We start from the raw sequence: 230,686 nt of genomic DNA, 5'->3' as shown, positions 1-230,686 counted from the left end.
GGCGCAACACGCATAAACATATCCATTGTGGGCTGTTCATCAGTAGGAATTGTATTTCTGACAGAATCTATTACCATACTCTTTTCCTCTTCATTTATAAAAACCATAAGATTTCCGTCGCTAACTCCTTTAAAGATTCCGGTGCTCAGCTCAAAGCGCTTATCATCATTATAAAAGTATCCTCCTTTGTAAACTTTGTACGCAGGTAAAGAAAAGATCTCCTGTGGCTTTTTAAGTCCATATCCCAACGCTTCAAAATAAATGGCAAACCTTCCAGTACCAATCTTATTCAGTGCCTTGTCTACAATCTTGTGGGCATCCTGTTGCTGCTGTGCAGATGCTTTATATAATCCGAGGATAGAAAAAGAGATGTAAAATCCCAGAATGATTAATTTATTCATATAGCGTTAGTTTTTCTTCTGAAAATTATAGAGGTATTTTTTTACAGTCACGGCTCCAACGTTGTCTAGTTCTTTCTTCACTTCAACTACCCTTCCGAAAGAATCATATTTATACCAGGTGGCGAGATGGTTATCTTCAAGAGAAGACGTTAATCTGTCAAATCTTGGGTCATAGACGTTTGCTGACATAGAAGAATTAAATGGAGCGACTCTGAAATCATCATAGAGCACATTTCCTCCCTGTGAATTGTTTTTTACCAGAATTTCTATCCTGTCAACTGAACTTGTAGGAACATCCAAATCAAGTCTTACAAGCCTCCAATTACCTGCTGTCACATAAGGAGTAGACAAGCTATTACTATTACGAGTATAAGAAAGAACACTTCCTGTATAGAAATTGGCTTGCAGAAATGATTGATCAGGACTTGAATTATGTATCCATACCATTGCCGTATACTTCCTGTTAAACTCAGTGACAGGCACCTGGCTTTTCTGGATATTGAATACTGTTCCGGAACCTCCTGCAGGAAGAAGAAATGCATTTTGACCTGTATGCGTTTCCTCAGCACAAACACTCAAAGGAAGCGAAAATGTCTTTGTTGGCGTGACCGAACAAGATGAAGGATAAAAGACTGTGTTGCATGTTGAAGTCACCCCTGTGCGGTCCACTATATCTGCAGCAGTGAAAGTCACATAATTCCTGTTGAAGAGAAGCTGAAATTTATAAGGAATACCTCCATCTGCTAGTAGTTTATGAACGAAGAATCCTTTAAACACTTCTCCTCTGTTAGTAATGCAATGAACGTTCTTTGACTCATCAAGATAGAAGTTTAAAGTTCTGGATGTTTGTTTCGTACCATTCTTCAGGACCGCTTTTACACTTGTCATGTTAGCCTTAATCGCATAAGTGCTGCTGACATTCAAATTAAGAGCTATTGCTCCCCCTTTATCAACAGGAGTCTTCATAAAATCCTGATAATTCATTGTCACATTGTCATTGACAGAACAGTTATCTGATGAGGCTATTGTGGCGTCACGCAGCGAAACATTTACTGCATCTAATTTTTGAACAGTGCTTCCGGCTATTGAATAAATATTCTCTCCACCTTCATATACAGAAGTCTTCCAGCATCCATTCACCACTTCTGCAATTCCCCGACTAAAATTATAACCAATTAAAGTTGAAGCATACTTATTAAGAACACTTTTAGATTCTGCCACATCTCCTTCAATATCAAAAAGTGTAGAAGTTCCCATAAGCTTCCAGGCAGCATCCTGTGTAGCACCTGGAGCATAGTTAAATCCGGTTCCGATGGTAAATGTTCCCAAAGCTGGATTTTTGTCTGCTTCGTATATGTAGGCACGAATAGGTTTAAAAGTACTCTGTATACCACTTATAAAGCTACCAGCAGCAAATGTGGTTTTATTAAACTTAGATGCAACCTGCGCTCTGGCTCCCGACCTAGTTTTTCCATTAGCGTTATATATTGCCTCCATATCAGTTCCGCTTAGCGTATCATAGCTATACTTGTATAATATATTATTACTATTGGTTGGATCAATGGCAAACATACTATTAGCAACTAAGCCATCTGTAAAAGAAAACTGACTATTAGACCATTCTTTGATGTCTGCACTTAGAAGATTACTATTGCTTATTGTATTTAGATAAACATAGTTACCGGTAACATCCGACAGCCTGTTATGCTTTGAAGGAGCATTATTATATCCGAGGTTTTCAAGATCAGCAGGTCCCATTTCCTGATATTTCCAGTATGCCGGCACCATTCTACTTATCCGGGTATTTTTATATGAATCCTTCGTCTGAACCTCTACAGGCTCTCCCGTCATATAATCGAAGGCAGTAAAATTCATTTCTGTAACCAATCCTTCAGAAGTCGTTGTCTTTACTTGTTTCATTACTGGAGGGAGATAGGTATGCTTAACCGTTACACAATTGAAATCCCTGTTCGTATTTGCTCCCAGGTATAAGAACCATGGAACAAGATTTATATCTCCGGACTTTGTGTAGTAGGATTCTGACCACACCTGATCTATCCGGCCAGGACGAGAGGATGTTATAGAACTATAAGGATCATTTGCTCCAGTGGCCTCTGCTACCACAGGCACCGCTTCTGTCTTATCGAAATAGACAAATTCTCTTGTTGCTTTTACTTTCCCGTCAGCTCCGAAATCTACTTCTTTTTGTGGCTTTCCATAGATATCTGAATAATCTAAATAGGAATGTGAAGAGGCATTATAAGAATCATTTCGCTGCCATTTCACTGTGACTGGAAGAGGAATAGGTATTTTAAGAGTATATTTTTTGCCCAATACTGAAAATGGAATCTTCAACCAGGACAAAATACCGAACATGAAAAACTTTCCGTTTGCTGTTACATAAGGATTCCCTTGAGCTTCCTTGTGATCATAAAGACAGCTTAGTCCATTATCTTTGGGCGTATAAAAATGATATTCAGTCTTTCCTTTTCTTCTGGATATAACGTCCTTTTCTTTCGAAGATGTGGAAGCAATAACCTGATAACCGGTTTCCATCGTCGTTTTGTCATACATAATTGTAGGAGATGGGAAAAATCCAGCAGCTTTGATCTTATTGAAATCGATTACAGCTGCAGCTCCTCCGCCAGGCTCAATTGTAGCTACTCCTTGCGATTCACCTGTACCATCTCCATTACTGTCATAATAGTAGCGAGTTACATGTTTGTTCTTTCCATCCTCTACATCTGTATTTGAGCTATAGCTGAATTCATCATTGAATGTAACTGTTTTAACCCTTGCTCCTGTATACTTTTCTTTGAACACTGGAGTTCTCAGAAAAGATAGGTGCGGATAGATTGTATTGCATAAACCTCCGACGCAATTCCCCAAATCTTCTTCATCCATTTTTTTAAACATTTCCTTGATATTCATTACTGCTGTCCTAACGGCATCCAAAGGACTAGCCTTGTCGAGAGAAGCATATCTCGCAGTAAGTGCATCAATATTTCCGCATCCTCCAGATTCCTTATAAGCTCGGCCTTCATCTGATTCGGCAACCATATAAATTTTGCAGCCTTTTACAAAAGGAGTCATACCATTACTTCCCGATAGAGTTATTGATTGATAAACCCTACCTTCATTGTCTTGAGCAGATACAGTCCCAAATGTGGTTACAGTCCCATCTCCGGAACTTATAAACATTTTAGATTCACTCTTACTAATAGGTGTTCTGTAAAAGGCAATTTCTCCATACAAAGAATTCCCGGTTGCCAGTATAGAAGACAAATTAACTCCTGCTTCGTTCAAATCTGTGATATCTACTTGCATTGTAACTGAGCCGCCACCATTATCAGTTATACTCTTTATCCTTCTCATTACATAGGCCTTCTTATCCTGAACGTAACTATATCCTCCTGCCTCAAAATCTACTTTCATAGAACCACCGCCAGGAAGCATGATCTTACGTAATGTAAAGACCTTAGCATTTGAGTCCGCTTTTATCTTTGAAATCTCCGTATAGTTCTGATAATATGTAATTGAAGTATTCGCCAATCCTTGCTTTCCAGATGACTTATAATAGTTATTCCATGTGTCTTCAAGCTTATTGTTAAACTTTGGATTTGCCGCATCCCCGATAGAAGGATCTTCCCATGCATATTGCATCTGATAGCTTGGCAAAGCTACTGGTTTTGTATCGTCAGCGCCATTATAAGCAAAATGCTGAACCTGTCTCAGTGTTAATTTTCCGGTCCCCACAGGCGACCCTGAATAAAGGTAAGGCACCACAGCATTTTTGCCTTCCTCATACTTTCCAATATTATTAGGTACATCGGAACTGGTTGAATAGTCATATCTGAACTTTGTAGACTTCACTATTCTTGGTCTTCCACTGTGTTGAGATTCTGTATGCTTTTTGTAAAGATTTATATTGGTCACTGCGAATAAAGCATCATTACCAAGATTATTGGCAGTAAGAGCCTCAGGAGCGTTAGTAATCATATTATTGGCATTTCCGTTAAAATAATCAGTACCACCAGCTTCATAACCATCTAAACGCTTGTGGTAAGTATATGCCGCCACATAATTAGTAGACTCAACCTTTTCTAGATAATAAATCTCTTTAGTACCATGACTTACAGAATAAACATCATCATCATTTACATGCAAGGCCCCCGGAATATGAGTAAGACCATTGAATGGATTTCTCCAACGATAGCTATCAGCAGCCTTTATGTATTTAAACTTAACCCAATAACCAAGATCGCCATCGCTTGGCCCAGGAATATCATCGAAATCAATATAATCTGAACCAACAATTGCAGTAAGAAGCCATGCGTAAGGATACTCAAACTGATCCTCAACTTTTACCTTTCCTCTGTCGACACCTGTAAATGAGCGATAATCTCCTCCATCTGAAACCGGTGCAACTATTCCCTTGCCTTGCAGAACCATTGATTTGGAAGTTTTTGCAAAAGCTGGAAGATTGAAAATATAGGTCATTCCATCTGTTTTCCTAACTCTTATATCTGCTATAAGATTATCATAATAACTACCGTTCGATCTTCTACTGTTGAGGTTATCAATTATATTAAATGAACTGATATTGTAATTAACTCCACTTTGAATATCCTCTTTTAAACTGTCGGGTGCAGCCTTCAAAGTAGAAGCATCCATCTTCGAAGAAACAAAATGATTGTAAAAACTTTCTTCCAGTTTTTTCTTGTTCATTCCAGAAAGAGAACTATAGTTATTGACTGCACCAGCCACATCTGCCACTGTATAATAATCAATTTTAGCAGACCTCCTATGATTGGTTTTATTTGCATTAGGATTAAAATTCCCACCATTTGTTGCACGGACTTTTACTTCATACATAGGCATTCCACTTTCAAACCCAAGGAAAAAAGTCTTGTCGGAACCACCATCGGCCAGCGCCATTTCGTGCTGCATCGGCTCAAAATCATTATAAGCATTAGATGCATAATTGAAGCTACCTGCAAGATCACCTCTGAATTTGAGAACAGGCTTTGTACTATACCTTCGAGTGGCATCGTTCATATCCACCACAGTCTCTTCAGTGAATACCTGATTGTCGAAATCGTTTTCTCCGTCAGTTTTTCCATTCTTAAGCATTTTCAGGATATCTGCTTCTTTGTTCACGACAGCCTTTCTTACATCGTGCCATGGATATGTTTCATATCTTTTTGTTGAAAGTCCCATCAACCCCACATCTCTGTATTGAGCTCTGTGATAATTCCTAGAAACTACTGCATATTCATTTTGCATCAGCTGCATGTTACCGGACAATCCCTGGCAATTCACACTGAAATAATCCTTTTGCATATAAGATGGATTCGACCGTTTCTGATCATCATAAGCATTCTCATCTCCTATAGTCATATCAGCCATATGACTTTTGTTGGCCCTGTCATAAGTATTCATGTACATATAACCATATACATTCTTGTTTAATACCTGATTTCCGGCTTCAGTCTTATTATATGTTCCAGTAATTGTAAGCGTAACAGCCGTCGAAACAGGTATTGGTACACTTACGGAAACACCTAATTGGTTGGTAAAAGGAAGAACAGATGTTGTCGGAGCAAACATACTCATTGACGATCCTGCAATTGAGCCATATAATCCGCCTCCGTCATTGTCCAGCACAGGTGTATCAAAAGCACTTGCCTGGGCATGTAATTTGGAAGATCCGAAATTTCCAGCAACAGAAAATCCTAATGCATGAACAGGATCCCCGCTTTTAGCAATGTTAAGGCCTGTAATACCCACACTATATCCAGCAGAAGCACCGTATCTGCTGTCAGAATTAAGACTCACTCCTCCGCCTATTCCTATTTGTTTTCCAATTTTGGCACTTACACCAAGACCGAAACCAAAAGCTGCAAACGCCCCTTTATAATTATCATAACCTCCCATTACTGAGGCGGAGGCACCAACGCCTACAGGCATTCCTGGCACAGTTAATCCAGCAGAAATCTCAACTTCTCCTGAGGCTGACCAGTGATTTTGATTGGAAGCATTAAATACACGATTGGCATTGCCGATATCATCAGGTAAGCCAACCATATTTCTTGCTATAGCACCTGAAAATCCACTAAATCCAAAACCAAAACTGGAAGCCTCTTCATCCATGCCCATACCAGAAGAATAACCTATTGCCATTGGATATTCAGGTATAGATGTAATGGGAATAGTATAATTAAATGCTCCTGTAAGCAAACTAACATTGTCTGTAGCATCAACCGGCTGATGCGCATAAACCTCCGGCTGTGTAGGTCCATTGGTGAGTGCCGCATATAACTCAACAGGATTGATGGCCACAATTAGAATATGGATGGCAAGGAAAACTGCAATGGATTTAAGTATAGTACTTTTCATATATGTTATCAGGATGGAAATTTGATCTTAGGTTGTTTGCCGGTAATATCACGTATGGAAAAATTCCACCGGACCTCCTCCGGTATATCAAAAAGCTTATCATCATAAACTAGCTGAATGCTTTCTCTTTCATTCTCTACAGCTGAGGATGGAAAAGAAAAAATAAAACAAGCATCAGGGGAATTTCCATAACTTCTCTGGTACTCATAAACCATAGGTATTACTTTAGCGCCTGAAGATGTTATCAAATAAAAATGCTCGCCCATAAAGTTTGAAAGATAATTAAGCCTTAAGCCATACTCTTGCTGATTAGCAACATTATGCAACAGCACATTTGCCGAATCATTTCTGCTTATCCGTAATGAAAAATAAAGAGCATTTTCGAATGCCATCTTCACCGACTCAAACTGCTGACGGTTATATTTTTTCATTTGCCTTAATTCTGCACATGCCAGATATTCTGCCGGACGAAATTGACATGTCAGCGTAAAATCACCTGCCTCTTGCTTCTTAACATAGACCTCGTTTTCATTTACATGGTTCACATATTCTTCAATAGAATACGAGGTGCAGGATAACAGCATTACCATACAAAAAAAGAACACAAGGCTGTTATTTCTTAGTAGAGTTATTTTCATACTGAAGATTAAGTTCTTTAAGTAAATCATCTGTAATATCTTCTTCATCTTCTCCATATAGAATATTCCCATCATTAGTGGCACCTAGCACTATAGGATATCTTTGGTCAGCTGAGTAGTCTTTAATAAAAGTATTGATGTTCCCTACCACCTCGCTGGTCAATTCTTGTTTCCTCTGCTGAAGCTGAGCATCTGCATTCTGGCGATACTGTGCAAGCTCGGCTTCATGTTGGGCTAACTGATAATCGTACTCCTTTTCACTTTTGAAATTTTTGGGATTATCTTTTACTGATTCATATCTAGCTTTTAGCGTATCCGCATTTGCAAGAGCTCTCTTCCAATCAGTCTCAAATTGCTTGTTGGCCTCTACCATTCCTTTGTATTGTTCAAGTATGACACCAGTGCGAACATATCTTACTTTGTTTTTATGGAATTGCCAATACCAAAAAGCATTAGTACCAGCAAAAAGAACAAATGTCAATGCCAACACAATGGCATTGCGTTTTAGGAACTCAATTATCATAATTACTATAGTTATAAATAGACAAAAACAGATTACTGATGACTTTCAAATGCGAAATTGAAATCGAACCGACAAGTATTAAATTATGTCAATAGGTAGGCGCAGACAATTAGCTGTTGTTACAGGTATTAAATAAAAAAAATAAAAAAAAATATCTTTAATGAAACTTATCGTCTGTAAATCAAATCGTACGAGAAAAAAACTTGGCAAAAATATATTACGATAAAAACAAAATGTTAAAAAGTCAGAACGTTGGAAATTTGGATTAAGGTTTATTGGAAAGAAGGTCCAAATAACCATTCTCAGAAGAATGATTTATTTTTAGGCCGCTTTTTATAATATATTGATAATTATCTCCCCTCCATCAGGAATAGCATTAAACATAAGATAACCTGATGAAATATTGAAACTTAACTTTTTGCCATTCTGATAAATGCTGCTTATTTTATTTATCTTATCTGGCACCTTCACCTTAACAGTAAGTGCCTGAAAATACAGGTTATCATTGAGCTCATCTGAAAGATTCACCTTCCATATATTCCCTCCAGCAAATGGTTTGGAAACTTCTGTAAGAATAGCCGTCTTTTTCTCTCTGTGATATTGAATTGCCTGAGCAAAGGTACAAATCCAGACGTCATTCTTTCTTGACAACAAAGTATCTAGTTGCATAGCTAAATCATTCTGATGAATTTGGGCATATGAATTATCAATTACTGTATTGTTATAAATACTATGATATAAATAAGTAAGCAAACCTCCTCCTTTAATAATGTTCTCAATTTGGGAATTGAATTGAGCAATAGTAATAGTACTATTCATCCCATAGGTAAGAATTCTGTAATAATCATCTTCGGTAGGAGCAAAGTTATAAGTATAATTTCCTGACGACAGCTGAACTCCTCTGGCTGCAATGTGGCCACTATTGCGAACCGAATCAATCACCACTTGATCATATCTTCCAAAAGGATAGGCAAAAGTTAATATCTTGCCTCCTTTAAGTTTTTCCCCAAAATTGTTTTTACTGTCTTTGATCTCATTCTTCTTCTGATCTCCTGACAATTTTGTAAGATCCAGATGGCTTTTAGTATGGTTGGCAATTTCATTTCCATCATCACAGGCATTTTTGACTATGTTCCAATCAGGGGTACCCAAAACATTGGTAATAAAAAAAGTCGCATTGATTTTTCTTTTCTTCAATTCTGGAATCACAATAGCAGGATGGCCGGGAGACCAATCATCAAAAGTGAGCACAACAGCAGCCCTTTTATCATCAAGCCAGTTAGATATGGAATATTCGAGATTTGAATTATGGCTATTATTAAGAAAATACTCAAAAGCCGAAGCTTTTGAGTATTTATTATCAATCATCAAATTTGTCACGGACTGATCTGCATTGACACTTATCTGTGCTTCTACATTATAAAAAGATAACAACAAACAAATGAACAGCAACCTTTCCAACAAACGTTTCATATGATCCTGAATATGGTTATTACAGTTTAATCAATGGCTTCACCACAACTTGATCTCCTCCGGCAACTTTGATAAGATATGAGCCAGAAGGTAATTCAGGAAGTTGAATTTCCTGTTGACCGTTATCCATATTGAATGTCTTCAAAACAGAGCCTCGGATATCCATTACAGTTACCTGATATTTCCCCGGCTTAACATTACTAATCCAGAAAGATCCGTTTGTAGGATTGGGGAAAATATTCATTGAAGAAACATTATTCCCTACAGGACTATCAACACTGGTTGTCTCACTCAAATCCACAAACTTGGAAAGCAGACGGATATAGCTGATCTGATAACCATTACTGTTTTCTGTCACAGCCCAGGAATTTAATGGCCAGTTGGTATTGAAATCCTTATAAGACTTTTGTTTCGGCTGACCTTTAGGTGGTGTGATGGACTCTGAAGTGCATATTGCGTTATTTTGCGAACTTCCGCAAGTACCAGCCGAGCAACATCCATCCCAGTCGTATCCTGGATTTACTCCACCAGTCAAAAAGCCAGGTGCAGGACCATAAGTAGAAGTTCCTACTCTATCCCACTTGGCACTTTTGTCTGTGAACCAAGTATGATAGAATTCATTAACTCCTTTTTCAGCACCATAATTGTACATATTGGAAAGGTAAACCATGCTCAGAGGGTTTACTCCATGTATATAGTGTACGTATCCAAGTGCTGCTTCTCTTGCAGTTGTATTTTTAGTAGCGTCGACATTATAGGTAATTACATTATGGAACATAGTCCCTTGCATAGATTTGATGTTGTTGCTGCCCCAGGTATAGTCTTTCAGGTGTGCACGATAAGGATCAGTTTTAGAAGTATATGCCGAGAAATTATCAGCTCCGTTCATACCAATTTTATAAGCATTGATAATACCTGTTTTAGTAGCTGATGTAGCGCCCGAAAGAGATGTATAATATAGTAATACGTCTTGCAATTCCCCTTCAAAGGGATACGCGAAGTTATTATAGGTAAATAGGTGAGCATTTTTATAATTGGCATCTACATACGATTTATATACAGCTTCACCTGTTGCATCAAACAAGAAAACTGCTGCCTTCAATCTTCCCATTAAACGACTATAATCATCTTGCTCCTGTTGTCCAGCGCCAATATCTTTGGATCCATAAGCATCATCATTGTTTCTCCATATCACATTAGGATTTGCTCCTGACCAGTCCCACGCCATTTTCGCTCTTTTGATCAATGTATCTGCATAAACAGTCCTATTAAGGGAACGATAAACTTTGGAAGCAATAGCAAAAGCCGCAGCCACACTATGTGCCGAAGAGGTATTGATGCCACCGTAATAAGTAGTTCCTGTGGCACTTGAAGGAGGACTGGCATGGGAAAGTGACGCAATACTGATTACCGAACCGTCAGCTTGTTGCATACGAAGCAGGTGATCAATTCCCCACTTAGCTTCATCCAGTAGATCCGGAACTCCGTTACCTGATTCTGGCAAATTATAATTATCAGCCCAAGCATCTGGCTTTTCAAGATAAGCAAGCATCATCTGCACAACATAGCTGGAAGTCCAGTTTGTGTATTTATTGTAATCACCGGCATCATACCAGCCGCCAAATACATCTTTTGCTTTTGAAGCATTTGTCTTATCATTATATGGTCTTGCAGTTTTGTCCTGCATATGGCTTGCTCCATCTGCCCAACCTGCTCCGGCATACTTTGCTTCTTTCGCAAAACCCGCACGCTGATAGAAGAATGTGCGAACCGCATGCTTCAGAATATCATTATAAATAGCCGCACTAATCTGAAATGGATACGAACGAACGTTATTGTTAACATCCAGAATATAATATTCACCAGGGGTGTTTACAGACGAAAAGTCAAACCACCATGCCTTGTCTCCGGAAGAAGCATCTACAGCACCGCCTGACCATAATTGAAGAGGACCAGAATATACTTGCTCTCCTGCAGAATTAACCACTGCATACAAATTTCCCGGAGTAAAAGATTCTGAACCATCAAAACCTGTTTCCGGATCCCGGACAACAGCTATTTTAACTTCATCGGGAAGATATCCGAACTGATCTGCCACAATATATTTAGATACGGATTGGGCAGCAGAATCCTCCACGCCCGATAACAGAAATAAATAAAGTGATAGAAATAGTGTAGAATAAAATTTAACCATAGTTTATTTAGTTTTTTTTGTTACTACTATGAAGAGGATCAATAAGTAAGCACTTGGCATCCAAAAAAGTCCAAAATTTCCTTAATAAATCACAATTCAATAAATATTCGTACGAAGTGGCGGCAATTGGGATGGTACTTTGAAGTGATTTTATTCAAGAATAAATTCAACTCAGTAAGTATTATAAGGCCAATTTATAGGTACACAATCGAATAGAACATTACCCCGAAAATATTGAATCAAAGTAAGAAAGTAGAATTTAACTTAAAGGAAAGTTAATTACGAAATCAATTTATTAAGGTATTTTAGGTTGTTTTGGGCAGTTAATTATCAACAAAACTTAACTGACAATCAACTAATTACAAAATTAGAAAATAATTCTTGGATATTTAGTTCTCATAAATCAGATCTTCCCAACTTTTGATTTTAATACCGCCTTTTTTGCGGGATTCGATAGCTTCCTCCAATTTCATTTTGAATTTGAGGCAGGTTTTGTAATTAAGATCTATTTCTCAGGCGAGATCACTTACATTGAGATTTTCTTTCCGCATAAAAACTTCATAAGCAATATAAAATGCTTTATCCAATGAAAATTTCAGTTTGTGAAAGATTGTTCGGGCTGTAATTGATTCAATAGTGTCACATTTTGAACAACGACGTGAGTAAAAGTCATTTAGCTTGAACACTTGGTTATTTCCGCATTTTTTGCAGCTTGAGCTTTCTCAACTTTTTAGTCAATACAAACTGTACGTTCATAAAAAAGAGCGCTACTTAAGCGCTCCTTTAAAAATTCTCATGGGCAAAACGAAAGGTAGGTTACATTAAAGTTAGATACAACCTTTGAGATAACATCATTTTAATAAATCAATATTTCACAAACTTGAATATCTTGTTCTCGACTTTGGCAAAATACATGCCTGGAATTAAATCACTTCCAAATTCAAGCTCTGATACGTTTTTATATCTTTCCAATACCTTACCTTCTAAATTGGTAATTTCAACATCTGCATTTTTATTCAATCTTATGTGAAAACTGCTGCTACTAGGATTAGGATAGATTGAAACGTATGTTGCTTCATTAATATCTTGTATGGCCGTGATCACACATTCTCCTTTTCCTACTCCTGAACTAACATAGCCTATCTGATCAATATTGGCCAAGCCATCAGCAGTAGCAGAGACCAATTCCACTGTATTGTTTCCCGAATTTAACACCAGCGAAACATCCACAGTTTTATAAATTGTAAATGCACCTGTTGAAGAAAAACTCTGGGTTTCAACCTGGACAGCACCATTTACCAATACAGATGCCATACGATCATTTGCTCCACCGCTTGCATATCTAAAAGAAAGCATGGCGCCTCCAGAAGTATTTGCATTAACGTTAAACACGATTCTTGAGCCAATTGCATTTGGTACATTTATAAAACCTGAGCCTTTGAAACCTGCATTATTACTGTCAATTGTTCCATCATACAGACAAACATCCGTTTCCGCTTCTCCAGCTTCCGTGCAAGGTACTTTGCCTGTAGCACCATTAACGCAGCGATCGCAATCATCTATTGTAGCTGATCCATTGGCTACGTTATTACAATCCAGACAAGAGCTCTCTGTTTTACCACACCCACAGTTTCCAGGATTTATTTTACTAGAATCAGAAGGACATAAATCTGAGTTATCAGTTACATAGCCATTTGGTTGTGCACAGGAAGTAAGACTTGTATTAGGATCTCCTTTTCCATCTTTGTCAACATCTGCATACCATTTGGTTTGTACTGTAGAAATGGTAGTGACTACGGGAGTTGAAGTTGCCACACATTTATTTGCGTCTGTCACTGTAAGCGTAAAAGTGCCTGCTGCACTTGCAACATATGTAGATGCAGTGCCTATACTGGAAGATCCATTTTTCCATTGATAAGTAAGACCAATACCTGAATTCGCGTTTAATGTTACTGAAGATCCCTGGCATAAAGTCAAGGAGCCGGTATAAGAAATTAAAGCAGAAGGTAAAGCATTCACAGTTACAACAATAGCAGAGCGACTGCTTTCACAACCACTGATTACTTGTGAAACATAATATGTCGTTTGTCCAGAAGCAGAAGTGCTCGGTATTGGAGGTATATAAGATGCTGTACCTCCTGTAGCATTTGTCCCATACCAGACCAAATTACCATCCGTACTCGCTGTGGCAGTCAATGCACTTGTAGTTGCACCCTGACAATACGAAACATTTGTTACGACTGGTGCAGTAATGCCAGAGCATACAGTAGCTATATTCGGCTTAGGAATACTAGTAACGCCGTCTCCCAAAAAAAAGCTTGGATGCGGAGGCTGATTATATCCTGTATTCTGCCATGCGATCGCAGTGCGGTATTGCGCATCATGCAATAATGTTCTGAATTTATAACCAGTTGGAATAACTGTAGTAAATAAATATAACGCAGTATTATCACTTGCTCTCATAAGAACCTCTTCCCGCCAATCGCCAATAATATCTCCACTTAGGCATGGATTTTTCTTTGATCCATTGTTTGAAGATACAGGAGCCAAACTACCCAAAACTACGATCCTCCCAAGATCATAATTGTCAATGCGCGTATCATCAAGCATTTCTCTTAACAAATCTCCATTCCACCAAACCAGGAAATTACAAGTGGCACCAGAGCCGCCAGAAGTAGGCTGATTGCCTACAAAATTTCCTTTTACATCCATCAGCTGCCCTGATACTCCACCGCCAATTACCCATGCTTCGGAGCCAGGCCATTTGGCAGAGATATCTGCACAAACTCCTCTTCCAGGCCCTTCATCACTACCAGCCACACTGGCCTTTTTCCATAAAATCTTTTTATCTTTTGCACTGTACATATACGCTCCGGCATCACCTACAGGTTCCTGAATATTGAAGACTTCAAGGCCTGGCAGCGAAGGGTCCAGATCACCAACATGTAAGGCATCACCATGACCTTTCTGAGTGGAATAATATCCAGTGCCATTGTCATCTATAATTGCAGCTCCAGATATCACTTCCTGCTTACCATCACCATCTACATCTGCAATGCTCAAAGAATGGTCACCCTGACTAAAATATTCATTGGAAGAATTGAATCCTGAATCGAATTTCCAACGGTTTGTTAAATTTTTCCCATCCCAATCCCATGCTGCTACAGCCAACCTTGTATAATAGCCACGACAGAAAATACCACTCGGTTTTACTCCATCAAGGTAGGCCACTCCGGCCCGGAAACGATCTACACGGTTTCCATAGGTATCGCCCCAATCTCCCACAGTGCCTCTTGCCGGCCAATAGTTAGCCGTAGCCATTGCAGCTCCTGTTTCACCATTAAAAACAGTAAAATATTCAAGGCCACTTAATACATATCCACCTGAATTTCGGTAATCAGTCGTTGTGCCAATACGAACTCCCTTTCCATCTGTAGTTCCATCAGCAGTGCGAGCCATCATTTCGGCCTTTCCGTCCCCATCAAAATCAAAGACCATGAAGTCCATATAATGCGCTCCGGAACGAATATTTATTCCGAAATTAATACGCCACATGCGAGTTCCATTCATCTTATAGGCATCGACATAGGTATTACCAGTATATCCAGAATTTGAATTATCCTTTGAATTAGATGGATCCCATTTCAATATTACTTCAAACTCTCCATCTCCATCCAAATCTGCAACGCTGGCATCATTGGCAATATATGTATAGGCCACTCCGTCCGGCGTTGTGCCTCCCGCAGGTGCGGTGACAGGGATTTTAAGAAATTGAGCTCCCCACACAGTGACTGCTGCAGAAGGTGCCTGCTCTATTCCGTCCACCACAGCTTTTATATAATATGTAGCCGAGGCAGCAGCACCATTATCTGTATAATTGCAAACAGTCAAAGGTGTGGTATTAACTTTCGCACCATTCCGATAAAGGTTAAAGGTCACATTGTCCCCTTCGGTGCCAAGCCAGCGCCAACTGATAAAGTTGTTATTGCCACTCCTTGCGGCCACCAAACCTCTAGACAATTTTTCCATTTTGTATTGACCAAAGGAATTTGTGTGAATTCCTATAAGGAATATCAGCATTAGAAATTTTTGTAAAACGTTTCGATTCATAGTAGCAGACCCAAAAGTTAAAATTTCACATTCAGATAGTTCATATCCGTCCCATTATAAAAAACCAAAGACTTATCCTCTTCCTTGATTTTCGAAATATTCACTATATTTTTTTGTTCAGCCGCAAAGTCAAAGAGTAATGTATTTTTGACACTCATTTCCGAAATTTGAGCAACTTTAAACTGACCAGTCACCCATCCTTCTATTATCACAATAGGTTCATCCGCATTTGCAAAGTCAACCCGAACATCATTACATTTCAATGCTGTCGGTTCTGAATTAATTTTAATCCTTAAATTTTCAGATAGGTATTTAATCAATGCATCTTTTTGCTCCTGACTTAAAGTTTCTGTTTCAAGAGGGAATGCCTTTTTCACATGTAGACTCATTCCGGAGGATACATCGTTTGCAAACATTCTAACATTAAAATATAGTTGTTCGCCTTGTTTGGAGATTTTGGTGTTGGACATTTTCAAAGCGTGACAGACAAAGCCACTTGAAAGCCATAGTAACAAACAGAGTGCTACATACTTTGATTTATTCTTAAAAATCCATTTCATCATTAAAAAGCATTTTAATTTCACAAAATCAAACCTGCACAATACAGGTATATATCCCATACAATCGACCTGCAAAAAGGTATACAAAAAAGCATGAGTATATTAAAAAAAATATACTCATGCTTTGAATTTATCGCACTTATCTCCTGAATATTAATCCTTTACAACCTTTAACCATTTTGTAGATCCATTGGAAGAAACTTTAAGGAGATACATACCTTTGGATAAATTTTCGCCAAATTCTACTTGATTATTAGCCTGACCTCTTAAGCAAGATTTTCCTAATTGATCCATCAGCTCATATTCAAAAGGACCGAATAGTTGAAGTTTTATATTTGAAGTAAATGGGTTGGGAAAGACATTTATAAAATTGATTTCTTTCTGGTCATTCAAGGAAGTGATCACACAACTTCCTTCACTCACGCCTGAAGAGAATTGCATACGGTCAATATTGGCCAACCCATCAGAAGTAATAGAGGAAATTATCAAATCATTGTGACCTTGTTTCAGGTTCAGATTCATACTTACAATACCCCAAGAAACCCAGTCTTCTGTAGTAGATAAAAACAAAGTATCAATTTTGATTCCGTTTAAAGTAATAATACCATCTCTCGGAGCAATACCTCCATTTGAATAGCGGAATGTAATGGTTGCTATCTGGTCTTTATCGCTGTCAATAACATAAGACACTGAAGCTCCGGCAGCGTTTGTAGTATTAACATATCCTTCACCTAAAAATCCTTCGTTTTTACTTTCAAGTAAAATACCATCTACAGTACAGGCATTTTCACCTTCCATAAATTTATCACAAGCCTTAAATCCGCTCTTCCCGCCAACACAAACACCACAATTATCAAGATAAGCTGTTCCATTTACATCACCATTACAGTCTTTCACACAGGCTACTTTTCCAGTATTGCCTCCAACGCAGATACCGCAACCGTCAATATATGCTTGCCCACCCACAGAGCCATTGCAATCTGCAGTACAAGAGCCTTCTTTTACAGATGATGTGCTTAACACAAACTGGTCTATGTTTGGAGCTCCATCAGCAGTTGTGGAACTTACTTCAAACTTGTTCACTCCTTGGACAAGAGTTACATTTACATTTTCAATTTTCCAGGTAGACCACGCACCAGTTGGAGCACCGATAGCAGTATTTTGCTTTTCACCATTTACCAATATATTCATGCCTCGGGAAGCGGTTCCTGCATTGGCATATCTGATACCAATCTTCGTAGTCTGAGCTTTGTCAGAAATGATATACCATGTACCTGTTGAACCTATTGCATTATCAAGATTCAAATATCCATCTTCTTCAAATCCAGTATTCTTTGCTTCAAGCACTCCGGCTGCAGAACAAAACTCTTCTGCTTGTATTGCACCGGCACAAGCTGTCAAATTGGTATTTCCCCCAACACATACTCCGCATGCATCCTGGTAAGCAGTACCATTGTTTACGCCATTACAATCCAGCTTGCAGGCTACTTTACCAGTAGTACCTCCCACGCAGATGGCACAATCATCAAGGTAAGCACTCCCATTAGCAATTCCGTTACAATCTTTTTGAACTGTATTATCTTTTTCCACCAGCACGTTTACAGTAAAGGTAAAAGCTGTTCCATCTGATCCTGTAACAGTGAATTTGAATGAAGCCATTCCAAAGAATCCAGCCTGAGGAATAAAACGAGCTGTTTTACCATCAGCTAAAACGCTTACAGTGCCGTTTACCGCATTACTTACTAAGTAGGCAGGTGAGACCTTTTCAAATCCTGCGGTATAAGTAGTCAAATCAAAATCCAAGGTTTTACCTTGTAACACGTGCGCTTTTACATCTGCAAGCCAGTTGATATATTTTTCAATATTGGCATATCCATCAACTCCTTTAGCCATAGCGTCATTGCCACTTTGATTTAAGCCATAAGTCTTTTCCCAGAAATCGGGGATTCCATCTCCATCTGTATCTGTGGGTTTTGTGCCTGTAGCTATTGTCCCATAACCATTGTTGCCCAATCCAGTTTGGGTCTGTGTAGTATAAAAACCACTATTAGGCCCAGCAGTTCCGGCTTCCATACCGGTTGTACCTTTTCCAATGGTGCGTATCTGTGACATCACCAAACGGTCCATCTCATCATATGGAAAAGTCCCGGCAAAGGAACTGGTATATCTAAAAGCTGCTGCTGCCGAATAAGTAGGAATGTTTTTGGTTTCTGAAGACCATGCTGCACTCAACACTGTGCCTGTACCTTGGTACCAATAAGGGGTTGTAGTAGAGCCATTTAGTATCCCATCTTTATTGCTATCCTTTAAATTACCGGAATAAAAAATACTTTGGTTTTTATCTATCTGATACCAAGGAAAATTAGATCCAGAACCAGGACCGTAAACAAAATAATTATTTATAATATCATGTTTAAAGTTAGTGCTTGTATGAGTCGTATAACCCGCATCGCAATTGTACAATACATTATTGATGAAAATGTCGTTGACCTTATCAAGAGGATTCCGGTTGTGCGAGTTTGCAAAAATGTTGTAAGCCCAAGTCCAATTCGCGTTTGGCGACTCGATGTGGGCGCCGAATTGTTGGTAGGTTGGATTAGCAATCAAACAGTTTTGAAATGTAACATTGTTTACCGGAGTTACTGAAGAGTTCGTACTTACGCCACCGATGTTGTTCCAGGGGGCGAACTCAACAGTACAATGGTCTACGATCACATCATGTGCGTCTACCAAATTTATTCCTACATCTTCCTTTGAAGCAACCTCACTACCCGGTCTTACCCGTAAATGACGAATGATGATATTCGACTGTTTACCGAAAGATAATTTTCCTCCTCTTAGCGCTATCCCTTCTCCTGGAGCGGTCTGACCTGCGATGGTGATATTTCCTTTCGCAGAAACAGCAGATTTCAATTGAATATATCCACTTACATCAAACACTATAATTCTATTTGATGCACTTACAGCATCCCGAAAGGATCCCGCACCTGCATCATTCAGATTTGTAACATGATAAACAGTTCCGCCTCTACCACCTGTTACATTTTTTCCGAAACCTACAGCTCCCGGAAATGCGAGTATCTGGGACAAAACTGATTCGGTTGACAACAGCCAACAAAAGAAAATTGAGAAGATTATTCGTGATTCTATCATATGCTTATTGATAAATGATAATATCTAAGCCCATTAAAATGGCCTGGAGATTTATTTATAAGAGAAATACACTGAGCCAAACCTGGAAGTAACATTTTTGAGAGAAAAAATTATTGGGAAACTGATAGAAAAATTTAAGCTATCAAACTTTCTGATATCTCAAAATTTCTTCAGGTATTGCCAGTAATGGTAGAGACGCTATGCTGGCGTCTCAAAAACTTTGATAATGAAAAACAATTATAAAATTGTAGCAATTAGATTTATCGCTTATACCTTCTGTTATAATAAAATGTAGCACCTGTGGGCAAAGAGACTGACTCAAAACTGAGCCAGCCTCTTATAGAAAACAAAGGTTAATTGAGAACTCTTAATATTTCACAAACTTATAAACCTTATTCTGTATCTTAGCAAAGTATACACCCGGACTTAATTCATCTCCGAACTGTACTTCCGATATATCTTTGAAGCTATCTAAAACTTTACCTTCTGCATTAGTAATTTCAATGTCTGTAGATTTATTCAATCTGATGTTAAAGTTACTCGCACTTGGATTTGGATAGATAGATACTGAAGAAACATTAGTCTGATCATTTATTCCGGTGATAACACAATCACCCTTTCCCAGACCTTCACTCACATAACCTATCTGATCTATATTAGCTAATCCGTCTGCCGTTGTCGATGCTAATTTTACTATATTGATGCCTGATTCAAGATTTAAATTTACTTCAAGTGTTTTGTATGTTGTAAATGCACCTGTAGCAGGGAAACTAAGCTGACCGATTAAAGTTGTGCCATTCACGTTGACTGTTGCTTTACGGTCTGAAGTACCGCCGCTTGCATATCTGAAGCTTAAAGTCTTTAATCCTACTGATTGGGAACTTACATAGAAAGTTATTTGCGAGCCTATTGCATTAGGCACGTTTATAAATCCGACACCTTTAAATCCCGCGTTATTGTTATCTACGGTACCATCAAAGGAACATGCATCAATTTCTGCTTCACCCGCTGAAGTACAAGCCGTTTTACCTGTAGTTCCACCAGCGCAACGATCACAGTTATCTACAATCGCCGTTCCATTCATTGTTTTATTGCAATCACATGAATTGACGGTCACAGTTACAGTCGATGCGGAAGAAGCAACTGAACTGCTGCTTGTAGCAATAGCTTTCAAAGCTTTAGAGCCCGTTGAAGTTGGTAACCATAATACCGAGTATGGACTTTCAGTATCTGAAGCAATAAGCGTAGAGCCCTCATAAAAATCCACTTTTGATATTGTTCCACTTGACACTGATGCCATAGCTGTTAGCGTCACTGTATCTGATTGACAATAACTCTTGCCAGATGCAGGTCCTATTAAAGCCACTGTTGGTGTCGGTGTTGAACAAGTGCCATCAACATATACTCCAACTTTTCTAGTCATTGTGCCTCCTGCATTGTCTTTTACTGTCAGATTAAAAGAAGCAAAGCCACAAGTTGCAGGTTTAAAGGTAGCCGTTGACCCTGAAATATTGACTGTACCGTTTATTACAGATGAAACTGAATAGGTAGGACTTGTCTTGGAATAGCCCATAAATACACTTGTCAGGTTTATAGACTGAGATGCAGTATTTGAAATAACATAATGAATTTCGGCCATCCAGTTGAGATAGTCTTCAAGATTGGTAAAACCGTCTTTATCAGGATCACCATTAGATTCGCTGAAATCTCCTTTAGTTGAATTTGGATTAAACCCTTTACCTTTCTCCCAGAAATCAGGCATACCATCACCATCAGAATCCCAATTAGAAGCTCTTGTTGTTGTAGGATAACTTTCATATCCACCTACATCACTTTCCTTGTCAGGGAATCCAGGCTTCCCGGTTACACTACCTTTGTATTTGTAGGTTCCGTTCAAAGTTTCATCTACAATCCTTATATCATGATCATCGAATACAGGCTGATTATGTCCTACATCTGACAAAACGCTTTTATAAGCATCAATGGCACTTTGCGTAGTAACATAAGATGGAAAGAAAGGTGCATTCACATATCCTTCATATTTCTTAGAATCTCCGTTTGAGTATGTTTCTCTTCTTCCTGCAGTCTGATTTGACTCATTGAAATAACCAGGCATCACATTTCCGATAAAATATCCTCTTTGAGTTCCCAAGCCGGTTCCTTCATGGTCTATAGACATAGCTACGAAAATTTTACTTCCTGCACCAGGCTTATAGTAGTTTCCAACAAAGTTAACTTCCATTGCACCACCGTCTGTAGTACGTCCACCCCAGTTGTAGACGACGTTGTTGGTGATATCAAGTCTTCCCGCATAGTAGGCATTTCCATCAAGACCTCCACCCATGCTCCAGTTACGGCCATAATTATGTGCCAATAGATTATGATGAAAACTTCCGACATCACCACCAATTGTACCGGCATATCCATGCTCTGTTCCAGGAGGATAATTCTGGTGATTAGCAGCATTCAGAGCTTCAGAAATCAAGGTGCGTTGTAAAGTAATGTTTTTACCGCCACGAGAGCTGAAAGATTCATCTATGGTCCAGCTAATTGAACAATGATCAAGTATACTATGATTTGCTCCTGTTAAACCCATTCCATCATAAGTTGGACCGGCACCAAGTCTTACCTTCATAAATCTCCCAATGACATCATTTCCTGTAAAACCAAATGGAGCCTTTCTTATACAAATACCTTTTCCAGGTGCTGTTTGTCCTGCTACAGTAACATATGGATCACTCAGCACAAGCCGAGATTCCAGTGCAATCATACCACCTATATCAAAGACAATGGTTCTTGGACCTGTTTCATTTTCCACTGCATATCTTAAACTTCCAGGATTGTTATCATCTTTCAGATTGGTAACATGCACTACTTTGCCTCCTCTACCGCCTATTGCAAAACGGCCATATCCCTCCGCACCAGGGAAAGCAAGTTGTCTTGGACGAAACACCCAAACATTACCTTTGGTTACAACTCCTGAACTATTCACCTCGTCAATTCTCCAGTAATATGTATTCATACTATACAGTCCTGATACGTTATAACTGGTTCCCGTCTGTTGGCCTTTATAGCAAGATGAACTGGTAGTTCCTGATTCAATACAAGTTTTATCAGTACCGAAATAAACGCGATGAGCTGTCGCATTAGAACCTCCAGTCCATTTCAATGTCCCAGAACCCGTTCCTCCATCAACATGATTATCTCCATCTGCAGGAACAGGACTTTTGGCCTGATCTTTTACATTAGGCGTATTCAGTTCGAAACCATTGATATAAACGTTTTTCATTGAAGCAGAAGAAGATGTTTCCGCTTTATATAATAATACTGTATTTTTCCCTGCAGTTGTATTAAAGGTAACATAAGAACTTGCCACGGTATTCATTGACACTGCTCTGTTTGATGGCGCCAGATTATTGATTGTCAATGTGCCGTTTACATAAACATCAATCGGCGCAAAGGTATTTGATGCAGGATCAGCAAATGAGTTATGATAAAGCAACATTGAATGAGTCCCTGTAGAAAGACCACTTATAGTTAGCTCAATCTCAGCTCCTGCATTTCCGCCATCCACAACCATACCATCACAAATAAGTCGGGCATAGTTTGGTGCTTGCACACCTACTTTATACCAGTCAGCACGCAGGGCAGTTCCGTTGCTTCCTGTCTTTTTAAATGTAAATGTCACCCCACTAATGGTTTTGGAAATACTTATCGCATTATCAGGAATCCAAGCTACATAGTTAGGGGCATTAACTTCCGCTTCTGTACGACCACTCATGTTCAGGTCAACTTTAACAACCGGACTTTGAGCCAACAGAAAATGAACGCTGCTAAAGGTCAGCACAATGAAGAATAAAAGTTTTCTCATATAGTATTGGTTAAAAAGGATATTCTAATATCGGGCATTAATATTTTTAATCCTTTGTTTAAGCAGAATACCCAGGCCCAAAATCAGAAGTAACATTTTTTATAAAAAAAATTACAAAACAAAAAAATGCCTTTATCGTCTCCATATTAATTAGGAATCAAAGCATTTAAACTTATCTAATATTAAAAGGGGCCATTTAAAATGGAATAATCAGCTTTACCCTAAATCATTATAATTCCTCTCTTTCGAATGGTAAATATTTATATCCCTCTTCTTCATCAATCTTTTCCCATAAGATAGTCTTCATTTCTTAACAACCATTTAACAAAAAGATAACAAACAAAGACCTACAGATCAGCTGTTTTATTAGTACCTAGCTGAAGATATGAGGACATTTAACAAACAAGAAAAAAGGATCTTTAGTGAGATCGTAGGCCTTAGCAAAAGGGGAGCCAAAATCATCTCTCCCATACTTTTTTTGGAAAACCTTCTGAATCTTCGTTCACAACTTTATATCATAAAAGCAGAAGACACTTCTCATATGTCAGAAGTTGGATCCTATCCTTTCTGCAGAATTGAGGTATCCGGCAACGCAGCGGATGTATACAACGACTACTTCGGATTAACCCAAAGATTATCACACATTACCGATTTTATTGATTACCTTCTAACAGAAAAATATTTAGTAATAAGGAAGCTGAACATACATTCAAGCTTTTACTTTAACAAAATTGACTATTTATCAGAAGCATTAGAAAACGAAGATCCGGATGTGGTAAAAATAGATCTCAAGATTACACCGACAATCGCTATGTTCCTTGAGAAATGTAGTTATTACTATACTCCAACCGATGCTTTAATTCAACTGCATAAAAATAATTTCAGAACAGGACTCGGAATCGATCGGAGGATTAAGAAGCCATCTTTTGCTTCACTGGTTGATTATTTATTGGGCATATCCTCTGACTGGAACAATAATATATATAAGAGAAAAATCCACAGACCAATAAATGTAAGATCTCACAAAAACACTTTCCATACCAAAGGATCTCAAGACAATACAGATCTGGTTTATCTGTCAATGCTAGAGAATTGATCCTGTATGGCGCTTATACTTTTCTTGTAATTCCTAAAGAATAAAATAGCCCCGAGAACTTCTGGGGCTATTTCAATTTACGAAGTATAAAGAAACAAGTGTGAACGGTTAGATCAAAAGCTACTGCTTTACAATTTTATGGATCGAATGGCCTTCATTGCTCTCAACATAAAGAAGATAAACTCCGCGAGAAAGTGACGTCCCTATATTTTGTTGTTCTTGTCCTTTCCCTTCTTCAACCAGCGTTCCGCTTATATCAGTTATCCTATAATTAAAAGATCCCTTCTGTTTAATGTGTAATTCTTCATTTGCAAATGGATTTGGGTATACTTTCAAAGCGTCCACAGTACTTGATTCCACACCAGTAATTACGGCCTGTTTAAACTCAACATAATTGAGATTTAAATAGCTGGCGTCAAAAACTATTCTCATTATATGCTCACCAGCTGTAAGATTGATTCCCTGAACACCCACAGTCTGCCATGTCTGCCAACCACCTGTGTTCGGAACCGCAATTGGGCCACTTACATTTGCTCCATCCATTTCAATATGAAAAGATTTACCTGTTCCATCTGCGGCAACTCGTACATCCAGGTTATAAACCTCGGTATACTGAACATTTACAGAATATTCCAGCCATTCTCCTTGAAGAACATACCCTACATTATAAGCTCCATCCGTATCATTGGTTGCTTCAATGTCTACATCATCATTTCTCAATACAGCTCCACCCTCATTCCCATTTGTATTTGCTTCATGAAAACTTACTCCTTCTCCACCAAGGTCATATTCTTCAGCTTCTATTCTTCCAGGTATTGGATGAGCAACTCCTTTGTATGGGCTTCGAGGTACGTTGACTTTAACCAAAACCGCAGCTGATGTTGTTTTATTTCCATCATTGTCCGTTGCTACTGCAGTAATTGAATAAGTACCTGCTGCTACATTAGACCATGAGTAGGTATATGGAGACGAAACATCTTCTCCTAATTTAGTCGTTCCATTATAGAATTCTACTTTAGAAATCACTCCGTCAGCGTCTGTGGCTGTTGCTCCAATATTTATGCTAGCTGGTGCTACATAAGTTGCATTGTTAAGAGGAGCTGTTAAAGTTACAGTAGGAGGAATAGGAACAGAAACGACAGCGGTTCCATTAAATGTAGTAGTACTCTGTGCATCCAGGGTTACTTGAAACGAAGTACCAGTCATATTGATATCAGCTTCTTTAGCAAGAGACTTTGAACCGGAAGTTACATACTTTTCCCAGGTTTTCACTTTAGTTGCCGGAACAGAGATAGTAATGGTTTTAGAAGAAGTGCTTCTATTTATTGCTACAATTGCCACATCATCTCCCTTTTTATAAGCGGAAAGGTACACATCCGTGGTTGGATTTTTAGTAGCATCTACTCTATAATATCCCGGACGAATAAATTTCGAATATTGAGAAAAACAATAGCCTCGCTTGCTGATATTACCGTCTTCTTTCATTGGCCCATATTGTCTTCTGATATACCACCAAGTGTATACGCTCATTTGACCTTCAACCATTGCTCTATACATTTCATAGGAAACGTCCAGCGCATCTGGCCAGATATCTGCAGAATTCGCATCGCTATTGGTATAGTGTTCTGTCATCCAGCGTTCTTTTGTTTGCGCTTTCTGATCTGCAAGTGGGTATTGAAAAAATGTAACAGGAGTATTAGCATCACTAGCATAAAAGTGGCAACCAATAATATCAATATTGGCTAAAGCTGCCGGATCATTCAGGATCTGATCATACATCTTTTTGCTATATGAAAATGATTCTGCTGTGATAACCTTTGTTCCATTGATTCTAAGGGATGAAGCATTATTTTTAGTAAAATTATATACCTCATCCGCACTGTACCAGGTCCAGTCAAATCCATAGTCAGGTTCATTTGCGAATGAAAGTGCATAAATATTTACACCATTCGTTTTCATATAGTTATTGAACTCATTCAAGTGATTGACATACTCACCATAGGAAGAAGGTTTAAGTCTCTTTTCCTGTCTATTGTTACGAGTAATAGTTTCACACATGCTTGCAGGTGGATTCCAGGGAGTAGCAAAAACTATTGCACCTAAAGCAATTGCCCTTTTAGCTGTTGCTAATTCCTTGGACCAGTCATTTTTGTTGTCCGATATCCAGATCCTTAAAACAGTCATACCCATTTGTCCTGCTCCATTGCCAAATGCAGTTTCTCTTTGTGTGGCTGTTAAATCTCCTGCCCACACAGGGTGATTGATACCACCGAATCCACGTATGTATTGTTTTTGTGAAGACAAGGTAACAGTTGCAGTCTGTGCAAATGCATTGATGCAAAAAAGCATCGTTAAAATCGATATAAATAAATTTTTTCTCATGATTAGAAGATTCTCTATTTCAGTTTGCTGCAGTACTATAAGTATTTTAACTCATTTATATTAAATCAGAAAATTTTGCCTTCCATTGTTATAATCTTTATTACTTAAGATACCTGTCGATATAATAAAGCACTTACATACTTCCAGAGTAAAGTAATTATCAATCTAATGTAACTCTTCAAGATATTAAGCTTAACATATATAAGCTACCCACATCATCTGACATAAAGATTTCTTTGTATACAAAAAGAGATAACTGATTGTAAACATGTTTTATAAAGAATATTAAAAATATTTTATAGAATGATGTAATTGATTAAAAATCTTGCTCTCAAGCGGACGCTTGGATATTAATAAGTCCAAGCGAAGACACTTGAACCAGCCACGGGTAGTGCAGGAAGCTGTTCTTTGCAAATAACTCTACTAACTGGAATATCTAAATAATCCATTATAATGATAACGTGCTGGTTCAAGCGTCCTCGCTTGGACCCGAAATATACCAAGTGTCTTCGCTTGATCAGAATAAAAAGTGATTGAAAACCCTATGCTAGGGTTAACCGAAAGACGAATATTTACCTTGTTATCGTAACAGTCCCATCATCTATGCTTCCATCAGAATATTCGATTGTAAAAAAATACAAGCCAATTCCTAAATCAAGGCCCATATTACTTTCACCACTCCACTCTGCTGGTTGATAACTTTGCACCTTGGATTGATAAAAAACTTTACCGCTTTTATCTATTAATACAAGATTGACAGGATCTTTATCTCTGTCATAAGGAACAGACCAGACACGGTCATATTCAGGATTAAAAATATAAGCTTTTGAGGTTTTACATACCTGTTCCGCAATCACTACATTGTGAGTACTTTCTACAATACAATTTCTGGAATCTTTTATCTTAAGTTTATATATGCCGGATGAAAGATGATCAAAATGTGATAATGATTGCTCTTCATTCAATATAAAGGTATATGGCTGCTTTCCACCTTTAACAGTTTCAGGAAACACTCGAACTTCCCCTGTCTCCTTTCCTTTACAGCTTGCTGTTACAGTAAATTTAACATCACCTTTAAGATCAGCACAAGTTTCTTCCGGAGTCAAAACGGGGCTAATGGTTTTTTTCAGTTCTTCTTTAACAACAGAGTCAGTTAATGTTATTCCTTTCTTCGGAAGCTCCTGAGGTTCTTTGTCTGTAAATAATTCAGAAGGTGGTAAGTCTTGAGATGTCATTGTATGTTCCTCGGAACGATTGCCTATTCTCTCTGCTCTTCTATCTGACTTTACTAAAGGAGCCGCTCCTGTTTCATTCGATTGTTCATTATTTACAGGTAAATCATGTTTAGAAGACACTGGCACTGAAGGACCACTATCATTTGAGTTTAAATAATAATAACCATATATACCTCCTCCAAGGGCAATTAACAATGCCAATGCATAAATATTCCAATTAGGTTTGGACTTATATAGGTCCTTACGCATTTGTTCTTTTAATTTTAAAGCTTCTTGCGCAATAACCAATTCATCTGCGAGCAAAGAAAGATCCAGAGCCTTTTGCAATTGCTCATTTGAAGCCAGTTCTTCTTCAAAAGAAGCTCTTTCCTCATAACTCATTTTGCCTCTGCTATAGAGTTCTACCTTTTCTATCATTTCACTACCTAAGCTCATTCTTCAAAAAATTAATCATTGTACCATCATTCTCAACAAGCTCCATGAGCTTCTGCTTACACCTGTAATGTGTACTCTTAGCCACTGTTTCTCCAGCAAAATTCATCTTTTGAGCAACTTCTTTCATGCTCAGATTATCGTATATCACATACTTGAGTATCTGTTTACATTTATCTCCTACCTTACTCATAAACTGCTCAATCAAATCTTCCTTTTCCTTTGTAATGATCACAGCCAGATGGCTTTCTTCCAAAGGAGGCATCTGCATTTTTGAAATATCTAATTGCTTATTTCTTCTCTTAATTCTATTGATCCATAAATTCCTGGAAACAAAATATAGAAAACCATTGACATCTTTTCCCTGTTCAAATTTACCTAGTCTTACCGTAGTGAAAAGTGACACTACTGCATCCTGGAAAATATCTTTTGCTTCATCTTCATCACCGTTATTGAGACAAATATATTTCATTATCTGAGGCAAAGCGGATTGATATAAATGGTTAAGGACTCGAGTATTCTGACCATTTAGAATGGCCTCAATAATTTCCTGATTTTTGTCCTTTTTTAACATATTCTTCCTACAAACAAAGAGTTTAAAAAGTAAACACTTATTGTCTAGTGCTGAAGAAATCAATTTTATGATTAGTAAAAAACCAATCATTTCCATTCTTCAACTCTAAAAACCAGACTTAAATATTCATTTTCAGGAAGATATTATTCCCTGGTAATATAATAATGAATATTTAACTCATACTGGTTTGCAATAGGATATACGTTTGATTGAGGCATGAGGTATGCCAGAGAGAAATCAAAATAATTTTTGTAAAGCTGTATTTTATAAAGGTCAAGGATCAGGCCTGAGCCGTTATTAGTATAATGAAAAGCACTGACGCCTACGGTATTGGATAAAACAAAACCTGCCTGAAAAATATAAGAGGAAGAAATTCCGAGGATCCAGTTACATCTGGCAGCACCACGAATTTGAGTTTTAGGCCCCAAATCAAAAAACTTTTCTCCATACAAATTGACATATCTGTTAATGAGAAAGCTATAACTAATGGGAGTAACTGTTGGGTTGTTAAAATCATTGAGGGAAGCCCCCAGACGGAAGTTCGGAGAATACAAAGTCGTACTTACGTGGCCAGCCCAGGTAAAGGCAGACCCTGAAGCACCGGAAGAAGATGCATCGAAATTGTAGTTGATCATATGCATGGCAACACCTCCGGCTAAAAATAAATTTTCTTTCAAAGGGATATGAACAGCATAACGTACTATTGCTCTTACCTTGTTGAAATATTCCCCTTCCCGATCATTATAAATTCCCCCACCCACTATATGCTTCTTATTTTCAGCAGCTTCTATTTCATTCTGTTTCTTACCCAAATTAACATTTGCATCAGCATAATATGTCCTTATCACTGAGTATCTGCCAAAATAAGACCTGTAAACAAAATTTAACTGGAAGTCATTATCGAGACAAACATGAGAAGGGGCATGCAATTGAATATTCATCGGAAAGTGTATAAAGGACTCTGAAAAATTGCTTTGTGCAAAAGCATTCAAAGAGCAGAAGCATATGGAAACCAGCAAAAAAAGTCCCTTTGTGTACATTTTAAACACAGACCAAAGTCGTGATTTTAGTTTTATTTTTCCGAAATTTCAAAAATACATTTACTTTTTTATTTTTCGTTTGTAGAGTAAATAATTAAGGAAAATAAAATTTCCTAAAAAAAAAACTTCTTAAGAAGATTTATATTTACATGTTTATGTCTCCGAAGGTTGTTAAACAACCTGAAAAGCAAGAAAAAAATTATGGAAAGGTCCTACATTTTAACAGTTATATTTTCGTGTCTTTGCTTGATTGCTCAGTCACAAACAGGCCCGGCGGGAGTAGGCATGAATGACGGAGGCTCTTCATTAAAACTATGGCTTGATGCGGCAAACGGAACATTTTCAGATACCTTACAAAAAAATATTGCCAAGCCAGGCGATAAGGTTTTATTCTGGAAAGATCTGAGTGGCAGCAATAACGATGTTATGGCTGGCAGTGACACAACCAACCCTATACTAACCACTTCCAATCCTCTTTTGAATAATCAGAGTGGCATTCGTTTTTTTAGAAATGATGGCAAAGGAAACAAAAGAAATTTCCTTGTATCTAAATCATTTTCCAAAACCAATGATATAACTATTTACTGTATCTTTCATGCATTGACCAAAGCAGGAGGAAATAATATAAGCCCAGTCAAGGCCATAAACTATGATACTAGTATGTGGTATTTCGGAGCGGGGCTTGTTGACGGAGGAGCAAACGGATTTACAAACGACATAAGCCTCGCCTTCTGCGACACCAGCATAGCAGCAGGTGCAGGAGACTCTACTTCTTCCACTGATTATTGTGTAAAAACTCCTGCATCTTTGAACAAAACATACTTTGCTGTTCTACAAAAAGAAGCCTGGACGGGGAAACTAAAGATCGGCCATAATACAAATACTGATTCGGTTTATCAGGCTGGCACACAGCCCATAAATGTGCCATCAAGATATTATATAGGCTCAACCTCCAATGCAAAAGCAAACGCCGAACCTTCGTTCTTTGACGGCTATATTGCTTGTGTACTGATATACAATAAAATACTTAGCAGTGCCGAAAAAATTATACTAGAGAATTACCTTTCAGCAAAATATAACATTCCTCTTAAAGCTAATGACATATACCAATTTGATGATCCTAATAGCGGCAACTTCGATTTTGATCTGGTAGGAATAGGAAAAGCTAATGATGGTACTTCCCAACTTTCTGCGAGAGGCGATGGGATGATAGAACTACTCAATATATCAGAATTGAGCAAAGGAGAATTTATGTTCATTGCTCATAATGGAAAATCTTTATCTTCAGTAAATGGCAATTTACCTACAGGAGTTCAATTCAGAACGGAACGTGAATGGATATGCTCTAAAACAGGCCAATCATCAAAGGTAGACCTTATCATAGACCCTAAAAATATCCCTTCAATCAACGCCAAAGATATAAGACTTATAATAGATACAGACAACGACGGTTCTTTTGCTATGGAGAAAATCGGTGAAGGAGTAATTGAAATATCAGAGGTTACACGTGATGGACGCTATGTCTTCAGAGGTGTTGAACTCAAACATGGAAATCACTTTACTTTGGGAAAAGTAAACACTGCTTCAATCAGTAATGATGAAGATTACTTTTCACCCAATGGTGATGGAGTCTCTGACATGTATTATATACCTTATACAGGGAAATCAAACATCTACGACAGAAATGGGAAACACATCAAAACCCTGACAACACCGGCTTTCTGGGATGGCACTAACGACAGAGGTGAATTATTAACTCCAGGGTTATATTTTTTAAATGTTAATGAGGATGTTCAAAAAACTGTGACGCTGATCAGATAAAATTCTAAGAGCTATAATTAAGTTTTCATCCAGATTAACAGACGCTAAGTGAAAACTTTGCTATTCCTGTCACTATTATTTGATTGCTGACGTTTATTGAAGAAATTTATACTAATTTTTAATATAAGATTTCACATAAATGAAGCATAGCTATTTAATTTTTTTTCTTCTAATCACCTCTTTTTGTACTCATAAGAAAACTGAAAACATTAGACTTAACCTTGAGTTAATTGCTGCTGCTCATCATGAGCTAGACTCGTCATTCATTCTCAGCTTGCTTGAAGAGGGAGCAGATTTAAATTTTCAGGACTCTACTGGTAACTCTGCATTGCACTATAGTCTTTCAAATTACGGACATTGCAAAAACGTTAATATGTTTCTCACAAGAAAAAATATTGATGTTAATCTTCGAAATAAAGCCAGTCAGACTCCAATATTATTAACACTGGACAACAACTATATAATAAAATTAATCGCCCTTGGCGCTGATGTAAATGTACAGGATTATTCAGGAAAGACGCCTCTTCATTATGCTTGCAGTAAAAATGACCCGGAGCTTGTAGACTTATTGCTTAGCAAAGGGGCAAACGTAAACATAAAGGATAGCCTTGGTTTCACCCCTTTAATTTCGTGTTTTAAAGAAGTTACATGGCCGAGTTTTAATGGACCAGCAATAGGTGCATGCGGCACATATTATCTTACCTCAAATCGGCCCCACAGAGTTGCCTCATATAAAATTATTAAAGCACTACTGGAAAAGGGTGCAAAGATAAATGAGTCAGACAACGAAGGGAGGTCAGCATTAAACTATGCTATATTACAGAATAACCAACCAGTATTACTACTTCTTCTATCGCTTGGCGCAGAAGTTGGTAAAGAGACTTCTGTTCGGGAGGAATTATTAACGAATTCTATTTATGGAGGAAACTCTGAAATAGTAAAGTGGTTGCTTGAGGAAGGTTGTAATCCAAACCAAATTGATAATGATGGTAAAACGATTTTATGTAGAGCCGCAGAAGTTGGGACATCAAGAATGGTACAGTATCTTATGGAAGCCGGAGCAAATCCTTCTGTTCCGTTCTACTCATGTCTTAAATGCAAAAGTGACAAACAAATTTCTTTCCCAATTCATGCTGCGACAAATTCTGGCAATATAGAAGCTTTGGAAGATTTACTTAAAAAAGCTGATTTAGATGTCAATGTTAAAGACTATAAACAACGGTCACCATTACACCTAGCGGTAGAACAAGATTCTTATTATAATAATTATTTGAATCACAGAAAGCATCTGTTAAAATACTTAGAGTGTATAGAATTACTTTTAACCAATGGAGCCGACCCGAATCAGGTTAATCTCAATGGACAAACACCTTTGATGCTTATTAAAGACAATTATGGTAATTGGCCTTCTCTTCATCAGACTCAATTAAGTACCGATAACCTTATCAGAATTACCAACCTTTTTGCTAATAACTGTACTGATTTTAACATCAGGGATAAAAATGGTGCCAGTGTTTTTATGTATATATCACGTTGTCATAATATTAAAATGACTGAAAGGATGTTATCTGCTGGAGCCGACATTAACATCAAAGATAATAATGGCAATACAGCCTTGGACTATGCTCTGATATATCAAAATGACTTAAATGAAAAAGCTAAGAATATTAAAGAAGGAGTAGTATATATATACTTAAAAAAGATGGAACCACAAGAAGATGAAATTGAAGCATATATAAATTACCTTGTTAAAAAAGGAGCTAAAAAAGGTAACGATATAACAAACAACTAAAACTCATCCTTGACTGCACTAGCAAAAAAACAGATCATTTATGAATGATAAAAGGCTGTCCTACCAAGACAGCCTTTCTATTTCTCTGATTAAATGCTAAGGGTAATTTATTCTTATAAAGGCATTTTAAATTTTATTTCTTAATAATTTCAATATCCTGCACTTTCAATCCCGGCCCTGTGTATTCAAGCTTGTTTACAGTTTCACCATTCAATGGTTCTTGCAAATAAACGTCGAGAGTCCTCAAATCGTGATGTAGCTTTGTCTTGATCGCTTCTTTTCCACCTACCTTAAAGTATTTATTCTTAGCATAAGGAGCATAAGTATTGCCGCGGAAAGTGACTATTAAATGCTTTTCATCGATCTGTTTTACTTCTTGAATCTGTCCCTTTCCTTCAGAGCTTGTTTCCTGTGTTTCATTTAAAATTATAGGAGCTGCTTCCTTAGAGAGACTTAAGATCAACTTTCCATTTTTGAACTTTACATTATCACTGGTGAAATCGACTTTATTCCCATCAAAGGTATGTGATGCGGCAGACCATCTTTCCATATTCCAGGAATTGAAGTCATCCGTCCATTTCAGTTTAAATGTATTATCTTTCTTATATTCATAATACTTAACATAATCATATTGCACTTCCTTCGGCAATATAGAATCATTCCATGGCCCCGTCCACTCATAAAATTCAGAGATCCATAAATTCATCATAATTTTCTGAGGCTTATCCATTCTGGCAATATGCTCTCCACTCTGCCTGTGTACTTCCTGACCATCTACGCTCCATGCTATGTATTCAGGAGTCCATTCAAAAGCATAAGTATGAAATTCCTCATGAGGATTAAAGGCTAGTACTTGTCTGTGCTCATGCATTTTGTGCTTGCCTTCTATTGCATTAAACTGTGCTTCATTGTTGTATCGGCCAAGTATTTCTAAATCTATTTCGTTCCAGTTAGTAACAAAATCAGGGTTGTCATAAAAAGTGAAGAGAGAACTGACTATTCCACTTCCAGCTGCAGATTTCATGTTCACTTCGAATCGACCATATAAATAAGATTCATTGGTCCTCAACTCTGCGCCTTTATAATCTTTTGCTTTTATTAAAATTGGAGTAAATAGTAAAATAAGAAATGCGGATAAACTAATTTTTTTCATCGATTACGAGATTTTGGATATATTCCCTTACACCCATCAAAAGTAAATGGTTAGCCCATAAATGGTAATAGCCTGTAACATTTACAGGCTGTTTGCATAATTTTCCGAATTATCTGAGAAAATCTTAAGCAGAAACAAACTCCTTGGCTTTTCTAAGGAAACCAGATCTGGTTTTTACTTTCTGTATAGATTTAGCAAAACTGTCGTAATTAACTACATATTTAATCCAGTTATAGAAATCATTTTTTTCCTTATTTACATGGTAGATAAAGGTTTCCTCACTCATCTCTTTTAAGCCTTTATAAAGCTCTTCTATACTGGTGAATACCTTTCCATCATTGGAATAAAAGAATTTGTCAGGTGTCAGTTGTTGTAAAGACATTTCTATTAAAGAGTTATGATTCGTTAATACATATAAAATGATTTTAACAAAAACATAGTTCCCTTAACTATAGGACTTAGGGAGAAATAACTAAAAAAAGCTTTTTTTTATCTGACAGATAAAAATCCCAGCATATTATTCCTTAAGAATAAATAGTTCCCTAATCTTCAGAATGAGATCAGATGTGCTTTAAAAGGAGTAATTGCTCAAAAAAGAACTGGGAATTTATACAAACTTGAAAACGCTCGAGAAGACCACTTCAATCCAAAAAAACAAAATAAAAAAAAGGGATCATTCGAAAACTCTGAATGACCCCTCAAAAAACAACAACTTAAAAAACAACTATTTATTATTGAATCTTCACAAGTTTAGAAACTTCTATACTTCCGGAAACATATTCTATCGTCATAAGATATGTTCCACCTTTCAGGTCAAGCCCAATATTGCTTGTCTGATCTGCAGGTATTTCATTCAATACTTCTACTTCTGCACCATAGATATTTGTAATCCTTAACTGCTTTATGGCCGTATTTGAAGTAATTTTAAATGACTCACTTGTTGGATTCGGAACGATTCCGGTAAAGACCTTATATCCACCTGAAGTCATCCCTGTAGTAACACTTACAATCAGAGACACAGTACTTGAAGTAGTTACTCCTCCATTGCTATCAGTCACTTTCACCAAAACCTCATGATTTCCTAGGCTTGCATTCTTGTATTCAAATACATATGGTGAAGACGAAGATGAACCAACCAGTTTACCATCCAGATAATACTCTACCTTGGTAATCGTACCATCCGGATCCTCTGCAGTTACATCGTAGGTGATGGCACCGCCAATGATATTTTCATTGGATACAGGAGCATTAATAGTGATTACTGAAGGTTGATTAGGGTTGACTGTAACAACAGTTGAGGCAGAAGTCGCTTTGCATCCTGCATCATTATATACTTCTACAGAGTAACTTCCGGATGTGGTAGTGGCATAGGAAGCATTTGTTCCCACTTGAGTGCTACCTTTAAACCATTTGTAACTTAAGCCCGTACCGACATTGGCATTCAGCACTACACTATTCCCCTCTACTACTGTTGTTGAGCCTGTAGCTGATATTGCTGCGGGAGGCAATGCATTTACCGTCACTGCGATAAGAGACCTGGAGCTTTCACATCCATTAACAGTTTGAGAAACATAATGATTGGTCGTTCCCGCTGCACCGGTGACAGGGATAGGAGCAGTCCCAACTCCAGTCCCATTCGAAGATCCGGTATACCACTTTAAAGCTGTTCCATTTGCCGCGAGTGCTGTCGCACTTGCATTCTGGCAATATAATACTGGTGATGTTACACCTGGTAATTGAGGTTTTGCATTTACCTTAACCTCAATAGCATCTGATACTACTGACTGTCCGCTTGCTGTAACTGTGACTGAATAGCTTCCTGATTGTGTAGCTGTATAAGAAGCAGAAGTTGCAGTATTAATTACAGAATTATCCCTTTTCCACTGGTAGGTATAGCCTGTTCCAGTATTTGCATTTAACACCACAGAAGATCCTTCACAAACAGTAGTACTTCCGGCAGTTGTAATTTCTGCTGCCAATTGAAAATTACCTTCGCTTACCTCAACCTTATCGATTACAATACAAGTTGAATTTATACCAACGTAAAATTTCAACTTTGCAATGGCATCAGTGGCAGTAGCATTGAATTCATATGTGAACAGCTGAGCTGTTGTAGTAAGGTCAACCGATTTGCTGAAATAAGTAGTATAAGGATCTGCGTCCTGTTGAATGCTTACAGTCATAGTCCTTGCGGCATCAGCTTTAGCCATAAAGTTCACCTTATAGTTTTTCCCTTCAATTATTGGCGTTGCTTGTCTTACCTGAACATGCCATTCTTCAGTACCGGGAGTAGCTGGGCATATTTTCAAAGAGTTAGTTCCTGACATATTTCCATTAGTAATAACAGTCATTGTTCCACTAGCGCTGCTGTTATTCTGAATTTCCCAACCGCTTGTACTTTGGTCGAACTCTCCATTGGTAATAAGCTGAGTTCTTGGATTCCCAACTGTTATTGATATTTCAGTAGAAGTAACTTTATTTCCGGAATTGTCGGTAGCTATTGCAGTAAGCTTATAGTTCCCTTCCACAACATTGCTCCAGTCAAAGGAGTAAGGGCTTGTCGCATCTTCTCCCAATTTGATTGTACCATTATAAAACTCGACTTTCGTAATGTTTCCGTCTTTATCACTCGCTGTTGCTGTAAGGGCAATATTTGCCCCAACTTTAAAAGTAGTATTATTAGCAGGACCTGTTAGTTCCACTTTTGGCAATTCACCGTTGCTGGTGCATGCCCCTGTTGCACAAGATGGATATCCCACACTTGTTTTGCCTGACACATATCCCTTCAGCCACGTAAATGCCGGTTTTTCGGTCCCAGAGCTGCTCATAAGACCAGTTCCGGTTTTCCAGGTTGCACCTGTAATATATCCCCAAATCGTTATGCCCGCTACTGCAGGATGTTCCCAGTATACAGGAAAGTGAGTCTTATAACTTGACTCTTGTTGAGTATTATTACTTTCTGATTCAACCCCACCATTTAAGTCTAACTCCGTGACAAAAACCGGCACACCACCAGTAGCCATCAAATCTACTGCAGATTTTAACTGAGATGCACTTGTCTGATCGACATTGAAGCAATGCGCCTGGGTTCCGAAGCCGTCTATCAAACCTCTATCACGAAGAGCTTTAACCAACCCTAACATATTATTGATTGCAGTGGTATTGTTTTCAAGACCATAATCGTTCAAAATCAGCTTTGTATTTGGAAACAACGCACGAGCCTGAGTAAATACCCATATCTGCCAGTCGTAGCCTGTAGTTCCTTTACCACCGAGTAAACTTTCAAAGATCGGATTGTCTGCCTGGTGACCTGACAATTGCTCATTAATTACATCCACCTGATCCGCTAAAGGGAATCTTTGCGCAACTGCTGTCATGTATTCAAGCGCTTCTGCTCTGGCATCTGCGGAATTTAAATTTTTAAACCAAGAAGGATATTGACTTGCCCACATCAATGCATGGTAACGAAACATCATATTATTATTCTTAGCATGGTTGTAGCAAACATCCGCACCATTCCAGTTAAACTGATCGCGGGTCCCTTCTACAGGTCCCCATTTGCAGTTGTTCTCTGCAGTTACACCGTTCCAGTATGTGTTGTAATTAACTTGTGGTGCACCTGGAATAATATTCGCAAGATATTTGCCCTTGCAGGCACTCATTCCTCTTTGTGTAACATTCGCAGTCCCTACAGTAATTACAACACCTACAGAAGTAAATGTAACACCTTTGCTGTTTGTAGCTTTTGCCTTAATTGTATAAGTACCTGCAGGAACGCAGCCCCAGACATATTTATAAGTATAATTGGTATGAGTAGTAGCTTGTCCTAAGAGAGTTGTACCATTGTAAAATTCAACCTTTGTTATTGTACCATTATTAGCCGATTTACCAATATCTGTAGAATAAACGTGGATCTCAACATCTGTACCTGCCTTAAAATAAGCATTACTATGAGGCATTGTGATGGAACATGATGGTGGATAATTTAATGTTTGCCCCTGAAGAAACGTAAAGATCCCCAGCAGGAAGATAAGAATAAGTAAACCTTTTTCTTTCATATAATATTTATTTCAAGTAGAGTATTGAATACAGCATTAGTAATTCCATCTGCGACAATAAATTATGTCGATAACTATAAATTGGATTAAATTAAAAATCCGGAATCAATTTTATGGAACAGCTTTATCTACACAGCAATCAAAATAAAGTAAACTGGAAAGGGTTTTATTTTATCTGTCTATTATCTTCTCACGCTTAATTGCAAATGAACTCAGCATGTACATTATACTTTTAAAAGAGGATGATCTAAATGTAAGAATAATCGGACTTTGAAAGTCAGCTGTATATTGTTAAAAAAATCATAAGCTTCATCAGCATTGAATACGAATGAAATATTTACCATACTAAAACTACAGACTAAAAAGCAACCTTTCTGTTAAAGAAATCAGAGACAGAATTCGATCCAAAACCGAATCTCCCAAATTATTCCGCTCTATATAGAGCCCGGCTCCAATCAAACCTTATGAAGGGGAAATTGATCGCACATCTTTTGGCATAAGAAGAATTATAAGTTATCCTAACCCATTCAGACCAATAATATCCGGAACTATTGAAAAAGGTACTGAACACTCTTCTATACACATTAAAATGAGAATGGATATATTCGTCTGTTTATTCATGATTGTTTGGCTTAGTGGAGTTTCCGCTATTGCTGCAGCTATGATAAATATACAAATATCCAGAGGCTCGTTTGAACCTGGGAGTTTAATTATTCTACCGTTTTATGTTTTTGGATATGGACTTTCAATGGGTGCTTTTAAAGAGGAAAGTATAAAATCAAAAAAATTCTTTGCTGAATTATTTGAAGGAAAGGAAACAAATTAAAGATTTAAATACCCTGAGCACCTCAATCAAATATATTAACGCACAACCGTAATATTGGTGAGCTTCTTATTATCTATAGTGATAACATAGTAGCCTGTAGTTACAATCTCACCTCCTGAACCCGTCCCATCCCAAGTTGCCGGAGCAAGTAATTCACGAATGATATTTCCATTCATATCAAGTATTCTCGCAACTCCTGGCTTATCGATAAAATATGAACTTTGTTGTCCTCCTTCAAGTGGAGATATCACAGGATCGCAATCAGATGCTTTGTATATGGTAAGCTGGGTATCAAGTAATATCCGGCAACCCTTCTGATCTTTCAAACGAAGCATGTAATTGCCAGCGGGAATATTTGTAAACACGCCAGAAGCACTGTGAATCGTATCACTTGTCCCTGCTATATTCAAAGTGTATGTAATAGGAGGCTGAGAGCCTTCTGTAGATACCTCAACTTTAAAACCTGTACCTTCTTTACAGTCCTGACTCAAAATTTTATATCCATATGAATTTATGTCCATGCAAGAATTGTCAACATTAATTCTCCAAACTCTGTGCTGAAGTGTCAATGATGGCAACGCAGGGTTAGTAATTTCCGCTCTATATTCTCCCGCATCCGAAGGTTTAGCTTTACTAATATTCAATCCAGACAAAGTCTCAGAACCTATCAAAGTATTATTCTTATACCATGCATATTGATTTCCACTTAAACCTGCATCTTCATCCACAGCAAAATTTACTGGCTCAAGATATCTAACTGTCTTTTCAACCCTTTCACCAATGGAATCCTGAGGGGCATATGCAAAATTTGAAAATCCAGGCAATTGAGTTAATGGTAAGAGATCTTCAAATGTCAATTTATTATTATTAACAGCTAGTTTTCTTAAAGAAGGTTTATTAGATAAGTCTGGAAGAGTTGTCAGCAAATTGTAATCCGCATATAATTCTTCAAGAGTTGTAATCTTGTTTAAGTTTGAAAGATCTTCAATCTCATTCCCCCAGCAATAAATAACTTTCAAACCTTTTATCTTTTCTGCACCATTAAGGTATTTAAGTCCATTACGATCACAATGCAATTCTGTAAGCTTGGTATTCTTTGACAAATCAGGAAGACTATCCAACTTGTTTACACCTAACTGAAGGTTTTCAAGAGCTGTAAGGTACTGCAACCCTGACATACCTGAAATCTGATTACCTGACAGAAATAATTTCTGGAGCTTGGTAAATCCAGGCAGTTCAGGAAAAGATATGAGATTATTATAATATAATTGAATCTGCAAAAGGTTTGTATTGCCTATAACAAAATTAGCATTCGTCAGCTGATTAAAGTTCAGGTAGATATATTCCAGATTGGTGATGGGTGAAAGATTTGGGACTGTCTTAATCTTATTATTTGAAGCATCGATCTTAAATACAGATCTAAAATTTTCAATACCTGTAAGATCAGATATATTGGCATTGGTAATGATCAGATCAAAGAAGAAACTATTTGCAGCAGAAATATTCAGTTTGTCTCCTGTCATTACAGAAGGATATCTAGACATTAGAACATTTCGGAAATTGGTATCAGGCAGAATAAAAGTCTGACAATAGGCTTTATTCTCTGAAAATATCAGAGCCAAAGTTATGCCTATTAGCTTTATTAGATTTTTAAAAATTCTGCTCATTATCTGATCACTGTTATCTGACCGTTCTCCCTTTTACCATTGGTATATTCTACCACATAAACATAAAAGCCCGTTTCTACCATGGAACCGGCATTGCTAATACCGGACCATTCATAGACACCTGACAATAAGGATGATTTAAATATCATTTGTCCGGCCTGGTTATATATGCTAAGATAATAACTATTCCTGTCATTCCCACTAAATGCCCATGTCTCTCCCTGAGCAGGCGAGAACGAAACACCTACAGGCTGACAGCTTTTTTCTGCCAGCTTAATGTTCCATTTACCCAGACAGCCATTAACATCCGTAATTTTGAGTGTGTAATTACCTGAATATAAACGATCCAGATCTGAAGGATCAACTTTCTGATTTCCAGAATAAAGATCAATTCTATAAGGTTCTTCTCCTCCCTGGATTAGACTTTCATCAATTTCGATCTTTCCGTCATTTCTTGCCTGACACGCATCTGATGTTGTCCATCTTGCTTTAATAACTGCTTTTGCACAAGGGTCTGCATTTATTTCCGGCTTATCAGTTATAGTTGAAACAGGTTCCTTAACTGCTTTGTTAGTCTCATTGATAGTAGCAGATTGACCAGGGGATACAACAGTATCCGCAGCAACTTTATTTTTACTTATTGCCTGGGCATTATCCTGAATTTCAACAGTTTTATCCCCCTTTATATTTTCTAAAGGCTTCTTGCTATTGTTATTACTAGTTGCCGATTGTTCATTTTCAAATGCATTACTACCGTTCTCTGCCTCAGTTACCTTCGTAGAAGGAATATTATCAGGATGGATCAATTCCTGCTTATCATTTTTTGACAATCCGGAAGTCCCTTTATCATTGTCTTTAAGAAGAAAATATCCTCCGACAACTGATAACAAACCAGCAATCAATATGACACTAATGGTTCTATTAAAACCTTTATTGCCTGTGCCTTTATCAATATTTGCAATATCTGCAGACATCTGGTTGCGAAGCTCGTGATATGCATTTACAGATATCAGTTCATTTACTTCACCCTGAAAAGCAACATCTTCCGCAAGACTGGAATCATGAGAAAGATTTTTGGTAAAATCTTCAAGCTCTTCTCCGGCAAGCTCTCCACGCAGATAGCGATCTATCAAATGATATTTTTCCTGTTCCGTGCTCAATTTCTAAGAAGATTTTCCAGTAACTTATTTCCTTTAATCAAATTTATAAGCGATTGCTTGCATCGATAATGACTGGCCTTTGCAACCTGTTCATTATTATATCCCAGCTTTTCACTTATCTCTTTCATAGACAGTCCTTCATGATTGTAATAATGAAGGAGTTCTCTGCATTTTTCATTTAACTGACCGAACAATTTACTTACAGCTGCAGATCGTTCTTTTGTAATGAGATCAGAGAGAGAATCTTTCCCTGACTCTGCGACTTCAAAGATAGTCATATCTTCGTAGTTTGAAATCCGTTTCTCATCCCGCAACTTATTCAGCCAAAGGTTTTTTGCTACTGTATAAACAAACGCATCAATCGCATGTCTTTCATCAAACTTACCTTTTCTGACCTGATTAAACAAGATAATCACTGCATCCTGAAATATATCACTTGCCTGATCCATATTTCCTCCATGAGTAAGAATATAATGTCTTACTTTCCGTAAGGTAGTTTCATACAAATAGGATAACACCTGACTGTTTTTGCCAGACTTTATACTTGCTAATATTTCTGGGTCCTTGTTCAAGATTCGATTGGTATTACACTGTCAAAAGAGAAAAGTAAACTTTACTTTGCTGCTTTTTTTCCAGACGACTAACTCTGATTTTAAGTTACACGTTATCAACGGAAAAATGGAAAAGTGTATTTCCTGGTCAAACTTAAAATTTTGGAAGAGGCGAAATAAATTGATTTATTTTCCTTTATTTTAGGAGTTTTTCGGGACTAAATATTAAATAAAAATTCTCCCTTCCTCTTTAAATAAGGTAAAAAATGCAAACTTCAAGACTCGTTAGTCTGCTTCTGATTTTGCTTTCTTTATTGCCCGGACAGGCTAAATCCCAGTCCGCGGGAGGATCATTTCTGACATTTGATCAGTTCTTTCAAAACTATGCAATGTTCAATCCTGCCAGTGAAGACACTTCCGGAAAGTTTAATCTAAGAATAGGGAATAGCGCACTTTACGGATTATTTGAAGGGGTAAACAGAAGATATCTTGATCTTGATTTTAAACCGGGAAACAGAAAATCGCTTTCGTACAGTAAAATCGGCGCCCTTATACAGACCAATAATGATGGGCCATTCATAAAGAGAAGTAGATATTACGCAAGATATTCAAGAACGATAGCAATCGGGAGAGAACAATATGTTTCACTTGGTCTTGCACTTGGAGCTGTATCTCTTACACTCAACGGATCGCAGTCTGTTGGAGGTGGTACATCCACCGCTTTTGACGGTTATGCTGGCATGTGGTACCATTGGAGAAAATTAAAACTAGGAGCTTCAGTAGAGCAATTCACTCAATCTGTCTTAACCCCAATACAACAGAACTTTAAGCTATCACCTGTGCTAAATTTCAATGGTATATACAGTTTTGATCTAAGTCCACAAATATCAATGTATAACCACCTTTATTTCCGTAAAGAGTCCGGAAACCCTGGATCATTAGAATATGCCCCTGTATTATTGATGGCAGAAGTGATTGAAGCAGGAGCCAATTTCAAATTCAAACGTGGTATTGCAATCCTGCTCGGTATTAATGCTCATACTTTAGACTATGGCACCATCAGTTTTATGGGATCTTTCCTGATAGGCACTAGACAACTTTCAACTTCAGCTGATAATAAATTTGAAATTACCGCAAGGTATTCCTATTAACAGGCCATTTGTCTTGAAATTCAATTCTAGTGCTCCATTTTTTAGAAATAAGCTCAATTAGCCCTCCTCAAACTTGAAATCGAAAAAAAATTTAAAATAAATGAAAAAAAATTTACCCTTAAAAATTCAGGCCTTTTATAAATAAGCCACCTACCATATCAGGGTTTTTCCTGATACAATTATCCGTTTTTCAAAAAACACCATTCTTTTTGAGCACTCTCCTCAAAAATACAACCAATCCAACAGTTCATTTCTACCGCTCACCAAAATGGCAATTTTCAACACTAAAAAATATGTCTTTAGAATAAAATCAAGAGATAAAACATTCACACATGGTCATTTTTGCAGGTTATTTTAGAAAACTTGTATACAATTTTTAAGGAAAGCTCCTTTAATTTCAAGCCATCCAGAGAATTTCAAAACTTTTAAGCATTTTAAAATCAATAACTTATTGCTCAATTTTACGGTATTAGAACTGATTACTCTTATTAATAAAGATAAAATCTGAATCTTATGAGAACGAATAACACAGATATAAAAAAGACAATTGGCACTTACTGTCAGTATTTAGCCCTTGTTGCGTTCACATTATTCTCTATATATTTTTCATTTTCATATTACCGCTTATACCATATGGATTCTCAGGAATTGAATGAGTTGACCGGTAAAGTGGAAGCAATCCGAATGAAGGAAGCTAAAGGCAAACAAGGAAAGCCTGAAGTATGGATTACAATGGCAGAAACTGGACAATTCAGAGTAGCTTATGGAAACAACAAAACCATGAAAGAAGTAAGCAGCCTGATTAAAAAAGATGATGCAATTACGATCTATCTAAAAAAAGCACAAAATGCATTTATAGATTTAGGTAATGATAACGATGTACTTCAACTTGTAAAAAATGGTGTCATTATCTATTCATTAGACATTCCTCAGAAAAACTTTCAGAAATACTTCCTGTTTTCAGCCATTATGAGCATACTGCTTCCAATAGGTTGCTTGTTTTACTGGGCAAAATCAAGGAGTAACATGATGGCTACTTTTCATAATCCCACTCTGTAAATGCAGGCATAAGATTAGAGAAAAAGACAAAAAACTAAAGTCCTTCATTCTTTTGAATTGAAGGACTTTAGTTTTTTATATTAAAAAGTTCTATTAAATTTATTAGAAACTCATACAATTAATACCGTCATAAACGACAATGATAAATTTAAAAGATTTTCAAAAAGGGGCTTTGCATTAGGTATTCACCTAATGTAAACTCAATGAAAAGAAAGAAACAAATTGAAAATGCTTTTGGATTGACTGATGACTGGGAGCAAATTGATTTTCCACCAAAGGTTTCAAACGTTCAGATCTCCAGAATAATATACGGAAAAAAGGAATGCTCATTCTGTTTTCCTCATGGCTGGGAAACTTCAAATTCTACAATTAGTAACAGACAAAGAAACTGGAAGAAATTCAGACATCATCAATGGAAAGGTAAATAAACTATATAATAAAAGCATTCATTTCAAACACAAAAGCTTCCAATCAATCGGAAGCTTTTGTGTTTGAATACAGGCATTCAAAACTTATATTTCCATTGCCCTCTGCAATTTTTATAACTCAATATAATCATCCCGATTTCACTATCCCCCACTCAATTCAATCCATCCTGAATAAATTACATCTGATTAAATAATTCCAACATATTAGAAACAGCATTTGGAGAATGTAAAGAATCTGCCTGATCCAGCGTCATCTGAGCCACATCTTTAAAGCGCACAAGCATTTGACTTTCATAAGCTGCTATGGCACTATGTATGTTGGGTAATTGTGGATTCAAAAGACAGTTGCATAATTCCACAGCATCAAGCATCGCCATGTTTACGCCCTCTCCTGCATAAGGAGGCATTAAATGAGCTGCATCACCAAGCATTGTAAGGTTAGTGAGTGGAGTCCAGCTTTGATCTAAAGGCATGCAATATTGAGGCCTTGGTATAAAATGCGGTTCCGCCTTTTCAAATAACTCCAGCCATTTGGAATCCCATCCTATAAACTCTTTTATAAACCAATCTTTAACCTGATCAATATTATTAAAATCAATCTTGCTATCCTTATACCAACTCTCATTAGTCTTACATCCCGTATAAAAAGTTATGCTACCATCACCTTTTGAACTAACTATTAAGCTCTTTTCATCTCCAAAAGCAAATACCTTTCCTCCTTTGACAAGTTTATAAATTTCCGGAGCTTCCGTTTCTGCATTATAAACCGCACCTTCCACTATAGTTACACCAGAATAAAATGGTTTTAAAGGTGTAATGAAAGGTCTGATTTTTGAATTTGCTCCATCAGCAGCAACAACTATATCAGCCAAGGCTGTCGTGCCATTCTGAAACTCAAGCTTCCAAGAACCTTCCACTTCAGCCATAGTTTTAAAATGGCTATTCCAAACAACGGTATCTGATTTCAGTGACGCCAATAGAACTTTCCTCAAAGGTCCACGATCTATCTCTGGTCTGAAATATTCATCCCCAAAAGCTTCATCCTGTCCTTGCTCGTCGTGCTGATCATAAAGGATTGCTGCATGCTTATCAGTAATCCTTATTTTGTCAGCGCCAGGTCTATAGTTAGCTTTAAAAGCATCCATGAGACCTGCCTCTCTTATCGCTCTTAAACCAGACTCTTCATGCAAGTCAAGTGTTGCGCCTTGTACACGTGCATCTTTATTAAGATCACGTTCATAAACCTTAACATCCGCACCATTCATCTGCAGAAGTCTTGCTAATGTTAATCCACCAGGACCACCGCCAATGATGGCAATTCTTTTATTCCTAATTTTCTCCATGGGTTGTTCTTTTCTAAGTGAATGACTTAAAACTTATTACTTATAACTTAATACCTTTAATAATTGCTTCACAACACTCTAAAATCACTTTCTCTGTTATGATCTGTTTAGGTCGATCTTTATATTCAAAATACTCATTGATTAGATCCAGAAGTGGCGAGAAAATAAGCGCTCTATGTACTTCGTTGGGAAAATTCTTAATTATACGAGCTTTAGCATTTTGCTTCAGAAACCGATGAACCGGAGCAAAGAACTGCCCCTCCTTTATATTTCTTTCTTTAAATGCCTTATTGAGTAAGGGAGATGACTTCCCGTATTGCATTAACACATAAGCTTGCCTGTTACTCTTAAAATACCTAAATGTATTCAACCACATCTTTCTCACACCAGTCTCAAAATCCATGGCTTCATCAAATCCTTCCAACACAGCTTTTTCATAAGTACCTAAAACTTCATCAATGAAAAGTTTAATTAAAAGATCTTCTTTATTTTCATATTTGATATATATAGTGCGTGGAGAGATATTAGCTTCTTTTGCTAATTTTTGCATACTTAGATTTTCCAGGCCTTCTTCTGCAATTATTTTCAGCGCTATTGCCCGTATGGCCTCCTCTTTTTCAAGATCTTTTGGTCTCATTGTTTAACAAATTTAAATTCAGAGGCAATATAAGTAATTTTAAGTAAGTAAACGTTTGTTTACTTAAAAAAGTTTTAATTGAAAATAAATAATAACAAAAAAAGGTTTGCCGGACAGCAAACCTTTAATATCGAATTATTACCCTGGAAGACTCAAATATCAAATGCAACTCTCTTACTATTATCACTTTTATCATTGAAATAAGAAAAGTTAAATGCCTTGATTATAGCTGATAAATCAAGTGTTTTGCCCCTAACATTTTCAATTGTCAGCATTGCCATTTAGGCTAGAAAGACTAAATAACCCATTACCAAAGTTTCTTAATACTAGGAGAGACATGAAATAATAAGGTTATTTCACCATCCATATCTCATAATTAAGACACATAACTTGACAGAAAGAACATCTCCCCTTAACAAAAAAACAACCATAATACAATCTAAAAATCAATAGTTTAAAAATTTCATTTCTTAACATTACTTCAATTATAACCTGAAACAAACAATCAAACTATATGAAAAAAACGCTTACGCTTTTACTTTTGCTTGTTCAGTTTTATACAACGACACAAGCGAAAAATAAATCTGTTGATGTCGGCCCCGATCAGATAATCTACGAGGGCCAGATAGCACATCTATTAGGGAAAGTCACAAAAGGTAGAACTTTCATTTGGGAAACGGATGGCACAGGCCAATTCACCAAGCCTAGCTCACTGAAAACTGACTACATTCCCAGTGCCGAAGACATTAAGAAAGGGAGAGTAAAAATTACCCTTAAACATCACATATACGGTCATATTCAGGACTATATGTATATTAAGATACGTAAATGCAATAAGGTAAACATCAGGCCTTCATCCGATATTATTTGCGGAAATGATGAGTTCTATAATCTTACAGCCTATGCCAAAGGAAGTAACTATGAAATTCAATGGACTACCACTGGATACGGCATATTTAATGAAGAAAATTCGTTAAATGCCTCTTATAAAATTTCATCTAGGGACACTGAATTAGGTTTTGCATCACTCAAAGTTACTTTATCTGACACAACAGGAAACTGTCCATCTGTTACTGACTCCTTGACACTAAAATTGAATAAACCAGCACGAATAAATTTACCTGATAATGACATGTTCGCATGCGGGAATGAGCCTATCTATATAGACGGAAACATTAGTGGTTCTGCAACTACTGTATTCTGGAAAACCTCCGGAACAGGTCTTTTCTCCACAAACCTTGGTAGTTATACCTATTATGCTCCCTCATCAAATGATATTGCCAACGGACTTGTAACAATCTATGGCACCACGAATGATCCTGCGGGCCCTTGTACCTCCGATTCAGATCAGGTGATCATCAGATTCCAAAAACCATTTGTAAATGCCGGGCCAGATATAGTAGAGTGCGGTTATGAATGGGGAGGAGAATTGTACTTAAATGCAACGCCCAATTCCGGAAATCCTGACATATACTGGACTACTAATGGTACCGGAGGATTTGATGATCCGAATTCTATGACTCCCATATATTATTACACTGATACAGATGTAAACCTTGCTATTATTGAACTATATGCAACTATTAACGGAAGTGGGTGTCAATCATACACAGACACAATACAGGTACAGCTTCAGGCGGCACCAAAATTGGAATTTCCCGAACCGAATGTCTATCAATGGGGTGAAGAGGCAGTAAGTGCAACAGTATATTTATATGGCTATGCATCATCTGGAATATGGACTACCAGTGGTTCCGGAACATTTACTGATCCTTATTCAACCTATTCAGCATATTTTCCAAGCCTGGAAGATAAACTAAACGGATGCGTGGAGCTTTATTTCACTACCAATGATCCCGATGGTCCATGTGGGCCAATCAGTGGATCTATGAGTGCATGCTTCAGCCCTCCCTGCCCCACAGTAAGTGTAGGAAGCGACATAGTTGAATGCGGCTATTCATCAGGCGGAGCAATATTTGTAGAAGCAAATGCTTCTATGTATGAATATATCGAATGGTCTACCGGTGGATCGGGATATTTTATGGATCCATATGCAAGCAACACTTATTACTACTACGATGCCAATGATGTAAATAATGCAGGAGTTAGCTTGGGAGTCACTGCTTACAACTGGAACGGTTGCTCTAGTTCTGCCGCTTTGTCGGTTAGCTTGCAAGCGGCACCTGATCTAGTATTCCCTGAGACAAGTATTTATGGATGTTCAAATTCGCCAGTAAATGCTAATGTCTATTTGTATGGATACGCTTCAAGCGGAACATGGTCATCAACAGGGTCAGGCACATTTGCTGATCCGAACTCAACTTATACGGCTTACTATCCAGGTGTTCAAGATGCGAACAATTGTGTTGATTTAATCTTTGTTACTAATGATCCTGATGGGCCATGTGGAGCTACCAGTGGCTCAATGAGCGCATGTTTTTATGATTGCACAGAAGATAACCAGACAAGAGCTTCATCATCATACTCTAATGAAGGTGAAGCCATCTCTATCTCTCCCAATCCTACAAATGACCTAATAGAAATAAAATCTAATCAAGAAATAAATGTAACAGAGACGTACGTTACAGATATCGTGGGTAACAAAATAAAGCTAGAATGGATAAACGAAAAAACCATAAATGTTTCTGAATTTCCTTCCGGATATTATCTTCTAAACGTTAATACAACCGATGGCAACCACAATGTAAAAAAATTCAGGAAACTGTAACCGATAACCTCCATAACATGAAAAAACAAATTAAGTCAGTAGAAATTTTACTGGCTTAATTTCTTTAAATAGACTTTAAAGCTGGAACCTTTTCCAAGTTTGCTTTCCACCTCTATTTTACCTCCAGCATTATCAACAATTCTCTTTACTATATAAAGGCCGATTCCTGTACCCTCGACATGGTCATGGAATCGTTTGAACATGGAAAACATTTTAGCTCTATTTTCTTCAGAAATACCCAAACCATTATCAGTAAATGTTACCAAAACAAAACCATCACTTTTAGTTGTTGAAATTTCAATTATTGATTTCCGTTTTGGATCAGCATATTTAATGCCATTAGAAATAAAATTATAAAAAACACTTCTCAGATTTTTTCTGGAGAATTTAATTTCTTCCACATCTAATGAAGTTTTTATTTCAGCTTCATTCTTCTCTATCTGATCTTTAATACCAAGTTTAACCTCTTCAATAATTTCAGAGAATTTAATTACTTCCTGATCATCTGCAGAGCTGCCTTTCTGGACTTTGATAATTTCTGTAAGATCTCTGATAGTACTTTTAAATGTTGCGAATGATGCATCAATCATTGATTTTATCGCTGTTAAATCATCACTTAATTCTATCTCACTTAAGAATGCCGTAAAAAGTCCTTCGAGGTTTATTACAGGAGCTTTTAAATCATGAGAGGCTGTGTATATGAAGTTGTCAAGGTCATTATTTATTTTAATAAGCTCAATATTGCTTTCAGCAAGTGCTGCTTCAGCTTTCTTCTGATTATCAATATCCGTATTTGTGCCTATCCATCTGATAATTTTGTCTTCATCATTTTTGACGGGATAAGCACGAGATAAAAACCAACGATATTCACCACTTTTACTTCTCAAAGGATAGGTTAACTCCCAAGGCTGATCCTCCTTCAAAGCCTCCCTAATAAATTGAACAACTCTGTTGATATGATCTGGGTGGTGCACTTTTTTCCATCCCCAACCTTCCATTTCATCAAAAGTAGTACCTGTATAATTATACCACCTCTCATTATACCAGTATGTCCAACCTTTAGGATCGGTGATCCATGCAAGGTTTTGAATATTATTAGCAAATGTGCGAAAGTGTTCTTCGCTCTGAAGAAGTACTCTTTCATGTCGTTTGCGTTCTGTCACATCACTTGCAGCACCAAACCACTCGAGAATCTCTCCCTTATTATTAATAATAGGAATTGCTCGTGAAAAGGTCCATCCAATAGAACCATCAGATCTCACGACATGATGTTCCAATTGAAAAACTCTTTTCTCCTTCACTGCATTTTCTATTTCTTCAAGAACCATTTTCTGATGATCAACAGGTATGTATTTTTCCAACCAGTCATGAATTGGCACCCCTGTATCAATGAGGAAATTTCTGCCATCCAAATAGATCATTGTTTCCCAATTGGCGCTCATACGGTAAATAACTTCCGACGAAGCCATCACAAGTGCTTTCAAATGCTCCTCACTTTCTCTTAATGCATCCTCTACTCTCTTTCTTTCAGTGATATCAACCACGACACCAGTAAATCTCCAAGGCTGTCCCTCATCATCAAATAAACATTCGCCGCGTCCAATAACCCAATTAACTTTTCCATCCTGTTGTATAATCCTGTACTCCAAGAAAAATTTTTCCCCTGTTTTTAATGTATGATTCATCTCTCTTCTCAGCTTTCCAATATCATCAGGATGAATACATTTCAAATATTCTTCCATAGGTCTTCCCTTTTCAGCATTTCCAGAATCTACAGAGAACAAAGAATTAAATTTTTTATCTGCATAAATCAAATTGGGCTGGATATGCCAGTCATATGTTCCGACTAATTCAGAAGCTGTCATTGCAAAACTGAGGCGTTCTTCACTTTGCATTCTTTTTAATATATCTAAATGCCACTCAATGACAATGCCCGCGGTACGTGAAAGCAGGTCTGCCATTTCCTTATCATGAATATCAGGACTATTTATTTCTGAATAATAAAGCACAAAAACCCCAAGAAGACTACCTTTTGATGACCAGATTGGAGTAGACCAGCATGCTCTAAGTTTATTTGACAATGCTATATCCTTGAAATCATTCCATAAAGGATCTTTTCCAATATCGTCAATCATCACGTCCTTTCCCGAAATTGCAGTTGCTCCAAAAGGACTGCCAGCATTTACAGGAATCCTGTCAATAACATCAGTATAACTTTTCGAAATACTAGGAGCAGCGGCATGTATCAGATATTTGCCATCACTTTCAAGAAGAAGTATAGATGCAAATAGTTTATTAGAAGATTGCTCCTCCGCTGTCAAAGCAATAATTTCAAGAACAACTTCACGGGACTCACCATTAACGGCCTTTTCAAGTGCAAGCTTTTGTCCCTGTAGAATTGATTGCATTCTTTTTCTATCAGTGATATCTTCGATTACAGCTACAAAATTCAAAGGATGATCCTGTTGATCTTTCAATATGGCTATGCTGGCCTGAGCCCATACAACTGTCTTATCCTTTCTTATGTACCTTTTCTCAAATACATACGATGACAACTCTCCATCCTTTAAACTATTCATTAAATCATAGCTTTTCTTTCTGTCTTTCGGGTGGGTTATATCAGCGACAGAAAGTGATATCAGTTCCTCTTCACTGTAACCAAATATCTTTGTTGCAGATTTATTTGCCTTCAAAAAAGACCCCTTCAAATCCGTAATTATCACAGCAACTGCAGCCCCTTCGAACGTAGTCCTGAAAAGTTCTTCACTCTTAAAATAAATGTTTTTTATGCGATCTACTTCTTCTAAAGTATTTAAACATTTTAGTTCTGCCTGTTGCGCCCTAATACTTGTAAGAAGTAATTCAAGTTTACCAGCAACCAACTCTAAGTAATTGCGGTAATTAATATCAAAATTCAATCTGGGATTGATTCCTGATATGAAAAAGCCTGATAGGTATTCTTTTCCATATTTGAAAATAGGCATTATCACAACCTTATCAATGAGCTGATTTAAGCTGTCATAAGTGGACCAGTAATTGTTGGCGAAATCATCTATGATTAAGCTTTTATTATTCTCCATTATCTTGGCAAGGGGCAGCTGTTTATCCATGGAAGGACTTTTCAGACTGATGAGTAAAGGGGCGGCAGAATGAGGAAGTTTTCTTGACTTTCCCAGAAGACTAGCAAACTCTTCTTTCTCATCAATCAAATATATAAGGGCAAAAGGAATATCAATTTCATTCTTCTCAATAATGCCAAAGATTTCCTTACTGACTTTCTCTATAGTCATGGCTTGAGCGTTAACTCCGGCAATATTTTTCAAAGTTAGAATACGCCTATCATCCAATACCCTTTTACTTTCTTCAAAACATGTACAAAAAACTCCTCTAATATTGCCATCAGTATCATGTGCAGGACTGCAGGAGAAGGTCCAATAGGTCTCTTCATTATTACCATCCCTTTTGAGAGGCAACATCAGGTTTTCAGTATAAAAAGATTTCCCTTCACTTAAAATCTCTTCCATTAATGATACCTGTTGAGGCCAGATATCCTTCCAAATCAAAGAGCCATCAGCTCCTAATACTTCCGGATGTTTATCTCCCAATGCAGGAATAAAAGGGTCATTGTAAATCAGGTAAAGGTCCTTTGACCACCAAATAGCCATCGGGAGAGCAGAATGTAAAATAAGTTTTGTCAGGGTCTTTAAACTTTGGGGCCATTTTTCCGGGTCACCTAACGGATGGCTGTTCCATCTATACTCACGCATTAATTCCCCCATTAATCCTCCCTCGCTAAGGAAGTCTTGCTGATTGACACTATTTACTCTTCCTTTATTTCTCATTCCGGTTAATATTGTAGCCTTACATTTCTGGCCGAACCTCAAGCCACTCAGTTTCAATTAAAAGTACAGTTCCTTAACCAGCTATTATATTATTTGTTAAAGCGTATTTATTATCCTGTTAAAAAACAAAAATCCTTTGTTCATAAAAAAACTGAAAACATCCTCCCGGTCTAACCTACCTAAGTCTTGGAGAAAATTAAAGCAGCCATATCAGCGGAGCCTATTTTAAAATTCTTTGATTCTATTAAATTTGAAAAAGAAAACATTGCCGCATGCAAAAATCAGCTTTAGACTTGTCTCAAATTAAACGTGCACAGTTTAATGTCCAGAGATATTCAGCTTCTGGTCAGAAAATATTACCTTACAGCCGCAGGGACTACTATAAAATATGGATTATATCAGGTGAAGGTCACCTCCATTATGCAAATAAAACTATCCATATTGACAGACCAGCAATAGTATTTTCCAACCCTCTTGTTCCTTATTCCTTTGAAAGCGCAGGCCCTTGGGGAACAGGATATATGTGCATTTTTACTGATGAGTTTTTCAAAAATGGAAGTCGACAGGATATCTTACAATTACCTCCTTTTAAAGTGGGACAAAATACCGTCTTCTTTCCTACCGAATCACAACTACCTCATATTCATGAACTGTATGAAAAGATGCTGGAAGAAATAAACTCGGAATACCAGCACAAATATGACATACTTAGGAACTATGTGAGTTTATTGATCTATGAAGTACTTAAGATGGAACCGGTTACTTCAAGCATTACACAACATGACGCCACTACTCGCATTGCAGGATTATTTATGGATTTGTTGGGAAGACAATTCCCTATTGATACTCCTGAGAGAATTCTAAAATTAAGAAAACCTGCTGATTATGCATTTCATTTATCGATACATGTAAACCATCTTAATCATGCCATCAATGCTGTAACGGGCAAATCCACAACAACTCATATAACAGAGCGTATCATTAATGAAGCTGAAGCTTTGTTACTAAACACAGACTGGAGTGTTGCTGACATTGCCTATTGCCTTGGATTTGCTTATCCCACCTATTTTAATAATTTCTTTAAGAAAAACGCAGGAAGAACTCCCCTTTCTCTAAGGAAATAATTCTTTGATTTTTATAATTTTTACTTTGATTCTCGTTAGGCACCTTTTGCGAATGCCTCTACATTTGCAATATAAATTTTAAACCTAGCTAAAATCATGAAGTACAATCTATTAGGCAATACAGGGCTTAAGGTATCTGAATTGTGCTTAGGCACTATGACATTTGGTGGTAAAGGATTCTGGACAGCGATAGGCTCTCTCGAACAAGAAGCTGTTGACCAACTTATCGGTCGCTCTGTTGATGCGGGTATCAATTTTATTGACACTGCCAATGTATACTCTGAGGGCTTATCAGAAACAATGACAGGAAAGGCAATTCGTAATCTTGGCCTTAACCGTGATGATCTTATTATTGCTACCAAAGTAAGAGGTAAGATGAGTGATAAACCAAATGATGTCGGACTGAGCAGAAAGCATATCATTCAACAAGCTGAAAATAGTCTGAAGCGACTGAATATAGATTATATAGACCTTTATCAGATTCACGGTTATGACGCCTTAACTCCTTTCGAAGAAATTATCGACACGTTGGATACTCTGGTAAAAAGTGGAAAGGTTCGATACATTGGCTGTAGCAATCTCGCAGCATGGCATATAATGAAAGCTTCTGCATATTCCAACTACCACAGACTTGCTAAATTCATTTCATTACAGGCCTATTACACAATTGCAGGAAGAGATCTTGAACGTGAAGTTATACCCGTATTGAAAGATCAGCAAATGGGTCTTATGGTATGGAGCCCATTAGCGGGAGGATTACTTAGTGGCAAGTACACAAGAAATGGAGAAAACTCAGAAGGAGGAAGAAGAGTAAACTTTGACTTTCCACCTGTAAATAAAGACCGTGCGTTTGATGTCGTAGACACATTAAGCACAATGGCAAAAGAAAAAGAAACATCTGTAGCGCGACTTGCACTAGCATGGCTACTTCATCAGCCCGCGGTAAGCAGCGTAATTATTGGTGCAAATAAACCCGAACAACTGGATGACAACCTGAAAGCAATTGAAGTAAAATTCACAGCAGAAGAACTTCAAAAGCTTGATGAAGTTAGCAAGCTTCCACTTGAATATCCAGGGTGGATGATTGAAAGACAAGGCGTGGACAGGAAAATCTAATAAACTATAATTTCAATCATCAAAATGAATACTAAAGCCAGAAGTCTCTTCTGGCTTATTTTTTTGAAGGTCTTACTAAAAAGATTCTCACTAGAGAGAGCTCCTACAACGCTCAATAACTCAGAATGTAAGATTCTAAAGAAAGTCTAGCCAAAACAAACATTCTCATACTTTCATTTTTATGAAGGGCTCTTGAATTTATATTTAATAAGGTTCATATACAACCTTAGTCCCATCATAATAAGGCTCATAACGAGTTCCATTGCAATCAGCACCTGCAACACAACCAGGAGGAAGTGTTGTCACCGTTCCTGCGTTGTATCTTCTATTCACCCTTCTTGATGTTCTCCTTGATGTCCTCCTTGCAACACGTCTGCTTGTCCCGAACTGTGCATAGACTTCATCTGCTACTAATGAGGCAACAAAGAATAACATAATTGCCAAACAATATTTTCTTATAACTGACATATGATTTATCGGTTAGATTTAGCTTCTTCAGAAATATTATTTTTAATAAAATTTATTTTTGTAGCCCCCTTAGGAGCTTTAAAAGTAAAGAAATCACTATTTAATTGGGGACTAGTATTCCATTCATTTATTTCAATGCTATAATCCGGGGACTGCTCTATTTTTTTGGAGGTAATAACATACTTTCTCGGAAGGGGTGTTGGACTATCTTCAACCCATATCTGCCAGTCTGTTTCATTTCCTTTAAATGCAAGGTGATGACATTCTTTACCACCTGCCAGGCCTTTTCCAACGTAAATTCCTGAAATAACATCCTCCATTAACCCTTCATGAAGATTAGTATAGAACAAATCCGCTCCAGGTGTTTCAATGTTAAGAGCGTCACGACCAAAATCTATGGCTTTATCTATATTGTCAGGTGCATCTGCCTGAGCATAGTATTTCAGCTTTTTACCAAATACAGTAATCTGCTTGCCATCATAAAAATACTCCATATCTGCTACATCACCCTTGCGCTCTACTTTTATCTTATTCGGTCTTTTAACATATGTGGAACTAACATTACTCATTTGAATCTTCTGATCTGTAGAGTCATCAATGAATTCAAAATAGCCATTAGACTTGCACGAAAATTCATGGAGATTATTCATGTAATCACTCATTGATTTTAAAATCCTTTCTGCATCTTTATTGACTGCACCTTTTGAAGGAGATTTCTTTTCACTTTTATGTATTACCGGGCGATTAGGCTCTCGCACATAAGCCATTAATCCTCCGACACTGATTGCTGACAGGACCAAAAACAGCAAAGTCCATTTCACCTTATTGGATACACTTTTTGGGTTAAAAACCATAAAGATTTATTTTTTTAAAGCTTCTCAAATTGATTTGCCTGACAAAAAGAAGATTACAAAATCACGGAGTGCTCTCCCTTGTCATAAAATAAACTGGCCATAATTATGATTTGTTTTGCAGGATAATAGCAGTTATAATTTCCCTTAGAACCATTAATAACAAAAAGAATTACAAAGCAGGAGATGTAAAAAAATATCTACTTTTGTTTGGGCTGTTGTAATAATATCTTTTTATCCCTAAGGGTAGGATTGATTTCTAAATTTTTCAAAATATTTACAGCTTTTCCATGTCCCATTTCCTTTGCCTGCTTAATTAAACTTAAAGCTTGGTCATATGAATCCGTCTCTGTCAGAAGCTTTACACCATAATCAAAAATACTTTCCTTTGTAACCGGATGATAAGTCACTATGCCTGTTCTTATATCAACAGCATAATAATCCTCAGCAACCTTTTTCCTCTTATATGACTGAATAGGATTAACATGATAAACTAAAACCGTATTATTATCCTGCCAAGTAACTCTTTCAAATGCTTTGAAAAAATAATTACCGATTAAAAAAGAATTTATATTTCCATTACCATCAGTCACATCTAAAAAAACTTTCCTCTCAGCCCTTCTTTTCTGGAACTTTGTATTCCAAACATTACATCTTTTAAATATTTAGCCATGTCAGATACGATTTTCCTAAATGTTTCAAAATAAAAATTTAAAGAGCTTATCTTACAATTTTCAATTTAGTGAAAAATAAAGAACTAGTTTAGCCAACCTATTCTATCCATTCTACAAAAAAAAAGCCTTCAATTATGAAGGCTTTCGTTATATATTTAGCAATACATCTATCCCTTTTTCTCCTTAGGCTTCTCAGATTTTGTCTGACCTTTAGGTTGTTTTTCACTTTCACGCTGAGTAAAAGCTTTCGACTTTTTTTGATCTTCCTGTTGAACTGGCTTAGCCTCTTCAGTAAACCTTACCTCATTAGCAGCAGCCATCTTCTCCAATGCCTGATCTATTGTAAAGCTTGCAGCCTTCTGCCTTGGCGGAAACTCCTTAAATGTATTTGCAAATTCCAGAGCTATCGATTGAGCAGCATATATCAGATATGCATGGTGAATGAACCAGTCATAGTAAGTATTTGACGTAATGTCTGCACGTTCAAAAGGGTCTGTACGCAAGTTATACAGCTTTGGCAATCTCAACGGGACAAACGGTTCACCCCAAATCTTCATTGTTCCCTGAGCTCTCTGTTCCATAAAGACCATCTTCCAGTTATCATAACGTAAAGCCACAAGATTACCATCATCATCAAAATAGATAAATCCTTTACGAGGACTTCTTTCTACCTCTCCTGTCAGATAAGGAAGAAGATTATATCCATCTATGTGAACTTTAAATTTTTTATCTCCAGCAGTATGACCTTTCTTCAACTTTTCTACAATATCTGGTTCTCCAGCCATAGCAAGGAAAGTTGGCAGCCAGTCATGATGCTGAACAATTTCATTGGAAACAGTTCCTGCCTTTATTTTCCCAGGCCATCTTACAAGCTGAGGCACACGGAATGCACCTTCCCAGTTTGTATCCTTTTCACTTCTGAAAGGAGTCATGGCACCATCTGGCCAGGTATTCATGTGAGGTCCGTTATCTGTACTGTATACAACTACAGTATCCTCAGTAATACCCAACTCATCCAGATAATCCAGAAGTTGTCCCACATTCTTATCATGATCGATCATTGTATCATGGTATCTGGACTGCCATCTACCTGCTTGACCAACACTCTCTGGCTTGGTATGAGTATACAAATGCATATGGGTTGTATTTACCCACACAAAAAAAGGAGTATCAGCATCTGTCTGCTTCTTAATAAATTTCTTTGCAGCGTCTACGAATTCATCATCACAGGTTTCCATTCTCTTTGTATTAAGCGGACCTGTGTCTTCGATCTTTTGTTTGCCGACTCTACCCCATCTTGGTTGTTCTGTCGGATCATCGACATCAGTAGCCCACGAATGAATTACTCCACGAGGACCAAACTGCTTTCTGAAATTTGGAAAATCTTCTTCCGGAGGATAATCATCCATTTCAGGTTCTTCTTCAGCATTTAAGTGATAAAGGTTTCCAAAGAATTCATCGAAACCGTGAACAGTCGGAAGATATTTATTTAAGTCTCCCAGGTGGTTCTTACCGAACTGACCTGTTGCATATCCAAGAGGTTTAAGCAATTCTGCAATGGTAGGATCTTCTTTCTGAAGACCAATAGAAGAAGCCGGAACCCCTACTTTCGTTAACCCTGTACGATATCCGCTTTGCCCTGTAATAAAGGATGCCCGGCCTGCCGTACAACTCTGCTCCCCATAAGAGTCTGTAAACTTTAAACCTTCGTCTGCCAATCTATCTATATTTGGCGTACGGTATCCCATCAATCCATCTGAATAACAGCTTAGGTTAGTAATACCGATATCATCTCCCCAGATGACTAATATATTGGGCTTTTTATTTGCCATAGTATCTCTTTTATCAATCCTAACAACCACTCACAACTATGAGCTTACTATAAGTTTAAACCCAGACAAATTTAGCATTGTTAAATACCAAAGGGAACACTCCCTATTGTTTCTTAGCCTATTAATTATTCATAGTCTTTGTTTCAAAAATCGCCGTTCTATATTTTTTTGCCCATTTCATGTAATGGCAATTTCTCTTTCAAATGATATAATATTTTAAGGAAAACATTTTTACACCAAAAAATAATTAAATCATGATTCAACAATCAACTTAAAGGAAAAATCAAAAAATAAATATAACTAATTGTATATAAACGAAATAAAACCAAAAAAGAATAAAAAAATAATTTTGCATTATTTTTTACAAAGAATACAACTTATTTAAATAAATTTTGGTATATAGCTGACATTCAGAGTTTTATTTAAATCATTTTTAAAACCTAAAAAAATCCTATGAAAAAGATTACCATTATCACTTTCCTATGGATAGGAATGCATTTAAATTTATTTTCTCAGCCCATTTTCCTCAAGGAAATCCCAGAATCCAGCAAGTCCTTATTTGAAGGCAATGGGAACCTATACTTCTTTGCCGGAGATTCATTGTGGAAATCCGATGGCACGGTGTCCGGAACTGTTTTTGTAAAAAAAATTGGTGAAATCCCAATTGCCTATCCCAAAAACAGCAATGCTCTTTCAATTAATGGCTCCAGTATATTTTTTACCCAAGATTCACCCTCCACAATTGGAGTATGGAGAACCGGAGGTACAAGTGCTACAACATTAAAAATCCGATCTTTCAATTCCATTTCACCTATTATTTCTTATCAAAACAACCTCTACTTTGCTGCCGATGATGGAAACACGGGAGGTGAGCTTTGGAAACTAAGCTCTTCATTTAGTTTTTCACTAGTCAAGGATATTAACCCGAGCAGTGGGAGCTCTATATTTACCGGCTTAGGTTATAACAATGCCATATATACCACACCCTCCGTCATCTCCAATAATATCCTTTATTTTACAGCATCCAATTCAACAACAGGAATTGATGTTTGGAAAACGAATGGTACTAGCGCCGGAACTGCCATAGTAAAAGATTTTCCAAATGCTTCCTATTTATTAAATGAGGTTAATGGGACTGTCTTCATAGGGACAGACTATGTTGAACCTGACGAATGGGAATACAATGTTTCCGAATTATGGAAATCAAATGGAACTGAAGCAGGAACAACTTTGGTAAAAAAATTGAGCGTAGATGGTAACTCATATGGTCTAACCAAAAGCACACCCTTTAAAAATCAACTTGCCTTCTTTTTTGAGCACGAGTATGGAACGATGCTATATTTATCAGATGGAACAGAAGCCGGAACAAAATTCGTAAGAAGATATTCGCCGCCTTGGCGTGGAGGAGTACTATACTCATTTGCGATTAATGATTTTATTATATCAACGGAAGGTGACGACTACTTTGTTTCTTCGATAACTACAAGTGATGGAACACCGGAAGGGTCTACAAGACTGGCCAACTATAATAATTTTTTTAGTGATGGAACTGAAGAATTTGTAAAGGTAAAGGAAAGACTTATATATAATGATGCCAATGAAGCTTATCCTGATACCCAATCAGAAGATTTTAATCAGCTTTATGAAACATCCGGATATCCGGGAAAAGGATCAGTCAGAAGGACTAAAGACATTTATCCGAATGGTAATTCTTATCCAAACTCAAAAAATCTAACAGAAGTAAATGGAATATTATTTTTTACAACACAAGCTTCCGGATCATACACTCCATCAGGTAAATTCAAATTATGGGTATATAATCCCGATAAGCCAATCTCCAATGTACCTTACTTTACAGTCGTAAATGCTGATACAGATAAAGACATTGGCCTTATTAGAGAGGGAGACACTTTATTCAGGCCTGTCGGTGGAAACATTAATATAAGATATAATGCGTCAACAACAATAGGCAGTGTTATACTTAAAGTAAATGATGTTCCGAGAAGAACTGAAAATACAGCACCGTACGCCCTCGCTGGAGATAACAATGGTGACTATTCCCCATGGACAGCAACCCCAGGACAGTATAAGGTAACAGGAGTTACATACTCTGGAAGCGGAGGTACAGGAACCCAAGGCACTACTACATCCGTAAATTTTCTTCTTAAAGAATTTTCCCCTAATACTCCTCCTGTAGTAAATGCCGGCCCTGATCGAACATTAACTGTACCTACAGGAACTATAAAACTAGCGGGAACATACTCTGATGCTCAAGGAGGTTATTTATATGTTTCTTGGTATCTTGTCTCATTTCCTACATGTGTAACTGGATATTGTCCGTTCAGCTATAGTCCCAACAGAGATTCTTTAACATTAAGCAACCTTATTCCTGGAGAATACATATTTAGATTCAGTGCAAGTGATGCGGATGATTTAACTGGTACCGATGACATTAAGATCACTGTGCTTGGTCAAACTGTTGGTAGCATTTCTCTTATTAATGCAGACACCGACACTGAGACCGACACCTATCTCTATAATGGAGCTGTCATTGATCTTGCTAATCTACCTGCACATATTAACTTCAGAGCCAATGTTGCTCCGGCCTCAATCGGAAGTGTAAGGTTTAACTATGACGGAACTAACCGCACAGAAAATGTTGCACCTTATGCATACTTTGGAGACACTAATGGAGATTATAATCCCGGCAGCCTATCTGTTGGAGCTCACTCTCTCAGCGCATGGCCATATACAGGAAGCAATGCTACAGGAACCCAGGGCAGTGGCACCACATATAACTTTACAGTAATTAACTCTATAGCCAGAATGGGTGAAACAGAGCAACTACAATTGATTGCATACCCAAACCCTTCATCAGATAAATTCAACATCTCCATTCCGCAATCTGATGGTAAAGAAGTTTCAATTTCGATATACAACAGCCAAGGTATACTCATAGCAAATCTATATGAAGGTACATATCAAAGTGCAGAAATATCATGGGATGCAAAAGACCTGCCTGAAGGAATATACATATGTAAAGTAAATTCTGATCTAGGAAACAGAATAGAAAAACTAGTTATCAAAAGATAAACACAATTCTTATAGAAATAATAGGCTACTCAATTGGGCCTATTATTTCTATAGTTATTATCCTATAACAACGCTTAGGACCTGAATTCAATTTCTTTAAATCATTTTTAAAAACCTAAAAAAAAAATCCTATGAAAAAGATTATGATTATCGCTTTCCTATGGATAGGAATGCATTTAAATTTATTCTCTCAACCCATTTTCCTCAAAGAAATCCCAGAATCCAGTAAGTCTTTGTTTGAAGGCAATGGGAACCTATACTTCTTTGCAGGTGATTCATTGTGGAAATCTGATGGCACAGTTGCAGGAACTGTTTTTGTAAAAAAAATCGGCGAGACTCCAATTGCCTATCCCAAAAACAGCAATGCACTATCAATTAATGGTGCGAGTATATTTTACACTCAAGATTCACCTTCAACAATAGGTGTATGGAGGACCGGAGGCACAAGTGCCACAACTTTAAAAATCCGGTCTTTTAATTCCATCTCCCCCATCACATCTTACCAAAGCAATCTATACTTCGCTGCAGATGATGGAAGTACAGGTGGAGAGCTTTGGAAACTTAGCTCTACATTTAGTTTCTCACTAGTAAAAGATATTAACCCAGGCAGTGGAAGCTCATTATCTTCAGGCTTATTCAATAATAGTATATACATTACTCCATGCGTGATCTCCAATAATGTTCTGTATTTTACCGCAAGCAATCTTACAACAGGAACAGATGTATGGAAGACCAATGGTACCGGCTCAGGAACTACAATAGTAAAAGATTTACCTTATTATTCATACTTGCTTAATGAGGTAAATGGAACAATCTTCATTGGCACTAACTATATTGATAATAACCAATGGGAATATAATATCTCAGAACTATGGAAATCAAATGGAACCTCGGCTGGAACTACATTGGTAAAGAAGTTCAGTATTAATGGAGATTCACATGGATTATCTCATGGTCGCCCATTTAAGAATAAACTGGCATTCTTTCTTGAATACGAATATGGCACTCTATTATATTTATCCGATGGTACAGATGCGGGTACTATACTTGTCAGACAATATATTCCTTATTGGTATGGAGGAGTAGCTTATACATATACCATAAATGATGCCCTTATTATTACTGAAGGCTATGAAACTATTGTATCCGTAATAAACAGAAGCGATGGAACTCCTGAAGGCTCAACTCAAATTGCCGAATACAATGATTATTTTACACAAGGAACAGTGGAGTTCGTTCAGGTAAAAGAAAAACTTATCTATAATGATGCTGACCAAGAGTATCCGGATACAAGATCTGAAGAATTCGACCAGCTTTATGAAACATCCGGATATCCGGGAAAAGGATCAGTCAGGAAGACTAAAGACATTTATCCAAACGGCAATTCTTATCCCAACTCAAGAAATCTCACAGAAGTAAATGGAACATTATTCTTTACAACTCAAGCTTCAGGATCTTCCTATCCGACTGGGAAATTCAAGTTGTGGGTTTATAATCCAGACAAACCAAACACAAATGTACCCTATTTTACACTTGTAAATGCTGATACAGATAAGGATATAGGCTTTATAAGAGAAGGAGATACGCTGTTCAGGCCAGCAGGTGGTAATATAAATATCAGGTATAACTCAGTTTCAACAATTGGCAGTGTTATTCTAAAAGTAAATGATGTTCCAAGGAGAACTGAAAATACAGCTCCATATGCACTTGCCGGAGATAACAATGGTGACTATTCACCATGGACTACAACACCAGGACAGTATAAGATAACAGGAGTTGCTTATTCTGGAAGCGGTGGTACAGGGATTCAGGGAACTACAACCTCTGTAAATTTTCTGCTTAAAGAATTTATACCCAATGCGCCTCCGGTTGCCAACGCTGGCCCTGATATTACCATTCCCTATTCCCCTGGAATATTAAAAGTAGCAGGCTCTTACACAGACCCCAACGAAGGTTATGTCGCAAGATGGTGGACTGCAGTATCTAGTCCATATCCAGAGTGTATTCCTGGAAACTGTCCTGATTATTATTCCGGAATCGGAGATACTTTAATTCTATATAATCCAATTCCTGGTGAATACATTTTCAGATATATTGCACAAGACCGGGAAGACCTCACCAGCATAGATGAAGTTAAAATTACAATTACCGGGCAAGGAGTCATAAGCTTTTCTCTTATGAATGCAGATACCGATCAAGAGATTAAATACAGTTTGTATGATGGTGCGGTAATAGACCTTGCATACTTATCTTCAAGTATAAACTTCAGGGCCAATGCTGCTCCATCATCAATCGGAAGTGTTAGGTTTAACTATGACGGCACAATTCGTACAGAAAATGTTGCCCCTTATGCATACTTTGGCGACACGAATGGAGACTATAATCCTGGCGCTCTAACTGTTGGGTCTCACATACTCAGTGCATGGCCATATACTGGCAGCAATGCTACAGGATCACAGGGAGTAGGACTCACATATCACTTTACTGTAATAAATTCCGCTGCCAGAATGGGCTCAACAGAAACTATGCAAGTGAATGCGTATCCAAACCCATCCTCTGACAAAATCAATATTTCAATTCCTGAATCCGGCGATGGGACTCTCTCTATTTCAATATATAACAGCCAGGGCTCATTAGTTACAAACCTCTTTGAAGGAACATATCAGAAGATAGAGATGGTATGGAATGTAGCAGACCTTCCTGATGGAATATACTTTTGTAAAGTGAATACTTCCGCTGGAACCAAAGTTGAAAAGCTTGTTGTAAAAAGATAATTTTATTTAAAGATTAAAGTAATAGGTTGCTACTTAGCAATCTATTACTTTAACTTTTACGGTACTTACCGTCTAATGATATTAAAAAAAAGAAGTATATGATCAGGAAACATAAAGTAGTATTCCACCTTTCCAGCAATGAAGATAGTATTCACAAGTCACTCATAAAACAGCTTCACAATTTATTCAAAGCTTTAGAATATATAGAAGTAGAAGTCGTAACACATGGACCTGGCATTGACTTTTTACTCATTCAATCAAAGTTAGACAATCTTCTTAATGAATTAACCAGGAAAGATGTAAGATTCCTAGTGTGTCAAAACACCCTCGATGACAGAAAGCTTGATGCTTCCTCATTACTAAGCTTTGCTGAAGTAATTCCGGCTTCAATTGCGCACATTATTTTAAGACAGGAAGATGGTTGGAGTTATATTAAAGCCGGCTTCTGACCTGTAAACAAACAAATACAGTATCTAACAACTAAACAATAAACTCCTTATCAAGAATCAAAAGATCCCAATTCATCACTTTACTCTTATTAACTTTTTTAAGCACCTGCATCCTTGCATGTATTCTGCTCTTGAAATTCTGACAAGTGATGCTTTGCAGCTCCAGCATTCTCGAAAGCTCGGCGGCAGGAATGTCAGTCCTGGTCTGAGATACCAGATACAACATATAGAAAGCCTTTTGAAGCGAAAATTTAGTTCTGTGAAATATTGTATTTGCAGTTAATGATTCATTATAATTACACTTAGCACATCTTATATCAAATTTTGCTTTGCCTTTTATCGGCCTGGTGTTGCCACACATTTTACAGCAAAACCCACTTTTTTCTTTAAGATCCAACAGATAACGCATACAAGATAAATCATCAGGATATGCCTTTTTGAATGCTTCAAAATCTACATGGGTATTCATTACCACTGTTTGGGCAAAAGCACTTAAATGTTTCTGAAGCTTATTATTAGCAAGGTCTAGAGCAATATTCATTTTTTGATTTTCTTCAGCCCTCCTTTCCAGCTCCACTTTTGCTTTATTTAATTCCACCGTTCTTTCCTTCACCCTTTCTTCAAGTTCTCTGTTTACCTTTTCCCTCAGTAGATCATTTTGTTCCAGCTGAAGGATAAGATTAGCCTGCACTGCATTCCTTTCTGCATATAACTGCCGAACCTTCTCTGCAATACAAATAGATAAAAACATAAGCTGAAAAATGACCCCGGCATTAATAGAATATACAGAAAAAATATTGGAAGGGATCAACGTAATGCCTTCCAGCAAACAGATCACACCTGTAAAATTCAATAAGGAAAAGCCCACAACAAACCATTTTGCTGAATTATTTCCAGCCCTGTATATGTGAATTCCATAATAAAATACTATCTGATAACAAATCAAGTCCACCAGAAACATATATTCCAAAGGCGGAAAAGTCAACTGAATTAAAAAACATAAAATGCGGAAATAAATAAGGATGCGAAACAATCTATAGACGTTGGATGCATTCTTTTTTAATTCAAAAAAATCAATAAAAAATTTAAGCATTGAAACAGTACTTATAAAAAGGCTCACAAAAGGGAGATAAACATTGAAACTCGGATGATTATACCAGATGTACTGAAAACCTATTCCACTTTTTGTAAGAAAAAATATAAGCACAGCCAGGGCATAACTAACATAATATAAATAATATGCACTTCTGAGAATTATAAAATATAATATGTTATAAAAAATCATGAGCAACAGCAGTCCATAAAAAATGCCAAACATGATGTACTCACTCAAGCCGTATTTTATAAACCTTGCATAAGACCTGATAATCGGTTCCATCAGATTCAGGCTTTCAGATCTGAATCTCATAAAGACAGTCACAGCACTATCACTTCTAAAGGGAATTGGAAAACTTACATTTTTATGCCCTATCTGCCTTGAAGAAAAAGATGAATTGAAACCTGCTTTAACTTCTCTATAAATGCCATTTGAATCGGGATAAAAAAATGATATTTCATCAATATCAAAGTCAAACATCTCAATGAGAAATCCTTTTTCACTGGAGGTGGGATTGATTATATTAAATTTCAGCCAATAGGCTGAGCTTGTTCTGATGTTTAATAAGTCCTGCGCTGTACTTGTTTTAAAACTCTTTCCATCTTCAGCAATTTTTTGAACATCTGAAATGGTTAGTTTTGCAGATTTATCCTCCCAATAATCAACGTAAGATCTTGTTACAGACCACTCTTCCGTGTCGTCATTTAATAATATAGGAGCAGATGCATAAATGCTTGTAATATGCAATATGCATAGCAGCATTACTGAAGAAATCCTACCACTGTATGACTCAACAAATGAAACGCACTTTACCGCGCTTGCTCTCGCAAAAATCAAATAAATATTGTGACCCACCTTTTATTAAAAAATCTCTTAAACCATACAGTCAATTTCACTGCTGTATGATTAGATATTTGCATAAACAAATATCATCATAACTATAGAAAATTTTTCTGAAATGCCTTTGTGCGGTTTCAAAAGCTTCAGATCAGCATCCTAACTTTAACTATTACTCAATTAAAAACAGCGAACTTACCGCCTCAAAAAAACCAAATTTTCCCCTTCTAATTGTATAGCTAAATAAACTCAAAACGCCCAACATTCAAAATCGACGATAAAAATAACCCTTTTAATTTACAAAGATAATTGGGCAACAAGTTTTAACAATGGGTCTTTCTTTCTTACCGAAACAGGAATTGAAGCTCCATTTTCCATGACCAGATATCCACCATCACTTTTAATGTATTTGCTTATAAAATTTATATTTATAAGATATGATTTATGTATCCTGTAAAACAGATCTTCGGAAAGTTTGTCGGCAAATACCTTTACATTCTTGGAGACTACCAACCTTTTACCATCTTGGAGGTAAATATTTGAATATGCTCCGTCTGCTTCTATGTAACATATATTTTTGACCTTTAAAAATATACACTCCTGCTTATCCATAACGACAATTTTTTGCTCGGCAGGCTGGCTATTCTGATCAATGGTTGATTTGTCCAGAATCAAATCGGAATACATTAAATCATTGAAATCTACATTTTTCATAAAAAATCCCTCAGTTTTTTAAATAAGTAATACAAAGTAAAAGAGCGATCTTGTTTGAATGAAAAATTTAGTGCTAAAACCCAGTAGTTTAAACAGAATTTAACATTAAAATTACCTTAAAAAATTATAGTTAACAGACGTAAAAATTATCTAAAAAACACTAAAATCTGCCGATACTATATTAAATAATTATTTAAAAGACGTGCAAAAAACAGCTTTTCTGAAAATATAAAAACAATTATTAATACTTGATTAACTTAATATGGAAAAGCTCGGGCCATAAATACAAATAGCTAAAAATCAATCAGATGCAAAATTATATACTTCTTTACCAAAAATACATCAATTTCGCACCAACTTGACTCAAATTTTAATTTATTGAAGAAAGGTACTTTACCGCCTTAATCCCCGGCATAAAAAAATAAGCTCCTCCAATCACTTTTGTAAATGCAGGTACATCCTTTATTCTCTCTCTTACCGGTTCTGCTTGAATTGTAAAAGTACCTGTTTCCGACCTACATCTACCTAATGCATTTCCTGAAATGGGATCCGGATCATTATAAAGTCCTTGAAATTTAGAGCTATTGAGCCAGGTATCTTGAATAAATTCAAATTGACGGCTGATACTGGTATTAAAACATATAAAATGCAGTCCTCTATCTTTCGCAAGTTCAGGATGAGCTGCAATTTCCGCAGGATCAGATGATTCTATATAAGTACCGTAGGGTCTTCCCCTCCTTAATATTTTATGTCTTTTATTAATAAGGTCTGATTCTTCGGGAGTTGGACCTTTGGAATTTCTGGGATTTGATCTTCGAACATGTGAACCGAACGGGCATTTCAAGCCATCTCTGTCAGCATGATAGAATTCAAAAGAATTGTCCCCGCCTAAATCAGGGTTATCGCGATCCGGACATTTTACCAAAGGAGCTCCGCTTGGCCAACGCCCCATCATTTTGGATGCAAGTCTAACCCTTTTCTCCTCGTCACTGCCACCTTCACAAGTTGCATCCTCCATAAACTTCCAGAACCTCAACACATCCTGACTGATTTGTCTGAAAACCATATAACTTCCATTCTTTCCAAAATCATAATTATTGCTGCCATCCTGCAAGAGTGGCAATAATGAATATGGATTTTCATTTCCGCTCACCCAAGGACTGTCAGGCAACTTTAAATATTCATTTTGATAGCCTAATATAAATTCACCTGGTTCAACCATAAATTTCTCATCTGCCTGCTTGTTAAAACCTTTGATCAAAGGTTGAGAAATACCATCATGAAATCCAAAATGCTCTTTCCTTTTCTGAAGAGTAGATAAGTTACTGTCAAGCCTCTTAATTAAGTTAAGCCCATCCAGTTTTGAAACCTGGATTGCGCAATCCTCTTCAAGACTTTTTTCCAGAGAATAATAAAGCATAAGCAGTATGTGAACCTCTTCATTTGCGGGTCCACCCCATTGCCACTTTGTTGTATCACTTCCACCAAGATCACCTAGTGCCCTTTTGCGATGATCACTTGTCATCCCTTCTTTGAACTCTCTTGCGAATGACTTAAGAGAGTTCTCGTCCATACCCAGCTTTTTAATCCCGGAATAGGTGAAGGCTATGTGCATAGCTCTATGTATGGGTTTTGAAGTGCCAGCTGTAATTTCCTCTGAAATGACACGAAGCCATTGCTTGGCCTTAACAGCATCTGAGATATTCAAAAGAAGAAAACAGGATGCGGGAAGATCACTATATCCCCTGACAATTAGTCCTTGTATATCTTTAAATTCTATATTTCCGGTCATATCTTTAAAAACGTTTTAGCCATTCTTTGATTTGTTTGTCAGACATCGTTTCTGTCAGGCCTTTTCTTATGGCACTATTATTATGTATATTCTGAACAGAAAGAAGCTTATAGGCACTATACCATACCTGAGTGGGAATCTGGTGTGCACGGGTCCATGTTTTAAATTTTTGCTCATCTGTTGCGCCTTCAAAAATCAGGAATTTGGTTTGGGGAAAATCCACTGTATTACTCCAGACACCTGTAAGACCAACTGCAGCTTTATCGACAAAGTCTCCCAGATAATTTTCCCAGCTGCCATCAAAATTACTAAAGAACAGTAGTCTCCGACCATTGTCAATAATAACCCAACGGGCAAAGTGAATGGAAGGAATGCTCCCAAGCTCGCCTTTATTAAATTTGTATATAGCCAACAGGTTTATAGTGAACAAAACAAATTTCAAAGTAATCAGCCTGAACCAGCCTGGCTTAATGTCTACTAGGTGAGTAAGCTGATTCTGTACTATTTTATCTTCTTCTTTAACAAGTTTAAGAATCTTCTCTTCTTCCAATACATTCTTTTCAGAAGAATCTTTGCGTTCCTTAATTCTTATGGGCACTACTGCACAAATTGCAGCCAAAATTGCAACCACCGTTAAAGCTACTAAGCAAAGGAATTTTGAAATCTGAAACCATAACTTCCATATAAAAGTAGGATTTTCATTATTCTTTATCCATGAATATTTTTTTTCACTGTTGACGTACTCGACTATTTTATTTCTTAAAGTATGTCCATTGATGCCTTTATCGGATTTAGTTTCCTTATCAATGAAATCCGCCATCTCCTCTCTTAGTTGTGCCTCTCTCAGAATTCGTGCTACAGAGCGGTAAGGCGTACCTTTATAAAAGGCTGCGCATGGCATCTTATGTTTATTTAAAAATGCAATAAGATCATCTCCTCTTTCAAAGCCTACACAATGATGGTATATATCATGAAGCCCGGGCCCCGCACCTTGCACTAACTCTTCTATATGTTTGTTCAGCGGTTTATCATAATTGCTGGAAAACACAAGCGAAGGGTTAATTATCTCACCTTTCAGATCTCTTGCCTCATCAAGAATAACAAATCGAGCGAAATGTATGGTTGAAATTTTCTTAAAGGGAACGATAGGATTCGTTTCGATATCGTTAGGAGGTGTATTGATTTCATAGAGCTTTGACCTTAATTGCTCTACCATGCCAGGTTTAATTTTGGCATAAACCGTAAGTGCCCCGTGGGTAACCATTTTCAGTTTGTTAAATTTATCTAAGGAAGTTATTAAGAATTGTACTATTGGATGTCCTCTGGGCCCCCAAGTATTGAGGTATATTCACAATAGGCCTTTTCTGGGAATTGATGGCAATAAAGAAGTTTTTTTCTAAAAAATCAAAAATTAACTTTATCATTTTCAGAGATTTCGATTATTGCATGCTTTAACTACCACCTACAATATCGATTCACCTATGTTTTGCGGAATGGAGATATACGAAAAAATAAATGGGTAAATTAAATTACTCGCGTTATATAACTCATTAAGCCCAGGCCATAAAGTTATCAGCTTACCGTTATTTAACCTTTAGAATAAACAACAGTAAGCTGATCATTTGCATCCAAGTAGAATGATGACTATAACTTCTTCAACAATATCTTAGACTTACTAAACTGTACTGCTGCATTTAAAAAACTAACCATATGTGGCCAGTCAGCGGATGTACAATGGTTTTGCGTATAATATTTTGAAGTCTTGATAAGCAATTTATTTTGCTCTACTCTTGCTGATGAAATGAACCCTCCATATATATTGGAAACATTAATATTAAGATTATCTATTCCCTCAACACTAAATCCTTCAGGTATAATTATTATCACTTCCGAATTAAATGTTCTGGCAAAACCCATATGTATATCTCTATCCCTTTGGATTTGCTCATCGGAAAGTTCTGTTTGCTTTTCTATAAATTTCCCAACTTCAAGAATAAAATTCTTACCAGCCTTTTTGGTACCATTGTCAATTACGAATTCGTCTGAATACTTAGTATCTGGCATATCTTCCCACATTCCAACAGATGTAATTATTAGATTTTTATATTCAGAAATTTTTGTATCTAGCTCTGATTCTATATCGTCTTCCACTCTCCTTTCCCGTTCATAATTTTCCTGAACAGCCTGCTGTTCGGACTTCTCTCTGAGGTATGAATATTCATTCACCAGATTCCTTATTTCAGAATAGCTGAAGTTCTGATACTGTGGTTTATCATATTCCCTCAGATAATCATGATTTGTAAAAATCAGATACTGATGATATGCTTTATTATTACCCTTTGCAGAGACTTCTCTTTTTACAAGGATTTTAGAAAGGTCTGAAGAGTCAAAAGAAAGATTATAACGAGAATGCGTCAAATTACTTTCTTTGCCAGAAACAGGTATTTCCTCATTGAACCTCGCCGCAGTATTACTCTTTGGATATCCTATAAGCACAGCTTCCATACCTTCAAACAAATATGGGAACTCACCTGGAATAGAAAAGGGAGTAGGTCTGGAAAGATAGTACCCGGAGTCTTTTCCTATCTTAAGCAGCAAGTCGCAACTGCTCATATTCACCAGATCACAGAAGGGACCATAATTTCGAGATGGTACAATCATGATCTCATGCTCAATATTGTATTTTTTCAGATACTTATTCAGTAGGAAGAAAAATCTTTCAGACACATAATGATTATCCAAAGGACTTCCCTGGTCTATGTCAAAATATGCCTTTTGAAAAATCGGACTCCTGAGCAAATAATATATCTCTTTAACCACCTCATCCTGGCTTTTACTCTCACCTGCATTTTGGTTCACATAATCTTCGATATACCGGATATCCTGATTGTTATAATCAAAGTTTTGTAAAGCTTCTCTCGCCACCAGGGCTTCGTCCTGATGAACAAAAGTTTTACCATTGCTAATCTTGTACCTGACTTCTGCAGAAGTCCTGTGTGGAAAATCCCATAAGACCTCAGGAGCCCTGCCACGCATTGTATCTATAAGTGTATAAATATTATTTTTACCTTGTTTGGTCTTTATAAATTCAGGGGCACCTCTGAAAGATTTACTGCTAAAATTTATCTGCCTTGGCACTATAAACCTGATTTGTTTATTTACAACAGGATATTTTTCTTCCAGCAGATCACTTTCTGTAATATTAGGTACATCTGTCTCCTTTGATTGAATTGCAATGAAAAAATCAATAATGTCACCTTGATCCAGATCTGGAACTGCCATTTTGGAATCCTTTTCACTTCCGACGTCTGTTTTCACAGCAGACGATAGATCCATAATCTTCTCTGTTCCGTCAGGCTTCACAATCTTAACTGCCACAAAGGAATAAGCATTGGTCTTACCAATAAGATTGGTTTTAATTTTATTCTGGTTAAATGTTAGTTCTGAATACTCTCTAACCGACGCTTTATCCTGAAGCAGCACCCGATAATGTATAACTATATTTTCAGTAAAGCTTTTCCTTACTCCTGCAAAAGTACCGAGATAATCAACGCGTGTAGCAAGAATCACTGCTGATTCATTCTTCCACTTGGCGGGAGCCTTCATCTGTCTGAACTCAGGACCTGCATTGTTCCAATATATTTGTTTTAGTTTACTTTCAAGATCCTTTTGGCCAAAAGACAATTGCAATAATCCCATGCATACAAACAACAAAATCCCCCTTTTCATAATATTAGCGCTTCAAAATAATTTGACTATCATAGTGCTGAGTTAATTTTCTTATCGCTTCATTCCACTGAATAAAAGAATCTTTTGAGATGATTCCATTTTCAATGCTTATTCGCTTCTTATATAGTATTCTGTTTAGGTCTTTGACATAAACAGCATGAACAGAAAACTCCTTGTGATCTATCTGCAATTTTTCCGGAAGAAATATCACGGAATCACCATCCTTGAGCTCGAGCTCAACTTCGAGAACTTTATGAATCTTTTCACCAAAGTCAATATCAGATTGTCTCTCTTCATCTACAATCCAACTTTTAAAGTCTTTTGATATATCAATATCAATATATAATTCATTGTTAAAGGAACTAATAGCCCCTTTACACTCAAGGTCAGTATTGATTTCAAAGGCTCCTACCCGATGATTCATATCAGGTAATCGAACATTGTTAACTTTCATGTTTTTATTTTCATCAATAAGACAATGCTTTACCAACCTATCCTTTGTATCTCCTGAAGAGAAGTGATAACCACATAAAAAATTCCTCTTTTTTTCCCCTTGCAAAATATACTTGTATGAGCCAACAAGCATATCGCTTTTCATGGAAAGCTTCACCTGCCTTAATTCGAGTTCATTCTCACCAGATACTTCAGGAATTTTTTCCAGAATATAGTTGTCTCCATCTTCTATCAAAATTTGTCGACCTTGTATCCTCTCAGCGTTATAGCCAAGAGGCAAGTACTTTTCAGTTGCATCGAGAAAGTATTTTTTCCCTTCCAATATTACAGTACAAATCATATGATTGTCCACAGCAAGCGAAGGAATTGAGTAATCGTACCTGATTTGTTTTGTCCCTATCCAGGATAACCTCGCATCGTAGCCTGCATATCGAAGCATTTCTTTAGTTAGATTAGCCATGCCCTTACAGTCTCCGTATTTCTTTTGAAATACAGAATGTGCATCATCTGGTTTAAAACCTGCAAGTCCATTTTCAAAGGCTATATATCTGATGTTATCCTGAACCCAGTAAAATATACTACTGATCTTTTCATCATCCGTGACCTTACCCTTAAGTATACTATTGACCAGTGGAGCAAAAACTTCAGGTTGCACAGAGAGCTGACTAGTCAAGCTTCTATACCAACCATATAAGTCATGTAAATTTGAAAGTATATTTACCCTTTCACCTTCACTCTGGAAAGATTTGACAAGTATGAGGAGATGAGGATATATAAATTGCACACTTCTGCCTAGCCGAACATTCTCCATAGCGGAGATATTACTAATAGAATACTCCACTATTCTGAATTTTCCCTGCTCAGTTACATGCTTCTCTACAGCAAATTTTTCAAAGTTGAATTCACGAATATCAACATCAATATCAGATGGAATCTTTAATATAATTTTTTTAGTTACTATGGGGTACTTATCATGGAAATAAACTGAAGTCAGATATTTTGAATCATTATAGATCTTATCTACATGAGTTTTCCATACTTCACCGGCTTCTTGCAGCTTTAGCTTATGAGTACAAAATTTATTATCATCAAAAAAATATTCAGAATTAGTGTAATTGCCGCAAACTTTATCTGAATTAAAAGACTTCTGGTTTAGACTGCTCTCACATGAGAATTCTTTTATATCTGAATTGCTGTCATAAAACTCGACTTCATTGATAAATGTATTGTACCGAAGAGAGAGTAATTTTTGGTTTCTATCTTCTCTCACTACTACTTTATTTTCGGCAAGATCAAATTCAAATTTTGATTCTGAATGAATAATAACAGCTTCGTTTTCTTTATACTTATGCTGGTATAATGTGACCAGTTCATTTATTTGCTGACCGAATAAAACGGAAGGGAAGAGCCAAAGGAAAAAGAACAATTTCTTTTCAACGAATAGATGCAAACTCCTGCCTGTATACATAACCTTGATACCCTAATATACATAGATAACAAGTCTTAGGCGGTTAGGTTATTTTTAATTTCTAATCAGGAAAATAATAGGGAATTCATAATAATTAATCAATTATGATAGTATTTTAAGCAGTAAGATAAAAGTAAAAAGCCAGGCAATGCCTATAAGCAAATGGAACTAAAAATAAATAAGATTACCTGCAACTGGAAATTTACATGCAACCTTGTAGTAAAATTTATTTCAATGAAATTGACAAATCATTTTTAGCAATAAGGTCATTAGCTTCAACAGTCAGTATACTGTGTTGATAATGCAACTGATGCATTGCTTTCTTGATCATATCAATGCCTTCTTTTGAGTTACCTCTTTTATATTTCAAGAGACCAGAAAGACACATTAACGAAGGTTCATTTGGCTGAACTGAAGTGGCTTTGTTTAAATAATAACCTGCATCTTCATATTCTCCAAGTTTGTAAAAGATAAGAGAAAGAACTTTATTCAAATCAACATTTTCAGGCCATCTCTCTTTAGCTCTCTCAGCATATATAAGTGCAAGGTCAAAATCTTCAAGTATTTCACTATACAGTCGAGCTCTTACAAGATCATAGTTGCAGCCAGCCTTTTCTCCCTCTTCTATTGAATTTACAATATCCTGAACCTCTTTTTTTGCATCATTTATTCTGCCAGTATTTTTATAAATCAGAGCAATATCCTGCTTAAATACCATTACAGCGTTCGATTTGTATGCTGCTTCCAACATTGTCACAGCTCCTTCATAATCATTATTTGCAGCTTTTATCCTTGCAATGCCGGCTTTTGCAAATGGATATCCGGAATTATCAGTAAGAATGCTTTTATATATTTCTTCTGCCTTTGCAAGATCCGCTTCCTTTTCATATAAAGTTCCCAACTTATATTGAGCTCTCCAAGTCAAATCCTTATTAGTACTTCCTGAATCCAAACCTTTTTTTAATTCACTTTTAGCTTTAGTTAGATCCCCCTTTATTTCATCTAACATTGCTATACGAGTAAGAACTTTTAGGTCAAATCCGGAAGCCTTCATTTGGTCAACTACCTTTTGTGCATTTGTATAGTCTCCAATTCCAATGAAGGCATCAAAGTTTATTTCACTTAACCGCTGACTTTTATGTCCTTCTTCCGAAAGCTCATTACAAATATCTTTTGCTTGCTCAAATTGATTTAAAGACAATAATAGAGAGGCTTTATTTAATCTAGCTTCAGTTCTTATAGAATCAGCTTCTGCTGAATTTTCAATAATATAATTTAATAGATCCAGCACTGCTGAATAATAATAAAAATGCTTTCCTGAAATATTACCCTCATTCGCATAAATCTCAGCCAATAGGAGTCTTGAAGTATTATCTTCTGAATTTTTCCTTATTTTCGAATGAAGCTCATCAACTCGCCTTTTAATATGCTTCCATTCATTCACATCTGAGTCTGCAACCGGACGATCCAGCAAAGAAGGTATCTTTTCAATTCTTAAGCTTTTATATGCCAAAGCTCCCACCGCACCAAATATTATAACTACTACCGGAATGATAATTTTTTTCATAACAATCAAAAGTCCGAACCGACTAAAATAAGGCTTACGTTTTTTTAATTTACTTCAAATCTCAGAATGCTTATTTCTTCTGAGGCATTCACTAAACCCTTATTTCTTTAATTTATATTACCTCTTTTTAATGCAATATTATTTCGCGGCCCAAAATTAAATAAGTTATTGATACCATAAAGCTTAATTGCAATTTCCTTTTCAACCTATGCTAAGCACTATTGTTATAATTATAAAAAAATTACCTTTTTTTCTTTAAGAAAGTCAAAAAAGCAATTTTTATTACTACTTATTTTAAATGATATTCAATTGAAGTGCGATGCAGAAGAGATAAATAAGTTAAAATAAAAACAGAACCTAGGGAACATTTCTTTAAATTTATACCTTATTAACGTTCGATGAAGAATTTAAATGGAATACAGTCGCTGAGTGTTGTGGGAATAATTTTCAGCATATTTGTTCAGGTGACACTATTTTTTATTAATAAAAACATTCCCAATATCTGGGCGCTATACCCCTCATGGGTTTTGGTATTCTTTATAGGATATTTAGTAAAAAGATTTGGAAAAAATGAAGACCATGTTCATTAACATGGTCTTTCTGTAATTTGTTCTGCTCCGTTAAAAAAGGCTTCCAGATTAGGATCTCCATAGACACCAAAAGCGTCTGAGATTGTTCCCATCTTTCCGTCATTTGTTTCTACTACATACAATATAGCCATATCATCAGGATTAGATATGCCTTCAAAACGGAAAATGTTTGCAATCCTCACCTGCTCCTGAGTATAAGATTTCCTATCCGCCAAGTCAACCAGTTCACCCTCCACAAACTGAAAATCAACAGTATATCCCTTTTGACTCAGCTTTTCCAACTTCTCCACCATTGGTGTTCTGTAATTGGGCATTTCTGGGTCTTTTTCCTTATATGTACTATTCATATCTTTTCCTTTTTCATATTGGCCCCTTATATAATTAACAGGACTCTCTTTGAAAAAGTTGAGCTTGGTCTCTATAAATTCATACCAAAAAAGGAACCTAATTTCAATATGTAAATCTATATGGATCTTTGAATAAAAACTGATAGGATAATTCACTAATAAGCTTATCAGGATTAATGATCTTATAAGGATAAGGCTCTAAAGGGTTTGCAAAATGAGGCTTTTCATAATTGTATGTTTCCGACAGAAAAGTATAAAAATCTTTTTTTAAGGGATGTTCCGGAGCACAAGCATTAAAAATAGTATTCCATTTATGCTGCCTAATTATTTCAAATATAATCCGCACGGCATCATCTCTGTGTATTAAATTTACAGGCTCATTGCCAAATGTCAGATCTTTTTTTCCAGCAAAATATTTAATCAATATCCTATCATATCCTGTGAGGCCTCCAAATCTCACGACTGTAGAAGGTCTTTTGGAATCCATAAATATTTTCTCCGCTTTGTATAACAATGGATAATCACTGTCTTCAATTGTTCTGATTGCCTCTTCTTCAAGCTCTGTATTAAGACTTTTATATATAGAAGTAGATGAGGTATAAATGAGCTTTGTTTCGGAAGATGTGTTACTTACAAGAAAATCAAGAGACTCAAGATATTTCTGCTCAGATTGCTTCTTCTGGGAAGGTGGCAATGTTACAACAAGAACATCTGTATTAAAGAAGTCTTTATCAGTTCTGAGATCTTCAAAAAGATTAATAAGAAAAGGTTTGATTCCCAACTTGGTAAGTTGGTTCATTTTCTCATTAGATGTTGTGGATCCTTTTACTACAAAGCCCTTCTCAATAAGAAACTTAGCGAGAGGTAATCCGAGCCAGCCACAACCAATTATACTTAATTTCATCATTAAAACTAAATTTCCTTAAATATAACAAAGGATTAATTAGCTCAACTGCAAATGATAATATCTTCTTTGCACTCTACAGGAATCGTAGTGGTTTTGTAAGGAGAGGTTTCACGATTTTTCTTCTTTCCGATTCCTACAGCAGATTTTAAGGTTTTCTTCAGTGGCTCAGGTGAGTGAAGCACTGATAAAGAAATTGCAAAAACGAATAAAATAATAAATGGCAGAATCATGTTGATTCTGCCTTTGTCAGGACCTCTCATTCCAATGATATTTATCAATTAATCTATAGAATAAGAACAATTGTAGATTTTTAAGGGTTTCATTTTTAGTAGTCCCTTTGCCGGCAAAACGATAAAAGGATATTATTATACTGAGTATAGCTTTATGTATATAGATCTCATTTCAGCGATTGAGGATGCCCAGCCTGCATTTTTTTTTATTCCGGACATTTCGGGGTTTACCAAATTTATTAAAAGCACTAAAATCGAAAAAAGTAAAGAATACATTCATCAATTGTTAGAAGTAATAATTGACTCAAACATATTGAATTTTAAAACAGCTGAAATACTGGGTGATGCTGTAATGTTTTATAAAACAGGAGATCCTCCAGGATTTGACATGCTTGAATCTCAGGTTAGGAAAACCTTTCTTGACTTTCATCTTGCAATACAGGATATAAGAGAGAAAAGCAACATAGAACCTAAAGAGCTCAGTAATCTGACAATTAAAATTATAGTTCACTATGGATGTATCACAACAACTGAGATTAAAGGTATGTTGAAACTTGTTGGTCCAGATGTGATATTGGCACACCGTATATTGAAGAACAATGTTAAAGAAAAGGAATATCTGTTAATGACTGACCAGTATTTATTCACACAAAATGAGCATCTCACTAAAAACAGTTTTACATGGTCAAAGCTTAGAAGTGGCTCCAAAAGTTATGACTATATTGGCAAAGTACATTATAAATTTTTAAGTCTCAGCCCGCTTAAAGAAGAAATTGATCCTAAGAAAACTTTAAATGGTATTGCTTTATAGGATGATTTCCTACTTTAAGATATACTAGTATGCTTATGAAAACCAATACGGTCACAATCAGACCAACCATAAAAAATGTATAGCTATATCTTAAAAGCTTGTATTTCTTTTGCAAGACTAGCCCCAGATAATACAAGTCATTGATCATATTAGAATACAAGAGTACATCTTCTTTCATTACTTCCATTATTGAAACCTCAAACTCAGGAAGACTGAGATGAGTGAAATTTCCAAAAAAGAGTAGATTATGTTTATCATTTTTTGCATCCCCTCTTTCAATCCTATTAGTTACCTTTGGTTTGGCAGACTGTATTGCAAATATCACACTTCCCAAGCTGGTAGCTATAAGAGTAATTGCAGGAAAAATCAAAGCTGGATTTTCTTTTAAGCTGGTTCCAAAAAATGAAAACTTAGCTCCTACCACAGTAAGCATCAGGGAAATAATAATAGTATTGATACTAATCATCATATTGGCCTTATTATCAGCTATAGAGCTAAGGTTTATGTGGTTCCGGTAAACACTCCTGAACATCGTTTCAATACCACGCTTAGGAACATTTGACTTTTCCCCTTTTAACTTTTTCTTTTCCTCCTTTTCCTTGTTAGCTTCAACCTTTTTCTTTTGCTCTATAATATTCAATAATCTCTGGGCTCCATAAAGCTCTTCTGCTTCTTTTGTATAGTATGAAATGGAAGAAAGAAACTCAAGCTGATTTTTATTCCATTCCTTATCAGAACAACTGCTCATTTCAAAATTTTCCCATTCCAACTTCAATAGCTCCGCCTTAGAGGCAAAGTCCTTATTCCCAGTATGAGAAAAGTCCGCGTCACAGAGCAACATTTCCAGCTTCCCTGTTGGAGCTTCTGATCTTGCTGTTGCTTTTATACAACTGAGGACTCTAGCCGTTTTACCCTTATCATAATCTGCCTTCAAAAGGAAATCTTCTGCAATACGCATACTTTCTGCCTCATGATCTTTATAACCTTTAATGAATCCAGTATCATGGAACCAGGCTGCCAATTCAAGAATCTCCAACTCATCGGCGCTCAGGCCTGCAAGCTTTCCAAGAGCATTGCAAGATTTAACTATTTCACTTGTATGATAAAAGTTATGATACAAATATTGAGGAGATAATTTATCCCTTAACAGATTAAAAACATAAGGGACAACTTCTCCTAATATTTTAGTAGTATGAGTCATTTAAAAAAACACTTAAAGTAAAATAGAGTTAATGAAATAACCGGATATAGCTGATAAGTGTTTACATATCCTTGCCAGATTAAAATCTTTAGTGCTTTCAGATAAAAACTGACCAAAATTTTCCGAATTCCAACATGAAGTTTTTTTTAGCGATAAATGTTTTTATTCTCTCAATACTGAATGTTTCCTGTATAGATTTACCCTACTACAAAAAAGAAGTAAGAAACTGGAAAACAGCTCGTCCTGATAGCACGCAGCCTGTATTTTCAGTCTATCTTATTGGTGATGCTGGGAGCCCGTCCCTTACTGTTCAAGAACCAACTTTGAAACTTCTCAGACAAACCATTCACGATGATACTAATAGCGCCGTTATTTTTTTAGGTGACAATATTTATTTTGATGGTATGCCTGATTCCTCTGCCAATTCAAGGGAAAGACAAGAAGCGAAACTAATAGAACAACTTAAAATCTTTGAGAATTATAAGGGCCAGGTTTATCTGGTGTCTGGTAATCATGATTGGGATTATATGAGAGCGGGAGGACTAAAGGCAATTAAAAGGCAAGAGTCTTTTGTAGAAAATTACTTAAAGAGAGGCAATTCATTTGTTCCGGACAATGCATGCCCAGGTCCTTTCACTGCAAAGATTCATCCTCAGATAGCTTTTGCAGCTATAGATTCACAATGGTGGCTTCATAAATATATTAAACCATATGGAGAATGCGGAGACTGCGAAGCTGAAGATGAAGACGACATGATTGTACAACTCAAAGACTTTCTGGACAATAACAAAAACAAACATAAATTAATAGTGGCCCATCATCCATTATACAGCAATGGAAACCATGGAGGGTACTATACCTTTCTGGATTACATATTTCCTTTAAGAATTATAAGAAAAAATCTTTATGTTCCCCTGCCTGGTATTGGTGCTATTTATCCCTTATACAGAAAATTCGGTGGTGTTGATCAGGACATATCACACTATAGATACCAATATTTCAAAACCAGGATAACATCAGTAATAGGAGAATATGATAATCTTGTTTATTCCGCTGGACATGATCATAACCTTCAGTTTCATATAGAAGGTAAAATCAATCATGTTGTTAGCGGAGCAGGAAGCAGACTAAATCCTGTTTCAGGAGGGGGCAATGCATTGTATACTGAGCGATCTAAAGGATTCGCTAAGATTAACTATTATCAATCAGGGCAAGCCTGGGTTGAATACTGGATACCCGAAGGAGACGGATCAACTGGAATTATAAAATTCAGACATAAACTTTATGAAAAAAAAACTGGTGCACTAGAGTTGTTTTGCTCATTATCTGAAAAAAACTATAAAGACTCTTCTGTCACTATGCCAGCTTCCAAACAATATAAAACATCCAAACTTCACCAGTTTTTATTTGGAAACCACTATAGAAAAGACTGGACTCAACCTATCACCATCCCATATGTAAACCTCAGTACTGACGAAGGAGGATTGATTCCTTATGGCATTGGAGGAGGGAAACAATCAAAATCACTTAAACTAAAAAATCTAGATGGAAAGAAGTTTGTATTAAGGTCCATTGACAAAAACCCTTCAAAAGCCATTCCTGCAACATTTAAAAATACTATTGTGCAAGATCTTGCACAGGATCAAATCTCTGCACAACACCCATATGGTTGCCTTGTGGCGGCTAAGATAGCTGAAGCAGTGGGTATTTACCATACCAATCCCAGGGTAGTATACATTCCAAACGACAGCTGCCTTGGACCCTATCGTGAAGAGTTTAAAGGTAGCTTGTCATTTCTGGAAGAAGATGCTAATGATGATCATTCTAATGTCGCAAGCCTGGGTTATTCAAAAAATATTGTTGGTACAGATAAAGTGTATGAAGAAACTGAAGAAGATAATGATAACATAGTAGATCAAAGATTTTTCTTAAAAACCAGGCTTATAGATATGCTCATGGGAGACTGGGACAGGCATGAACGTCAATACAGATGGACAGGTGTTCCCACTGAAAAAGGAAAGATTTACAGAGCAATTCCAGAAGATAGAGATCAAGTCTTTTACAAATTTGACGGAGTATTCCCTTCTATCATCAGCAGAAAATGGGTAATCAGAAATCTTCAAACTTTTGATTACAAATACGGAGATATTGTAGGCCTAAATCTTAGTGCAAAAAATTTAGACAGAAGATTCTTAAGCTCCCTTGATGAAAACGACTGGATAGAGATTGCTGATAGCATTAGTAATGAACTTTCTGACCAAGAAATTGAAGAAGCAGTTAAAGCACTTCCTGATTCAGTATACCCAATACATGGTCCTGAAATCACAGCCAAGTTGAAAAGCAGAAGAAATCTGCTACGGGAAGCAGCTCTTAAATACTATCGTGAACTGAATCAATATACTGACATATTTGGAAGTGATAAAGATGAGCATTTCTCTGTAGAAAGAATAGATGACTCACATACTAAGGTTACTATTAACAAAATCAATAAAGAAGGAGAAGTATCAAAGAAAATATATGAGCGTACTTTTAATTCAGACCTAACAAAAGAAGTCCGATTATACGGGCTCGGCGGGGAAGACAAGTTCCTCATTAATGGAGATGTTGACAAAGGTATTAAGATCAGAATCATAGGTGGCAAAGATAAAGATACTATCCTTGACTTATCTAAGGTCAATAGCTGTGGCAACCGCACGTTTATCTATGATACCAACTATGATACATTTATCCAAAAAGGGAAAAGCACAAGCGTACAAACTTCATTCAAAGAAAGTGTAAATTTCCCTGGTCTTGATGAGTTCAGGTACAAGTATCTTGGACCTCAGGCTACACTATATTACAATCCAGATGATGGATTCTATATAGGAGCAGGTGTACTATATCAGACATATAAATTCAGAAGCATTCCATATGGTGCAAGCCACAGGCTCATGGTGAATGTTGCCACCACAACCCGTTCAAGAAAAATAGAATACACAGGTGAAATAAAAAACATTATAAAAAAATATGATTTATACATTCATGCATTATCATATGCGCCGGCATTTGTATTCAACTTCTTCGGATATGGAAATGAGACTCCCGGAAAAATAGCAGGTATTGATTTTTATAGAGTGAGGCTATTGCATACCCTGATCAATCCTGCACTATCCAAAAATATTACAAACTATTTTAAAATAAATCTTGGACCACTTTATGAATACTACAGAGTAGAAGACAATACCGGAACATTACTTTCAGAGACGCTAGGTGAGACAAACCCAGAAATATATAACGGACAGCAATTCCTTGGCTTAAGGACTTCATTTGTACTAGGTACAAGAGACAACATTTACAATCCTACAAGAGGTATATTATTGACTACTGAAGCAAACATCAGCAGGAGGCTCACATATAGTAAGGGATACTACAGACATTTTAAAAGTGAATTTGTAGTTTATCTTACACCTAATCTTCCCAAACAACTAACATTGGCAATGCGGATTGGCGGTGCTGCTACAGGAGGGGACTTTGAATTTTATCAGGGCAATAGTATAGGCTTAACGCAAAACGTTAGAGGCTATAGAAAAACGAGGTTCATTGGAGATGATTCTTTCTATCAAAATGTAGAAATAAGGGGAGAGCTTTTCAACTTTAATGCATATATATTTCCTGCAAAATTTGGCCTGATGGCATTATTAGATAATGGTCGAGTATATGTACGTGGAGAAAAGTCTAAAGAATGGCATACATCCTATGGGCCGGGTGTTTGGATGTCAATCTATGACAGATTTGTTATGAATGCTACCTATGCCTTTTCAGAAGAAGATGAGTTATTTAATTTCAGACTAGGATTCTTCTATTAATAAATTTATGCAAAATTACTCATGGCAGTAAGATTCCCAATCCTGCAATACCTTTAATATCTTTTCCTCTGTAAGAGGTTTAGTAAGGAATTCACGAATTTTAAATTTTTCAATTTGCCTGATATCATTTTCGTTAGAGGAGGTAGAAAGCATTACGATATTGATATTTTCTTTGTTAGGAAGATTCAGAGTATTAAACTCCTTCAGAAACTCAATACCATCCATTACAGGCATTTTAATATCAAGAAAAATCAAATGAGAACAGTTTTTAAAATTCCTGCAAAATTTATGGACATGCTCCAACCCTTCATAGCCGTTGGTGGCTGTAGTTATGTTACTTGCTACGTTTAGTTTTCTCAGAAGACGCTGATTTATGAAGTTCGTGATATTATCATCGTCTATCAAAAGTACATTTTCAATTTTATTCATGCATACTGGAAGTTTATGCTTTTAAACCCCAAAGACTGCTTAAAGTAATTTATTAACAAATAAGCGTGAAAAATGTTTATAACTTTAACAAAAATATTCTCAATCAATATAATCAATTTTTAAAACTTCATTAGAGTTAATACAAATTATTTCATTTAAAATTTGTATTAACTCTAAAGCACCATCTATCTCAAAATAACAAGTTCTTTCAGAATAAGATTTGCCTTCGCTTTCATACTTCAGTAAATAGATTCCAGCACGACCATCATTAATTGGAATTCCGGTAACCACATTTCCCGGCTCAGCATTAATTTCCTTTACTGCCTCTCCTTGCATATTCAGTATCCTAACAAAGCCATTACCATTTATTGATTTGACATTCGCAGAAGCAGAACCAGGATTCGGGTAAATGAAAAAATTATCACTGGAGCTATTGATCCCAAAGATAGCTAAAGGTGCAGAAGATGTTTTCCAGATTCCATGTCCATATGTCCCAAAATAAATTTCCTCCCCTCTAAATGCAAATGCCCCAACGAGCCCGCAGGCAGGTTCACAGAAATTGACTCCCAGTTTTCCCCACCATCATCGCTTTTAAGTACCCCACCAACATACGCCATATACAGAGATTTATTATGACACTTTAGGTCTGAAATTAGAGATAAGTCTGCATCATAATTGATATTTGCCAAATTCCAGGAAGCCCCATTATCGTTGGATTTATACATTACATGGTTTACACCTACTCCATAACCCAATAAAAATAATGTCTCAGCACTTTCCCCTTGAATCAAAAACTTGATATATATAGTTGTATCAATGCCTACAGAAGAAGCTTCCCAAGTTTGCCCGAAATCATCAGATCTTAATACACCTGTCTTTCCCGGAATAAGTTACCGTCCTGGTAAATTTCAGTCTTAACGCCAAACATTGCATCTCTATTCCATATTATCTTATTTACCCAGGTGTCCTTTCCCCATTGAGACCAACTATCTCCCGCATTTAATGTAAAATACTTTCCTCCGGTATACTGTCCGGAGAAAGATATAAATAACGTATCCCCGCTTCCTCCAGCAAAATCAAACCCGGAGAACTGGGCCATTGGCAGAATAAGCTTATCCCAGGTCACTCCTTTGTCTGCGCTTCTGTTTAAAGTTTTTCAGTTTTAGCATACAAATATCTTCCATAATTAACATAATCCTCAAGAGTATATTCATCATCATTAGGATTACTGTCTAAGGACACCTGCCATGTCTTACCATCATCTGTCGACCGGAGTATTCCATTATCTACATAATTAAACAAAACATTTCCTGAGGCTGAAATTCTATATCCATCTGCTAATAACAATCCATTGGTCCTATTAGCCCAGGTATTTTCTCCATCTTCCAGAAAAAACAATCCCGCATCTGTAATTGCTATTAGGTTATTATTTAAAAAATTAAGTCCTGATATACGATTATTATCTAAACCTGAAATAATAATTGGCATCCAAGACTCTCCCATATCAGTAGAGGATTGCAGAGAAATTAATTCATCCTCTGAATTAGTTGTTATGAGATATAACTTATTGTTCAAATAAAATAAATTTGAAAGCTTCTCTTCCGAACCCAGTTCAAAGTAGTCGCATTCCAAACACCACCTGCTTTTGAGTGATAAATATTATTACCATTTCTAAAAAAAAGAGCTTCATCCGTACCACAAATTTTCTCAATGGTTAATCCATTAACGCCATCCATAGGAAATGGTAAAAACTCAATGCCATTGCTGCTTCTTTCTACATCATCCCCATTTACCCCATAAATAAATGAACCTATATGAAAAAATCTATCAAATGCTAGTCATCCAACAGCCTTAGTCCAATTGTCTCCATTATCTGTAGATTCGTATATCCTGTCATTACCATTATCATTTTCATACACGAACAAATTTCCATTTAATCTAAAAATTCTTTCAAATTCTTTATTGCCTGTAAAATTCATACCGTTATTAGACTCCCTCCAGTTACCACCATTATCATTTGACTTATAAACACCAACAGGTGTAACTATATATACACCGGATTCATCCGCATGAATATCGCTTACAAACTTTGATATCACTGAATTCAGGCCGGTGCTTGAATAGACCCAGTTTTTCCCATTATCAGAAGATTTGTACACTCCATTCAAATTGGGCAAAAAACACATAATTACCTTTTCTGGCCATTGAAGACCTTTTGTTATCAAAAAAAGAAAAATCGTTAAAATTTAACCTCTCCCAGGTTCTGGCATACTCCTGCAACCTGTAGGAAAGATAATAGGAAAAATGTAAGTAATTTTTTTTTCATTTGATCTTAAAACTTTAATATTAAAAAAAAATTAACAAGACGAGAACCTAGTCCCCACCACATCCTCCGCAGCTGCTGCAGGAACTGCCACATGAGCTTCCACATGAACTTCCAGTATCAGAACTGCATCCGCTACTACACCCGGAAGATGAACTATCTCCCCCAGAACTGTTGTCTACATTACCCGCATTTCTTGCAGAAATAAAGGCCGGAAAAAGGAATGCTGATCCAATCATAAAATACTTCCAATCCCAATCTTCAATATTTATATGTTTAGGAACACTATCAGACTTGTAATATGCCGGAATACTTTCTTTAAGTATTTGCTTAGTAAGACGTTTAAGGAATAATATAGTTATTATAAGAAAAGCTATCAAAAATACAACTAGCCAGAAAACCGGTTTATTTCTTGATACTCCTGTAAAGAGCCTTACAACAGCAGCCATATATACCAATGATATAATGACAAAGTTCATGTAGTATAATCGTCCAAAGTATTTTGATTTGATATAATATTTTTGAAATGCATCCATCGCATCAGCAATGGAAGAAAAAACATTTTTACCTTTAAGTAGCCTTAATAATTCATTATATTTTATTCTGCTATGATTCTTAAGTGTTTCCTTTACAACATACTCATAAATGCTTTCCGGTAAGGATTTCGCTTTATTCTTTAATCTGAAATTTTTACTCACATTGATTTTGCCATCTTCAATCATTTTGCTTACAGTTCCATCTATAAGATAAGAAAGCTCAATATCTTGTGAGTATATTAATTCAGCAGGTGTTAATTTCTTAATGAAAGAATATCCAGGCAGCCCATCCACAAATGCAGCTTGTTTTCTTTTATTATAAAAATCCAGTAAAGCAAATGTAACACCACAGCCCAATAGCAACATCCACATATAATAAGGATTACCAATTTCTATAACAAGCGGCCTAAATAAATAGTAACAAGGCGTTACAAGACAAACAAAGGCAAAAATACCTATCAATAAAAAAGTCCTTAAATTGATTGAAGCCTTAGGCAATGAAAGTGGTCCATATATATCAGAGTAATTCCATATTTCTTCAGGCTGTACTCCAAAATTTTCTTCATATGTAATTTTAGTTCTTTCTTTAGCCGCAGCAAACTTCCTATAATCTTTACTATTATGTGTTGAAGGAATATGTTCGATCTTTTTACCTAACAGATTACAAAACTCATTATAGGATTTAGTGAACACAAGGTGTTGATGCCATACAATATCTACTACTTCTGATGGAGATACCATTTTATCAGATGTTGCAGCCAAATACATAAACTTTTTGTACTCCTGGATAGCTGATTTCGTAAAATTTATCGTCCACTTATTTTCCTTTGAAAGTCGGGTTGAGAATCCGTAAACTTCACTCTGCTCATCAAAATTATACGCTTCAATATTTTTCCAAAGAAGAGAATTTGCGACTTGTACCATCTGATAAAAATATTAATTGATAAATAATACCCTATATTGGTTTTTTAAATTTCTAAACAGATCAAGATAAATCTGACTACACATCTACGTTATTCAGCGATAAATTTTACTGCAAATTCACACAAAAATTTCACTTAAAATGAAGATTTCATTCAAAAAATAAATAAGATCTCACCTTCTAATTAATTTTTTCAAAATCAAATTTATATCAAAAAATTTGTCAGCCAGTACTTGCATGATAATCAATTAGTTTTCATTTCAACTATTCCATCTATCGATAAAAACATACCATTCGACCCACCTTATGTATCTTTTGTTACAAAGATCCAAAATTTCATCTCCTACCTTAACATCACCGCCAATCATAAACAGTCCCAAACCTTAATTTATTATGAAAAAAATTCTACTGGCATTTATGCTAACAGGAATGTCCTATCTATCTGTGGCTCAAGCACCGGACGATCCTGAAAAATTTAAAGTAAAGCTTAAATCAGGCAGTTATGTCCCTGAAGAGAAATTATCTCTATCAAAGAAAACAAGAAAAGCTGCATCTGCTAAAAGTTATGTTTTAATTCAATTTTATGACCTTCCCTCTAAAGCGGATCATGAAAAAATAAAGGAAGCAGGCATTCAACTCTTTAATTACATTCCAAATAATGCATACTGGGCATCGATACCAGAAGGAATAAGCGAGACTACACTCAAAAGCCTTAATGTCAGAAGCGTTGAGCCTATAAAGACTGAGCAAAAAATTGACAACTCCCTGAAAGATGGAAGTATTCCTAAACATGCTGAAAAAGTAGCTGGAAAAGTCGATCTGAAAATTACTTATTTTACTTCTGATCTATCTTCGAACGTTAAAAACAATATAACTTCAATAGGTGGACAAATTCTAAAAGAATCTCCGGATCAAAACCAATTCGTAATAAGAATCGATAAAGATCTTATACCCTCAATTGCAACCATAGAAGGTGTTTCAAGCATTTCTCCTGTCTCACCTGCCCCCACAACTGACAATTTTCCAGGCGTGAATGCGTCAAGAGTCAATGTTTTAAGATCTGGAATTTCCACTTCAAGAAACCTTAAAGGCGATGGCATGAGCATTGCAATAGGAGATGTTTTTACAGGCAACATACACCCGGACCAGCAGAACAGAATCAATAACTATGCATCTTCTTCTACTGAATTACATGGTGATCATACTTCCGGCACTTTAGCAGGAACAGGAAATCTTAATCCCTTATATACTGGCATAGCCCCCAAAGCAAATCTTGTATATACAAATATGACTGATGATGTTGTTTCGGCACCTTATTACTACACGAACAATAATGTAAAAATAACTAGCAATTCATATGGTTCTTATGGAGCTGGCGGAGTATACAACGACGATAGCAGAACAGTGGATCTTCAACTAACAAATACTAACTATCCAGACCTATTGCATGTCTTTTCTTCTGGTAACTTCGGACCCTCATTCCGAACAGCACGAGGCGGTTTTCAGGCTGCGAAGAATTCTCTGGTCGTAGGTAATATCAGCTATGATAACCAAATATCTTCAACCTCAAGTATAGGGCCAGTTGCAGACGGAAGAATTAAGCCAGAAGTTGTTGCCATTGGAGAGAATGTAATTTCAACATTTCCTGAGAATCAATATTCATTATTATCAGGAACAAGTATGTCTACTCCATGTGTTACAGGAGCTACAGCATTGTTATATGAGCGTTACAAACAATTAAACTCAAACACAACTCCCAATTCGGCTTTAATTAAAGCACTCTTATGTAATTCTGCTGATGATTTAGGCAACTCCGGTCCTGATTTTACATTTGGATTTGGACTGATCAATTTGAAAAAGGCAGTCGAAGACCTGGAAGATACTAACTACTTTCAAAGCAGCGTAAATGCCGGGGACAGCGTGACTCACGCAATCACAGTTCCTTCAGGTTCTGCTAAACTAAAAGTACTATTATATTGGAAAGATCCGGCAGCCTCAGTAACTGCGACAGTTTCGCTTGTTAACAATCTTAATCTGAGAGTTAAAAACTCCTCTACTGTATATCTGCCATGGATATTAAACCCTGCCATAGGACAGGAAAATAACCTTGCCATAAGAGGTGTTGATAACCTGAATAACATAGAGCAAGTTACTATTGATAATCCTAATGGAGTTTATAATTTTACTGTAAGTGGCAAATTCCTCACCAGCGGATCTCAAGACTACGTTGTTACGTATGAAATCCTTCAACCTTCTATTACTGTTACCTATCCATACTATGGCGAATCAATGGTGCCTGGAGAATTGGTAACTTTGAGATGGGACGAAGAGTCTGCCCCCGGGCCAATTTCACTTTCCTATTCATCCGACAATGGATCAACATGGACCAGCATTGCTACTGGCATTCCTTCAGGTCAAAAATATTATGATTGGACTGTGCCCAATTTAACAACCGCAGGACTAAAAATAAGAGTAAGTAATGGTTCAATAACAGGAGTGAGTGCTGGAGCTTCTTACGTAATAGGAGTTCCTCAAAATGTTGTAGTTAATGCACCCACCAGCACACAAAGGCAACTATCATGGCAAGCTGTAACAGGCGCATCTTCTTATGATGTGTTCCAGTTAAGTCCTGCAGACAAAGAGATGCAACTGATCGGGAATACAACTAACACGAACTATTTATTTCAAAACATATCTTCCTCCAATTTCTGGTTTAGTGTTCGGGCAAAAAGTACCTCAGGAGCTATCGGCAGAAGGGCCATTGCTCTAAAAAGTGCTCCTTACAGAATTGCTGAAAATCCAGCAGGAGCAGTCTCCGGCATAAACTATCAATATTATGAAGGAACATGGCCATCCATGCCTGATTTTGGTACCCTTACCCCTATAAAGACCGGAACCATTAATAATTTCGATTTTTTCTCCATAAGAAACAGAGCAGACAATTATGGAATACGGTTTACGGGATACGTCAATATCCCGGCTGATGGCCTCTATTCTTTTTATGTAATTGCCAGTACAACTGGTAAATTAACAATTGGAAACGATCTTATAATTCAGCATTCTTATCCGCAGGATGGAGACATATTATACAACTCAATCGCATTAAAAGCCGGTAAACATGCTTTTACATTTGATTATCTTGACTATAATGCATCAAATGAATTTGCTGTGGTTCAGATTGCAGGACCCGGTCTATCCCGAAAAGTAATTGAGGATGGAGATTTATTTAGAGTTACTGGATCAAAACCTCTAACGAATATAACTTCGCCATTAAATAATTCGACTTATAGTACATCAAGCTTAACCATTAATGCTGCAGCAAGCGACAGCGATGGCTCTATTTCCAAAGTGGAGTTTTATGAAGGGTCAAATAAGCTTGGAGAAGATTTAAACGCTCCATTCTCATTTAACTGGACTAGTATCATTGATGGAACTTATACTATCAGAGCAAAAGCTTATGACAACACAGGATTAACTTCTATTTCTATACCTGTAACAATTACTGTGAATACTTCCAATACGCCTCCTACAGTCAGTATAATAACGCCTTTAACAGGAACTCATTACACAGCTCCTGCATCAATCAGTATCAGCGCGAGTACAAGTGACTCCGAGGGTCCAATTTCAAAGGTGGAATTTTATCAAAATGGAGTCAAATTGGGAGAAGATTCCAACTACCCAACATTTGACTGGACATGGACTAATGTTCCTGCAGGCACATATAAACTTACCGCAAAAGCCTTTGATGGCGGTGGTTTAACTAAAGTGTCTGATACAGTGATCGTCATTGTTGATCCAACATCTAATTCTGCTCCTGTTGTAAGCGTAACTTCTCCAATTAACAATGCATCATTTACAGCGCCTGCAAGCATTGCAATAACTGCAAGCGCTAGTGATTCAGATGGCAGTATTTCGAAAGTGGAATTTTACCAGGGCACAACTAAATTAGGTGAAGCTCTCACTTCTCCATATAGCTATTCATGGACTAACGTTGCTGCAGGAACTTATTCTATCACGGCAAAAGCATTTGATAATGCAAATGCAAGTACTACATCTTCAGCAATATCTATAATAGTTAATGCAGCACCTACAGGTGATTTAATCGGGCCGGATTGTTCTACATCCGGACAAACATTTGTACTTGAAGTAAATCCTTCATTACGTACAGGAGCTATGACATATAACTGGTGGGCCAATACTTCTGTGCAAAGCATTACCCCTGTATCTGGTCAGCCATATAAGGCCACAGTTATATTGACTTCTTCTTTTACTGGTGGACAATTATGTGCTGGTGTAAATTATAGCGGAGCACCTTATTATCAGCAATTATGCAAAACCATCAATGTTTGTTCATCTCCAAGGGAAGGAACACTAGAGACTTCTTCATCAACTGTAATTTTGCCTAATCCATCTGACTTTAGTTTTTCAATAAAATCGGATAAAGTAATATCGTCTATGTCTATGTTTAATAACCTTGGACAAGAAGTTTATTCACAAAGCCATTTAAGCGAAATAGACATTCAAGACTTTGGACAGGAATTATCTTTTGGAGTTTATACTCTATTTGTAAATTACACTGATGGAAGTAAAGAAACCATTAAGCTTGTAAAAACTAAATAAAGAAATAAAAAAAGAAGCTCGGTTGTCCGAGCTTCCTTTTACTTATTAAAATAATTTATTTCCTTTTAAGACTGAAAAATTTCACTTTGATAAAATCATTCTTTCCAAAGGTTAAATACCACATTCGGAAGAACCAAACATTAGTAGGTTATCTCTCAGCAATTTCTTTAACAATCTCCAGAGCTTTTGGAAATGTTTTATTGAAATAATCCTGATATTTATTGGTGACATCCACTTCCACATTTAGTTCAGTCACTCCATTATTTTCAGAAAGAAAGTAACTTTCCTTAGCTCCTTCCCAATCCTCGCTTTCTTCTGTTTTTGGCTGCTCCTTACCTTTTAAAATGGTTCCCAGATGCCTGAACGTCATTTGAGTAGTGGGTTTGTTAACTTCTATAACACTAAACATACCATCACCATCAGCAGTCAGGAACTTTATTTTACTCCCTTCCTTCCAATCACTTTCTGCATAAGAACCCGGACTAAAAACGTCTGCCCATTGACGGTATGAAGCATCAGACCAAAGTGCATTCCACACTTTATCTTGCGATGCATTTATCTTTATTGAAAACTTAAGTAATGTCAGCGTTACCATAGTTATATAGTTTTATTTATAACATATTTTTAATTAAGCCTGGTTTCAAAAAAAATTCAATAAGGTTGCAAATTTTATTTTGTTTTCGAGTCAAAACTTACCATCCAATTGATACCGAATTTGTCCTCACACATGCCAAAATAAGAGCCCCAGAAAGTATCAGCTAAAGGCATTACTACTTTTCCTCCCTGCGATAAGGAATTAAAAACTTTATCTGCAACAGATTTTGTATCTGCACTAAAGCTCAAAGTAATATTGCTCCCAAATACAACCTTTCCATACTCAGGATTTGAATCGCACCCCATAAGTACATTGTCATTATTAATCGGCAGAGAAACATGCATGATTCGGTCTCCAAACTTGGTGTCAATTTTAAATTCCTCAGAAGGAGGCATGTCTTTATATTTCTGAACTGCCGTAAACTCTCCTCCAAATATGGATTTATAAAAGTTAAAAGCTTCCTGGCAATTACCATTGAAAGTTAGATAAGGATTGATTTGTGACATTTTCGTTAGGTGTTAAGAGTTATATACTTATACAAAGTAATCGTTCATAAGTTAAAAATAAGAGGTAAAAAACGACAATACTGAAGGGCTTTTCAGGCATTTCCATTTTTCATTTACCTCCCCAAAATATAAATGGAAAGGTCTTGTATAAAACAAAAAAGGGCTATTCTTAATCAGAACAGCCCTTTAATAATTTTAAACATAACAATTACATATGCAACGCTCTGTTCTCAGTTGCCGCAAGGCATGCCTCTTTAAAGGCTTCAGTGTAGGTCGGGTGAGCATGTGACATTCTTGAAACATCTTCTGCAGACGCTCTGAACTCCATCGCTACAACAGCCTCTGCTATCATATCAGCAGCTCTAGGACCAATAATATGTACTCCAAGAATTTCGTCTGTTCCTTTATCTGCAAGAACTTTTACAAACCCGTCCAGATCCATACTTGCTCTAGCTCTTCCTAAAGCTTTGAATGGAAATGATCCTGTTTTATATGCTCTTCCCTGCTCTTTTAATTGCTCTTCAGTAAAACCTACTGCTGCAACTTCAGGCCAGGTATAAACAACTCCTGGAATCAGATTATAATTAATATGTGGTTTTTGACCAGCCATATACTCAGCTACAAATACCCCTTCTTCTTCAGCTTTATGTGCAAGCATAGCACCACGCACTACATCACCGATTGCATAGATACCAGGAACTGAAGTTTCCAAATGATCATTTACTGCAATTCTTCCCCTTTCATCCAGCTTTACTCCGGCTTTCTCAAGACCTAAACCTTCAGTATAAGGTTTTCTTCCAACAGACACAAGGCAATAATCACCTTTAAACTCAACTGAATTACCAAGCTTATCATCTGCCTTAACGCTTACTTCTTTTCCTTTTACAGTTGCACCTGTAACTTTATGATTGAAGTAAAATTCAAAGCCTAGACCTTTCAATACTTTTTGTAACTCCCTTCCAAGAGCTTTATCCATTGTAGGAATAATTGAGTCAAGGTATTCTATAACTGTAATCTTTGTACCCAATCTCGCATATACTGAACCTAATTCCAGACCAATTACTCCACCTCCTATAACAATCATTTGCTTAGGGATCTCTGTAAGGTTAAGCGCTTCTGTAGAAGTAATGATTCTTTGCTTATCAATAGCAATTGAAGGCAATGAAGAAGGTTTTGAACCTGTTGCAATGATTGTTTTCTTTGTTGTGATGGTTTTGTTTCCATCAGCACCTGCTATCTGTATGGTGTTTTTATCCAGGAATGAACCAAGCCCAGTGTATACATCAATTTTATTTTTCTTCATCAAAAAGTTGATGCCGTCTACCGTTTTGCTAACAACATCGCCTTTTCTCTGAATCATTTGCTTAATATTTGCCTTCAGATCTTTTAACTCAATACCATGTGCCTTAAAAGCATGAGCAGCATTATGATAATGCTCTGAAGAATCCAGCAATGCTTTTGATGGTATACAACCCACATTAAGACAAGTACCTCCTAACGAAGTATATTTCTCAACCAGAGCTGTTTTCATTCCTAACTGGGCACATCTGATGGCAGCAACATAACCGCCAGGACCCGAACCAATAACTACAACATCATATGTCATATGATCAGAAATTTAAAAAGTTAAAATTGTGAAATGATTATTCGAAATATCTGACAAACTGCCTCAAGCTTCTTCGCTCAATATTGGCATTTTCATCTTTTGCAAAACTTATAATTTCGCCCTCTCTGGCATCTATAACAACATGCAGGTAATAAATATTCCCTTCATATGCATCCATTCCTCCTCCTGTAGTGCCTTCAAAACTTTTACCTCTTCCCAATACATCAGTATATGGTATAACAGCCGTATACGCCACTACACTATCTGATCCTTTTATCTTTTCTGTAATCTCCGCAAAATCTGTCAACTGATACTTCTGAGTGTATTCCTCAGAAACATATGTAAACGTTTTGAAAAAACGTTTCAGCTGAAGGGTATCAATCATCAATGTCCTATCTTTTAGAATCTGAGCTTTTCCTGCAATCGATCTGAAATATTCCTTATCGGAAAATCCAGGATCCAATTTTTTATAAGCAATCAGTTTAGAAATTTGCTGAACAGCGATAATAAAATCTCCTTCAATAGGTGCTGATACTGCTGTTCGAAACTTATAAAATGGCTTTTCAAAATTTTCTGACAATGCCAGCTCAAAATACCCATGTTCTTTGGCATTCCACAATACAGATCTGGGATCTACCTCAGGACTGAGTTTTTCAAGAAGAGGATTTTTCTGATTTCTAAGAGAAGAAAATTCGAGGGTAAAATATTCAGTATTTTTTGACGCATATAATTTCCTTACCTGTGAAAGATCCATGAATTCTATTGAAATTGAATCCCAATATTTTGGAACAATGGACTTCACTAAATCATTGCTCCTTTTTCCCCAGGCGCGGGTTGTATCTGCAAGCACTACAATCAGTTTCCTTTCTTTGATCTTCTTAGCATCACTCAACTTTATGTCAAAGATTTGAGCATTGCTTTGTGACGATGCAAAAATCAGAGAAAGAAAAACTAAAAGCAGTCTGAAATAATACATATTTCTTATATCCCTAATAATAATCTTGAAGGATCTTCAAGTAGTTGTTTTACTCTCACAAGGAAACCTACTGACTCTCTTCCGTCAATAATTCTGTGATCGTAAGAAAGTGCTACATACATAATCGGACGAATAACTACTTGTCCACCCACAGCAACTGGTCTTTCAACTATATTATGCATTCCAAGAATCGCAGACTGAGGAGCATTGATAATCGGAGTAGAAAGCATAGATCCGAAGATACCACCGTTTGTAATAGTGAAAGTACCTCCTGTCATCTCATCAATAGTAAGTTTATTGTCTCTTGCACGTCCTGCAAGTCTTACTACTTCTTTCTCTATCTGATCAAAAGACATTGATTCTGCATTACGAATCACAGGAACAACAAGTCCTTTCGGAGCTGAAACGGCGATCGATACATCACAGAAGTCATTGTAAACGATTTCCTCACCCTCAATATAAGCATTAACTGCAGGAAACTCTCGAAGAGCAAGGCAGCAAGCTTTAGTAAAGAAAGACATAAAACCTAAACCAACCTGATACTTATCTTTGAACTGATCTTTATATTTCGCTCTCAGATCCATGATTGGCTTCATATCTACTTCGTTGAAAGTAGTAAGCATTGCTGTTTCATTTTTAACAGCAACAAGTCTCCTTGACACAGTCTTTCTCAGACTTGTCATTTTCTCTCTTCTTTGGCTTCTTGCTCCGCTTTGAGCAGCAGGCTTAGCAGCTTCTGTCGGTTTTACAACTGGTGCGCTTTCCTTCTTAACAGCTTCAGCATTCAGTGCATCTTCTTTAGTAATTCTTCCGTCTTTGCCAGTACCAGCAACAGCAGTCGGAGTAATACCTTTTTCTGCAAGTATCTTACCTGCTGCAGGGGAAGTATGTCCCTTAGCATAGTCAGTATTTCCTGCAACTGGTGCAGCAGCAGTTTTAGCTCCTGATTTGGCAACTGCTCCTGATATTTTACAAATAGCCGCTCCAATCGGAAGAACTGCTCCTTCTTGTGCAATGATCTCTAGTGTTCCAGAAGCTTCCGCTGTAAGCTCAAATGTAGCTTTGTCTGATTCTAACTCACAAAGAACTTCTTCAGCAGCAACTGCTTCACCATTCTTTTTAAACCAACGCGCAAGCGTTACTTCTGAGATAGATTCCCCTACTGTTGGCACCTTCATTTCAATTACAGAGCTTCCTGAAGTTTGAGCCGGAGCTTCTTCTTTGGCTGCTTCTTTAGGTTTTGCTTCACTCTTGCCACTTGGCTCGATTTCGCAAAGAAGTCCGCCAATCACTACAGTTTCTCCTTCTTTCGCTTTGATACGGAGGATACCAGCTGTTTCTGCATTTAATTCAAAAGTCGCTTTATCAGACTCAAGTTCACAAAGAAGTTCATCTGCATTAACAAAATCCCCGTCTTTCTTATTCCATCTTGCAACTGTTACTTCTGATATAGATTCCCCGACTACCGGGACTTTTATTTCTAAAGCCATTCTCTTTATTATTTAGTGAAAAAGGTTATTAATTCAATTATTATGCAAATGCTTGTTGTACAAGATCTTTTTGTGACTCGTTATGAGCTTTCAGGTATCCTACCGCTGGAGAAGCAGCCTCATCTCTGGCAACTACATCAATATCGGCTTTCTTATACAGATTTCTCAATATATACTCCCATGCTCCCATGTTTACAGGCTCTTCCTGAACCCAAACCACTTTAGCGCCCTTGTATTTGTTAAGAATAGCATTCAACTGATCTTGGGCAAGAGGATATAATTGTTCAAGCCTCACAATTGCAACATCACTTCTCTTATTGTTTACCTTCTCATCAAGTAGATCATAATATACTTTTCCAGAGCACAATAAAACTTTTTTCACTTTTTTAGGATCTGCCTCTTTGTCGTCAATGATCTCTCTGAATTTTCCACTCATGAATTCGTTCATTGGAGATACCACTGATGGATTTCTTAAAAGAGACTTAGGAGACATAACAATTAATGGCTTTCTGAAAGGCCAGGTCACTTGTCTTCTCAATGCATGGAAGAAGTTTGAAGGCTCGGTGATGTTTGCAACAATAATGTTATAGTCAGCACCTAATTCTATAAATCTTTCCAATCTTGCACTTGAGTGCTCCGGACCTTGTCCCTCATAACCATGAGGCAATAACATCACGACTCCGTTTTGTCTTTGCCACTTAGTCTCAGAGCTTGATATAAACTGGTCAATCATTACCTGTGCTCCGTTAGCAAAGTCACCGAACTGTGCTTCCCAGATTACAAGAGCATTAGGATTGGCCATTGCATAACCATATTCAAAACCAAGAACAGCGTTTTCAGACAACAATGAGTTGTATATTCTGAAGCTCTTCTGATTATCCGCAATATTGTTTAGAGTGAAATATGGCTCGTTTGTTTCTGCGTCTTTTAAAACCGCATGTCTGTGAGAGAATGTACCTCTTTGAACGTCCTGTCCGCTTATTCTTACTATTTTTCTGTCAAGAAGAAGAGATCCGTAAGCAAGTAATTCTGCGCTTGCCCAGTTCAGTACTTTTGTTTCAAAGAATTGTTCTTTTCTCTCTTTCAGAAGTTTTTCAATCTGCTTCAATGGTTTGAACCCATCAGGAATTGTTGATAGAGCGTTACCGACTTTATCAATAGTCTCCTGAGAGATGAATGTATCCGGAGATTGTTCAAAATCAGCAGGTGTAGAGCGTCTTAGTTCCTGCCATTCTTTTTCCATTTTCTGGAATGTATATGGAAGTGCTTTTTGCTTCACCTGATTAAGACGATCCTGAAGCATTTCTCTGAACTCCTTATCCATATTTTTTGCAAGCTGAGCATCAACATCACCTTTTTCAATAAGCTTTTTGTTGTATACTTCTCTTGGATTCGGATGTCTTGCAATAATATTATAGAGAGAAGGCTGTGTAAATTTAGGCTCATCACTTTCATTGTGGCCATGTCTTCTGTAACACACCATATCAATGAAGATATCTCTCTGGAATTTTTGTCTGTATTCAGCAGCTACTTTCATACAGAATACCACAGCTTCCGGATCATCACCATTTACGTGAAGAACAGGAGCATCAATGATTTTTGCAACATCCGTACAGTAGATACTTGAACGTGCATCATCAAAGTCAGTCGTAAAACCAACCTGGTTATTGATTACAAAATGTATTGTACCGCCAACATTGTATCCTGGAAGTTTAGACATCTGAGCGATCTCATAAACAATTCCCTGTCCAGCAACAGCAGCATCACCATGAATCAATACAGGAAGAATTTTCTTGTAATCGTATTTGTATAATCTGTCTGCTTTTGCTCTTACATAACCGAGAACCACAGGATCCACAGCCTCAAGGTGAGAAGGGTTCGGAGCAAGCTTAAGATAAACCTTTTTATTGTTTACTGTAGTTATCTCGCTGGAATACCCCATGTGGTATTTCACATCACCATCACCCATGGTAAGATCCGGAACTGCAGTACCTTCGAACTCATTAAATATGTGTTCGTAGGTTTTATTCATGATATTGGCAAGGACATTTAGTCTTCCTCTGTGCGCCATACCAATCACAACTTCTTCTACTCCATGCTCTGCACTTTTACTGATCAATACATCAAGTGCAGGGATTGTAGTTTCTCCTCCTTCAAGAGAGAACCTCTTCTGACCTATATATTTTGTATGAAGGAAGTTCTCAAATACTACAGCCTCATTCAGCTTGTAAAGAATTCTTTTTTTCTCATCAGCACTTAACTGATAATTAAGAGATTCTTTTTCTACCTTATCTTTTATCCACTCTCTGATTTCAGGCTCTCTTATATATGAATACTCAAATCCTATCGGACCTTCATATATATATTTTAAAGTCTCAACAATTTTACGTAAAGTGGCTCCAGCCATTCCCAGCTGCTCACCCGCTTGGAAAGATGTATCAAGGTCTGCATCCGAAAGACCAAAATCTTTAAGATCAAGCAAAGCGCTTCTGTCTTTTCTTTCTCTTACTGGGTTAGTTTTAGATTTTAAGTGAGCTCTGCTTCTATAAGAATGGATCAATTGGCTCACTTTAATTTCTTTTAGAACTGAATCTGAAGAAACTGATACTGCACCTTTTGCAGCATGGCCATTAGTCTTGCCACCGTTTTCCCCATATTTCTGTGTTGAAAAATCAAAACCCTCAAAAAATTTCTGCCAGCTGTAATCTACCGACTCAGGGTTTTCTTTGTAGCTTTTGTAAAGCTCATCCAGGTAATCTGTGTGAGCATTACTGATATATGAATATTTTTCCATTTAAATTATAAATTATTACTGCAAATATGCAATTTATATTTTAATCCACATAATCGTACATTTGCATGTACAAATATTACTTAAATTCAACCAATTAACCCTTAACGTAATCTTCCAAATATTCGAATTTTTCTGTAAGCTTTCCACCTTTTGTTATAGTCGCCTTTTCAATTGTACGATCTTTATCTTCTCCTAGGAGGTTGGGAAGTACATTTTCAATCAACTGTCTACCAAAGTCTTTGCTTGCATCCCTTGCTAGTTCCCCAGGGAGATTATCAATTGCCATCACAGTTATATTTCCATGGTTTGAAAATGCTAATTCAAGCTCTCCGGTAAATGGATTGTAATCATAAACCGGATCATTTATAGTTGAAGGTCGTTTGGTACAAGGTATGGAACCATCAATATCACAGGTAATATCTGCAATAATCCTTATATTAAAATCATCCCTAAACATATCTTCTTTGGTAAAAAGCGCAGGGGCTTTAGGATTCCAGTAAGCTCCGGCAATGAGCAAGTCGGTAACTTTTTCATATTTATAAAAAGTGGAATAAAACCTTTCAGGATGAGTATAGAACTCCTCCCCGGACCATGGTTCTCCATTTCTTTTTTTATGATAGTCTGCCGATCGGAGCTGACAATAAACTGGATAAGAAAAACTTTTCGTTAAGAAATCAGAGGGAGCAACTTTAGAAATTTTAAGCTCGTCAAAAATTTCAATAGCGCCATTACTCACTCTTCCACCTCCTGTTAAAGCAATTTTAATTGACGGCAGTTTCACTTTTTTCAGCTCTTGCTTTAACTCTGCATAATCATAACACTCAAATGCTCTTTTCAAATTATAGGAACCATACCTCTGACCATAAGTATAAAAAGCATTATAAGTACCGACAATTCCTGCATACCTTCCAAATGCTATTATTCTATTACCATTTTTATCCGTTAAAACCTCATAATCAATAAGCCTAATTCGTTTTTCAATGATCGTCTGTAATAATTTCTTATTATGAGGCTGTTTCTTTATGGTATGAGAAAAAAAGAAATATGTTTTATCATGAAGCAGAAGTGGAATAGGCACTTCCTTTACCCCAAAAAGTATATGGCAGCAAGATAAATCTTCCTGGAGTGGAAAACCAAGAGCCTCATACTCTGAATCTTTCACACATCTTTCCGGGCTAGGCTGAATGAAAAATTTTACAAAAGGATATTTTTCGCTTATCGCCTTGCACTGCTCCGGCAATAAGGGAACTCTTCTATCGGTTGGTATTCTGCCTTCTCTTAAAATTCCTATATTTATCGTTTTCATGGTTCAAATTAATATTTCAAAATCCTCATACGGACAAATTTTCCCTAGCTGTTTCCTAAACAGGTCTAAATATCTTAATTTGCAAGGAAATTAAAATCTGAATTCTCTCAATATTTTATGTACAACAACAAAAAAGTCGCGGTAGTGCTGCCGGCATATAATGCGGAACTTACATTAAAGAAAACTTTTGATGAGATTCCTTTTGATATTGTGGACGAAGTTATTCTTGTAGATGATGCAAGTAAAGACCAGACTGCAAAAGTAGCCCGAGAAATAGGTATAAAACACGTGGTAGTTCATACTCAAAATAAGGGTTATGGGGGAAATCAAAAAACATGCTATGATTCGGCCTTGAAACTTGGCGCTGATATTGTAATAATGCTACATCCAGACTATCAGTATACTCCTAAGCTAATTCATGCTATGACAAGCATTATCGGTAATGATTTGTATCAGGTAGTCTTAGGCAGCAGAATTCTTGGCAAAGGTGCCCTTAAAGGTGGAATGCCAATGTATAAATATATTGCCAATAGATTCCTCACCTTGTCACAGAATATACTGATCGGTCAGAAATTAAGTGAGTACCACACTGGCTACAGAGCGTTTTCGAAAACAGCACTAGAAGCTATTGCTTACCACAAAAACTCTGACGACTTTGTTTTTGACAATCAAATGCTTTCTCAGATTTTTATGGCAGGATTTGAAATTGCAGAAGTAACCTGTCCAACAAAATACTTTGAGGAAGCTTCTTCAATCAATTTTAAAAGAAGCTCTATCTATGGATTAGGAGTACTGAAAGTTTCTCTGACTCACTTCTTCCATAGGTTGGGAATTATCAAATCTCCAATCTATTCAAAGTAAAAAAATTATTTGGGTAAACGGCGATAAAATAAAAAGCCGTTTTTCCCTCCTATTTTTTCTACTCCTGGAGTTTTTTCCAGATCTGCTTCACGACCAACTTTAGTAATAAAATAAGCTGGCTTGTCTATGTCGCCTGTTAACAAAACACTAAGGTCTACCGGATGACCATGGTTATAATCAGGTTTTCTTTGAGAATAGAAATACTGTGCATAGCTTTTATATCCTACTACTTCAACATACACATCTTTCCCCTGCAAGCTTTCAAAAAATTCGATTGCTGCTGCCTGGGAATACTTCTCAACTTTGGGAACTATCAATGCCATTGCCAATTCTATCACAACCATAGTTGAACAACAGATCAATATTGCTCCACTGGTAACTTTGTTCCTTGTAATTAGTACAAGTGCCCCTATTACAGCGATGAGATAAAAGACTCCTGCGAGAGATTCAAGCCCGGACCACTGAACAACAGCATCCAAATTTGCTCTTGCAAAGCGATCAGGAAATAATTTATCCAGAGGTAATTTATCCTTATACTTATAAAATAAAGGAAGTAGAATTAAAGCCAGGCTCACAGTAATACCAATGACACCGAAACTTATATTAAAATACTTTTTTAAGCGTAACTTTTTAGTATCTATTTTATAAAGTGCATAAGCAGCTAAGAAAGTAATAGGGAAATAACAAAAAGAAGAATAGTGTACTATTTTGGTCTTTACTATGGAAAACAAAATAAGTACAACTAAAAGAGAAATGGTTACCCACAACTTCAAATCCTTCTGTCTATGTGTATCAGTATAAACTTTGCCAAATGACTTATACACAAATAAAGAAGCCGGGAAACAGCCTAACAACAATATTATAAAATGATAGTAAAACGGACCTCCATGACCAGCATCCTGGGTTTTGAACAAGCGAATCTGATAATCGATAAACTCTTCGAGAAACCAAAAACCGTTTTTAACAATTTCTAAGCCAAACCATAGAAAAGCTACCAATCCCGCAGTGAAGAAAAAAACGGCAATTTCTGTAAACCTGAAAATTCCAAGTCTCTTTCTCACTACCATAAAAGATATAGAACTGAGTATGGCTATCAGCATTGCTACAGGCCCCTTGGTTAATACCCCTAGTCCAATAAAAATTCCAGCCAATAAGATTTCACTTCTTCTTTTTCCTGCCTTCTGATAGTCTTCTGAGACTACCAGACTCAGAAAGTAAATTCCCAGGAATATGCAGAGGTTAAATAACGGATCAATAATTCCGGACTTAAAATAAAAATGCGGCAAAAATGATCCTGCATAAAACATTACCCAAAACAAGCCAAATTTTAAATCAAACTCTTTTGTGCCTATTTTGAAAATTGTCAAAAGTGTGATAATTCCAATAATGGCATTTGGGAAACGCGCCGCGAATTCATTGAACCCAAACAAATGCATACTTGCTGCCTGCAACCAGAAAAATAAGGGTGGTTTTTCCCAAAATGGCTGGTAGTTGATTTGAACACGGAAATAATCACCACTCATAATCATTTCCCTTGAAGACTCTGCAAAGTTTATTTCATCCCAATCAAATAGATGTACGCTTCCAAGAAATGGCAAAAATAAAACTGCCCCTGCCAGAGCAATTAAAAGATAATAGGGCAGATAACGCAGATACATAGATCTAGGAGTTTAGCTTATAGATTGGTTTATTGGCAAAAGGTTTATTTTTAAGATTGCTGTGATTTTCAAAATAGTAAATAACTAAGGCGGTAATTAGGACTCCAATAGCAGCGCCAAAGTATGTATCAATAAAGAAATGTTGCATCATATAAATCCTTGAAAGCGTTACCATAAATGCCATTATAAAACAAAATAACTGGACAAATTTATTCTTAGCAAAGTAAGCCAGTACCATAAACAAGGTAAACGCTCCGGACGAGTGGCCAGAAGGAAAACTATGAAGAGAGTATATTTCAATATTTTCTATGTAATATAAATCAGGAACATCCTTCAGATATGCTTTCGGCCTTAATACATCACTGAAAATTGTACGCTTTAGGCTTTGAACAATAATAGTACTGACTATTAATGAAATACTAGCAACTATACCAATATAAATTTTCCTAAAGAAAAGGATTATAATAATGCAGACTGGAAGTATCCCTTCCCCGAACATCGTTATTATCTGAAAGAATTCGTCAAGGAATGGAGTATGAAACTGGTTAAGGAAAATCTCAATAGGTCCTTTAAAAAAAAGAAATAAGAGAACAGCTCCTGTTATTAAATACAGTAGAAACAGGAAAAAGAAATATCCCGTATTTTTCAATACGTTTAACAAAGCGCTGCTCTCAAGATAAAAAGTAAACTAATTAATTCTATACAATTTAATGGTTAATCCTCGTCATTTTCCTCTTCTTCTAAACCATCTTCTTCTGTAATAGGATGACCTTTCTTCAAATCTTCCCTTCCTCTGAGTTTTTTATCATCAACATTCTTATCAAGGAAGTCATTAACCTTATCCAGATCAAAACTGGAAACAATTTCTCCAAACGTATTTACTCTGATGTCAAAACCATCAAGTTCTTTATTCACTTTTGGTTTTTCCCTTTTAGCTGCTTTTCTTTTAGCCATAGCTTTAAGCTTTTACATGTTCGCTGAGAACCTGCAAAGCTGAATCTATACGACTAACTGTTTCTTTAGCTCCTAATACTTCTATAATTTGCATCAGGTCAGGACCGGAACCCGCTCCTGTAATAGCTAATCTTAGTGCCTGTAGCATTTTGCCAATCTTGACTCCGTTTTTCTCAAGTACTTGATTGAGTAAATCTTTTGCACGATCAGCGCTTACTTCAGATTCTTTTTTCAGTTCGTCTTTAAACTCAACAATGATGTTCACAGCCTCGTTGGTCCACTTAGAATTAACCACTGCCGTGTCATAATGTTCAGGCTTGCTGAAGAAGAAACGACCCTCTTCCCAGAAGTCTTTAGGGAAGGTTACACGCTCTTTTAACAACTCAATAATTTTGGAAATTTTAGAAGCATCAAACTTTATGCCCTTTGTATTCAATTGTTCTGTAAGATAGACAGACAATTCCTCAGAAGTTTTTGCTTTAAGATATTGCTGATTGAACCATTTAGCCTTATTAATATCAAATTTGGTACCTGATTTCCCGATTCTTTCCGGGCTAAATGCCTGAATCAACTCTGCCATAGTAAACAATTCCTGTTGAGTCCCAGGATTCCAACCTAACAAAGCAAGAAAATTAACTACAGCTTCTGGTAAATACCCTTCCTCTCTGAACCCTATGATTTTTTCGGTTTTACCATCTTCAGGATTTGTAAACTCCCAGTTTAGAGGGAATATTGGGAAACCATGTTTTTCCGCATCTCTTTTGCTAAGTTTTCCATTACCATCGGGCTTTAACAAAAGAGGTAAATGGGCAAACTGAGGCATGGTCGCCTCCCAACCAAGAAATTTATATATCAGCACGTGAATTGGAGCGCTAGGCAACCATTCTTCACCACGAATTACGTGAGTAATACCCATTAGATGGTCATCAACGATATTGGCAAGGTGATAAGTTGGCATCCCATCCGACTTCATAAGAACCTTATCATCAAGAGAAGATGAGTGAACCATTACCCAGCCTCTAATCATGTCATTAAGACGTACCTCCTCTTTTCTGGGAACCTTTAAACGAATTACATATGGATCTCCGGAAGCCAATCTCTTTTTCACTTCATCTTCAGGAAGAGTCAGTGAATTTTTCATCGTGGCTCTGGTAATGGCGTTATACTGAGGAGAAGCCACTTTAGCTGCTTTCAATCTCTCACGCATAGCATCCAATTCTTCAGCTGTATCAAATGCGTAGTATGCATTACCTTCCTCAACAAGCTTTAAGGCATACTGCATGTACATAGCCTTTCTTTCCGACTGACGATAAGGGCCATTAGGTCCTCCCTCTCTGATACCTTCATCAAGCTTGATTCCAATCCAGTCCAAAGCTTGTAGAATATACTCTTCTGCACCTGGTACAAAGCGGTTTTGGTCAGTATCTTCTATTCTGAGCAACATTTTTCCATTATTCTTTTTTGCAAAAAGATAATTGTACAATGCTGTTCTTACACCACCAATATGCAGTGCTCCTGTTGGGCTTGGAGCAAATCTCACCCTGACTTCTCTTTCCATAATCCTATATCGTCTTCGGTACTATTTTAACAAGTAAATTAAATTTAAGATTTCTCTTTCTATTCTGCTACAGCGATGCAGGAAATCTCAACATTAGCATCTTTTGGCAATCGGCTCACTTCTACAGTTTCTCTTGCCGGAGGTTCTGAAGTAAAATATTCTCCGTAAACCAGGTTAACAGCGCCAAAATTATTCAAATCCTTTACGAAAATGGTGCATTTCACAACATTGGAGTAATTCAGGCCCGCAGCTTTTAAAATTTCTCCAAGATTTTTCATTACCCTATGAGTTTCTTCCTGAATAGACTTATTATCCATTGATCCTGTGTCAGGAATCAAAGCAATCTGTCCGGAAATATACAAGGTATTGCCAGCTTTAACTGCCTGGCTGTATGGGCCTATCGGAGCAGGCGCTGATTGACTGTTTATTATAATTTTGGCCATAATATCTTAATTAGGGCCTAAAAATAGCTTAAAAAAAAATTTTATCCGAAATAATGAACCTTTTGATATAAAAAAAGGGAACTTTTATGTCCCCTTTTTTGAATATTTTATTCTACAGTTACGGATTTTGCTAGGTTTCTTGGTTGATCCACATTACAACCTCTCATTACTGCAATATGGTAGGATAAAAGCTGCAATGGCACTACTGATACGATAGGCATCAAAAATTCATGTGTTCCAGGAACTTCGATCACAAAATCTGCCATAGCTTCAATTTGTTTATCCCCTTCTGTAACAATAGCTATTACCTTACCTTTTCTCGCACGAACCTCCTGAATATTACTTACTATTTTTTCATAGGTCTGATCCTTTGTAGCAATAACCATTACAGGCATTTCTTCATCAATCAGTGCAATAGGACCATGTTTCATCTCAGCTGCCGGATAGCCTTCTGCATGAATATAGGATATTTCTTTAAGTTTAAGAGCACCTTCCAAAGCGACAGGGAAATTAGCCCCCCTTCCTAGATAAAGGAAATTACTTGCGTCTTTAAATATTGATGAGATGTATTTGATCTGATCATTAGTTTTAAGTGCCTTCTCCACTTTAGCAGGAAGATTTTCCAAATCAATCAAGAGCTGATGAAACAGACTTTCTTTGATAGTTCCCCTTCTATGACCAACAATAATAGCCATCATTGTAAGCACTGTAACCTGAGCTGTAAATGCTTTTGTACTGGCAACACCGATTTCAGGACCAGCATGCAGATATGCTCCTTCATGAGATGCTCTAGCAATTGAAGAACCTACGACATTACAAACTCCAAATATAATTGCACCTTTAGACTTCGCAAGTTCTATAGCTGCAAGCGTATCAGCAGTTTCTCCACTTTGAGAAATTGCAATAACAACATCTCCTTCTTTTATTATAGGATTGCGGTATCTGAACTCCGATGCGTATTCAACTTCGACAGGTATTCGGGCAAATTCTTCAAAAATATATTCAGCTACCAGTCCTGCATGCCATGAAGTTCCGCATCCAAGAATGATAATTCTGTCTGCGTTAACTAGTTTATTAAGATACTGTCTGATTCCGCCCAGGGCCAGGTGACCTTGTTCAGAAATTACTCTACCTCTCAGACAGTCCTTGATTGATTTAGGCTGCTCGAATATTTCCTTAAGCATAAAATGCTCATAACCGCCTTTTTCAATCTGATCAAGTTCAAGATCAAGTCTATGTATGTAAGGAGTTGTCTGAACATCCTCAATAGTCTTAATGTTCAAGCGACCATCTTTAATGACTGCAATTTCAAGATCATTAAGATAAACCACCTCATTAGTATATTCAATGATAGGAGATGCATCAGATGCGATGAAGAATTCCCCTTGTCCCAGACCAATTACCAAGGGACTTCCTTTTCTCGCCGCTATCAATTGATTCGGATCATCTTTGGAGATAATGACAATTGCATACGCTCCAACTACTTTGGTAAGAGCAAGTCTCACTGCCTCTTCAAGAGAACACTGATTATTATCTCTGATGTCTTCAATAAAATGGATAAAAACCTCTGAATCTGTTTCACTTAAAAAGACATGACCTCTTTGTTCAAGATCCTTTTTAAGTGAAGCATAATTTTCAATAATACCATTATGAATGATGGCAAGATCTTTTTTGGAAGAAAAATGAGGGTGTGCGTTCACGTCATTAGGAACACCGTGAGTAGCCCAGCGGGTATGTCCTATTCCGATATTACTATCAATTTTATGATCCTTCAGGTATTCTTCGAGCTCGCTTACTTTACCTTTTTTCTTATAAACATTTAAATTTCCGTTTAAAAGAGCAATACCTGCACTATCATAGCCTCTATACTCAAGTCTTTTAAGACCCTTTATTAAAATCGGAGAAGCTTCTTTATTTCCAACGTAAGCAACAATTCCACACATCTTAATTCAATGGGATTTAAATTAACAGATCGTTTTTTACTCTAACTTAATTTTATTTTACGATCGTATAATAAATGTTCAATTTTATTCTGTCGGCCTCTACTGAAGTATCGTTTTTCAAAACAGATCTATAAAGGCTATAAAAATTTAGTGCCCCCCCTTCAGTCCCTGTTGAATATACTAAAATATTCTCAGATGCAGATACCAAGAACGGCCTTAATGTTATTAAATCATCTGCCACTGCCTGCAAATATGATCCTATTGAAAACCTGTAAATAAGTTTACTCTTATCATAATCAAAGTAAGCTGTAGCAGGAAATGCTGTCCCAAATAAGTAAGCACCATTTCTCTGAACAGAAGCAGAAGCATTCCCAATTTTTAACATCCTTCCATTTTCTCCAGTCTGGTATAAATCCATTCGGGGTATTACAGGAAAACCTATTGGCATCTCAGGTTTTATTACTATTTCTGCTTTATTAATAATAATTTGTTCTCCATCCTTCATTTCCTTTAGGAATTTATCCAAACCTGGGAAAGAAAGCTTTGTCATTACACCAGTACCGGCTTGTGCATAAGACACATTTCCGGTAATCTCGGCTCCATAACTTTGATTACCCAATCCAGCAAGCGGAGTTCCAGATCTGTCAGCTGCTATTGTATAAAACTTTGGATTCTTATAAATGAAGTTTAATACCACAGAGGAGTAAGTCTGATCATTATGATAATAAATCTTTATTCCACTAAATCCAGATTCCGTAGGATATAAATAAAGTTTCCTCACTAAAACATCTTTATTTTCTGCAACCAGGGCAATTCCTTTGCAGTACTTCAACAAAGCAGAGTCCGAAGTAATTCCATCTTGTATAATTTTTTTAGCAAAATTTTCATCTTCAAGTCTGACATGTATAGAAGCAGGCTGCTTCTGGTTAGCCGGGAAATTAACTGTTGCCAATTTTTTACTTAAGTCATAAGGAATTTCAGGGGAAGTTGCTTTATAAACGATCCCCGTATCTAAACCACCTGTTAATTGGTAAACAGAAATAGATTGGTCAAGCTGATTAGAAAGCGTTGTATCTCCATAGAAGCCATCAGGGATCAACGAAAATACAGCGCTATCAAAGACAGGGTTAGTACCAAAGCTAAAATTTCCTTTGACATTATATTTCAGTTGCCCAAAAGTTTTGGCTGTTATTCTCCCAAAAACAGGATCATAGGATTGCCCTACCAGGCCAAAAACATTATTATTAGGATCTACAGTATTATGCGGATCATTCGAAGTAACTATTGAATCATTTACTAAAACCGTGCTGGTCTGAGCCTTAAATGAATCATTAAAACTTAAGTCTGTCTGAATATCAGGAGGCTGTAAGCTATTTCCTATCCTTGACGGTTCTTTTTTACAGGAAAAAATAACAAGGGCTGCCAGCAGAAACAGCAGCCCTGATTTTTTAGTTAATAAGTTCATTATAAAAATTATAGTAGCTTTCAAAATTATCGTCTTCCTCCAAAACATTAATTTTCTTTTCTTTTTCGAAGCTGTCAAAAAGTTGATTCAGGCTTTCGCTATAAGACTCTTCAGCCTTTAAAACTGCGTCAGCATATTCAATCCCCATTTTTACAAAACCCTCAAAATCAGCAGATTTTAAATGAGAAAGCATTTTATCCTCAATATCAAGCATTTTAACTTTTTCCAGCAAGTCTTTATCAAACTTATAATTGAAAGAATTATTATAAATTGTAAATACAGACTTTGTTGCTTTAAAAACTGGATCTTGTTTGTATCTTGTTTTGAGGTAAAGAGGAATTAAACTTGTCATCCAATCATTGCAGTGGATGATGTCAGGAGACCAGCCAAGTTTTTTTACAGTTTCGAGAACGCCTTTACAAAAGAAAATAGCTCTTTCGTCATTATCAGGATAGAATTTATTTTCTTTATCAACGAAGACATGTTTCCTCTGGAAATAATCTTCATTATCAATAAAATAAACCTGAAGTTTTGCATTTGGAATTGAGGCAACTTTGATGATTAGAGGTTTCTCCTCATCGCCGACTGCGATGTTGATTCCGGACAACCTTACAACCTCATGCAATCTGTTTTTACGTTCATTAATTACTCCAAATCTAGGAATTAAAATCCTAATTTCCATCCCCTTTTCCTGCATTGCTTGTGGCAGCTTCCTAACAAAATCCGCTACCTCAGTTACCTGTAAGAATGGATTTATTTCGGCTGCAACATAAAGAATTCGAAGTCTAGACATATTTTGCGAGAGATTTGGTTAAAATCAAACTAAATAGTTTACGGGCCCACGAAATTACAAAATTTTTTCTCAATTTTCAAGGAATTTATAGTATTAACTGCTTATTTTGCCCAATTTTATTTTGTTTATATCGTGATATGGAAATAATTAAGGAACCATCTGAACTAATTAAATACATTAAAAGAAGAAAACCGGAATTCAAAAGTATCGGTTTTGTTCCTACAATGGGTGCACTTCACCAAGGACATATTTCCCTGATAGAATGCTCCAAAAAGGAAAATGATTTTACCATCTGCAGCATTTTCGTAAATCCAATCCAGTTTAATAACGCACAAGATTTCATTTTATATCCCAAAAATCAGGAAGAAGATTTTAAAATGTTGGAAAATGCAGGATGTGATCTTGTATTTATGCCTTCCGCTGAAGTAATGTACACGGAAGAACCAAGGATAAAAATTGATTTCGGTTCCCTGGAACTGGTTATGGAAGGAAAATTCAGACCCGGCCATTTTAATGGAGTAGCCATAGTGGTGGCAAAGTTATTTCACATTGTTCAACCAGATATCAGTTATTTCGGCCAGAAGGATTTACAGCAATATTTAATTATTAAGCAAATGGTAAAGGATCTTAGTTTCCCTATAGAACTTAGATCATGCCCTGTTATAAGGGAAAAAGACGGATTGGCAATGTCTTCAAGAAATCAACGTCTTACTCCAAAAGGCAGGCCAATCGCTGCAAAGCTAAACGAATCTCTTCTATTAGCTGCCAAATTATTGGAAAACTCAACTGTTGAAAGCACGAAGGCCAAAATCAGAGATTTTTATAAAAATATAAAAGAGATAAAACTCGAATATTTTGAAATTACTGATAGTGAAACTTTAATGCCCATTAAGGATGTTAAGGAGCACAAAGGCATTGCGATATGTGTTGCTGCCTACCTTGACGGAGTTCGCCTTATTGACAACATCTTAATTTAAATTTACAATCAAATTACCAATACCTTCTTTTTAGCGAAATGCAAATTCAAGTATTAAAATCAAAAATTCACAGAGTAAAGGTTACACAGGCAGAACTACATTATGTAGGATCTATTACCATAGATGAGGATCTGATGAATGCAGCTAATATCATAGAAAATGAAAAAGTTCAGATTGTAAATATTAATAATGGAGAACGCTTTGAAACCTATGTAATTACCGGCCCCAGAGGAAGTGGAGTAATCTGCCTTAACGGTCCTGCCGCCAGGAGAGTGCAAGTGGGCGATATCATTATCGTTATTTCATATGCAGGCATGGATTTCGAAGACGCTAAAATCTGGAAGCCTACCGTTATATTCCCGGACCAGAACAATAAACTAATCTGATATTCATGTCTTCTTTGACAAAGAACATTTTAAAATACAGTATTACCCTGATTTTGTCGGTGCTTTTAATGTGGTATGCATTAAGAGACCAGAACATTCTCCTTGTATGGGAAAAGATAAAGGGAGCGAAACTTTCTTGGGTATTAACTGGCCTCGCTTTAAACCTAATCAGCCATTTGTCAAGAGCCAGAAGGTGGAATCTGCTTATGGAACCTTTAGGCTATAAACCCAAACTTTACAGAACGTTTATCGGACTAATGATCGGATACTTTGCCAATCTTGTTATACCACGGATGGGCGAGGTAACTCGCTGCGCTGTATTAAACCGCACAGATAATGTTCCTGTCGATAAAGCTTTTGGTACAGTCGTAGCCGAAAGGATCTTTGATTTTATCTGTCTTTTGATCCTAATCAGTCTTTCTTTAATTCTTGAATTTGACCGATTCAGTTCTTTTCTTTCTGAAAAAATACTGAATAAAGAGACTCCTACAGCTGAAGCAAGCTTAACATCAAGTCCATTGTTTTTTGCGAGCATATTGTTGGTAATCTGCGTCTCAGGATTTATTCTCTTTAGAAATAAAATAAAGAAATTAAGCATTTATCAAAAAGGATTTGATTTTGTAACAAATTTTCTGAAAGGAATTCTTGAAGGCTTTATGAGTGTAAGGAAACTCAGCAGAAGAAAAGAATTTGTTTTTCATACCCTATTTATCTGGGTTTGTTATTATTTTATGACTTACCTGGTATTCTTCTCCATGGACGCTACTTCCTTGCTGAGTCCAATAGCAGGGCTGGTAATACTGGTGGTCGGAGGACTTGGAATGTCGGCTCCAGTACAAGGTGGAATTGGCGCCTTCCATAAGCTGGTAACTGCAGCACTGGAAGGTTTTTATAACGTGGACAAAGAAGACGGTATGGCATTTTCTTTTGTCATTCACGGGTCTCAAACAATGACAATTGTTATTGTCGGCGGCCTTTGCCTGTTTGCATCATTTTTAATTATGAGAAAAGTAAAAACCAATGACCTCAGATAAAATTCAAACTTGGGATACCATCATTCCGGAAGTAAAATCATGGAAGGAACGCGGAGAAAAGGTAGTTTTTACCAATGGTTGCTTTGACATCCTTCACCTCGGCCATGCTGATTATTTGGAAAAATCCAGGTCACTGGGAGACAGACTTATTGTAGGATTAAATACAGACGCCTCTGTAAGAAAATTAAAAGGTCCGGAAAGGCCTGTCAATCCTGAATATGCCAGAGCTCGTATACTTGCCGCATTAGAGTTTGTTGACGCTGTCATTTTGTTCGATGAAGACACCCCTTTTGAACTAATAAGTCATGTAATTCCTGACATTTTGGTAAAAGGAGACGATTATAAAATTGAGAATATTGTTGGTGCGGATATTGTTATGAAACACGGAGGTGAAGTTAAAACCATTAGTTTGGTCGATGGCTTTTCCACCACAGGAATTATTGGAAAGATCAAAACTCATAACAAGTAAAAAAAATCCGTAATCAATGATGTTATATGTAATTGCTATTGTCACTATGCTGGCAAGCTGGCTGGTAAGTGCACGTCTTAAAAGTAAATTCAATCAATACTCCCAAATTCCCTTACAGTCGGGCGTTAGTGGCCAGGAAGCCGCTCAGCAAATGCTTAGAGGAAATGGAATATATGATGTAAAAGTTATCTCTGTAGAGGGGGAACTTACTGACCATTACAACCCTTCGAACAAAACAGTTAATCTCAGCCATGATGTGTATTATGGGAGAAATGCTGCTGCTGTAGCAGTTGCTACCCATGAATGCGGTCATGCAGTTCAGCACGCAACTGCTTATAGCATGCTGAGACTAAGATCAACACTGGTACCTGTTCAAAATGTGAGTGCCAGGATCCTGAACATAATCATGCTTGTACTGGTCTTTGGAGGGGTGATAGCGGGAGGATTAGGGGTATTGCCGTATGTATTACTAATCATTATCGCTTGTAACCTTGTATTAACTCTTTTCGCACTTATAACTCTTCCTGTAGAATTTGATGCAAGTAAAAGAGCCTTGGCCTGGACAGAAAAATCTGGAATAGTTACCACCAGAGAACATGAGATGGCTAAAGACGCATTATGGTGGGCTGCGATGACTTATGTAGTTGCTGCTGCAGGAGCAATGGCACAACTATTATATTTCCTCAGCATATTTATGGGTGGTAGAAGAGATTAGAAAAGAATAATCCAATCCGTAGACTTTCCAAAGCGATTCCTCAAAGAATCGCTTTTATTTTTATCCAAAGTTCAATCCTATTCCATTAAATTCCGTTATTTAACCAGGATTAATCGTTAAAAAATTTATCGTTGTTAATCAACCCATTAGATTTTATAATTAAAGTAATTGATAAAAAGATTAATAGGATTTTTCAACGGCTAATGATTATTTTGAATTTAACGAAACTTACACATTAACAAGATAAAGTATGGATTTTCAGTTGACCGAAGAGCAAAAAGCAGTACAGCAAGCTGCGAGGGATTTTGCCCAGACAGAACTTTTACCTGGCGTAATTGAACGTGATGAACATCAAAAATTTCCTGCAGAGCAGATAAAAAAACTAGCGGAATTAGGCTTCATGGGTATGATGGTAGATCCAAAATATGGGGGAAGCGGTATGGATGCAATTTCTTATGTTCTGGCGATGGAAGAAATTTCTAAAATCGATGCTTCTGTTTCCGTATGTATGTCGGTCAATAACTCTCTTGTTTGCTGGGGATTAGAAAAATTCGGTACTGAAGCACAAAAGCAGAAATACCTCATTCCACTTGCTAAAGGGGAAATTATAGGTGCATTTTGTCTTTCCGAGCCAGAAGCAGGTTCAGACGCGACATCTCAAAGGACCACTGCAGAAGATATGGGCGACCACTATCTTTTAAATGGTACTAAAAATTGGATTACCAATGGGAGCACAGCTTCTGTTTATTTAGTCATTGCTCAGACAGACAGAGAAAAAGGCCATAAGGGCATTAATGCGCTGATTGTAGAAAAAGGAATGCCGGGATTTGAAATTGGGAAAAAAGAAAACAAACTGGGAATCAGAGGATCAGACACACATTCTTTGATGTTTAATAATGTAAAAGTACCAAAAGAGAACAGAATTGGAGAAAACGGATTTGGCTTTAATTTCGCAATGAAAACCCTAAACGGAGGAAGAATCGGAATAGCATCTCAGGCATTAGGAATTGCGTCGGGGGCACTGGAATTTTCATTGAAATATGCTCAGGAAAGAAAATCCTTTGGAAAAGAAATATTTCAACATCAGGCGATTCAGTTTAAGCTTGCCGAAATAGCTACCAAGGTAGATGCGGCAAGAATGCTTTGCTTTAAAGCCGCCTTTCTGAAAGATCAAGGGCAGGATTATACTAAGGCAGCTGCGATGGCCAAACTTTATGCATCAGAAGTTGCCATGTATTCAACAGTAGAAGCGGTTCAGATTCACGGAGGATACGGTTTTGTAAAAGAATTTCATGTGGAAAGACTTATGAGAGATGCAAAAATTACCCAGATATATGAGGGTACCTCAGAAATTCAGAAAATTGTAATATCCAGAGATTTATTGAAAAATTAATATTTTAACTAAATTTTTTAATTTTTCAATATTGATAAAATATTATTCTACATTAATTATTGGTAAAATTATTTGATATTCTTTTTTTTATATATTAGATTTGTACAAATTTGAAAAAATAAGGAATTATATTTTTTTCATATTTTTTTACAAATAAAAACAGGAATCAGGTAATGGAAGATTATAACAAAATCATCGAATCCCTGGGTGTTCGATTTATAAAATCGAAGAATATTAAAATTCTTCAATCTCTAACAGTAGAGAACTTCTATGATGTAGGCAATACTATTTATCTACTTCATAAAGGAGAAATTTCTTTTGGAGAAGAGAAACAAAAAGTCAACGAGGGTGACCTTCTATTTATACCTGGAGGCCGACTGACTTCTGTAACCTACGGAAAGTTCAACCCTATGAAGTTGACAAATGAAGATTTGTTAAATAACAGGGATAAATTTTTCAGTTCGTTAACTGACAAAAATATTATTGGACAAGACGAAGATTCTTTCAGTTATATTACTTTTGAAGCTAAGGTATTCGATTCTGTTAACTTTTTCGCCTCCCTTGATATTCCTGCGTTTATCATCAGCAATCAGCCAAAACTTGCTGAATATATCATTGAGACAATAAAAGAAGATCTTTCTAATAACCCTGGAAAAGAAAGAGTAATAAAGTTAAATACTGAACGTGTTGTAGTTGAGATCATCAGATATATCCTTGAGAAAAGATTGTTTGTTGAGCAGCTTGCAACCAACAGTACTTATTTCAAAGATCCTCGCCTTATCGATATTTTTGCATTCATTAAAAAACATCTTGGAGGAGATCTATCTAATAAGGTTCTGGCTAACGTGGCTAACGTTTCCGAAGACTATGTAGGGCAATATTTCAAAATGCTTACAGGGATAAATCCTCAGGATTATATAGAATATCAAAGAATGGAGATGGCAGTAAACCTGCTAAGAACTTCTAAAAAGAGCATTCGTGAAATCGGAAGGGAAGTAGGATACAAAGACACTGCTTATTTCTGCAGAAGGTTCAAAATGATGTTTGGAATACCTGCAGGAAAAATGAGAAGAAGAGAGTCACTTATGAACATATAATAATAAAAAAGTCGCTTGTTAAAGAAGCGACTTTTTTATTTTAGCCCTATTTATTGTTGTTCTAATGATTTTTTAGTCTGCAAACTATTTATTTCTCTTTTCTTAGCAGCAATTTTAGCCATCAGTCCAAGATTCTTTTCGATTGCATTACCTACAACTATTACATCAGCACCGGCATTCATTATATTAAAGGCAGTTTCCGCATCTCTTATACCTCCTCCTACAATTACAGGAAGATTAACATTTTGGACAACTTGCTCTACCATTTCCTCACTGATTGCCTTTAAAGCTCCACTACCACCTTCAAGATAAATTAGCTTTAAGCCCAGCATCTCCCCCGCAATAGAAGTACAAGAAGCTATTTCCGGCTTATCATAGGGAATCGGAGTAGTATTACTGATATAAGAAACTGTTGTAGGTTTTCCGCAGTCAATAAGCATATACCCCGCTGATATCACCTCCAAGCCCGACTTTTTGAGTAATGGAGCCGCCACTACGTGTTGACCTATTAGGTACTCAGGATTTCTTCCTGAAATAAGACTTAAAAGCAAAATAGCATCGGCGTTAGGATAAATCTGAAGATTGCTACCAGGAAATATTACAACAGGTATGGAACTTTGATTTTTTATAATACTAATGGTCCTCTCCATATCGCCATTAGTCATAAGACTTCCACCAATGAAAAAATAATCTACGCCTTCCTCCTCTGCGGATCTGACAATGCTGATACATTGCTCATCTCCGATTTTATCAGGATCCAAAAGAACTGCAAATGATTTTAATCCCTTTTTTTTCTTTTCTATTAAGTCTTGATACAAAAAACTCATTTTTTAATTTCTATACCTTTAAGATAAGCGTTTAGCTTCTCTTTTACGATGGACATGAGGAATAGAGTTATCTGATCTTTAATCATCCTTACAATATCAGATTCTCTTCTAGGCTCTCTGAGTACCACTTCGGTAACTCCATTTCCTGACGATTGTCTTACTACTTTTGGCTTCTTGGATGAAAAAATACCTCTTGTAACAAGATATGCGACAGCAAATGCTCCTCCGACCAACAGTAGTCCCATTCCGATTTTTTTGGCGTCTGCAGTCATTGAAGAAATCTTCTTATCCATTTCTTCTTTATGAAAATCTGTTTCCTTAAGCAAAATCTCCCTTTGCCTATGGACATCCTCTAAAATATATTGTGGACTCTTCATGGATTATTTTTTGGTGAGAATATGTAACAATAAATCCCGGATTTTCCGGTGTAAAAAACCTTTAGTAATATTTGCTGCAAGTATTATTACCACAAGAAAAAAGAATACTGTCATCACCACATAGCCCATGTAAGTGCTATTCAGCAAGTGATTCAAATAACTTCCCAGGGCGAGACTAAAGAAAAGCAGCATCATTAAAAACATAAATGCAAGCAAAAAAAGAATTGATAGAGAAGCAACTATGTTAGAAGCTTTTTCCATCATTTCCAGCTTAAAAAGCTGTATACGTTTATCAACGTAACCCTTTATATTATCAAATAATCCGTCCAACTTGAGAAATTTTAAAAAGGCATTTTCCATGAATTGACAAAAATATCCGTTAGTAAGTTAATAACTTTTTATGGAACCTTATGTTAAAAAAAGGAATCAACAATTTCCAAAGGAGGCATTCCTGGAAGCGCATTTAATTTATTTTTTCCATTTATTACAAAATTCAAAGTTACCCCATAGGTTGGAGTAATAAGGTTTAGTCTGTCGTTACCACCTGAATTTGCAGACGGATAATAATTAGTATCTCTCAATGCAAAAAGCCCTACATAAATACCTTTAACAGCTTCAATGTAAGCATCCACCCTTAAAATAGTTTTATTGATAAATCTCTTTTTAAAGACAGAAAATTCATCTCCACCCAATTCTCTTATTTTAAAGGCTCTGTAAGAAATCATAAAACCAAGCTTCCTGTCTTTAATATTTATTGATTTGTGAAGTCCTCCAAGCAGACCTATCAATGCCAGGTCATTTATATTAGCATTTATATGTTTCCTATAATCCAAAGATGCTAGTTTTATAAAATCAATCTTTTTGATTTTTCCTTGGTGTTCAATATTAAATCCGGTATACGACAAGCCATTTACCTGACTTCTTGCTAATCTTTGACTTAATCCTCCTGACCATTTTTCAGAAATTTGAAATTGAACACCCATACCTAAATCTATTGAATTCAATTTATTAAAAGGAGAGAATTCCCTAATGTAAAATCCATCCTGATAAGTGCCACTGCTCTCAATATAGATATAAGTACCCGATTGAAAATAGTAATTACCAGACACAGAAGCTCTGAAAGTATTAGGAAAATAGGACTTTGAGACACCTTGTGCTGCGACTTTTGAGAAGATAAAAATGAAAAAAATAATAATTCGATACTTCATACTCAAAGATAAAACAAAAGACCCTCATTTTTATTGTGACAAAAATGAGGGTCCCGAAATTTATTTTTAAATATTAATTAGAGTCAGAATCACTATCTGAATCTGTGTCAGAAATTTTAAAAGATTTTCTCTTATGTCTTAACACTTTAGCTTTTACATAGAAAATAATTTCCTCAGCAATATTCGTCACATAATCCCCAACTCTTTCCATTTTTCTGATTATTGTAAGGAAATAAATTGCCTGCAAGATTTTATCTGGATCCGTCTGATTTTTAAGATAATCTGTCATTATCTGATTTGCGCTCAGATTTATCTCATCCATCCTCTCATCTTTCGTAAATAAAGTTCTTGCCAGCTTAGTATTATCTGTTTCAAAAGACTCACTTAGTATAGACAACATTTCAAGTGCAGTATCTGTCATCTCTTTGAATCTGATCTTCTCTATAAGATCTGCATCATAAGAATTTTCGCACTTGATAACATATTGAGCAATTCCTTTGGCATTATCACCAATTCTTTCCAGATCAGAAACCATTTTAAGAGATGCCACGACAAATCTTAAGTCAATCGCAACAGGATTAAAAAGCGCAAGAATATGTTCTCCTTTAGCATCTATTTTAAGCTCACTACCATTTACCCGCTTCTCGTTTTTGATTACTTCTTTGGCAAGATCTTTATCAAAACTGTAAAAAGATGAAATAGCCTTGTCCAGCTGACCTCTCACAAGATAGGTCATATCTATAAGTTCGCTTTTTAATTCGCCGAGTTCGGTTTCTAATAGATTCATTGTTGCTCTTTTGGGTGTATATAACGTTAAAAATTAATTTTTGATTAACCAAAACGTCCTGTTATGTAATTCTGTGTTCTTTCTTTTTTAGGATTGGTAAACAGGGTTCTGGTATCATCATACTCTACAAGGTCGCCCATATAGAAAAACGCTGTCTTGTCACTAGTTCTGGAAGCCTGTTGCATATTGTGAGTTACTATTAAAATAGTATAATTTGCTTTCAAGCTGTATATCAATTCCTCAATTTTTATTGAAGAGATAGGATCAAGAGCAGAAGCAGGCTCATCCATCAACAAAACAGAAGGCTCTACGGCAAGAGCTCTTGCGATACAAAGTCTCTGCTGCTGACCGCCCGAAAGTGCCAGTGCAGATTTTTTAAGTTTATCTTTTACCTCATCCCAAAGCGCAGCGCCTCTTAATGAAGACTCTACTTTCTCATCAATAAGTGCCTGGTCCTTAACCCCATTAACTCTGAGGCCATAAGCAACATTTTCGAAAATAGACTTAGGGAATGGATTAGGCTTTTGAAACACCATACCTACGGTCTTTCTCAACTCATTCACATTGATTTTAGGGTGATAAATATCAACTCCTTCTATCATAATCTCCCCTTCTACGCGGGCATTCTCAATCAGGTCGTTCATCCTGTTGAAACATCTGAGGAACGTGGACTTCCCGCATCCGGAAGGTCCGATCAACGCAGTTACGGTGTTCTTCTTGATAGAAAGAGTTACCCCTTTCAACACATGGTCTGAACCGTAGTAAACGTGGACGTTCTTGGCTTCAATTTTCATGATTTATATTCCAAAGAAATTCTTTCAAACAATAATTTTACCACTTTACCTTTTTCTGCCATTTATGTCTTATATAAACAGCTATTCCATTCATGATGAATGTTATACTCAATAAAATGATTATGGCAGCAGCAGCATTTTCAGAAAACTCTTTCTGCGGTCTGCTTACCCAGTTGAATATCTGTATTGGCAATACCGTAAAGGAATCCATAACACTTTCCGGTACGAAAGGTACAAAGGTCAGCGCACCAATTACAATCAGTGGAGCGGTTTCCCCAATTGCTCTTGAAAGAGAAAGGATCACACCTGTGAAAATTCCTGAAACCGCTGCAGGTAAAACTTGATACCAAATGGTTTGCCATTTGGAGGCTCCCAGAGCGTAAGAGCCTTCTCTAATTGAATATGGTACAGCTTTTAATGCCTCTCTCGTCGACACAATTATAATTGGCAGGATTAATAAAGACAAAGTCAGCGCTCCGGTAAGAACACTCTCTCCCAGTTTCAATGCACGAGCAAAGAGCTCTAAACCAAGCAAGCCATAAATAATAGATGGAACCCCTGCCAGATTAGCTATATTGATTTCTATAATATTGGAAAGTCTACTTTTTTTATTATATTCTTCGAGGTACAAACCTGCAGATATTCCAATAGGAAATGCTATCACGGCAGTAAGAACCATAATCCAGAGTGTACCTACCCAGGCAGTATATATACCTGCCTTTGCAGCCCTCCTACTTGGAAGCCCCATGATGAAATCCCAATCAAGGCGGCTAAGGCCTCTGTATAAAACATCACCTAACAATAACATCAGCACTACAACACCAATGAGCGTGCAGCAAAGGCCAAAATACTTGAATGCCTGGTCCTGGTATTCATATACTCTCGTATTGCTGAAATACTTAAGCCTTTTCTTAATCTTACCTTTTCCCTTTTTGCCCATTTCCTATCTATGATGTTTCTGAAATTTTTTCTTAAGCCAGAAGCTTATATTATTTAAAATAAGTGTAACCACAAATAAGGTCATACCTACAGCAAAAATTGTCCTGTACTCAACACTGTCATGTGGCACATCACCAAGACTAACCTGAACGATATAAGTTGTCATGGTTTCGATAGGAACTGTAGGATCTAATGTAAGACGAGGTTGCTGACCTGCAGCGATTGCTACAATCATTGTTTCTCCAATTGCTCTGGAAATGGCTAATATAATGGAGACCGAAATACCCGAAAATGCGGAAGGAACAATTACCTTCCAGGAAGTTTGAAATTTAGTAGCTCCAAGAGCAAAAGACCCCTCTCTTAATGATTTTGGCACTGCATAAAGCGCGTCCTCACTCAGGGAAGAAACCAAAGGTAAGATCATTATTCCCATCACAATACCTGGCGACAAAGCATTGAAGCCTGAGAGTGTAGGAATTATCTTCTGAAACATTGGAGTTACAAATACCAGAGCAAAGTATCCATAAACTACAGTGGGTACCGCAGCAAGGATTTCCAACATTGGTTTTACAAGGTTTCTGACTGTTTTGTGTGAATACTCACTGAGATAAACAGCTATTGTAAGGCCCAGAGGAACTGCCACAATAGTCGCAATAAATGTGGTAAGCAAGGTGCCCGTTAAAAGAGGCAAGATCCCAAATCTCTTATTGCTGAAAAGAGGAGTCCACTCTGTGTCTGTTAAAAACTCAATCAGACTTACTTCTTTGAAAAACCCTATGGTTTCAAAAATTAAAACTCCTATGATACCGACAGTCGTGAATATTGTTAGCAGACTGCAGGCCAACAGGAGTTTTTCAATAATTGTTTCTCTAAGTTTCATTATAATAATTAAGAAGTTCTGATTATTTCAGAACTTCTTCAAGTTTTACTCCTACTGTTGATTCCTTATCAAGGAATACAGAACCTGTCTTTTTCTCTTTGAATCTCGTCTTCACCAAGTCATATACCGCTTTGCTCAAAGGAATGTATTTTGCATCCACAACCAGTGTTTCTGCATTGTCAATATAAAAATGCACAAAACTATCTATGGAAGGATTCGTGTCAGATGACTTTTTATTTACATAAATAAACAAAGGTCTTGATAACGGCTGATAAGTACCATTTTTTACAGTTTCATCAGATGCCAGTATAGGACCTTTTCCATTCTCATCTTTCTTATCATCGATAGGTATCAGCTTAAGCTTGTCTTTATTTTCTGTAAAATAAGCCAAACCGAAATATCCCAATGCAAATTTATCTGTCGAAATACCTTGAACGAGAACATTGTCATCTTCACTAGCAGTATAATCGCCTCTACTTGCTTTTGCCTTTCCTACAATTGCTTCAGTAAAATAGTCAAATGTACCTGACTCGTGGCCTGCTCCAAAAAGGTGAATTTCTTCATTAGGCCAGTTAGGTCTGATCTGATTCCATTTTACTATTTTCCCTTGCGCCTCAGGCTCCCAGATTTTCTTCAGCTCTTCAACTGTAAGATAATCTACCCAAGTATTCTGAGGATTAACTACTACTGCCAATCCATCATAAGCTATCGGTAATTCTATATATTCAATTTTAGCTGCTGATGTGGCACTGTCTTCAGATTTTTTAATCGGTCTTGAAGCTTCTGCTATATCAATTTCCGAACGAACAAACTTCTTGAACCCCCCACCGGTTCCTGATACTCCGATCGTTACTTTCACATCAGGATTTTCAACCCTAAATTCCTCAGCTGTAGCTTCAGTAATAGGATAAACAGTGCTTGATCCGTCGATCTCAACAGTACCGGAAAGTTTTGATTCTCCCTTTTCTTCAGGTTTATTTTTAGGACCACATCCAAAAAAAGATGTAGCAAATACCGAAAATATAACGGCCCCGCTAAAAATGATTTTTTTCATAATTGATACCAAATTAGACAATTTTAAATATTCGAATGTTAAGAAATTGTTAAGCTTTTTAAATCTCCAAGTACCAAAAATTTATTTCCTGACACTAAAGTCTTTAGAATTAAGATGTGGATAACTTAAGTAATTTTATTAATAGTTAAACTGCAATTGAAGTCTCAAAAAGTTTCCTTTTTGGTGATTGATCGGCTTCTTAGAGTCTTCAAATCTGCGGTCAGACATTGTATAAGCTACCGTAAATTCCAAAGCTGAATTGATCTGATATTCTAGTCCGTATTCAAGCTCTTTCACGATATAACTTCTGGCATCCTGCTCAATTTTCTTTCCTCCGTTATAATATTGAGCCCTTACATACGGTATAAAAGCCATCTTTTTAACCTTTTGCAAGAACATAACCTGAGCATATCCCCCATCAAGAGGCTTCCTTTGTACTGAAAAAACTCCATTCTCATTTGTGAATCTTGGCCCCATGCCCCAGTTGTATTCCATCTGAAAACCTATTGGCTGAGGATAAACAACCAAAAATCCATCGATTCTCTGCTCCTGAATATTTGTAGGTGACAGTACATCCACATTTTTAATTTCTTTTGTATTAAAATATCCGGTAAATCCGCTTACCCCAGCTTCTATATATTGACCGGAACTAAGCAGGAAAGGATAGGACGCTCTAGCTACAACATGCTGAGCGTTACCGTAATCCAGTCTGTTAGTAGTTTGACCATTAAAAATTCCGAATCCTAATACTCCATAATCTCCTGATCCTTTTAAACCTGAGGAAACAAGGTATTTATACCTTTCTCTGATTTTCGGAGGGGTAAAGTAAAATAATACTGCCATATCCCGCTCATTGTACATTCCGCTGTTGATTGCATCAGAACGATCAAATGCTATCCTGTTTTGGCTTGACTGAATATTATCAAACCCGAAAGGAATTTTACTAAGACCTACTCTAGTTCTTAATGACTTAGCTTCATTAAGATATATATCCCCATAAAGATCTCTAAGTTGAACGAAACCCATTCCCGTTACAGAAGAAGCTGGTCCGCTTATTAAGGCATTGGTTGCAAGGTCAGTCTGAATGTACATGTAAACTCTTGGATGGACATCTCCAAACAAAGTAAGACGAGCTCTTCTAAAAAACAATCCTCCTCCATCTCCAATAGATCTATCACATTGATCACACTTTAGCTGGCCATTCGTTTCCAACAATCTATTATAACGAATTTGGGTATATCCTCTCAATGAAAGTGTTTCATACCATTTCTTCTTGGCTTCTTTTACTTCGACAGGTTTTTCCTGTTTGTATGCAGATGAATCAGATGCGTTTTGGGCAAATAACACAAATGGAGTAAACAACAAAATAAAAAATAGAGCACTTAACTTCTTGTTCATAATTTATGGTGGCTAATTAAATCGAGACAAATTTTGAAATAAAAAATGACCTTAACCACCCCCTAACACAGTGTTAACCCAACCTTAACACTGGCATTACAATTACATAATACGTACTTAACAATTTCTTAACATTGAATTTATTCATACTGAATTTCAACAAATTACATGTATGATAAAAAATCTTTATACCACAGTCCGGATTCTTTAATAGTTCGTTTTTGAGAATGAAAGTCGACATGCACAATACCAAATCTAGGATGAAAACCCTCAGCCCATTCAAAATTGTCTGTCAGTGTCCAGATAAAATAACCTTGGACATTTACGCCTTCTTTCTTTGCCCTTAGCACTTGTCTGATATTATCCTGAATAAAGAGAAGCCTTTGAGAATCCTGAACCTTACCATCAAAAACGACATCATTAAAAGCAGCTCCATTTTCAGTCACCATCAATTTTTTTATATTCGTATATGCCTGAAATTTTTTTAGCATTTGGTAAATTGCTTCTGGATAAACCTCCCATTTCATCAATGTATGAGGCACTTTCCTTTCCTTCGCGCCAACAATACTTGCCTGTAAATAAGGAGTCCACCAAGAGTACTTAACTATTTCCCTTGTATAGTTCTGTATTCCGATGAAATCAAAATCGAAAGGCATATTGCTTTCATCATTAGGTTTTATATACTTTTCTACATTCAGCAGAGGTTTTCTAAGTTCCTGAGGATAACCAAGGCCAAGTATAGGCTCTATATATAGACGATTTAGCAAAGCATCAACACGAATCGCAGCCCTTATATCTTTGTCCTTTTGAGATACAGGTTCTATATGAGAACAAGAGAATGTGGTACCGATCTCTGCATCTTTAACAAATTCTCTTAGTCTTCTTCCTCCTTCACCCATAGCCAATGTAGCATGGTGCATAGCAGGAATAAAATTTTTCATTCCTCTTTTACCAGGTGCGTGAATACCAAGGAAATAACCGGCACCGGTGAAAACCATTGGTTCATTCAATACCATCCATTTTTTTACTCTATCTCCAAAATGCTTTGCACATAATTCTGCATAATCTCCAAACCAATACAAAATATCTCTATTGGTCCATCCACCCATCAATTCCAGTTCATGTGGAAGATCCCAATGGTATAAAGTTACCCATGGTTCAATCCCTTGAGAAAGGCAACAGTCGATTAGTCTGTCATAGAAATCAATTCCTTTCCTGTTTACATAAAAGTGACCAGAGGGAAAGATTCTAGGCCAAGACAAAGAAAATCTGAAATTGGGGATATTTAATTCCTTCAACAGACTTATGTCCTGGTTGTAACGATTGTAAAAATCGCAGGCGGTGTTTCCAGTATGTTCATTAAGGACATTACCTTTTTTATTGGTAAAAATATCCCATATAGAATGGCCTTTGCCATCAGCATCGTGAGCACCTTCTATCTGATATGCAGAAACAGCAACACCCCAACGGAATTCTTCCCCGAAATCTCTTCTTTCCAAACCTTATCCAACAGTTCTATTTTAAACAAATGGCATTTTCCAATACCTTATCAATAATGCTCTCTGTAATATCAGGATACTCCACTTTGATTCCACGTTGTTTGCCAACCCAATGACCAATTGTATCCAGGTGTTTTTTCTTTAGTGCTTTTATAACCGGAATTCCCATAGACATTAAAGCAGCGGCGTTGTAGTGTTGCTCATATTGATTTTTCATAGGAATGACCATTAGTTTTTTACCAAGGTAAAGGGCTTCAGCTGGAGTTTCAAAGCCAGCGCCACAAAGCACACCTTCTGAAGAAGCCATACTTTTAATGAATGCCTCGTTATTAATAGGCTTAATGTTTAGATTTTTTTCTTTCCAGGGTTTTCTGGAATGTTTAGAAAACACTTCCCATTTTACATCTTTCACCTTAGAAAGTACTTTGATCAAACGCTCTTCATTATAAGCAGGAAGATATACAGTATAGTGACCATTGTTGGATGGTTCAATTTCTCTTACTTCCTTTCTTATAACTGGCGTAAAGATATTCTCATCAAAAGCTTCAAAGTGAAACCCATAATGATGAGTGGCCGGGGCATATCTTTTAAGAATAAAACTCCCTAAATGATCCGTATGGCCAGGCTTAGGCACTTTTGGAGAAAGGACTGCGGACTGATGACTTAAAGCGATGCATGGCTTCTTTTTCAGATGACAAGCCCAGGCACTCACAGGTTCAAAGTCATTGATCACTACATCATATTTTTCAATCGGCAATTCCCTTAACTCAGAGAAAAACTTCTTGCTATTGTTTTTTAAATAAGTATTTATAAGATCTACTCCGCCTGATTTCCCGAAAATAAAACTCAACCCTTGAAACTTATATTTAACAGGATAAGGAAGAGATACATCAGCCTGAATACCGCTTACCAGAATGTCTAGCTCACCTCTGCTTTGCAATATAGGAACAATATCTCGGGCACGGCTTAAATGGCCGTTCCCGGTTCCCTGAATAGCATATAATATTCTCATACAGGTAATAAAAAACGCCTTTTAATTTTGCTGCCTTTCAGAGCAAAGTAAAGGATAGTAACACGGTACTGTAATACAACAGACTGTAGTCTTCTGTACAATTTAAATAGTGTTTTCATACGTTTAAATTTTAACCGGTTATTGTTCTTTTTCTGATTTCAATTTCTTCTTTCAAATGGATAATATCCATATCAAATAAGTCGGTAGCTTCTTCTTCCTCTTCTTCCGCAACGTCCTCCGCCAAGCTATAATCTGAGTAATAAACTATGTTCCAGTTGCCTTCAAAATCTTCTACCAATGCACTAAGGCTTTCCACCCAGTCTCCTGAGTTCATATAGATCGTCCCGTTAATATTCTTTATAGCAGGTTGATGTATATGTCCGCATATAATGCCGTCACACTTTTTTATCTTAGCAAGACAGATGATTTCATTTTCAAATTCCGATATATAGGAAACCGCTTTCTTTACCTTACTTTTAACTGCCTGAGATAAGGAGTAGTAAGGCAAGCCTCTTTTCATTCGGTAATTATTATAGCGCTGGTTGAGCCATAACAGGAAGGTGTAACCGATGTCTCCAAGCTTAGCAATCCACTTGAGATTAGTGGTTACCGAATCGAAAACATCCCCGTGAACAACATAAAACTTTTTTTCTCCGGAAGTAATGATGTAATCTTTTTGAACAGAGATGTTGCCAAATTTGAAAGGAATGATGGTATCTAGAAAGTCATCATGATTCCCCCTCAGGTATATGACTTTGGTATCATATTTTTCAATAACCCTGAGTATTCTTTTAAAGAATTTGGTATGATGCTTTTTCCATGCTCCGAACTTTTTAAGTTGCCATCCATCAATAATATCACCATTGAGGATGAGTTCATCACAGGAATTATGTTTTAGAAAAGAGGTGATCTCTTTTGCCTTGGAGCCCGAAGTTCCAAGATGTATATCAGAAATTACGATGGTTCTGTAATGCATAACCACTGTTGTTTATTTGAATAACAATATGGATCGGGGAAAACAGGTTAAGAAAAGGTTAATAAATTATTAAGTTTATAAGGAGGCTATTCGCTGCTTTCGAACTTGTATCCTATTCCCTTGATGGTGTTAATATAATTTTCACCAATCTTCTCCCTTATCTTCCTGATATGAACATCAATAGTTCTTGATACTACAAAGATGTCATCTCCCCAAATTTTCTTGAGCAGATCATCTCTGTTAAAAACTTTATTAGGATGAGAGCACAAAAAGAAAAGTAACTCAAACTCTTTTTTAGTGAGTGCAACCTTCTCATTGTTCTTCAGAACCGTATAACTTTCTTTATTGATTGTTATATCTTTGAATGAAACAATATTCCCGCTTTTCTCTTCTATTAATCCTCTTCTGAAAATTGCTGATATCCTGCTTAAGAGCGCCCTTGGCTTAATAGGCTTTGTAATAAAATCGTTGCCTCCAACCTCAAATGCTGCCACTTCCGAATATTCTTCAGAGCGGGCTGTTAAAAAAATAATATGCGTGTTTTCTGTGCCCTCCATGGCCCTGATTTGCCTACACGTTTCAATACCATCAATCGTAGGCATCATTATATCTAATAAGATCAGGTCTGGAGCAAAAGATTTGATACAATTTATCGCATCCTTACCATCACAGGCCGACTTGGTCAGGTAACCTTCTTTCCTGAGGTTGTAATCCAATATTTCGACAATGGATGGCTCATCATCTACTATAAGTATCCTGTATTTTTTGCTTGCGTTCATGCCTGTTTGTGAATGGCATGTAAAAGTAAATACGGGATGTTCCCTTAATATTACTGAAGTATTAAGGAATTGTTAACTATCTCTTTTCTTCTAATTTTGAACAATTTAGTTCAGTATTATTATCATCTTAATAGCATTACTCTCGCAAAATATTTTTTATTTGCAGTTAATACCTGAACATAATACTCTCCTGAGGCAAGGCTCATTTCTTCGAGATTAAGTCTGATAGACTTCCCGCATAAAAGAGCCATATTCTTTCTGAAAATGATTCTGTTTCTTTCATCATATAAAGCGACGGTAACTATTCCATTCAAATATCCCTTAAATCTGATTTGAACTTTATCCGCTGTCGGATTTGGAATTGCAACCATATCACCAGCAATGTTACCTTCTTCAATGAATACCGGATCTTCCTCTATTTGAAAAATTTCAATAGCATTAACTTGAGGATTTCCTTTTTTTCTAAAGAAATTAACATTTAATGTCTTATCATTTACTTCAACGATGCAAGTTTTTTTTATAGCATCCATTCCAGCTTCTGCATAAATGTCAAAGTTTTCAAGGGCCATGGTATTCTCCACTTTTACATGAAAAATCTGCTGGCCTGGGCCTGTTACATCACCATTAACCTTTTGGGCAAAATATAGATTGACTTTATATCTCCCGTTTTGAGGAACCGGAAATTTCATAATTAAAGATTTATTTTCAAGCAGGTTGAGCCTATTGTCTCCAAAAAGTAAATCCGGGGCTCCTGTAGTATTCGTTCCGGTCCACATATTACTTCCAGTTGTATAATTTGCACTGTTTGCATCCAGATATGGAGCAGGCGCTTCCTGCATATCTGTAGCCCATTCCATTGGAAGATCTTTGACCACAGGACCTCCAGAATTAACCCTGTAAAGCATCTTATTCACTTGGATTGTAACGAATATTGTGTCACTACCACCATAACTATCTGAAGCAACTATATATACCTTATCAAATACCCCTGTTTCCATTAGTGGTGCAAGAGAAACCGATGCATTGCCACCTCCATTGTAAGTAAGCTTGGCAAACGCAGGCAGATTCGTACCCACAATTGATACCGTCTCTTCATCACAAAAAGTCATCGATGTATCTAATGTGCCCCCCTGATCAACCTTTAGCAACATATACTTTTCACTTACAAATGGATTTTCATCCAGGGATATCCTTCTGACTTCAGCCATTGAAGGAATGCCTCCAAAAAAACAGCCGAGTATCAGGGCGAAAAATTTAGTTAAAAGATTTCTATCCATAGTGTTCTATCCATAGTATTCAAGGACTATTAGAAGAACCTGAGGAAAATGATTTTTGTTAAAAACGTCAGTTTAAACCTTAATGGCCAAGGATTTTTAATAGCAGACTTTTTTTAAATCAGGAGTTATGCGCATTCAATAGTAAAAAAAATGCGAATCCCAAAAGCATCTACTCTATAACAAATCTTAAAGAATGTGGCTATAGTTTCAATATCTGTTTATACCGAAAACATCCTTCTATATGATCATTTACTAATCCCGCGGCCTGCATGTATGCATAGCAAATAGTGGATCCCACAAATGTGAAGCCTCTCTTCTTTAATGCTTTACTCATTGCATCACTTTCTTTACTTGTAGCAGGGACTTCTCTGATACTCTTGCGATTATTGACAATAGGTTTATCACCTACAAAGCTCCAGATATATTTATCAAAAGAGCCAAACTCCTTTTGAATTTCAATGAAGGCTTTGGCGTTTTTAACGGTTCCAAAAATTTTGAGACGGTTACGAATAATGGATTGATCTAATAAAAGTTTTTCAAGTTGGGCATCAGTCATTTTAGCAACTTTCTTTACATCAAATCCACCAAAAGCCTTTCGGAATGCTTCCCGTTTATAAAGTACTGTTTTCCAGCTCAACCCTGCCTGAAAAGCATCCAGCACCAGAAACTCAAAATGTTTCTGATCATCATGAACAGGCACTCCCCATTCTTCATCATGATATGCAATCATTAATGGATCATCTTTCGTCCACCCACAACGGTTTTTCATTTTCCAATGTTAAATTAAACAAAATAAATATTTCTGAATCTGGTATAACTCAATTCCTAAAGGACAGGGAAGTAATGTAGTAAACTTAAAAAAATATTTTACCTGAAAAAAGTATAAGTCCATATCCTACAATTATAGATATGCAGAAATCGATAGGGGAAGATTCTTAATTTCAATTACTTCATCCAAAGTATATTTTTAAAATTTTACCTCAGCCCTTTGATCTATTACATTTTATAATTAATTTCAATAGATTTTTTTTGAATATTTAATCAAATCAAAGGGGAGAAATATTTAGGAAATCAATCACCAAAAAACAGTCAATAAAATTATTATATCTTATCTTAAGAATCTGTTAAAATTACAATATCCGAAAAAGGGGAAGTCAAGTGATTCAAATCTGAAAGAATTTAGGTCATTTAAAACAAAAACTTTGTAATCAGATATTAACAGAAACATTTTTTCAAATCCATTACGTGTAATATTGTATGGATAATTTACAACAAAAGACTATTACTAAATAGAAGATATTAAAAATCAGGTTTATGATGCATGCTTTGTACTATTTCTTACTTTTCGCGAGTAGCCTCATTACATTCTTTCTCCTATTTCCATTTCTTACAGTTCTATTTTCACTGTTGTTTAGGGAAAAAAAGTTTCAAAAAAGTTCTGAGCAAAAGGATTTCGGTATTATCATAACTGCCTATAAAAATTTACCTATTACTCGTCCCCTTATAGAATCTATACTTGAACAAGGCTATGATAAATTCCATATTTATCTCATTGCAGATGACTGTTCAGCAGAGCAAGCATTAACTATTCCGGAAGACCCTAAACTGAAAATTTGTTTGCCTCCTAAAAAACTAGGGTCCAAAGTTCGTTCTCTTATCTTTGCAATGAGTCAGGCAGTGAGGAACCACGATGCCATCATAGTTATGGATGCGGATAATCTCATGCACCCAGACTTTCTTGCAATTGCTAATAATTACATGGGTGCTGGTTATACTGCTATTCAGGGAAAGAGAGTTGCGAAAAACCTTGATTCTACCACTGCATGCCTAGATGCAACAGGCGAACTTTATTTTAACTATACCCAAAAACTTGTACCCTACATATTAAACTCTTCTGCAAATATTGCTGGATCAGGAATGGTAATCGAAACTGAACTGTTTAAAAAGTACCTTTCCTCCCCGAGAATTAGTGAAAATAGTAACGGTCTCATTATCGCAGAAGATAAAATTCTACAAAACTTCCTTGTTGGAAATAACATTCAAATAGCTTTTGCTAAAGATGCCCTTGTTTATGATGAAAAAATATCCAAGTCAGACCAATTGGTGAGACAAAGATCAAGATGGCTAAGATCTTATTTTGAAAACACCAAATATTCACTGCAACTGATTGCATCAGGAATAGAAAGATTTTCTTTCAATAAGTTCCTTTTTGGTACCATGACATTATCCCCACCGCTGTTTATTCTGGTTTTCTCTTGTGCATTTCTATTTATCATAGATCTTTTATTATTTCCTCAGCTTTCAGTGATGGTCTTTTCAGGGGGCCTGATTTTCGTTTTAAATTTCCTATGGGTACTCTATCTAGGAAATGCACCTAAAGCTATATGGTCAAATCTTTATGGAATACCTTCTTTTATAATTTATCAGATCTTAGCGCTTTTCACTATGAAAAAAGCTGGCAAGGATTTTCTTGTTACTGAACAAGTAAAAATGGTTTCACTAAAAGAACTTGAGGTTGAAGGAGAGAAAAAGGCAGTCCAACAGGAATAAAAAGTTTACACAATAGAATCTCTCATAAATTGTTAAATTCGTCCAGATAGCACGTGAATAGGATTCCACCGGTACAATAAGCGATTCACCATTGCGAAAGGATTGATTTTATGATTTTTGATTTTCGACTCAAAGTATTTTATTCGGTTTCTCAAAAATTAAGCTTTACTAAAGCCGCCCAGGAACTTTTCATTTCCCAGCCTGCGGTCACTAAACATATCAAAGAGCTGGAAGAACAAACCGGATTGGCACTTTTTAAAAGGCATGGTAATAATATAACACTCACTCCTGCAGGACAGGTCTTATTAAAACATGCACAGCAAATTTTCAAGGTTTATGCCGCACTTGAAAATGATCTTGCCCAATTGCAAAATCCTGAAAGCGGAACAATTAGAATAGGCGCCAGTACAACTTTGGCACAATATGTTTTACCTAAAATATTAGCGCTCTTCAAGTCAGCACATCCTTCCATTCAGCTTCATTTTGTAAGTGGTAACAGCGAGTTTATAGAGCAACAAATCATATCAGAACAAATTGACATTGCCATTGTGGAAGGTATATCTCATCATCCTCAAATAGCTTATGAGGCTTTTGTTAAAGACGAAATTGTTTTGGTAGCACATGCAGAAAGCAAAATAGGGCAACGTGGAGAATTAAAGCCATCTCAATTGACAACATTGCCTCTTATACTTAGAGAGCAAGGCTCCGGAACCTTAGATGTTATTTTAAAAGCTCTGGATAAAGATAAAATCACTTTGAAAGATCTTAAAATAGAACTTCAGCTTGAAAGTACAGAAGCAATTAAACATTACCTGTTATACTCTGAATCGGCAGCTTTCATTTCTATTCATGCTATCGGAAATGAGCTCAAAAACAAAGAGCTCGTTATTCTGGAAGTTAAAGGTCTGGACATTTACAGAACTTTTCAATTTATTCAACTCCATGGGAAAACTTCCAGACTTACAGACCTTTTTAAAAGATTTTGCAATAGCCATTATAACTTTTAGTTATCCAGTATAAGTTTTTTTGATTAGCTAATTATTTAGAAATCCTTCACTTTTGTTTCATAAAACAAGGAGGAAAAATGGCAATTTTAATTACCGAGGAATGCATCAATTGCGGAGCTTGCGAGCCCGAATGCCCCAATACTGCGATTTACGAGAACGGTGCGGAATGGAGCTATTCAAAAGGTACAAGCCTTACTGAAATTGAACTTGAGGATGGGTCTCATATTGATGCAAATTTAATGAATGAACCCGTTTCAAATGACTTCTTTTATATAGTTCCTAATAAGTGCACGGAATGTGCGGGATTTCATGAAGAGCCACAATGTGCGGCTGTTTGCCCTGTAGACTGCTGCGTACCTGATCCTGATTTTCAGGAAACACAGGAAATTTTACTTGCTAAAAAATCCTGGCTTCACAACGAAAATTAAGCTGCTCCAATATAGTCCGTGGTTGCGTATGCAATTGCGGACTACTTTTTAAACAGAGATTGAGCACTATAAATGCCTGCGTTAATTAACCGATTAGAAGTGCAAATCAAGTAATTTTGATTTTGATGATTAACCAGGATTTTCAATGGCTAATGCTTAATTTGGATTTAATTCCAGCTAAGTTCTGACCTGGAAGACCAATATGCAGAGGGTTCTTCTTTGAGACTCTCCAAAACTGCAATATCCCGCTCATCCAATACAATTTGCAATGATTCTACATTTGATTTTAATTGTTCTTCTGTAGAAGCTCCACTGAGGACCACATTAGCCCATTTCTGATTCAATACAAACGCCAGTGACAAGGCATCGATTCCACAATCATATTTCACGGCAAGTTTATCCAATATTTCCCTTTTACCTGCGAAAGATAAATCCCCATTCCTATCCGTTAACCTGCCATTAGCCAAAGCTTCCTTCACAATAATACCACAGCCATTTGATGAAGCTTTCGTCAATATATTTGTGGCTGACTGCTCAAGCAAGTTCCACGTTACCTGGACTGATTGAAAAAGCCTATCTCCTCCATTTCTTATGTTCAGGGCCTTATCAAGGGTTTCTCCTTGACCTATACCACTGAGTGAAAGTCCAACTATAATCCCAGATTCCTTTAACTGCCACAACTTTTCAAGCACTTTCTTATTATCAAGTACTCCACTGTCCAATGTCGCTGAATGAATATGGTAAATAGACAAATAATCTCCTAACAGCTTTGCAGACTCAGGATATTGGCGTTCCAGTACATTGGAAGTATGTTCTTTTACTTCATGCTTAACAGCATCAACTTTCCAATCTGCAGTATAAGTATACCCCCATTTAGAGCCAACAATAAAATCCTTCTTTTCTGTATTTGCTTTTATCCAATACGATAAAAACTCCTCTCCTTTTCCATAGCTTCTTGCTACATCAAAATACCTGATTCCAAGTCCATAAGCACAGTCCAGTACTTTTAAGGTGTGTGACTTCATTGAACCAGGATTATAATCAAAGCTCAGATCTTTACCATGACCAAGATTAATATAACCGGGCCTTCCCAATGCAGCAAGTCCAAGACCCATTCGCGATACTTTTAAGCCTGTTAAGCCAAAATCCTTTATTTCCATTTCTACAAAAATAATCGAAGAAGCATTTTCATCCCTTTATATTTTGCATTTTAATATCCTTAAAAAATAATACAGCCTAAAAACCTAATATTCATATTTTTCTTTACAGGAGTTTTGTGCCTGATATTTTGATTAAAATAGTTTCATGAGCACCAATACCTCTTTCATATTTGTAAAAAAAAATTTCGTCTACTCCTTGAAACCCAAAAAAGGAGCAATGATCAAAGGGTCTTACGTCTCCAGAGGAATCCTGACCGAGCTTCACGTTGCAATTTTTAAAGTCTTCATCGTTGACTTTTCGTAACCAGTTTCTGTAATCTTGAAAAAAGGTTTAATACTTCTAATAATCCCATTTTGTTTAATTTCTGTATGCGTTCTTCTATGGAACGAATATTATAGGTACAGCCTTCCGACTTCAGTTCCTGATAACTATAAAACTATCAGCATAGGCCATAGGACTTCCTTATTCAATGAATATCAAAAACCAATACTTCTTCATTTTTTCAACCCTAATTGCCCCTGCTCTAAATTCAATTCAGAATATATCCAGTCTCTGCAAAGGAAGTACAAGGATCGCATAACCTTTCTTGCAGTTGTTGAGCAAGCATATATCAAAGATTACAAGAACACATTCCATTTCAAACTTATTGCGGATGATGGCTCAATTGCTGATTCCCTTGGTGTCTATGCAACACCACAAGCTGTTATACTAAAGGATGGTATTATAATATACAGAGGTAACTATAATAAAGCACGCTTTTGCACGGATAAAGAAACGTATTTCCCGGAAATCGTCCTTGACTCCTTACTAAACAATAAACCACTACCTAATATACCTCCTATAGCATCCAAAGCGTATGGATGCAACCTCAACTCTGACCTTAATTTTCTTAAAACTCAATGATTACTTCCAATAGCACTACCAATAAAGATTCTTCAGAATTCATGAATATCAAGCCTCAGTTTCTCAGCTATTTTCTTAGTTCTTTCTTTGCATTCGGGCTTGTTATTTCATTTGTATATGATACCTATCTGATCGCCATTGCTGCTGGAGCTCTGAACCTGATTATGTATTTCACCACTTTAAAGCTGGCACCGGACAAATTATGGTATCAACATGTGGGTAGTTTATCATTGGGAATTTTTATGGCTCAGTTTATCTACCAGATGCATGGTATGCTAGAGATGCATTTCTTCGCATTTATAGGGTCTATTATTCTCATATACTATAGAAATTGGAAGAATCAAATTCCTTTGGCAACTATAGTTATAGTACATCATGCACTTTTCGGCTACCTGCAGTATGCAGGTATGAAAGAAGTTTATTTTACTACTGCTGATTACATGCCTTTAAACACTTTTATTATTCATGCATTACTCGCGGCAGTTATCTTTTTGCTTTGCGGATATTGGAGTTATGAATTTGAGGCATCTGCAAAAGTTAGTCTTGCTTCAAACTTAAATCTTACAAAGGAATTGGCTAGGATCAATAAAGGAATTGAATTTGCCGAGGACATTTCGGAAGGCAATCTGGAAAAGGAATTCAAGGCTGAAGAAGATGACAAACTAGGATTAGCATTGATAAAAATGCATAAATACATTTTTGATGCCACTGAAAAAAACGAAAATGAAAATTTTATCAATATAGGTATTGCCAAAATTTCTGAACTAATAAGAACTAATGACAAGAAAATCGATGACTTGTCTGATAAAGCCATTTCATTTCTAACAAAATATATCAACGCCAATCAGGGCTCACTATTCATTTTAAATGATCATGAGGGGGATAAGCATTTGGAGTTGACGGGGTGTTATGCATATGGGCATAAAAAGTATATCAAAAACACGATACTTCCCGGTGAAGGGCTTGTTGGCCAATGTTACCTGGAGAAAGACTTGATTATTCTATCCGATGTACCTAAAGATTATATCCGCATTACGTCAGGGTTAGGAGAAGCTTTGCCGCAATTTGTTGTTATCTGCCCTCTGATTGTAAACGATACAGTTTATGGTGTTATGGAATTTGCCTGTTTCAAAAAGATAGAAAGTTATAAAATTGAATTACTGAAAAAGGCAGGTGAAAGTCTTGCTGCTTCTATTACTTCTTTGAGAACTAGCCTTCATACACAAAAACTACTTCACGAAACTCAGAGTCAGGCAGAATCCATGCGTGCACAAGAAGAGGAACTGAGACAAAACCTGGAAGAGCTAAATACTGCGCAGGAAGAGCTTTCCCGCATTGTATCCATAACTGAAAATCAGAAAATGGAAATGGAAATCCGTGAAAAGGTTTTTAGTCTGACAACCATCCTTTCCGAATCAGATCAATATGGAACCATTACTATGGTAAACGAAAAGCTCTGTACGGTGTCTAAGTATACTGCAGAAGAGCTTATCGGCAAACCTCACAATATATTCAGACATCCGGATATGCCACCTGCACTATTTAAAATTTTTTGGAGCACTATTAAAAGAGGTGAAACATTTAATGCCATCATCAAAAACAAAGCAAAAGACGGAAGCCACTATTGGGTGGATGCCTATCTGGTCCCTGTTTTTGATGAAAATGGAAATATTAAAAAATACGTAGGCGCAAGATACCATATTACCAGTGATGCTTTTGCAGAAAAGATGTACAACCTCCAAGCCCAGAGACTTGGTTTACCATCTCTTGCTGACTCCCAATATGCACAATAATCTTTATATCCTGTAACTAAAACCTAAGCAACTATCCCTCCTAAAGTTAAGGATAGCTTTTCATTCTGAAAATATGCAAATTAGAGCAGGCAATATAGTTTGCATTGAATGAAAGGTAATCCAAACAATAGTGATTCATTAAAAAAAATCAAAAGTTTTCTGAGCCTTGTTGCTTCCTCTACTGCAGAAGAAACTGATTATTTTTTAAAGCTTTTAAAACCCGTCAGAGTAAACAAAGGTGAGTACTTCATATCTGAAGGTCAAATTCCGAGAAAGTTTGCATTCATCAATGAAGGGCTTTTCAGATATCTCTATATTGATAAAACGGGAAAGGAATTCACTAAAAACTTTTTAACAGAAGGAAAATTTATTGTTTCCTATTCTGCAATGATTGCTCAAAAGCCCTCCTTATTGTATATAGAAGCATTAGAAGATAGTGACATTTTTGAAATTGACTATGCACAATGGCTTGAGGTAAAAAAGAGACATGAGTGTTGGAGCGTCTTATTGATTGCAATGCTAGAACATGCATTCGTCACTAAAGAAAAAAGAGAAAGAGATCTGCTTTTACTTGATGCAAGAGAAAGATACATGGACTTTCTCAATGAATTTCCCACACTTGAAAACCGCGTCAAGCAACATATGATCGCATCGTACCTTGGAATATCACCAATATCTTTAAGTAGAATAAGAAAAAATGAAAATCATTAACTTAGGTTAATTTTTAATAAAATTTTTTTCTTGTTTTTGCATTCTAATCAAGTAATTGAAAAAATGCAAAAAGGAGATATCGTACTAATAACCGGTGGCAGTTCCGGCGTGGGACTTCAACTGGCAAAGGAACTTACTCAGAAAGGTTGCAAAGTTCTGATTTGTGGCCGTACTATTGAAAAGCTTCAGCAGGCACAAAAGGAAATTCCCGAAATAGATATTTTTCAATGTGACCTTTCCAAAATAAAAGATTGTAATGATCTGTGTAATCAAATCATTTCAAAATATCCAGGTCTTAATATATTGATTAATAATGCCGCAATAGTCAATAAAATAGACTTCAGGACAGATGAATTTGCTTTACCAAAAGCGGTTGAGGAATTTAACATTAACATCATGGCTCCAATCAGACTGATCAAAATATTACTTCCGGTAATTGAGAAAAATAAGCGCTCTCAAATCGTTAATATTTCGACAGGACTAGTTTATGCTCCAAGAGAAATATATCCGTTTTATAATGCGACAAAAGCTGCATTACACTCCTTTACGCAGGTTTTAAGAATGCAATTAAGTAAGTCATCTCCTACCACAATCACAGAAGTTCTATTGCCAGTGGTAGATACTCCATGGCACAATGGCAATCCACCCAAAATGGCAATACCAGTTGACAAAGCTGTTTCTGAAATGATTTCCAAACTCGAAAAGGGACAAACGGAGATAAGAGTAGGTAAAGTGGAATTGCTGCACTGGCTTTCAAGAATTGCCCCACAGTTTGCAATCAAAATGCTGAACAATGCTACCAGTCGTAAACAACAATAAGCCAAGGAAAAAGAGGCTAAAAAAACAAAGGGGAAGATTTAACAACTTCCCCTTTAAAATAATTTTAAGAACCAAGCTCATTGACTGCTAGCCAAGCCATCAATCCGGAGCCTGTTTCAAGAGCGGTCTCATCAATATCAAAAGTTGGAGTATGTACTCCGGAAATTATCCCTTTAGCTTCATTTCTAACACCCAACCTGTAGAAACATGCATCTATCTGCTGAGTATAGTAGGCAAAATCTTCAGATGCCATCCATAAATCAAGGTCAACTACATTCTCTTCACCAAGAAAATCTGTAGCAAAAGATTTAAGTCTGCCTGTCAATTCTGGCTCATTTCTTAAATAAGGATAACCATTAAGTACGGTAAACTCACATTCGCCGCCCATCCCTTCAGCGATGCATTCTGCCATTTTTTTCATTTTGGCATGAGCATCCTTTCTCCATTTTTCGTCCAGGGTTCTGAATGTACCCTCGATCTTCACTTCATTTGGAACAACATTGGTTGCACCATTCGCAATGAATTTACCAAAGGAAAGAACACAAGGCAGCTTAGGATCACAATTTCTACTTACGATTTGCTGCAACGCAATGATTATGTGAGAAGCTATGAGGATTGGATCAATATTTTTATCAGGCATAGCTGCATGACCACCTTTACCTTTTACTGTAACATAGATTTCGTCTGCACTTGCCATATACATGCCGGAGCGGAAACCAACTTTTCCTGCTGGGATTGCTGGCATTACGTGCTGACCAATAATGTTTACGGGAGCAGGATTTTTCAACACCCCAGCTTTAATCATTAAAGAAGCTCCACCAGGAATTTTTTCTTCACCTGGTTGAAAAACCAGTTTAATAGTTCCTTCAAATGAATCCCTTACCTCCTGCAATATCCTTGCAGAGCCTAGCAAAGAGGAAGTATGTACATCATGCCCACAAGCATGCATCACACCTACATTCTTTGATTTATAAGGAACATCATTAGCCTCTATAATAGGAAGCGCATCCATATCAGCTCTCAGTGCGATAATCTTCTTTTCTGGATTTCTTCCTTTTATAAGTCCGACAACTCCCGTATCTGCAATGCCTTCCTGAGTTTCAATTCCAAAACTTCTGAGCTTATCTGCTACATACTTACATGTATTGAATTCCTCAAAAGACAATTCAGGGTTGGCATGCAAATATCTTCTGTCGTTTACAGTATCTCCTGCATACTTTGCAGCCAGCTCTTTTATTCTTGGAACAAGACTCATAAAAATTTACTCTTTGACAATAATGTTAATCTGATCAGGTACAATCTTAGCTTCAGGGAATTCATCCTTCAGCTTTACGTAGAGATTGTTCGCCTCTATTCTGTTAAAGCAATCACCCACCTTCACTCTGAAAGTAGGTTGCTTGTACTGAGCATAAATATCAGCATCCGGAAGAATCTTATAAATACGCTCTCTAACCTTTCTGGACTCCTCACTGCTATTACCTGAATATACAAGCACTCTGTAGCCCTGTGCACTTTTATTGATACTTTTGTTCCTTGCAGCTACAGAATCAACACGTGCGTCTGCTGTTTGTCCTGCAGTGGCCGGCGCACTGGTATTACCTCCACTTGCAGGAGGTGTACTTTTTGTTTCCTTAGGAGAAGTCTTTGGGGCTGAGTCAGTATCGTACTTAGGCCTGTAGGCAGTCAGATCCTCCTTGAACATACCTTTGGTAGTATCCTGTTTCATTTGAGTCTGGCCTTTTGCACAGCTCATCAGAACGAATACAACACTCAGTAAGCCAAGACGGCTGATTAGTTTTTTAGTCTTCATCAATGATTACGCATTTATTGTTGTTGATATCATCTTCAACAGTTTTATATTTCACGTCTTTCTTTATGCTTCCGTCGTTATATTGAACAGATACCCTATCGTTACGTCCTGCTATTTTTTCAGATTTAACAGGTAATACTTTAGGCTGCTCAGGTTCTGACATAGCAGTAGGCTGACCATTTCCAGAAAGAACGCTTCTTGCTTCATCTTTATTTTCTCTCAGATTCTGAACAGGTCTCGGGTGTCTCGCTTCCTGAACTTCCTCTGCTTCTCTAACTGGTAAATCAGCTTTGTAAAGGAATGATACTGTATCTTCATTAACCTTACCTAGGAATGCCTTAAACATCTGGAATGCCTCAAATTTATATACGAGCAATGGATCTTTCTGCTCAAATACTGCATTCTGAACAGACTGCTTCAGATCATCCATATCCCTTAAATGCTCCTTCCATGCCATATCGATAAAGGCTAATGAAGCATATTTCTCAACCGAAGTAACCAACTCTCTTGAGTTTGGAGTAACCAGTTTTTTCAGATCGCCGGAAACATTTATACTTCTTCTGCCATCAGTGAAAGGAATTCCTACAGAAGTAACTTCTCTTCCTTTTGTAGCTTCTATTTCCTTAAATATAGGCAAGGTTTTTCCTACAAGATTCTGAGCTTTATCAGCGTAGAATTTCAATGCCTCGTTATATAATCTATCTGTTAAAGCATCAGTTTTAAGCTTATTAAAGTCATCCTGAGAAATGCTTGAAGTAAAGCCGAAAATAGTATGGATACTTAGTTTAAAGTCTTCATAATTTTCAACTGCTTTGCCATTTGTAACGATGTTATCAGAAAGGTCATAAATCATCGTCAGGATATCAAGCTCCAGACGCTCGCCAAATAAAGCATTTCTTCTTCTTGTGTAAATCACTTCTCTTTGAGAGTTCATTACGTTATCATACTCAAGAAGTCTTTTTCTGACGCCAAAGTTGTTTTCTTCAACTTTCTTCTGAGCTCTTTCAATTGATTTGGTAATCATAGAATGCTGAATTACCTCACCTTCTTCAAGACCAAGACGGTCCATGAACTTAGCTATTCTGTCCGAACCGAACAAACGCATCAGGTTATCTTCAAGACTTACGAAGAACTGTGAAGATCCCGGATCTCCCTGACGACCTGAACGACCGCGGAGCTGTCTGTCTACACGACGAGACTCATGTCTCTCTGTACCGATAATAGCCAAACCTCCAGCGTTTTTAGATTCAGCAGTAAGTTTAATATCCGTACCACGACCAGCCATGTTGGTTGCGATCGTTACAGTAGACGCTTTACCAGCTTCTGCAACAATCTCTGCTTCTTTCTGGTGGTACTTCGCATTCAATACCTGGTGTTTGATATTACGAAGTTTAAGCATTCTGCTCAACAATTCGGAAATCTCAACGGAAGTAGTACCAACAAGAACAGGACGTCCTTGCTTAGTTAGTTCACTGATTTCATCTGCAACAGCATTGAATTTTTCTCTTACTGTTTTATATACTTTATCTTCTCTATCGTCTCTGACAATTCCTCTGTTAGTAGGAATAACAACAACATCAAGTTTATAGATCTCCCAGAACTCACCTGCTTCAGTCTCCGCAGTACCAGTCATACCGGCAAGCTTATGGTACATTCTGAAATAGTTCTGAAGTGTGATTGTTGCATAGGTTTGAGTAGCCTCTTCTACCTTCACATTTTCTTTTGCTTCAAGGGCCTGGTGAAGTCCGTCAGAATATCTTCTTCCTTCCATCACACGACCTGTCTGCTCATCAACAATCTTTACTTTATTCTCAACGATGATATAATCTACATCTTTTTCAAATAAAGCATATGCTTTCAGTAATTGCTGAATTGTATGAACACGCTGAGATTTATCTGAATATTCTTTTAATAAAGCTTCTTTTTGAGTAATTCTTATCTCCTCCGGAAGAGCTTTATTACCTTCGATTGCATCTAGCCCTGTAGCTATATCCGGAAGGATAAACAGGTTTGGATCCTCGCCTTCTCCAGTGATGAAGTCGATACCTTTCTCTGTAAGCTCAATGTTGTTATGTTTCTCATCGATAGTGAAATACAATGGTTCATCTGCTTCAGGCATCATTTTTCCATTTTCCTGCAGATAATAGCTTTCTGTTTTCTGAAGGATCGATTTGATACCCATTTCACTGAGGTACTTAATCAAAGGCTTAGCTTTCGGAAGACCTCTGTACGCTCTGAAAAGAGCTAATCCACCAGCTTTTTCATCACCTTCGGCAATTTTCTTTTTCGCCTCAACAAGGTAGTTGTTAACGATTTTCTTTTGCGCTTCTACAATTTTATAAACGCGAGGCTTTAATTCATAGAACTCGTGCTCATCTCCTCTTGGAACCGGACCAGAAATGATCAATGGAGTTCTTGCATCATCAATTAGGACAGAGTCCACCTCATCGACCATTGCATAAAAATGTTCTCTCTGTACCAGATCATCAGTATCTCTGGCCATATTATCTCTCAGATAATCGAAGCCAAATTCATTGTTTGTACCAAAGGTAATATCAGCACGGTATGCAGCGGCGCGTTCCTCTGAATTTGCCTCATGCTTATCAATACAGTCTACTGTAAGACCGTGGAATTCATAAAGAGGCCCCATCCACTCTGAGTCCCTTTTTGCAAGGTAATCGTTAACTGTAACGATGTGAACACCTTTACCTGCAAGTGCATTCAGGTATGCAGGGAAAGTAGCAACAAGAGTTTTACCTTCACCAGTTGCCATTTCAGCAATTTTACCTTGGTGAAGTACCACACCACCAATGATCTGAACATCGTAGTGGAGCATTTCCCAGGTAATTTCATTACCGGCGGCAATCCATTTATTTTTCCAGTGTGCTTTATTCCCAACTATTTCAACCCCTTTTCTTTTCGAAGCAATCGCTTTATCAAATTCACCGGCTTCTACTACGATTTCTCCGTTTTCCTTCCATCTTCTTGCTGTTTCCTTAACAACAGCAAAAGCAGTAGGAAGAATTTTCATCAGCACTGCTTCAAGGTCTTTGTTTCTCTGCTTCTCTAGTTTGTCTATTTCACCAAAGGTCTTTTCCTTTTCATTAATATCAAGATCAGGATTATCGGCAATCTTTTTATGAAGTGCAGCAATCTGCTCATCCAGAGATTTAAGGTCACTTGCAATGATTCCTTTAAGCTCAGCGGTTTTAGCTCTTAACTGATCGTCGGAAATAGATTTCAATTTCGCATATTCGTCATTTACCAACTGCACGTATGGTCCCAGCTCCTTCAAGTCCCTCTCTGATTTGGTACCGAAAATTTTTGTTATTCCTTTGGCTATTAATTCAAACATTGAGATAAATATTTAGAATGCTAAATTTAAGATTTTAATACAATAACTGATAGTTACTCTGTATTAGATTTTTATTATCCCTTCAAAAACCTGTTTTGCGGGACCAATTAGATAAATATCTTTATACCCTTTTTCAGCTTTTTGAAAAGAAATACTCAGGTCTCCACCAAGCGTAGTAACAGGGATCGGACTTTTCATACCCTGCAAAGATGCCACCAATGCTGAAGCAGTAACTCCCGTTCCACAGGAATAAGTTTCATCTTCCACTCCACGCTCATAAGTTCTAACCCACAGCCTGTCACCATCTTTCTCAATAAAGTTTACATTCGTTCCTTCTTTTCTGAAACGTTCATTATTCCTCACTTTATATCCTTCGTCGTAAACAGCAAACTCTTTGATTTTTTGTACATATTGTACATAATGAGGGCTTCCCGTATTTAAGAAATAAAACCCATCCCCTGTTTCAACTGCCTCCACATCAATCATTTTAAGATGAACCAAGCCATCTTTGATATAAGCATCATGCTCGCCGTCAATTGCAAGGAATGAAGTTTCATTACCGATTACCCCCATATCACTTGCAAACTGAACAATGCATCTACCTCCATTTCCACACATAGAACTTTGATTTCCGTCTGAATTAAAATAAACCATCTGAAAATCATAATTAGGGTGCTCTTCAAGGAGAATAAAACCATCTGCACCGATCCCGAATCTCCTGTCGCACAAAAACTTAACAAGATCAGTATTGGCAGTATCAAAGAATTTTTTACGATTATCGATCATGATAAAATCGTTACCTGTTCCCTGATATTTAAAGAATTTTAAATTCATAAAAAATTAATAAACAAATCTACTTGCACAAATATAGGTATTAACATGGTAGAATACTTTAAAGTTTAACAGGGATTAAGCATTTAAAAAGCGTTAATGTTAACAAATCATCAGAAGTTTGTAACCAATGATGGATTTAAACTATTCATACGATTTTTCAATGGTTATACCAAATTTCAGTTTAAAGCAAAAAAGCCGGCTCTTAGAGACCGGCTTTTAATTTTTTGCAAGAGAAGACTAAGCTTTAGCTTTAGCTTTTGGAGCTTTAGCTGCTTTTGGTGCTGCAGGAGCAGCTTTTGCTTTATCTTCAAATTTTTTATCTTCTTTGATTCTCGCTGCTTTACCTTCTTTATCTCTCAGGTAGAACAATCTTGCTCTTCTTACAGAACCTTTTCTTACCAATTCTACTTTTTCAACTGAAGGAGAAAGTACTGGGAAAATTCTTTCTACAGCAACTCCACTAGACATTTTTCTTACAGTAAATGTTTCACCGTTAGTGTTAACATTTTTCCTTTGAATTACTGTTCCTTGGAATAGCTGAATTCTTTCCTTATTTCCTTCTGTTATTTTAACGTGGACAGTGATAGTATCACCAGCGTTGAAAGCAGGAAGAGCAGTTCTTCTCTCTTTTGATTCAGCTTCCACAAATTTTATTAAATCGCTCATAATAAATAGAGTCTAACGGTTTTTCAAAAACGGATTGCAAATATAATAGCAAAATATTGCAATTACAAATATTAAAAATATTTATTCACATTCGTCTCAAAAAAAGTTCAGCACTAACCTTCTTCTGAGAAATGTTTATTATAAAGATCTGGCCTTCTGACTTTTGTCCTTTCGAGTGCTTGTGCAGTCCTCCATTTTTCGATTTCTGCTTCATGACCACTAAGTAACACATCAGGGACTTTCCATCCCTTATATTCTGCTGGACGGGTAAAAACAGGCGGAGCAAGCAAATCGTCCTGAAAAGAATCTGTCAGAGCAGAAGTTTCGTCAGAAAGAACCCCAGGAATTAACCTGATTATGGCATCTGAAACTACTGCTGCAGCCAATTCACCTCCAGAAAGAACGTAGTCACCTATCGTCCATTCGTGGGTTATCAGGTTTTGTCTGATTCTTTCATCGACACCTTTATAATGACCACACAGGAGAATGATATTATTAAGCAGACTAAAAGAGTTAGCTTTTTTCTGATCAAACTTTTCTCCGTCAGGAGTCATATAAACTACAGCATCGTACTTTCTTTCTGCCTTAAGCTTTTGAATACACAAATCAATCGGTTCGGGCATTAAAACCATACCCGCACCACCTCCGAATGCATAATCATCTACCTGCCTGTGCTTGAATGGAGAATAATCTCTCAGATCATGTACATGAACCTCTACAAGTTGCTTATCCTGAGCCCTTTTTAAAATAGACTGAGCAAAAAAACTATCAAGAAGTTTAGGCAGGCAAGTAATTATATCAATCCTCATCATCAGGCTCTCCTTCCTCGGAAAGATAAACATCCATTAATCCGGCAGGCAGGTCAACATAGACGATCTTTTTTTCCTGGTCCGCATTAAGAATGATATCGTCATGTAAAGGAATCAATACCTCTTGATTCTGATAATTCATTTCGAGGAGATCATGGCCGGGAAGCTCAAATACGTTGGTGATCAAGCCAAGTTTTCCCAGATTTTTATCTTCCACCTGATATCCGATAATATCGTGATAGTAAAACTGACCATCTTCCAGCTCGGGAAGATTTTCAAGGGGCAAATACAAAGAAGTATTGATTAAACTTTCTGCAGTTTTAAGATCAACATCTTCAAACTGGACAATTGCCATATTGTCTTTGACAATTCGGATGGAATCAATAAAAAAAGGAATCAGTTTTTGGTTTTTCTCCAAAAAAACTGATTCCAATTCTTCGTATTCATAAGGATCATCGACGTCGAATTTTATTGCGACTTCGCCTTTAACCCCGTGCAGTCTGGTAATTTTCCCTAAAATATAACAGGACTCCAGATCCATTGCTTAATGATTATTCAGCAGACTCAGCAGCAGGAGCTTCACCTTCTGCAGGAGCTGCAGGAGCTTCCGCAACTACAGCTTTCGCTTTGATTGCAGCTTTTCTAGCCTCATTTACTTTAGATTCTGCATCAAGCTTAGCCTTTTTCTCAGCAGCTTTTTTCTTCTCAAGTTCAGTTGCAGCACCGCTAACTTTTGCATCTTTGCCTTTCAACCATTCATTGAATTTTTTATCTGCCTGATCCTGAGTAATTGCACCTTTGTTAACACCAACTTGCAAGTGCTTTTTAAGCATAATTCCTTTGTCTGAAAGCAAAGTTCTTGCAGTATCAGTTGGTTGAGCACCGGTTAAAACCCAATAAAGAGCTCTCTCTTCATCAAATTTAACAATTGCAGGATGTGTATTTGGGTTGTAAGTACCCAATTTTTCAATGAAGCGACCATCACGTGGTGCTTTTGAATCAGCTACTACTATGTCATATAGAGCAAGCTTTTTGCGTCCGCGACGCGCTAATCTGATTTTTACTGGCATAAAATAAGTTATTAGTTGAACTGATGGAACACGTCCATCTTAAAACCGAACCACAAAAGTATACTTTTTTTGTTAATGAGCCAAATTTTTTTGAAAGAGGAAGGCGAAAAGCTTAAAGCAGAAAGTAAAAAAGTTTAAAGTGGAAAGTGAAAAGTTAAAAAAATCTTTTATCCTAAAGACATCCCTTTCAAAACCTTATAACTATTACTTGGCAAGATTCTTACTTTAAACTTTCAACTTTTACTTTCATACCATTTATTTACTTTAAGCTTTTCGCCTTCCTCTTTCAGCTTCTTCATTTATTTTCTAATTTCAAGAATATTATAAGGAAAAAGGAATAAAGAAAAAATGGAACTCTGTTTTGCAACCAACAACAAGGGAAAACTTGCTGAAATAAAGCATTTATTATCAAATCAATATACAATTCTAAGCCTTCAAGATATTGGATGCAATGAAGAACTTGAAGAAACGCAGCCAACTATTGAAGGAAATTCTCTACAAAAGGCTGCTTATGTATATGAAAAGTATAAAATCAACTGTTTTGCAGATGATACAGGATTAGAAGTAAATGCTTTAAATGGAGCTCCAGGCGTAATTTCTGCCAGATATGCAGGTCCGGGCTGCTCCCCAGAGGACAATATGAACCTCCTTCTAAAAAACCTGGAAGGAAAAACTGACAGGTCTGCTACATTCAAAACGGTGATTACACTTATTATCAATGGTAAGTCATACGCTTTTACTGGCTTTGTTGATGGCATTATATTAAATGAGAAAAGAGGAGCAAAGGGTTTTGGTTATGATCCCATTTTTCAACCAATTGGATTTTCAAAAACTTTTGCTGAGATGTCCATGGAAGAAAAGAATCCCATAAGTCACAGGGGCAGAGCGGTAGCCAAACTTATCGACTTTTTGAAGGAGCAAGTTTGAATCCTGAAGAAGCTTCTAAATATCAAAATATGAATACACCTTATATAATAGGTATAACTGGAGGTAGTGCTTCCGGCAAAACTTTATTCATCAGAACGCTCATGAAGCATTTTGGAGAACAGGAAGTTTGCCTTATTTCCCAGGATGAATATTATAAGAAAATTGAATTTCAGCCATTGGATGCAAAAGGTATTGTTAATTTTGACACACCTTTTTCCATTGACAATGAGCTACTAGCAAAAGATTTAAAAGACCTGAAAGAAAATAAGGTAGTGTATAAAGAGGAGTATACTTTTAATAATCCAGCTCTTACTCCAAAGACTCTGACTTTTAAACCAGCTCCAGTTATCATTATTGAAGGTGTTTTTGTTTTTTATCACCCAGAAATAGCTAATCAGCTGGATCTCAAAATTTTCGTTGACGCAAAAGAATCTGTAAAACTCAAAAGGAGGATATCAAGAGACCAGACAGAAAGAGGACATTCTATAGAGGAAGTATTATATAGGTATGAATATCATGTATCTCCTACTTATGAAAAATATATTGAACCGTTCAGGCACGATGCGGACCTGGTGATTCCAAATAATAACAGCTTTGAGAAGGGATTGGAGGTTGTTTTGAGTTTTATAAAGCTGAAAGCGGAAGGCGGAAAGCTTAAAGCTAAAAGTTGAAAGAAGAAAGCAAGCTTTAAAAAATAAAGCCCGGATTGATATCCAGGCTTTAAATTACTTTATGCTTTGAGCTTTCTGCCTTTAAGCTTATTTCACTTTTCCTGCGATTTCTTTTTGCTTCTTCTCTTCAATCAGATCGGCAAAAGTTACATTATAAAGCTCGATTGCTTCATTGATAATTTTGAAAGCTTCCTGTTTGTGAAGGAATCTCTTTACAATTACCTTTTTCTGCTCAAGGTTTTTATAATCTTCGAAGAAACGCTTCATCTCTACAAGAGTATGTGGAGGAAGCTCTTCAATATCATTGATATAATTTACAGACATATCATTTTTGGCAACAGCAATGATTTTGTCGTCTTTTTCATCGTTATCAATCATCTGCATTACACCGATAACTTTCGCCTCTATCAAAGTAAGCGGATCAACGGCTACTGAGCTGATAACCAAGATATCTAAAGGATCATGATCATCGCAATAAGTTTGTGGTATGAAACCGTAATTTGCAGGATAGTGAACTGCTGAAAATAACACTCTGTCCAACTTTATCAGACCGCTTTCTTTATCAAGCTCGTATTTTGCTTTTGAGTGTTTCGGAATTTCAATAATACTTTGTACTACTTCAGGACTTTTATCCCCGTAGCTTACATCGTGCCAAGGATTAAACATAAAACCAATAATTTAAAAGTTAATGACTAGGGCCATATTAAGACTCAAATATACCAATAAAGTTATACTTACCAGGACAAATAAACTTAAAATATGAAATACTGTTTTTGGCAGATTAACAATTTCTACATACTTTTGCAGGCCTGAACTGTATGAAGTTTAAAATCAACATATTAAAGTTTTTACTCGGAATCGCTTTAGCCTTCCCTCTTTTGGCTTACAATATTACGGTTAAGTCAACAGACGGGATACACAATGAATCCAAGGTAAAAGATGTTGCTGCCTCAGATGATGATACCGGAAAAACCATTATCACTTCTTTTGAGGCCGTTATACCTTTTGTACAGATAAATTTACACCAGGATATACTCTTTGAATTTTTATCACCTATAATAATTCTTCAGAATCACTTTGAAGAAAAGGTTGACTTGCCTGATTATGTAAATAAATATTTCAGGATTCTTTTACAGCTAATCATTACACCCCAAGCCCCTTAGTGGCTTTAGACTAATCCATTATATATATATAATAGGATTTACCCTCATAAGAATCTTCGATTCTATAATTTCTTAATTAAAACCATATAACAACTATACAAAAAATGAAGAACAAGAATGTCATTGTCACTTTGACAATCATAATTTCTCTTCTGTGCCTGTACTTTTTATCATTTACTTTCATAGCACAGAAAAAACAGAACGAGGCAGTAGAATTTGCCACTGAAAAAGATGGTACCATTAATCTTGACAAGAAACAGGAATTCCTGGATTCAATTTATGACAAGCCGGTGTACAATCTATTTGGCATGAAATATACTTACAAAGAAGTTAAAGAAAACGAGCTTGCTCTTGGTCTTGACCTTCAGGGTGGTATGCACGTAACGCTTGAAGTTTCACCTGTTGAAATACTTAAAGGGCTTGCAGGCACCAACGCTAAAGATCCTAAATTCCAGGAAGCACTAAAAATTGCTGGAGAAAGATACAAAGGCGGTAAAGACGACTATACAGCTCTTTTCTTCGAGGCATACAAAGAAGTAGCACCTGACCAAAACCTTAGCCACATATTTGCAAACACTGCAAATAGCGGAAGAATCACTTCAAAAAGCTCTGATTCTGAAGTAAAAAAGGTAATTAACACAGAAGTTGATGATGCAATTGACCGTTCTTTTGAAATCTTGAGAAACAGGATTGACAAATTCGGTGTAATTCAGCCAAACATCCAGAGAATACAGGGAACTGGCAGAATCCAGGTTGAGTTACCGGGTGTTGAAAACCCTCAAAGAGTAAGAAACCTTTTACAAGGTGCTGCTCAACTTGAGTTTTTAGAAGTTTATCATATGCCTGAGGTGATTCCTTACCTTAACCAGGTCAATGAATACCTTCTTGCAAAAGAAAAAGATGCTAAAGCAAAACATGCTGCTGAAAAAGCTCCAACTTCTGAAGCTGCTAAAAATCTTCTTACAGAAGGTGACACTACTGCCACTGCTAAAGCAGATACTGCTGGAGTAGCAGACACAACTGCTCAGGCAAAAACAGATACTACTCAGAAAGCTTCTGCTATCTATAGCCTATTAAGATCCGGATATTCTTTAAGATATGAAGTAAAAGATACTGCTAAGATCAATAGAATCTTCAGCGATCCAAAAGTACAAGCTATGATTCCTTCTAACATGCGTTTTATCTGGGAGCAAAAACCATATAAAGATGAGCAAGGGGGAACTACTCTTGAACTTGTTCCTGTGAAGAAAGGTAGAACTTCTCTAACTGGAGATGTAATCACTGACGCAAGAGCTGACGTTTCAAGCAATGCGAAGAGCTATGAGATCTCAATGAGTATGAACGCTGAAGGCGCTAGAAAATGGAAAAATATTACCAGAGAAGCTTCCAGCGATCCTAAAAACAAAAGAAGGGTAGCAATTGTACTTGACGACAATGTTATTTCTGCTCCTGTAGTACAAGTTGAGATTCCTAACGGACAATCCTCTATCACTGGTGACTTCACAATGGAAGAAGCAAGAGACCTTGCAAGCAAACTAAAAGCTGGTAAACTTCCCGCTCCTGTTAGAATAGCAGAAGAAACTATCGTTGGACCAAGCCTTGGAAAAGAAGCTATCGATTCTGGTTTAAAATCAATGTTGGCAGGTATGATCATAGTAATCCTGTTCATGGTTCTTTACTATTCAAATGCTGGTCTTGTAGCAGATATCGCTCTTCTTTTCAACTTGTTATTTATCGTGGGTGTAATGGCCAATCTCGGCGCCGTTCTTACACTTCCAGGTATTGCCGGTATCTTGCTTTCCATAGCGATTGCCGTGGATGCTAACGTACTTATTAACGAAAGAGTAAAAGAAGATCTTAATGAAGGCAAAAGCCTTGACACTGCTCTTAACAGTGGATACAGCAATGCTTTCTCAGCGATTATCGACTCGAACGTAACTACTTTGATCAAAGGTTTCGTACTTCTATATTTCGGAACAAGCTTAATCCTTGGTTTCGCAGTAACTCTTATCATAGGTATTTTCTGTTCATTCTTTACTTCTGTATTGATCACAAGAGTGATCTTCAATATGAGAAAGAAAGGAACTTGGAGCTTCTCTAATAAATTCTCGAACAACCTGTTCAAAACAACTACCTTTGACTTTATAGGAAAGAGAAAAGTTTATTATGCAATTTCAGGACTTATCATTGTAGCTGGTATCATTTCTCTTTCCATGAAAGGGTTCAACTTGGGTGTTGACTTTAAAGGAGGAAGAACATTTATTGTTCAATTCGAAAAGCCTGTAAGCACTGAGGATGTTAAGAAAAACCTTAATGACGTATTCGGGTCTACTCCAGAAGTAAAAACTTATGGATCTAACAACAAACTAAAAATCACAACCCGTTTCCTTGTTGATGATGAGTCTGATGATGCTCCAATCAAAGCTGAACAAACACTTAATGACGGACTTTCTAAAATTTCCGACAATAAGGCTCAAGTGCTAAGCGCTTCGAAAATAGGACCAACCATTGCGGATGACATTAAAACTTCTGCTATTCTTTCATTAGGTGTAGCGATAGTGTTGATGTTCTTATATATCCTTATCCGTTTCAAAAAATGGCAATTTGCATTTGGAACAATGGTAAGTTTATTCCACGTGGTACTTGTTGTACTTGCGCTATTTTCCCTTCTAGACGGAGTTGTCCCTTTCTCTCTTGAGATTGATCAAACTTTCGTAGCAGCGATTCTTACAGTTATCGGTTATTCAATCAATGACTCTGTTGTTGTATTTGACCGTATCCGTGAATTCCTTGCGATACACAGAGGAGACAAAACTCAGTCTCAGGTTATAAACAACGCTTTGAATGATACTTTGAGTCGTACGATTATCACTGGTATGAGTACAATCTTTGTAATCATCATCCTGTTTATATTCGGTGGTGAATCTATCAAAGGATTCTCTTTTGCAATGTTGATAGGTGTACTTATCGGTACTTATTCTTCACTTTGCATTGGTTCTCCGATCCTTGTAGACTTTGCTAGCTGGGAAGATAAGAAAGAGCCTGCTAAAGAAACGACACACGTTTCTTAATTGAACTCTTAATAATTAACCAAAAAAGGCAGTCTCTTCGAGGACTGCCTTTTTTGTTTTAAAGGTTCTTTAAAAAACATTATGCCCAGAGTTGCTTTCAGAAAAAGATATCTTCTTATTATAAAACTTAATTAAGAACCTCAAAATTAATAAAGCTATAAACTATTCTCTGTTGCCTCTCACCTGAGATATACCTGATATTTATTTAAAGAGTGAATCATATAAAAATTTTAATTCTCTTTGGAGAACTGCAATCTTCAATAATCCAGCTAATACAGATTTGATAAATGAAAGGCCTTATCCTGAAAAACGAGGGTTAGAAAGAACTCTGAAATTGGAACAAGCCTCATTACCTGAGCTCAATAACAACTAAAAAAATAAACACACACAATAAAAAAATCAATTCAATACAAGGATGTTTATCTTATCCTTACCATTGATTACTATAATATAGAGACCTATTGGTACAATTTCTCCTCTGAAATCAGTGCCATCCCAAATACCAGGACCAGTAAATTCCTGAATGACCTTAAGACTTTTATCATAGATCTTAATTTTTCCAGTTGCCTGAATTGAATAATAATCTCCCATACCATCACCATTGGGTGTTATTACATTGTCACAATCTTCAGCATTTGGTATCAGGATATAATTTTTCAATTCAGTAAGGCAACTACTTTTATCCTGTATAATTAGATCATACAACCCTGGTTTTAATTCATCTATTTGTGCCGTGGTGTGCCAGAGCGACTTCACTCCTTTTGAAACAAGCTGATATTTAAACGGCCCGCTCTGAGGAGATGAATTTATATTATCAATAGAAATTGTGGCCCCTTCTGCACAGGAATTTGAAACAATATTATAACTATAAGAAGTCGATATAGCGCCACACTCTGACACCTTAAGAGAAACCGTTCTAAAGATAAGTCTTAATCCTTCAAGGCCTGGAGTGCTATTGACAACTTCCGCGATATAATTTCCTTCTTGATTTTTTTGGGCAGACTTTAAAAGTGTGGAATTGAATGAAGTAGTATCAAAAAAGATTCCTTCCTTTTTCCAGTAATAACTATTGCTGCTAATCTGCGCATCTCTTTGAACAGATATTTCTACATCACTTCCTGCAGAAACATTTACATTCTTAAAATTATTTATCGTATCCTGAGGATTAAATATAAATACTGAAGCAAACGAAGGATGAGCTACTTGCGGAATTATATCAGAGAAGCTAATCTGATTATGATCAAAAGCAGCAACTGTAAGTGCTGTTCTGGAAGAAATATCAGGAATAGAAGTTAGTTTATTACTTGCCGCATTGATTAATGTCAACTTATTTCCAGAAGGCAGCAATGGAAGCTTTGTCAAGCTGTTATTATAGAGATACAAACGTTCAAGATTATTCAAATTCTCTAATGACGGCAGTTCTGTAATAGAGTTCATTCCAAGATTAATCTCAACAAGATTTATATTCTTTGATAGATCTGGAATTGATTTCAGATTATTAAAAGAACAATCAAATATCTTAAGGTTTGGAGAATTCATCACAGGTGAAATCGTTCCTATATTATTTCTATAACAGTAAAAACTTTCCAGATTTATAAGACCTGACAAGTCTGGCATGACACTGATGTTATTAATACTACAATCGAAATACTTTAAAGATGTCAATCCTGAAAGATTCGGCAACACAGATAAATTGTTAGACTTAACATCGAACACCTGAAGATTTTTAAGCTGACTAATATCGGGGCACTCTGTAAGTGCACATTCTTCAGCCCAAAGATGAGTTAGGCCTTGCAGTCCATTCAGAGATGGGAATTTTTCAACCGGATTTTTGGAACAGTTGATCTGGAGGATACTTCTAAAATATTCTAACCCGGAAAGATCTTTTATGCCCAAGTCCATGCAGCTGATTGTTCCAGTATAGGAATTTGCTGTTGCTATAATCAATTGCTTTTGGGCATTTAAAAGAAAAGGATAATTTCTATCCAAATAATCTCTGAAAGCAGGATCAGGAATAGTAAAATATTGTTGAGCTGCTGCCGGATTTCCCGACCACAGCACAATCAAAAAAAACAATATTTGTATAAGCCGCTTCAAACGATTAATAAATTAAAATTTCCCCTCTTACTGAATTTCCATTATTATCTTCCAATAAGTAAATATACAAACCAGGAGCGGAAATTCCTCCGGATGAGTTTTGTCCATCCCAGTTAAAGTCCTCGCCAGAAGAAACATTTCCACTGAATACCACAATACCTGCACGGTTACGGATTGTCATAGTGCCAGCGCTTTCTACTTTAATGGTAACAGTCTCCCCATATGCAGGATTAAAGCTATATGTTTGCTGCGTTTTTTTGCATTCTTTCGCTCCTACTTCGACCAATTCTTTTATTTGCATCCGACAACCATTTGCGTCTTTAACACTAACAGCATAAGTGCCAGACGAAATATTTGAAAAGATATTTGATGACTGCCACAGAGTATCTCCGGAAACAGTTGTTATCCCATAAGCTAATGGATTTACATGATCCAGAATCTTAACTATGATTAACCTTCCATCTTCCCTGTCAATACACGCAGGTTCTGATTTCATCTTTGCGTGTATGGTTTTTACAGCACAACGAACCTCAGCTTCTTGAGGCAGTGATTGTATATTATGCTGCTCGTTTATATCATCGACTTCGGGTTTATTATCAGACCCAGCCAAAGCATCAACTTTACCAATCCCCTCCAAAGGTGCAGGCTCTGAAAGCTTTGCAATATCATTTAACTTCTTACTGTTTCGCTCTGCTTTTTTATCTTTTTCTAAAGAGGAAATCGTGGGATTAATATTAAACGAATTAATATTTGAATTCTGATTTGACTCCTTAGTAGTCAAGTCAACAGCAATATTCTTCTCTTTAACATTTTCCTTTCTGAACATGAAAAACAACATTAATGCTGAAGCGACTAAAGCCATTCCTCCAAACAGGAATATTCTTCCATTCTTCAATGCGTTTTGGTTTCCCTTTACCTTTCCAGAAGAAAAATCCTCATCCATCATTGACTTCAAAGAATACAATCTGTCCCCAAGAATCAATTCATTGGCAAATTTTTGATTTTCTACCCATGTCTTAAATTCAGCATCCTGAGCCAATCTTTGATTAAAGCTCTTCTTCTCAGATTCAGTAAGATCACCCGAGAGGTAGCGATCTATAAGTTCTAATGTTTCCTCTCCGATATTCATGATTTTAAAAGATCTTTAATTTCTTCATTTGCTGATATGTACTCAAGAAGCTTTTGCTTGCATCTATAGTTTTGGGTTTTGGCCACATTTTCATTTAAAAAGCCCATTTTCTCTGCAATCTCTTTCATATTCAGCTTTTCATAAGAAGAATAAGAAAGTAATTCTCTACATTTCTCCCCAAGTTTCTCGAACAATGCTTTATATGCATCCCACTTTTCACTCATAATGAGGGCAATAAGAGGATTATTACTTCTTTCTTCAAAATGTTCCAAAAGATCTGCATCTACTTCTCTATTCAATTTCCTGACTTTATTGATCCAAACATTTCGGCTAATCCCCATTATAAAAGCACTTAAATCCACTATTCTGTCATATTTGTTTTCTATAATATATTTATAGAATATGATTATAGATTCCTGAAAAACATCTTTACTGTCATCTATGCATCCACTATTACCGGAAACATACTTTTCCACCTTGGGATAAATTTCCTTGTACATCCACTGCAATACTTCCCTATCATTACCCTTCCTGATGTTTTCAGCAATATGTTCGAGACTGTATTTCAAGATATTTTATTTTGAAAAGCTTTAATATAACTAGTACAGACAAATAGATACAAAGTAACATGCACTTGTCCGATTTTATGAGAATATTCTTATAGATAACAGGGATTCAGGCGCCTTTTAATACGCAAAAATTCTCCTTTATATCTGATACGTAATTCTTTATTTTTTATTCCTTTCAAATAATAAATAAATTATCCTTCACTATTAAAACGTATTTCTTGATTATGAACCAGGTACTATCTGATTTTATCTACGTATAAAAGTCAGGAAAAAGAAGTACTTTAGCCAATTAGACAAATCCAAGAAATAATATTCCCTAAAACACAATTCGGAAAAACCAGAACGATAAATTGATATTAAATGTGAGGTTCTTTTTTGTCTACATATCGTTAATTTTTATCTATTGCTCATCTTATGCTCAGGAAGCATATATATATCCTTTAAACTTTTTGCGTTTAAAAAATAATTACATTTTTGAAAATCCTGCGGCCTCAACCCTTACAGAAAAGGGAGAAATAAATCTGATGCACAGCGCATTTTCAGGGATTCTAAACAATGTAGGTATTAATTATCTGGATGCCTCCTATAGCCTAGGGAAGTCAAGCGAAACACCTGTTCATACTTTTGGAATAACCCTTCATTCCGAATATGAAACAGAAATACTAAAAAGAAACCGTTTATATCTACGTTATTGCCGCAGCATTCAACTTACTTCATCTGTTAAACTCGCAGCAGCTATTCAGGCCGGCGTCTTTAATTATCTGGTAAAAAGTACTCAAAACAGTTCAGGCAGTTCATCGGCAATTCCAGATGCATCTGTTGGTCTTTGGCTTGCAAGCAAGAAGTTCAATATAGGAATATCAGGAGTTCAGTTACTCGCATCAGAAATAAAACCCGTTTACAGAACCTATGCTTTGGGCAGATACATAAATCTGTTTATGGATTATAGAAAAGAGATTTCGCCAAATGCAGATTTGATTCTTGGTATGAAACTTTATAAGGGGAAAGGATACTATGAAGGATTATGGCTATCGGGGACATTAGAGTTTATGAATAATTTCAGTGCTGGTGTTAATTACATATGGAAGCGAGGGCCGGTAGCTTCACTGGGAATAGTAAAATTCAATTTCCTGAAAATCCATAATGATTTATACTTTTCATATTTTCACCCTACAGGCTCTGACCATCTCGCCAATACCGGCAGGTATGAAATCAGCATCCATATATTCCCTTTTAACGTAGGAGAAAATGATCAACCTAATGAGGATACAGAGTAAAATCTGACCTTTAATAAATGGAGATTGCAAGTTTAAAAAAAAGAAGTAGTTTGCATTTTCAAAAAGAGATATTTTAAAACTTAAATAAGAAACTATGTTAGACCAACTTATCCAACTTGGTAAAGACCATCTTTCAGACTCATTGATGAACAAAGAAAACCTTAACAGCAATCAAGTAGATGATACATTTGATCTTGCCAAAGGCTCGTTCTTTGACACTTTAAAAGACCAGGCTTTATCTGGCAACCTTTCTCAAATAACAGACCTATTTAATGGTAACACTTCTGCAGGAGGATCTATTTCAACTATGGCATCCAACAAACTTGCAGAACAGCTTTCTTCCAGACTCAATATGTCACAAGAGCAGGCGAATTCGATTGCTAACACTGTTGTTCCTGTACTAATCAATAAATTCAGCAGCAAAGAAACCGGAACAGCAGACAGCAGTGAAGATCTTATGAAGCTATTCGGAATAGATACTGGAAACATCCTTGGCAGCCTTGGCTCTAAGCTTGGCGGGTTTTTCAGCTAAAAAATTAAGGAGAGGAAAGATTTTCCTCTCCTTAAATATTATCAATCAGTGAGTCTTGATTACTTTAACAAATTGAACTTGCCCGCCTTTTACTACTTTTACCAAATACATACCACCATAAAGATCAGGACTAAGAACTGCTAACTCATTATTTTTAATTCCAAGCTTTTCAAAAACGAGTCTTCCAGCAAGATCAAACATATAAAAATCAGAACTCTCTCCCATTCTTCCAGTGATTACAACACCAAATTCAGAAGAAAAGGGATTAGGATAAACAGCTACTTTCATATCTTCTGAAATCAAAGAATCTGGAACAGGCAAAGTATCAACCCTGTCATTAAAATGACATCTGTTATCACTTCTTTGAGGATCTGCAGTACTTTCAACAGCAAGAGATTCTCCCAGATAACCAGCGTTATTATTAGCACTTTGATCAATGAGCGTTTGACCATTTATTTCTTTAAAACGCCAATATCCAGCTAGGTTTACTGTAATACTCGAGAACACCACTCCCAGATTATTCTTTATTTCATCTGCTGTTCTCGCAGTTTTCCAAAGCTTTACCTCAGTAATATATCCATTAGCAGGAATACTTTGTGCTGCATCACATCCAATAAGAGCATTGCTTTCGGAAGTAAATGCGTTCGTTCCTGAAACAAATTTTGAAGTACCTACAAGAAGTCCATCTAAGTAAAATCTGATAATATAGCTAGTGCCCGACTGAGTAGCAGTGACAGCCACAGCATAACATCCTCCAGAATATAAATTTGCAGTAACATTATTTTTCTGAACCACATCACTGAGAACTGTCATACCTCCAATAACGAGTCCCAAGTGATTTGCATCAGCTACATAAAAGCGAACTCCGTTTGTTGTATCCTTTTCATAGATTACAGTTCTTGTTCCTTTTAAGGGATTCTTAAGATTGATATAAGCCTCTAGAGAAAAGTTCGTTTGGAAATTATAATTCACATTATGTGGAATTGTCGCAACATCCAATTTCCCTGCAACAACTGAATTAAAATCCAAACCACGAAAACTCTCTGCTTTATCGGAACCAATAGTTCTGGAAGGATCATTGGTGCCAATATCTGAATTCATACCCAACCAGCCATCATTACCATATGGACTATCATCCAGAATAGCTTGAACTCCGCTGCACTCATTAAAATTCCATAAACCTAATAGTCCATTGGAAGGATATGGAAAATCCATTTTCAGATTGTTGATCAGCTCTATCTCGGTTTTTGCAACATTCCAGAAGCGTAGATAATCTATACTTCCCGTAAAAGATGACATGCCTGCATTACCAGGTTCATCATAACCTATAAACAAATAATTTGAAGCAACACTTAGATCGACATTATAAATCTGCACACCCACAGAATATCCGTCAAGAAAGAATGTAAATTTGTTTCCTGCACTTCTGCTAACACTCAGATGATGCCAAGCCCCATCATTACGCATGTCTGAAAGACTTAGTGTATTACTTTGAATATTCACATTAACACCGAATTCATTAAAAAAATTAAACACTATCTTTCCCGTTGCATAGTTAAATCCAAACATATAACCTTTGGACGTATTCCCAATCGCTCTTGTTGACACGATCTCCAGCATGTTATTGTCAGTTGCAGAAAAATCCATTTTTACCCTTGCCTCAATGGTGAAATCTCCAATACCTGGAGCAAAAAGAGATGAATTAGAAACGGATGCCCTCTGCGGAGACCTAAACTGCAAGGCTTCCATACGAGCTAATCCGATTGAACTTTCCGGACCAGCTCTAAAGAACCCGGAATTATTAGACGCCTCAATCCTTACCCTATAATTATTTCCCTGAGGAATATTATCTGGCAAAGCAGATTTAATTTGACCAGATAAAGAATCATTTGAACCAACAATAATTCTCTGAGGACCAAAATACCCATCAGGGCCTGAAAGGGAAGCCTTATACGTGACATCTGAAGGCCATCCTGTATTCGTTCCACTGTAGGAAAGCATGAAGGTATCTCCAATACATTTACCTATAAGAGATTGCGGATCGACTGTGAGTAAAAAGTCTGAAACATATTCATAAGCACCCACATCAAAGGCCCCTCCCTGAGGAGCTCTCAAATTACCATCAATATCGGAGGTAAGGCCATAGGATGCGACAATGTTAGTTCCCAGATCAATCACAAGATTACTGTTTTCAGTAAGATTATAGTCATTGTTGTCAGGATCCTGAAAATTAAAGGCAGGAATTGTATTGCTAATATTTGCCACCTCTGAAGAACTAATCAGCGGACTTGCCCTTTTTACAAGACTATAACCTGCTGGGATATTTGCACCAAGGTTGTTATAAACGAATGCACTTATTTTATTTACTGCAGAACCAACCTCCTGAAGCCTTATCCCATCATGAGAAGGATTTACAATCGTATTATTAAAAACATAAAATGGTTTTGCCTTTGACTCTGCATTGTTGGAGCCTACATAAATACCATTGTCTTTTGCATTCACAACAACATTGTTATAAATATAAACATTACCTAAGCCCACACATACGAGTCCATTCTGAGTAAACTCATCTCCGGGGTAACCATAAATAAAATTATTATAACATCTGCCAGAGAATCCGGTGCTGAGTTGAAGTCCATTGTTTTGATACAAAGCAAAAGTCTGGTATTTTCTGCCGAAACCATTGATATAGTTGTTATATACATAAGCTCTTCCCGAAGGGCAGTCACCGATCTGAATCCCTTCCGCCCCGGCATCCCTGACAATATTATTATACACAAAAACACTATCCAGGTTATGCTGAGTATTACCGGGAGCCCAATTCGTATTGCCTATATACATCCCTTCAGCATCTGTATTATATATATAATTGTCATGTATATAAATATTCTTCATAACAAATCCTGCAGGATTATTATTCCCACCCACAACCTTTGCTAAGGCATTGTCCGTTTTTGCCATCAAACCGCAAAACCCTGAATTTCTTATATCCACATGATCTATTTCCACCTTTGTAGTTGTATCTCCTAATACCAGTGTAATGTTAGCACCACTCAATACAATCCCGTATTGGTCAGAAGAGCCGGTACCTGATAATCTGACATTTTCACTGTTAAAAAATTTAAATGCATAACCATTAGACAAGGCAATATTAAAGACAACCTGGGCAGAACAATTTTTAAAAATATAAGGAGCATTAATTCCGCCATCTGTAGAACCCTTGAAGTTCTTGACCATCAAAGGAGCCGTCCTGGTACCGGACTGAAAACAAATAACACGTTTATTTTTAGGAAGTGTCGTTACTGAAAGTGTATTACGGTCAATAATGGTTGATCCAGAAGGGATAGTATAATCACATCCACAGGATTGAGCAGAAAGACTTCGATTAAAGGTCACAAACACAATTAAAAAAAACCAGAAAAAACTCCCTGAAGAGGCATAACACATCAATTCAATAACTTTTCTTTCACTCTGACTTTTTTCATTATGAAAAAAAGTCTGCTTAGTTCTCATAGCCTAATATATTTTACAGTCAGACTAAAAAGGCCAAAGAATTAAAAATGTTTAAACCCGAAAAAACAAAACTCTCTAGCTATCAAGGCCTAAACTTTTTATAGATTTATCGCTTTTAGAATTTCCAATTCTCTATTTATATTTGTCCCAATGAACAAATTCATAGCCCTCTTTCTGGTATTGATCGTGTTGTTGCAGAGCAATATGAAACTGATCCTTGTGGGGTATTATGAATTGAACAAAAGCTATATCGCTGCAAATTTGTGTGAAAACAAATTTAAGCCATCCCTAAAATGTGAGGGTAAATGCTTCCTTCAAAAAAAAATCAAGGCCCAGGAAAAACAGGAAAAGAAGTATGCTTCTTTCCTGAAAACAATTGATGAAATTGTATTTATCAAGTCTCCGTTTTCTTCATTTACTTATTCGCTTTCATTTTTCTACATAATAAAGACAGAAGTTATCTATATCGTTAAAGGCTACAGCTCCCCGCTGAGGCTCATATTCCAGCCCCCTCAATAAATTTCTAATCACTTCCAATTGTACTTATGTCAATATAAGTATTCAAAATTCTCTTTCACATAAAATATATACTAGAATGCAAATGCAATTCAGGCTTTGCCTGTTGTTCATATTTGTCATTCATATAGCATACGGACAAAGCGACTCTCAAGAGGTTTGCAGCGCTCATTGCTGTTTTGATGACACTACTCCTGCCGGCATAATGATCAGCCACGCCCATGAAAAAGGCGAATGGATGTTTTCATACAGATTCATGGCTATGGACATGAAACATGTCTTAGAAGGCTCTCGCAAGGTAACCTCCGACCATGTGTTTAACAATTACCTTATGTATCCTGATCATATGCGGATGGATATGCATATGCTCATGGCCATGTACGGCCTTAGTGATAAGATAACCCTCATGGCTATGTTGAACTACAATTACAATCGCATGACCATGACCATGCATCCGGGTATGCAGCATAATCATGGAGGGACAAGTGAAGAAAGCTCCGCAATGAAGATGAAAACTTCAGGGCTTGGAGATATTAAACTAAGCCTGATCTATAATTTACTTAATAAAAATAACTCTCAACTGCTTCTTAGTCCAGGCATAAGTATTCCTGCAGGAAGGATTAACATTACTGGTAATGCAGAAAACATGTATGATGGTATCAGGCTTCCTTATGTAATGCAAATGGGCTCTGGAACCTGGGATTTTACACCGGTAATTAATTACTTCTATAATAAAACGAGATTTTCATTTAGTTCACAGGTTTCTTCTATTATAAGATTAAACACCAACCATCTTGGATATAAACTTGGCAATGAACTTACCTTAAATAACTGGATAGCATATAAATGGTCTAAACCATTCAGCAGTTCCGTAAGATTAGAGACAGCTTCTTTGCAAGCTATAAAAGGAAAAGACAAAGATCTGCCGAAAGATTACGAGCCAGGAAGCAATCCCGCTAATTATGGAGGAGAGAAAGCCTTTCTGTACCTGGGCACTAATTATTATTTAAATACAAGCTTCTTAACCGGCAGTAAAATCAGTCTTGAGTTTGGAGTTCCTGTTTATCAAAATTTAAACGGACCACAAATGGCTCAACGTTTTACATTATTTGCATCATATTCAATAACTCTTTAATATATCTTAGAATGAAAATATTTAATTATCAGTCTTTAGTTTTCACAAGTATAATATGCATTTTTATAATTGCAGGATGCAAAGATAAAAACGACCCTTCACCTTCCGGACTTACTGATACTACTACAACAGAACAACCCTATACAGGGCCTACGGGCTTTCTTCGTTTACACCTCCATAATTATATTGATCAGGAAGAGGTGCTTGGCCCTAATGAAATATACACAAATAATGCTGGAAGAAAGATTTCCTTCAGCAGAACGAATCTTTTTATATCAAAGATAGAACTTATAAAGAAAGATGGTTCAGTGTATAAAGTACCGGGTAAAATCATCCTAAAAAATGTTGATGAGGACACATACGATATCGGTGATGTACCTCCGGGTTTTTATAAGTCCATCCGTTTTTATGTAGGGCTTGATGAAGAAACTAATAAGAAATCACCTTCCTCTGCTACCGATGTATTGAGCAATCAATCTATGTGGTATGGTTCAGCAGCTCAACCTGATGGCTACTCATTTATTAATTTTGAAGGAAAAATTGATACAACTGCCAATGCTGACGCGCCCGAAGAAAACATGCAGCCATTCAGCTATAAGTTAGGCACTTCAAAAAACTTCAAGCAGGTAGTTATGCCGGAATATGAATATGCAGTGATTGTCAACAAGACTCAATTTCTTCATCTTTATCTAGACTGGAATCAGTTCTTTAGGAATGTTCCTTTAAACAACAAAGCTAACCTGAATGTGTCCTCCATTGAAGTACCTGCAAAGGATATTGAAACAATAATTGGTAACAATATAGCTTCTATGTTCAAATATGAAGAATAAGAACATTTTTGTTTTAATGCTGACTGCTATATGGTTATATGGCTGTCAGTATGATACACAGAAAGAAGATCCGTGCAAACTTGCTCTTCAAGATAGCGTATCCTTTAAAGGCGACCTTTTACCAATTTTTCAAAATAATTGTGCTACAGGTTTCGAATGCCACGCTGGCCAAAGCCCTGCAGGAGGGCTTAACCTGGAAGCTTCCCAGGCCTATAGTAACCTGACGAGGCCGAAGAGTGGTTATGTAGACACAATAAACCCATCCAGAAGTTTATTATATGCAGCTCTTATTTCTGTCACTCAACCTATGCCACCATACGGAAAGCTTGACGACTGCTCTATAGAACAAATATTGAAGTGGATGGATGATAATGCAAAGAATAACTAAAGCATGAAGAAATATCTTGCAATAGCGCTTTCATTTTTACTACTATTGAACTGTTTCATGAAACTGATCATTCTTGCTGATTTTCATATAAACAGACAATATATTGCAAGTCATTATTGTATGAACAGAAACATCAAAGGTTCTGACTGTAAAGGACATTGTTATCTTAACAAAAGTCTTAATCAGGAAAAAAAAGATTCCAAATCTCCTGTAGCTAAAACCAAAATCACCGAAGAATCCTTTGAATGTATTTCCTTCAACTTATTTAATTGTATAAAAAAGGTTTCTCAAAAGCCACGTTTAATTTACCAGGAAGACTTTCTACAAAGCTTTCCGGATAAGATTTTCAGACCACCTAAAATTTCATTGGTTTAGTGATATAGGATTGGGTATTTAAGACCTCACCTTAACAACATAGTCCTCCATTTAAGAAAACTTTCATTTGTCATGTTGAGCTCGCTAAACATCTGAGCTTTCCCAAAGAATGAAAATTGAGCTATCTGGCAGATTGGTGATTGAAATTACAATTTATTTTGTAACTATCAGATCCTTCGCACGGCTCAGGATGACAAAATAGCCGATTGCTGTGCTCTTTACAGAATATTAAGTAGACAACCATGTCCTTCAGGAGAAAAATTAGGGATGAAGTCCATGTACTTTAACAGGTGAACTAAATAACTAATCCTTAGCAATTAATAATCCTCAATTTTTAATTAATAAAACAATGAAAAACATAAATACATATAAATTCCTAAGAAAAATTTTTCTTATTTCAACTTATCTGATTTCAACTGTAACATTTGCACATTGGAACTCTAAAGGGCCTTTCGGCGGTTCGGCTTCATGCATGCACACTGCAGATACGAACACATACGTTGGCACCAATGGCGGTGGAATCTTCAGAACCACCAACAAACAAGGTATTAAATGGACGGCAACTAATGCAGGATTAAAAAGCGGTGACATAACTTCACTTACTTCTATTGGAAGCTACGTACTTGCTGGCACTCCTGACGAAGGAATATTTCTCTCAAAAGATTTAGGTAAAAACTGGATTCAGGTAAATTCAGGTTTAGGGTCTACAAATATAACGGCACTTACATCAAGTGGAAAGTATGTATATGCAGGAACTAAAGAAGACGGAGTTTTCATGAGCGCAGACAGTGGTCATACCTGGAAAGCTGCAAACCAAGGAATTCTCAACAAGAAAATAACTTGTCTTACCACATTCAATCAAACCATCATTGCCGGAACAGATGGAGGAGGAATATTCACGGTTATGATTGATACTGAACTGTGGTCGGGAACAGAAGGTGGAATTCAAGAGAGAAAAATAAATTCTGTTATAATCAATCCTTCATCTATGCTATTAGGAACGGATAAAGGAATATACAAAAGTAGTGCAAGCGGAACACCCTGGACTTTATTAAATGATGCTTTATCCAATACATCCGTAAACCTTCTTTACCAGAATGGAGATGTTATTTATGCATGCACAGATATCGGACTTTTCACATCTCCTCAAACAATAAACTGGACCAAGTCTTCTCTGGGATTAACTTCTGACACAATCACTTCTATAACTGCCTTACAATCCAAACTATTTATTGGAACCAAAGTCGGTATATTCTCATCTCAGGTTTCTCAATTAACCTGGCAAAAAGCGAATGAGAGCTTTTTCGGATTAAACATAAAAGGTCTTGCCATTAATGGAACCGCAATAGTTGGAGCAACCAATATGGGAGTATACTACATCTCTGAAACAGGAGCTTCATATACTGCAAGAAACAATGGACTTCTTGACAGCTTAAGTGTATCAGACCTAAACTTTTCAGGTACAAATCTGATCGCTACAACACTTGCAGGAAATGTATATATAAGTGCTGATACGGGGAAAGTATGGGTATCTTTAAGTTCTGGATTAAACGGGGATCCACTAGTAAAAATAGCTGTAAGAGAAAATAAATTATTGGTAGCTACTTCAACTGGAAAAGTATTTTATTCAAACCCAACCAATATCAATTGGATAGAAATGAATTCCGGATTGCCAACAGGATTAAAGATTACAGCTTTGATTGCAAACGGATCCGATGCATACCTTGCCGCAGACAATGAAGGTGTATTCAAGCTGTCACCAGGTACGGATTGGCAAAATTTCAGCTCAGGATTGACAGATTTAAAGCTAACGTCACTAGCATTAGTAGATGGGACAATTTTCGCTGGAACTGATGGAAGTGGTGTATTTTCAACTGTAACAACTGCAGACTCATGGAAGCAAATAAATAATGGTCTTCCTACTCTAAACATCACATCTCTTTGCGCAGCCAATCTTATATATGATGGTGTTACTTACCCATATGTTTACGCAGGATATAAAGGAGGAGTATACTTTTCCTTTAACAAAGGAGAAGAATGGAGAAGTCCGGACATACTTGCAAATCTTCCGCTGTATGCTGACATAACACAAATTGCACTTTCAAGCAACAGAATATTTGTAGGTACTCCAAATAACTCTTTATACTCAAATTCAAAAAGCGAGACAGAACCTATTGTATCATCAATCTTTTCAAAAGATAATAATGAAAATGTATTCATGATTTATCCTAATCCCGGCAAGGAAAGCTTTAAAATAAACTTTGCTTCTCAACAGGAGAAAATTAAAACCATATTTGTTTATGATTTCTCTGGTAAGGCAATTGATAATTTTATAGCTTCAGAAGATGGGCTAAAAATAAATGCGCCACAAGGAATTTATTTTGTGCGCATTGAAACTGCTGATGGGAAGAGCTCAACTGAGAAGTTGATAATTCAATAAATCTTATTAAAGAATACGATATAGGCTGCTCTCAATAGGAGCAGCCTTTTTTATTTATACAGAATCATCGCTCAAAAAGATAGGCTCCATAGAATAAATTAAAAATAAAATCGATATCCTTCCTTTTTGAGAAATTCCCGACATGTCTATTTTTTTGTACAATTCAACAAACCTATTTCGGAAACAATCGAAAAAAATTTAAATACGAATCCCATTTTTAGGTACTAAAACTATAAGTACTAAGCAACTAGCCAAAAACATTCGATCAATTATTCTGTTTAGTGGGCTTATCAGAAATTTTTACTAAAACATTTAAAATTTCTCTAACTATGAAAACATCTTTTAATTACCCCAAAAGATCAAACCTTAAGGCCTTCTGTTTTTTGATGATGCTTATAACTATAGCAGGGAATGGTCATGCCCAGGTACCCTGCCTTTCAGCAACCACTCAGACTAATTCAGTAAATGGAGTTTGTTTCGGTTGCTCAATTACAAACCCTGAAAGGGCTGTTGACAATAGCACTTCAACTTTTTCTGTTTTAACAAACATGTCACCACAATTCGGGAATACAGAGCAGAAGCTCAAACTTCCTGTAACAGGCGATGCTGCAGACAGTATCAGAATATTTTTATCATTTTCAGGCCTGATTTCACACGTAGCTTTGATCTCAAATGTCTATGTAGCTACCTATATTGGTGCTACGTATAACAATAATCAGGTATCAATTGCTTCTCCAAATGTTAACTTAAAATTATTGGAGCCAAATCCTGACCTACCTAACTTACAGTTTGCCACAGTTACTATAAAAGCAGGGCAGGCATTTGACCGGATACAAGTAATGATTAAACCAGGGAGCAACCTTCAGGTGCAGCATGTAAATATACATTATGCATTCATTGTTGTACCATCACCAACTGTTGCTTCCAAATCCATTACCCTTTGCGGTTACGGTAATAGTGCCACCCTAAAGGCGACCGGTCCTGCAGGTGTAACCTTTAAATGGTATCCGCAACCAACGGGAGGAGCGAGCGTTCACACCGGGAGTTCATACTTCTTAAGTTATGTGACTCAATCACAATCTTATTATGTAGAGTCTTCAAAATATGGATGTGCAAACTCCAATAGAACACGGGTATCTTTGAATATTGCAGAGATTCCTGATATGCCGGTAACTAAAGGAGATTATATATGCAGTGGAGAAAGTGGAACAATATACGCTACTTCTCCAGGCTCAGCCATCAGATGGTATTCTCAACGTACTGGAGGGCTAGCCATAGGTAACAACAGTCCTTATACTACAGCCCCTCTAACATACAACAAAGTTTACTACGCTGAAGCAATAACCAGAGCAGGGTGCAAAAGCCAGGAAAGATCTCCTGCCCCAGTAACAATACTGGAAGAAGGACAACCAACCATCAAATGGTCTCATGGTCTTGCTAATAAACAAGCTATAAAACCATTGATCACTAATGATGGCTACATCGTGGGAATAAATTATAACGGAAACATTGAACTGGTAAAATATGATGCGAATGGGAACCAACTTTGGTTAAGAATATACGGAGGATCTCAAGACGACAGAATTGCTTATCTGACTCAGGCTATTGATGGAGGATACATTATAGCAGGTACTACTAAGTCAAGTGATGGTGATATTACAGACGGGAATAACGGAGAATATGATATTTTCCTCCTAAAAGTTGACAACAATGGTAACCAGCAGTGGAATAAAACTTTTGGTGGCAGCAAAAATGAAGAACTGGTTGATTTTATCCAGACAGCGGACAATAACTATCTAATTGGAAGTAACACGCTTTCTAACAATGGAGATATTACAGATGGAAATAACGGAGCATCTGACTACTGGCTACTGTCAATAGACGTTTTGGGCAATAAGATCTGGAATAAAACATTTGGTGGTTCAAATGATGATAAACTAGTCAAAGTATCCTCAGATGCAAACGGAGGGTATATTGCTGCAGGAAATTCGATATCAACTAACGGGGACATAACAGATCATAAAGGGTCAAAAGATTTCTGGATTGTAAAAACGAACAACTCAGGAGCTAAACTATGGACCAAATCTCTGGGAGGAAGTGATGAAGAGGAATTAACCAATATGATTATTATGGCGGATGGGTCATACCTCGTTGGAGGAATGACCCTATCAAACAACGGAGATGTAACCAACTATCATGGTGATCAGGATTGTTTTGTGGCAAAGTTAGATCAGTCAGGAAATAAAATCTGGGCTAAAGCTTACGGAGGAAGTAACGTGGAATTCACATACTCAAAAACTATATTAATACCAGCGGCTAATGGAGGTTTCACAATGGCCACCGTTTCGAGTTCTGATAACGGAGACATAAACTCCCCAAACAATTTTGAAGGACTTTGGATATTTAAAGCAAGCAGCCAGGGCATCATAACGTCTTCGCGAATATATGCCTCGACAGTGATTACGGGGGACATAATAAATATTCCCGGAGGAGGGCTCTTAGTTGCGGTGGCAACCAGAGAATACGAAGGTGATGTTACTACCCCGCCGCATGGGCCCATTTATCTTTTCTATGACAATTGGATTTTCAAAACAGACCAATATGGAAACATAATTTGGGATGGAACTTACGGCTCCTCCTATGAAGATTTCGCATCTACAATACAAACAACTCCTGATGGAGGAATATTGATAACAGGCTCTGGCGGTACCTTTGATGGTGATATAGATGGCCCTGCAGGTTTTGCGGGAGCCTGGATATACAAACTTAAAGATGACGCAAACTGTGGCAACCTGAGAACCGCAATTCACTCAAGCGCTTATGAAGCATCTTCAACACATGAGGTATCAACTATTGCATATCCTAACCCATTCTCAGATAAGCTAATTTTAAAAATGGACCTTGAAAAAGATGCTTCAGTAGTCGTACAGATATACAATGAACAAGGACTTGAAATCAAAAAAATTTGTGGAGAATATCAAAAGGGCAACAATGAAATCAACATTAATACGTCTGAATTGAAAACAGGAATATACCTATTTAAAGTTGCTCAAAATGAAAAAGTCTCTAGTCTTAAAGTTGTAAAATATTAATCTCTTACAATAAAATCTTATTAGATAATACAATAAGGCTGACCCTAAAAGGTCAGCCTTTTTTTATAGCTATCTATCAGCAGGACTGACATTATCTGTGGTGTTGGATCTTTCGATCCGACACATCGCCAATAGAATAGGGATTCTATATATTTCGGTTCCTTCAAAAGTGCCAGGAAAGACCTGGCACCTCATTAATTATTATCTTAAAATCATTATCTTAATCTCTGATTTCTAATGAAGGCTTAAAATTATTGAAATGGAGCAGAACCAAAGTAATCCTACCAGTAATGAACTTATAAAATACATATCTAAATACATTAAGCTTACAGAGGAGGAGACCAATGCTATTCTGAAAGATCTTGATATAAGGTTTTACAAGAAAGGGGACATACTGATAAAAGAAGGCGAGGTTCCGGAGCTTTGCTATTTCATTTTTAAAGGTTGCGTACGTCAATATTTCAATAAAGACGGAGAGGAAAGAACCACTGAGTTTTATACCGAAGGCCAGCCTATCGCTGTATTTCAGGGAACGAATGGTAACAAAAAATCACCGTTTTATCTTTCTTGTCTTGAGGACTGTGTGATGTCCGTAGGCCCTATCGTATCGGAAGATACAGATATAGATCCGCGATTTATAAACCTTTGCAAGACAGCTGCGGAAGACGAACTTTGCAGAACACAGGAAACTTTAGCCATCTACCGTTTGTCCAATCCGGAAGAAAGATACCTCGACTTGATGAAAACAAAACCTGAGTTGATTGAACGTGTTCCCCAATATTATCTTGCCAGTTATCTTGGTATAAAACCGGAATCTTTAAGCAGGATAAGAAAAAGATTAACAAAGAAGGCTTAATCATCTAAAGTTTTTTCTGAATCCATTTTTTCTTAACCAAAGTCAATTTGCTTAGAGTAGCCATGATTTATCTTTGCATTGATTTCTAAAAATGCTAATAAAAAACGGACCAGCATGAGTACAGTGATATTCGAGCCAAACCTTCTTACTATTATTTTATTTAGCCTAAATAGTTCAATGCCCATCTTTTTAATCTGAATAAATATGAAAGCAGCTTATTATACTCAATATGGAAGCCCGGACAATTTTTCCATAAAAGAAGTAGAAATCCCATTTCCTGGTGAAAATGACTTGCTGGTAGAAGTAAATACAACAACAGTAAACAGAACTGACTGCGCTATTCTCAAAGGTTCATGGTTGATGCGCATATTCACGGGTCTTCTAAAACCACAAAAGGCAATACCAGGAACAGACTTTGCCGGAAAGGTTATAAGAACCGGAAAGAATGTAACACAATTCAAACCAGGAGACAGGGTTTTTGGCTTCGATGATATGGGGCTTCTTTCGCATGCTCAGTTTCTGGCTATCAACTGCAATAAAGCAATCTCACATATCCCTGTGGGATTGTCCTATGAAGAAGCAGTGGCTTCACTTGAAACAGTCCATTATGCAGTTAACTTTATAAATAAAATCAAGACACATCCCGGACAAAAGGTTTTGATTAATGGAGCTACAGGTGGAATAGGATCTGTGCTGGTACAACTTTCGAAATATTATGACTTAAATATAACTGCCACTTGTCGTACTGAACACCTTGACCTTGTAAAGCAATTAGGAGCATACAGAGTAATTGACTATACCAAAGAGGATTTTCTTAACACTGATGAAAAGTTTGACTTTGTATTTGATGCTGTTGGCAAGAGTACTTTTGGTAAATGCAAAGCAATATTAAAGGATGGCGGGATATATATATCATCGGAACTTGGCCCTAATGCAGAGAACCCGTTTTTGGCGCTTATCACGAAATTTACAGGCAGTAAAAAAGTTAAGTTTCCAATTCCCTTTGATACAAAAGCCAGCATTCAATTTATCCTTGATCTGATTGCAAAAGGAAAATTCAAACCTGTGATAGACCGAAGATATTCGCTTGAAGAAGTGAAGGAAGCATTCAGGTATGTGGCTTCTGGGCAAAAGGTTGGAAATGTGATATTGATGGTTAATAAGAATGGTAGAGGGTAGATAAATGTAAGCTTCTTTAACTTAGTAACATTTAAAATGCTACTTCGCTATTTGAGCACTTGAAACAGACTTGCCCCAGTCCGGAGGACGTTTACAGGTATTGTATTTAAACCAATAATACCACATTATAATTACAATCAACACAAAATTAGCATATCTCACAATCTGAAAAAATATAAAATGATACTTAACATATAGGAGATTTAATATAACTGCAAATACAGAAACAAATGGAATAATAAATAAGAGCAAAAAGACCGTTCCCAATTCATTGCAAAAATAGGATTTTATAATACCTATTATGTTTGCTATTATAAAAACGAAAAATAAAATCAGAAACTTATCAAATAAACGCATATTTATTATCCATATTCTTAAAAATAATTTCCATTAACAATTGTCACATTATTATTAATTTTTGGTCGTTGCACGTTCTCAAAACACCTGCCCAGCTACGCTATAATCTATAACAAACTTTCATTATTTCGTTACACATTTTATCTCAAAAATAGTCAGCTACGATATCTGGCTGCTCCTAAAAGCTTCGAATCGTATTTGATTTTTCGTTTATACCTCTTGCTAATGCCCACTTTGATTATAATTGTTTAAACGTTCCCCTCCAAAATTTCAATTCATGGAGTTTACTTGATAAGAACAACAAAATCTCCCTGTATCTTTCCTTTTAACGTAACCTTCCTATCCAGACGACAGAATGATTCCTTTATAATGATCTCTTCAACATTCTTAGAAAAACATGTCTTTGTCTTTACCAGACAATCTAGTTTTTCATCGTGACCAAATAAACCTGTTGGAATATCATCAGAGCGGTCGTAATAGATAAATTCACCTTCTTTCATATCGGGGAGATAATACTCCGTTTTATGAAGAATGGCATCGTTATAACCTTTGGGAATCAGTATTGGATAGTACTTCTGACCAATTTTCATTTTTAAATTATCTGCTAGAAATATATAGTAATCAGAATATTGATTACATTTTTTACTTTTGCAATAATAGCTAACTTCCACATGAAGTGCATAACATGGTATTCGTTGGGAAGTTGCATAAATCGGTGTTTCAGTTGTTATAATCCCTGTGACCTCCGGCAGGCCTTTTATTCGATGTACCTCGCACTCATTAAATAGTACAAGAAATAGTACGAATCCGAGCACCGGTATCATAATAAAAGCATTTCCTGTCTTCTTCATATTTGGTTATGATATGTAATATTGAACTATCTGCAATTAAAAACTAAGATGCCTTTCCCGTGGTGTCAGGTCTTTCGACCTGACACACTATTTCAGATCATAGAATTTATTTTTAGGCGAGGATGATTAAAAATGTGTCGGGTCGAAAGACCCGACACCACAGAAAATCTTCTTACCCCTCAAGTTACTGAATCCTTATCCCGAATGAAAACCATTTTTTCTAATATCATTTATACAAACAATATGTATGTGTATATCTGACACTTGCGCAATAAATAAAATCTTATTATACTCGCACCATTCAACCAGCAAGATCACTATCGGAATTTTTAATTATCAATTCTTGCTGCATTAGTCTTTGCTTTCAACAGAAAGAATAAATAAATTTTTCAACCTAAAACACATTTTATAATGGAAAAAAATGTAAGTGCAGTAATCACTGCAGAAGAGCTACAGTCAGTGATTTCATTCATTCAACAAGCTGAAACAATATTGCCGTTTCTCATTTCACTAAGCAATGAGGAAAGACATCAGTTACCAAAGTTGGGCTCCAAGAGCGTCGACTTTGTGAACGACTCATCTGAAACTGTTAAGGCGTTTCCAAACATCATGCCTCCTACTTTTGATAAGATTGAGTTCGTAAAAGACTCTGATCTTGTAAAAGCACTTATCACGATCAAGATGGTATTAGATTCTTTTCATCAAAAAGTAGATGATACCTTAATGGAAGTGGGTAGTGAAGCTTTCAGCAAAGCTCTGGAGGTATATGCACAGGTTCAGTTCCAGAAAGACAGTGTACCAGGATTGAGATCTGCCTACGACAAATTGAAAGTCCGATTTGCAAGAAGCAAATACAAACAGAAAGAGGATGATCAAATTGTCAATAATTAAAAACTGAAGGGAGGTAACACTCCCTTTTTTATTTTTAAAACTTAAAAAGACTTCATCCTAAATCCTTCTCCTGAAGGAGAAGGACTTTAATTCACCTAAATTTGGCTCTATTTCACCCAATATTGGGTCTTTCTGCTCAACTATTGAGTCTTTTGACTAAAACATTGATTCTTTTTGCCCGAACATTGACTCTATTTCATTGGATTTTGAGTCTTCCTTGTGAAAATTTCAGTCTTTGAGCCTGAAATTTGATTCTTTTACCTTGGAAATTGACTCTTTCTGCCCGAAAATTCGAGCTAAATGACTGAAAATTGACTCTTTTAGAATCAATTCTCTGAGCGAAAGAATGAAAATTCGGGGAAAAAGAATCAATACTTTGACAGAGAAAGGGAATTTTTGAGGAAAAAGATCAAATTGATCAGAAGAAAGTATAAAGAGCTCTCTCTAAATAACTATGCCGGCTTTCTATTTTGTAGAAACCAGCAACTCCCGGACATTCACATCCAGCGCTTTTGCTATAGCAAATAAAGTCTCCACTGTAGGTTGCATATCATTAGTACACCACTTTGAAACTGTGCTTCTATTCATGTCAATTGCTTCTGCCAACCAAATATTTGTCTTGCCTTTTTCAGCCAATACAGCTTTTATTCTATTAAAAATTGGTTTTTCACTCATTTTAATTGTCTTAAATGCAATTTTATTGGCAAAGTAAGCATATTTAGCAAATTGACTCTTCCTATAAAATATCTGTATAATCAATTTAAATATATATTATATCATACTTAATTGCCTTTAAAGCAATTTCAAATTATATTAGCATTATAAATCAATCAGCTATGGAAAAACACAAAAACCTCATCATCAAGATCCTTGTCCAGGATATGAAACATGAACAACTTATCAATGGCCTTAAGGAACTGGGGTTGGGTAGTGACCTGCATGGTTTAGAACTAGTAAGTGTTGTAGCAGAATTAATGGGCTCTCCCGAATTGAAATCAAACTCAGACTGGTTTGATGGCTATATGAATTTTTTAAGCGTGGCAGACCAATATGAAATAACAGGCAATGGCAGAAATCTAATACCGCTTGCAGAGACTTGTTATATGTATCTGAAGAAATGCATGCAGAAGTCGATGATGGAGTGAGCTATCTTGTGAGGTAATGCAATCTCTTTATTTGAAATGTGTGATTTAATAGAAATGCATTCTGCGCATAGGTTCTATGGTTAACATCAAATGCTTCTCATTAGGAAAGGGAGACGCCAGCATGGCGTCTCTACGGGCCAAAAATATTTTACTCTATTCTTTAAAAGGTAGTCATTATAAAGACAAAACCATCCTTTAATACAAACCTTAATAATTTAAATGACAGTAGATCAAATCACTCTGCTTGGATACAATTTATCTCTGACCTGCAAAAATCTTTTTTCAATGCTCAAAGTCATGAGCATACCTATACTGATACTCAGTATCGAGGTGGTAAAGAAAATCACATATTGATTATCCAATTTATAATTTAAAAGAAGCTCTGAAATATGTGTATTTATAAAAGTATGAATGACATATATAGAAAAAGAGCTGAAGCCAATTTTACATATACCATCAACAACTGAAGCAGATAACACACTGTTTAATTTATGATTTATACCTTCCGTCAAAAGAAAATATACTAATATTATTGAGAAAGAAATATATAACAATGTAAACCCAATTGTTTTTGCAAAAAGCGAAGGGACTGCATTGACAAAGGGCGTCCAGCAAAGTCCTGCAAGAGCTATACTCAGCAATCTATATTTATACGCACTAAATATTTTGGACAGATATTCAAACTTAAAATAATAGAGATAAGATACGAACACTCCTGCTAATAAAGAATCTATGCGAAAGTGAGTCCGTGTAAATATCTGTACAGATTGATCCGGATGTTGGATGTTTGCATAGAGTCGAAGAGAGAAACATAATACTACTATTAATAGAAGTAGCAGACCAAATATTCCAACACCTGAATTGTTGTCTTGTTTTTTAAACTCCTGTGAATTAAGTTTTATGTAGGCCCAGAGAAAAAGAGAGAATCCTATATAAAAATGTTCTTCTACTGCCAGTGACCAGCTGGGTCCATACGCGTATCCCCATTTCCAGAAATAGTTTTGCACAAAGGTTAAATCAAACAACATTCCTGAAATGTTTAACTCTCCATTGAATATGATAGGAATAAGATAAACGATATAAAATAAGTAATAGATTGGATAAATTTTAAAGCCTCGTCGTATAAGAAAGCGAGCTGGATTGACTGTTCCATGTTTTAAATACTCTTTAAACAATAGTCCCGAAACAAGGAAGCCACTCAGGACAAAGAATAAATCTACCCCTATCCACCCCATTTGACTTGTAAAAGAAAACAAAGGCTTATGCCGTGCAAGAACCAGTATAATTGCTATTCCACGTAAGAAATCTAGCTCTCTTAATCTATTCATTAATAAACTTATTATTCCAGCAAATATAAATGATTTAGTTTTCTCGCTTAGGGATAAATGAGAATAAGAAATACTATTGCTTCCTTCCGTAACGAAAAAGATATTAAGTTATTGAAAGATAGCTTTTGGGAAATGCTTAGAAATTCCGACAGACGCCGTTTTTAAAATGCGGCCAACTAGACATACTATACAACAAACCCTCATTATATCATTACTCATATTATTTCAAATTAAAAATAGCCCACTAAAAAAACTGGCTACCCCCATATCTTTTCGCAAAGACTCGCATTACAAATCTAAATACGCATAATGTGCCTCTTTACTTTCTATACATAACCGTCTATCAAAAGTTGCACGCTTTACATTTGATAATGCTAACGTTAACCCTGCAAACCCTTTTATGATAACTGAACTACGAAAGTTTTATACAACTATGCAAAAATAATAGAACAAAAATATAATAAATCAGAAAACCCACCTCTGACTTTTTATTTTAAGCCGCCGAAAATATAAAAATTTCACTCCTAAGTATTTACAGTAAACCTAGTTTCAAATTTATCCGTATTGCAGCAAACATAGCCTACAAAAAAATTTACTTAAAATTATTAATGAAAAAATTTCTTTTACTATTCTCAACCAGCATCTGCATTACACTCTCCTCCTTTGCACAAACTGATACAGACTCTGCCATTTCTTCCGACACTTTAACAGGTAATTCTTTACTTGATATGTCTATCGAGGAATTACTAGGCATTGATGTTGTAGATAAAAGATTTAAGCTTTATGGTTACATAGACACTTATGCAGAAAAAACATTTGGTGTTCCAACTATTGTCGACGACAATAAAACCGGATATACAGATGTTCCCTTTGAATGGAATCCTGTCAGGAATTTTCACCTATACGGATCCGGAAATTTAAGCAACAACATTGATGTATTAATAAATATTGCTCGTACAACCAGCGATGGCTTAGAGATCAGAAATGCGTGGGGTAACTTTAGAATTAAAAAATACCTACAGGTAAAGGTTGGTAAAATGTACAGACGATTTGGCTTGTACAATGAAAGACTAGATCAGATCCCTACCTTTATAGGAATTGAACCTCCTGAATTATTTGATGTTGACCATTTGTTCCTTACAAGGACAACAAACTTTATGGTTCATGGTGCCTTTAATTTTGGCAACAAAGAACTTCAATACGCTATAAGCTCAGAGAACGGAGAAGGCGGGGCAGCTAAAAATGTAATCCCTGTAGGCTGGGATCTAAGATTAAAAACCCCAACCACCATTATAGGTACATCTGGCTTTACATCCAGCATTAATGCAGCAAACAGAACAACTTCTACAGTTGACTTTGGAAAAGGCTCACCAAGAGGTGGTGTACTTCCATGGATGCAAGGAGATCACTATGGTGTGTATGGGGCATTTATAGAAAAAGGAATTGGCAATTTGATTATCCAGGCTGAATACTGGGCTTCTCCACACAAAGCTATCCGCAATGCAGATAATGTCCTTACTATGGTGAAAGAGGCCGGCATCAACAAAAATCAAAGAGAACGTTTCCTTGGAGCAGCTGCTTCAAAATCAGACGCCGACTTGACAAAAGAGGATGTGGTCACCAAGGTTTCATATGTATCAAGCACATGGTATGTAAGAGTGGGTTATAATATCAATACAAAAATCGGCCAGTTTGTTCCGTACATATTCGCTGATTGGATGACTAACCCGGAAGTCATTAACAATAAAACTTATGGAGGCGATGAAGAGTCTGGTTTCGCAGATAACGGAATTTTCTTTAAACCTTCTCTAGGGCTTGTATATAGACCTATCCCAAGCGTTGCTATAAAAGTAGATGGCAGTATACATTCACAGAAATTTAATGGAAGAAATGAAATTTACCCAGAACTCAGAATGGACTTTTCATTTGCATTCAAACAATGGATTCAGTAAAATTTATTCAGGAATAATACTTCAGACTTCTTCAACCATCCCTTTCTACATCTAGGGATGGTTTATTTTATATATGAATTAATGTAGTTGAATATATTTTGGAAATATCGAATGTGGCCGTTGTAAGATACACTAAGCGCTAAGCGCTAATCGCTTTCGATATCAATAAACAACTTCATAGGAATACAAATCTCCTACATCGCTATAATCATCTTTAACAATAAGTTTTAAAAAATTATTCTTCAAACATTTTTTTGATCGAAGAACATTCAAAATTTTCTACTCCATTTATTGAAGCAAAATCAGTAAAATCTCCATAAGAAGCCTTGCTCTTCACTGATAATTCGTTTAATAACTTACGAGTATCGGAAGATAAATTTAATTTATCTGCTTCACTTATAAATTGGAATATCAAGCTAGAATTAGAACCATCCCCTATCATACTTATTTGATTAGCCAATTCGCAAAGTTTGTTCAAATCAGAACTTATAACTTCTTTCTTAGAACAGCCAAGAGTAAAAAATAATAGGCAGATCATTATAACGGAAAAAATATTTTTTTTCATATAACCATTTTCTTTAAATATAAAAAATATCCAGATTATCGGGACTCTTTACAACGATATAAATAATCATAAAAGAAATCCATTAACTTACCAATATTAATTTTTCAATCAAATAGGGTGCAGGTCATATAAATTAAAGTACAAGGACCCTCTAAATTGACAGTAATTCCAAATACTTTTGAACTCATTTTTCCAATAGGAAGATACTATTTCTCCCCATGCTTTTATTTTTTGAATGGTTATTTTATGTAAATTTATCATTTACTTTACTTCCACAAGTTGAGATAAATTTCCACGTTCAAAAGATTGAAAGTAATTTTTTATTTACTACAAATACAACTATGGACACAATGATTCAAACCAATGCAGAAAGAATAAAAACTTTTTCAGCCATTGAGGCCAAGAGACAGAGTAAAGAACAAAAGACTTTTGTTCTTTCATTGATAAGATTCTATTTTAAACATCTTACCTTAATTAAAGAAGATTTTGCTATCAGCTTTGCAACGAAACTTTTTAAGACCACAAGGAGAAGTAAATTAAAGAAAGCGGAGATTGATTTTCTTGATAGCGCCCAAAAGTTTGATATCCCTTATAAGAATGAAAACCTAAAAGGATACTCCTGGGGCACAAATGGACCTGCCATTTTGCTGATACATGGTTGGGACTCAAAGGCTGCTCATTTTAAGGACTTCGTACCATACTTGCTTGCAGCAGGATATAAAGTTGTTTCTTTTGATGGGCCAGCTCATGGAAACTCCCCGGGAAAGCAAACCGATATGATAGATTTCGGAGATGCAGTAGAAGCATTAATGAGGAAGACAAAAGATTTCAAAGGCATCATTGCACATTCGTTCGGCGCAACTTCTGTTGTCCACAAGCTTTCGCATATTAACGACTTCCCTATTGAAAAACTTATAGCAATAAGTTGTTCATTTGATCCTCCTGGTGTTCTCACGCGATTTGGTTCTTTTCTTTGCATGAGACAACCTCTTATATCAAAATTGATTCAGGACTTCGAGAAAAAATACCCTGAAGCATCGAAAACTTTTAAAATCAAATCATATATAAGAACAGTCAGGGCAAAGGACATTTTACTCATACATGACAAGAATGACCGAGTAATTCCTTTTAATGATACCTATGAATTAGTTGAAGAGTGGGGAAATGCAAATTTTCTACTTACAGAAAATCTGGGGCACAAACAGATCATTAAGGATCCCACAGTTATAAATCATGTGATAAACTTTATCCAAAAGTAGTTACCTTTCAATAGTCCATCTAAAGTCGGCTAAGCATTTCCGAATTATCTCTGGTATTTTAATAAGGTAAAGTATCTTCAAAAAATAAATGAACCACATTAAATTCATTTAGCAAATTAGTTATTCTGCATAAAGACAATAAATGTTCCCACACTTAAACTTTCACCTTCACTATTTCCAATTTTTATTTGTTGCCCTAAACTCAGCGTAAATTAATAGTAAACACCATATATGCTTTCTCTTAAATCATTTTTTAAAAAGAAGGACAGACACAATGTCGTTTGAACATGATAATAACACTTCAAAAACTTGGTAAAAAAAATTTAACAACCAGAACAGGTAATAAATGCAGGCCAAAATACACCTCAACACTATAACTTCAATCACATTCCCTCTAATAATCAACCCAAAAACTGTTGTTCACAGCAAAACATCAAAACCTTTTCGTATGTAATATTATCTTTTATCAAGACATTTCATAGGGATTACATTTATCTGGCCTGATTGTAGAAATGGACAATAACGCCTTTCTAAAATCAGATTCTATTTATGATTTTAGAATTTATAATTATTGTAAACGGGCATGTAACCTCCATTCCATTGACAGAACTATGAAAGATACAATTGATGAAAAAAAGATAAAAGAGGTTATAGAAGTCCTTAAAGCTACTGAAAAACATCTTGCCTGTCAGAACAAACAATCTTCTCAACTAATTATACAAGGTGCTATCCAGGTTCTTAATGAGGTTACCACCTCAATTAAGGAAAGAAAAAAAATTAACAAGATTGAACATATGTTGGGCAAGATACTTCATTGGCTTATGAGACTTGAATAATCAGCTTCAATTCTATTAAATCAGAAAAGGCTGCCCTGCTACAGGACAGCCTTTCTTTTACTTATATAATTGCGTATGAAAAAAATCAGAAAGGATATTGGTTTGCTTCAATCAAATATGCTGCCAATCTTCTTCTTGCATCTTTGGTATTATAAGGATTTACTTTCGTAAATCTCTTCAATCCCATTAGCATCATTCTTTGCATATCTCCTTCGGCCATTGCATTGATAGCATTTTTACCAGCTATGTTTACTTTATCTGCAGCATCATTCAGATAAATCTTAGCGATCTCCAGGGCATGTTTTGCTGCTTCTTCACCTTTAATGTTTTTCAACTTCTCTGCCCTTAACAATGTTGACTCTGCCACATAAGTAAGGATAGCTATATCAGCAAGACTCATCACGATTTCCTGCTCATGAGCTAGTTTATCCATATATTTCTGAGCAGCAGCTCCGGCAATCATCAATAAAGCCTTTTTGAAATTCTTAATAGCCTTTTTCTCAGCAGCAAGGAAACCATCATCATCGTTTCCGAACTCAGGAATACCTGTAAGTTCTTTTTGAACTGCCATTGCAGGTCCCATCAGATCGATTTCACCTTTCATTGCTTTCTTCATGAACATATCAAGTGTAAGCAATCTGTTGATCTCGTTAGTTCCTTCAAAGATCCTGTTAATTCTTGAATCTCTGTAAGCCCTATCCATCGGATAATCTGCAGAGAATCCATATCCACCAAAAATCTGAACACCCTCATCAGCCACATAATCCAAAGCTTCAGAGCCAGCGACTTTCAATATTGCACACTCTATGGCAAATTCCTGAGCTGCACCAAGCAATGCTTCTTCTTCAGATTTGCCTTCACTCATCAACTTCTCTTCAGCAGCATTGATATCTGCTCCCGCTCTGTACATTGCAGACTCTACTGCAAATATTTGCACTGCCTGCTCCGCCAGTTTATGTTGAATAGCTCCGAAGTTTGCAATCGGTTGTTTAAACTGAACTCTTTCTTTTGCATATTGAATAGAAAGTGTGCTTGTTCTCTTAGAAGCTCCAATAGCAGCACCAGCAAGTTTAATACGGCCTATGTTCAGGATGTTGAAGGCAATCAGGTGACCTTTACCTATCTGACCAAGAACGTTTTCTGCTGGCACTTTGCAGTCGTTGAAGAATACCTGACGGGTACTTGATCCTTTGATACCCATTTTGTGTTCTTCGTTGCCAAGTGTCACTCCAGGACCTTTCTCTACAATAAACCCAGTGAATTTATCTCCATCGATCTGAGCAAATACAATGAACACATCTGCAAAGCCAGCATTGGTAATCCACATTTTTTGACCATTGATGATATAGTGTTTTCCATCTGGAGTCAGCTGTGCTTTTGTTTTGGCAGCAAGAGCATCTGAACCTGATCCTGGCTCAGTCAAACAGTAGCTAGCCTTAAGCTCTCCGGTAGCAAGTTTTGGAAGATATTTTTGCTTTTGAGCATCTGTACCGAAATATAAAATCGGCAAAGTACCGATTCCGGTATGTGCAGCAACTGCTACTGCAAATGAATGTCCTCCACCAACAACTTCTGTCATCAAAAGAGAGGTATTGAAGTCTTTTCCGAAACCGTTATATTTCTCAGGAATAGAAGTTCCCAGCAAACCCAGCTCACCTGCTTTGACTAGAAGAGACTCCATTAGTCCAGGCTCCTGAACATCAATCTTGTCAAGAATAGGAAGCACTTCAGTTCTCAAAAAATCTTTTGCCATGTCGGCAATCATCTTTTGCTCTTCATTAAATTCTTCAGGGATGAATATGCTATCGGCTTCAGTTTCTTTAACAATGAACTCGCCTCCTTTGATTTTCTTAGTTAGTGTCGTCATTTTCTTAATAGTTAATATGTGTATTAAGTTCTTAGGTTAAAAATATTTAATAGGACTTCATCCTAAGCCCTTCTCCCGAAAGAGAAGGACTTTAATTTCTTACAGCATTTCAAATATGCCGGCAGCGCCTTGGCCTGTACCGACACACATGGTAACCATGCCGTATTTTTTATTTCTTCTTTTCAGTTCATTGAAAATCTGAACGGACAACTTAGCTCCTGTACATCCCAGAGGGTGCCCCAAAGCGATCGCTCCACCGTTAACGTTTACTTTATCAGGATTAAGGCCTGTTTCTCTGATCACAGCAAGAGACTGACTTGCAAATGCTTCGTTCAATTCTACAAGATCAATATCATCGAGCTTCATACCAGCCATTTTCACAGCTTTTGGAATTGCATCGATCGGACCGATACCCATAATTCTAGGTTCTACACCTGCAGTGGCATAAGATACCATTCTTGCAATCGGCGTAACATTAAGCTCCTTTACCATCCTTTCTGACATTAGCAACAAAAACGCTGCTCCGTCTGAAGTCTGAGATGAGTTACCTGCAGTAACTGATCCATTAGCCGCAAACACAGGTTTTAATTTGTTAAGAGAAGCAATGTTTGTATCTGCTCTTGGACCTTCGTCATTAGCAACTACATACTCTCTTGTCTTTTTCTTTTCATTCTCATCAAGGTATGTTTCCTTCACTGTAATCGGAACAATATCATCTTTAAACAAACCATTCTTTATGGCATTCAACGCCTTCATATGAGATTGGAAAGCAAAGGCGTCCTGATCTTCTCTTGACACTTTATATTGATCTGCAACTGCTTCAGCTGTTAATCCCATTCCCCAATAGTAGTCTGCATGTTCTTTGGTCAGTTCATAGTTCGGAACGATCTTCCAACCACCAAAAGGTATCGGACTCATACATTCTGCACCACCAGCAATGATACAATCTGCCATTCCTGCACTGATTTTAGCATGAGCGATTGCAATGGTTTCTAGACCTGAAGCACAGTATCTGTTTACTGTCATGCCCGGAACTTTCACCGTGTTTAAACCCATCAGAGAAATCATTCTACCAATATTTAATCCTTGCTCTGCCTCTGGTGTTGCATTACCCACGATCACATCATCTATTCTTTCCTTGTCAAGACTGGGAACAGAATTAACAAGATGCTTTATCACTTCTGTCGCAAGATCATCGGGGCGAAAAAATCTGAACACTCCCCTTGGAGCTTTCCCCACTGCTGATCTGTAACCTGCTACTATATATGTATTCATAGTCGTTGGATTTAAAGTTTTATTAGTTTCAATAATTACCCCTTAGTTTCTAAGCGGTTTACCGGTTGTAAGAATGCTTTGAATTCTTTCAAGCGTTTTCTTTTGTCCTGTCAGAGAAAGGAAAGCCTCTCTTTCAAGGTCAAGCAGGTATTGCTCGGATACCAGAGTTGGAGCAGAAAGGTCTCCACCACACATTACATAAGCAAGTTTTTCTGATATCAATTTGTCGTGCTCGCTGATGTATTTTCCAGATACCATAGAGTTAGCTCCTGCAAGGAACATACCAAGACCATTTTTACCAAGCACTTTAATATCTCTTCTTTGTTTTGGCTGAGAATAGCCTTCTTTTGCAAGTTCAAGCACTTTGTTTTTAGCATCAGTAATGACTCTGTTAGCATTTACAGAGATGCCGTCCTGAACTCTGAGATATCCCATTCTCTTTGCTTCGTGTGCTGATGTGGCCACTTTTGCAGTCGCAATATTCATATAAGCATTCTTCAAAGAGTTTAGCTGAATATCACCTTCCTCGTAAGCATCAGACACTCTCAATGTCATTTCTTTTGTACCACCACCGGCAGGAATCAGGCCTACACCGAATTCTACTAGGCCGATATAAGTTTCTGCATGCGCCTGAATAGCATCTGCATGAAGGCTCATTTCACATCCACCTCCAAGTGTCAGTCCATGAGGACAAACAACTACAGGGATTGAAGAATATCTCGCTCGCATCATGGTGTTCTGGAAAGTACGGATCATGAAATCGATTTCATCATACTCCTGTTCAATCGCATACATTAACAGAAGTGCAAGGTTCGCTCCAGCTGAGAAGTTCGGTGCTTCATTTGCGATCACAAGACCTGCATAATCTTTTTCAGCAAGATTGATGGCCTTGTTAATCCCTTCTATTACCTCACCTCCAAGTGTATTCATTTTTGTATGGAATTCCAGATTCAGAACGCCATCACCGATATCATACAGTGAAGCGCCAGAATTTTTCCATACTACTTTATTGCCCTTAATATTTTCAAGAATGATAAAGTCTTCTGTTCCCGGAATATCTTTGTAAGATTTTGTAGGGATATCATAATACTTTCTCTTTCCGTCTTCAACCTTATAGAATGACTTGTTACCGCCTGCTATTAAATCATAAACCCACTGAGCCGGTTTTTTACCAAGCTCTTCCATTACTTTAAGACCTTTTTCAAGACCAACCGCATCCCATGTTTCGAAAGGACCAAGCTCCCATCCGAAGCCGGCTTTCATGGCATCGTCTATTCTATATAGCTCATCAGAAATTTCAGGGATTCTGTTTGTTACATATCTGAAAATTCCTGCAAAAGATTTTCTATAAAATTCTCCAGCCTTATCCTGACCAGCAAGCAGAACTTTCATTCTTGTTTTAAGGTCATCAATAGTCTTTGTTTGCTCAAGGGTTGGGAATTTTACCTTTTGCTGAGGAGCATAATCCATTGTCTTTAAGTCAAGAGAAAGGATTTCAGTTTTTCCTTCAGCATTTTTTGATTTTTTATAAAACCCTTGTCCTGATTTGTCTCCATACCATTTCTTTTCATCCATCACTTTCAGATAATCCTTTAATTTAAAGGCATCTTTAGACTCATCATTTGGAAGACCTTCATAAAGATTATTTGCTACCTTAATTAAAGTATCCAAACCAACAACATCAGCAGTTCTGAATGTTGCAGATTTTGGTCTTCCGATTACCGGACCAGTAAGTTTATCTACTTCATCTATATTCAGACCTAGGTCACCCATTACATTCAGCACTTCCATAATAGAATAGATACCTACTCTGTTTGCGATGAAAGCAGGAGTGTCTTTACACAATACAGTGGTCTTCCCAAGGAAAAGATCTCCGTAATGCATCAGGAATTTTACAACTTCCGGATCAGTCTTTTGGGTCGGAATTATTTCAAGGAGTTTTAAATATCTTGGAGGGTTGAAGAAGTGAGCACCGCAGAAGTTTTTCTGGAAATCTTCGCTTCTTCCTTCAGCCATCAGGTGGATAGGAATACCGGAAGTATTAGAAGTAACAAGCGTTCCGGGCTTTCTGAATTTCTCTACACTTTCGAAAACAATCTTTTTAACATTCAGATTTTCTACAACAACTTCTATGATCCAGTCATAACTTCCAATCTCCTTCATGTTGTCATCGAAGTTCCCTGTGCTGATTCTCTTTTGAAAATCCGCATCATATAAAGGCGCAGGGTTTGATTTGATGGCTGTTTGCAAGGCATCATTAACGATCCTGTTTTTTACCACCTTACTTTCTAAAGTTAAACCTTTAGCTTTTTCTGCATCATTAAGTTCTTTAGGTGCGATATCCAGTAACAACACTTCCACTCCGATATTTGCGAAATGGCAGGCGATTCGTGAACCCATCACACCAGAGCCCAATACAGCAACTTTCTTGATTTTTCTGGTCATACTAAAAAGTGTTAGTGTTTTCGGTTTTATTATTATAAATTTCTTTATGTTCGATAATACTATTTATTTTTTCCGCGACTTCAAAAAATACTTTTAATTTTTCTTCCGGAATCTCCTCACGCACAACCTGATTAAATCTTCTGACAACCTTCTTAGCCATCTCCTTTTTTTCTTTGCCTTTTTCGGTCAGAAATATCTTCACAAGTCTTTTATCTTTCTTGTCTTGTACTCTGCGGATCAATTCGCTTTCCTCCAGACTTTTCAGCATTCGGGTAAGACTTCTCGGCTCCATTCCAATCAAAGGACCAATCTTGGTAGCCGGAGTTCCTTCTACAGTATCTATATATAAAAGGACATAACCTATTGACGCTGTGTACCCGAATTTTGCAGCCTGCTCATTATACATCCTGGAAATTGCATGCCAGGTAGTCTTAATATGGAAACAAACCGTTTGATAGGGCTTCATAACTCTGGTTTTTTTGGTAGAAACGAATAATCCACAAAAATGTTATGCATGCATACCATTTTCAAATTAAACAAAATCATCCCACAAATCATTCGTTTCTCCCTTAAATGCGTTTAATTTTGCAAAAATATAGTTTCATGGAAAACACGATTTTGCTGATTGACTGTCCTGACGAGAAAGGACTGATTTTTAAGATAACAGGGTTATTATATAAAAACCACCTTAATATTATAGAAAACTCTGAATTTGTAGATAAAAACAGAGGTTGGTTTTTTATGCGGACTGAGTTCACAGGTTTTTTTCCTGAAAAACCTCTTTTAGAAGAACTAAGGGAAATTCTTCCCACGGGATCAACAATTAAGCTCACTCAAAAAGAACAGAAAAAGGTTGTACTAATGGTGACTAAAGAGCACCATTGTCTGAGCGACTTGCTTGTGAGAAATTATTTTAAAGACCTGAACATGTCTGTTGAAGCGGTGATCAGTAATTACATGATACTTGATAAGATCGCATCAAAGTTTGATATTCCTTTTTATTATGTAAGTCATGAAAACAGATCTAGACAGGATCATGAAAAATATATTCATCAGGTGCTTTCAGAGTTGGACTTTCAATATATAGTGCTTGCGAAGTATATGCGTATCCTTTCCCCGGAATTTATAGCAAAGTATCCAAACAAAATCATCAACATCCACCATTCGTTCCTTCCTGCATTCATTGGTGCGAGTCCTTATGCACAGGCATTTGAACGGGGAGTAAAAATCATAGGAGCAACAGCACATTTTGTAAATGAAGATCTCGACCAGGGCCCTATCATTGCACAGAATGTACTACCAGTAGCCCATTCCCACAGTGCTGCAGACATGGCTCTTGCAGGAAAAGACGTAGAAAAAATTGTGCTTGCTAAAGCTCTAAAGCTTGTGTTTGAAGAAAGAGTATTTGTGAGCGGAAATAAGACTGTAATTTTTGATTAATAACTATAAAATACTAATGAAACATTTTTTCACAACACTTATAATATTATTTGTCCTTTCTTATAATTGCTTTTCTCAAAAAACAGATAAAGAGAAATCTGAAGAGATTAAGTTTTTAAAGGATCAATCTGTATTGAACCTCCAATTTGATTATCAGGGAATGTTAATTGGTGACACACCAGAGCAATTATATGTAGAAGAAAAACGAGAGACCAAAAACTCCAGATCTGAGGGATCTGGCAATAAATGGGAAAGCGAATGGCAATTCAATAAAACTGATGATTTTCCCAGAAGATTTTCGGAGCTCTTTAATAAATATCTTGCTAAAAAGAAACTCCATATAAGCAAGGACACCAGTGCAACATATACAGTAACTGTAAAGACGCTAAGAATTGATCCAGGCTTTTACACTGGAACAATAGCTAGTGCTCCTGCTATGGCGGATATGGAATTTATTTTTACAAAATCTGATGAGCCAGATAAGGTGCTTTGCAGGCTTAGAATAAAAGGTGTGGAAGGATCCGCCGGCTTTGCATCATTTGACGCAGGATTGAGAATGCAGGAATGCTATGCAAAAGCTGGGAAAATTTTGGCAAATTATATTCTGGATTACGCTTATAAAAAGTAGTGAATCTAAAATATCACTTACTAAATAACTCCCATATTAAAATTATACTATAAACTTCTCGGAAAATATATCACCGAATGTCAGTTTAGATAAACAATGTTTTTTTTATACTTGCCATAACATTTGTGGCAAGTATAAATTATAAAGCAATTTTTTTGATCTCATTTTTAACATATACATTCAGAGAAACCTATGCATATCATAAAATCCTCTCCTGCTGAAAATCCTCTCATTACAGAAAACTTTTATCCTGTTCACTACCAGGACTCTTATAAAACAGAATTCAAATGTGAAAGGTCCATCAATGTCGATGATCTTGTCTACGCCTTCTTTGACGCTTCTCCCAGATGGATTGAAAAACTATTTATTCTTAGGAATACAGTAGTTAAAATGTTTGGCCTGAAAGTTTCTGAGCTAAACGACAGTAAGCGTCAGCGAGAGCTCTTCAGAGTTGAGAAAGGAAACGGACTTGGTCTCTTCAAGGTCATTGATAAAAGTGATAATGAGGTAATGATCGGAGAAGATGACAAACATCTTGACTTTAGAATTCTATTTCACTTAACCCAAAGCGGGAATGGTAACTATGTATTTACACTTACAACTCCGGTAAGATTTAACAATTCTTTCGGAAGATTCTATTTCACTGTCATAAAACCATTCCACCAGTTCATTGTGCCAGCTATGATGAACAGCATTGTTACAAGGGTAATCAACGACAAAATATAAGTTCAGATTATCCTGAATGGACATCCTTAATTATTGAAAATCACTACCTATTCTTAATAGACAAAAAATATTTTTTTTAATTCTGTATCTTTTTTTCCATTCTGTATTATGAGGTCGAAGATGAAAATTCTTCAGTCATGACTTAAAACGGCGCGCCATTATTATTTGTGGAAACTTAACACTATACTAATATGGCAGGATCTAAAGAAACACCAAGACAAAAGATGATAGGTATGATGTACCTCGTCTTAACCGCATTGCTTGCGCTTCAGGTAAGCTCAGCATTGATATACAAATTCCAGTATCTCAATGATAGCCTTGAGAAAACTGTAGCTGAGACAAAAGATATTAGCAGCGAAAAACTTAAAAATATAGCCTCTGCTGTAAAGCAAAAAGGAAATAAAGCCGATGAGGTAAAACTGAAAGAAGAAGCAGAAGCCATCTCTCAAAAAACCCGAGACCTTGTTACTTTTATAGATAATCTGAAAAAGGATATGATCACGAAAACAGGTGGGCTGGAAGAAGACGGAACTTTGAAAGGAGCTAAAGAAGAAACAGAAGTGGAAGTAATCATGATTGGTGCTGCAAAAAATGGTAAAGCTTATGAGCTAAAGAAAAAACTGAACGACTATGTAAGCTTTGTGAATGAACGTTCGGATAAAAAATTCGGAGCTATTGCTCTTGACGCTTCTGAAGATCCTTTGCTAAAAAACAACCCGGACCAAAGAAATAAAGATTTTGCAGAATTGAATTTCGGACAAACCCCATTAGTTGCAGCTCTTGCGGCATTAAGTGAAATGGAATCCAGAGTGGTAGGTATTGAAGCTGTTGTATTAGATGCAAAAAGTAAAAAGCTTGATGCAGACGAATATAAAGTTGATGAATTATTACCAATGGTCAGAACAGGAACCAAGATTATACCTGCTGGTATGAAGTATGAGGCCGATGTATTTTTGACCGCTATTACCAATTCAGACAAGCCTAAAATAAGTGTCGGGAATGCTGATCTTGTAGTAGATAACAATGGAGTAGGAAAATTTTCATTTACTGCAAGTGGAGGGAACTACATTGGAGGAGAGATTAAAAAATCATGGACAGGGAAAATAAAAATTAAAAAGCCCAATGGACAAGACACCATTTACACCATCACCGAAGACTATATTGTCACCGAACCAGTCATTCAGGTCCAGTCTGCAACGCCACCAGCGCTTTATAAAAACTGCGGCAACAATTTGAATATACAGGTTCCTGCTCTTGCCAACAATTATAATCCGGACTTCAAGATAGAAGGCGCAAGTGTAACCAAAGGTTCCAGAAAAGGTGAAGTGATGATCGTCCCGACAGGAAGCATTCCTACAGTTTCTCTAAAAGTAAGTAGCAATGGGAATTATATTGGTGAACAAAAGTTTACAATAAAGCTTATTCCACCCCCTACGGTTGAAGTAAGAGTGAATGGCAGGGTCATAGATCCTCGTGTGGGAGTGGAAGCAAAAACTGTCAGAAATATCAGCGTAAGAATGATACCCAATCCCGATTTTCAAAGAATGCTTCCGCGAGAAGCTAACTATAACATTACTGAATGGGCCGTCTCCTTGGGACGTGGAAGAAGAGGAAGTCCTGCAAAAACTTTCAAAACCGCTACCATTAACGTAAATGATCTGGGCTCACAACTCAACCCAAACGACAATATAATCATTGATATAAAACAAGTTAAAAGAAGAAATTACAAAGGAGATCTTGAAGATGTTAAGATGCCGGAAAAACCTGAGGTGGTATCTCTTTTCTAAAGAGAGCTAAAAAGAAAGAGGACCGTTAGGGCGGTCCTCTCTGCTTTTTTAGGGTTACTTTATTTGACAGTTATATCTTTGATTCGAATTTCGTGATAATAAATCAATTTACCTAATTCTTTTAAAAAAGGATATCCATTTTCTTTATATTCATACCCTTCTTCACTTAATATATCTTTGCTATTTGTATATAAAACAGCAGAAACAAAAAACTCAACATCCTTCTCTTTGTCTTGAATATAGGCGCAATCAGCGATGAAGCCATAATCAAAACCTGCTTTGTTATAAATTCTTAATCCATGCGGTAGGCTATCTTTTGATGCTCCAGCAAATAAAAATTTTTCTTGAGTATCATAAATCTTTTCATCATTCATCCATTCCAATATCCCTGCTTCTTTTGGAAAGTATCCTAACGCTGTCTTAAGAAACTCAAAATCTTCTGCACTAATATTGAATCTATTCTCCACTGCTGTCTCCTCAGGATAAATAACAGAAATAAGCATTCTGTGCGCTTCACTCAATGGAAAGTTGTTACTGTTTTGAAAATCTTTCGCTACTCTTACAAACTTCTTTCCTTCTATATAGCCAGTTCCGATCTTAGTTTCTTTAATCGGATTAGTAAACTTTTTCCTGCAAGTCACTTTCATACCTTTATATAAAGTCTTACCAAGGCTATCAGTAATTTCATATGGACCAGTAGTTCTGTTTTCTTCCGTGCTAGCAGAATTAAACCTTTGAATTATACGGGTCTTCTCATAGCCTAGTTGTTCCAGCCTGCTATTGATATACTCCTGACCGAGAAATTCATAAAGACGATTGAAGGCATTCTTATCATTCAGAACCAACATCCTTATGATGTTCTCACGGATTGTCACAGGTTTTTCTTTCTTTGAAATATAAGGTACTAGTACCTTCAGGTACGAGTCTTTGGATAGTCCGTTTGTATGGAGGCTATTTATTTTTTCCAGAGCAAGAGCGGCAATCGGCAGCTTAACTAGAGTTGCAGGATAAAAATACTCATCGTCATTAATTCTGAAATCTGAAGCAACAAATACCAACTTACCTATTGAATCTTTCCGCACTTGAGTGTAAACGACCTGTACTCTGAATTTATAGGGATGTTGAACCACCCTTCTGATAGCAGCAGTTGTATCTTTATGCAGAAGAAGTGTAATATTTTCATCCTGAGCAAAGGCTGTAACAGAAGAGAAAAGCAGCGATGATAAAATTCCTTTGAAGATCACATTACTTTTCATCAGTTATAAACATTTTATTTATTCCTAAATCAGAAATTACTTACAAATGTTTAAACCTTAGCATGTTTTCTTAGTACAGCACAAACAGCCAGTCAGATTAATCAGTCTTAATGTTAAAAGAAGATTAAAAATCATTTAATCTCAAGGTATGCCTGCATAGGTTCATCTATTTTCAAAGTATCTTGTATCTTCTTCTGCTCAAGGCTGTCCTTGTTAGGTTTTTCCTTTTGAGTATCACTCGAACAACTGCTGAAAAAGATAATGAAGGCTGATAGATAATAAGAGATTGTATTTGCTTTCCACATAACTTATTTTAAAAATGGTATATAAATTAAAGAGTATTAATAACCTCTTTCTGATAATTTTTTCTTCTGACAATAAAGTAAAGTAAAATACCAATTGCAACTGTAATGAGTCCCGCCAAAGATGCTTCACTTTTTTCTTTTCCAAGATAAAATAACATCCAGCACTGCTGAACTATAAAAATAATTGGCACTAAAGGATATCCCCATGTCTTGTACTCCCTTTTTTCTCCAGTTTTATTTTTCATTCTTAATCTGAAGATAAAAACACCGGCAACAGTGAGTGTTGTAAATAAATTAATAGTAAAACCAATATATGTAATTACAGACTCAAAAGTGGATGTATATATAAGTACAAGTGCTAAAAATGACTGTAGCAGGATAGCAACCCATGGAGATTTAAATCCATTGTTTATTGAAATTTTCTGGAGCGCCGGATAATCTTCACCCATTGTCTGAGACACCCTAGGGCCTGTGATTATCAAGGCATTTACAGAGGCTACCAAACCAAATGAAATCAGCAGAGCAATCATTTTTCCTCCGGCGAGGCCAAAGACCTTCATTCCTGCAATGAAACCTATCTCCACCTTTCCTGCCAATTCCTCAACAGGTACATTATAGAGAAAAACAAAATTCAGCGACACATATAATACAAGCACAATCAAAGTTCCGAAGAACAGAGCTTTGGGAAGATTTCTAGTCGGCTCTGCAACTTCACCTGCAATATAAGCTGCGGAATTCCATCCGGAATAGGCAAACGATGCATAGATTAGTGAAACAGCAAAAGCAGGATCCATAACGGCACTGAAATCCTGCTTGATGAAAGATACTTGAAAATGATGTGATTCAACAAAAAAATATCCGACAAAGATAAATATGACGATAAGAGCTACATTAAAAATAGTAGCAAAGTTATGGAATCGACTTCCTGTCTTTAGCCCAAAAAGATTAAGAATAGTAAGCATAACTATAAGTACTGTGGCTAAAACCTCTTTATCCATTTGATAAACTTTGGAAACATAAAAACCAAAGGCCATAGCGGAAACTGCAATTGGAGCAGCAAATCCAACAGTCAGTGAAATCCATCCACTCATAAACCCAATGACTGGATGGTAAACTTTTGATAGATAGTGGTACTCCCCTCCTGACCTTGGCATATGTGTGGCAAGTTCAGCATATGTGAGTGCTCCGAAAATAGTTACCACACCGCTAATCAGCCAAAGTAAAAGCAACGCAGAAACGGATTTCACACCTGCTGCCTGGAAGCCCAGACCGGTAAATACTCCCGTCCCAATCATGCTCGCAACAACGACACAGGTGGCGCTAATAAGACCTATTTTATTTTTCCCTTTATTGACTCTTTCTTCCATAGTTCCCTAAACTAAGAGATTAAAGATTAAAAATACATGTAATACTTTAATATTAATCAAGGCATAAAATAGTGATGATTAACGAGATCAGCAACGTGAGAATTTTTAATTAGGAGACTCTTCTAATATGCAAATAAAATTATTTCACAGAGATACACAGAGAAGACACAGAGAAAAAATTATTAGGTCAGAACAAAAACTATGTGTATATGTCCTCCACCTATTGCTAACTCACCTTCATTATCAGGAAAACGATTTAATGGGTTTCCATAAAAAAAGGACCATACCACTGTAGAGTCCCTTTAATTATAGATCGGAAAGAAGTTATTTTATCTGAAGATCTGTTTCCCCTATTTTATGTCCATCGGAATATAGCTCAATAGTATAGTTGCCAACCTTATAGGTACTTCCTTTCAGATAATAAAAAGTCACCGTCTGATTAGTATTATCGAAATGAATCGTTTGATTTTCTGTGAAAGCCAGATCTTTACCTTCTGCCTTAAAAAACCCACCACCGGTAGAAAGATCAAAAAGCACGGCTCCACTTGGTTCTATAAGGCGCATGGTCAAATTCTTTTTTTCTTTCCTTGCAACGATGTTATCAGCTAGAACAAAAGTAACTTTTAGTTTATCAATGTTTTTTGCCTTGTATTGATCCTTATAAAACTCTTTGCCTTTAGCATTTATGATAGCTACTTTTATATTTTCAGCTTTTAGTACTGAAGCTGCTGCCACTTTTTCTTCCAGTTCCTCCCTGGTTACATGAAGATAATTAAGGGAATCTTTCATCTGGAGGGTTCTCTTTGTTAAAGTCTTCACATTGATCTTTAGAGAATCACGTTCACGTTTAAGCGCAGTTATCTGGTTATCTTCTTTGGCGAGCTCGGTCTTAAGCCTGACAATCATTTCTTTCATGTGACCGATTGCTTTACCATTGCCTTTCCGGACTTCCGCAATAAAGAGATTCAAGGACTCAATTTTCTTATTAAGAGAATCCTTAACCAGACCAAGCTCCTCACGCTCCATTCTGATTCTCTCATATGCCAGCGCAAGCTCGTCAAGCTCCTGGGTCTTTAAAGAAAGGCTTGTACTATCAGCTTCCATTTGCTGACTTCGGATTTCGAGCTCATCATTTAGCTGCATGTTTGAATAAATCAACCAGCAGATTACCCCAATTAAAGCTACAATAACAAGGACAAGTATAGTTTTCGAATTATCCTTTTTCGGGCGCTGACCACCAGTATTGCCAGTATTTTCCATAACAGTTTTTACCTAAATAAAACAAACTTTTATCGCCCCTTTTAATGATTTGATGGAGAAAACTAATGAATATTTATTAATAATAAAATTTAAACTCTCATCAAACCATTAACTTTCTTCTGATTTATAAATAATTATATTACTCATAAATTATAGATAGAGAGTCAGGATTTCATTCAGAGTATTAATTACATTAAATAAAATTCTTAAAATGTAAATATGTTTGAACAAAACGAAGTGGAAATAATCTTGAAAAAAATCCAAATAAAGTTTTAATCGTTAGAAGAAACAATTTAATTAGGACATGATTTTAAAGGTAAGGTTTCAGGCGCATGCAGAAGTCTCCTTTGAAGAAAATATTTTTATGAATCGATTTGATATTTGCGTGATTGGAGGCGGTCCTGCCGGATACGCTGCTGCCATGAGGGCCTTGGACCTCAACAAAAGAGTACTTCTAGTAGAAAAAGGTAAAATCGGAGGAGCTGGAGTTTACAACGGTGCACTATCCTCCAAAACATTCTGGGAACTCTCCAGAGATGTGTCTCTTGCAAGAAAGAGACTTCAAAAATATGCCTGTACAGAAATAAAAGTAGATTTTAAGGAAATCCTTAATGATGTTAAAGAAGCCATCTTTCTGAGAAAGGTACAGCTTGAAACACATATCCTTTTACTTCAAAGAAAGAAAAAAGACCTCTTTAGTTATATCAAGGCTGAAGCGAGACTTGTTTCTGCAAATGATGTACTCCTCAAAAAAAGTAATGGCGATGAGGAAATTATATCTGCAGATAATATTGTACTCGCCACTGGAAGCAGGCCAAGAAAACTTGCTCATATACCTATAGATGAAAAAATAATAGTGACCAGCGATGGTATCGAATGCTTTACCGACTTTCCAGAAAGTATGGTAATCCTCGGCGCTGGAGTAATAGGCTGCGAATGGGCTACTATATTTTCAAACTTCGGAAGAACCAAAGTAAACTTGATAGACAAAGCTGACCGTATCCTCCCTTTTGAAGATGAAGACATCTCGCTGACTACTCAAACCAATCTTGAAGACAATGGAGTCACTATCCATAAAAATTCTCAGTTGGTCAGAATGGAGATTAAAGATGGCAGAGTTGAATATGAATTAAAGTATAAAGACGGTCACTCCGAAATCCATAATGTAGAGAAAGCACTGGTATCTGTGGGTAGAGTACCTAACACAGAAACCCTTGGAGCTAAAGAAGTCGGAGTTGTGATCAACGACAACTGCACCGTTGTCAATGAAGATACAAGAACCACCGTTGCTAATATATATGCAGTGGGAGATTTGACTTCAGACTTTGCACTTGCCAATGTAGGTGAGTTGGAGGGCAGACACGCAGTAGAAAAAATGTTCGGGTTGAGTCCTAAGCCTTTGACTTATAAAAATATTTCAACTATCATGTTCCTGAACCCAGAAACTGCTGGCGTAGGAATGAATGAACAGGATGCGAGAAGCAAAGGAATACCTTATAGAGTTGTTAGTATAGACTATAGCTTAATTCCAAGGGCCATAGCTATGAGAAACACAAACGGCTTCTTTAAAATACTTGTAACCAATGATGACGAGATGAAAATTCTCGGAATGCGAGCTGTGGGTGTCCATGCATCCAGTGCCATTCAGGCGGTGGCCCTATTAATATCCATGGACAAAGGGATTGAAGAACTTGCAGAATTAATACATCCACATCCCTCTATCATTGAAGGGATACAAGAATGCGTGAGAATGCTTAAGGGTAAATCAGTATTGAAACCTGAGATTTTCAAAGATATGCTTAAATGCAGGGGGTGTAATGAGAAAGGTGAATATTTCGAACTGGCACAACAGAGATAATCTTAATAAAAAAATAATATTACTTTAAAGAAAGAGAGGATCAAATTAAGACAATTGTCCTCTCTTTTCATTTAGTCAATTAAGCTGAAACTCCTGACTTCAGTTTTGCATTCAAGATGAAAGTAACACCTGTAAGTGCTTTGGAAACAGGACAACCTTTCTTAGTATCTTCAGCAAATTTTAGAAATTCACTTTCAGAGATTCCGGGAACATCAGCAACGCAGTTAATCTCGATAGTGGTGATACTGAAACCATCTCCAACTTTTTCAAGTTTTACCTTATCTTCCACACTAACTTTTACCGGAGTAAACCCTGCAGAAGCCAGACCATGGCTAAGGGCCATTGCAAAGCAGGAAGCATGAGCAGCTCCAAGGAGCTCTTCAGGATTGGTACCTTTCTCATTTTCAAAACGACGAGCAAAGTTGTATGTAGCATCTTTAACCAGGCCACTTTCTGTATTGATGGAACCAGTTCCTGATTTCAAATCGCCTTTCCAGGCAGCATTGGCAGTACGAATCATAATTGGATTTTTTGGGTTAAAAATTTGTTTTAAGACTGATTGTGGAAATTATACAACTAAAATTCTAACCTGAATAATTTTATTTGGTTTGTCAGATCAGAATTCTTTTATAAATTCATCGCAATTAACAAAAATAAATAAACCTACAAAATATATGTCATTACGTTTAGGAGACATCGCACCGGATTTTACAGCGGAAACAACTCAAGGAACCGTTAACTTTCATGAGTGGATGGGAAATAGCTGGACTATTTTATTTTCTCACCCAAAAGATTATACCCCTGTTTGTACCACAGAGCTTGGAGCCGTTGCGAAAATCAAAGGTGAATTCGATAAGAGAAATACAAAGGTAATCGCGGTAAGCGTAGACCCGCTTTCTGATCACAATGGCTGGATCAACGATATCAATGAAACTCAGAACACCAATGTTAATTTTCCATTAATTGCTGACCCAGATAGAAAGGTTGCAGTTCTTTATGATATGATCCACCCAAATGCAAGCGAAAATGTAACAGTTCGTTCTGTATTTATCATTGGACCAGACAAAAAAGTGAAACTGATCCTTACTTACCCAGCTAGCACAGGAAGAAATTTTGACGAGATCATCCGTGTTCTTGATTCACTTCAATTAACAGCTAACTATAGCGTAGCAACTCCTGCAAACTGGAGAGACGGACAAGACTGCATCATTGTTCCAGCTGTAAAAGATGAAGACATTCCTGCTAAATTCCCTAAAGGAGTAACAAGAATAAAGCCTTACTTGCGATACACTCCTCAGCCTAACAAATAAGGTTTAACCAATCATAAATAAAAAAAGCTTCTCTAATTTTGAGAAGCTTTTTTTATGAGGTTTTAAGAAAGGCCCTTCATTAACCATCCTCAAGGACATGGTTTTAAGAATCAAGATAACACGTAGAGACGCCATGCATGGCGTCTCATAAACTGTGATAATGAACGACAATGGGCGAATTTGCAGACAACAATAATGTCTGTTTATTGTGTCCTGCTAAATTAAAGAGACCGAGCCAGGTGAAAGAGAGACGCCATGCATGGCGTCTCTACAATTGAAAGGCCTCACCCTAAATCTCCCTTTTGAGGAAAGTTAGGATGAGGCCTTTTGAATATACTTTAAGCTTTGTGCTTTAAGCTTTCAGCTTATTTCTTTTTATATTCTCTGTTCAAACCTTCAATAAGTTCCTTAGTAATGTCAAGGCTATCTGTACCATATACTACACCTGGCAAACCTTTCTGATAAGTAAGGATATAATCAAAGTTGTTTTCTTTTGATAGCTTATTGAAATAACCGTAAAGCTTATCCATTAATTGTTTATTCAACTCCTGCTGTTGATTGGCAAATTGTTCAGATCTGTTTTCTTTCAGCGCCATTAACTCCTGCTGTGCAGTTGTCAATTCTCTTTCTTTAGCTTCTCTATGCTGCTCTGTCATTGCACCAGCATTCTTCTGATAAAACTCGAAATCTTCCTGAAGCTTTTGTTCTTTTCTCATCAACTCATTTTCAATGCCTCTGGCTTTTGCTTCCATTTCTCTCTGAATCTTTTTGAAGAACTCATATTTCGCAGTAAGAGAATCATAGTTAAAGAAAACGATCTTTCTTGCGCTCGGCACTTTTGGCATTTCAATATTAGCTACACTCACTGTATCTTCTGTTTTTCCCTCAGAAGTTGCAGATAATGCAGCTGGCTGTTTAAAATGAAGGTAAAAAAGTATAGCAACCGCCACAACCAATAAACCATTAAGGATAAGAGAAATTTTAACCAGGTTATTATTCATTATTTTGTTCTTTAATTATTTCTGAATCTTTAAAAACTAATTCTTCTTATACAATATTCGCTATTATTTTACTAATAAAAAAAAGCTTCCCTCTAAATTGAAGGAAGCTTAGTTTATACTTCAGAATCTTAAATTCACTCACCCTTCCTGAACCTGCCAGTTGTATTCTTTTCCGTCAAAGATGATTACCGCCGGACTCTTTTCTGTAAAGTTTACTTCTATACCAGTCCTGATTCTATCATTCCTGCGAATAGTAACATCATTTACAATTTTCCATGATTCCATTTTCACAAAATCACTCCCTCCATCTCCAAAAGCATTACCAGCGCCCAAAATATAAACATTCGGATCATTCTGATGGAGGATAATAATACCTTTTTTCCCGGTTTGTTTTTCGACTACCAGGACTGCAATATCAACTGTCATATCCCCATTGAGATCTACTTCCAGGTAAGAAGGTTTCAGGTAATCAGCAAGTTCAAATTTATCTTTTAAGCCTTTTTTTTCAAAATCTTTTCTTGCCCACTCAGGTAATTGTGCTGCAAAACTTAACAAACTGAAAAACAAGCAGCCTATAGTTAATAGAATTTTCATAGTACTTGAGATTGATAATACTTCTTTTACTATTTCTAGCCAGAAGAGTTTTGAATGGTTTATTTTTTTACGCAAACATCAAAAAAAATCCTGCTAAAGGAGCAGGATTCCGATATTTAAAGTAGCTATTTCTTTATCTAAACATATTTATCTTCCGAAATAAAATCTATGTCATCAATCGGAACTTCTCTTGTCAGAGAGTTTGAAAGAATCGTAAGCACTTTTTTAGTCCCAGTGTAAATAGATTCAAGTTTGCCACGGATTTGCTTTCCGTACATTCTGAAAGTTGGAGAGTTTGTTCTGATACACAACAAAACATCCTTTTCAAATAGCTCCTCTGTTAATTTTTTAAAGTCTAACATAAGGCTGGTGGTTTTTTATAATTTAACCCGGATAAAAAATACTTTGTTTTATAGCACTGCAACTTAGGTGCATGTAAAATTGGAAAAAATCAATTCATAAACAATGATTTACACTTATTTAATTTAAACATGTTGTATATTTACGATAAAAAAACTTATACACATTATTTCCTCACAGCTTTCTCCTTTCTAATAGGTGGAGCCATAAATTCCGGGCCAACTGGATCCTTTACATTTTCTTTAATGATTCTATCTATCCTCTTTAAATCTTCACTGACAATCTTCCACCCGCTGAGATTTTTGCAAATATTCAACTGATCCGGATTCCTTGCTCCGAGAAGCGCTATTGAAACCCCACTTTGAAGGATCCATTTTATAGCCAGTTCCGCTACACTCTTTCCGTAGCAGTCTTTTGCAAATTGGTTCAATTTAGTTACTGCATCCAAATACTGACTGAACCTGGGTTCTCTGAATTTTGGATCTGACTTTCTAAGATCATCACCCTTAAATGTAGACTTAATATTTAACTTTCCTGAAAGAAGGCCTCTGCAAATAGCTCCATAGGTCATAAGGAAAATATTGTTTTCAAGACAATAAGGCAGCTCTTCTTTTTCTATTTCTCTTTCAAAAATATTATATGGTGGCTGTGAAAAATGAATTGGTGAATGACTGCCAAACTCCAGCATTTGGTCAGTGTTAAAATTACTTACTCCAACAGATAGAATTTTTCCGCTCTTAAAAAGATCATACATAGCCTCCCCTGTTTCTTCCAGAGATACCAAAGCGTCTGGCCAGTGAACATAATAAATGTCTATGTAGTCTGTACGAAGTCGCTTCAATGAATCTCCAACTTCCTTGTTTATTCTTTCTCTGGATGCATTTCTAAAAACCTTTCCTTCTTTCCATTCAAGGCCGCATTTGGTAGAAATGACAATTTCACTTCTGTTGTTAATTTTCTTAAGCGCCTTACCAACCACCTCTTCCGAAAGGCCAAACCCATATACAGGAGCTGTATCGATGAGGTTTACCCCTAAATCCACTGCATTAACTATAGTATCTATAGATTCTTGTTCATTTGAGCCACCCCACATCCATCCTCCAATAGCCCAAGTGCCTAATCCAATACGTGAGACAGTTTTATTTATAACAGGCAGATAAGTGCTTTCCATATTTGTTGAGTGTCTATTCACCTAAAAATCAAAAGTTCACAAAATTGTTTTAGCAACCATTTTATAACCAGAAAAAAAAGACAAAATAAAAAAGTCTGAGTTTATCCTTTATTTAATAAAGACTTCAAAGATTTTATTTGGTGAAAATGAATTTGTATTTACCTTTAACGGGGATTAATCATAAAAATTTGTCGATCTAAATCAAAACATCGGAGTTGATAGCAAAACAATTGATTATAATGAAGAACAATATTTCTTAACGGCAAATGATTAATTGGATTAAATGAACAATTAAATTGAAAAAACTATGGACTTTCCTACTTTCAGGGACTTTGTAATAAGATTTACCGGGCAAAGCAGAATGATTGCGAGGAAATATTTTCGCACCCGACTGGATGTGTTGAGCAAGGAGGACATGTCTCCTGTTACAATCGCAGACAGGGAAATTGAAGAACTTTTCAGAAATGAAGTTTTAAGAAAATTTCCTGGGCATGGGGTGTTCGGAGAAGAATTTGGCGAAATAAAAGGTACTTCTCCATATTACTGGGTAATCGATCCGATAGATGGTACCAAAAGCTTTATTCATGGAGCTCCATTGTTTTGCACCTTAATCGCATTAATGAAAGATGATGAGCCTGTTTTCGGAGCCATTCACAATCCCATTCTGGATGATCTTGTGCTAGGAGACGGAACCTCAGCCTATCATAATGGAACAAAAGTAAGCCTGAGACCTTGCACTTCTCTAAGTGAGGCTACATTGCTTACCACCGATCCTCTTGGACCTGAAAAATACAGAGAGCCTAAAGGATTTGACAATTTAGCCAAAGCATGTAAGCTATACAGAACATGGGGAGATGCATATGGCTATTTTCTTGTCGCTACAGGATTTGCAGATATTATGATAGACCCAAAAATGTCTAAGTGGGATATCATGGCATTGATTCCTGTAATCAAAGGGGCTGGCGGAACAATTACTGATTACTATGGTGGAGATCCGGTCAAAGGAGATAGCATTGTGGTCTCCAATCCTGCAATTCATAACGACATTTTAAATTATTTAAAATCCTAAACAAGGACAAAAAATCGATATAAATCACCATGTTTGGAAACATCATTTCATCTGAGATATCCAACCGTGGTGATTTATTTTACTTAGATTTATCTACTGCTTGATGACATTTATCGGAAGACCTTTCTGCCATTCGTTATCAATGTATAGCTCAATAGCATACCTCCCTGCTTTTTTAAATTCCAGATTTCCAAGATTTATAGCAAAGTTTATTGTTGAATAATTCGCTACGCTTTTAGATACATCAATATTCCCTTCAATAGCAGGATATAATTCAAACCCTTCATCATCGATCAGTTTTATTTTAAAGTCATGAACACCGGATTCTTTTTCACTAAACCTTAACCTCCCGGCCAAAGAACAAGCAGCGTGCGTAAATGGATATGTAGCAGAACTTATACTATCAAAGGTTCCAACTATTACTAACTTACCATTAAAATCCTGTGCGTGATCGCAAAGGGTAAAAATTTCTATTTCCATAATATTCTTTTAAATAAACCCTTTAAGCCAATGACCCAAATCTGCAATGACATCTTTATGATACCAAAGTTGGGCAAATGCTATAAACATAAAAAACATTGCCAGAGAATAACCAAGCAATAGCCCTGAAGTTCCTCCACCACTTACTTTCTTCGAACTCTTGATATAGTTTTTGGATGCCGACTGGATATATTTATCCAGAAAATGAAATACGGGATAAAATACCGCTATTGCAAGAATCATTGAAAGAAGTACAGAAACATATTTGCCATGACCATCTTTCCAATGGTCAATATAATTATGCGCAACTGCCTGAATGAGTTCCGCAAAAAGAATAGCAAGTGAGAATACTGCAAAATTGTTTAGTTTCCTTTTAAACTGTGACATGCCTGTAAATTTTATGACAAGGCATCAAAATAGAAAAAAATTATTAAAGTCCAAAATTATCTAATTTAGATCCTAATCATAGTTTTACAAAGTGTCATGAATTATGCTTCAACACCTCTACCTGGTTACGCAGAGGCTCTAAAACACTATTTATTATTTCACTCAACTCAGCAAAATGAGATACGATAATCTGCATATTACCGGCATTGCGACTATTTTCCTCTATAGCAGTTGCTAACTCTTTAGCTCTTTCCATCTGAACAGGAATAATTATGTTCTTTAGCTTATGGGCATTAGTTTTAATAGCTGCATAATCTTTGGCCTGGATAGCTTCTTTTAGACTTCTGAGTCTATCGGGCGCTTCTTCAAGTATGAGGTTTACCATTTTAATGATAAATTCTGTATCTCCTTCTGAGGTTTCTTCCAGAAAGCTTAAACTGAATAAATTTGAACCTGTATCCATAAATGATTTTGAATTTATATCAATATTATCAGAATCAGTAAGCCTGTAAATCGTTTGCAATAAATCTTCTTTATCAAATGGCTTAGTAATATATGCATCCATACCTTTTCTCCGATACCTTTCCTCTTCAGATTTAGAAACAAAAGCTGTAAGCGCTACAATAGGAACTTTCCTCTTAACCCTATCTTTTAGCCTTCTTATTTCTTCAGTAGCCTGACAGCCGTCCATTAATGGCATTTGAACATCCATCAAAATGATATCATAACTATTACGCTTTACTTTCTCAACAGCTTCAACCCCATTATTGGCAATATCCACGGAATGTTTGGTTTTCTGGAAAACCTTTAAGATTAAATTTTGATTTAAAACTGTATCTTCAGCCAGTAATATTTTCAGGGGTTTTGCTTCCTTAGGCATATTCTTCATTCCACCTTCCGGAGTTGCGATACTGACGCCATTGGAATCAGCAGATTTTTTGAATTTCAATTTGAAAGAAAACACAGAGCCTTTTCCAGGTTCACTTTTTACCATAAGAGATCCTCCTTGAAGCTCTATCAGGTGACGAGAAATAGTTAGGCCGAGCCCTGTTCCGCCATATCTCCTTGTTGTATCGGCTTCTGCCTGAGTAAAGCGTTCAAATATCCTGGCAAGCTTTTCTTTTGGAATCCCAATTCCACTATCTTCCACTTCAAACAAACAATTGAAATAATCTTCTTTTACATCCAATAAATGCGTTATAATCTTTATCTCTCCCCTTTCTGTAAACTTTACTGCATTGCCAATCAGGTTAAGTAAAATCTGACTTAAGCGAGCTCCGTCTCCTAGTAATCCGGAGGGAATTGTAGGGTCATGATAAAACGTTATCTTAAGATTTTTCTCCTTTACTTTCTGTTCAAACAATTCAATTACAGATTGGATAATTGAAGCAACATTGATTTCACTTTCAATAAACTCAACTTTTCCTGCTTCTATTTTTGAAAGATCAAGAATATCATTAATAATTACCAATAGGTTACGGCCGGCAAAATCTATAGAGGTTACTATTTCCTTTTGCTCATCACTAAGGTCCGTTTCTTTGAGCAATTGCTGAAAACCAATTATTGCATTTAAAGGAGTTCTGATTTCGTGGCTCATACTAGCAAGAAAAACATCCTTAGCCGCATTAGATTGCTCTGCAGCATTTTTTGCCTGAGCTAATTCATCGTTCAGTTCATGCAGTTCTTTTTCCGCTTTTAGCCTTTCAAAGTTTTCTAGAGCTAAGGCTACAATTCCGGCTATTGAAGAAGAAAAGACCTGAACCTCATAAGACCAATTTCTTTTATCACCTATATGTTCAAAACATAACATTCCTGATATCTTACCTCCCAGTCTTATGGCAACATCAAGGGTAGAGGCAATACCCAACGGCTTAAAATATATCTCTGCAAGTTCAGCAGTTCTGGGATCAGAAAGGGCGTCATGAGCATCTATAGTGTGAAAATTCTCTAAAGCTTTGAAATAAATAGAATTTGGAGATTTTTTAATTGGCTTTCCACTTACAGTATCATTCTCACTTTTACGATAAATAATCTTTGGAAAAATCTCTTTTTTATCTTTAGTAAAAAACCATATACCGCACCTTTCAACATCTATAACTTCAGCGCATTTAACAAGGATGGCTTTAAGCTTTTCATCTAAAGGAAGGTCTATTTCCATGCTCGTAAGATTCAAGAGCGTCTCTTGAAACTTTATCATCTGTGTCACCCGCATTTTATCTGCCTCCTCTATAGCCTTCCGTTCCGTAATGTCTGTAGCTATCCCGCATAGTCCGTAAATTTTTCCATCATTATCTTTTAGCGGATACTTTACAGATATAAAAGTTTGAAGGTTTCCTTCCCTTAAAAGTACTTCTTCAAAAGAGACATCGTGCCCCACCCTATAAACTTCCTGGTCATGCTCATACAGGGGCAATGCCTCTTCTCTGGAAAGAAATTCAAAATCTGTATTTCCTATTACCTTTTCCCTTTCGACCTTATATACCTGTTCAAAGTTCTTATTGACGAATATATATCTACCTTTTAAATCTTTGGCGAAAATACAAGCGGAAGAATAATCCATCATATCCTGCAACTGCTGCCGTGCTGTATCTAGATCAAGCTGTATTTGCTTACGCTGTGTAATATCTCTAACAACTGCAACTGCACCAATGACTACATTACTTCTGTCTTTTAAAGGTCTTCCTGTTATACTGATATATGTTATTAAATTATCATCAGTCTTTAACAGCAATTCCTGGTTATTAAACTCTTCACCCTGCACTGCTTTATAAAATGGAGAATTCTCATAATCAAGAGGTATGGTTTCACCAGGCAAGAACATATTATAATTTTTACCAAGAGCTACTCTAGGATGAGCCACTAGTAGTCCTCCATGCTTTTTTTCAAATGCTGGATTCCATAGCATAAAGTTAAGGTCATTGTCTACTACCAATACCCCATCTCCCATGCTATTAAGGATTGAATTTAAAAGGTAATTATTCTCCAAAAGCTCCTTATCCCTCTTCTCAATCTGGATGAGCATTTCGTTAAAAACAAGGGACAAAGTACCTATTTCATCTTTACCTTCAACCTGGGCATGGTTACCATAGCTCCCTTCCTTACTTACTTTATCCATCACTGAAACTAATCTTAGAAGTGGAGACGAAATATACTTTTGTAAAAATAAAGCTATAAGATATGCCAGCAACATTCCGATTCCCATTAAAAATGCTGCAATCTGAATTTTCCTATTTATTACTGAATTTAGCTGATTTAATTCAGCTCTGATAAATACCATCCCTACCCTCTCTCCATTATTATTAATAATTTCATGATAGATATACAGATACCCTCTTTCAAATTCTACAGATGACTTATCTACAGGAGTAAAGTTATAATTCTTCACACCTCTTTTGGAATATGAGGCGAACACCTGATTGTCTTTATCAAGGATCTGTGCATTTGACACATCATCAACTACTATTAAATCTGAAAGAATAGAATTGGCTGCTTCATTGTCAATAAACTCAAGGGCAGAAATGCTGCTTGAAGCTATTAACTGTGCCATTGAGGTGAGGCTATTTACTTTATTTTCTTTATACTCTCTGACATCAACAAAAACAAAAGCTGCGCAGCAAAGAGCAAGTACAATAAGACAAGTAAAAAACTGAAGAAAAATCAGCTTGTTTCTTATGGATAAATCTCTAATTTTTGGCAAATGAAAAGCCATATCTTTTTACCTTTGCTTACCTATCACAACAGCATGCTGTAATAATTGTGAACTTACTGCTAGTCCCGCTTTTTCAACCGCCTCAAGATTTACTTCAAACTTGATTTTACTTTCCGAAAGAAAAAAATTTATACATGATCCCTTTTCTCCATAACCTTCCTTTTCCGTAACAATAAGAGTTTCCTTTCCTTCGAATTTATGTAATATTGCTTGCAAGGGAACTGAACTCTCCCTCGAGACAAACAATATCTGACACTCATCTATTTCATTCAGGTTGTCATACTCTTCTACATTAATCTTTCTATTACCTACTTCCGCATTTTCAGCTATATTAATAAGATTCCTGGTTAAAGGAGTATCTCCCAGAATTGCTATTTTAAATTCCTCTTCCTTTGGCATTCCCTCCCAGTCTACATACTCAGTAAAACGATATATAAATGCCGCCTTTAAAGAGTACTCACCTTCTTGAACTATATCATAAACTTCACTACAACTTTTCATCAATCTTTCATGGTGAACATCTATAATAAACCCCGAGCAACAGAACACCACCAGCACCAACTGAATCATTAAAAATCTCGAAGTCCCTTTTTCATCTGCTGGCATTTCACAACTATGAGATGATTGGTCGTTTATCATTTAATATTGATTCCCGGTTAAAAACTTTCCGTCATGTATATATACCATAATATACAAACTCACCTATCTGAACTTCAGGGTTAAACAGGCTTTCAATGTTAATGTTTTGCATTACTTTATCATTCCTTACTTTGCACTTAACTATCACTTTCCAAGACATAACAAATTCATATCAACTGAGTTAAGCTCCATTATAATTTGACCTTCAATGGCAACAAAGAATCTGTTTTGTCTTATAAAATTTGTCTTAATACTGCTTTTTACTCCGACATCAGATTTAATTGCTCAGAAACCTTCATCAAAAGACACTTTGCAGTCTTCGACAGAAAAGGAATCCGCAGACCAAAACCTAAATTCAAAAAAACGCGACCCGGTATTTAATGCTGATACCAACAATAAAAATAAAAATCTATGGAATCTCTCACTTGACGAATTGATGGATACAAAGGTAGCATCAGGCTCCTTTCTTGAACTTGATATGAGAAATTCTGCATTTAGTCTTTCCATAATATCCAGGGAGGAAATAGAACTTTCAGGAGCCAGACATCTTAGTGAATTACTCGAAATATATGTTCCGGGCTTTCAGTATATGTATAGTAAATGGTACGGAATAATATGGGGGATGAGAGGTGTGGCAGCAGACAGAAATTCAAAATTCATATTCCTTATAAATGGAAGAAAAATGAATACAGAAGCGAGAGATGGCGCCAATATGGAAACAGATTTAGGCCTGCTTGGCGATGTTGAACGTGTGGAAGTGATCAGAGGACCTTCAGGTCTTATTTATGGTTCAGGGGCAATATCCGGGATCATAAATATGGTAACCAAAAAATACAAGAGGGATGAATTTATTGCGTCCACAACTCAGGGGACATGGAGCGGCGATACTTATTTTCATCAATACGAGGCTTGGTTAGGAAAATCTTTATTAGGCAAAAAGGATGCATCAATAGTGCTCTCCGGAGGATACAGAGTGAGTGATGGAGTCGGACAAGAAAGAGCACGACTATACGGAAGGCCCAGTTTCCCCTATCCTCAATTCCTGGACAACCCTCCTCCTGATGGAGTACCAGTTTCCGGAAGCCCTTGGTCTACGCCAGGTAACGCAAGGTTCAGTGTTGATTTTAACTATAAAAGATTTCGACTATACAGCCGCTATACACATCAGGTTACGAATGCTTCCGGCTTCTTTATCGTTGATCCATGGGCTGATTTTACAGGAATGGACTCACTTGCTCCTGATAGAATTGTTGATGGAAAATTTGAAAATATAAATGGTTGGTATGGGAATATTGAGCCTGGAAATGTAAACAGGAGACAATACGTAGTAAACAACATAACTAACCAGCTTACATACACTATCCCAACGAAACATGACAATATAGTTACACTCTATGGGGGCCTTGACCTAAATACGGACAGAATACAACTGGAAGAACTCAAAGGATATACAACACTTTCGCCTTCAGAAAGACACGTATCAATTCTTGAGACTTTTGGCGAGAGAAGGTACAGCCTCGGAGGGCTTTATCTCATGAAAAATGTTCCCCGGTTACAATGGGCTAGCGGATATGAGTTTCGATTATTTGATATAGGAAGGGACATGTCTGGCAGAAACAGTCGTTACGAAATAAAAAGTCATCCTGTTGTGTCAAATGTTGTTTACGTTAACAATGCAGTTTTTTCAGAAGCTAAATATAACCTTACTGAAAAGGTCGATGTACTTGCAGGTCTGAGGTACGACATCCATACGAGAACCGCTTTTATTGGAGGCGTATTGACACCCAAAGCTGCCATTATTTTAAAACCTGATGAACAAAATGTAATAAAAGTTATTTATCAGACTTCCGCTAATAACGGAAGTGCGGATAATTACGAGTTTGACAGGAACAGCTTCAACGATAACGGTGAGCCTTATACAACATATCATTATGAGACGCCTTTTATGCGTCCGGGGCCTGGTACATCGGTCATACCTCCCGTAACTTTAAAAGAACTGCATAAGCTAAAACCAGAACGTTCCAGTTCCTTTGAAATAACTTCCATGAATACAATAGGAGATGACAAAATCAATATTAAACCTTCAATATCTTATAATACTGTCAAGGACCTTCTTCTCTGGAATCAAAAATTATTCAGGATTGTAAATGCAGGATATTATCATTTTGTTAATCTTGAGCTGGACTTTGCATTTAAAACAAATACGATTTCAATAGGAGCCAACCATGTTTATTCCAGGGTTGTCAGAACCGATGTAATGGATCAGTATAAATATTTTGATTTAGCAGTATTCAACGGTTTTGACTCTGTCACAACAGATGGAAAATCATATCAATACTTTCCCAAACCAATAGAAAGCAAAGCACATCCGGGAACTGATTCAGTAATGTCAAACGCTATTAATGCTGTTAGAGACCAAATAACAGTAGATGGGAAAAATTTTCTTAATCTGAACACTAATATTACTAAGCTTTACCTGAATTATAAACCAGCTTCTTGGATAAGCATTCATACCGATTTCAGATTATTCTGGGGGCTTACAGGAAGGAAAGACATCCATCAATATGATACGACTAAAGTCAACAATCCAAATCTGAATGACTATGCAAAGAATTATGCATTCAACAATAAATTTCCCTTTCTGGGAATTGAAAACCATCTGATGGTTAAATGGGATGTAGGGCTAAATATTCGTCCTGGGAAAAATATACTCATAGCATTCTATGGTTATGATCTCCTTGCCTGGGTCAACAAACTACAAACCCTGCGCTGGCAACAAAGTGCAGACATCAAAGAGCAAACAGACCTTTATAGTGTGGATTACTCCTTCTTTTCATTCAGATTAGATTATAAGTTTGGTTTATAAAACCGACTGATCAAATCAGTCTTTTCCCATATTTAAAATGAAAACAACGATATATACATCTATTACAATCATAACCTTATTAAACTTCGCCAGATACAGCAATTTAAACTATACTAAACATATAGATGAAGCAAAAACGGATACCGCTACTTTTGCTGGAGGCTGCTTTTGGGCAACGGAAGCGGCATTCGAACAGATCAATGGTGTACAAGATGTAGTTTCAGGATATTGTGGAGGTAATAAGTCCGATGCCACTTATGAAAAAATCGAAACCGGAAAAACAGGACATGCTGAATCTGTACAAGTTTATTATGATCCTGCAATAATCTCTTACGACAAATTGCTCAATATCTTTTTTACTGCCCATGACCCCACAGAGCTTAACCATCAGGGACCTGACATTGGGCCTCAGTACCGTTCTGAAATTTTTTATTCAAATCTTTCACAGAAAAAACAGGCAGAAGAGAAAATCAAATACCTTAATAAGACAAAATATCATCAAAAAATTGTCACACAAATTGCCCCATTGATTAAGTTCTATAAAGCTGAACCTTACCATCAGAATTATGTGCAGCATCATCCTGACGAAGCCTATATAAAGAATGTTTCTTTACCCAAAATCAATAAAGTAAAAAAAGACTTTAGCGACGACCTGAAATAATCTTTGAGATTAGCGCGGCAACCAATAGATTTGTTAATAATTACCGTGCAAATCTATGATAGATAATTTACATCTCTTACATGCAAATCTTTCTGACAGCAATCAATTTGAAGATTTCTGGATGCTTTTGAATGAATATGCCAAAGATATAATGGGAGGAGGAGCATCATTGCCAATAGAAAGGAAAGAACAACTTAGGATGCAACTTCCAAATATTAAAGATTCCTATGTTCTTATTGCTTATATGGACGGTCAACCTGTTGGCCTTGCCAACTGCTTTGTAAGTTTTTCAACTTTTAATGCTGCACCGCTTCTCAATATTCATGACTTTGTAGTTAGAGAGAATTTCAGAAGTAAGGGAATAGCGCGTGCAATGCTTGATCAAATTGAAAAATATTCAAGAGAAAAGAACTATTGCAAACTTACACTTGAAGTCCTTGAAGGTAACAAAAGAGCTCGACATCTATACAACTCTTTCGGATTTGCCTCATATGAACTTGATCCTGTAATGGGCAAGGCTCTTTTTCTTGATAAAAAATTAACCGAATAGTTTATTAGAGTTAAGAGAATAAATTAATATCAAGCTTTTATTTGAGACAATAAACAATTATCTTGTATTGTATTAATTTTCAGATTTTACCTTAAAAGTATTTGAATATTAATCCGGATATCTAATTTATATAACCTTCCTCAATCAGAAAAAATAAAATGGGCGACTCATTGAATTAAACTGGTTGGAACTTGAGAGAATTGCGGACCGCCTCGCCATCCTACCAGGACTTCCACCAGTTTTTAATCAACTTTTCCACATTAAAGCCAGCCCTTAAATATTACAACTTCATCGAAAAATCCAACAAACAGGTTATAATTCAACCAAATTGGAGTAAATTCACGTATATACTTCAAAGTATACAAGGACAGGGGACGGTCCGATATTTTTCCAAAATTTAATAACAGTGTTTTTCTCTCATTCTGAGAGTTCATTGGATCATTAAACCCGATTTCAAAAACTGAAAATATATAAATATTAATACTTAATAAACCTATGAATAAAAGGGCACTAGGGCTTGTTATTGTATTTCTACTATTTCTTTCCGAGCTAAGAGGGCAAATCTTTGATCAGGTTGGAGAAAACGATGCATTGCAATGTTCACAAGAATTTAACTTCAATAAAGATGGCGAAGGCAATTTTTACAAAATTGTAAAGCTGGATAAAGAGTCTGATATTATTGATAGCATCTATCTTTTAAAAATCCGACCTACCGGAGACACAGCATGGAAGGTCAGAACCACCGCACATAACACTTGGCAACTAGCTGTAGGGAAGGACGGAAGTTCATATTTAGCCGCCACTGAGGATTTCTATCTCACTCCATTCTTTTCAAAATACAACAAAGACGGAATTCTTGTCTGGAAGAAATATGGGAAAGCCATGAAAGACTATCCCGGTTTTATTTCCTTACTCCAGTTAAAGACTGATAGTATTGGTAATCTATATGTAAGAGGAAGCATTTCCGGAGGGTTTATATTCGGAGAAACACTTTCTATAAAAACCAAAACAGGCGGGATAGAACAGGAGAATGTATTCATCTTAAAAATTGATTCTGATGGAAATTTTAAGTGGGGTAAGATTCCACAAAGTGACTATAAAGGATACTCTACAACCCTTTCTGCATACCACATTGACAAATATCAGAATGTCTACCTTTATGCTGCATACAGCACCACAACTGATTTGGAGGGACAGAAAATATTTCCAATAACCAATGGTAAAGGAAGGTCATACTTTCTTGCAAAATATAATTCATCAGGTTTATTGAAATGGGTATCAATAGCAGGAGCCGATTTTAGTACGAGTGAAATAGGCCAAATTTGCACCGATGACTCCAACAATGTTTTCATTAATGGAAAATTTGTAATGGAAGAGAACATTTCAGGAGTATTTGGAGGAAATGTACTTGGACCGTTTAATACCGGTGGCGATGAAATACTAAGCTCTCATCCTTTCAGCGCTAGAATAAACCAATCGAGAGGCCCTGGAATTCTATACAGAATTAATTGCGGAGGACCAGAACTACAGGCTTCGCCAATCAACTGGCAGGAGGACACACAGGACAAACCTTGCCCATACTTTTATTATACCACCGCCAATCACACAACAGGTACGTTTTATCAATGGAATAGGGAAAATAATACGGATGCACCGAAAGATGTGTTCGGCCCTCAAAGATATTTAATTAGCTGGGGCACCAGACTTGAATATGACTTCCCCATAACTCCGGGATTGTATAGAGTAAACTTATATTTTGCAGAAAAGCCAGAAGACTCTGGACATGCGGTAGGTGCTCGGGTTTTTGATGTTCAGATAGGAGATCAGACCGTACTTGAAGACTTCGATATATTTGCCACAAGCGGACTTAATGCGAATAAGCAAAGCGTGTTGCTGTATGTTGAATCTTCTATGCTTGAACTAAAATTCAAACGTAAAGTTGGAAATCCTCAAATCAATGGAATTGAAATTGCTACTCTTAACTTTGATGGCTCTGTCCTGTCTTCGGTTGATAACCCCTCAAGTCAGTCATCTGAAGGAAAAGCAGGATACGTCTATATCATGAATGAATCCCTTTATATTAACACCAAAAACAATGATGAAGGATTCGTTCCGGTAGAAATATACGATTATACAGGTAAGACCTTTTATAAACAAGAAGTTTTTGCGAAGACTGGCATTATTGAAATTCCATACCAGTCGATGTCTGCAAAACCTACCAGTGGCTTATTCCTGGTTAAAGTTGACGGAAGAACATATAAATTTATAGGGCAATAAATTATTGATTAGTTTCAACAATTACTTCAGGGATTACAGGATTCAGGTAATTAGAAACCTCTATTAAGTTTCCATCAGGATCTCTGAAATAAATGGACTTGATTCTTCCCAAAGCGCCAGTGCGTTCTACAACACCTGTTATAACAGGAACATTCTTCTCCTGCAGTTCTTCAACGACTTGCTCAATTGGTGTTGGGGTAATAAAACAAAAATCTGCAGAGCCAGACAATGGCTTAAGAGCTTTGGGTTCAAACTCTTTTCCGGAAAGGTGAAGATTAATTTTTTGATTTCCGAATTTCAACGCAATTCTTCCTCCGGAAAAAGTAACTTTCTCCATTCCTAACACCTCCCTGTAAAAATCAGATGAAACATCTAGATCTTTAACTGTTAAAACAAAATGATCAAGATGACTTATTTTCATATCCCGACATCAACTATTAATATAACTTCTTAACTCCCGATTTGATTTTTAAATCTCAATCTATGCTGATAAGTGAGGAGAACGCCTGAAAAATATTCTGAATACGCTACCTTCTCCCTCTTTTGTATCAACCTCTATTCTTCCTCCTGAATTATCAATAATTCTCTTTACAAGGTATAAGCCGACACCAGTACCTTCTACATGGTCATGCAGCCTTTTAAACATTTGGAAAATTTTAGATTTTAAATGTTCCTTCATCCCAAGACCATTATCTTTAAACTCCAATATACTATAATCTTTATCAGCCATACATTTTATAGTAATGTGAGGTTTTCTTTCAGGACTCCTGTATTTAAGAGCATTTGTCAAAAGGTTATATACGACACTTCTGAAATTTGATCTGGAAAAACTGATCGCCGGACAATCATGAACTTCTAAATCAATTTGAGCATTGGCTTCCTGTATCTTGTTTTCTATGCTTAATTCTGTCTCTTCAATGATCTCTTTCACATTAATGTATGAAACATCTTCAACAAAGTTTTTCTGAATTTTGCCGATCTCAGATAGGTCTTTGATAGTTACTTGAAACCTTCCTACAGAATCTTTAATGAGTGAAACCACCAACTTTGTTTCATCACTCAAACTGCAATTGCTTTCCTCCAGCGTTTCAACCAATGATGAAACAAGGCCTTCAATATTTGTAACAGGAGCTTTTAAATCATGAGATGCTGTATAAATAAAGTTATCAAGATCATTATTAATTTTTGATAACTCTTTATTTTTTTTCTCAAGATCCCTTTCATACCTTATACTCTCAGTAATATCTACACCCATGGCTACAACTCCTCTCACCAAGCCATCATCATCTATATCAGGAATGTAAGTCACTCTAATGTTTGAATTAAAGATTCCCACATCTTCTTTATTGAGTACATAATCGAAAGTAACATTTCGTTTTTCTCTTACAGCCTTTTCAAATTGGCCATGGAACAAAGATGCATTCTCCAAACCAACCAGCTCAGAGATCGTTCTACCTATAACAACCTCCCGAGAATGGAAAAGCTTCTTGTAATAATTGTTTGCAAAAATATATTTCTTATCAGGAGTGATATAAGAGATAAATGCTGGAATGGCATTGGTAATGAGATTTAATCGATACTGGCTCTCACTGAGTTTACCGGCAAGTGTTATTAGCTCATTCTCCTGCTCCTTTTTATCTGTTATGTCTTGACTCGTACCAATAAATCTAAAAGGTTCACCACTCTTTCTGAAATAAGCCTTGCCCCTAATTCTAACCCATCTAAGCTTCTTATCCTCATAACCTATTGTTCTGAATTCTACATCTAAATCATTTTCTTTATCTTCTCTCAAGGCTGCCTCAATAGCATCCTTTACATGTTGTCTGTCATTAATATGAATGGCGTTAAAAAACACTTCATAATTAATTTTTGCGTTTTTGTTTAAACCGAAGAAACGCTTGCTTCTTTCATCCCAGACATACTCCCCTGATAAATCAGCAATGTCCCAGGTACCAAGATCAGCTGCTTCTATTGACATTCTCAACCTATCTTCACTTTCCAAAAGTTTTTTCTCTATAGTTACACGATCTGTAATATCTATAGCAACATTTACTGCTCCGGTAACCTTTCCCATATAATCTTTTAGAGGACTAAAATGGGCCTCAAAAGATTTATCTCCTATTTTAATTATTCTGGCAAACGCTTCACCTTCTAATGCCCGCATAGCACTAGCAGATAGTTCAGGTAAATATTTCAACTCTTTAAGAGAAATTTTCCCGTCTTCATTATCATTGTCTCTCACATCAGGCATCAGAGTTTTACCTTCGGCCAGTACCACATTGCCAGTTTTATCCAAAGACCAAATGATAATAGGAGCGTTATTTACAACATACCTTAATCGTTCCTCTGTATTCTTTTCATCAGTTATATCTCTTTGTGTTCCCCATGCTCTTACCAGCATCCCATTTTCAACAATCCCCTGAATATTGTTCAGGATATATACTATGTGTCCCTCATTATCAATTTCCAAAGACTCAGCATCTTTTAAATTGTACCCCGACTCTATAAATGAATTAAAATATCCGTAAGGCGAAAAATTAGCAAAGGACATTATGTCCTGTAGTTTTTTATCTAACACCGCAGAGACATCTTTATAGCCGTGCATTTTTGCCATACGCGCATTGCATTCGGCAAAATATCCGAAAGAATACAAGAGTTCAATTTGTTTAGCAACTGGCAGATCAACTGGTATCCCATCAATACCATTTAGTTCAAGCCTCCAGATCCCCTCAGAGCTTTGGTTTATAAAAGCCTTATATCTTTCTTCACTTTCGACAATCTGCGCTGTTCTCGCCTTTACAATATCTTCAAGATTATCATTACTTTCTTTAAGCAATTCCTCAGTACGTCTCAGTTCCTCATTGCTTTCCTTTAACTGTTCATAGGCATGCGTCAATTCCTGATTTTTCTTAAGAATTTCCTCATTTTGGATATCAGAAAAGTATTCTATCGACTTTACAGATTGAAATGAATAGAAACTTTCAATTTCATTAACAATCTCAAGTGCTTTCTTTAAATTTTTAGTGTATAAAGGAAGGAACTCTAATAAAATACTTTTTCTACCCTTTTCAAGTAATGCCATGTCTAAAGGGCTTACTCCAGTTCTTGGCAAAACTAATTTATCGTCCTTCCATTCCTCAAGTGAAGTAATGATACCTTCTACAGCAGTTCCATAAATGAAGTTCTGAAGGTATTCTACAATATATCTTTTAGTAATATTAAATTTTTCTTCTTGAGAATGATCTTCGAAAAACTTCAAAAGGGGTAATTCATTATCATGGGAAGCTTTCATTTCTGCTTCCGTGAAGGAGTCCAAAAAGTTCTCATATATAAACCGGGCATAATCCGCGAGGCAAGACAATTTTATTTTTTTAAATGCCATTCCACAATTTCCCTCTCTAGTTATACAAACCCCTATTTTTTTATTACTTATCCTTATTACTCTAAAACATATAGAAATCCCCAATATGTTCTTTTCTTATTCAAAAAGTAAGGGATATCCCAAAGTTATTTATTAAAAGTATAATAGTATTTTAAACAAAAAAGACTGCTCTGTAAAGCAGTCTTTTTTGTTTAAATAGTTGCAATAATGAAAACCTGAAAGAAATCTATTCTCCAAGAATAGACCAGGATTTGAGCCTTTTTCTCCTTTTTAGTCCAAATCCTTCAACTGCATATTTCTCCAAGTGGGCAATTGCCTCATCAATAGAATCAGTGAAAAGAAAGAGTTTTAAATCTTCAGGATGAATTGTTCCTGCTTTGGCCATATATTCAAAGTGAGCTATCAGATGTTTATGATATTCTGTTCCGATAAGCACGACAGGGAACTTTTTCACTTTATGGGTTTGTATCAGCGTCAATGCTTCAAAGAACTCATCCATTGTACCTAGACCGCCTGGCATCACAACAAAGGCGTATGAGTACTTAGTGAGAAGCACTTTGCGCACAAAAAAGTAATCAAAGTCTACCCATTTATCCAGATAAGGATTAGGATGCTGCTCCATAGGAAGAATAATATTGCAACCAATAGATTCTCCCCCGGCTTCCTTAGCACCACGATTAGCGGCCTCCATAATACCTGGACCTCCCCCCGTCATCACTGTAAATCCCATTTTGGCCAAACAACCTCCAATAGTTCTTGCCTGCTCGTAAAATGGGTGATCTTCTTTAAACCTTGCTGATCCAAATACGGTAACACAAGGGCCAACAAAATGCAGTGTACGAAATCCTTTAATGAACTCCATCAGTATTTTAAGAGTAAAAAAGAACTCCCATTTTCTTGAATGCGGACCTTCCAAAAATATTTTTTCTTCGTTTTGATCATTAAGTTTTTCCTGTTTTACTGGAATTACATTCACTTTATTATTTTGCTCGCTAATATCACTTTTCATCTCTTACAAGTTATAATATCAAAATTGCCAATACCCGGAATGAACCAAACGGGTTACAAACCTGACAAAAATTATTCCTTAGTTATTATAAAAACGATTAAAAATCATTTTTTATGCTGAAATACAATTATTGATTTCCAGATTGAAACAAAAATAAATTACAAATCATCCCATTTGTAAACTTTCCATTGAGAGAAAAAATAAAGGCTGTCCTTTGATAGACAGCCTCTTTATTAATTACCCCAGCCAGAATTATCTTCTTTATTTTCCTGGTTTTGTTCTTGATTTTGTTCCTGGTTTTCTTCCTGATTCTGTTGATCCGGGTTTTGTTCCTGATTTTCAGGAGGAAGCTCATACGTATCATTATTATTGTTTGGCTTCTCTTCCGGCTTCTTATTTTTCCAGGTTTCAGTTCCTTTAGGCCCCTCGTATTGTTCAGGAGGTGGAAGTCCCTTCCTTGATTTATGCCTTCTTGGCATAGTCGGGCTATATTGAAGCTTTATCATTGCCATACCATATCCATCATTTTTACCTATCATGAAATCATCAATATAATCTGTGAAGGTGATTCTATAGACAAAATCTGTAATGATGGTTACACGTGGGCTAATTGTAAAGGATAATCCCAATCCTACCGGAAATACAACAGTATATTGAGGATAAACTCTTCTGATTCTAAATATTGTATCCGTATACGGATTATTCTGCGCTGCATGAGACGTAAATCCAAGTCCTCCCATACCAGCAGAAATAAAGGCTTTGAAAACTTTAGGCTTTCTTGTTCTGTCTCTTGCTACACGGATGACATCATCTATGAAATAAAGTCTTCCATAAACATCAAATTCATAACCAGTGAAACTGAATGACAAATTTCTGTTTGGGTAAATATTGTCCTGACCTTTCATTTTAAAGTAAGTGAAATCTGCTCCAAACATTACTCTTGGCCAAAGTTTATAATTTGCTCCAACACTAAAGGCTGGAGCTATTTTACCACAATCAAATATCTTGCACAGATCTCCGTTATATCCGGCAATTCCCGCACCTATACTAATATTCAAAGGACCACGGAAATAATAGGAGTCAAAAAATCCCGAGTATTCAATAGTTCTTCTGCGTTGTGCTTCAGAAGAGAAAGAAATCAGTAGAAATGCTAACAGTGCAATAAAGGATCTTTTCAAGCCCATTTTTTAAATTTTATAAAATCAAATTTATAAAAATAATTATTCGGTATCAATTTAATAATAAAATTATGGATTTTGGGAAGACTTGAAGGAATAAGTAAAAATAAAAAAGGCTGTCCAAAATTCAGGACAGCCTTTTTTATTAAAAAATCTAATATCTAATAAAGAAGGTTAATGTACCCCTCGACATATTTCTCTTCCTCTTTCCAAGTGATTACTTTCACTTTGTAGACATAGAGATCACTATTCTGTTTTTGACCTTTAAATGTCCCATCCCAACCTTCATTAATGTCATCTGTTGAGAAGATCTCTTGCCCCCATCTGTTAAACACTTTGTACTCAACCAATTTCTTTATACCCCAACCTTTAACATATACTTTGTCATTCTTAGTATCTCCATTAGGAGTAAAGGCTGACGGAAGCTTTACAAAGGTTTCAGGTTTAACTGTGATTTCAAACCTGTATGGATCATTCCAACAGCTGTAAATGTCTGATACAACAAGATTATAAATAATATCCTCTAACGGTTGTGCTTTGGGATAAAAGCAATCGGTACAACTTAAACCTGCTTCTGGAGTCCATTTAAACTTATAAACAGGGTCGCCATAAAGTGGTAGTGTAGCAAAGTCGCCAATGACAATAGTTGTATCCCAATCCCGCGTGTCTATTCTTTTCACAACAAGTCCAGTGACCTCAGTAAAGTCTGTACAACCCGTAGCAGTATCGGTTTCCACAACTTTGTATAAAGTCGTCTGCTCCGGTACCGCAGTTGTACTGTCAGCATTAACATTAGCCACACCGTCGGAAGGAGACCAGTGATATCTGCTGGTTGTTACTGGACTTTTAACATTCAGATGGATCACTTTGGTAGTTGACCCAAAACACATAGTATCACTAGATGCATTAACTTTAGGATTTGGATAGACCACGGCGATTTTTTCCAAAGTATCAACACAGCCATGAGTATTGTTCTTTATAGTTAGCAATACGGGATACTGCCCTGGCGTCGCATATTTGTGAGCTGGCTCGTTAGTTATAGAATCTTCTGGCGTACCATCTCCGAAGTTCCATTTGAACTTATCTCCATTAAGAGAGGTATTTTTGAGATGGAAAGGTCCATCGTTGAAGCAGATGTTTGTATCCAAAGGTTCAGATTCGCGTTCGAAGGCTGCAATTACCGGGTAGATATAGATATCCTGCTCAAATGCCCTTTTACATCCGCCCTTCCAGCCAGTAAGCATAAGCTTGGCCTTCGTAATATTGTTATTAGGGTGAACAGTAAATTTATGGGACACGGGATTAATACTATCTCTTGTTTCTCCTTCAAAATTCCACTGCCAGTATCTTACATCATTTGTATCCTTAAGTACAAAAGTAATTTCATCATCAAGGCAAATAGATGGTTTGTCCATAGTAAAGTTACCCATGGGGCTCTCCACCTGGAATACGCCTGTAGTATCCGAAAAGCAACCGTTTGCTGTCTCTACTTTTAAACTAATAAAATGCTTCCCTTTATCAAAAGCCCAGGAAGGGGTTGGCGGATTTCTGGTGTTATCCCAAGTAGCCAAATCTGAATTCTTCCAATATCTCGACACAATCGGAGAATATGCATCACCCTCACTTGAGGAATCTTTCAATTCAGGTCTTACAATAGCACAAATAACAGCAACAGTATCTAAGGTGAGCGAAGAAAACCTTGCTTTAGGCTTAGACTGAACACTAATAGTGGCCGTCCTTTCACCTGCGCAAGCAGAACTCTTTTCAACGAATTTAAGAGTTACAGGATAACTTCCAGATTTATCGTAAACAACCTTATTTGTCTTGCCTGTAAGATCCGGTCCAACACCCACATTCCAAAGAAAATCAAGAGAAGAACCAGCTGCGGTAAAATCATCTGCTGAAATCTCTACGGTTTCCCCTACACATACTTTATCATCCAGATGCACGACTGTAGACGGCTCATAATATGCAAACTGACCATTAAAAGTTTCCTTGCAACCTATTTTATCCGTGACTGTCAAAAAATAATACAGGTCATTTGGATTCTTTCCTGTTTTATAAGTATGTCTCACTGAATCTCTGAAAGTTGAATAATCAATGAGAGTATCACCCACAAATGTCCAGCGCCAATTAACGATAGTTGTATCTGCTACAGATAAATCTGCAATTGAGACATCACTGGGCAAACAAATACTAGACTTGTTCGCCTTGGCATTAACAGTCATATCATAGATTTTAATTCTTGTAGTGGTAGTATCCTTACATCCGTTAATATCCTGCACAATAAGTCGCACAGTATGCTCTCCGGGTTCAGAAAATACAAATGCAGTGGCAGGACTACTTGACGTACGCGGACGCATGTATTGAGTCGTGGGAAATTGCCAGGTATACCCCTTGTGACAATCCGGATAAACATCTGAAGACAACGAGGCATCCAATGTATGAGTTGAAGACATGCAGAATAAAGAATCTCCCGGCTTTTCAAGAGAGATAACAGCTTTTGGAATTCTTGGAGTGACAGTTACCACTTCAGTCTGGGCCTTACATGACTTGTCAGAAGGAGTAACCTTTAATTGAACTTGAAAATTTCCAGGTGTATCAAAATTATGTACTTCAACATCAGATATTCCTGACTTTCCGTCCCCAAAATCCCAAGCTAATGTACCTGAGCCAAGTGTCTTTGAAGTAAATGTATACTTTAAAGGATCCTTGCAAAGCGCGACATAATCAATCTTAGGAATAGCCCCTTTAACCATTACCTTTACCGGATTAGTTGCTGTAAATATACAACCATTATAGTCAGCAGTAAGATAAACATCCTGCGACCCTACAACATTTTTATAACTCCATGAAGCTTCTTTTGAACTAGAACAATGAAAAGATCTGTTATCCTCCGTTTGAAAATGATAGGCATCTATAAAAGGATGATTCGATGTTACTTTAAACGTAACAGGATCTCCAGGACAGACAGATTGTGGCAATGCAGTAAAAGTAAGTTGTGAAGATAAATCTTCTCCAACCTCTATTTTAACTGCAAAAGAAGTATCAACACAGCCCTTTTTTGTTGTTACTACCAGCCTTGCTAAATACTCTCCCGGTGTTTTGTATGTAAAAGAAACATTATTTGAATCATTTCTGATTAAAAAGTTATTGTCTTTGTCACCAAAAAGCCACTTCCAGCTTACAATAGGGTTTCCTCCATAGGTTGAACTTGAATCAGAAAATGTAACAGTCATTGGTCCACAGCCTTTAGTTTTGTCCGGCATAAAACGGGCATTGGGAACAAATAAAGTATCTGCCTTATTAACTTCATTTCTGCAGCCGGTAGTCTTTGAATAAACCTGAAGTGAAACAGGGATTAATTCCAGGCTATTTACTCCATAGTACACTGAATCTGTATCGCTTTTAAATACTTTTGTGACGGACTGAGAAGTGTAGGTTTTCGGATCATTTGCAAAATTCCAGGAATAGAGTAAATTCTTGTCTTTGGTAACGGCCTTATAATTAATCTCCATAGGACTTGAACATCCAAACTGCGGAGTAGACTGAATTTCTGCAGAAATCTTCTGAGCATAAACATTTACCACCGAAGTATCATAGCACCTGTCATCTGCAGAAGTTACCGTTAACTTCACCTTAAACCATCCCGAATCTTGAAAATGAATACCAATACTATCACCAAAGTCAAAAAATAAATAACCTCCAGGAGTAATTTCCCATTTCTTCTTACCTACAGACGAACTTTTAAAAAGTGTCTGACTTATAATACAAACAGTATCTCTGACTGCTTCAATTTTAGCCACTGGCTTACCCACTGCTATTGCTTTACCAACCTGAGAAGAACAGGCTGGAGCATCCTTAAAGGCAACGTTCAATTTTGATATATATTGACCTTTAATGTAATTCTGCGGAAGCGGATCCTTTTCTACAGATTTAGCACCATTTCCAAAATCCCAACTATATACAAGGGGAGGTTCACCGACAGAAACATTTGTAAATGCCACCTTCAGATTATTCTCACAGGTAAAAGTAGAACCGGGATCTGTAGTGAATCCTGCTTGTGGTCTGTTGTAAATTTTTATCGCATCAAAGATATCACTATTCTCGCAGTTAGGAAGATTGGTTGTGAATCCAAGGGAGATTTTATACTCTCCTGCATCTGAATAGGCATGAACAACGCTGTCTCCAGTAGCCTTATAACCATCACCAAATAACCAAGTATATTCTAAAATCTTAATAGCAGGATCCTTTACTGTTGTATTCTTAATCTTTAAATCTCCATAAACACATCCTATTGGGGTTTCCGAAGTGTAAGAGGGCTTTGGTCTTTCATAAATCTTAACATCAATGCTACCCAATACAGGTCCGTTCTTCGTCTCTCTAAATGTAACAGTATATCTCCCTGGGTTAGTATATTGGTTTGTAGGTTTCTCTAATTCAGAAATAGAACCATCACCCATATCCCAATAATAAGTAGTACTGGTTGCCGGCGCTTCGAAACTAACAGTATATGGCGCACACGCTTCAGTTGGACTTGTTGCTTTCTGTGCTAATACATTCAATGAAAGAGCTGAAGCGAGTAATAAGAAAAATAAAACTCTCATTTTATAAAAAAGATAAACATAAAATACTTTGTACCGAATTGTAAAGTTAGTAAAAAAATAATTAACTTTGAGGTAAATTTTTTTATTATATTGTAATTAAATTCTTTTAACAAAGTGAAAAAACTATTTCTTCTGCTGGCATTTTTATTGGCCGGATTCAATGAATCATTCATTAGTCATTCATTTTCCAGGTCAATAACCGGCGATACTATTAAATCACTTCCACAGGTCAACAAGGAATTTCTAGTAGTTGCTCATATTGTACTTGGCAAGGACTCCTCTGCCGACATTACCCAAATTCAAATCATACAGGCACTTGCGGAAGTAAACAGGGCATTTGCACCTATTGGCGTTACCTTCAGGCTATGCCAAGTTGATAGTATCTATAATTTTCAATATAATAAGCTTTATGGTGAAGGTATCTCTGTACGAGATCTTGAA

Annotated in this window: 179 protein-coding genes and 1 pseudogene (2 of these 180 only partly in view); 63 read left to right on the top strand and 117 right to left on the bottom strand. The window is 36.6% G+C overall.

Going from position 1 to position 230,686, the window contains the following annotated elements; all coding sequences use genetic code 11:
• The 10 genes from J7604_RS02600 to J7604_RS02555 all read right to left on the bottom strand — a co-directional run.
• Positions 1-401 carry the 5' portion of a hypothetical protein gene (locus J7604_RS02600; protein ID WP_293890564.1) on the bottom strand. 316 nt of this gene lie to the left of the window's left edge, so 401 of the gene's 717 nt are visible here — the first part of the coding sequence; the start codon lies at positions 399-401; its stop codon lies off the left edge, out of view.
• Between the two features lie 6 nt (positions 402-407).
• A complete protein-coding gene (locus tag J7604_RS02595; protein ID WP_293890562.1) occupies positions 408-6,800 on the bottom strand; it encodes a hypothetical protein in 6,393 nt (2,130 codons plus the stop codon).
• An 8-nt stretch (positions 6,801-6,808) separates the two neighbouring features.
• A complete protein-coding gene (locus J7604_RS02590; protein WP_293890560.1) occupies positions 6,809-7,438 on the bottom strand; it encodes a hypothetical protein in 630 nt (209 codons plus the stop codon).
• A complete protein-coding gene (locus J7604_RS02585; RefSeq protein WP_293890558.1) occupies positions 7,413-7,961 on the bottom strand; it encodes an OmpH family outer membrane protein in 549 nt (182 codons plus the stop codon). Before J7604_RS02585 ends, J7604_RS02590 begins: the two co-directional genes overlap by 26 nt.
• 333 nt (positions 7,962-8,294) lie before the next feature.
• The gene (locus J7604_RS02580) at positions 8,295-9,434 is read right to left on the bottom strand and encodes a polysaccharide deacetylase family protein (protein WP_293890556.1); all 1,140 of its coding nucleotides are present in this window, start codon (positions 9,432-9,434) and stop codon (positions 8,295-8,297) included.
• Positions 9,435-9,453: 19 nt separating this feature from the next.
• A complete protein-coding gene (locus J7604_RS02575) occupies positions 9,454-11,628 on the bottom strand; it encodes a glycoside hydrolase family 9 protein (protein WP_293890554.1) in 2,175 nt (724 codons plus the stop codon).
• A gap of 864 nt (positions 11,629-12,492) precedes the next feature.
• Entirely contained in the window at positions 12,493-15,657 is a 3,165-nt protein-coding gene (locus tag J7604_RS02570; protein WP_293890552.1) for a T9SS type A sorting domain-containing protein, read from the bottom strand.
• A 98-nt stretch (positions 15,658-15,755) separates the two neighbouring features.
• The gene (locus tag J7604_RS02565) at positions 15,756-16,301 is read right to left on the bottom strand and encodes a DUF6702 family protein (RefSeq protein ID WP_293890550.1); all 546 of its coding nucleotides are present in this window, start codon (positions 16,299-16,301) and stop codon (positions 15,756-15,758) included.
• A gap of 150 nt (positions 16,302-16,451) precedes the next feature.
• Positions 16,452-19,388: a carbohydrate-binding protein gene (locus J7604_RS02560; RefSeq protein WP_293890548.1), complete on the bottom strand. Its 2,937-nt coding sequence runs from the start codon at positions 19,386-19,388 to the stop codon at positions 16,452-16,454.
• A gap of 430 nt (positions 19,389-19,818) precedes the next feature.
• On the bottom strand, positions 19,819-23,322 hold the full coding sequence (locus J7604_RS02555) for an Ig-like domain-containing protein (RefSeq protein WP_293890546.1): 3,504 nt from the start codon (positions 23,320-23,322) through the stop codon (positions 19,819-19,821).
• 385 nt (positions 23,323-23,707) lie between these two features.
• Here J7604_RS02555 and J7604_RS02550 point away from each other — a divergent pair, with 385 nt between their 5' ends.
• The gene (locus J7604_RS02550; protein ID WP_293890544.1) at positions 23,708-24,418 is read left to right on the top strand and encodes a hypothetical protein; all 711 of its coding nucleotides are present in this window, start codon (positions 23,708-23,710) and stop codon (positions 24,416-24,418) included.
• 120 nt (positions 24,419-24,538) lie between these two features.
• On the opposite strand, the gene J7604_RS02545 is transcribed toward J7604_RS02550, so the two are convergent.
• From J7604_RS02545 to J7604_RS02530, 4 genes are all read right to left on the bottom strand, one after another.
• Entirely contained in the window at positions 24,539-26,800 is a 2,262-nt protein-coding gene (locus J7604_RS02545) for a carbohydrate-binding protein (protein ID WP_293890542.1), read from the bottom strand.
• A 572-nt stretch (positions 26,801-27,372) separates the two neighbouring features.
• Positions 27,373-28,470 (bottom strand): hypothetical protein, encoded by a 1,098-nt coding sequence (locus J7604_RS02540; RefSeq protein ID WP_293890540.1) that lies wholly within the window; start codon positions 28,468-28,470, stop codon positions 27,373-27,375.
• On the bottom strand, positions 28,457-29,041 hold the full coding sequence (locus J7604_RS02535; protein ID WP_293890538.1) for a sigma-70 family RNA polymerase sigma factor: 585 nt from the start codon (positions 29,039-29,041) through the stop codon (positions 28,457-28,459). Before J7604_RS02535 ends, J7604_RS02540 begins: the two co-directional genes overlap by 14 nt.
• Before the next feature lie 143 nt (positions 29,042-29,184).
• Positions 29,185-29,982 (bottom strand): type IX secretion system membrane protein PorP/SprF, encoded by a 798-nt coding sequence (locus tag J7604_RS02530; RefSeq protein ID WP_293890536.1) that lies wholly within the window; start codon positions 29,980-29,982, stop codon positions 29,185-29,187.
• A gap of 300 nt (positions 29,983-30,282) precedes the next feature.
• On the opposite strand from J7604_RS02530, the gene J7604_RS02525 reads away from it, so the two are divergent.
• Complete coding sequence (locus tag J7604_RS02525) at positions 30,283-31,902, top strand: gliding motility-associated C-terminal domain-containing protein (RefSeq protein ID WP_293890534.1); 1,620 nt, start codon at positions 30,283-30,285, stop codon at positions 31,900-31,902.
• Between the two features lie 139 nt (positions 31,903-32,041).
• The gene (locus J7604_RS02520; RefSeq protein ID WP_293890532.1) at positions 32,042-33,694 is read left to right on the top strand and encodes an ankyrin repeat domain-containing protein; all 1,653 of its coding nucleotides are present in this window, start codon (positions 32,042-32,044) and stop codon (positions 33,692-33,694) included.
• A gap of 133 nt (positions 33,695-33,827) precedes the next feature.
• On the opposite strand, the gene J7604_RS02515 is transcribed toward J7604_RS02520, so the two are convergent.
• The 3 genes from J7604_RS02515 to J7604_RS02505 all read right to left on the bottom strand — a co-directional run bounded on the left by J7604_RS02515 (position 33,828) and on the right by J7604_RS02505 (position 38,905).
• Positions 33,828-34,847, bottom strand: a complete 1,020-nt coding sequence (locus J7604_RS02515; RefSeq protein WP_293890530.1) for a family 16 glycosylhydrolase — start codon at positions 34,845-34,847, stop codon at positions 33,828-33,830.
• Positions 34,848-34,971: 124 nt separating this feature from the next.
• Entirely contained in the window at positions 34,972-35,229 is a 258-nt protein-coding gene (locus J7604_RS02510) for a hypothetical protein (RefSeq protein ID WP_293890528.1), read from the bottom strand.
• A gap of 349 nt (positions 35,230-35,578) precedes the next feature.
• Positions 35,579-38,905: an endo-1,4-beta-xylanase gene (locus J7604_RS02505; RefSeq protein ID WP_293890526.1), complete on the bottom strand. Its 3,327-nt coding sequence runs from the start codon at positions 38,903-38,905 to the stop codon at positions 35,579-35,581.
• Positions 38,906-39,494: 589 nt separating this feature from the next.
• On the opposite strand from J7604_RS02505, the gene J7604_RS02500 reads away from it, so the two are divergent.
• Positions 39,495-39,731: a hypothetical protein gene (locus J7604_RS02500; protein WP_293890524.1), complete on the top strand. Its 237-nt coding sequence runs from the start codon at positions 39,495-39,497 to the stop codon at positions 39,729-39,731.
• A gap of 35 nt (positions 39,732-39,766) precedes the next feature.
• Here the strand turns inward: J7604_RS02500 and J7604_RS02495 are convergent, their stop codons facing one another.
• Genes J7604_RS02495 through J7604_RS02485 form a run of 3 tightly spaced genes read right to left on the bottom strand, consistent with a single transcriptional unit; the run spans position 39,767 to position 43,130 of the window.
• Entirely contained in the window at positions 39,767-41,398 is a 1,632-nt protein-coding gene (locus J7604_RS02495) for a leucine-rich repeat domain-containing protein (protein ID WP_293890522.1), read from the bottom strand.
• Positions 41,398-42,558: a gliding motility-associated C-terminal domain-containing protein gene (locus J7604_RS02490; RefSeq protein WP_293890520.1), complete on the bottom strand. Its 1,161-nt coding sequence runs from the start codon at positions 42,556-42,558 to the stop codon at positions 41,398-41,400. The genes J7604_RS02495 and J7604_RS02490 overlap by 1 nt, the downstream gene beginning before the upstream one ends.
• Positions 42,555-43,130 (bottom strand): sigma-70 family RNA polymerase sigma factor, encoded by a 576-nt coding sequence (locus J7604_RS02485; RefSeq protein ID WP_293890518.1) that lies wholly within the window; start codon positions 43,128-43,130, stop codon positions 42,555-42,557. The genes J7604_RS02490 and J7604_RS02485 overlap by 4 nt, the downstream gene beginning before the upstream one ends.
• Positions 43,131-43,375: 245 nt before the next feature.
• Here J7604_RS02485 and J7604_RS02480 point away from each other — a divergent pair, with 245 nt between their 5' ends.
• From J7604_RS02480 to J7604_RS02470, 3 genes are all read left to right on the top strand, one after another.
• Positions 43,376-44,260, top strand: a complete 885-nt coding sequence (locus J7604_RS02480; RefSeq protein ID WP_293890516.1) for a type IX secretion system membrane protein PorP/SprF — start codon at positions 43,376-43,378, stop codon at positions 44,258-44,260.
• A gap of 513 nt (positions 44,261-44,773) precedes the next feature.
• A complete protein-coding gene (locus J7604_RS02475; protein WP_293890514.1) occupies positions 44,774-45,319 on the top strand; it encodes a hypothetical protein in 546 nt (181 codons plus the stop codon).
• Positions 45,320-45,522: 203 nt separating this feature from the next.
• Positions 45,523-45,747: a hypothetical protein gene (locus J7604_RS02470; RefSeq protein WP_293890512.1), complete on the top strand. Its 225-nt coding sequence runs from the start codon at positions 45,523-45,525 to the stop codon at positions 45,745-45,747.
• A gap of 176 nt (positions 45,748-45,923) precedes the next feature.
• On the opposite strand, the gene J7604_RS02465 is transcribed toward J7604_RS02470, so the two are convergent.
• On the bottom strand, positions 45,924-47,090 hold the full coding sequence (locus J7604_RS02465; RefSeq protein WP_293890510.1) for an NAD(P)/FAD-dependent oxidoreductase: 1,167 nt from the start codon (positions 47,088-47,090) through the stop codon (positions 45,924-45,926).
• A 40-nt stretch (positions 47,091-47,130) separates the two neighbouring features.
• Positions 47,131-47,727 (bottom strand): TetR/AcrR family transcriptional regulator, encoded by a 597-nt coding sequence (locus J7604_RS02460; RefSeq protein WP_293890508.1) that lies wholly within the window; start codon positions 47,725-47,727, stop codon positions 47,131-47,133.
• Positions 47,728-48,241: 514 nt separating this feature from the next.
• Here J7604_RS02460 and J7604_RS02455 point away from each other — a divergent pair.
• Positions 48,242-50,455 (top strand): T9SS type A sorting domain-containing protein, encoded by a 2,214-nt coding sequence (locus J7604_RS02455; RefSeq protein ID WP_293890506.1) that lies wholly within the window; start codon positions 48,242-48,244, stop codon positions 50,453-50,455.
• 47 nt (positions 50,456-50,502) lie between these two features.
• On the opposite strand, the gene J7604_RS02450 is transcribed toward J7604_RS02455, so the two are convergent.
• Positions 50,503-54,297: a PAS domain S-box protein gene (locus tag J7604_RS02450; RefSeq protein WP_293890504.1), complete on the bottom strand. Its 3,795-nt coding sequence runs from the start codon at positions 54,295-54,297 to the stop codon at positions 50,503-50,505.
• A gap of 272 nt (positions 54,298-54,569) precedes the next feature.
• Between J7604_RS02450 and J7604_RS02445 the strand changes: the two genes are divergently transcribed.
• Together J7604_RS02445 and J7604_RS02440 are read left to right on the top strand one after the other, a co-directional pair.
• Complete coding sequence (locus tag J7604_RS02445; protein ID WP_293890502.1) at positions 54,570-55,421, top strand: AraC family transcriptional regulator; 852 nt, start codon at positions 54,570-54,572, stop codon at positions 55,419-55,421.
• A 96-nt stretch (positions 55,422-55,517) separates the two neighbouring features.
• Complete coding sequence (locus J7604_RS02440; RefSeq protein ID WP_293890500.1) at positions 55,518-56,537, top strand: aldo/keto reductase; 1,020 nt, start codon at positions 55,518-55,520, stop codon at positions 56,535-56,537.
• A 204-nt stretch (positions 56,538-56,741) separates the two neighbouring features.
• Here the strand turns inward: J7604_RS02440 and J7604_RS02435 are convergent, their stop codons facing one another.
• From J7604_RS02435 to J7604_RS02420, 4 genes are all read right to left on the bottom strand, one after another.
• Positions 56,742-57,005 carry a hypothetical protein gene (locus J7604_RS02435; RefSeq protein WP_293890498.1) on the bottom strand — a complete coding sequence of 88 codons (264 nt, stop codon included), beginning with the start codon at positions 57,003-57,005 and terminating at the stop codon, positions 56,742-56,744.
• A gap of 5 nt (positions 57,006-57,010) precedes the next feature.
• Positions 57,011-57,859, bottom strand: a complete 849-nt coding sequence (locus tag J7604_RS02430) for a DUF2092 domain-containing protein (RefSeq protein ID WP_293890496.1) — start codon at positions 57,857-57,859, stop codon at positions 57,011-57,013.
• 197 nt (positions 57,860-58,056) lie between these two features.
• Positions 58,057-58,449 carry a hypothetical protein gene (locus tag J7604_RS02425; protein ID WP_293890494.1) on the bottom strand — a complete coding sequence of 131 codons (393 nt, stop codon included), beginning with the start codon at positions 58,447-58,449 and terminating at the stop codon, positions 58,057-58,059.
• Positions 58,450-58,697: 248 nt separating this feature from the next.
• On the bottom strand, positions 58,698-60,362 hold the full coding sequence (locus J7604_RS02420) for an arylsulfatase (protein WP_293890492.1): 1,665 nt from the start codon (positions 60,360-60,362) through the stop codon (positions 58,698-58,700).
• A gap of 453 nt (positions 60,363-60,815) precedes the next feature.
• Between J7604_RS02420 and J7604_RS02415 the strand changes: the two genes are divergently transcribed.
• From J7604_RS02415 to J7604_RS02405, 3 genes are all read left to right on the top strand, one after another.
• Positions 60,816-63,455 carry a T9SS type A sorting domain-containing protein gene (locus J7604_RS02415; protein ID WP_293890490.1) on the top strand — a complete coding sequence of 880 codons (2,640 nt, stop codon included), beginning with the start codon at positions 60,816-60,818 and terminating at the stop codon, positions 63,453-63,455.
• A 131-nt stretch (positions 63,456-63,586) separates the two neighbouring features.
• Positions 63,587-66,229: a T9SS type A sorting domain-containing protein gene (locus J7604_RS02410; protein ID WP_293890488.1), complete on the top strand. Its 2,643-nt coding sequence runs from the start codon at positions 63,587-63,589 to the stop codon at positions 66,227-66,229.
• Positions 66,230-66,327: 98 nt separating this feature from the next.
• Positions 66,328-66,678, top strand: a complete 351-nt coding sequence (locus J7604_RS02405; RefSeq protein ID WP_293890486.1) for a DsrE family protein — start codon at positions 66,328-66,330, stop codon at positions 66,676-66,678.
• A 31-nt stretch (positions 66,679-66,709) separates the two neighbouring features.
• On the opposite strand, the gene J7604_RS02400 is transcribed toward J7604_RS02405, so the two are convergent.
• The 10 genes from J7604_RS02400 to J7604_RS02355 all read right to left on the bottom strand — a co-directional run bounded on the left by J7604_RS02400 (position 66,710) and on the right by J7604_RS02355 (position 80,456).
• Positions 66,710-68,629, bottom strand: a complete 1,920-nt coding sequence (locus tag J7604_RS02400) for a 7TM diverse intracellular signaling domain-containing protein (protein ID WP_293890484.1) — start codon at positions 68,627-68,629, stop codon at positions 66,710-66,712.
• A gap of 279 nt (positions 68,630-68,908) precedes the next feature.
• The gene (locus J7604_RS02395; RefSeq protein ID WP_293890482.1) at positions 68,909-69,325 is read right to left on the bottom strand and encodes a LytTR family DNA-binding domain-containing protein; all 417 of its coding nucleotides are present in this window, start codon (positions 69,323-69,325) and stop codon (positions 68,909-68,911) included.
• Between the two features lie 370 nt (positions 69,326-69,695).
• Positions 69,696-71,117: a Dyp-type peroxidase gene (locus J7604_RS02390; protein ID WP_293890480.1), complete on the bottom strand. Its 1,422-nt coding sequence runs from the start codon at positions 71,115-71,117 to the stop codon at positions 69,696-69,698.
• A gap of 4 nt (positions 71,118-71,121) precedes the next feature.
• Entirely contained in the window at positions 71,122-72,381 is a 1,260-nt protein-coding gene (locus J7604_RS02385) for a hypothetical protein (protein WP_293890478.1), read from the bottom strand.
• Between the two features lie 380 nt (positions 72,382-72,761).
• Positions 72,762-74,846, bottom strand: coding sequence for a DUF3857 domain-containing protein (locus J7604_RS02380; RefSeq protein WP_293890476.1), 2,085 nt, complete (start codon positions 74,844-74,846; stop codon positions 72,762-72,764).
• 4 nt (positions 74,847-74,850) lie between these two features.
• On the bottom strand, positions 74,851-76,767 hold the full coding sequence (locus tag J7604_RS02375) for a transglutaminase family protein (RefSeq protein WP_293890474.1): 1,917 nt from the start codon (positions 76,765-76,767) through the stop codon (positions 74,851-74,853).
• A gap of 226 nt (positions 76,768-76,993) precedes the next feature.
• Entirely contained in the window at positions 76,994-78,334 is a 1,341-nt protein-coding gene (locus tag J7604_RS02370) for a tetratricopeptide repeat protein (RefSeq protein ID WP_293890473.1), read from the bottom strand.
• Between the two features lie 586 nt (positions 78,335-78,920).
• The gene (locus J7604_RS02365) at positions 78,921-79,271 is read right to left on the bottom strand and encodes a hypothetical protein (protein ID WP_293890472.1); all 351 of its coding nucleotides are present in this window, start codon (positions 79,269-79,271) and stop codon (positions 78,921-78,923) included.
• Positions 79,272-79,374: 103 nt separating this feature from the next.
• Entirely contained in the window at positions 79,375-80,178 is an 804-nt protein-coding gene (locus J7604_RS02360) for an NAD(P)-binding domain-containing protein (RefSeq protein ID WP_293890471.1), read from the bottom strand.
• 41 nt (positions 80,179-80,219) lie between these two features.
• Positions 80,220-80,456, bottom strand: a complete 237-nt coding sequence (locus tag J7604_RS02355; RefSeq protein WP_293890470.1) for a hypothetical protein — start codon at positions 80,454-80,456, stop codon at positions 80,220-80,222.
• Positions 80,457-80,562: 106 nt separating this feature from the next.
• Between J7604_RS02355 and J7604_RS02350 the strand changes: the two genes are divergently transcribed.
• Positions 80,563-81,219: a DUF2652 domain-containing protein gene (locus tag J7604_RS02350; RefSeq protein WP_293890468.1), complete on the top strand. Its 657-nt coding sequence runs from the start codon at positions 80,563-80,565 to the stop codon at positions 81,217-81,219.
• On the opposite strand, the gene J7604_RS02345 is transcribed toward J7604_RS02350, so the two are convergent.
• Positions 81,188-82,420: a Pycsar system effector family protein gene (locus J7604_RS02345; RefSeq protein WP_293890466.1), complete on the bottom strand. Its 1,233-nt coding sequence runs from the start codon at positions 82,418-82,420 to the stop codon at positions 81,188-81,190. The genes J7604_RS02350 and J7604_RS02345 overlap by 32 nt on opposite strands.
• Before the next feature lie 134 nt (positions 82,421-82,554).
• Here J7604_RS02345 and J7604_RS02340 point away from each other — a divergent pair, with 134 nt between their 5' ends.
• The gene (locus J7604_RS02340) at positions 82,555-86,265 is read left to right on the top strand and encodes a metallophosphoesterase (protein WP_293890464.1); all 3,711 of its coding nucleotides are present in this window, start codon (positions 82,555-82,557) and stop codon (positions 86,263-86,265) included.
• Between the two features lie 15 nt (positions 86,266-86,280).
• On the opposite strand, the gene J7604_RS02335 is transcribed toward J7604_RS02340, so the two are convergent.
• The 8 genes and pseudogenes from J7604_RS02335 to J7604_RS02305 form a co-directional block, all read right to left on the bottom strand.
• Positions 86,281-86,694, bottom strand: a complete 414-nt coding sequence (locus tag J7604_RS02335) for a response regulator (protein ID WP_293890462.1) — start codon at positions 86,692-86,694, stop codon at positions 86,281-86,283.
• Between the two features lie 99 nt (positions 86,695-86,793).
• Complete coding sequence (locus tag J7604_RS02330) at positions 86,794-87,105, bottom strand: T9SS type A sorting domain-containing protein (protein ID WP_293890635.1); 312 nt, start codon at positions 87,103-87,105, stop codon at positions 86,794-86,796.
• A gap of 38 nt (positions 87,106-87,143) precedes the next feature.
• A complete protein-coding gene (locus tag J7604_RS02325; RefSeq protein ID WP_293890460.1) occupies positions 87,144-87,485 on the bottom strand; it encodes a hypothetical protein in 342 nt (113 codons plus the stop codon).
• A 42-nt stretch (positions 87,486-87,527) separates the two neighbouring features.
• Positions 87,528-87,581: pseudogene (locus J7604_RS27015) on the bottom strand (hypothetical protein); the annotation flags it as partial.
• Entirely contained in the window at positions 87,557-87,820 is a 264-nt protein-coding gene (locus tag J7604_RS02320) for a hypothetical protein (protein ID WP_293890458.1), read from the bottom strand. The pseudogene J7604_RS27015 and the gene J7604_RS02320, both read right to left, overlap by 25 nt.
• 20 nt (positions 87,821-87,840) lie before the next feature.
• Positions 87,841-88,269 (bottom strand): hypothetical protein, encoded by a 429-nt coding sequence (locus tag J7604_RS02315; protein ID WP_293890455.1) that lies wholly within the window; start codon positions 88,267-88,269, stop codon positions 87,841-87,843.
• 263 nt (positions 88,270-88,532) lie between these two features.
• The gene (locus J7604_RS02310; protein ID WP_293890452.1) at positions 88,533-88,919 is read right to left on the bottom strand and encodes a hypothetical protein; all 387 of its coding nucleotides are present in this window, start codon (positions 88,917-88,919) and stop codon (positions 88,533-88,535) included.
• Between the two features lie 148 nt (positions 88,920-89,067).
• Positions 89,068-90,477 carry a hypothetical protein gene (locus J7604_RS02305; RefSeq protein WP_293890450.1) on the bottom strand — a complete coding sequence of 470 codons (1,410 nt, stop codon included), beginning with the start codon at positions 90,475-90,477 and terminating at the stop codon, positions 89,068-89,070.
• A 391-nt stretch (positions 90,478-90,868) separates the two neighbouring features.
• Here J7604_RS02305 and J7604_RS02300 point away from each other — a divergent pair, with 391 nt between their 5' ends.
• Positions 90,869-95,095, top strand: coding sequence for an Ig-like domain-containing protein (locus tag J7604_RS02300; protein WP_293890447.1), 4,227 nt, complete (start codon positions 90,869-90,871; stop codon positions 95,093-95,095).
• Positions 95,096-95,243: 148 nt separating this feature from the next.
• Here the strand turns inward: J7604_RS02300 and J7604_RS02295 are convergent, their stop codons facing one another.
• From J7604_RS02295 to J7604_RS02265, 7 genes are all read right to left on the bottom strand, one after another.
• Complete coding sequence (locus J7604_RS02295; protein WP_293890444.1) at positions 95,244-95,690, bottom strand: SRPBCC domain-containing protein; 447 nt, start codon at positions 95,688-95,690, stop codon at positions 95,244-95,246.
• Between the two features lie 74 nt (positions 95,691-95,764).
• Positions 95,765-96,196: a VOC family protein gene (locus J7604_RS02290; RefSeq protein ID WP_293890442.1), complete on the bottom strand. Its 432-nt coding sequence runs from the start codon at positions 96,194-96,196 to the stop codon at positions 95,765-95,767.
• A 208-nt stretch (positions 96,197-96,404) separates the two neighbouring features.
• On the bottom strand, positions 96,405-97,802 hold the full coding sequence (lpdA, locus tag J7604_RS02285) for a dihydrolipoyl dehydrogenase (protein ID WP_293890439.1): 1,398 nt from the start codon (positions 97,800-97,802) through the stop codon (positions 96,405-96,407).
• A 37-nt stretch (positions 97,803-97,839) separates the two neighbouring features.
• Positions 97,840-98,778, bottom strand: coding sequence for a hypothetical protein (locus tag J7604_RS02280; RefSeq protein ID WP_293890436.1), 939 nt, complete (start codon positions 98,776-98,778; stop codon positions 97,840-97,842).
• A 5-nt stretch (positions 98,779-98,783) separates the two neighbouring features.
• Positions 98,784-100,268 (bottom strand): 2-oxoglutarate dehydrogenase complex dihydrolipoyllysine-residue succinyltransferase, encoded by a 1,485-nt coding sequence (odhB, locus tag J7604_RS02275; RefSeq protein WP_293890433.1) that lies wholly within the window; start codon positions 100,266-100,268, stop codon positions 98,784-98,786.
• 40 nt (positions 100,269-100,308) lie between these two features.
• On the bottom strand, positions 100,309-103,062 hold the full coding sequence (locus tag J7604_RS02270) for a 2-oxoglutarate dehydrogenase E1 component (RefSeq protein WP_293890430.1): 2,754 nt from the start codon (positions 103,060-103,062) through the stop codon (positions 100,309-100,311).
• Between the two features lie 94 nt (positions 103,063-103,156).
• Positions 103,157-104,368: an NAD(P)-dependent oxidoreductase gene (locus tag J7604_RS02265; protein ID WP_293890428.1), complete on the bottom strand. Its 1,212-nt coding sequence runs from the start codon at positions 104,366-104,368 to the stop codon at positions 103,157-103,159.
• A gap of 117 nt (positions 104,369-104,485) precedes the next feature.
• Between J7604_RS02265 and J7604_RS02260 the strand changes: the two genes are divergently transcribed.
• Positions 104,486-105,229 (top strand): glycosyltransferase family 2 protein, encoded by a 744-nt coding sequence (locus tag J7604_RS02260; RefSeq protein WP_293890425.1) that lies wholly within the window; start codon positions 104,486-104,488, stop codon positions 105,227-105,229.
• 5 nt (positions 105,230-105,234) lie between these two features.
• Here J7604_RS02260 and J7604_RS02255 read toward each other — a convergent pair whose 3' ends face one another.
• From J7604_RS02255 to J7604_RS02220, 8 genes are all read right to left on the bottom strand, one after another.
• The gene (locus J7604_RS02255) at positions 105,235-106,887 is read right to left on the bottom strand and encodes a glycosyltransferase family 39 protein (RefSeq protein WP_293890422.1); all 1,653 of its coding nucleotides are present in this window, start codon (positions 106,885-106,887) and stop codon (positions 105,235-105,237) included.
• Positions 106,888-106,891: 4 nt separating this feature from the next.
• Positions 106,892-107,386 carry a phosphatase PAP2 family protein gene (locus J7604_RS02250; RefSeq protein WP_293890419.1) on the bottom strand — a complete coding sequence of 165 codons (495 nt, stop codon included), beginning with the start codon at positions 107,384-107,386 and terminating at the stop codon, positions 106,892-106,894.
• Positions 107,387-107,601: 215 nt separating this feature from the next.
• A complete protein-coding gene (locus J7604_RS02245) occupies positions 107,602-107,841 on the bottom strand; it encodes a hypothetical protein (protein ID WP_293890416.1) in 240 nt (79 codons plus the stop codon).
• Positions 107,842-107,845: 4 nt separating this feature from the next.
• Complete coding sequence (gltX, locus tag J7604_RS02240) at positions 107,846-109,399, bottom strand: glutamate--tRNA ligase (protein ID WP_293890413.1); 1,554 nt, start codon at positions 109,397-109,399, stop codon at positions 107,846-107,848.
• A 59-nt stretch (positions 109,400-109,458) separates the two neighbouring features.
• A complete protein-coding gene (locus J7604_RS02235; RefSeq protein WP_293890410.1) occupies positions 109,459-109,842 on the bottom strand; it encodes a RidA family protein in 384 nt (127 codons plus the stop codon).
• Positions 109,843-109,949: 107 nt separating this feature from the next.
• Entirely contained in the window at positions 109,950-111,785 is a 1,836-nt protein-coding gene (glmS, locus tag J7604_RS02230; protein ID WP_293890407.1) for a glutamine--fructose-6-phosphate transaminase (isomerizing), read from the bottom strand.
• A gap of 52 nt (positions 111,786-111,837) precedes the next feature.
• Complete coding sequence (locus tag J7604_RS02225; RefSeq protein WP_293890404.1) at positions 111,838-113,250, bottom strand: DUF4270 family protein; 1,413 nt, start codon at positions 113,248-113,250, stop codon at positions 111,838-111,840.
• The gene (locus tag J7604_RS02220; protein ID WP_293890401.1) at positions 113,234-114,043 is read right to left on the bottom strand and encodes a glycogen/starch synthase; all 810 of its coding nucleotides are present in this window, start codon (positions 114,041-114,043) and stop codon (positions 113,234-113,236) included. Before J7604_RS02220 ends, J7604_RS02225 begins: the two co-directional genes overlap by 17 nt.
• Positions 114,044-114,180: 137 nt before the next feature.
• On the opposite strand from J7604_RS02220, the gene panC reads away from it, so the two are divergent.
• The 7 genes from panC to J7604_RS02185 all read left to right on the top strand — a co-directional run bounded on the left by panC (position 114,181) and on the right by J7604_RS02185 (position 120,114).
• Positions 114,181-115,020, top strand: a complete 840-nt coding sequence (gene panC, locus J7604_RS02215; RefSeq protein WP_293890398.1) for a pantoate--beta-alanine ligase — start codon at positions 114,181-114,183, stop codon at positions 115,018-115,020.
• A 38-nt stretch (positions 115,021-115,058) separates the two neighbouring features.
• Positions 115,059-115,406 carry an aspartate 1-decarboxylase gene (gene panD / locus J7604_RS02210; protein WP_028978734.1) on the top strand — a complete coding sequence of 116 codons (348 nt, stop codon included), beginning with the start codon at positions 115,059-115,061 and terminating at the stop codon, positions 115,404-115,406.
• A 5-nt stretch (positions 115,407-115,411) separates the two neighbouring features.
• Positions 115,412-116,440 carry a lysylphosphatidylglycerol synthase transmembrane domain-containing protein gene (locus J7604_RS02205; RefSeq protein WP_293890391.1) on the top strand — a complete coding sequence of 343 codons (1,029 nt, stop codon included), beginning with the start codon at positions 115,412-115,414 and terminating at the stop codon, positions 116,438-116,440.
• Complete coding sequence (gene rfaE2 / locus J7604_RS02200; protein WP_293890388.1) at positions 116,427-116,909, top strand: D-glycero-beta-D-manno-heptose 1-phosphate adenylyltransferase; 483 nt, start codon at positions 116,427-116,429, stop codon at positions 116,907-116,909. Before J7604_RS02205 ends, rfaE2 begins: the two co-directional genes overlap by 14 nt.
• A 19-nt stretch (positions 116,910-116,928) precedes the next feature.
• Complete coding sequence (locus J7604_RS02195) at positions 116,929-117,624, top strand: zinc metallopeptidase (protein WP_293890632.1); 696 nt, start codon at positions 116,929-116,931, stop codon at positions 117,622-117,624.
• Positions 117,625-117,874: 250 nt separating this feature from the next.
• Complete coding sequence (locus tag J7604_RS02190; RefSeq protein ID WP_293890385.1) at positions 117,875-119,017, top strand: acyl-CoA dehydrogenase; 1,143 nt, start codon at positions 117,875-117,877, stop codon at positions 119,015-119,017.
• Positions 119,018-119,190: 173 nt separating this feature from the next.
• A complete protein-coding gene (locus J7604_RS02185; protein ID WP_028978739.1) occupies positions 119,191-120,114 on the top strand; it encodes an AraC family transcriptional regulator in 924 nt (307 codons plus the stop codon).
• Positions 120,115-120,164: 50 nt separating this feature from the next.
• On the opposite strand, the gene J7604_RS02180 is transcribed toward J7604_RS02185, so the two are convergent.
• The 16 genes from J7604_RS02180 to J7604_RS02105 form a co-directional block, all read right to left on the bottom strand.
• Positions 120,165-120,941, bottom strand: coding sequence for a geranylgeranylglyceryl/heptaprenylglyceryl phosphate synthase (locus J7604_RS02180; RefSeq protein ID WP_293890382.1), 777 nt, complete (start codon positions 120,939-120,941; stop codon positions 120,165-120,167).
• Positions 120,938-121,318: a hypothetical protein gene (locus J7604_RS02175; RefSeq protein ID WP_293890380.1), complete on the bottom strand. Its 381-nt coding sequence runs from the start codon at positions 121,316-121,318 to the stop codon at positions 120,938-120,940. Before J7604_RS02175 ends, J7604_RS02180 begins: the two co-directional genes overlap by 4 nt.
• A gap of 3 nt (positions 121,319-121,321) precedes the next feature.
• On the bottom strand, positions 121,322-121,648 hold the full coding sequence (locus J7604_RS02170) for a phage holin family protein (RefSeq protein ID WP_293890378.1): 327 nt from the start codon (positions 121,646-121,648) through the stop codon (positions 121,322-121,324).
• Between the two features lie 83 nt (positions 121,649-121,731).
• A complete protein-coding gene (locus J7604_RS02165) occupies positions 121,732-122,526 on the bottom strand; it encodes a hypothetical protein (protein ID WP_293890375.1) in 795 nt (264 codons plus the stop codon).
• Between the two features lie 73 nt (positions 122,527-122,599).
• Positions 122,600-123,313, bottom strand: a complete 714-nt coding sequence (phoU, locus tag J7604_RS02160) for a phosphate signaling complex protein PhoU (protein WP_293890372.1) — start codon at positions 123,311-123,313, stop codon at positions 122,600-122,602.
• 44 nt (positions 123,314-123,357) lie between these two features.
• Entirely contained in the window at positions 123,358-124,107 is a 750-nt protein-coding gene (gene pstB, locus J7604_RS02155) for a phosphate ABC transporter ATP-binding protein PstB (RefSeq protein ID WP_293890369.1), read from the bottom strand.
• A 37-nt stretch (positions 124,108-124,144) separates the two neighbouring features.
• The gene (gene pstA, locus J7604_RS02150; protein ID WP_293890366.1) at positions 124,145-125,047 is read right to left on the bottom strand and encodes a phosphate ABC transporter permease PstA; all 903 of its coding nucleotides are present in this window, start codon (positions 125,045-125,047) and stop codon (positions 124,145-124,147) included.
• A 3-nt stretch (positions 125,048-125,050) separates the two neighbouring features.
• Entirely contained in the window at positions 125,051-125,926 is an 876-nt protein-coding gene (pstC, locus tag J7604_RS02145; RefSeq protein WP_293890363.1) for a phosphate ABC transporter permease subunit PstC, read from the bottom strand.
• A gap of 22 nt (positions 125,927-125,948) precedes the next feature.
• Entirely contained in the window at positions 125,949-126,980 is a 1,032-nt protein-coding gene (locus J7604_RS02140) for a PstS family phosphate ABC transporter substrate-binding protein (protein ID WP_293890360.1), read from the bottom strand.
• Between the two features lie 138 nt (positions 126,981-127,118).
• Complete coding sequence (locus tag J7604_RS02135; protein WP_293890357.1) at positions 127,119-128,378, bottom strand: porin; 1,260 nt, start codon at positions 128,376-128,378, stop codon at positions 127,119-127,121.
• Positions 128,379-128,542: 164 nt separating this feature from the next.
• On the bottom strand, positions 128,543-129,877 hold the full coding sequence (locus J7604_RS02130) for a GH1 family beta-glucosidase (protein WP_293890354.1): 1,335 nt from the start codon (positions 129,875-129,877) through the stop codon (positions 128,543-128,545).
• 16 nt (positions 129,878-129,893) lie between these two features.
• On the bottom strand, positions 129,894-130,889 hold the full coding sequence (locus tag J7604_RS02125) for a glycosyltransferase family protein (protein WP_293890351.1): 996 nt from the start codon (positions 130,887-130,889) through the stop codon (positions 129,894-129,896).
• A 130-nt stretch (positions 130,890-131,019) separates the two neighbouring features.
• Entirely contained in the window at positions 131,020-131,865 is an 846-nt protein-coding gene (locus J7604_RS02120) for a UDP-2,3-diacylglucosamine diphosphatase (protein ID WP_293890348.1), read from the bottom strand.
• Between the two features lie 86 nt (positions 131,866-131,951).
• Positions 131,952-132,644 carry a response regulator transcription factor gene (locus tag J7604_RS02115; RefSeq protein WP_028978751.1) on the bottom strand — a complete coding sequence of 231 codons (693 nt, stop codon included), beginning with the start codon at positions 132,642-132,644 and terminating at the stop codon, positions 131,952-131,954.
• A gap of 122 nt (positions 132,645-132,766) precedes the next feature.
• Positions 132,767-133,921: a malectin domain-containing carbohydrate-binding protein gene (locus J7604_RS02110; RefSeq protein ID WP_293890345.1), complete on the bottom strand. Its 1,155-nt coding sequence runs from the start codon at positions 133,919-133,921 to the stop codon at positions 132,767-132,769.
• Positions 133,922-134,120: 199 nt separating this feature from the next.
• Complete coding sequence (locus J7604_RS02105) at positions 134,121-134,690, bottom strand: DNA-3-methyladenine glycosylase I (protein ID WP_293890343.1); 570 nt, start codon at positions 134,688-134,690, stop codon at positions 134,121-134,123.
• Between the two features lie 545 nt (positions 134,691-135,235).
• On the opposite strand from J7604_RS02105, the gene J7604_RS02100 reads away from it, so the two are divergent.
• The 3 genes from J7604_RS02100 (at position 135,236) to J7604_RS02090 (ending at position 137,906) form a co-directional block, all read left to right on the top strand.
• Positions 135,236-136,471: a glycosyltransferase gene (locus J7604_RS02100; protein WP_293890341.1), complete on the top strand. Its 1,236-nt coding sequence runs from the start codon at positions 135,236-135,238 to the stop codon at positions 136,469-136,471.
• Between the two features lie 110 nt (positions 136,472-136,581).
• Positions 136,582-137,478: a LysR family transcriptional regulator gene (locus J7604_RS02095; protein WP_293890339.1), complete on the top strand. Its 897-nt coding sequence runs from the start codon at positions 136,582-136,584 to the stop codon at positions 137,476-137,478.
• A gap of 77 nt (positions 137,479-137,555) precedes the next feature.
• Positions 137,556-137,906, top strand: coding sequence for a 4Fe-4S dicluster domain-containing protein (locus tag J7604_RS02090; RefSeq protein WP_293890337.1), 351 nt, complete (start codon positions 137,556-137,558; stop codon positions 137,904-137,906).
• A gap of 167 nt (positions 137,907-138,073) precedes the next feature.
• Here J7604_RS02090 and J7604_RS02085 read toward each other — a convergent pair whose 3' ends face one another.
• Positions 138,074-139,066: an aldo/keto reductase gene (locus tag J7604_RS02085; RefSeq protein WP_293890335.1), complete on the bottom strand. Its 993-nt coding sequence runs from the start codon at positions 139,064-139,066 to the stop codon at positions 138,074-138,076.
• A gap of 319 nt (positions 139,067-139,385) precedes the next feature.
• Between J7604_RS02085 and J7604_RS02080 the strand changes: the two genes are divergently transcribed.
• The 4 genes from J7604_RS02080 to J7604_RS02065 all read left to right on the top strand — a co-directional run bounded on the left by J7604_RS02080 (position 139,386) and on the right by J7604_RS02065 (position 143,293).
• Entirely contained in the window at positions 139,386-139,970 is a 585-nt protein-coding gene (locus tag J7604_RS02080; protein ID WP_293890333.1) for a hypothetical protein, read from the top strand.
• Positions 139,967-141,763 carry a PAS domain-containing protein gene (locus J7604_RS02075; protein WP_293890331.1) on the top strand — a complete coding sequence of 599 codons (1,797 nt, stop codon included), beginning with the start codon at positions 139,967-139,969 and terminating at the stop codon, positions 141,761-141,763. The genes J7604_RS02080 and J7604_RS02075 overlap by 4 nt, the downstream gene beginning before the upstream one ends.
• Positions 141,764-141,871: 108 nt before the next feature.
• A complete protein-coding gene (locus tag J7604_RS02070) occupies positions 141,872-142,474 on the top strand; it encodes a Crp/Fnr family transcriptional regulator (protein WP_293890329.1) in 603 nt (200 codons plus the stop codon).
• A 30-nt stretch (positions 142,475-142,504) separates the two neighbouring features.
• On the top strand, positions 142,505-143,293 hold the full coding sequence (locus J7604_RS02065) for an SDR family oxidoreductase (RefSeq protein WP_367113543.1): 789 nt from the start codon (positions 142,505-142,507) through the stop codon (positions 143,291-143,293).
• Positions 143,294-143,357: 64 nt separating this feature from the next.
• Here the strand turns inward: J7604_RS02065 and J7604_RS02060 are convergent, their stop codons facing one another.
• The 8 genes from J7604_RS02060 to J7604_RS02025 all read right to left on the bottom strand — a co-directional run bounded on the left by J7604_RS02060 (position 143,358) and on the right by J7604_RS02025 (position 151,837).
• Entirely contained in the window at positions 143,358-144,548 is a 1,191-nt protein-coding gene (locus tag J7604_RS02060; RefSeq protein WP_293890324.1) for a M20 family metallopeptidase, read from the bottom strand.
• Between the two features lie 6 nt (positions 144,549-144,554).
• Entirely contained in the window at positions 144,555-145,103 is a 549-nt protein-coding gene (locus J7604_RS02055) for a hypothetical protein (protein WP_293890320.1), read from the bottom strand.
• Positions 145,093-148,458, bottom strand: a complete 3,366-nt coding sequence (gene secA / locus J7604_RS02050) for a preprotein translocase subunit SecA (protein ID WP_293890317.1) — start codon at positions 148,456-148,458, stop codon at positions 145,093-145,095. The genes J7604_RS02055 and secA overlap by 11 nt, the downstream gene beginning before the upstream one ends.
• 63 nt (positions 148,459-148,521) lie before the next feature.
• Positions 148,522-149,292, bottom strand: a complete 771-nt coding sequence (gene dapF, locus J7604_RS02045) for a diaminopimelate epimerase (RefSeq protein ID WP_293890314.1) — start codon at positions 149,290-149,292, stop codon at positions 148,522-148,524.
• Between the two features lie 237 nt (positions 149,293-149,529).
• The gene (gene rplS, locus J7604_RS02040; protein WP_293890311.1) at positions 149,530-149,958 is read right to left on the bottom strand and encodes a 50S ribosomal protein L19; all 429 of its coding nucleotides are present in this window, start codon (positions 149,956-149,958) and stop codon (positions 149,530-149,532) included.
• 113 nt (positions 149,959-150,071) lie between these two features.
• Positions 150,072-150,767, bottom strand: a complete 696-nt coding sequence (gene trmD / locus J7604_RS02035; RefSeq protein WP_293890629.1) for a tRNA (guanosine(37)-N1)-methyltransferase TrmD — start codon at positions 150,765-150,767, stop codon at positions 150,072-150,074.
• Positions 150,757-151,308, bottom strand: a complete 552-nt coding sequence (gene rimM / locus J7604_RS02030; protein ID WP_293890308.1) for a ribosome maturation factor RimM — start codon at positions 151,306-151,308, stop codon at positions 150,757-150,759. Before rimM ends, trmD begins: the two co-directional genes overlap by 11 nt.
• A gap of 10 nt (positions 151,309-151,318) precedes the next feature.
• Positions 151,319-151,837 carry a 30S ribosomal protein S16 gene (locus J7604_RS02025; RefSeq protein WP_293890305.1) on the bottom strand — a complete coding sequence of 173 codons (519 nt, stop codon included), beginning with the start codon at positions 151,835-151,837 and terminating at the stop codon, positions 151,319-151,321.
• A 348-nt stretch (positions 151,838-152,185) separates the two neighbouring features.
• Here J7604_RS02025 and J7604_RS02020 point away from each other — a divergent pair, with 348 nt between their 5' ends.
• The gene (locus J7604_RS02020) at positions 152,186-152,764 is read left to right on the top strand and encodes a non-canonical purine NTP diphosphatase (RefSeq protein WP_293890302.1); all 579 of its coding nucleotides are present in this window, start codon (positions 152,186-152,188) and stop codon (positions 152,762-152,764) included.
• 29 nt (positions 152,765-152,793) lie between these two features.
• The gene (gene udk, locus J7604_RS02015; RefSeq protein WP_293890299.1) at positions 152,794-153,435 is read left to right on the top strand and encodes a uridine kinase; all 642 of its coding nucleotides are present in this window, start codon (positions 152,794-152,796) and stop codon (positions 153,433-153,435) included.
• 87 nt (positions 153,436-153,522) lie between these two features.
• Here the strand turns inward: udk and J7604_RS02010 are convergent, their stop codons facing one another.
• Positions 153,523-154,101: an inorganic diphosphatase gene (locus J7604_RS02010; RefSeq protein ID WP_051312847.1), complete on the bottom strand. Its 579-nt coding sequence runs from the start codon at positions 154,099-154,101 to the stop codon at positions 153,523-153,525.
• Positions 154,102-154,253: 152 nt separating this feature from the next.
• Here J7604_RS02010 and J7604_RS02005 point away from each other — a divergent pair, with 152 nt between their 5' ends.
• The gene (locus tag J7604_RS02005; RefSeq protein ID WP_293890293.1) at positions 154,254-154,598 is read left to right on the top strand and encodes a hypothetical protein; all 345 of its coding nucleotides are present in this window, start codon (positions 154,254-154,256) and stop codon (positions 154,596-154,598) included.
• A 104-nt stretch (positions 154,599-154,702) separates the two neighbouring features.
• Positions 154,703-157,669, top strand: coding sequence for a protein translocase subunit SecDF (secDF, locus tag J7604_RS02000; RefSeq protein WP_293890291.1), 2,967 nt, complete (start codon positions 154,703-154,705; stop codon positions 157,667-157,669).
• Between the two features lie 399 nt (positions 157,670-158,068).
• Here secDF and J7604_RS01995 read toward each other — a convergent pair whose 3' ends face one another.
• Genes J7604_RS01995 through J7604_RS01985 form a run of 3 tightly spaced genes read right to left on the bottom strand, consistent with a single transcriptional unit; the run spans position 158,069 to position 161,464 of the window.
• Positions 158,069-159,730 carry a leucine-rich repeat domain-containing protein gene (locus tag J7604_RS01995; protein ID WP_367113548.1) on the bottom strand — a complete coding sequence of 554 codons (1,662 nt, stop codon included), beginning with the start codon at positions 159,728-159,730 and terminating at the stop codon, positions 158,069-158,071.
• 40 nt (positions 159,731-159,770) lie between these two features.
• A complete protein-coding gene (locus J7604_RS01990; RefSeq protein ID WP_293890286.1) occupies positions 159,771-160,895 on the bottom strand; it encodes a hypothetical protein in 1,125 nt (374 codons plus the stop codon).
• Entirely contained in the window at positions 160,892-161,464 is a 573-nt protein-coding gene (locus tag J7604_RS01985; protein ID WP_293890284.1) for an RNA polymerase sigma factor, read from the bottom strand. Before J7604_RS01985 ends, J7604_RS01990 begins: the two co-directional genes overlap by 4 nt.
• Before the next feature lie 362 nt (positions 161,465-161,826).
• Between J7604_RS01985 and J7604_RS01980 the strand changes: the two genes are divergently transcribed.
• A complete protein-coding gene (locus tag J7604_RS01980) occupies positions 161,827-162,741 on the top strand; it encodes a type IX secretion system membrane protein PorP/SprF (RefSeq protein ID WP_293890282.1) in 915 nt (304 codons plus the stop codon).
• Positions 162,742-162,835: 94 nt separating this feature from the next.
• On the top strand, positions 162,836-163,273 hold the full coding sequence (locus J7604_RS01975; RefSeq protein ID WP_293890280.1) for a hypothetical protein: 438 nt from the start codon (positions 162,836-162,838) through the stop codon (positions 163,271-163,273).
• A 45-nt stretch (positions 163,274-163,318) separates the two neighbouring features.
• Here the strand turns inward: J7604_RS01975 and J7604_RS01970 are convergent, their stop codons facing one another.
• On the bottom strand, positions 163,319-166,786 hold the full coding sequence (locus J7604_RS01970; RefSeq protein WP_293890278.1) for a LamG-like jellyroll fold domain-containing protein: 3,468 nt from the start codon (positions 166,784-166,786) through the stop codon (positions 163,319-163,321).
• Between the two features lie 150 nt (positions 166,787-166,936).
• On the opposite strand from J7604_RS01970, the gene J7604_RS01965 reads away from it, so the two are divergent.
• The 9 genes from J7604_RS01965 (at position 166,937) to J7604_RS01925 (ending at position 177,597) form a co-directional block, all read left to right on the top strand.
• Positions 166,937-167,305: a hypothetical protein gene (locus tag J7604_RS01965; protein WP_293890276.1), complete on the top strand. Its 369-nt coding sequence runs from the start codon at positions 166,937-166,939 to the stop codon at positions 167,303-167,305.
• 76 nt (positions 167,306-167,381) lie between these two features.
• Positions 167,382-168,437, top strand: coding sequence for a transporter (locus J7604_RS01960; RefSeq protein WP_293890274.1), 1,056 nt, complete (start codon positions 167,382-167,384; stop codon positions 168,435-168,437).
• Between the two features lie 11 nt (positions 168,438-168,448).
• Positions 168,449-169,267, top strand: a complete 819-nt coding sequence (locus tag J7604_RS01955; RefSeq protein ID WP_293890272.1) for an MbnP family protein — start codon at positions 168,449-168,451, stop codon at positions 169,265-169,267.
• On the top strand, positions 169,257-169,655 hold the full coding sequence (locus tag J7604_RS01950; RefSeq protein WP_293890270.1) for a hypothetical protein: 399 nt from the start codon (positions 169,257-169,259) through the stop codon (positions 169,653-169,655). Before J7604_RS01955 ends, J7604_RS01950 begins: the two co-directional genes overlap by 11 nt.
• Before the next feature lie 3 nt (positions 169,656-169,658).
• On the top strand, positions 169,659-170,030 hold the full coding sequence (locus J7604_RS01945) for a hypothetical protein (RefSeq protein ID WP_293890268.1): 372 nt from the start codon (positions 169,659-169,661) through the stop codon (positions 170,028-170,030).
• A gap of 349 nt (positions 170,031-170,379) precedes the next feature.
• Positions 170,380-172,470 (top strand): T9SS type A sorting domain-containing protein, encoded by a 2,091-nt coding sequence (locus J7604_RS01940; RefSeq protein ID WP_293890266.1) that lies wholly within the window; start codon positions 170,380-170,382, stop codon positions 172,468-172,470.
• A gap of 329 nt (positions 172,471-172,799) precedes the next feature.
• Positions 172,800-175,562: a T9SS type A sorting domain-containing protein gene (locus J7604_RS01935; protein ID WP_293890264.1), complete on the top strand. Its 2,763-nt coding sequence runs from the start codon at positions 172,800-172,802 to the stop codon at positions 175,560-175,562.
• Between the two features lie 259 nt (positions 175,563-175,821).
• A complete protein-coding gene (locus J7604_RS01930; RefSeq protein WP_293890262.1) occupies positions 175,822-176,418 on the top strand; it encodes a Crp/Fnr family transcriptional regulator in 597 nt (198 codons plus the stop codon).
• 204 nt (positions 176,419-176,622) lie between these two features.
• Positions 176,623-177,597 carry an NAD(P)-dependent alcohol dehydrogenase gene (locus J7604_RS01925; protein WP_293890260.1) on the top strand — a complete coding sequence of 325 codons (975 nt, stop codon included), beginning with the start codon at positions 176,623-176,625 and terminating at the stop codon, positions 177,595-177,597.
• Positions 177,598-178,238: 641 nt separating this feature from the next.
• Here the strand turns inward: J7604_RS01925 and J7604_RS01920 are convergent.
• The gene (locus tag J7604_RS01920) at positions 178,239-178,805 is read right to left on the bottom strand and encodes a hypothetical protein (protein WP_293890258.1); all 567 of its coding nucleotides are present in this window, start codon (positions 178,803-178,805) and stop codon (positions 178,239-178,241) included.
• A 411-nt stretch (positions 178,806-179,216) separates the two neighbouring features.
• Between J7604_RS01920 and J7604_RS01915 the strand changes: the two genes are divergently transcribed.
• Positions 179,217-179,696 (top strand): hypothetical protein, encoded by a 480-nt coding sequence (locus tag J7604_RS01915; protein ID WP_293890256.1) that lies wholly within the window; start codon positions 179,217-179,219, stop codon positions 179,694-179,696.
• A gap of 465 nt (positions 179,697-180,161) precedes the next feature.
• Here the strand turns inward: J7604_RS01915 and J7604_RS01910 are convergent, their stop codons facing one another.
• The gene (locus J7604_RS01910) at positions 180,162-180,371 is read right to left on the bottom strand and encodes a helix-turn-helix transcriptional regulator (protein ID WP_028978783.1); all 210 of its coding nucleotides are present in this window, start codon (positions 180,369-180,371) and stop codon (positions 180,162-180,164) included.
• Positions 180,372-180,532: 161 nt separating this feature from the next.
• Here J7604_RS01910 and J7604_RS01905 point away from each other — a divergent pair, with 161 nt between their 5' ends.
• On the top strand, positions 180,533-180,841 hold the full coding sequence (locus tag J7604_RS01905; RefSeq protein ID WP_293890253.1) for a hypothetical protein: 309 nt from the start codon (positions 180,533-180,535) through the stop codon (positions 180,839-180,841).
• Positions 180,842-181,071: 230 nt separating this feature from the next.
• On the opposite strand, the gene J7604_RS01900 is transcribed toward J7604_RS01905, so the two are convergent.
• Positions 181,072-182,169: an acyltransferase gene (locus J7604_RS01900; protein ID WP_293890251.1), complete on the bottom strand. Its 1,098-nt coding sequence runs from the start codon at positions 182,167-182,169 to the stop codon at positions 181,072-181,074.
• Between the two features lie 608 nt (positions 182,170-182,777).
• On the opposite strand from J7604_RS01900, the gene J7604_RS01895 reads away from it, so the two are divergent.
• Positions 182,778-184,121 carry a hypothetical protein gene (locus tag J7604_RS01895; RefSeq protein ID WP_293890249.1) on the top strand — a complete coding sequence of 448 codons (1,344 nt, stop codon included), beginning with the start codon at positions 182,778-182,780 and terminating at the stop codon, positions 184,119-184,121.
• Positions 184,122-184,356: 235 nt separating this feature from the next.
• Here J7604_RS01895 and J7604_RS01890 read toward each other — a convergent pair whose 3' ends face one another.
• Positions 184,357-184,686 (bottom strand): hypothetical protein, encoded by a 330-nt coding sequence (locus J7604_RS01890; RefSeq protein WP_293890247.1) that lies wholly within the window; start codon positions 184,684-184,686, stop codon positions 184,357-184,359.
• Between the two features lie 341 nt (positions 184,687-185,027).
• Between J7604_RS01890 and J7604_RS01885 the strand changes: the two genes are divergently transcribed.
• Both J7604_RS01885 and J7604_RS01880 read left to right on the top strand, forming a co-directional pair.
• The gene (locus J7604_RS01885; protein ID WP_293890245.1) at positions 185,028-185,945 is read left to right on the top strand and encodes an alpha/beta hydrolase; all 918 of its coding nucleotides are present in this window, start codon (positions 185,028-185,030) and stop codon (positions 185,943-185,945) included.
• A 611-nt stretch (positions 185,946-186,556) separates the two neighbouring features.
• The gene (locus J7604_RS01880) at positions 186,557-186,781 is read left to right on the top strand and encodes a hypothetical protein (RefSeq protein WP_293890243.1); all 225 of its coding nucleotides are present in this window, start codon (positions 186,557-186,559) and stop codon (positions 186,779-186,781) included.
• An 85-nt stretch (positions 186,782-186,866) separates the two neighbouring features.
• Here the strand turns inward: J7604_RS01880 and J7604_RS01875 are convergent, their stop codons facing one another.
• The 4 genes from J7604_RS01875 to J7604_RS01860 all read right to left on the bottom strand — a co-directional run bounded on the left by J7604_RS01875 (position 186,867) and on the right by J7604_RS01860 (position 192,834).
• Complete coding sequence (locus J7604_RS01875) at positions 186,867-188,648, bottom strand: acyl-CoA dehydrogenase family protein (protein ID WP_293890242.1); 1,782 nt, start codon at positions 188,646-188,648, stop codon at positions 186,867-186,869.
• Between the two features lie 99 nt (positions 188,649-188,747).
• Positions 188,748-189,923: an acetyl-CoA C-acyltransferase gene (locus J7604_RS01870; RefSeq protein ID WP_293890241.1), complete on the bottom strand. Its 1,176-nt coding sequence runs from the start codon at positions 189,921-189,923 to the stop codon at positions 188,748-188,750.
• A 42-nt stretch (positions 189,924-189,965) separates the two neighbouring features.
• Positions 189,966-192,368 (bottom strand): 3-hydroxyacyl-CoA dehydrogenase/enoyl-CoA hydratase family protein, encoded by a 2,403-nt coding sequence (locus J7604_RS01865; RefSeq protein ID WP_293890240.1) that lies wholly within the window; start codon positions 192,366-192,368, stop codon positions 189,966-189,968.
• A 1-nt stretch (position 192,369) separates the two neighbouring features.
• The gene (locus J7604_RS01860; protein WP_293890239.1) at positions 192,370-192,834 is read right to left on the bottom strand and encodes a MarR family transcriptional regulator; all 465 of its coding nucleotides are present in this window, start codon (positions 192,832-192,834) and stop codon (positions 192,370-192,372) included.
• Positions 192,835-192,971: 137 nt separating this feature from the next.
• On the opposite strand from J7604_RS01860, the gene purU reads away from it, so the two are divergent.
• The 4 genes from purU (at position 192,972) to gldM (ending at position 196,949) form a co-directional block, all read left to right on the top strand.
• Positions 192,972-193,808, top strand: a complete 837-nt coding sequence (gene purU / locus J7604_RS01855; protein ID WP_293890238.1) for a formyltetrahydrofolate deformylase — start codon at positions 192,972-192,974, stop codon at positions 193,806-193,808.
• 16 nt (positions 193,809-193,824) lie between these two features.
• Positions 193,825-194,436, top strand: coding sequence for a hypothetical protein (locus J7604_RS01850; protein ID WP_293890237.1), 612 nt, complete (start codon positions 193,825-193,827; stop codon positions 194,434-194,436).
• A gap of 192 nt (positions 194,437-194,628) precedes the next feature.
• Positions 194,629-195,162, top strand: coding sequence for a DUF2867 domain-containing protein (locus tag J7604_RS01845; RefSeq protein ID WP_293890236.1), 534 nt, complete (start codon positions 194,629-194,631; stop codon positions 195,160-195,162).
• A 191-nt stretch (positions 195,163-195,353) separates the two neighbouring features.
• Positions 195,354-196,949 carry a gliding motility protein GldM gene (gene gldM / locus J7604_RS01840; protein WP_293890235.1) on the top strand — a complete coding sequence of 532 codons (1,596 nt, stop codon included), beginning with the start codon at positions 195,354-195,356 and terminating at the stop codon, positions 196,947-196,949.
• Positions 196,950-197,008: 59 nt separating this feature from the next.
• On the opposite strand, the gene J7604_RS01835 is transcribed toward gldM, so the two are convergent.
• The 4 genes from J7604_RS01835 to J7604_RS01820 form a co-directional block, all read right to left on the bottom strand.
• On the bottom strand, positions 197,009-198,205 hold the full coding sequence (locus J7604_RS01835) for a serine hydrolase (protein WP_293890234.1): 1,197 nt from the start codon (positions 198,203-198,205) through the stop codon (positions 197,009-197,011).
• Positions 198,206-198,336: 131 nt separating this feature from the next.
• Positions 198,337-198,510, bottom strand: coding sequence for a hypothetical protein (locus tag J7604_RS01830; RefSeq protein WP_293890233.1), 174 nt, complete (start codon positions 198,508-198,510; stop codon positions 198,337-198,339).
• A 26-nt stretch (positions 198,511-198,536) separates the two neighbouring features.
• Positions 198,537-199,877 (bottom strand): APC family permease, encoded by a 1,341-nt coding sequence (locus J7604_RS01825; protein WP_293890232.1) that lies wholly within the window; start codon positions 199,875-199,877, stop codon positions 198,537-198,539.
• Positions 199,878-200,201: 324 nt separating this feature from the next.
• Positions 200,202-201,137: a hypothetical protein gene (locus J7604_RS01820; protein WP_293890231.1), complete on the bottom strand. Its 936-nt coding sequence runs from the start codon at positions 201,135-201,137 to the stop codon at positions 200,202-200,204.
• 304 nt (positions 201,138-201,441) lie between these two features.
• Here J7604_RS01820 and J7604_RS01815 point away from each other — a divergent pair, with 304 nt between their 5' ends.
• Positions 201,442-202,995 carry an NAD(P)/FAD-dependent oxidoreductase gene (locus tag J7604_RS01815; protein ID WP_293890230.1) on the top strand — a complete coding sequence of 518 codons (1,554 nt, stop codon included), beginning with the start codon at positions 201,442-201,444 and terminating at the stop codon, positions 202,993-202,995.
• 79 nt (positions 202,996-203,074) lie between these two features.
• Here the strand turns inward: J7604_RS01815 and J7604_RS01810 are convergent, their stop codons facing one another.
• Positions 203,075-203,515 (bottom strand): OsmC family protein, encoded by a 441-nt coding sequence (locus J7604_RS01810; RefSeq protein ID WP_293890229.1) that lies wholly within the window; start codon positions 203,513-203,515, stop codon positions 203,075-203,077.
• Positions 203,516-203,669: 154 nt separating this feature from the next.
• Between J7604_RS01810 and J7604_RS01805 the strand changes: the two genes are divergently transcribed.
• Positions 203,670-204,305, top strand: coding sequence for a peroxiredoxin (locus J7604_RS01805; RefSeq protein ID WP_293890228.1), 636 nt, complete (start codon positions 203,670-203,672; stop codon positions 204,303-204,305).
• Between the two features lie 365 nt (positions 204,306-204,670).
• On the opposite strand, the gene J7604_RS01800 is transcribed toward J7604_RS01805, so the two are convergent.
• From J7604_RS01800 to J7604_RS01785, 4 genes are all read right to left on the bottom strand, one after another.
• On the bottom strand, positions 204,671-205,306 hold the full coding sequence (locus tag J7604_RS01800) for an OmpH family outer membrane protein (protein WP_293890227.1): 636 nt from the start codon (positions 205,304-205,306) through the stop codon (positions 204,671-204,673).
• 138 nt (positions 205,307-205,444) lie between these two features.
• Complete coding sequence (locus tag J7604_RS01795; RefSeq protein ID WP_293890226.1) at positions 205,445-205,900, bottom strand: hypothetical protein; 456 nt, start codon at positions 205,898-205,900, stop codon at positions 205,445-205,447.
• Positions 205,901-206,037: 137 nt separating this feature from the next.
• Positions 206,038-206,262 carry a hypothetical protein gene (locus J7604_RS01790; protein WP_293890225.1) on the bottom strand — a complete coding sequence of 75 codons (225 nt, stop codon included), beginning with the start codon at positions 206,260-206,262 and terminating at the stop codon, positions 206,038-206,040.
• Between the two features lie 164 nt (positions 206,263-206,426).
• Positions 206,427-207,431 (bottom strand): aldo/keto reductase, encoded by a 1,005-nt coding sequence (locus J7604_RS01785; RefSeq protein ID WP_293890224.1) that lies wholly within the window; start codon positions 207,429-207,431, stop codon positions 206,427-206,429.
• A gap of 307 nt (positions 207,432-207,738) precedes the next feature.
• On the opposite strand from J7604_RS01785, the gene J7604_RS01780 reads away from it, so the two are divergent.
• Positions 207,739-208,500, top strand: coding sequence for an inositol monophosphatase family protein (locus J7604_RS01780; protein ID WP_293890223.1), 762 nt, complete (start codon positions 207,739-207,741; stop codon positions 208,498-208,500).
• A 93-nt stretch (positions 208,501-208,593) separates the two neighbouring features.
• On the opposite strand, the gene J7604_RS01775 is transcribed toward J7604_RS01780, so the two are convergent.
• The 4 genes from J7604_RS01775 to J7604_RS01760 form a co-directional block, all read right to left on the bottom strand.
• Positions 208,594-208,980, bottom strand: a complete 387-nt coding sequence (locus J7604_RS01775) for a hypothetical protein (RefSeq protein ID WP_293890222.1) — start codon at positions 208,978-208,980, stop codon at positions 208,594-208,596.
• A gap of 9 nt (positions 208,981-208,989) precedes the next feature.
• Positions 208,990-209,367, bottom strand: coding sequence for a hypothetical protein (locus J7604_RS01770; RefSeq protein ID WP_293890221.1), 378 nt, complete (start codon positions 209,365-209,367; stop codon positions 208,990-208,992).
• 94 nt (positions 209,368-209,461) lie between these two features.
• Complete coding sequence (locus tag J7604_RS01765; RefSeq protein WP_293890220.1) at positions 209,462-213,076, bottom strand: PAS domain-containing protein; 3,615 nt, start codon at positions 213,074-213,076, stop codon at positions 209,462-209,464.
• A gap of 6 nt (positions 213,077-213,082) precedes the next feature.
• The gene (locus tag J7604_RS01760) at positions 213,083-213,715 is read right to left on the bottom strand and encodes a YfiR family protein (protein ID WP_293890219.1); all 633 of its coding nucleotides are present in this window, start codon (positions 213,713-213,715) and stop codon (positions 213,083-213,085) included.
• A 208-nt stretch (positions 213,716-213,923) separates the two neighbouring features.
• Between J7604_RS01760 and J7604_RS01755 the strand changes: the two genes are divergently transcribed.
• From J7604_RS01755 to J7604_RS01740, 4 genes are all read left to right on the top strand, one after another.
• On the top strand, positions 213,924-216,581 hold the full coding sequence (locus J7604_RS01755) for a TonB-dependent siderophore receptor (RefSeq protein ID WP_293890217.1): 2,658 nt from the start codon (positions 213,924-213,926) through the stop codon (positions 216,579-216,581).
• Positions 216,582-216,618: 37 nt separating this feature from the next.
• Complete coding sequence (gene msrA / locus J7604_RS01750; protein ID WP_293890215.1) at positions 216,619-217,242, top strand: peptide-methionine (S)-S-oxide reductase MsrA; 624 nt, start codon at positions 216,619-216,621, stop codon at positions 217,240-217,242.
• A gap of 55 nt (positions 217,243-217,297) precedes the next feature.
• Positions 217,298-217,792 (top strand): N-acetyltransferase, encoded by a 495-nt coding sequence (locus tag J7604_RS01745; RefSeq protein WP_293890213.1) that lies wholly within the window; start codon positions 217,298-217,300, stop codon positions 217,790-217,792.
• Positions 217,793-218,287: 495 nt separating this feature from the next.
• Positions 218,288-220,069, top strand: coding sequence for a malectin domain-containing carbohydrate-binding protein (locus J7604_RS01740; protein ID WP_293890211.1), 1,782 nt, complete (start codon positions 218,288-218,290; stop codon positions 220,067-220,069).
• 1 nt (position 220,070) lies between these two features.
• On the opposite strand, the gene J7604_RS01735 is transcribed toward J7604_RS01740, so the two are convergent.
• From J7604_RS01735 to J7604_RS01715, 5 genes are all read right to left on the bottom strand, one after another.
• Complete coding sequence (locus tag J7604_RS01735) at positions 220,071-220,490, bottom strand: VOC family protein (RefSeq protein WP_293890209.1); 420 nt, start codon at positions 220,488-220,490, stop codon at positions 220,071-220,073.
• 60 nt (positions 220,491-220,550) lie between these two features.
• Positions 220,551-223,361, bottom strand: coding sequence for a PAS domain S-box protein (locus J7604_RS01730; protein WP_293890207.1), 2,811 nt, complete (start codon positions 223,359-223,361; stop codon positions 220,551-220,553).
• A gap of 316 nt (positions 223,362-223,677) precedes the next feature.
• Positions 223,678-224,460 carry a TIGR00730 family Rossman fold protein gene (locus tag J7604_RS01725; RefSeq protein ID WP_293890205.1) on the bottom strand — a complete coding sequence of 261 codons (783 nt, stop codon included), beginning with the start codon at positions 224,458-224,460 and terminating at the stop codon, positions 223,678-223,680.
• A gap of 233 nt (positions 224,461-224,693) precedes the next feature.
• Positions 224,694-225,644, bottom strand: a complete 951-nt coding sequence (locus J7604_RS01720) for a hypothetical protein (protein WP_293890203.1) — start codon at positions 225,642-225,644, stop codon at positions 224,694-224,696.
• A gap of 155 nt (positions 225,645-225,799) precedes the next feature.
• A complete protein-coding gene (locus tag J7604_RS01715) occupies positions 225,800-230,245 on the bottom strand; it encodes a PKD domain-containing protein (protein WP_293890201.1) in 4,446 nt (1,481 codons plus the stop codon).
• A 114-nt stretch (positions 230,246-230,359) separates the two neighbouring features.
• On the opposite strand from J7604_RS01715, the gene J7604_RS01710 reads away from it, so the two are divergent.
• Positions 230,360-230,686, top strand: the beginning of a protein-coding gene (locus tag J7604_RS01710) for a M43 family zinc metalloprotease (protein WP_293890199.1). It continues 534 nt past the right edge of the window; 327 of the gene's 861 nt are visible here — the first part of the coding sequence; its start codon is at positions 230,360-230,362; the stop codon falls past the right edge of the window.

This window comes from Sporocytophaga sp. (assembly GCF_017745095.1).
Classification (GTDB): Bacteria; Bacteroidota; Bacteroidia; order Cytophagales; family Cytophagaceae; genus Sporocytophaga.
The sequence above is the reverse complement of the archived record's forward strand: the minus strand, read 5'-3'. Positions and strand labels throughout refer to the sequence as shown.

Bases quoted from the DNA above. Each gene is read 5' to 3' on its own strand.
- J7604_RS02440 (WP_293890500.1), top strand. From the start codon at position 55,518: ATGAAGTACAATCTATTAGGCAATACAGGGCTTAAGGTATCTGAATTG.
- J7604_RS01905 (WP_293890253.1), top strand. From the start codon at position 180,533: ATGGAAAAACACAAAAACCTCATCATCAAGATCCTTGTCCAGGATATG.
- panD (WP_028978734.1), top strand. From the start codon at position 115,059: ATGCAAATTCAAGTATTAAAATCAAAAATTCACAGAGTAAAGGTTACA.
- J7604_RS02090 (WP_293890337.1), top strand. From the start codon at position 137,556: ATGGCAATTTTAATTACCGAGGAATGCATCAATTGCGGAGCTTGCGAG.
- J7604_RS02010 (WP_051312847.1), bottom strand. From the start codon at position 154,101: ATGTTTAATCCTTGGCACGATGTAAGCTACGGGGATAAAAGTCCTGAA.
- J7604_RS02540 (WP_293890540.1), bottom strand. From the start codon at position 28,470: ATGAGCTTAGGTAGTGAAATGATAGAAAAGGTAGAACTCTATAGCAGA.
- J7604_RS02195 (WP_293890632.1), top strand. From the start codon at position 116,929: ATGTTATATGTAATTGCTATTGTCACTATGCTGGCAAGCTGGCTGGTA.
- J7604_RS02460 (WP_293890508.1), bottom strand. From the start codon at position 47,727: ATGAGACCAAAAGATCTTGAAAAAGAGGAGGCCATACGGGCAATAGCG.
- J7604_RS01805 (WP_293890228.1), top strand. From the start codon at position 203,670: ATGTCATTACGTTTAGGAGACATCGCACCGGATTTTACAGCGGAAACA.
- J7604_RS01925 (WP_293890260.1), top strand. From the start codon at position 176,623: ATGAAAGCAGCTTATTATACTCAATATGGAAGCCCGGACAATTTTTCC.
- J7604_RS01845 (WP_293890236.1), top strand. From the start codon at position 194,629: ATGCATATCATAAAATCCTCTCCTGCTGAAAATCCTCTCATTACAGAA.
- J7604_RS02165 (WP_293890375.1), bottom strand. From the start codon at position 122,526: ATGAAGTATCGAATTATTATTTTTTTCATTTTTATCTTCTCAAAAGTC.
- J7604_RS02520 (WP_293890532.1), top strand. From the start codon at position 32,042: ATGAAGCATAGCTATTTAATTTTTTTTCTTCTAATCACCTCTTTTTGT.
- msrA (WP_293890215.1), top strand. From the start codon at position 216,619: ATGAAAACAACGATATATACATCTATTACAATCATAACCTTATTAAAC.
- J7604_RS02245 (WP_293890416.1), bottom strand. From the start codon at position 107,841: ATGGCTAAAAGAAAAGCAGCTAAAAGGGAAAAACCAAAAGTGAATAAA.
- J7604_RS01900 (WP_293890251.1), bottom strand. From the start codon at position 182,169: ATGAATAGATTAAGAGAGCTAGATTTCTTACGTGGAATAGCAATTATA.
- J7604_RS01720 (WP_293890203.1), bottom strand. From the start codon at position 225,644: ATGGGCTTGAAAAGATCCTTTATTGCACTGTTAGCATTTCTACTGATT.
- J7604_RS02420 (WP_293890492.1), bottom strand. From the start codon at position 60,362: ATGGCAAATAAAAAGCCCAATATATTAGTCATCTGGGGAGATGATATC.
- J7604_RS02260 (WP_293890425.1), top strand. From the start codon at position 104,486: ATGTACAACAACAAAAAAGTCGCGGTAGTGCTGCCGGCATATAATGCG.
- J7604_RS01735 (WP_293890209.1), bottom strand. From the start codon at position 220,490: ATGAAAATAAGTCATCTTGATCATTTTGTTTTAACAGTTAAAGATCTA.
- J7604_RS02250 (WP_293890419.1), bottom strand. From the start codon at position 107,386: ATGTTCGGGGAAGGGATACTTCCAGTCTGCATTATTATAATCCTTTTC.
- J7604_RS01800 (WP_293890227.1), bottom strand. From the start codon at position 205,306: ATGAATAATAACCTGGTTAAAATTTCTCTTATCCTTAATGGTTTATTG.
- pstB (WP_293890369.1), bottom strand. From the start codon at position 124,107: ATGAAAATTGAAGCCAAGAACGTCCACGTTTACTACGGTTCAGACCAT.
- secDF (WP_293890291.1), top strand. From the start codon at position 154,703: ATGAAGAACAAGAATGTCATTGTCACTTTGACAATCATAATTTCTCTT.
- odhB (WP_293890433.1), bottom strand. From the start codon at position 100,268: ATGGCTTTAGAAATAAAAGTCCCGGTAGTCGGGGAATCTATATCAGAA.
- phoU (WP_293890372.1), bottom strand. From the start codon at position 123,313: ATGAATCTATTAGAAACCGAACTCGGCGAATTAAAAAGCGAACTTATA.
- J7604_RS02455 (WP_293890506.1), top strand. From the start codon at position 48,242: ATGAAAAAAACGCTTACGCTTTTACTTTTGCTTGTTCAGTTTTATACA.
- J7604_RS02360 (WP_293890471.1), bottom strand. From the start codon at position 80,178: ATGATGAAATTAAGTATAATTGGTTGTGGCTGGCTCGGATTACCTCTC.
- J7604_RS01850 (WP_293890237.1), top strand. From the start codon at position 193,825: ATGAAACATTTTTTCACAACACTTATAATATTATTTGTCCTTTCTTAT.
- pstA (WP_293890366.1), bottom strand. From the start codon at position 125,047: ATGGGCAAAAAGGGAAAAGGTAAGATTAAGAAAAGGCTTAAGTATTTC.
- J7604_RS01870 (WP_293890241.1), bottom strand. From the start codon at position 189,923: ATGAATACATATATAGTAGCAGGTTACAGATCAGCAGTGGGGAAAGCT.
- J7604_RS02055 (WP_293890320.1), bottom strand. From the start codon at position 145,103: ATGAAGACTAAAAAACTAATCAGCCGTCTTGGCTTACTGAGTGTTGTA.
- J7604_RS01895 (WP_293890249.1), top strand. From the start codon at position 182,778: ATGAAAAAATTTCTTTTACTATTCTCAACCAGCATCTGCATTACACTC.
- J7604_RS02280 (WP_293890436.1), bottom strand. From the start codon at position 98,778: ATGTATTATTTCAGACTGCTTTTAGTTTTTCTTTCTCTGATTTTTGCA.
- J7604_RS02060 (WP_293890324.1), bottom strand. From the start codon at position 144,548: ATGAGTCTTGTTCCAAGAATAAAAGAGCTGGCTGCAAAGTATGCAGGA.
- J7604_RS02295 (WP_293890444.1), bottom strand. From the start codon at position 95,690: ATGGTAACGCTGACATTACTTAAGTTTTCAATAAAGATAAATGCATCG.
- lpdA (WP_293890439.1), bottom strand. From the start codon at position 97,802: ATGACATATGATGTTGTAGTTATTGGTTCGGGTCCTGGCGGTTATGTT.
- J7604_RS01960 (WP_293890274.1), top strand. From the start codon at position 167,382: ATGCAAATGCAATTCAGGCTTTGCCTGTTGTTCATATTTGTCATTCAT.
- J7604_RS02190 (WP_293890385.1), top strand. From the start codon at position 117,875: ATGGATTTTCAGTTGACCGAAGAGCAAAAAGCAGTACAGCAAGCTGCG.
- J7604_RS02535 (WP_293890538.1), bottom strand. From the start codon at position 29,041: ATGTTAAAAAAGGACAAAAATCAGGAAATTATTGAGGCCATTCTAAAT.
- J7604_RS01785 (WP_293890224.1), bottom strand. From the start codon at position 207,431: ATGGAAAGCACTTATCTGCCTGTTATAAATAAAACTGTCTCACGTATT.
- J7604_RS01730 (WP_293890207.1), bottom strand. From the start codon at position 223,361: ATGAAAGCTTCCCATGATAATGAATTACCCCTTTTGAAGTTTTTCGAA.
- J7604_RS02125 (WP_293890351.1), bottom strand. From the start codon at position 130,889: ATGAGAATATTATATGCTATTCAGGGAACCGGGAACGGCCATTTAAGC.
- J7604_RS02025 (WP_293890305.1), bottom strand. From the start codon at position 151,837: ATGCCAGTAAAAATCAGATTAGCGCGTCGCGGACGCAAAAAGCTTGCT.
- J7604_RS01950 (WP_293890270.1), top strand. From the start codon at position 169,257: ATGAAGAATAAGAACATTTTTGTTTTAATGCTGACTGCTATATGGTTA.
- J7604_RS02370 (WP_293890473.1), bottom strand. From the start codon at position 78,334: ATGAAAAAAATTATCATTCCGGTAGTAGTTATAATATTTGGTGCGGTG.
- panC (WP_293890398.1), top strand. From the start codon at position 114,181: ATGGAAATAATTAAGGAACCATCTGAACTAATTAAATACATTAAAAGA.
- J7604_RS02225 (WP_293890404.1), bottom strand. From the start codon at position 113,250: ATGAACTTATTAACTAAAAAATCAGGGCTGCTGTTTCTGCTGGCAGCC.
- J7604_RS01725 (WP_293890205.1), bottom strand. From the start codon at position 224,460: ATGAAAAGTGATATTAGCGAGCAAAATAATAAAGTGAATGTAATTCCA.
- J7604_RS02290 (WP_293890442.1), bottom strand. From the start codon at position 96,196: ATGTCACAAATCAATCCTTATCTAACTTTCAATGGTAATTGCCAGGAA.
- secA (WP_293890317.1), bottom strand. From the start codon at position 148,458: ATGTTTGAATTAATAGCCAAAGGAATAACAAAAATTTTCGGTACCAAA.
- J7604_RS02450 (WP_293890504.1), bottom strand. From the start codon at position 54,297: ATGAGAAATAAAGGAAGAGTAAATAGTGTCAATCAGCAAGACTTCCTT.
- J7604_RS02405 (WP_293890486.1), top strand. From the start codon at position 66,328: ATGATCAGGAAACATAAAGTAGTATTCCACCTTTCCAGCAATGAAGAT.
- J7604_RS01760 (WP_293890219.1), bottom strand. From the start codon at position 213,715: ATGATAAACGACCAATCATCTCATAGTTGTGAAATGCCAGCAGATGAA.
- J7604_RS01930 (WP_293890262.1), top strand. From the start codon at position 175,822: ATGGAGCAGAACCAAAGTAATCCTACCAGTAATGAACTTATAAAATAC.
- J7604_RS02115 (WP_028978751.1), bottom strand. From the start codon at position 132,644: ATGAACGCAAGCAAAAAATACAGGATACTTATAGTAGATGATGAGCCA.
- J7604_RS02445 (WP_293890502.1), top strand. From the start codon at position 54,570: ATGCAAAAATCAGCTTTAGACTTGTCTCAAATTAAACGTGCACAGTTT.
- J7604_RS02340 (WP_293890464.1), top strand. From the start codon at position 82,555: ATGAAGTTTTTTTTAGCGATAAATGTTTTTATTCTCTCAATACTGAAT.
- J7604_RS02410 (WP_293890488.1), top strand. From the start codon at position 63,587: ATGAAAAAGATTATGATTATCGCTTTCCTATGGATAGGAATGCATTTA.
- trmD (WP_293890629.1), bottom strand. From the start codon at position 150,767: ATGAGGATTGATATAATTACTTGCCTGCCTAAACTTCTTGATAGTTTT.
- J7604_RS01955 (WP_293890272.1), top strand. From the start codon at position 168,449: ATGAAAATATTTAATTATCAGTCTTTAGTTTTCACAAGTATAATATGC.
- J7604_RS02185 (WP_028978739.1), top strand. From the start codon at position 119,191: ATGGAAGATTATAACAAAATCATCGAATCCCTGGGTGTTCGATTTATA.
- gltX (WP_293890413.1), bottom strand. From the start codon at position 109,399: ATGGAAAGAGAAGTCAGGGTGAGATTTGCTCCAAGCCCAACAGGAGCA.
- J7604_RS02480 (WP_293890516.1), top strand. From the start codon at position 43,376: ATGCAAACTTCAAGACTCGTTAGTCTGCTTCTGATTTTGCTTTCTTTA.
- J7604_RS02500 (WP_293890524.1), top strand. From the start codon at position 39,495: ATGAGAATGGATATATTCGTCTGTTTATTCATGATTGTTTGGCTTAGT.
- J7604_RS02565 (WP_293890550.1), bottom strand. From the start codon at position 16,301: ATGATGAAATGGATTTTTAAGAATAAATCAAAGTATGTAGCACTCTGT.
- J7604_RS02470 (WP_293890512.1), top strand. From the start codon at position 45,523: ATGAAAAGAAAGAAACAAATTGAAAATGCTTTTGGATTGACTGATGAC.
- J7604_RS02505 (WP_293890526.1), bottom strand. From the start codon at position 38,905: ATGAAAGAAAAAGGTTTACTTATTCTTATCTTCCTGCTGGGGATCTTT.
- J7604_RS02345 (WP_293890466.1), bottom strand. From the start codon at position 82,420: ATGACTCATACTACTAAAATATTAGGAGAAGTTGTCCCTTATGTTTTT.
- J7604_RS01910 (WP_028978783.1), bottom strand. From the start codon at position 180,371: ATGAGTGAAAAACCAATTTTTAATAGAATAAAAGCTGTATTGGCTGAA.
- J7604_RS01880 (WP_293890243.1), top strand. From the start codon at position 186,557: ATGAAAGATACAATTGATGAAAAAAAGATAAAAGAGGTTATAGAAGTC.
- J7604_RS01830 (WP_293890233.1), bottom strand. From the start codon at position 198,510: ATGTGGAAAGCAAATACAATCTCTTATTATCTATCAGCCTTCATTATC.
- J7604_RS02005 (WP_293890293.1), top strand. From the start codon at position 154,254: ATGAAGTTTAAAATCAACATATTAAAGTTTTTACTCGGAATCGCTTTA.
- J7604_RS01740 (WP_293890211.1), top strand. From the start codon at position 218,288: ATGAATAAAAGGGCACTAGGGCTTGTTATTGTATTTCTACTATTTCTT.
- J7604_RS02235 (WP_293890410.1), bottom strand. From the start codon at position 109,842: ATGGCCAAAATTATAATAAACAGTCAATCAGCGCCTGCTCCGATAGGC.
- J7604_RS01875 (WP_293890242.1), bottom strand. From the start codon at position 188,648: ATGACGACACTAACTAAGAAAATCAAAGGAGGCGAGTTCATTGTTAAA.
- J7604_RS01775 (WP_293890222.1), bottom strand. From the start codon at position 208,980: ATGGAAATAGAAATTTTTACCCTTTGCGATCACGCACAGGATTTTAAT.
- J7604_RS02555 (WP_293890546.1), bottom strand. From the start codon at position 23,322: ATGAGAAAACTTTTATTCTTCATTGTGCTGACCTTTAGCAGCGTTCAT.
- J7604_RS02585 (WP_293890558.1), bottom strand. From the start codon at position 7,961: ATGATAATTGAGTTCCTAAAACGCAATGCCATTGTGTTGGCATTGACA.
- J7604_RS02220 (WP_293890401.1), bottom strand. From the start codon at position 114,043: ATGTCTAGACTTCGAATTCTTTATGTTGCAGCCGAAATAAATCCATTC.
- J7604_RS02020 (WP_293890302.1), top strand. From the start codon at position 152,186: ATGGAACTCTGTTTTGCAACCAACAACAAGGGAAAACTTGCTGAAATA.
- J7604_RS02375 (WP_293890474.1), bottom strand. From the start codon at position 76,767: ATGTATACAGGCAGGAGTTTGCATCTATTCGTTGAAAAGAAATTGTTC.
- J7604_RS02270 (WP_293890430.1), bottom strand. From the start codon at position 103,062: ATGGAAAAATATTCATATATCAGTAATGCTCACACAGATTACCTGGAT.
- udk (WP_293890299.1), top strand. From the start codon at position 152,794: ATGAATACACCTTATATAATAGGTATAACTGGAGGTAGTGCTTCCGGC.
- J7604_RS01780 (WP_293890223.1), top strand. From the start codon at position 207,739: ATGGACTTTCCTACTTTCAGGGACTTTGTAATAAGATTTACCGGGCAA.
- J7604_RS02550 (WP_293890544.1), top strand. From the start codon at position 23,708: ATGAGGACATTTAACAAACAAGAAAAAAGGATCTTTAGTGAGATCGTA.
- J7604_RS02385 (WP_293890478.1), bottom strand. From the start codon at position 72,381: ATGGTTACCCACGGGGCACTTACGGTTTATGCCAAAATTAAACCTGGC.
- J7604_RS02465 (WP_293890510.1), bottom strand. From the start codon at position 47,090: ATGGAGAAAATTAGGAATAAAAGAATTGCCATCATTGGCGGTGGTCCT.
- gldM (WP_293890235.1), top strand. From the start codon at position 195,354: ATGGCAGGATCTAAAGAAACACCAAGACAAAAGATGATAGGTATGATG.
- J7604_RS02140 (WP_293890360.1), bottom strand. From the start codon at position 126,980: ATGAAAAAAATCATTTTTAGCGGGGCCGTTATATTTTCGGTATTTGCT.
- J7604_RS02545 (WP_293890542.1), bottom strand. From the start codon at position 26,800: ATGAGAAAAAATTTATTTATATCGATTTTAACGATGCTTTTTTGCATC.
- J7604_RS02595 (WP_293890562.1), bottom strand. From the start codon at position 6,800: ATGAAAAGTACTATACTTAAATCCATTGCAGTTTTCCTTGCCATCCAT.
- J7604_RS01765 (WP_293890220.1), bottom strand. From the start codon at position 213,076: ATGGCTTTTCATTTGCCAAAAATTAGAGATTTATCCATAAGAAACAAG.
- J7604_RS02180 (WP_293890382.1), bottom strand. From the start codon at position 120,941: ATGAGTTTTTTGTATCAAGACTTAATAGAAAAGAAAAAAAAGGGATTA.
- J7604_RS01865 (WP_293890240.1), bottom strand. From the start codon at position 192,368: ATGACCAGAAAAATCAAGAAAGTTGCTGTATTGGGCTCTGGTGTGATG.
- J7604_RS02110 (WP_293890345.1), bottom strand. From the start codon at position 133,921: ATGGATAGAAATCTTTTAACTAAATTTTTCGCCCTGATACTCGGCTGT.
- J7604_RS02395 (WP_293890482.1), bottom strand. From the start codon at position 69,325: ATGAAAAATGTAGATTTCAATGATTTAATGTATTCCGATTTGATTCTG.
- J7604_RS02335 (WP_293890462.1), bottom strand. From the start codon at position 86,694: ATGAATAAAATTGAAAATGTACTTTTGATAGACGATGATAATATCACG.
- J7604_RS02095 (WP_293890339.1), top strand. From the start codon at position 136,582: ATGATTTTTGATTTTCGACTCAAAGTATTTTATTCGGTTTCTCAAAAA.
- J7604_RS01945 (WP_293890268.1), top strand. From the start codon at position 169,659: ATGAAGAAATATCTTGCAATAGCGCTTTCATTTTTACTACTATTGAAC.
- rplS (WP_293890311.1), bottom strand. From the start codon at position 149,958: ATGAGCGATTTAATAAAATTTGTGGAAGCTGAATCAAAAGAGAGAAGA.
- J7604_RS01885 (WP_293890245.1), top strand. From the start codon at position 185,028: ATGGACACAATGATTCAAACCAATGCAGAAAGAATAAAAACTTTTTCA.
- J7604_RS02515 (WP_293890530.1), bottom strand. From the start codon at position 34,847: ATGAAAAAAATTAGTTTATCCGCATTTCTTATTTTACTATTTACTCCA.
- J7604_RS01795 (WP_293890226.1), bottom strand. From the start codon at position 205,900: ATGAAAATTCTATTAACTATAGGCTGCTTGTTTTTCAGTTTGTTAAGT.
- J7604_RS02300 (WP_293890447.1), top strand. From the start codon at position 90,869: ATGAAAAAAATTCTACTGGCATTTATGCTAACAGGAATGTCCTATCTA.
- J7604_RS02205 (WP_293890391.1), top strand. From the start codon at position 115,412: ATGTCTTCTTTGACAAAGAACATTTTAAAATACAGTATTACCCTGATT.
- rimM (WP_293890308.1), bottom strand. From the start codon at position 151,308: ATGGATCTGGAGTCCTGTTATATTTTAGGGAAAATTACCAGACTGCAC.
- J7604_RS02570 (WP_293890552.1), bottom strand. From the start codon at position 15,657: ATGGAAAAATTGTCTAGAGGTTTGGTGGCCGCAAGGAGTGGCAATAAC.
- J7604_RS01745 (WP_293890213.1), top strand. From the start codon at position 217,298: ATGATAGATAATTTACATCTCTTACATGCAAATCTTTCTGACAGCAAT.
- J7604_RS01820 (WP_293890231.1), bottom strand. From the start codon at position 201,137: ATGGAAAATACTGGCAATACTGGTGGTCAGCGCCCGAAAAAGGATAAT.
- J7604_RS01810 (WP_293890229.1), bottom strand. From the start codon at position 203,515: ATGATTCGTACTGCCAATGCTGCCTGGAAAGGCGATTTGAAATCAGGA.
- J7604_RS02580 (WP_293890556.1), bottom strand. From the start codon at position 9,434: ATGAAACGTTTGTTGGAAAGGTTGCTGTTCATTTGTTTGTTGTTATCT.
- J7604_RS01860 (WP_293890239.1), bottom strand. From the start codon at position 192,834: ATGAAGCCCTATCAAACGGTTTGTTTCCATATTAAGACTACCTGGCAT.
- J7604_RS02415 (WP_293890490.1), top strand. From the start codon at position 60,816: ATGAAAAAGATTACCATTATCACTTTCCTATGGATAGGAATGCATTTA.
- dapF (WP_293890314.1), bottom strand. From the start codon at position 149,292: ATGAATTTAAAATTCTTTAAATATCAGGGAACAGGTAACGATTTTATC.
- J7604_RS01935 (WP_293890264.1), top strand. From the start codon at position 172,800: ATGAAAACATCTTTTAATTACCCCAAAAGATCAAACCTTAAGGCCTTC.
- J7604_RS01920 (WP_293890258.1), bottom strand. From the start codon at position 178,805: ATGAAGAAGACAGGAAATGCTTTTATTATGATACCGGTGCTCGGATTC.
- J7604_RS02175 (WP_293890380.1), bottom strand. From the start codon at position 121,318: ATGAAGAGTCCACAATATATTTTAGAGGATGTCCATAGGCAAAGGGAG.
- J7604_RS02575 (WP_293890554.1), bottom strand. From the start codon at position 11,628: ATGGTTAAATTTTATTCTACACTATTTCTATCACTTTATTTATTTCTG.
- J7604_RS02390 (WP_293890480.1), bottom strand. From the start codon at position 71,117: ATGACCGGAAATATAGAATTTAAAGATATACAAGGACTAATTGTCAGG.
- J7604_RS02435 (WP_293890498.1), bottom strand. From the start codon at position 57,005: ATGTCAGTTATAAGAAAATATTGTTTGGCAATTATGTTATTCTTTGTT.
- J7604_RS01940 (WP_293890266.1), top strand. From the start codon at position 170,380: ATGAAAAACATAAATACATATAAATTCCTAAGAAAAATTTTTCTTATT.
- J7604_RS01835 (WP_293890234.1), bottom strand. From the start codon at position 198,205: ATGAAAAGTAATGTGATCTTCAAAGGAATTTTATCATCGCTGCTTTTC.
- J7604_RS02085 (WP_293890335.1), bottom strand. From the start codon at position 139,066: ATGGAAATAAAGGATTTTGGCTTAACAGGCTTAAAAGTATCGCGAATG.
- J7604_RS02075 (WP_293890331.1), top strand. From the start codon at position 139,967: ATGATTACTTCCAATAGCACTACCAATAAAGATTCTTCAGAATTCATG.
- J7604_RS02255 (WP_293890422.1), bottom strand. From the start codon at position 106,887: ATGTATCTGCGTTATCTGCCCTATTATCTTTTAATTGCTCTGGCAGGG.
- J7604_RS01825 (WP_293890232.1), bottom strand. From the start codon at position 199,877: ATGGAAGAAAGAGTCAATAAAGGGAAAAATAAAATAGGTCTTATTAGC.
- J7604_RS02265 (WP_293890428.1), bottom strand. From the start codon at position 104,368: ATGAAAACGATAAATATAGGAATTTTAAGAGAAGGCAGAATACCAACC.
- J7604_RS02510 (WP_293890528.1), bottom strand. From the start codon at position 35,229: ATGTCTTTACAACAACTGACACCTGACAAATTCTTTTATTCCAATGAT.
- J7604_RS02100 (WP_293890341.1), top strand. From the start codon at position 135,236: ATGATGCATGCTTTGTACTATTTCTTACTTTTCGCGAGTAGCCTCATT.
- J7604_RS01815 (WP_293890230.1), top strand. From the start codon at position 201,442: ATGATTTTAAAGGTAAGGTTTCAGGCGCATGCAGAAGTCTCCTTTGAA.
- J7604_RS02475 (WP_293890514.1), top strand. From the start codon at position 44,774: ATGAGAACGAATAACACAGATATAAAAAAGACAATTGGCACTTACTGT.
- J7604_RS02530 (WP_293890536.1), bottom strand. From the start codon at position 29,982: ATGAATATTCAATTGCATGCCCCTTCTCATGTTTGTCTCGATAATGAC.
- J7604_RS02135 (WP_293890357.1), bottom strand. From the start codon at position 128,378: ATGAACAAGAAGTTAAGTGCTCTATTTTTTATTTTGTTGTTTACTCCA.
- glmS (WP_293890407.1), bottom strand. From the start codon at position 111,785: ATGTGTGGAATTGTTGCTTACGTTGGAAATAAAGAAGCTTCTCCGATT.
- J7604_RS02305 (WP_293890450.1), bottom strand. From the start codon at position 90,477: ATGGTACAAGTCGCAAATTCTCTTCTTTGGAAAAATATTGAAGCGTAT.
- J7604_RS02070 (WP_293890329.1), top strand. From the start codon at position 141,872: ATGAAAGGTAATCCAAACAATAGTGATTCATTAAAAAAAATCAAAAGT.
- J7604_RS01990 (WP_293890286.1), bottom strand. From the start codon at position 160,895: ATGAATATCGGAGAGGAAACATTAGAACTTATAGATCGCTACCTCTCG.
- pstC (WP_293890363.1), bottom strand. From the start codon at position 125,926: ATGAAACTTAGAGAAACAATTATTGAAAAACTCCTGTTGGCCTGCAGT.
- J7604_RS01970 (WP_293890278.1), bottom strand. From the start codon at position 166,786: ATGAGAACTAAGCAGACTTTTTTTCATAATGAAAAAAGTCAGAGTGAA.
- J7604_RS01755 (WP_293890217.1), top strand. From the start codon at position 213,924: ATGGCAACAAAGAATCTGTTTTGTCTTATAAAATTTGTCTTAATACTG.
- rfaE2 (WP_293890388.1), top strand. From the start codon at position 116,427: ATGACCTCAGATAAAATTCAAACTTGGGATACCATCATTCCGGAAGTA.
- J7604_RS02525 (WP_293890534.1), top strand. From the start codon at position 30,283: ATGGAAAGGTCCTACATTTTAACAGTTATATTTTCGTGTCTTTGCTTG.
- J7604_RS02590 (WP_293890560.1), bottom strand. From the start codon at position 7,438: ATGAAAATAACTCTACTAAGAAATAACAGCCTTGTGTTCTTTTTTTGT.
- J7604_RS02350 (WP_293890468.1), top strand. From the start codon at position 80,563: ATGTATATAGATCTCATTTCAGCGATTGAGGATGCCCAGCCTGCATTT.
- J7604_RS01770 (WP_293890221.1), bottom strand. From the start codon at position 209,367: ATGTCACAGTTTAAAAGGAAACTAAACAATTTTGCAGTATTCTCACTT.
- J7604_RS02365 (WP_293890472.1), bottom strand. From the start codon at position 79,271: ATGAATAGTACATATAAGGAAAAAGACCCAGAAATGCCCAATTACAGA.
- J7604_RS01915 (WP_293890256.1), top strand. From the start codon at position 179,217: ATGGAAAAAAATGTAAGTGCAGTAATCACTGCAGAAGAGCTACAGTCA.
- purU (WP_293890238.1), top strand. From the start codon at position 192,972: ATGGAAAACACGATTTTGCTGATTGACTGTCCTGACGAGAAAGGACTG.
- J7604_RS01965 (WP_293890276.1), top strand. From the start codon at position 166,937: ATGAACAAATTCATAGCCCTCTTTCTGGTATTGATCGTGTTGTTGCAG.
- J7604_RS01975 (WP_293890280.1), top strand. From the start codon at position 162,836: ATGTTAGACCAACTTATCCAACTTGGTAAAGACCATCTTTCAGACTCA.
- J7604_RS02120 (WP_293890348.1), bottom strand. From the start codon at position 131,865: ATGCATTACAGAACCATCGTAATTTCTGATATACATCTTGGAACTTCG.
- J7604_RS02380 (WP_293890476.1), bottom strand. From the start codon at position 74,846: ATGAAAAGGGGGATTTTGTTGTTTGTATGCATGGGATTATTGCAATTG.
- J7604_RS01715 (WP_293890201.1), bottom strand. From the start codon at position 230,245: ATGAGAGTTTTATTTTTCTTATTACTCGCTTCAGCTCTTTCATTGAAT.
- J7604_RS01790 (WP_293890225.1), bottom strand. From the start codon at position 206,262: ATGTTAGACTTTAAAAAATTAACAGAGGAGCTATTTGAAAAGGATGTT.
- J7604_RS02105 (WP_293890343.1), bottom strand. From the start codon at position 134,690: ATGAAAAACCGTTGTGGGTGGACGAAAGATGATCCATTAATGATTGCA.
- J7604_RS02495 (WP_293890522.1), bottom strand. From the start codon at position 41,398: ATGAGCAGAATTTTTAAAAATCTAATAAAGCTAATAGGCATAACTTTG.
- J7604_RS01890 (WP_293890247.1), bottom strand. From the start codon at position 184,686: ATGAAAAAAAATATTTTTTCCGTTATAATGATCTGCCTATTATTTTTT.
- J7604_RS02430 (WP_293890496.1), bottom strand. From the start codon at position 57,859: ATGGTTTTTAACCCAAAAAGTGTATCCAATAAGGTGAAATGGACTTTG.